221 protein-coding genes, 1 tRNA gene, 1 pseudogene and 1 riboswitch (2 of these 224 only partly in view) are annotated in these 230,686 nt (G+C 49.8%); of the genes and pseudogenes, 81 read left to right on the forward strand and 142 right to left on the reverse strand.

The features are described 5' to 3' along the window. Positions 1-362: the 3' portion of a ferredoxin domain-containing protein gene (locus ACS5WU_RS07830; protein WP_046443237.1), read on the forward strand. It extends 181 nt beyond the left edge of the window; only the last 362 of its 543 coding nucleotides appear in the window; its start codon lies off the left edge, out of view; the stop codon is at positions 360-362. 77 nt (positions 363-439) lie between these two features. Here ACS5WU_RS07830 and rsgA read toward each other — a convergent pair whose 3' ends face one another. The 9 genes from rsgA to ACS5WU_RS07875 all read right to left on the reverse strand — a co-directional run bounded on the left by rsgA (position 440) and on the right by ACS5WU_RS07875 (position 10,778). Further along, a complete protein-coding gene (gene rsgA / locus ACS5WU_RS07835) occupies positions 440-1,831 on the reverse strand; it encodes a ribosome small subunit-dependent GTPase A (protein ID WP_302761999.1) in 1,392 nt (463 codons plus the stop codon). A gap of 385 nt (positions 1,832-2,216) precedes the next feature. After that, positions 2,217-3,608 (reverse strand): MATE family efflux transporter, encoded by a 1,392-nt coding sequence (locus ACS5WU_RS07840; protein ID WP_302762001.1) that lies wholly within the window; start codon positions 3,606-3,608, stop codon positions 2,217-2,219. A gap of 292 nt (positions 3,609-3,900) precedes the next feature. Continuing rightward, positions 3,901-5,340: an MATE family efflux transporter gene (locus tag ACS5WU_RS07845; RefSeq protein WP_235811545.1), complete on the reverse strand. Its 1,440-nt coding sequence runs from the start codon at positions 5,338-5,340 to the stop codon at positions 3,901-3,903. Beyond that, on the reverse strand, positions 5,306-5,773 hold the full coding sequence (locus ACS5WU_RS07850) for a MarR family winged helix-turn-helix transcriptional regulator (RefSeq protein ID WP_307756882.1): 468 nt from the start codon (positions 5,771-5,773) through the stop codon (positions 5,306-5,308). The genes ACS5WU_RS07845 and ACS5WU_RS07850 overlap by 35 nt, the downstream gene beginning before the upstream one ends. A 256-nt stretch (positions 5,774-6,029) precedes the next feature. Beyond that, complete coding sequence (locus tag ACS5WU_RS07855) at positions 6,030-6,461, reverse strand: flavodoxin (protein WP_046443238.1); 432 nt, start codon at positions 6,459-6,461, stop codon at positions 6,030-6,032. Positions 6,462-6,488: 27 nt separating this feature from the next. Continuing rightward, the gene (locus ACS5WU_RS07860; RefSeq protein ID WP_052740428.1) at positions 6,489-7,046 is read right to left on the reverse strand and encodes a DUF3793 family protein; all 558 of its coding nucleotides are present in this window, start codon (positions 7,044-7,046) and stop codon (positions 6,489-6,491) included. Positions 7,047-7,257: 211 nt separating this feature from the next. Continuing rightward, positions 7,258-7,386 carry a hypothetical protein gene (locus tag ACS5WU_RS07865; protein WP_268872436.1) on the reverse strand — a complete coding sequence of 43 codons (129 nt, stop codon included), beginning with the start codon at positions 7,384-7,386 and terminating at the stop codon, positions 7,258-7,260. 70 nt (positions 7,387-7,456) lie between these two features. Beyond that, entirely contained in the window at positions 7,457-9,046 is a 1,590-nt protein-coding gene (locus ACS5WU_RS07870; protein WP_330697080.1) for a PatB family C-S lyase, read from the reverse strand. After that, positions 9,039-10,778, reverse strand: a complete 1,740-nt coding sequence (locus tag ACS5WU_RS07875; RefSeq protein ID WP_046443240.1) for an ABC transporter ATP-binding protein — start codon at positions 10,776-10,778, stop codon at positions 9,039-9,041. The genes ACS5WU_RS07870 and ACS5WU_RS07875 overlap by 8 nt, the downstream gene beginning before the upstream one ends. A gap of 297 nt (positions 10,779-11,075) precedes the next feature. Here ACS5WU_RS07875 and ACS5WU_RS07880 point away from each other — a divergent pair, with 297 nt between their 5' ends. After that, on the forward strand, positions 11,076-11,663 hold the full coding sequence (locus ACS5WU_RS07880; protein ID WP_465089079.1) for a hypothetical protein: 588 nt from the start codon (positions 11,076-11,078) through the stop codon (positions 11,661-11,663). Between the two features lie 183 nt (positions 11,664-11,846). On the opposite strand, the gene ACS5WU_RS07885 is transcribed toward ACS5WU_RS07880, so the two are convergent. The 3 genes from ACS5WU_RS07885 to ACS5WU_RS07895 form a co-directional block, all read right to left on the reverse strand. Beyond that, positions 11,847-13,499, reverse strand: a complete 1,653-nt coding sequence (locus tag ACS5WU_RS07885; RefSeq protein WP_302760540.1) for an AMP-binding protein — start codon at positions 13,497-13,499, stop codon at positions 11,847-11,849. A 15-nt stretch (positions 13,500-13,514) separates the two neighbouring features. Beyond that, positions 13,515-14,060 carry a helix-turn-helix domain-containing protein gene (locus ACS5WU_RS07890; RefSeq protein ID WP_046443243.1) on the reverse strand — a complete coding sequence of 182 codons (546 nt, stop codon included), beginning with the start codon at positions 14,058-14,060 and terminating at the stop codon, positions 13,515-13,517. A gap of 243 nt (positions 14,061-14,303) precedes the next feature. Continuing rightward, positions 14,304-16,721 carry a leucine-rich repeat domain-containing protein gene (locus ACS5WU_RS07895; RefSeq protein ID WP_302760541.1) on the reverse strand — a complete coding sequence of 806 codons (2,418 nt, stop codon included), beginning with the start codon at positions 16,719-16,721 and terminating at the stop codon, positions 14,304-14,306. Between the two features lie 364 nt (positions 16,722-17,085). Between ACS5WU_RS07895 and ACS5WU_RS07900 the strand changes: the two genes are divergently transcribed. From ACS5WU_RS07900 to ACS5WU_RS07915, 4 genes are all read left to right on the forward strand, one after another. Further along, positions 17,086-17,250 carry a hypothetical protein gene (locus tag ACS5WU_RS07900; RefSeq protein WP_160295605.1) on the forward strand — a complete coding sequence of 55 codons (165 nt, stop codon included), beginning with the start codon at positions 17,086-17,088 and terminating at the stop codon, positions 17,248-17,250. Positions 17,251-17,337: 87 nt separating this feature from the next. Then, on the forward strand, positions 17,338-17,547 hold the full coding sequence (locus ACS5WU_RS07905) for a hypothetical protein (protein ID WP_302760542.1): 210 nt from the start codon (positions 17,338-17,340) through the stop codon (positions 17,545-17,547). Between the two features lie 189 nt (positions 17,548-17,736). After that, positions 17,737-17,961, forward strand: coding sequence for a hypothetical protein (locus tag ACS5WU_RS07910; protein ID WP_046443245.1), 225 nt, complete (start codon positions 17,737-17,739; stop codon positions 17,959-17,961). 371 nt (positions 17,962-18,332) lie between these two features. After that, positions 18,333-18,842, forward strand: a complete 510-nt coding sequence (locus ACS5WU_RS07915) for a helix-turn-helix domain-containing protein (RefSeq protein ID WP_046443247.1) — start codon at positions 18,333-18,335, stop codon at positions 18,840-18,842. A 77-nt stretch (positions 18,843-18,919) separates the two neighbouring features. Here ACS5WU_RS07915 and ACS5WU_RS07920 read toward each other — a convergent pair whose 3' ends face one another. Beyond that, positions 18,920-19,549 carry a DedA family protein gene (locus ACS5WU_RS07920; protein WP_046443248.1) on the reverse strand — a complete coding sequence of 210 codons (630 nt, stop codon included), beginning with the start codon at positions 19,547-19,549 and terminating at the stop codon, positions 18,920-18,922. Positions 19,550-19,762: 213 nt separating this feature from the next. On the opposite strand from ACS5WU_RS07920, the gene ACS5WU_RS07925 reads away from it, so the two are divergent. Continuing rightward, positions 19,763-20,623, forward strand: coding sequence for a putative RNA methyltransferase (locus ACS5WU_RS07925; protein WP_302760543.1), 861 nt, complete (start codon positions 19,763-19,765; stop codon positions 20,621-20,623). 2 nt (positions 20,624-20,625) lie between these two features. Here ACS5WU_RS07925 and ACS5WU_RS07930 read toward each other — a convergent pair whose 3' ends face one another. Together ACS5WU_RS07930 and ACS5WU_RS07935 are read right to left on the reverse strand one after the other, a co-directional pair. Further along, positions 20,626-21,315 carry a response regulator transcription factor gene (locus tag ACS5WU_RS07930; RefSeq protein ID WP_046443250.1) on the reverse strand — a complete coding sequence of 230 codons (690 nt, stop codon included), beginning with the start codon at positions 21,313-21,315 and terminating at the stop codon, positions 20,626-20,628. Beyond that, positions 21,315-22,865: a sensor histidine kinase gene (locus ACS5WU_RS07935; protein ID WP_302760544.1), complete on the reverse strand. Its 1,551-nt coding sequence runs from the start codon at positions 22,863-22,865 to the stop codon at positions 21,315-21,317. Before ACS5WU_RS07935 ends, ACS5WU_RS07930 begins: the two co-directional genes overlap by 1 nt. Positions 22,866-23,135: 270 nt before the next feature. Between ACS5WU_RS07935 and ACS5WU_RS07940 the strand changes: the two genes are divergently transcribed. Next, positions 23,136-23,795, forward strand: a complete 660-nt coding sequence (locus tag ACS5WU_RS07940) for an SGNH/GDSL hydrolase family protein (RefSeq protein WP_046443252.1) — start codon at positions 23,136-23,138, stop codon at positions 23,793-23,795. A 131-nt stretch (positions 23,796-23,926) separates the two neighbouring features. Here the strand turns inward: ACS5WU_RS07940 and ACS5WU_RS07945 are convergent, their stop codons facing one another. Both ACS5WU_RS07945 and rho read right to left on the reverse strand, forming a co-directional pair. Beyond that, entirely contained in the window at positions 23,927-24,271 is a 345-nt protein-coding gene (locus ACS5WU_RS07945; protein WP_046443253.1) for a TIGR04076 family protein, read from the reverse strand. 224 nt (positions 24,272-24,495) lie between these two features. After that, positions 24,496-26,094, reverse strand: coding sequence for a transcription termination factor Rho (rho, locus tag ACS5WU_RS07950; protein WP_465089080.1), 1,599 nt, complete (start codon positions 26,092-26,094; stop codon positions 24,496-24,498). 408 nt (positions 26,095-26,502) lie between these two features. On the opposite strand from rho, the gene ACS5WU_RS07955 reads away from it, so the two are divergent. From ACS5WU_RS07955 to ACS5WU_RS07970, 4 genes are all read left to right on the forward strand, one after another. Beyond that, entirely contained in the window at positions 26,503-26,781 is a 279-nt protein-coding gene (locus ACS5WU_RS07955; protein WP_046443255.1) for a DUF4190 domain-containing protein, read from the forward strand. Between the two features lie 151 nt (positions 26,782-26,932). Further along, positions 26,933-27,715: a prolipoprotein diacylglyceryl transferase gene (locus tag ACS5WU_RS07960; RefSeq protein ID WP_302761449.1), complete on the forward strand. Its 783-nt coding sequence runs from the start codon at positions 26,933-26,935 to the stop codon at positions 27,713-27,715. 326 nt (positions 27,716-28,041) lie between these two features. Next, positions 28,042-28,686: a hypothetical protein gene (locus ACS5WU_RS07965; protein ID WP_465089081.1), complete on the forward strand. Its 645-nt coding sequence runs from the start codon at positions 28,042-28,044 to the stop codon at positions 28,684-28,686. Then, entirely contained in the window at positions 28,628-30,553 is a 1,926-nt protein-coding gene (locus tag ACS5WU_RS07970; protein ID WP_465089106.1) for an FILTED domain-containing surface protein, read from the forward strand. Before ACS5WU_RS07965 ends, ACS5WU_RS07970 begins: the two co-directional genes overlap by 59 nt. Before the next feature lie 56 nt (positions 30,554-30,609). Here ACS5WU_RS07970 and ACS5WU_RS07975 read toward each other — a convergent pair whose 3' ends face one another. From ACS5WU_RS07975 to ACS5WU_RS07985, 3 genes are all read right to left on the reverse strand, one after another. Further along, positions 30,610-32,094 (reverse strand): DUF1846 domain-containing protein, encoded by a 1,485-nt coding sequence (locus tag ACS5WU_RS07975; protein ID WP_059108787.1) that lies wholly within the window; start codon positions 32,092-32,094, stop codon positions 30,610-30,612. A 163-nt stretch (positions 32,095-32,257) separates the two neighbouring features. Next, on the reverse strand, positions 32,258-32,926 hold the full coding sequence (locus ACS5WU_RS07980; protein ID WP_052740431.1) for an MBL fold metallo-hydrolase: 669 nt from the start codon (positions 32,924-32,926) through the stop codon (positions 32,258-32,260). Between the two features lie 55 nt (positions 32,927-32,981). Continuing rightward, positions 32,982-33,416 carry a YwiB family protein gene (locus ACS5WU_RS07985; RefSeq protein ID WP_082103439.1) on the reverse strand — a complete coding sequence of 145 codons (435 nt, stop codon included), beginning with the start codon at positions 33,414-33,416 and terminating at the stop codon, positions 32,982-32,984. A 304-nt stretch (positions 33,417-33,720) separates the two neighbouring features. Here ACS5WU_RS07985 and ACS5WU_RS07990 point away from each other — a divergent pair, with 304 nt between their 5' ends. Then, positions 33,721-33,894 (forward strand): zinc-ribbon domain-containing protein, encoded by a 174-nt coding sequence (locus tag ACS5WU_RS07990; RefSeq protein WP_046443259.1) that lies wholly within the window; start codon positions 33,721-33,723, stop codon positions 33,892-33,894. Positions 33,895-33,949: 55 nt separating this feature from the next. On the opposite strand, the gene ACS5WU_RS07995 is transcribed toward ACS5WU_RS07990, so the two are convergent. The 3 genes from ACS5WU_RS07995 to ACS5WU_RS08005 all read right to left on the reverse strand — a co-directional run bounded on the left by ACS5WU_RS07995 (position 33,950) and on the right by ACS5WU_RS08005 (position 36,165). Next, the gene (locus ACS5WU_RS07995; protein ID WP_046443260.1) at positions 33,950-34,663 is read right to left on the reverse strand and encodes a class I SAM-dependent DNA methyltransferase; all 714 of its coding nucleotides are present in this window, start codon (positions 34,661-34,663) and stop codon (positions 33,950-33,952) included. Between the two features lie 166 nt (positions 34,664-34,829). Then, the gene (locus tag ACS5WU_RS08000) at positions 34,830-35,318 is read right to left on the reverse strand and encodes a GNAT family N-acetyltransferase (protein ID WP_465089082.1); all 489 of its coding nucleotides are present in this window, start codon (positions 35,316-35,318) and stop codon (positions 34,830-34,832) included. Next, entirely contained in the window at positions 35,311-36,165 is an 855-nt protein-coding gene (locus ACS5WU_RS08005; protein ID WP_465089083.1) for an aldo/keto reductase, read from the reverse strand. Before ACS5WU_RS08005 ends, ACS5WU_RS08000 begins: the two co-directional genes overlap by 8 nt. A 308-nt stretch (positions 36,166-36,473) precedes the next feature. On the opposite strand from ACS5WU_RS08005, the gene ACS5WU_RS08010 reads away from it, so the two are divergent. After that, entirely contained in the window at positions 36,474-37,106 is a 633-nt protein-coding gene (locus tag ACS5WU_RS08010; RefSeq protein ID WP_046443263.1) for an HdeD family acid-resistance protein, read from the forward strand. Positions 37,107-37,158: 52 nt separating this feature from the next. Here the strand turns inward: ACS5WU_RS08010 and ACS5WU_RS08015 are convergent, their stop codons facing one another. From ACS5WU_RS08015 to ACS5WU_RS08025, 3 genes are all read right to left on the reverse strand, one after another. Continuing rightward, complete coding sequence (locus tag ACS5WU_RS08015; RefSeq protein ID WP_302761208.1) at positions 37,159-38,325, reverse strand: amidohydrolase family protein; 1,167 nt, start codon at positions 38,323-38,325, stop codon at positions 37,159-37,161. A 121-nt stretch (positions 38,326-38,446) separates the two neighbouring features. After that, positions 38,447-39,169, reverse strand: coding sequence for a nitroreductase family protein (locus ACS5WU_RS08020; protein ID WP_302761206.1), 723 nt, complete (start codon positions 39,167-39,169; stop codon positions 38,447-38,449). A 13-nt stretch (positions 39,170-39,182) separates the two neighbouring features. Beyond that, positions 39,183-40,076 carry an amino acid kinase family protein gene (locus ACS5WU_RS08025; protein WP_235811557.1) on the reverse strand — a complete coding sequence of 298 codons (894 nt, stop codon included), beginning with the start codon at positions 40,074-40,076 and terminating at the stop codon, positions 39,183-39,185. 142 nt (positions 40,077-40,218) lie between these two features. Here ACS5WU_RS08025 and ACS5WU_RS08030 point away from each other — a divergent pair, with 142 nt between their 5' ends. Further along, complete coding sequence (locus ACS5WU_RS08030) at positions 40,219-41,088, forward strand: MBL fold metallo-hydrolase (protein WP_302761204.1); 870 nt, start codon at positions 40,219-40,221, stop codon at positions 41,086-41,088. Between the two features lie 305 nt (positions 41,089-41,393). Here the strand turns inward: ACS5WU_RS08030 and ACS5WU_RS08035 are convergent, their stop codons facing one another. The 3 genes from ACS5WU_RS08035 to tkt all read right to left on the reverse strand — a co-directional run bounded on the left by ACS5WU_RS08035 (position 41,394) and on the right by tkt (position 44,676). Next, positions 41,394-41,834 (reverse strand): OsmC family protein, encoded by a 441-nt coding sequence (locus ACS5WU_RS08035; protein WP_046443267.1) that lies wholly within the window; start codon positions 41,832-41,834, stop codon positions 41,394-41,396. Positions 41,835-41,968: 134 nt separating this feature from the next. Then, on the reverse strand, positions 41,969-42,460 hold the full coding sequence (locus ACS5WU_RS08040) for a hypothetical protein (RefSeq protein ID WP_302761202.1): 492 nt from the start codon (positions 42,458-42,460) through the stop codon (positions 41,969-41,971). Positions 42,461-42,693: 233 nt separating this feature from the next. Continuing rightward, on the reverse strand, positions 42,694-44,676 hold the full coding sequence (gene tkt, locus ACS5WU_RS08045; protein WP_302761200.1) for a transketolase: 1,983 nt from the start codon (positions 44,674-44,676) through the stop codon (positions 42,694-42,696). Positions 44,677-45,057: 381 nt separating this feature from the next. Between tkt and ACS5WU_RS08050 the strand changes: the two genes are divergently transcribed. Beyond that, a complete protein-coding gene (locus ACS5WU_RS08050) occupies positions 45,058-45,819 on the forward strand; it encodes an SDR family NAD(P)-dependent oxidoreductase (RefSeq protein ID WP_046443270.1) in 762 nt (253 codons plus the stop codon). A 55-nt stretch (positions 45,820-45,874) separates the two neighbouring features. Here ACS5WU_RS08050 and ACS5WU_RS08055 read toward each other — a convergent pair whose 3' ends face one another. The 7 genes from ACS5WU_RS08055 to ACS5WU_RS08085 form a co-directional block, all read right to left on the reverse strand. Continuing rightward, entirely contained in the window at positions 45,875-46,423 is a 549-nt protein-coding gene (locus ACS5WU_RS08055) for a hypothetical protein (RefSeq protein ID WP_302761198.1), read from the reverse strand. Beyond that, a complete protein-coding gene (locus ACS5WU_RS08060; protein ID WP_302761196.1) occupies positions 46,365-48,254 on the reverse strand; it encodes a DUF2207 domain-containing protein in 1,890 nt (629 codons plus the stop codon). The genes ACS5WU_RS08055 and ACS5WU_RS08060 overlap by 59 nt, the downstream gene beginning before the upstream one ends. A gap of 33 nt (positions 48,255-48,287) precedes the next feature. Further along, on the reverse strand, positions 48,288-48,695 hold the full coding sequence (locus tag ACS5WU_RS08065; RefSeq protein ID WP_302761194.1) for a hypothetical protein: 408 nt from the start codon (positions 48,693-48,695) through the stop codon (positions 48,288-48,290). A 38-nt stretch (positions 48,696-48,733) separates the two neighbouring features. Further along, the gene (locus tag ACS5WU_RS08070; protein WP_465089084.1) at positions 48,734-50,860 is read right to left on the reverse strand and encodes a M13 family metallopeptidase; all 2,127 of its coding nucleotides are present in this window, start codon (positions 50,858-50,860) and stop codon (positions 48,734-48,736) included. Positions 50,861-50,937: 77 nt separating this feature from the next. Then, positions 50,938-51,753: a LytTR family DNA-binding domain-containing protein gene (locus ACS5WU_RS08075; RefSeq protein WP_302760316.1), complete on the reverse strand. Its 816-nt coding sequence runs from the start codon at positions 51,751-51,753 to the stop codon at positions 50,938-50,940. 235 nt (positions 51,754-51,988) lie between these two features. Continuing rightward, positions 51,989-55,099 carry an isoleucine--tRNA ligase gene (ileS, locus tag ACS5WU_RS08080; RefSeq protein WP_302760317.1) on the reverse strand — a complete coding sequence of 1,037 codons (3,111 nt, stop codon included), beginning with the start codon at positions 55,097-55,099 and terminating at the stop codon, positions 51,989-51,991. A 380-nt stretch (positions 55,100-55,479) separates the two neighbouring features. After that, positions 55,480-56,280, reverse strand: a complete 801-nt coding sequence (locus ACS5WU_RS08085; RefSeq protein ID WP_082103441.1) for an IclR family transcriptional regulator — start codon at positions 56,278-56,280, stop codon at positions 55,480-55,482. 138 nt (positions 56,281-56,418) lie between these two features. Here ACS5WU_RS08085 and ACS5WU_RS08090 point away from each other — a divergent pair, with 138 nt between their 5' ends. Beyond that, positions 56,419-57,837 (forward strand): four-carbon acid sugar kinase family protein, encoded by a 1,419-nt coding sequence (locus ACS5WU_RS08090; RefSeq protein WP_302760318.1) that lies wholly within the window; start codon positions 56,419-56,421, stop codon positions 57,835-57,837. A gap of 18 nt (positions 57,838-57,855) precedes the next feature. Next, positions 57,856-58,515 (forward strand): aspartate/glutamate racemase family protein, encoded by a 660-nt coding sequence (locus ACS5WU_RS08095; RefSeq protein WP_302760319.1) that lies wholly within the window; start codon positions 57,856-57,858, stop codon positions 58,513-58,515. A 57-nt stretch (positions 58,516-58,572) separates the two neighbouring features. Here ACS5WU_RS08095 and ACS5WU_RS08100 read toward each other — a convergent pair whose 3' ends face one another. Together ACS5WU_RS08100 and ACS5WU_RS08105 are read right to left on the reverse strand one after the other, a co-directional pair. After that, complete coding sequence (locus tag ACS5WU_RS08100; RefSeq protein ID WP_302760320.1) at positions 58,573-59,139, reverse strand: DUF3795 domain-containing protein; 567 nt, start codon at positions 59,137-59,139, stop codon at positions 58,573-58,575. 57 nt (positions 59,140-59,196) lie between these two features. Beyond that, positions 59,197-60,513 (reverse strand): replication-associated recombination protein A, encoded by a 1,317-nt coding sequence (locus ACS5WU_RS08105; protein ID WP_046443280.1) that lies wholly within the window; start codon positions 60,511-60,513, stop codon positions 59,197-59,199. A 183-nt stretch (positions 60,514-60,696) separates the two neighbouring features. Here ACS5WU_RS08105 and serC point away from each other — a divergent pair, with 183 nt between their 5' ends. From serC to ACS5WU_RS08120, 3 genes are read left to right on the forward strand one after another with little or no spacing between them, the layout of a single operon-like run. After that, on the forward strand, positions 60,697-61,779 hold the full coding sequence (gene serC, locus ACS5WU_RS08110; RefSeq protein WP_046443281.1) for a 3-phosphoserine/phosphohydroxythreonine transaminase: 1,083 nt from the start codon (positions 60,697-60,699) through the stop codon (positions 61,777-61,779). Positions 61,780-61,789: 10 nt separating this feature from the next. Continuing rightward, the gene (locus ACS5WU_RS08115; RefSeq protein ID WP_046443282.1) at positions 61,790-62,959 is read left to right on the forward strand and encodes a phosphoglycerate dehydrogenase; all 1,170 of its coding nucleotides are present in this window, start codon (positions 61,790-61,792) and stop codon (positions 62,957-62,959) included. Between the two features lie 14 nt (positions 62,960-62,973). Next, positions 62,974-63,183 carry a hypothetical protein gene (locus ACS5WU_RS08120; protein ID WP_046443283.1) on the forward strand — a complete coding sequence of 70 codons (210 nt, stop codon included), beginning with the start codon at positions 62,974-62,976 and terminating at the stop codon, positions 63,181-63,183. A gap of 65 nt (positions 63,184-63,248) precedes the next feature. Here ACS5WU_RS08120 and ACS5WU_RS08125 read toward each other — a convergent pair whose 3' ends face one another. The 3 genes from ACS5WU_RS08125 to ACS5WU_RS08135 all read right to left on the reverse strand — a co-directional run bounded on the left by ACS5WU_RS08125 (position 63,249) and on the right by ACS5WU_RS08135 (position 66,360). Then, on the reverse strand, positions 63,249-63,935 hold the full coding sequence (locus ACS5WU_RS08125; protein WP_302760321.1) for a DUF308 domain-containing protein: 687 nt from the start codon (positions 63,933-63,935) through the stop codon (positions 63,249-63,251). After that, complete coding sequence (locus ACS5WU_RS08130; RefSeq protein ID WP_302760322.1) at positions 63,883-66,126, reverse strand: penicillin-binding transpeptidase domain-containing protein; 2,244 nt, start codon at positions 66,124-66,126, stop codon at positions 63,883-63,885. The genes ACS5WU_RS08125 and ACS5WU_RS08130 overlap by 53 nt, the downstream gene beginning before the upstream one ends. 111 nt (positions 66,127-66,237) lie before the next feature. Then, complete coding sequence (locus tag ACS5WU_RS08135; protein ID WP_465089085.1) at positions 66,238-66,360, reverse strand: hypothetical protein; 123 nt, start codon at positions 66,358-66,360, stop codon at positions 66,238-66,240. Positions 66,361-66,394: 34 nt separating this feature from the next. Between ACS5WU_RS08135 and ACS5WU_RS08140 the strand changes: the two genes are divergently transcribed. Continuing rightward, positions 66,395-67,819 carry a 3D domain-containing protein gene (locus tag ACS5WU_RS08140; RefSeq protein ID WP_302760323.1) on the forward strand — a complete coding sequence of 475 codons (1,425 nt, stop codon included), beginning with the start codon at positions 66,395-66,397 and terminating at the stop codon, positions 67,817-67,819. A gap of 126 nt (positions 67,820-67,945) precedes the next feature. After that, positions 67,946-68,788 (forward strand): 16S rRNA (adenine(1518)-N(6)/adenine(1519)-N(6))-dimethyltransferase RsmA, encoded by an 843-nt coding sequence (rsmA, locus tag ACS5WU_RS08145; protein ID WP_302760324.1) that lies wholly within the window; start codon positions 67,946-67,948, stop codon positions 68,786-68,788. 92 nt (positions 68,789-68,880) lie between these two features. Here rsmA and ACS5WU_RS08150 read toward each other — a convergent pair whose 3' ends face one another. The 3 genes from ACS5WU_RS08150 to spo0A form a co-directional block, all read right to left on the reverse strand. Further along, entirely contained in the window at positions 68,881-69,948 is a 1,068-nt protein-coding gene (locus ACS5WU_RS08150) for an HAAS signaling domain-containing protein (protein WP_302760325.1), read from the reverse strand. Then, the gene (locus ACS5WU_RS08155) at positions 69,941-70,291 is read right to left on the reverse strand and encodes a PadR family transcriptional regulator (protein WP_046443288.1); all 351 of its coding nucleotides are present in this window, start codon (positions 70,289-70,291) and stop codon (positions 69,941-69,943) included. Before ACS5WU_RS08155 ends, ACS5WU_RS08150 begins: the two co-directional genes overlap by 8 nt. Before the next feature lie 396 nt (positions 70,292-70,687). Then, positions 70,688-71,461 (reverse strand): sporulation transcription factor Spo0A, encoded by a 774-nt coding sequence (gene spo0A / locus ACS5WU_RS08160; RefSeq protein ID WP_046443289.1) that lies wholly within the window; start codon positions 71,459-71,461, stop codon positions 70,688-70,690. A gap of 200 nt (positions 71,462-71,661) precedes the next feature. On the opposite strand from spo0A, the gene ACS5WU_RS08165 reads away from it, so the two are divergent. From ACS5WU_RS08165 to ACS5WU_RS08175, 3 genes are all read left to right on the forward strand, one after another. Continuing rightward, positions 71,662-73,026, forward strand: coding sequence for a TrkH family potassium uptake protein (locus ACS5WU_RS08165; RefSeq protein ID WP_302760326.1), 1,365 nt, complete (start codon positions 71,662-71,664; stop codon positions 73,024-73,026). Positions 73,027-73,077: 51 nt separating this feature from the next. Continuing rightward, complete coding sequence (locus ACS5WU_RS08170) at positions 73,078-73,737, forward strand: potassium channel family protein (RefSeq protein ID WP_046443291.1); 660 nt, start codon at positions 73,078-73,080, stop codon at positions 73,735-73,737. Between the two features lie 90 nt (positions 73,738-73,827). Beyond that, positions 73,828-73,919, forward strand: a tRNA-Ser gene (locus tag ACS5WU_RS08175). 75 nt (positions 73,920-73,994) lie between these two features. Here ACS5WU_RS08175 and ACS5WU_RS08180 read toward each other — a convergent pair. Then, a complete protein-coding gene (locus ACS5WU_RS08180) occupies positions 73,995-74,213 on the reverse strand; it encodes a hypothetical protein (protein ID WP_046443292.1) in 219 nt (72 codons plus the stop codon). Between the two features lie 238 nt (positions 74,214-74,451). Then, positions 74,452-74,868: a sigma factor-like helix-turn-helix DNA-binding protein gene (locus tag ACS5WU_RS08185; RefSeq protein ID WP_046443293.1), complete on the reverse strand. Its 417-nt coding sequence runs from the start codon at positions 74,866-74,868 to the stop codon at positions 74,452-74,454. Positions 74,869-75,361: 493 nt separating this feature from the next. Between ACS5WU_RS08185 and ACS5WU_RS08190 the strand changes: the two genes are divergently transcribed. The 3 genes from ACS5WU_RS08190 (at position 75,362) to ACS5WU_RS08200 (ending at position 77,116) form a co-directional block, all read left to right on the forward strand. After that, the gene (locus ACS5WU_RS08190; protein WP_046443294.1) at positions 75,362-75,838 is read left to right on the forward strand and encodes a sigma-70 family RNA polymerase sigma factor; all 477 of its coding nucleotides are present in this window, start codon (positions 75,362-75,364) and stop codon (positions 75,836-75,838) included. A gap of 69 nt (positions 75,839-75,907) precedes the next feature. Continuing rightward, complete coding sequence (locus tag ACS5WU_RS08195; RefSeq protein ID WP_059109421.1) at positions 75,908-76,315, forward strand: hypothetical protein; 408 nt, start codon at positions 75,908-75,910, stop codon at positions 76,313-76,315. Between the two features lie 36 nt (positions 76,316-76,351). Next, complete coding sequence (locus ACS5WU_RS08200) at positions 76,352-77,116, forward strand: hypothetical protein (RefSeq protein ID WP_059109420.1); 765 nt, start codon at positions 76,352-76,354, stop codon at positions 77,114-77,116. Between the two features lie 76 nt (positions 77,117-77,192). On the opposite strand, the gene ACS5WU_RS08205 is transcribed toward ACS5WU_RS08200, so the two are convergent. The 3 genes from ACS5WU_RS08205 to ttdA all read right to left on the reverse strand — a co-directional run bounded on the left by ACS5WU_RS08205 (position 77,193) and on the right by ttdA (position 79,630). Continuing rightward, positions 77,193-77,891: a DUF1361 domain-containing protein gene (locus tag ACS5WU_RS08205; RefSeq protein WP_046443297.1), complete on the reverse strand. Its 699-nt coding sequence runs from the start codon at positions 77,889-77,891 to the stop codon at positions 77,193-77,195. Between the two features lie 225 nt (positions 77,892-78,116). Then, entirely contained in the window at positions 78,117-78,734 is a 618-nt protein-coding gene (ttdB, locus tag ACS5WU_RS08210; protein WP_059109415.1) for a L(+)-tartrate dehydratase subunit beta, read from the reverse strand. After that, the gene (gene ttdA / locus ACS5WU_RS08215) at positions 78,731-79,630 is read right to left on the reverse strand and encodes a L(+)-tartrate dehydratase subunit alpha (protein ID WP_320606943.1); all 900 of its coding nucleotides are present in this window, start codon (positions 79,628-79,630) and stop codon (positions 78,731-78,733) included. Before ttdA ends, ttdB begins: the two co-directional genes overlap by 4 nt. Positions 79,631-79,759: 129 nt before the next feature. Between ttdA and ACS5WU_RS08220 the strand changes: the two genes are divergently transcribed. From ACS5WU_RS08220 to nifU, 5 genes are all read left to right on the forward strand, one after another. Continuing rightward, positions 79,760-80,692, forward strand: a complete 933-nt coding sequence (locus ACS5WU_RS08220; protein WP_302761278.1) for a LysR family transcriptional regulator — start codon at positions 79,760-79,762, stop codon at positions 80,690-80,692. Positions 80,693-80,877: 185 nt separating this feature from the next. Then, a complete protein-coding gene (locus ACS5WU_RS08225; RefSeq protein WP_046443300.1) occupies positions 80,878-82,215 on the forward strand; it encodes an MATE family efflux transporter in 1,338 nt (445 codons plus the stop codon). Positions 82,216-82,533: 318 nt separating this feature from the next. Further along, a complete protein-coding gene (locus tag ACS5WU_RS08230; RefSeq protein ID WP_046443301.1) occupies positions 82,534-82,986 on the forward strand; it encodes an RrF2 family transcriptional regulator in 453 nt (150 codons plus the stop codon). Positions 82,987-83,011: 25 nt separating this feature from the next. Then, positions 83,012-84,190 carry a cysteine desulfurase NifS gene (gene nifS / locus ACS5WU_RS08235; protein ID WP_302761274.1) on the forward strand — a complete coding sequence of 393 codons (1,179 nt, stop codon included), beginning with the start codon at positions 83,012-83,014 and terminating at the stop codon, positions 84,188-84,190. Positions 84,191-84,208: 18 nt separating this feature from the next. Then, on the forward strand, positions 84,209-84,622 hold the full coding sequence (gene nifU, locus ACS5WU_RS08240; RefSeq protein WP_046443303.1) for a Fe-S cluster assembly scaffold protein NifU: 414 nt from the start codon (positions 84,209-84,211) through the stop codon (positions 84,620-84,622). 50 nt (positions 84,623-84,672) lie between these two features. Here nifU and ACS5WU_RS08245 read toward each other — a convergent pair whose 3' ends face one another. Then, positions 84,673-85,176 carry an acid shock protein gene (locus tag ACS5WU_RS08245; protein WP_302761272.1) on the reverse strand — a complete coding sequence of 168 codons (504 nt, stop codon included), beginning with the start codon at positions 85,174-85,176 and terminating at the stop codon, positions 84,673-84,675. 205 nt (positions 85,177-85,381) lie between these two features. Here ACS5WU_RS08245 and ACS5WU_RS08250 point away from each other — a divergent pair, with 205 nt between their 5' ends. Continuing rightward, on the forward strand, positions 85,382-87,004 hold the full coding sequence (locus ACS5WU_RS08250) for a putative polysaccharide biosynthesis protein (RefSeq protein WP_046443305.1): 1,623 nt from the start codon (positions 85,382-85,384) through the stop codon (positions 87,002-87,004). 81 nt (positions 87,005-87,085) lie between these two features. Here ACS5WU_RS08250 and ACS5WU_RS08255 read toward each other — a convergent pair whose 3' ends face one another. The 10 genes from ACS5WU_RS08255 to ACS5WU_RS08300 form a co-directional block, all read right to left on the reverse strand. Then, the gene (locus ACS5WU_RS08255) at positions 87,086-87,847 is read right to left on the reverse strand and encodes a DeoR/GlpR family DNA-binding transcription regulator (RefSeq protein WP_160295609.1); all 762 of its coding nucleotides are present in this window, start codon (positions 87,845-87,847) and stop codon (positions 87,086-87,088) included. A gap of 76 nt (positions 87,848-87,923) precedes the next feature. Further along, positions 87,924-88,598: a D-lyxose/D-mannose family sugar isomerase gene (locus ACS5WU_RS08260; protein WP_302761267.1), complete on the reverse strand. Its 675-nt coding sequence runs from the start codon at positions 88,596-88,598 to the stop codon at positions 87,924-87,926. Between the two features lie 20 nt (positions 88,599-88,618). After that, positions 88,619-89,263, reverse strand: coding sequence for a carbohydrate kinase family protein (locus ACS5WU_RS08265; protein WP_465089086.1), 645 nt, complete (start codon positions 89,261-89,263; stop codon positions 88,619-88,621). A gap of 24 nt (positions 89,264-89,287) precedes the next feature. Continuing rightward, positions 89,288-90,496 carry a dihydrolipoamide acetyltransferase family protein gene (locus tag ACS5WU_RS08270; protein WP_465089087.1) on the reverse strand — a complete coding sequence of 403 codons (1,209 nt, stop codon included), beginning with the start codon at positions 90,494-90,496 and terminating at the stop codon, positions 89,288-89,290. 15 nt (positions 90,497-90,511) lie between these two features. Then, positions 90,512-91,417, reverse strand: coding sequence for a class II fructose-bisphosphate aldolase (locus tag ACS5WU_RS08275; protein ID WP_046443311.1), 906 nt, complete (start codon positions 91,415-91,417; stop codon positions 90,512-90,514). 12 nt (positions 91,418-91,429) lie between these two features. Then, entirely contained in the window at positions 91,430-92,449 is a 1,020-nt protein-coding gene (locus tag ACS5WU_RS08280; RefSeq protein WP_046443312.1) for an alpha-ketoacid dehydrogenase subunit beta, read from the reverse strand. Then, positions 92,449-93,426, reverse strand: coding sequence for a thiamine pyrophosphate-dependent dehydrogenase E1 component subunit alpha (locus ACS5WU_RS08285; protein WP_465089088.1), 978 nt, complete (start codon positions 93,424-93,426; stop codon positions 92,449-92,451). Before ACS5WU_RS08285 ends, ACS5WU_RS08280 begins: the two co-directional genes overlap by 1 nt. 37 nt (positions 93,427-93,463) lie before the next feature. After that, entirely contained in the window at positions 93,464-94,612 is a 1,149-nt protein-coding gene (locus ACS5WU_RS08290; protein ID WP_465089089.1) for a sugar ABC transporter permease, read from the reverse strand. Then, the gene (locus ACS5WU_RS08295; RefSeq protein WP_059109259.1) at positions 94,609-96,126 is read right to left on the reverse strand and encodes a sugar ABC transporter ATP-binding protein; all 1,518 of its coding nucleotides are present in this window, start codon (positions 96,124-96,126) and stop codon (positions 94,609-94,611) included. Before ACS5WU_RS08295 ends, ACS5WU_RS08290 begins: the two co-directional genes overlap by 4 nt. A gap of 99 nt (positions 96,127-96,225) precedes the next feature. After that, entirely contained in the window at positions 96,226-97,362 is a 1,137-nt protein-coding gene (locus ACS5WU_RS08300) for a sugar ABC transporter substrate-binding protein (protein ID WP_302761393.1), read from the reverse strand. Positions 97,363-97,758: 396 nt separating this feature from the next. Here ACS5WU_RS08300 and ACS5WU_RS08305 point away from each other — a divergent pair, with 396 nt between their 5' ends. Next, on the forward strand, positions 97,759-98,922 hold the full coding sequence (locus ACS5WU_RS08305; protein ID WP_465089090.1) for a uroporphyrinogen decarboxylase family protein: 1,164 nt from the start codon (positions 97,759-97,761) through the stop codon (positions 98,920-98,922). A gap of 336 nt (positions 98,923-99,258) precedes the next feature. Beyond that, positions 99,259-100,029: a DeoR/GlpR family DNA-binding transcription regulator gene (locus ACS5WU_RS08310; protein ID WP_052740438.1), complete on the forward strand. Its 771-nt coding sequence runs from the start codon at positions 99,259-99,261 to the stop codon at positions 100,027-100,029. A gap of 91 nt (positions 100,030-100,120) precedes the next feature. Here ACS5WU_RS08310 and ACS5WU_RS08315 read toward each other — a convergent pair whose 3' ends face one another. From ACS5WU_RS08315 to ACS5WU_RS08325, 3 genes are all read right to left on the reverse strand, one after another. Beyond that, positions 100,121-100,276 carry a hypothetical protein gene (locus ACS5WU_RS08315; RefSeq protein ID WP_156415109.1) on the reverse strand — a complete coding sequence of 52 codons (156 nt, stop codon included), beginning with the start codon at positions 100,274-100,276 and terminating at the stop codon, positions 100,121-100,123. A gap of 49 nt (positions 100,277-100,325) precedes the next feature. Then, positions 100,326-100,943: a hypothetical protein gene (locus ACS5WU_RS08320; protein WP_302761398.1), complete on the reverse strand. Its 618-nt coding sequence runs from the start codon at positions 100,941-100,943 to the stop codon at positions 100,326-100,328. A gap of 104 nt (positions 100,944-101,047) precedes the next feature. Next, a complete protein-coding gene (locus ACS5WU_RS08325) occupies positions 101,048-101,314 on the reverse strand; it encodes a hypothetical protein (RefSeq protein ID WP_302761400.1) in 267 nt (88 codons plus the stop codon). A 364-nt stretch (positions 101,315-101,678) separates the two neighbouring features. Between ACS5WU_RS08325 and ACS5WU_RS08330 the strand changes: the two genes are divergently transcribed. From ACS5WU_RS08330 to ACS5WU_RS08345, 4 genes are all read left to right on the forward strand, one after another. Beyond that, entirely contained in the window at positions 101,679-102,227 is a 549-nt protein-coding gene (locus tag ACS5WU_RS08330) for a DUF308 domain-containing protein (RefSeq protein WP_046443319.1), read from the forward strand. 100 nt (positions 102,228-102,327) lie between these two features. Further along, complete coding sequence (locus ACS5WU_RS08335; RefSeq protein ID WP_302761404.1) at positions 102,328-102,951, forward strand: SOS response-associated peptidase family protein; 624 nt, start codon at positions 102,328-102,330, stop codon at positions 102,949-102,951. A 280-nt stretch (positions 102,952-103,231) separates the two neighbouring features. Then, positions 103,232-105,274 carry a hydantoinase/oxoprolinase family protein gene (locus tag ACS5WU_RS08340; protein ID WP_465089091.1) on the forward strand — a complete coding sequence of 681 codons (2,043 nt, stop codon included), beginning with the start codon at positions 103,232-103,234 and terminating at the stop codon, positions 105,272-105,274. 36 nt (positions 105,275-105,310) lie between these two features. Beyond that, positions 105,311-105,775 (forward strand): VOC family protein, encoded by a 465-nt coding sequence (locus tag ACS5WU_RS08345; RefSeq protein ID WP_046443321.1) that lies wholly within the window; start codon positions 105,311-105,313, stop codon positions 105,773-105,775. A 24-nt stretch (positions 105,776-105,799) separates the two neighbouring features. Here the strand turns inward: ACS5WU_RS08345 and ACS5WU_RS08350 are convergent, their stop codons facing one another. Further along, a complete protein-coding gene (locus ACS5WU_RS08350) occupies positions 105,800-106,090 on the reverse strand; it encodes a hypothetical protein (RefSeq protein ID WP_046443322.1) in 291 nt (96 codons plus the stop codon). Positions 106,091-106,214: 124 nt separating this feature from the next. Here ACS5WU_RS08350 and ACS5WU_RS08355 point away from each other — a divergent pair, with 124 nt between their 5' ends. Then, complete coding sequence (locus ACS5WU_RS08355; RefSeq protein ID WP_046443323.1) at positions 106,215-106,454, forward strand: helix-turn-helix domain-containing protein; 240 nt, start codon at positions 106,215-106,217, stop codon at positions 106,452-106,454. Positions 106,455-106,715: 261 nt separating this feature from the next. Here the strand turns inward: ACS5WU_RS08355 and ACS5WU_RS08360 are convergent, their stop codons facing one another. Continuing rightward, complete coding sequence (locus ACS5WU_RS08360; RefSeq protein WP_046443324.1) at positions 106,716-106,916, reverse strand: DUF3006 domain-containing protein; 201 nt, start codon at positions 106,914-106,916, stop codon at positions 106,716-106,718. Positions 106,917-106,966: 50 nt separating this feature from the next. Next, positions 106,967-108,016, reverse strand: a complete 1,050-nt coding sequence (locus tag ACS5WU_RS08365) for a DUF2776 family protein (protein WP_059109266.1) — start codon at positions 108,014-108,016, stop codon at positions 106,967-106,969. Between the two features lie 317 nt (positions 108,017-108,333). Here ACS5WU_RS08365 and ACS5WU_RS08370 point away from each other — a divergent pair, with 317 nt between their 5' ends. The 4 genes from ACS5WU_RS08370 to ACS5WU_RS08385 all read left to right on the forward strand — a co-directional run bounded on the left by ACS5WU_RS08370 (position 108,334) and on the right by ACS5WU_RS08385 (position 113,952). Then, on the forward strand, positions 108,334-109,044 hold the full coding sequence (locus ACS5WU_RS08370) for an ABC transporter ATP-binding protein (RefSeq protein ID WP_059109414.1): 711 nt from the start codon (positions 108,334-108,336) through the stop codon (positions 109,042-109,044). Next, on the forward strand, positions 109,037-110,632 hold the full coding sequence (locus ACS5WU_RS08375) for a putative ABC transporter permease subunit (RefSeq protein WP_059109407.1): 1,596 nt from the start codon (positions 109,037-109,039) through the stop codon (positions 110,630-110,632). The genes ACS5WU_RS08370 and ACS5WU_RS08375 overlap by 8 nt, the downstream gene beginning before the upstream one ends. A gap of 222 nt (positions 110,633-110,854) precedes the next feature. After that, entirely contained in the window at positions 110,855-112,339 is a 1,485-nt protein-coding gene (gene pap, locus ACS5WU_RS08380) for a polyphosphate:AMP phosphotransferase (protein ID WP_302761768.1), read from the forward strand. Positions 112,340-112,557: 218 nt separating this feature from the next. Beyond that, positions 112,558-113,952, forward strand: a complete 1,395-nt coding sequence (locus ACS5WU_RS08385; RefSeq protein WP_302761770.1) for an APC family permease — start codon at positions 112,558-112,560, stop codon at positions 113,950-113,952. A 31-nt stretch (positions 113,953-113,983) separates the two neighbouring features. Here ACS5WU_RS08385 and murJ read toward each other — a convergent pair whose 3' ends face one another. The 4 genes from murJ to ACS5WU_RS08405 form a co-directional block, all read right to left on the reverse strand. Then, positions 113,984-115,522: a murein biosynthesis integral membrane protein MurJ gene (gene murJ, locus ACS5WU_RS08390; RefSeq protein ID WP_302761772.1), complete on the reverse strand. Its 1,539-nt coding sequence runs from the start codon at positions 115,520-115,522 to the stop codon at positions 113,984-113,986. Between the two features lie 143 nt (positions 115,523-115,665). Then, positions 115,666-116,031: a VOC family protein gene (locus tag ACS5WU_RS08395; RefSeq protein WP_059109411.1), complete on the reverse strand. Its 366-nt coding sequence runs from the start codon at positions 116,029-116,031 to the stop codon at positions 115,666-115,668. After that, positions 116,028-116,549, reverse strand: a complete 522-nt coding sequence (mscL, locus tag ACS5WU_RS08400; RefSeq protein WP_046443332.1) for a large conductance mechanosensitive channel protein MscL — start codon at positions 116,547-116,549, stop codon at positions 116,028-116,030. Before mscL ends, ACS5WU_RS08395 begins: the two co-directional genes overlap by 4 nt. A 49-nt stretch (positions 116,550-116,598) precedes the next feature. After that, entirely contained in the window at positions 116,599-116,907 is a 309-nt protein-coding gene (locus ACS5WU_RS08405) for an MGMT family protein (RefSeq protein WP_046443333.1), read from the reverse strand. A gap of 112 nt (positions 116,908-117,019) precedes the next feature. Between ACS5WU_RS08405 and ACS5WU_RS08410 the strand changes: the two genes are divergently transcribed. Then, the gene (locus ACS5WU_RS08410) at positions 117,020-117,283 is read left to right on the forward strand and encodes a glutaredoxin family protein (RefSeq protein WP_046443334.1); all 264 of its coding nucleotides are present in this window, start codon (positions 117,020-117,022) and stop codon (positions 117,281-117,283) included. Positions 117,284-117,454: 171 nt separating this feature from the next. Then, the gene (locus ACS5WU_RS08415; protein WP_302762255.1) at positions 117,455-118,270 is read left to right on the forward strand and encodes a methyltransferase domain-containing protein; all 816 of its coding nucleotides are present in this window, start codon (positions 117,455-117,457) and stop codon (positions 118,268-118,270) included. Positions 118,271-118,282: 12 nt separating this feature from the next. Here the strand turns inward: ACS5WU_RS08415 and ACS5WU_RS08420 are convergent, their stop codons facing one another. The 14 genes from ACS5WU_RS08420 to ACS5WU_RS08485 all read right to left on the reverse strand — a co-directional run bounded on the left by ACS5WU_RS08420 (position 118,283) and on the right by ACS5WU_RS08485 (position 133,483). Continuing rightward, the gene (locus ACS5WU_RS08420) at positions 118,283-119,299 is read right to left on the reverse strand and encodes an LCP family protein (protein WP_465089092.1); all 1,017 of its coding nucleotides are present in this window, start codon (positions 119,297-119,299) and stop codon (positions 118,283-118,285) included. 70 nt (positions 119,300-119,369) lie between these two features. Continuing rightward, positions 119,370-119,981 carry a hypothetical protein gene (locus tag ACS5WU_RS08425; RefSeq protein ID WP_465089093.1) on the reverse strand — a complete coding sequence of 204 codons (612 nt, stop codon included), beginning with the start codon at positions 119,979-119,981 and terminating at the stop codon, positions 119,370-119,372. Between the two features lie 60 nt (positions 119,982-120,041). After that, positions 120,042-121,037, reverse strand: a complete 996-nt coding sequence (gene srtB / locus ACS5WU_RS08430; protein ID WP_465089094.1) for a class B sortase — start codon at positions 121,035-121,037, stop codon at positions 120,042-120,044. A gap of 336 nt (positions 121,038-121,373) precedes the next feature. Beyond that, a complete protein-coding gene (locus tag ACS5WU_RS08435; protein WP_302762017.1) occupies positions 121,374-125,084 on the reverse strand; it encodes a phosphoribosylformylglycinamidine synthase in 3,711 nt (1,236 codons plus the stop codon). 119 nt (positions 125,085-125,203) lie between these two features. Then, positions 125,204-126,160: an AEC family transporter gene (locus ACS5WU_RS08440; protein ID WP_302762019.1), complete on the reverse strand. Its 957-nt coding sequence runs from the start codon at positions 126,158-126,160 to the stop codon at positions 125,204-125,206. Between the two features lie 28 nt (positions 126,161-126,188). Further along, positions 126,189-127,505 (reverse strand): aspartate kinase, encoded by a 1,317-nt coding sequence (locus tag ACS5WU_RS08445; protein WP_465089095.1) that lies wholly within the window; start codon positions 127,503-127,505, stop codon positions 126,189-126,191. Positions 127,506-127,508: 3 nt separating this feature from the next. Beyond that, positions 127,509-128,837, reverse strand: a complete 1,329-nt coding sequence (locus ACS5WU_RS08450; protein WP_302761636.1) for a DUF1015 domain-containing protein — start codon at positions 128,835-128,837, stop codon at positions 127,509-127,511. A gap of 220 nt (positions 128,838-129,057) precedes the next feature. Then, a complete protein-coding gene (locus ACS5WU_RS08455; RefSeq protein ID WP_302761638.1) occupies positions 129,058-129,522 on the reverse strand; it encodes a TM2 domain-containing protein in 465 nt (154 codons plus the stop codon). A gap of 237 nt (positions 129,523-129,759) precedes the next feature. Beyond that, a complete protein-coding gene (locus ACS5WU_RS08460; RefSeq protein WP_302761640.1) occupies positions 129,760-131,019 on the reverse strand; it encodes a hypothetical protein in 1,260 nt (419 codons plus the stop codon). Between the two features lie 202 nt (positions 131,020-131,221). Then, positions 131,222-132,151: a hypothetical protein gene (locus tag ACS5WU_RS08465; RefSeq protein WP_302761642.1), complete on the reverse strand. Its 930-nt coding sequence runs from the start codon at positions 132,149-132,151 to the stop codon at positions 131,222-131,224. Between the two features lie 168 nt (positions 132,152-132,319). Beyond that, positions 132,320-132,562: a helix-turn-helix domain-containing protein gene (locus ACS5WU_RS08470; RefSeq protein WP_046443344.1), complete on the reverse strand. Its 243-nt coding sequence runs from the start codon at positions 132,560-132,562 to the stop codon at positions 132,320-132,322. 43 nt (positions 132,563-132,605) lie between these two features. Then, a complete protein-coding gene (locus ACS5WU_RS08475; protein WP_235843821.1) occupies positions 132,606-132,848 on the reverse strand; it encodes a helix-turn-helix domain-containing protein in 243 nt (80 codons plus the stop codon). A gap of 78 nt (positions 132,849-132,926) precedes the next feature. After that, positions 132,927-133,172, reverse strand: a complete 246-nt coding sequence (locus tag ACS5WU_RS08480) for a helix-turn-helix domain-containing protein (RefSeq protein ID WP_046443345.1) — start codon at positions 133,170-133,172, stop codon at positions 132,927-132,929. Positions 133,173-133,240: 68 nt separating this feature from the next. Beyond that, positions 133,241-133,483 (reverse strand): helix-turn-helix domain-containing protein, encoded by a 243-nt coding sequence (locus ACS5WU_RS08485; protein ID WP_059109370.1) that lies wholly within the window; start codon positions 133,481-133,483, stop codon positions 133,241-133,243. Positions 133,484-133,620: 137 nt separating this feature from the next. Between ACS5WU_RS08485 and ACS5WU_RS08490 the strand changes: the two genes are divergently transcribed. Both ACS5WU_RS08490 and leuS read left to right on the forward strand, forming a co-directional pair. Then, positions 133,621-134,154: an SLOG family protein gene (locus ACS5WU_RS08490; protein ID WP_302761647.1), complete on the forward strand. Its 534-nt coding sequence runs from the start codon at positions 133,621-133,623 to the stop codon at positions 134,152-134,154. A 183-nt stretch (positions 134,155-134,337) separates the two neighbouring features. Beyond that, positions 134,338-136,749 carry a leucine--tRNA ligase gene (gene leuS / locus ACS5WU_RS08495; RefSeq protein ID WP_465089096.1) on the forward strand — a complete coding sequence of 804 codons (2,412 nt, stop codon included), beginning with the start codon at positions 134,338-134,340 and terminating at the stop codon, positions 136,747-136,749. Positions 136,750-136,868: 119 nt separating this feature from the next. Here leuS and ACS5WU_RS08500 read toward each other — a convergent pair whose 3' ends face one another. After that, positions 136,869-137,879 (reverse strand): uroporphyrinogen decarboxylase family protein, encoded by a 1,011-nt coding sequence (locus tag ACS5WU_RS08500; RefSeq protein WP_059109368.1) that lies wholly within the window; start codon positions 137,877-137,879, stop codon positions 136,869-136,871. 206 nt (positions 137,880-138,085) lie between these two features. On the opposite strand from ACS5WU_RS08500, the gene ACS5WU_RS08505 reads away from it, so the two are divergent. Further along, positions 138,086-138,562 carry an SAM-dependent methyltransferase gene (locus tag ACS5WU_RS08505; protein WP_302761692.1) on the forward strand — a complete coding sequence of 159 codons (477 nt, stop codon included), beginning with the start codon at positions 138,086-138,088 and terminating at the stop codon, positions 138,560-138,562. Positions 138,563-138,665: 103 nt separating this feature from the next. Here ACS5WU_RS08505 and ACS5WU_RS08510 read toward each other — a convergent pair whose 3' ends face one another. Continuing rightward, positions 138,666-139,229, reverse strand: coding sequence for a TetR/AcrR family transcriptional regulator (locus ACS5WU_RS08510; RefSeq protein ID WP_046443470.1), 564 nt, complete (start codon positions 139,227-139,229; stop codon positions 138,666-138,668). Between the two features lie 180 nt (positions 139,230-139,409). Between ACS5WU_RS08510 and ACS5WU_RS08515 the strand changes: the two genes are divergently transcribed. Both ACS5WU_RS08515 and ACS5WU_RS08520 read left to right on the forward strand, forming a co-directional pair. Then, complete coding sequence (locus ACS5WU_RS08515; protein WP_046443351.1) at positions 139,410-140,111, forward strand: ABC transporter ATP-binding protein; 702 nt, start codon at positions 139,410-139,412, stop codon at positions 140,109-140,111. A gap of 5 nt (positions 140,112-140,116) precedes the next feature. Beyond that, positions 140,117-143,590 carry an FtsX-like permease family protein gene (locus ACS5WU_RS08520; RefSeq protein WP_465089097.1) on the forward strand — a complete coding sequence of 1,158 codons (3,474 nt, stop codon included), beginning with the start codon at positions 140,117-140,119 and terminating at the stop codon, positions 143,588-143,590. 369 nt (positions 143,591-143,959) lie between these two features. Here ACS5WU_RS08520 and serS read toward each other — a convergent pair whose 3' ends face one another. Both serS and argS read right to left on the reverse strand, forming a co-directional pair. Further along, positions 143,960-145,234 (reverse strand): serine--tRNA ligase, encoded by a 1,275-nt coding sequence (serS, locus tag ACS5WU_RS08525; RefSeq protein ID WP_046443353.1) that lies wholly within the window; start codon positions 145,232-145,234, stop codon positions 143,960-143,962. 48 nt (positions 145,235-145,282) lie between these two features. Beyond that, a complete protein-coding gene (gene argS, locus ACS5WU_RS08530) occupies positions 145,283-146,974 on the reverse strand; it encodes an arginine--tRNA ligase (protein ID WP_465089098.1) in 1,692 nt (563 codons plus the stop codon). A gap of 316 nt (positions 146,975-147,290) precedes the next feature. On the opposite strand from argS, the gene ACS5WU_RS08535 reads away from it, so the two are divergent. The 4 genes from ACS5WU_RS08535 (at position 147,291) to ACS5WU_RS08550 (ending at position 151,452) form a co-directional block, all read left to right on the forward strand. Beyond that, positions 147,291-148,208, forward strand: coding sequence for an FAD:protein FMN transferase (locus ACS5WU_RS08535; RefSeq protein ID WP_465089099.1), 918 nt, complete (start codon positions 147,291-147,293; stop codon positions 148,206-148,208). Beyond that, entirely contained in the window at positions 148,208-148,576 is a 369-nt protein-coding gene (locus tag ACS5WU_RS08540; RefSeq protein ID WP_052740441.1) for a NusG domain II-containing protein, read from the forward strand. The genes ACS5WU_RS08535 and ACS5WU_RS08540 overlap by 1 nt, the downstream gene beginning before the upstream one ends. After that, on the forward strand, positions 148,560-149,081 hold the full coding sequence (locus tag ACS5WU_RS08545; protein WP_046443356.1) for a Gx transporter family protein: 522 nt from the start codon (positions 148,560-148,562) through the stop codon (positions 149,079-149,081). The genes ACS5WU_RS08540 and ACS5WU_RS08545 overlap by 17 nt, the downstream gene beginning before the upstream one ends. Before the next feature lie 85 nt (positions 149,082-149,166). Continuing rightward, positions 149,167-151,452, forward strand: a complete 2,286-nt coding sequence (locus tag ACS5WU_RS08550; protein WP_046443357.1) for a trypsin-like peptidase domain-containing protein — start codon at positions 149,167-149,169, stop codon at positions 151,450-151,452. 46 nt (positions 151,453-151,498) lie between these two features. Here ACS5WU_RS08550 and ACS5WU_RS08555 read toward each other — a convergent pair whose 3' ends face one another. Next, positions 151,499-152,227 carry a tyrosine-protein phosphatase gene (locus ACS5WU_RS08555; protein ID WP_046443358.1) on the reverse strand — a complete coding sequence of 243 codons (729 nt, stop codon included), beginning with the start codon at positions 152,225-152,227 and terminating at the stop codon, positions 151,499-151,501. Between the two features lie 50 nt (positions 152,228-152,277). Between ACS5WU_RS08555 and ACS5WU_RS08560 the strand changes: the two genes are divergently transcribed. Further along, positions 152,278-152,550: a DUF1294 domain-containing protein gene (locus ACS5WU_RS08560; RefSeq protein ID WP_059109360.1), complete on the forward strand. Its 273-nt coding sequence runs from the start codon at positions 152,278-152,280 to the stop codon at positions 152,548-152,550. Between the two features lie 57 nt (positions 152,551-152,607). On the opposite strand, the gene ACS5WU_RS08565 is transcribed toward ACS5WU_RS08560, so the two are convergent. From ACS5WU_RS08565 to ACS5WU_RS08605, 9 genes are all read right to left on the reverse strand, one after another. Then, positions 152,608-153,627, reverse strand: coding sequence for a hypothetical protein (locus tag ACS5WU_RS08565; protein WP_059109359.1), 1,020 nt, complete (start codon positions 153,625-153,627; stop codon positions 152,608-152,610). A 161-nt stretch (positions 153,628-153,788) separates the two neighbouring features. Continuing rightward, entirely contained in the window at positions 153,789-154,478 is a 690-nt protein-coding gene (locus ACS5WU_RS08570) for a zinc metallopeptidase (RefSeq protein ID WP_046443360.1), read from the reverse strand. Between the two features lie 223 nt (positions 154,479-154,701). Then, positions 154,702-155,490: an ABC transporter ATP-binding protein gene (locus ACS5WU_RS08575; protein ID WP_046443361.1), complete on the reverse strand. Its 789-nt coding sequence runs from the start codon at positions 155,488-155,490 to the stop codon at positions 154,702-154,704. Further along, positions 155,487-156,506 (reverse strand): FecCD family ABC transporter permease, encoded by a 1,020-nt coding sequence (locus tag ACS5WU_RS08580; RefSeq protein ID WP_059109357.1) that lies wholly within the window; start codon positions 156,504-156,506, stop codon positions 155,487-155,489. The genes ACS5WU_RS08575 and ACS5WU_RS08580 overlap by 4 nt, the downstream gene beginning before the upstream one ends. A gap of 3 nt (positions 156,507-156,509) precedes the next feature. After that, a complete protein-coding gene (locus tag ACS5WU_RS08585; protein WP_046443363.1) occupies positions 156,510-157,700 on the reverse strand; it encodes an ABC transporter substrate-binding protein in 1,191 nt (396 codons plus the stop codon). A 55-nt stretch (positions 157,701-157,755) separates the two neighbouring features. Then, the gene (locus ACS5WU_RS08590) at positions 157,756-158,910 is read right to left on the reverse strand and encodes a nitrogenase component 1 (protein WP_302760114.1); all 1,155 of its coding nucleotides are present in this window, start codon (positions 158,908-158,910) and stop codon (positions 157,756-157,758) included. Positions 158,911-158,913: 3 nt separating this feature from the next. Further along, positions 158,914-160,170 carry a nitrogenase component 1 gene (locus ACS5WU_RS08595; RefSeq protein ID WP_302760115.1) on the reverse strand — a complete coding sequence of 419 codons (1,257 nt, stop codon included), beginning with the start codon at positions 160,168-160,170 and terminating at the stop codon, positions 158,914-158,916. Further along, complete coding sequence (locus tag ACS5WU_RS08600) at positions 160,163-160,936, reverse strand: nucleotide-binding protein (RefSeq protein WP_046443366.1); 774 nt, start codon at positions 160,934-160,936, stop codon at positions 160,163-160,165. The genes ACS5WU_RS08595 and ACS5WU_RS08600 overlap by 8 nt, the downstream gene beginning before the upstream one ends. A gap of 606 nt (positions 160,937-161,542) precedes the next feature. Continuing rightward, positions 161,543-162,382 (reverse strand): histidinol-phosphatase HisJ family protein, encoded by an 840-nt coding sequence (locus ACS5WU_RS08605; protein ID WP_465089100.1) that lies wholly within the window; start codon positions 162,380-162,382, stop codon positions 161,543-161,545. 182 nt (positions 162,383-162,564) lie between these two features. Here ACS5WU_RS08605 and ACS5WU_RS08610 point away from each other — a divergent pair, with 182 nt between their 5' ends. From ACS5WU_RS08610 to dut, 10 genes are all read left to right on the forward strand, one after another. Further along, entirely contained in the window at positions 162,565-163,053 is a 489-nt protein-coding gene (locus tag ACS5WU_RS08610) for a QueT transporter family protein (protein WP_046443368.1), read from the forward strand. Positions 163,054-163,076: 23 nt separating this feature from the next. Beyond that, the gene (locus ACS5WU_RS08615) at positions 163,077-163,664 is read left to right on the forward strand and encodes an LOG family protein (protein WP_052740442.1); all 588 of its coding nucleotides are present in this window, start codon (positions 163,077-163,079) and stop codon (positions 163,662-163,664) included. A gap of 65 nt (positions 163,665-163,729) precedes the next feature. Next, entirely contained in the window at positions 163,730-164,629 is a 900-nt protein-coding gene (locus ACS5WU_RS08620) for a DUF7847 domain-containing protein (protein ID WP_465089101.1), read from the forward strand. A 6-nt stretch (positions 164,630-164,635) separates the two neighbouring features. After that, positions 164,636-164,908, forward strand: a complete 273-nt coding sequence (locus tag ACS5WU_RS08625; RefSeq protein WP_046443371.1) for an ACT domain-containing protein — start codon at positions 164,636-164,638, stop codon at positions 164,906-164,908. Between the two features lie 27 nt (positions 164,909-164,935). After that, on the forward strand, positions 164,936-166,288 hold the full coding sequence (locus tag ACS5WU_RS08630; protein ID WP_046443372.1) for a PFL family protein: 1,353 nt from the start codon (positions 164,936-164,938) through the stop codon (positions 166,286-166,288). Between the two features lie 285 nt (positions 166,289-166,573). After that, a complete protein-coding gene (locus tag ACS5WU_RS08635; protein ID WP_302760117.1) occupies positions 166,574-167,152 on the forward strand; it encodes a TMEM175 family protein in 579 nt (192 codons plus the stop codon). Between the two features lie 226 nt (positions 167,153-167,378). Next, on the forward strand, positions 167,379-167,558 hold the full coding sequence (locus ACS5WU_RS08640) for a hypothetical protein (protein ID WP_046443374.1): 180 nt from the start codon (positions 167,379-167,381) through the stop codon (positions 167,556-167,558). Positions 167,559-167,862: 304 nt separating this feature from the next. Continuing rightward, complete coding sequence (gene nrdD / locus ACS5WU_RS08645; protein ID WP_046443375.1) at positions 167,863-169,989, forward strand: anaerobic ribonucleoside-triphosphate reductase; 2,127 nt, start codon at positions 167,863-167,865, stop codon at positions 169,987-169,989. A 3-nt stretch (positions 169,990-169,992) separates the two neighbouring features. Beyond that, positions 169,993-170,520, forward strand: a complete 528-nt coding sequence (nrdG, locus tag ACS5WU_RS08650) for an anaerobic ribonucleoside-triphosphate reductase activating protein (RefSeq protein WP_046443376.1) — start codon at positions 169,993-169,995, stop codon at positions 170,518-170,520. 18 nt (positions 170,521-170,538) lie between these two features. Next, positions 170,539-170,985, forward strand: coding sequence for a dUTP diphosphatase (gene dut, locus ACS5WU_RS08655; protein ID WP_046443377.1), 447 nt, complete (start codon positions 170,539-170,541; stop codon positions 170,983-170,985). A gap of 246 nt (positions 170,986-171,231) precedes the next feature. Here the strand turns inward: dut and ACS5WU_RS08660 are convergent, their stop codons facing one another. From ACS5WU_RS08660 to ACS5WU_RS08670, 3 genes are all read right to left on the reverse strand, one after another. Further along, positions 171,232-178,821 (reverse strand): MBG domain-containing protein, encoded by a 7,590-nt coding sequence (locus ACS5WU_RS08660; protein WP_465089102.1) that lies wholly within the window; start codon positions 178,819-178,821, stop codon positions 171,232-171,234. A gap of 497 nt (positions 178,822-179,318) precedes the next feature. Further along, complete coding sequence (locus tag ACS5WU_RS08665; protein ID WP_046443379.1) at positions 179,319-180,125, reverse strand: sugar phosphate isomerase/epimerase family protein; 807 nt, start codon at positions 180,123-180,125, stop codon at positions 179,319-179,321. 76 nt (positions 180,126-180,201) lie between these two features. Then, entirely contained in the window at positions 180,202-180,834 is a 633-nt protein-coding gene (locus tag ACS5WU_RS08670) for a GNAT family N-acetyltransferase (RefSeq protein ID WP_046443380.1), read from the reverse strand. Positions 180,835-180,949: 115 nt separating this feature from the next. Here ACS5WU_RS08670 and ACS5WU_RS08675 point away from each other — a divergent pair, with 115 nt between their 5' ends. Then, positions 180,950-182,125, forward strand: coding sequence for an iron-containing alcohol dehydrogenase (locus tag ACS5WU_RS08675; protein ID WP_302760458.1), 1,176 nt, complete (start codon positions 180,950-180,952; stop codon positions 182,123-182,125). A gap of 84 nt (positions 182,126-182,209) precedes the next feature. Here the strand turns inward: ACS5WU_RS08675 and ACS5WU_RS08680 are convergent, their stop codons facing one another. The 15 genes from ACS5WU_RS08680 to ACS5WU_RS08750 form a co-directional block, all read right to left on the reverse strand. Beyond that, a complete protein-coding gene (locus ACS5WU_RS08680; protein WP_059109352.1) occupies positions 182,210-183,487 on the reverse strand; it encodes a lipopolysaccharide biosynthesis protein in 1,278 nt (425 codons plus the stop codon). Then, entirely contained in the window at positions 183,480-184,328 is an 849-nt protein-coding gene (locus tag ACS5WU_RS08685) for a LicD family protein (protein WP_302760459.1), read from the reverse strand. Before ACS5WU_RS08685 ends, ACS5WU_RS08680 begins: the two co-directional genes overlap by 8 nt. 111 nt (positions 184,329-184,439) lie before the next feature. Further along, a complete protein-coding gene (gene pepF, locus ACS5WU_RS08690; protein WP_046443384.1) occupies positions 184,440-186,317 on the reverse strand; it encodes an oligoendopeptidase F in 1,878 nt (625 codons plus the stop codon). A gap of 356 nt (positions 186,318-186,673) precedes the next feature. Continuing rightward, a complete protein-coding gene (locus tag ACS5WU_RS08695) occupies positions 186,674-187,270 on the reverse strand; it encodes a thiamine phosphate synthase (protein ID WP_059109350.1) in 597 nt (198 codons plus the stop codon). Then, positions 187,263-188,414, reverse strand: a complete 1,152-nt coding sequence (gene thiH, locus ACS5WU_RS08700; protein ID WP_046443386.1) for a 2-iminoacetate synthase ThiH — start codon at positions 188,412-188,414, stop codon at positions 187,263-187,265. Before thiH ends, ACS5WU_RS08695 begins: the two co-directional genes overlap by 8 nt. 12 nt (positions 188,415-188,426) lie before the next feature. Then, the gene (locus ACS5WU_RS08705) at positions 188,427-189,197 is read right to left on the reverse strand and encodes a thiazole synthase (protein WP_059109349.1); all 771 of its coding nucleotides are present in this window, start codon (positions 189,195-189,197) and stop codon (positions 188,427-188,429) included. 16 nt (positions 189,198-189,213) lie between these two features. Further along, positions 189,214-190,023: a sulfur carrier protein ThiS adenylyltransferase ThiF gene (gene thiF, locus ACS5WU_RS08710; protein ID WP_302760460.1), complete on the reverse strand. Its 810-nt coding sequence runs from the start codon at positions 190,021-190,023 to the stop codon at positions 189,214-189,216. Position 190,024: 1 nt separating this feature from the next. Further along, positions 190,025-190,222 (reverse strand): sulfur carrier protein ThiS, encoded by a 198-nt coding sequence (thiS, locus tag ACS5WU_RS08715; RefSeq protein WP_046443389.1) that lies wholly within the window; start codon positions 190,220-190,222, stop codon positions 190,025-190,027. Positions 190,223-190,693: 471 nt separating this feature from the next. Next, positions 190,694-192,001, reverse strand: a complete 1,308-nt coding sequence (gene thiC / locus ACS5WU_RS08720) for a phosphomethylpyrimidine synthase ThiC (protein WP_046443390.1) — start codon at positions 191,999-192,001, stop codon at positions 190,694-190,696. Positions 192,002-192,171: 170 nt separating this feature from the next. After that, a complete protein-coding gene (thiD, locus tag ACS5WU_RS08725; RefSeq protein WP_302760462.1) occupies positions 192,172-192,975 on the reverse strand; it encodes a bifunctional hydroxymethylpyrimidine kinase/phosphomethylpyrimidine kinase in 804 nt (267 codons plus the stop codon). 1 nt (position 192,976) lies between these two features. Further along, positions 192,977-193,615, reverse strand: a complete 639-nt coding sequence (gene thiE / locus ACS5WU_RS08730; protein ID WP_302760463.1) for a thiamine phosphate synthase — start codon at positions 193,613-193,615, stop codon at positions 192,977-192,979. A 241-nt stretch (positions 193,616-193,856) separates the two neighbouring features. Continuing rightward, positions 193,857-193,966, reverse strand: a riboswitch (TPP riboswitch). An 89-nt stretch (positions 193,967-194,055) separates the two neighbouring features. Beyond that, positions 194,056-194,358, reverse strand: coding sequence for a DUF6506 family protein (locus tag ACS5WU_RS08735; RefSeq protein WP_046443393.1), 303 nt, complete (start codon positions 194,356-194,358; stop codon positions 194,056-194,058). A 58-nt stretch (positions 194,359-194,416) separates the two neighbouring features. Continuing rightward, positions 194,417-195,052, reverse strand: coding sequence for a GyrI-like domain-containing protein (locus ACS5WU_RS08740; RefSeq protein WP_302760465.1), 636 nt, complete (start codon positions 195,050-195,052; stop codon positions 194,417-194,419). Positions 195,053-195,092: 40 nt separating this feature from the next. Beyond that, complete coding sequence (locus ACS5WU_RS08745; protein ID WP_302760466.1) at positions 195,093-196,151, reverse strand: NAD(P)/FAD-dependent oxidoreductase; 1,059 nt, start codon at positions 196,149-196,151, stop codon at positions 195,093-195,095. Between the two features lie 62 nt (positions 196,152-196,213). After that, a complete protein-coding gene (locus ACS5WU_RS08750) occupies positions 196,214-197,008 on the reverse strand; it encodes an undecaprenyl-diphosphate phosphatase (RefSeq protein WP_302760467.1) in 795 nt (264 codons plus the stop codon). Positions 197,009-197,188: 180 nt separating this feature from the next. Here ACS5WU_RS08750 and ychF point away from each other — a divergent pair, with 180 nt between their 5' ends. The 3 genes from ychF (at position 197,189) to ACS5WU_RS08765 (ending at position 199,147) form a co-directional block, all read left to right on the forward strand. Next, positions 197,189-198,286 carry a redox-regulated ATPase YchF gene (gene ychF / locus ACS5WU_RS08755; RefSeq protein WP_046443397.1) on the forward strand — a complete coding sequence of 366 codons (1,098 nt, stop codon included), beginning with the start codon at positions 197,189-197,191 and terminating at the stop codon, positions 198,284-198,286. A 94-nt stretch (positions 198,287-198,380) separates the two neighbouring features. Next, positions 198,381-198,599, forward strand: a complete 219-nt coding sequence (locus ACS5WU_RS08760) for a putative signal transducing protein (RefSeq protein ID WP_046443398.1) — start codon at positions 198,381-198,383, stop codon at positions 198,597-198,599. Between the two features lie 53 nt (positions 198,600-198,652). Next, the gene (locus ACS5WU_RS08765; protein WP_059109342.1) at positions 198,653-199,147 is read left to right on the forward strand and encodes a putative signal transducing protein; all 495 of its coding nucleotides are present in this window, start codon (positions 198,653-198,655) and stop codon (positions 199,145-199,147) included. A gap of 154 nt (positions 199,148-199,301) precedes the next feature. Here ACS5WU_RS08765 and ACS5WU_RS08770 read toward each other — a convergent pair whose 3' ends face one another. Next, positions 199,302-200,126, reverse strand: a complete 825-nt coding sequence (locus ACS5WU_RS08770; protein ID WP_302760230.1) for a MerR family transcriptional regulator — start codon at positions 200,124-200,126, stop codon at positions 199,302-199,304. Positions 200,127-200,250: 124 nt separating this feature from the next. Beyond that, a complete protein-coding gene (locus ACS5WU_RS08775) occupies positions 200,251-200,640 on the reverse strand; it encodes a hypothetical protein (RefSeq protein ID WP_046443400.1) in 390 nt (129 codons plus the stop codon). A gap of 139 nt (positions 200,641-200,779) precedes the next feature. Between ACS5WU_RS08775 and ACS5WU_RS08780 the strand changes: the two genes are divergently transcribed. Next, positions 200,780-201,034 carry a TfoX/Sxy family protein gene (locus tag ACS5WU_RS08780; protein WP_302760232.1) on the forward strand — a complete coding sequence of 85 codons (255 nt, stop codon included), beginning with the start codon at positions 200,780-200,782 and terminating at the stop codon, positions 201,032-201,034. Between the two features lie 281 nt (positions 201,035-201,315). Here ACS5WU_RS08780 and ACS5WU_RS08785 read toward each other — a convergent pair whose 3' ends face one another. Then, positions 201,316-202,353 carry a YeiH family protein gene (locus ACS5WU_RS08785; protein WP_465089103.1) on the reverse strand — a complete coding sequence of 346 codons (1,038 nt, stop codon included), beginning with the start codon at positions 202,351-202,353 and terminating at the stop codon, positions 201,316-201,318. Positions 202,354-202,467: 114 nt separating this feature from the next. On the opposite strand from ACS5WU_RS08785, the gene ACS5WU_RS08790 reads away from it, so the two are divergent. Next, positions 202,468-203,355 (forward strand): LysR family transcriptional regulator, encoded by an 888-nt coding sequence (locus ACS5WU_RS08790; protein ID WP_302760234.1) that lies wholly within the window; start codon positions 202,468-202,470, stop codon positions 203,353-203,355. Between the two features lie 55 nt (positions 203,356-203,410). On the opposite strand, the gene ACS5WU_RS08795 is transcribed toward ACS5WU_RS08790, so the two are convergent. The 6 genes from ACS5WU_RS08795 to dapF all read right to left on the reverse strand — a co-directional run bounded on the left by ACS5WU_RS08795 (position 203,411) and on the right by dapF (position 209,717). Further along, the gene (locus ACS5WU_RS08795; protein WP_059109338.1) at positions 203,411-204,052 is read right to left on the reverse strand and encodes a CDGSH iron-sulfur domain-containing protein; all 642 of its coding nucleotides are present in this window, start codon (positions 204,050-204,052) and stop codon (positions 203,411-203,413) included. Positions 204,053-204,165: 113 nt separating this feature from the next. Beyond that, the gene (locus ACS5WU_RS08800) at positions 204,166-205,080 is read right to left on the reverse strand and encodes an ATP-binding protein (RefSeq protein ID WP_302760235.1); all 915 of its coding nucleotides are present in this window, start codon (positions 205,078-205,080) and stop codon (positions 204,166-204,168) included. Continuing rightward, positions 205,073-206,521, reverse strand: a complete 1,449-nt coding sequence (locus ACS5WU_RS08805) for a DnaD domain protein (RefSeq protein ID WP_059109336.1) — start codon at positions 206,519-206,521, stop codon at positions 205,073-205,075. The genes ACS5WU_RS08800 and ACS5WU_RS08805 overlap by 8 nt, the downstream gene beginning before the upstream one ends. Before the next feature lie 17 nt (positions 206,522-206,538). Next, a complete protein-coding gene (locus ACS5WU_RS08810; protein WP_046443407.1) occupies positions 206,539-207,453 on the reverse strand; it encodes an alpha/beta fold hydrolase in 915 nt (304 codons plus the stop codon). Between the two features lie 48 nt (positions 207,454-207,501). Beyond that, positions 207,502-208,908 carry a CCA tRNA nucleotidyltransferase gene (locus ACS5WU_RS08815; RefSeq protein WP_302760238.1) on the reverse strand — a complete coding sequence of 469 codons (1,407 nt, stop codon included), beginning with the start codon at positions 208,906-208,908 and terminating at the stop codon, positions 207,502-207,504. Further along, entirely contained in the window at positions 208,905-209,717 is an 813-nt protein-coding gene (dapF, locus tag ACS5WU_RS08820; protein WP_413815485.1) for a diaminopimelate epimerase, read from the reverse strand. The genes ACS5WU_RS08815 and dapF overlap by 4 nt, the downstream gene beginning before the upstream one ends. Positions 209,718-209,994: 277 nt before the next feature. Between dapF and ACS5WU_RS08825 the strand changes: the two genes are divergently transcribed. Together ACS5WU_RS08825 and ACS5WU_RS08830 are read left to right on the forward strand one after the other, a co-directional pair. Beyond that, the gene (locus ACS5WU_RS08825) at positions 209,995-211,107 is read left to right on the forward strand and encodes a hypothetical protein (protein ID WP_059109333.1); all 1,113 of its coding nucleotides are present in this window, start codon (positions 209,995-209,997) and stop codon (positions 211,105-211,107) included. An 18-nt stretch (positions 211,108-211,125) separates the two neighbouring features. After that, a complete protein-coding gene (locus ACS5WU_RS08830; protein WP_059109332.1) occupies positions 211,126-211,830 on the forward strand; it encodes a CvpA family protein in 705 nt (234 codons plus the stop codon). A gap of 84 nt (positions 211,831-211,914) precedes the next feature. On the opposite strand, the gene ACS5WU_RS08835 is transcribed toward ACS5WU_RS08830, so the two are convergent. The 17 genes and pseudogenes from ACS5WU_RS08835 to rpmH form a co-directional block, all read right to left on the reverse strand. Beyond that, positions 211,915-212,565, reverse strand: a complete 651-nt coding sequence (locus tag ACS5WU_RS08835; RefSeq protein WP_059109331.1) for an ABC-2 transporter permease — start codon at positions 212,563-212,565, stop codon at positions 211,915-211,917. Positions 212,566-212,960: 395 nt separating this feature from the next. Then, positions 212,961-213,419: pseudogene (locus tag ACS5WU_RS08840) on the reverse strand (ATP-binding cassette domain-containing protein); the annotation flags it as partial. A 4-nt stretch (positions 213,420-213,423) separates the two neighbouring features. Beyond that, positions 213,424-213,798, reverse strand: coding sequence for a GntR family transcriptional regulator (locus ACS5WU_RS08845; protein ID WP_046443413.1), 375 nt, complete (start codon positions 213,796-213,798; stop codon positions 213,424-213,426). Between the two features lie 301 nt (positions 213,799-214,099). Then, the gene (locus tag ACS5WU_RS08850) at positions 214,100-215,047 is read right to left on the reverse strand and encodes a DUF2971 domain-containing protein (RefSeq protein ID WP_046443416.1); all 948 of its coding nucleotides are present in this window, start codon (positions 215,045-215,047) and stop codon (positions 214,100-214,102) included. An 89-nt stretch (positions 215,048-215,136) separates the two neighbouring features. Next, the gene (locus ACS5WU_RS08855) at positions 215,137-215,997 is read right to left on the reverse strand and encodes a ParB/RepB/Spo0J family partition protein (protein ID WP_046443417.1); all 861 of its coding nucleotides are present in this window, start codon (positions 215,995-215,997) and stop codon (positions 215,137-215,139) included. 13 nt (positions 215,998-216,010) lie between these two features. After that, the gene (locus ACS5WU_RS08860; RefSeq protein WP_059109328.1) at positions 216,011-216,778 is read right to left on the reverse strand and encodes a ParA family protein; all 768 of its coding nucleotides are present in this window, start codon (positions 216,776-216,778) and stop codon (positions 216,011-216,013) included. Positions 216,779-216,961: 183 nt separating this feature from the next. Further along, entirely contained in the window at positions 216,962-217,354 is a 393-nt protein-coding gene (locus ACS5WU_RS08865) for a Zn-finger containing protein (protein ID WP_046443419.1), read from the reverse strand. A gap of 103 nt (positions 217,355-217,457) precedes the next feature. Continuing rightward, positions 217,458-218,168 carry a 16S rRNA (guanine(527)-N(7))-methyltransferase RsmG gene (gene rsmG / locus ACS5WU_RS08870; RefSeq protein WP_320606624.1) on the reverse strand — a complete coding sequence of 237 codons (711 nt, stop codon included), beginning with the start codon at positions 218,166-218,168 and terminating at the stop codon, positions 217,458-217,460. Between the two features lie 21 nt (positions 218,169-218,189). Beyond that, complete coding sequence (locus ACS5WU_RS08875; RefSeq protein ID WP_046443420.1) at positions 218,190-218,780, reverse strand: DUF1349 domain-containing protein; 591 nt, start codon at positions 218,778-218,780, stop codon at positions 218,190-218,192. A gap of 401 nt (positions 218,781-219,181) precedes the next feature. Beyond that, a complete protein-coding gene (locus ACS5WU_RS08880; RefSeq protein WP_302760241.1) occupies positions 219,182-219,373 on the reverse strand; it encodes a hypothetical protein in 192 nt (63 codons plus the stop codon). A 12-nt stretch (positions 219,374-219,385) separates the two neighbouring features. Further along, positions 219,386-221,257 (reverse strand): tRNA uridine-5-carboxymethylaminomethyl(34) synthesis enzyme MnmG, encoded by a 1,872-nt coding sequence (gene mnmG / locus ACS5WU_RS08885; RefSeq protein ID WP_302760242.1) that lies wholly within the window; start codon positions 221,255-221,257, stop codon positions 219,386-219,388. 10 nt (positions 221,258-221,267) lie between these two features. Next, the gene (gene mnmE, locus ACS5WU_RS08890) at positions 221,268-222,629 is read right to left on the reverse strand and encodes a tRNA uridine-5-carboxymethylaminomethyl(34) synthesis GTPase MnmE (protein ID WP_059109323.1); all 1,362 of its coding nucleotides are present in this window, start codon (positions 222,627-222,629) and stop codon (positions 221,268-221,270) included. A gap of 62 nt (positions 222,630-222,691) precedes the next feature. Next, on the reverse strand, positions 222,692-223,330 hold the full coding sequence (gene jag / locus ACS5WU_RS08895; protein WP_052740445.1) for an RNA-binding cell elongation regulator Jag/EloR: 639 nt from the start codon (positions 223,328-223,330) through the stop codon (positions 222,692-222,694). A 12-nt stretch (positions 223,331-223,342) separates the two neighbouring features. Next, positions 223,343-224,353: a YidC/Oxa1 family membrane protein insertase gene (locus tag ACS5WU_RS08900; RefSeq protein WP_052740446.1), complete on the reverse strand. Its 1,011-nt coding sequence runs from the start codon at positions 224,351-224,353 to the stop codon at positions 223,343-223,345. Positions 224,354-224,372: 19 nt separating this feature from the next. After that, on the reverse strand, positions 224,373-224,582 hold the full coding sequence (yidD, locus tag ACS5WU_RS08905) for a membrane protein insertion efficiency factor YidD (protein WP_046443425.1): 210 nt from the start codon (positions 224,580-224,582) through the stop codon (positions 224,373-224,375). Then, positions 224,579-224,932, reverse strand: coding sequence for a ribonuclease P protein component (rnpA, locus tag ACS5WU_RS08910; protein WP_046443426.1), 354 nt, complete (start codon positions 224,930-224,932; stop codon positions 224,579-224,581). The genes yidD and rnpA overlap by 4 nt, the downstream gene beginning before the upstream one ends. A gap of 21 nt (positions 224,933-224,953) precedes the next feature. Further along, positions 224,954-225,088 (reverse strand): 50S ribosomal protein L34, encoded by a 135-nt coding sequence (gene rpmH / locus ACS5WU_RS08915; protein ID WP_046443427.1) that lies wholly within the window; start codon positions 225,086-225,088, stop codon positions 224,954-224,956. 603 nt (positions 225,089-225,691) lie between these two features. Between rpmH and dnaA the strand changes: the two genes are divergently transcribed. From dnaA to gyrB, 5 genes are all read left to right on the forward strand, one after another. Next, the gene (gene dnaA, locus ACS5WU_RS08920) at positions 225,692-227,095 is read left to right on the forward strand and encodes a chromosomal replication initiator protein DnaA (protein ID WP_307756842.1); all 1,404 of its coding nucleotides are present in this window, start codon (positions 225,692-225,694) and stop codon (positions 227,093-227,095) included. 237 nt (positions 227,096-227,332) lie between these two features. Further along, positions 227,333-228,433, forward strand: a complete 1,101-nt coding sequence (gene dnaN / locus ACS5WU_RS08925) for a DNA polymerase III subunit beta (protein WP_046443429.1) — start codon at positions 227,333-227,335, stop codon at positions 228,431-228,433. 63 nt (positions 228,434-228,496) lie between these two features. Continuing rightward, on the forward strand, positions 228,497-229,576 hold the full coding sequence (gene recF, locus ACS5WU_RS08930) for a DNA replication/repair protein RecF (protein ID WP_320606626.1): 1,080 nt from the start codon (positions 228,497-228,499) through the stop codon (positions 229,574-229,576). Positions 229,577-229,774: 198 nt separating this feature from the next. Next, the gene (gene remB, locus ACS5WU_RS08935) at positions 229,775-230,059 is read left to right on the forward strand and encodes an extracellular matrix regulator RemB (protein WP_046443430.1); all 285 of its coding nucleotides are present in this window, start codon (positions 229,775-229,777) and stop codon (positions 230,057-230,059) included. Then, on the forward strand, positions 230,059-230,686 hold the 5' portion of the coding sequence (gene gyrB / locus ACS5WU_RS08940; RefSeq protein ID WP_046443431.1) for a DNA topoisomerase (ATP-hydrolyzing) subunit B. It continues 1,283 nt past the right edge of the window; the window shows 628 of its 1,911 coding nt (coding positions 1-628); its start codon is at positions 230,059-230,061; the stop codon falls past the right edge of the window. Before remB ends, gyrB begins: the two co-directional genes overlap by 1 nt.

Genomic DNA, 230,686 nt, shown 5'->3' on the forward strand with positions numbered 1-230,686 from the left:
ATTATCCGTTCCTGAAACGCGACGCGGGCAATGTCCGCGACAGCCACGCGATTGTGCTCATTGGTACAACCTACCAGCAGCGCGGGCTGAATGAAGGCTGCCAGTACTGTAACCACAAAAATTGTGCGGAATGCGCACAGCAAAACGGCGTATGCGCGTACGATAATATCGATCTTGGGATTGCTGCCGGTTCCGCCGCAGGCGTTGCCGCCGACGCGCGTATCGATAACCGTATTATTTTTTCAGCGGGAAGGGCCGCCCTTTCCCTGAAGCTTATGGGCGACAGAGTCAAAGTCATTTTGGGCATTCCGCTTTCCGCGACAGGAAAATCGCCTTATTTTGACCGTAAACCCCAAACATAAAAAATTCCCGGGTGAAATCAAAAAGCCAATGGAAATCTCCATTGGCTTTTTTGCCGGACGTCTGAGCTTTTAGCCGCCTAAGTGTGCTTTCCCATCCTGTCGAGGGGAAAGGGCGGCTGCGCCAGCGGTTTTACCGCGATTGACATCAGTAAGGTGGGATTATCGTCCGCAGCTATCCTGTTTGAGCTGAGTGCACCGCATGTCCTGCAGCGATGGATCAGCGCCCATTCGCCATTTTTACGTACCCAGACGCCGATTGCCTCCATCACCCCATGGCACAGCGAAGCCCTGTCTCCCGGTTCGTTATCCACATGGATACTGGACAAGCAGTTTGGGCAATGGTTGCGGTGTCCGCTGCCCGCGCCTTCAGCAGCGACATGCGTCCCGCACACCTTGCAGGTAAATGTTTCCATACAGGGCGTGTGGCGGTAATCCGTTTTTTGGGCCTGCCTTACAATTTGGGCGATTTCTTTATACCGCTGTTTTTTCTGCTTCAGATACGCTTCTTTATCATCGGAATACCTGGCCTCAGCTTTCAGCGCAACATAGCTCTCCCATCGTTTCAGGGACAGCTCTCCCTTTGCAATCGCCGCCTTGACCGCGCAGCCCGGCTCGCTCTGGTGGCCGCAATCGGCAAATTTGCAACTGCCGAGGTACTGCTCCACATCTGCAAACGCCTCGTCAAGCCCTGCCCTCACATCCCACATGCCAAGCTCGCGCATACCGGGCGTATCGATCACCATCACGCCGCTTTCCAGCATAAAAAGCTGACGGGCAGTGGTGGTGTGACGGCCCCTGCCGTCGCTCTTCCTGATATCATTTACCGCCATAACCTTTTTACCTGAAAGCCTGTTTAGCAGGCTTGACTTTCCCACCCCCGACGAGCCGAGAAGCACAATCGTTTTGCGCGGCTTCAGGTAGTCCGCCAACGCATCGAAGCCAAAGCCCGTTTTCGTACTGACTGCAAACGCATCCACCCCCGCGGCTACCCTCTGAACGGCGCGCAGGTAGCTGCTGTGGTCTTCCGCCAAATCTGCCTTGGTCAACAGGATGACAGGGATTGCGTTTGATTGCCGGGATAGCGTCAAATACCGCTCCAAACGTTTTGGATTAAAATCATGGTTTAGGGACTGCATGATAAAAACATAGTCAAAGTTAGCGGCGACCGCCTGTTCGCCACGCCCGGGCGTAGGATCCCTGCGGGAAAAATATGTCCTGCGGGGTAACGTGCCGATAATCCGGCTGTCTCCGTCCGGCACATAGTCGATCTGTACAAAATCCCCCACTGTGGGGAAGCTCTCCCTGCCTTTTCCATAATAAACGCTTGCTTTCAGCCTTCCATAGAGCTCTCCGTGCCCGCATATGAGGGCATACCGCTCCTTATAGACGGCAGTTACTCTTGCCGGAATCCCTTTGATCGGTTCCTGCAGCATATTTGGCGTCAGACCGTAGTCTGTTAAATTCATCATTTGGAATCTCCTTGTTGATTCAGTGAAAATTGAAAACGGGCATAAAAATACCGCAGGAAGCAGCCTTTTTTTGTGGCTCAAACTGCGGTTTTTCCATAAAAATAACACACCCCGCGGTGTGCTACAACAGACAGTTATAGTATTCACAAAAGGTTACCTTGTACGGCATGGCAAACCGGGGATAATTGCTCCCGCGCTTACGCAGCCCATATTCAATTTTAGAAAACAGCCTCCACATAGATGGCCGACATCAACATACAACTCCTTTTGTTCCGCATTCTGCGGAATAATTTTTTATATCATAACATATGAATTTATAAAAAGCAATTAAAAAATAAAGAGGCTGCCGCGAAACCATAAATTGCGGCAGCCCCTTTTTGCATCTTTACCCGTTATCCTGCGCTCTGTTCCCGCCTCCCTGTCCTGCATGGATCAGACTGCGCTTCTCCCACCTCCTGCTTTTAAAATAGAGGAAGCCTGCTATGGCGGGCAGCACCGGCGCCGCCATTTCCACAACGTAAATTCCAAGGAACCCGTAGCCAAAGGTCACTCCCACCAAATAACTCAGCACAATACGCGTCACAACGCAGTCGATCATTGAGTTCATGAGCGCGAAGCCGGCTGCGCTGATTCCTGTGGCAAAGGAATTACAGGTATACATCACCGCATATGCAGCGCAGTTGAGCGAGCAGCAAATCCTCAGGTACAGCACACCCTCCCGCACGACCTCTGCGTCTGTGTTAAACAGCATAATTACCTGCTGTGCAAACAGCTGGAATATGGCAATCATCACAAGCGAAACAAGTACGCTGATCAATAGTCCCGCACGCACGACCTTCTTCACGCGCGGAATATCTCCTGCGCCCATGTTCTGTCCCGCCATCGTAGTCACAGCCTGTCCAACCGCCCAGCAGGGCATTGCCGCAAAGGTGTTCACCTTAAGCCCAATGCCCGAGGCGGCGGCAACCGCAACGCCAAAGCCGTTCAGCATCCCCGTTACGATCAGGTACGACAGGTTCACAACCGCCATCTGCGCGGCGGACGGCAATCCAACACGCAGAATCAGCTTTGCCTTATTCCTCTTAATCACAAGGCTCTTCCACCTGAAATCGAAAACCGTGGTCTTTCTCCATAAGTAAAGGATCGCGATGACAAACGACACCGCCTGTGATATAACTGTGGCAACCGCCGCGCCCTTTGTACCCATGCCGTAACGTCCGATCAGCACAATATCCAGCACTACGTTGACGCATGTTGCAATCATCACAAAATAGAGCGGATTTTTGGAATCCCCAAGTCCGCGCAACACCGCGCACACAGCGTTATAGCCGAATACAAAAATGATGCCGCCGCAGATAATGTGCATATAGTCGCATGCGTATTGCATTGCTTCGCCCGGCACGCGCATCAGTTCAAAAACCGGCCTGTAGAGGAGGTATCCACATATTGTAAGCGCTATGGAACAAATCATCGTCAGCGAAAAAAGCGTTCCAACCGACTCTCTTAGCGCCGCCGCGTCCCCCGCGCCCTTGTACTGCGCGACAAGCACCGTTCCCCCCATCGCAACTCCCGTGCACAATGCCGTCAGGATAAAGCTGATCATGGAGGCGTTGCTGATTGCCGCAAGTCCGGCGCTCCCCACGAACTGCCCTACCGCAATCATATCCACAATGCCATAGAACTGTTGCAGCAGGTTCGCAAAAAATACCGGCATGCCAAATGCCACGAGGCCTTTTGTCACGTTCCCCGTCAATAAATTATAAGTTTGTGTTTTCATTGTTGTTTTCCTTTTTTTGTCCATCAAAAAACCGCGGACAAAACATTGTCCGCGGCCTGGTTTTTTGACGCACAACGGAAAACAGGAACAGGAAAACACGCGGGAACCCCGCCGGAATTCTATCCCATATTAACCGATGACTCAGGCAAAAAACGCCCTATTAGGCTCCGTACAATGTCTCATCCAATCCATTTGTGCGGAGCTTGTCCTGATGCAAAGCTTATCAAACATTTCTGCTGTCCCTCTCGTTTCTGTAAGTTCCATTATAAGAACCCAAAGCATAATTGTCAAATTAAGCCTGTGCCCGGGCGAGCGTCATTTTTCCTTCCTTTTCATCTTTTTTGATCCATCCGTTCAGCTTCTTCATTTCAAATACCACAAAGACCGCCACAATGAGCGCCGATCCGATATCTGCTATCGGCCCTGCATACAAAGCGCCGTCCAGTCCAAAAAACATTGGCAAAATCAGCATCATCGGTATCAACAGCAAAAGCTGGCGAAGCATGGAAAGCACCGTCGCCTTGAGCGGCTGGCCTGTCGCCTGGAAATAGCTCGTTGCCACAATCTGGAAACCCGCGCAAAAAATCCCCCCAAGGAATATCCGCAGGCACTTTACCGCAAACGCTGAGAAATTCGCGTCCGAATCGCCAAACAGGCTGATAATCTGCCCGGGGAATAGCTGGCACAGGAGCCACGCAACCGCCACCACCGCAGTCGATATCCACGCAGCCATCACAAAGGTTTTTTTGATGCGTTTGGGTTGCTTTGCCCCTTGGTTGAACCCAAGGATAGGCTGCGCGCCGATGCCGATACCAATACAGGCTGAAGCCAGTATCATCGCGATTTTAAGCACGATTCCCATCGCCGAAAGAGCCGTATCGCCTCCCACCGCCGTTTGGTTTCCATAGTAAACAAGAACGTTGTTCATAACGATTTGCATCACGCATCCAACCAGCTGCGTTACAAACGAAGAAATTCCAAGCAGGCACGTCATCTTGCACACGCGCCCGGATAGCCTCATGTACTTTTTGTGAAAGCCCATTGTCTTTCCGCCCCTTGCAAAATAGACGGACAGGATAATCGTCGATATCAGCTGCGATGTAACCGTCGCGATTGCAGCGCCTGTAACGCCCCAATGGAATACAAATATATAGATCGGATCCAGAATCGAATTCAAAACCGCGCCGATCAGGATACTGTACATCGAAAGATTTGGGCTGCCGTCCGTACGCGCCATATTGGAAAGCGCGATACTGATAATGCTAAACGGTGAACCGATCAGTATTACCGTGGCGTAATCCTTTGCGTAAGGCATCGTCGCATCGCTTGCGCCAAACATTGTAAGCAGCGGCGTTAAAAAGACAAGTCCCAGCGTTACCACAAGCGCACTCGCGATAAAACATAATATCAGGACATTATTGAGAGTCCTTTGCGCCTCCTCTTCCTTCTTTTCCCCAAGCTTGAGTGCCGCAAACGCGCTGCCGCCCGTACCAATCAGCGTAGCGACCGCCACCATGATGGTCATGATCGGAAAGGATATGGTAGTTGCCGCATTGCCAAGATATCCGACTCCCTGCCCGATAAAAATCTGGTCCACAATATTGTAGATCGAATTTACAAGACATGAAATGATTGCCGGAAGCGCAAAACTGCGCAACAGTTTCCCTATAGGCTTATATCCAAGCGGATTTTCCTTTTCAGGCGCCTGTGTTGTCATGGTTGCTTCTGTCATTGTTGTCCTCCTTTATAGAATTAGAAATATATTCATAAGCATTTTTTGCCATATGATCCATAATGTGTTCCGTCATTTGCGCTTGCTCGGCAGACATTCCGCTTTTCAGGATATGATTCCATTTTTCCACAGCGGCGTAAACCTTTTCCATTACATCCTCCGCTTTTTGCGTGGTGTAAAAACGGTTGACGCGGTGGTCAATGTCGTCCGTTTCCCGTGTAATATATCCCCGCTCTTCCAGCCTCTGCAGCGCGCGCGTTGCCGTCGCCTTGTCAAAATGCCCTTTTTTTGCAAGCTCCTGCGCGCTCACTCCCGGTTCCTCGTAAATACGGCCAAGAAAAAAGTATTGCCCCCCGCCAATCTGGAATGTACCCAGCTCCTGGTCATAAAACTGCAGGCTGAAACGGTTGATCATCGAAGCATATTTACTCAAAGAAAAGCGTTTTTCCAATGTGTCCCCCTTCGTCGTCCCGGAGCGATATTTTCCTGAATAGCTTTCCGGACGCAGACATAAAAAACAGTTGCGCACGCAACCTTTATAGTAATTATACTCATAATTGATTGCGCACGCAACTATTTTTTGCGAAAAACAACCCCCGGAGATATTCCTCCGGGGGTTGTTTCAGAAAAAATCGGTGTATTGATTTCCAGTTTTATCGTATATTGGGGAGATACTTTAATGAGCTACTTTAAAAGGAAACCATATCCCGTCCAAACTCTTTGCAGAGCTTTAATGCCTCTTCATCAGGCTCATTGTGTACAATCAGTCCTTCTGTCTGGAACAGCTTTGCTCCCGCCGCATTCACACGGCGTTCCCATTCGCGCATCCACTCTCCGTCGCCCCAGTCATAAGAGCCGAACAGTGCAATTTTTTTGCCGCCGAGCTTTGGTTCCATATCGGAAAAGAACGGTTCCATATCCCCTTCCTCCAGCACCTCGTCTCCCATCGCCGGGCATCCGAGCGCCACAACATCGTAGCCAAGCGCGTCGTCAACGCTGATCTCCGACACCGTAAACAGCTTGGCATCCGCTCCCGCTCCCTGTGCTCCCTCGAGTACAGCCTGCGCCATTGCTTCCGTATTGCCCGTTCCACTCCAATAGATAATTGCTGCTTTATTCATTTTCTATCCTCCCGTGTTTTTATATGGTCAGGCAGCGGCAAACAACTGTCCCAGCGTATATCCGCTCATCAGTCGCCTGCACACCGCATCCCTGCATTTTGTATAGCGCTCAAACAATGTCCGTGCGCGGTATTCGTCGGAATATACCTTCCAATATCCGTTCAGCTTGTAATTTCTCCCGCCGTACTCCATAAATCCTTCCACGTCCTCCGGCGGATAACCGAGGAAAAGGCCGATTTCGTGGGGAAATCCCTGCGCTTCACAGATTCTTTTTTTCAGATGCGCAATCCGCGCGTCAATTCCACCCTGCGGATAACCCGTCTCGTCCATCAGTCTGTTTACGTCATTTCTTTGCAGGTGTTCCTCCAGGCTCTTTTTCCTGTAGACAAGCAACAATATCCTGCAATCCCGCCCGGACAGTTTTTCAAAAAATATCCCTTTTTGATTCATCTGTGCGTTCCACTGCGAAATGCGCTTTTCGATATCCGGATGTTTTTTCCGGCAGCAGGAAACAAGCCCAGCCGCTTTAATTCCGGCCAACGCAGGCGCGCAATGCCGCGCAATCATTTGTTCCAATGTATCCACAATCGTCACCCTCCGATTAAATTAGCATACGCTAACTCGCTTGGTTTAAGAAAGGCGCCGCGCGCCTTAGTTAGTCATCGCTAACCATGAATAATATATCATATCCTTCTATGCTTGTCAAATCATTCATTTCGTTTTGACCGTTCTGCTTTATTACCAATTCAGGCCTTTGGATATAATAAAAAACTTCGCGTATTTATGCGCGAAGTTTTTATTTCTGATAACCGTATTTGTAAACTTTGTTATCCTTTACCATCACAGCCCGTTCGACGTTTTTGCTGCTTACCAGCTTGTTAAAATCTCTGTCTGTGATGTTTTTTGAAAGCTTTTTCTCTTTCATTTTCATCACTCTCCTTTTTCGTATGTATTAATATAAACCACATTTGGAGAGTTTAAACACCATGCCCCGTTTATTTGTTTTGCAGCGCGATTTCCAGCCTTTGCATAGCCTGTTCCAGCACTGCCTTAGGGCAGGCGATGTTAACGCGTTCAAAGCCCTTTCCATCCTCGCCAAAAATATAGCCTTCGTCAAAGAAAAGCTGCGCTTCCTGCGTCATAATCCGTTCCAGCTCGCGATGGTCAATTCCATATTCCCTCAGGTCGAGCCACATCAGATAGGTCCCCTCAAGCCGGCTTACCTTGATTTTTGGAAGGCGCTGCGCGATAAAGTCCTCAACAAAGCGCCTGTTTTCGTCGAGCACAGACAGCAATTCCTCAAGCCAGCCTTCGCAGCTTCGATATGCGATTTCGCACGCCTGATAACCAAGCGCGTTAAGCTCGATCATGCCGCACCCATACTTTGCGCGCGCAAATTTTCTGCGCAATTCCTTATTTTTAATTACAATGTTGGAAACCTGCATCCCCGCAAGGTTAAACGTTTTGCTGGGAGCCGTGCATATCACGGCGTTATCGGCAAAACCCTCCCTTACGTTTGGAAAAACGGTATGTGTAAAGCCCGGCATGATAAGGTCGTTATGTATTTCGTCCACAACTGCGAGCACACCGTTTTGTTCACAGATTTCGCCCACACGCAAAAGCTCTTCCTTTGTCCACACACGTCCAACAGGATTATGCGGGCTGCACAGAATCAGCATCTTTGTGTTTTCATCCCGCGCCTTTCGCTCAAGGTCGTCAAAATCAATCTCATAATATCCGTCATTATTGATGAGCGCATTTTTTTGCAGCTTGCGACCGCTTTGCTCCACCACCATATAAAATGGATAATATACCGGCGTCATAATGATTACTCCGTCGCCCGGCTGCGTAAACGTCTGCACGCTGAGGCCCAGCGCAAATACGATACCCGGCGTTGTCACAATCCATTCCTTTTCGATCTTCCAGCCGTGCCTGCGCGCCATCCACATGGAAACCGCTTCATAATAGGAATCCGTAGCCTGCGTATAGCCCACGTTCATACTGTCAAGGTACGCTTTTAATCCTTGCACGATTTCCGGCGCGGTTTTAAACTCCATATCCGCGACCGAGAGCGGCACGATACCCTTCCCTACGGCGGGGTTGGCTTTTTTCATCTCGTTCCACTTCACGCTTCCGCTTTCCAGCTTATCGATATGCGTTTCAAAATCATTTTTCATGGCCTGTTCTCCAAAATCCCCCTGCGCCAGCCCACGTACAAACGCTGTATCCGCAGGTAAAAAATCATATTCCGGCAACGAGCTTCCCGCCGCCCATTTTGCATCCGCATGGACGTTTAGCGTCATTGTCCCCCCGGTGATGCGCGCCCGGTAAAACGCAAGCTTCACCGAAAACGTATCATATTCATGCTCGACGCGCGCCAAAAGCATACTGGGTTCCACAGCAACGCCAAGCTCTTCCATAAGCTCCCGCGCCAGGCATTCGCGTTCTGTCTCGCCCTGCTCGAGCTTTCCGCCCGGAAATTCCCACCGGCCCGCGCTGCCGTCCCTGTTCTTTCTGCGGCAGATGAGTATTCTTCCCTGTTCTTCAATTACCGCGGCAACCACACGCAGGCTTTTTTTAATCATTGAGTCCCTCAAACTGCATATTGTAATATCTGGCATAGGTGCCGCCTTTCCTGATCAGCTCCTCATGCGTCCCGCGCTCCTGTATTCCATCCGTTCCCATTACAATAATCTCATCCGCATTGCGGATGGTTGAAAGCCTGTGCGCAATTACAATCGTCGTGCGGTCTTTGGACAGCTTCTCAAGGGATGCCTGGATATGCCGCTCGCTCTCGTTATCGAGCGCGCTCGTCGCCTCGTCGAGAATCAGTATCTTTGGGTTTTTGAGGAAAACACGCGCAATCGCAATGCGTTGTTTTTGCCCGCCGGACAGCCGCACGCCGCGTTCACCCACATTCGTTTCATAGCCTTCCTCAAGGCTCATAATAAACTCGTGGATGTTCGCACTCTTTGCCGCTTCCACAACCTGCGCGTCCGTCGCCTTGGGTTTGCCATACGCAATGTTGTCGCGTATCGTGCCGCCAAACATATATACATCCTGTTGCACAATACCAATCGTACTGCGCAGGGATTTCAGCGTTACGTCACGCACATCCTGCCCGTCGATCATAACCGAACCGTGCGTCACGTCGTAAAAACGGGGCAGCAGGGAACAAAACGTCGTTTTTCCGCCGCCGGACGGGCCCACAAGCGCCACTGTTTTCCCCGCCTCGATCGACACATTGATATCCTTGAAAACGTGCGTACTGTTGTCATACGAAAAGGACACGTCCCTGTACCTGATATTCCCCTTCACATTTTCAAGCGGCTTCGCATCCTTTTTGTCCTTGATTTCAGGATCTGTCCTGATGACCTCCATAAACCGTTTGAATCCGGCGTATCCTTTTTGGAACTGCTCTGTAAAATTGATCAGTACTTCAATCGGCGCGACAAAAATACCAATATACAGGGCGTAAATAGCAAGATCGGTCACCCGCAGCGTGCCGTTCGCAATGAAAAAACCGCCCGATACAAGCACCGCCGTATACAGCAGGCCGGTAAAAAAGTTGTTACCCGCCTGAAACGTCCCCATGATTTTATAGCTGCTTTTCTTGGAATCCAGAAATTCCAGATTGCTGCGTTCAAATTTCTTACGCTCAATGTCTTCATTGGCAAACGATTTTACGACGCGTATACCCGAAAGACTGTCCTGCACCTGCTTATTGACGTTTGAAATCTTTTTGCGGTTATCCATAAAGATCGCGCGCATCTTTTTATTTTTGCTCAGGCTGAACAGGATCATTACCACTGTCACCGCAAGCAAAATCAAGGTCATTGGCACGTTGATCATCATCAGCAGGACAAACGAACCGATAATTTTGAGCGCGGAGATAAACACGTTTTCCGGGCCGTGGTGCGCAAGCTCCGAGATATCGAACAAATCCGAAACGATACGCGACATCATATCGCCCGTATTGTTTTTATCATAATAGGAAAACGACAGCCTCTGCATCTGGTCAAACAGGTCCTGACGCATATCGCTCTCCATGCGCGCGCCCATCACATGGCCCCATGTCGTGATAAAATACTGGCAGCCATACCGGATCACATACATTGCAATCAGGGCCACCGCAACAATCCACAGGCTGCGGATGATCACGTCTGCATTTTGCGTATACAGGCCGTCCGTCAAAAAATTCAGGATTTGCGGAAACGCAAGGTCCACGACGGAAACCACGAGCGCGCAAAACATATCAAAATAAAAAAGACCGCGGTACGGTTTATAATAACCGACAAAACTTTTAAAAATAGACATTCTCTCTTCCCTCAGTCACTTATTATACTATCCAATTATTGATACCGCAAATAAAACGTATGGAAACCCTTTTGCGCGCATTCTAAATATGCAGGCCATGACACGCCGTAAAATCGGACAGTATGGCGCGCTTTCCTCTTCGTTTTTGTTTCCGTTATTTTTGAATATTCCGTTTAGGCCATTTTCTTTGCGTGTATATTATAGCGGAGCCAATAAAGAAGTACAGCAATTAATATAGTTAAAATTCTTTATTAGCGGAGCATACAGCCTGTATTATTATGTCGTTTTTTTCATGAAATGGCTGTAAAACCACAAAGCAGTGAAGCAAAAGGCGGTGTAAGAATGATTACGTGCACAACAATCAAGCGCGAGGAAATCGGAATGCTTTCAGAATGGCTGATGAGCAAGAATGCGCAGGAATTTTTGGCGTATGACGCGCAGATGTCTCTCGCGGGCCAGTTCAAGTGGTTTGAGCATATGAAAACTGAGGAATTTCCTACGCACTGGATCATTCGCAGGGACGACGTGCCGATTGGCCTTCTTGCTGTAATCGACATCAACCTCGAAAACAAGCGCTGCGCTTGGAGCTACTATATGCACGATCCCGCCGACGATACGGACGAAATGTCCTCGCTGCTCGAGCGCAGCATCTATCATCACGTGTTTTATGAGCTTGGCTTTAACAAGGTCACGTTCGCGGCGTTCACAGATAACAGCTGCGCCATCAACCGCCGTTCACGCAGCGGCTGCGCACAGGAAGGCGTGCTCATCGACCACGTGTTATGCGGGGGAAATTTTTATGACGTATCCCTGCAATGTATGACGGCTGCGATGTGGCGCAAAGCATGTCCGGATCAGCAATGTGAAATTATCAAACTCAGATAAATTCCTCTTTTCCCCTTTGCAGCGGTTTCACACAACGCAGGTTATGCCAAACGTTTGATAAACCGCTTGCATATGCAATTTATACCAAAAGCTTGTTACCAACCTTTTGACAAATTGCTGTAAAAAGGCGTTTCCCCCGCACAGGAAACGCCTTTTTTACGTTTGTCGTTTATGTATCCATTATTACTTCGCATCTTCCGTGCGAATCTGTATCCGCCGGATTTTACCGCTCACTGTTTTGGGCAGCTCTTCCACAAATTCCACCACGCGCGGATACTTATATGGCGCGGTTACGTTTTTCACATGCGTCTGAAGCTCCTTTTTGAGCTCATCACATGCCTCAAAACCACGCGCAAGCACAACCGTCGCCTTTACCACCTGTCCCCGCACAGGATCCGGAACGGCGGTCACCGCGCATTCCAGCACAGATGGATGTGTCAGCAGTGCGCTTTCCACCTCAAACGGCCCAATACGGTATCCCGAGCATTTAATGACGTCGTCATTTCTTCCCACAAACCAGAAATACCCTTCCGCATCGCGCCACGCCGTATCGCCGGTGTTGTAAACGCCGTCTTTCCAGCAGCGGTCTGTCGCTTCCTTGTCCTTATAATATTTTTTGAACAATCCTGTAGGATGCTTTTTGTCGGTGTTCTTTACTACGATAGAACCAACGATGCCGTCCTCGCAGGAGTTTCCATCCTCATCCACAATGTCCACGTCATAAAGAGGGGACGGTTTGCCGGTAGAACCCGGCTTGATTGGATCCCATCCAAAGTTTGCGATCAGCACGCTCGTCTCCGACTGTCCAAATCCCTCCGTAACAGATAAACCCGTCGCCTCCAAAAAGCGGTTATATACCTCAGGATTCAGCGGCTCACCCGCAATACCCGCATGCTTGATTGTAGAAAAATCGCATTTGCTCATGTCTTCCTTGATCAAAAACCGATAGATCGTGGGCGGCGCGCAAAAGGTTGTAAGCTTCAGCCTGTTGATTGTATCCAGCATTTTAGAAGGTGTAAATTTCTCAGTATCGTACGCCACGATGACCGCACCGCAAATCCATTGTCCATATATTTTGCCCCAGCCAAACTTTGCCCAGCCGGAATCCGATACCGTGAGGTGCAATCCACCGTCCTCCACCTTCTGCCAGTATTTCGCGGTGACAATGTGTCCCAGCGGATATGTAAAATCATGCAGGATCATCTTGGGCATTCCCGTCGTACCCGACGAAAAATAGATCAGCATGGGTTCTTCATTTTCATTGCGGTATTCGCGCGTCCACGTCTCGCCTGCCTGCTCCAGTTCTTTGCGCAGGTCAAAGGCCCACTCCGGGATTTTCTCTCCCACAACGCCCACGCTTTGAAGCGTTGGGCATTCGCCAAGGGACTCCCCAATATGCCTGAGCATTTCGTCGTCGTCCACCGCGCAGATCATTTTGACCTCCGCAGCGTTACAGCGGTAAATGATATCCTTGGGCGTAAGCTGGAACGTAGCCGGAATACAGATCGCACCAAGCTTGTGCAGCCCCACCATCATAAACCAGACCTCCGGGCGCTGCCTGAGCATCAGCATGACGGCATCGCCCTTCCTGATCCCCATATTTTTGAGCATATTCGCCGCTTTATCGCTCATGCGTTTGATGTCGCCGAACGTAAACCTCTTTTCATTTGCATCGTCGTCACACCAGACGAGCGCAGGCTTATTTTCGTCCTGCCGTGCCCACTCGTCCACAATATCGTATCCAAAATTAAAATGCTCCGGAATATTCAACTTATAGTTTTGTTTAAAATCCTCGTAGCTGTCGTATTCAATCCGATCCAAAAACCTGTTTAACATCAGTCTGCCCCGCCCTTATTCGTTGATTATGGTCAAAAACTTTGCCTGTCCTCCCACCGCGCGCTGCCCGTGTGGCAGAGCCGGATTGAAGTAAATGCTGTCGCCCTTGTTCAGGATAAACTCCCTGCCTTCGATGACGACTTTAATACTGCCTTCCAGAACGTAGTTAAACTCCTGTCCGCCATGCGTCACCAGCTCGGCCTCCTCGTTGGGCGAAAGCGTAACGATCATCGGCTCCATGTCGCGATGCTTGTAATTGAAGGCAAGCGATGTAAAGGCATACCCGGGATACCGTTCCACACTCACACCGTTTCCACCCCGCACGATGGTGTATTCATCCATTCTGGGCGCTTCTCCGGTCAGCAGCTCTGTCGGATCTACTCTGAGCTCCGCCGCTACGCCGTAAAGCACGCCAATCGGAATATCGTCCTGCGCCGATTCATAGCGTTTATACTCCTCTATATCCACGCCAATCTTCTGTGCAAGCGCCTCCTGCGGAACATCCAGTATTTCGCGCAGCTCACGTATCCGCGCAGCAATTTGTATCACCTGATTATTCATTGCTTCACCCCTCATTTTGTCGCGTTTTGACCGCGTCCCCTGTTTTGTTTTTCTATCGAAATTAATGCGGCGCCGTTACCCTCTTCAGATAACCGGCCCCGGCGCTATAAAATGCTCTTTCTATTGTATCGGTTCCTTCGTTTGCTGTCAAATAGACGGGCTCCCCACGCTTCGCCGCAGGACTGCAACGGAAAAGGGCCGTGCAGAATCTCTGCGCGGCCCTTCCTGTTCATGTGCGTTGCCTTACTTCGTTTCGCCTGCTTTGCGCTTTTTGACCAGCGCAGCGGCTAGCACGGCAGCAGAGCACATTGCCCCCAGTACCAGCAGCCCAATAGGCGTTTCATCTCCTGTTTTAGGAGATTTCTTTGTACTCACATCGTTATTTACATCGAAATCCACTTTTGCATAGCCATCTGTGAATCCTGCAACCAGCGTATGCGTTCCATTTTCAAGCCTGTCAAGCAGGGATTTGTGTAACTTAATGATCGTACTTCCCTCGCGCACCGTGTAGTCGATCCCGCGCGTCAGCAATTCATTGTCAAGCCATACGTTCTCAAATTGATCCAGCGGCGCGTCGAACCGGAATTCAAGAAATGCGGTTCCTTTATATGCGGTCTGCCCGTTTCCATCCAGAATGGGGTATTGCGTGCCGCTCATATTTGGCGCGGCCTGCCCTACCGTGACAGGAACCGTAATTTCTCCAGTAACGCCCGTTCCTTTTACCTCGCCCTTAATTTTCAGGTAGGCTCTCCCCGCTTCCATCCCTACTATCTTATTCGGCGCTACGATACGGGCTACATTTGTTCCTTGCGTTATATTGAAGCTATACTGCACCTCATAGCCGTCCATCACATCGCTTGTCGGGCTTACTGTATAAAATTCGCCTTCCTGCAAATTGATTTCCTGCGTACCGATATCCACGGATAATTTATCCCGCAGGGATATCACATAATTGATACTGAACTCTCCGCTTTTACTTTCCAGCTTTCCATTCTGCGGATTCGCAGAAAGCTGAAACGCGCCGCTTTTGTAAAAGCTGTTGCTTACCATTTCATTTCTTGCATAACCCCTGTCCCACAAAACAATGCTTCCTGTTGGCGGCGTATATGTAGCAGGCAATGTAATCGTCTTGCGGTACAAATTGATGGTTACGCTCTGGTTTCTCGCGTCAAAGTCGCTGACCTTGTCCGGCACCAGGGAAACATCCGTCAGATGGTTTCCCGACAGGTAAAGCTTATCAAGCTTTTGCATATCGGCGATTTCATCAGGCAGGACTGTCAGGTCGTTGTTCCTTGCCGACACCTCATAGCATTGCGGCAGCCGCCCGATGGAAGCAGGCAGGGCGCTAAGCCTGTTGCCGTCCGCCTGCAATACGCGAAGCTCGTCAAACGAACCGATCACATCCGGTAAACTCGTTAGTTTATTATCGTTTATATTGAGCGAAAACAGCTTTGTCAGTTTACCCAAACCCGCAGGGAGCGAGGTCAGATTATTTTTATCGGCATTAATCATCTCAAGCTGCGGACAGTCGCAAATTTCTTCCGGGAGCGACGTCAGGTTGTTGTCGTAAACCACAAGCTGGCTGAGTTCCTGTAAATTTCCAATTCCTGCGGGGAGCGCAGACAGTTTATTTCCATTCAGGGAAATGGAAGTTACCTTTTGCAGCCTCGTAATGGCGTCAGGAACAGATGTGAGCCGGTTATTTTCCAGATTGATGCTGGTCAGGCTATCCAAATCCCCATATTCCTCCGGCACGGATGTAATTTGGTTATTGCCAAGCATCAAAACCTGCAAATTTTTAAGCGTTCCAATTCCCGGCGAAACAGATGAAATCTGATTGTTATTCAACGCCAGAAATTCAAGGCCTGTCAAATTTCCAATTTCCACCGGCAGTTCTTGCAGGCGGTTATCGGAAAGAACCAGCCGCTTCAGGCCGGGCAGGCTGAATACTACGTCAGGGATGCTCCCAAAGTGGTTTCCCGACAGGTCCAGTTCCTGTAAAGCAGTAAGGCCGCCGATTTCCGGCGGCAGCGAAGAAAGCGCGTTGTTCTGCAAACGCAAATGTTCCAATTTTTTCAGGCTTCCGATTTCCGATGGAATCTCGATATCCGGATTTCCATATTCCTGGAGAAGCTCCAGGTTCGCGAGGTTCTTAATTCCCGTAAGGTTTGATACTTCACTGGATAAATAGAGCTCTGTGATCCCCAAAAGTTCGTCCTGTGTTACGGTAGCGTCTATACTCCCTTTGCTGAGTTTCACTTTGATTATATTTGCAAATTCCGCATCCGGAAAAAGCTCGCTGATTTTTTGCGGCGCGCTTGCAGTCAATTCATTGTTCATGCCCTCATTTAGTTGCATCGCTGAATTCTGTTCCGCCGGCGCAGGCGATAACTCCGCCTGTTCCGATGATGCAGCCGGCTCGGAGGCCTGTGGCTGCGCGTCCCGGCCCGGCTCTGTGGATTCTTCCGGTTGCTTATCCTGCTGCACGGCAGCCTGCGTTTCCTGCGGCTGCGGAGCCTGTGTGCCCTGCGCTTCCTGTAATGTATCGTCCGCCACTTCCTGTGCGTTTCCCGCCATGGAAATTGCCGGAACCAATACGAGGCATACCGCCAATAGCACCGTCAAAAGGCAAACGCCTTTTCTGATCTTGTTTTTCATCATAACCAATCCCCTTTTCCCACTCAAAATAAACCATTGTAATATTTCGAGACCTGTTCATTTGATTGTATCGTGAAAAACAATTTATTTCAATGTATATTAATTTTTTATCACGAAAATAAATATATTTTATACGAAAGGGATTTGAATCTCTGGAACGCTGAGTAATGTTTCGTTACCTTTTTATAAACACTTACCGATAACAAACTCTGCAATCATAAATAGATTATTAAGTATTAGTTATTTTTTTAAAAAAATTGCCCCCATTTATATGCTTTGCGAAGTTAAGTATATAGATACAACAATTTACTTTTTACTTTTACTGTTGCCTTATATTCCAATTCTATATCAGGAGGAGGGAAATAATATGAGAACGAAAATGCCGCTTTTATTGAGTATTCTTTCCATACCAGTATCGTTGGTTATAAAAGCGATTGCTTTTTATAATGGATTATTATTTGATGGAATGTTTTTAGCGGTGGTAATCACCTTAAACGCAATAGCCATTGTTTTATCCAATGGTTCAAAATAGCAATAAAGGGGGGAGGAATTTCTATGTTTATATAATATGTGGTTGATTGTGTTTTAGTACTCGCTACCAAAAGGGAGGAAATAAATCATGAAAAAATCATTGGTTGCTATCTTAGCTATTTGCATGATGGTCGTTGGTTTAAATGTCACTGGATTTGCAGAAGAATTTCCAGATGACGAAACCACTATGTATGTAAACGAAGAAGGAATTTTAATGATTGAACCTCAATCACAGGAAGAGTACGATACAATAGTCGCTCAAATCGAAAACAATAATAAAACTGTAGATGAATTATAGGAAGCTGCAGTAGCACAAGCTCATGCAGAAAACTCTCCAATTATAGTTGACGATGATACTCCCCAGATCACGCCGCGTGTTTATGCAAATGTAGGTATTGACAAATCATATATGACACCTTGCGGAGTTTTTGCACGTATAAGATTCGGCGCCACAATAAATCGCGAAAAAGCACCCGGGGGGTATCTCATGGCAAATAAGGTATATAGTATTAATGCCAGTGCACAAGATAGCGGTACAAGCGTTGCAACAAATCATAAAAAATATACTATTCTAGACTCAGGTAGAACCATTGCCTGTAATTTCAGTATGACGCTTGGTGTCAAGCAATTTGGCGGTGGTTTTGCATATTACGATAGAGCAGCGTATGTTGAAATTGGGGCTAGTGGAAAAGGCGGATATGTAAGAATGTAATTGTAATATCTTAACATAAACACATTGAGAATGCAGGATATACCAAGGCCATACCTTTACAGGTATGGCCTTGGTATATCCAGAAAATAACGTCTTTTCTGATCCTGTTTTTCATCATAACCAATCCCCTTTTCCCACTCAAAATAAACCATTGTAATATTTCGAGACCTGTTCATTTGATTATATCCCGAAAAACAATTTATTTTATCTGTTTTTATATTGATAAATGCTTCGAGTTTCAGCTCTTTTTTGCAAGGTACCAAACAGCATATCACGGCCATAAAGCTTGAATGTTAATATGCGTTGCTTGTGGCAACGGGCAGTTTCTCATACAATAGTGGTAGCGATTGAAAGAAAGGCGGTTATACCTGATGTTAAACGAAAACATGAAAGCAATCAGAAAATCAAAAGGACTTTCGCAGGAAGAGCTCGCTATTAAGCTGAATGTGGTGCGGCAAACAGTCTCTAAATGGGAGCAAGGATTGTCAGTACCTGATTCTGATATGCTGATTTCTATATCAGAAGCGCTTGAAACACCAGTAAGTACTTTGCTTGGAGAATCTGTTATTGAAACAAAGGTTAATGACTTAAAAGCTATTTCCGAAAAATTGGAGATTATAAACTTACAGCTTGCACAAAGAAAGATTACACGACGAAAAACGTTTCATTGGCTGCTTATCTCATTGTGTGTTGCCATAGTAATAATTTCTGCGGTCTTAATCGTATTAAATAGCCCTTACTTAGGTTGGGACTATAATGATCCTGAAACCGCCGTTGTCGGAGTCGCTTTTCACGCATTTGAATGGCTGTTTGTCAGATTGGTACCGATTATCCTTATAGGGGCAATCATCGGAATTATCCTGACACGGAAAAAAGTATAAAACCGCTCTATGTTGTGGGTAAAGTTCAGGCTTCAAAAAAGACCGTGCAAAGCCACGGTCTTTCCTTCGCCGTTTGTTTATTCCTTTTCAGCCTCAGCCTTTTTTGACAGCCTCTTTTTATAGAACAAAATCCCCGCAACCGCCACGACTGCAATGATAATTACCAGAACAATATGCGCATAGGTATCGACTGCCGCCGCAATCTTCTCCCACGAGGCCCCCGCCAGCACGCCCAGGTTTACGAGCACCAGGTTCCATAGGAATGTCCCCGCAGTGGTAAACGCTGCAAATTTGCCCGGATTCATCCCTGTCATTCCTGCCGGTATGGATATCAGGCTGCGTACGATTGGAATGAACCGGCAGAAAAACACGGCCTTTCCACCACGCTTTTCAAACCATCCCTGCGCCTTCTCCACGTCATCCGGCTTTAAGCGAAGGATACGTCCTGCCTTGCCGGAAAGCAGGCGTTCCAGGCGTTCCGCATTCAGGATACGTCCAATCAGATAAAGCACAACCGCACCGATGACAGATCCGATTGTCGCCGCGAGCACTACGCCCCATACGTTCATACTCGTATAGGTCGTCATAAACCCTCCAAACGTCAGAATAACTTCCGAGGGGATGGGCGGAAAGATATTTTCAACTGCGATCAGCAGCGCGATTCCAAAATATCCAAATTGGTCCATAAGCGTAATGATCCAATCCATATTCTTCACCTCCACCTCTATTACTACGCCATATTTCTAAATAATCTATAAACGCGTTCTAAAAAAACCAATAAATCCGAACGATCTTCTGCCGCTTTTGTTTTTGAAGGGCTGTTTTCATGGTATGATAAGAACAGAACGGCAAAAAGGGAGCTCTGCAACAGAGCTGTAAGGCTTCTGTGAATTTTGACGACAACGGGGGAAAGTCCTACGATGAAAATAAGTACGGTGGTCAAACAATTTGACGGGAGCGGGCATGTTTTGCGCTGCCCTTTGTGTAAGGGCAATCTTATGCCTGTAAGCACCGGCAGCTTTGTATGTTCAAACGGGCACTGCTTTGACCTTTCATCCAAAGGATACCTGAACCTGATCCCCCATCAAAACCAAAGTAAAATAAAATATGACGGGGCGCTTTTTGAAAGCAGGAGCCTCGTTTTCAATGACGGATTTTATGCGCCCGTTGTTTCGCAGCTGCTTGACGCCCTGCAAAAACACGGACAGGAAAAGTCCCTGCTTACCATGCTCGATGCGGGTAGCGGGGAGGGTTATTATTCGCTTGCGCTCAAAAAAGCCTTGCCGGACGTGGACGTATATGCGGTTGACAACAGCCGGGACGCGGCGCTTCTCGCGGCGCGCAGATCCAGAGAGGTCAAATGGATCGTTGCAGACCTTGCGGAGCTGCCCGTTAAAGACCATTGCGTCGATCTCCTGCTTAACATCCTCACACCCGCCAATTACAATGAATTCATGCGCGTGCTCGCCCCCGGCGGCATACTTTTAAAGATCGTGCCGGGAGACAGCTATCTACAGGAAATCCGCAACTGCATAAAATCTGGATTACACCGCAAAACATATTCCAATCAAAAAGTCCTGGACTATTTTTATGCGCATACGAAGCTTCTGGAACAAAAAAAAATCAGCTACCGGCTGCCTGTAGACAGAAGACAGCTGGAAGCCTTTTTTCGCATGACTCCAATGACGTTTGGCATAGATGCAGGCCCGCTGGATTGCGGGGGCGTCACGCACATCACAATCGACCTCATTCTTCTTGCAGGAACGCATCCCTCAGAATAACGCTATGCCCGGAACCGGTATCCCGATCCCCATACGGTTTCGATGTATTTTTCTTCCCCATTTTCAATTTTCTCACGTATCCGGTTAATGTGCACCGTTACAGTTGCCGTGTCCCCAAGGGACTCCATATCCCAAATCCGGTCAAACAGTTTTTCCTTACTGAATACGATATTCGGATTCTCCGCCAGAAAAATAAGCAGCTCGAATTCCTTATTTTTGAGCGTTACTTCCTCCCCCTGCACAAAAACCCTGCGCGCATCTGCGTCGATCCTGAGCCCTCCTACGGTAATAACCCGTCCGGCCTGCGGCTTTTCCTGCGTTTGCGTCAGCCGTTCAAAACGTGCGATGTGGGCCTTTACCCGCGCGACCAGCTCGGAAGGACTGAAAGGCTTCACCATGTAATCGTCAGCGCCCAGGCCCAATCCGCGAATCTTATCAACATCGTCCCGCCTTGCCGAAACCATGAGCACAGGCGTATCTTTTTCCGTCCGTAGCCGCCGGAGCACCTCAAACCCGTCCATGCCGGGCAGCATCACATCAAGCACAATAAGCGCGTACTCCTGCTTTTTTGCAAACCGCAGGCCTTCATCCCCGCAGGCGGCTGTCTCCACCGCAAATTCGTTCGCTTCGAGGTAATCCCGTTCCAGTTCCGCAATGCTTTTATCGTCCTCTATGATCAATATTTTTTTCATTACGACCTCCCTGTTTCCGGCAGCACGATCGTCACGATCAGCCCAAGCTGCGGGCTGCCCTTGGCAACTACGCGTCCGCCCACGCGTTCGACAATCTGCCTGACGATTGATAATCCAAGCCCGCTTCCCTTTTCCGTGTTGCTGCGCGCGGGATCGGTACGGTAAAAGCTATCGAATATTTTCTCTTCCTCCGTGCTTTCAATCCCAATTCCATTGTCCGCAAACCGAATCACAGCATACGCATCTTCGCTCGTCAGGCTGATTTTTATTTTCAGCTTCACGCCCTGCTTCCGGTATTTTACACTGTTATCCACAAGGTTTGACAGCACGCGGTCAAACTGCAGCCTGTCTATTCCTGCATAAACAGCCCTGTTGCATTCGTTCTCAAAGGACACCTCCGCGCCGTCCTTCTCAAGCTTGATCCGAAGGCCTGCACAATATTCCTTCAGATATGCGCCGAGCTCCACCGCTTCCATGTGAAACGGCTCTTTTTCCATATCGAGCTTGGAATACAAAAACAGGCTTTCCACCATTTGTTCCATGTCGGCCGCCCGGTCGTAAATCGTCTGTAAATAATGCCTCTTTTTTTCAGGCGTATCTGCGATCCCTTCCATCAGGCCGCTGGCATATCCCTTGATCGACGTGATCGGTGTGGAAAGGTCGTGCGAAATTCCCGCTACCATTTTTTTGCGTTGCTGCTCATATTTGCGCTGCATAACCATGGACTCCCGCAGACGCAGGCGCATTTCGTCAAATTCCTCGCAAACCTGTCCAAGCTCGTCGTTTGAAACGTATCCGACAGGACTGTCAAGGTTTCCATTACGCACCTGCACGGTTGCGACGGAAAGCCTGCCAAGCGGTATGAGGATGCTGCCGGAGAGCTTTTTTGACAGCCATATCCCCGTAATTACGATGATCACAATCGCCGCGCCAAACACAGCCACCAGTATCAATTTCAGGTAATCCTTCATTTCCTCATAGCTGTAATATTCGCCGTTTTCATACAAAAACCCCAGCGCGGACGCTTCGATCAGGTACTCGCTTCCATCAGGCGTGCGTAAAAGCTCACGGTACGCAAAACCGTCCTGTGTGCGGCTGAACAAATGCCCATCGCCGCCTGCTAAATTCCGAACCTCGCTTCGCACCTGCCCCGCTGTCTTTCCCGGCGATACATAAAGCGCGCGCCCGTCCGATTCGATTGCCACGCTGATCCCCATCTGTTCAAGTTCCCCGCAGATTTCAAGCAATGCGGAGCCTTCTTCAAATGCCCTGCTGTTTTCCACAATATCCTCGCTGACCGAATCCATCATAAGCTGCAGCTGGTAATTCGTGGTGGTTCCACTCAGCTTCTCCACAGCGGCAATCGTAAAGCTTGAACCCGCACCGGCGAGGATTCCGATCAAAATCCCCACCATAATCACGACCACAAGAGCCACCGGTATTATGATCATCATAAAATTGGTAAGCGTTATTTTTTTATGTAACGGCAAATCGCGCAGCTTCAAATTTTTATGTTCCTTCCCTGTTGTTTCCTTCTTACTGTATAGCATAAAAGCCGCCTGAATACAAGTATTACCACCTATATACGCGTCCTGAAAATATATCGCGCGGCATTGCCATCCCGTTGATTTTGATGTATCCTTATGATGTAGTAATTAAAAGAATGAGACAAAACATTTGTCGGAATTTTTTTGCTGGCGCAGCATACAGCCTGCATGATTGTCCTGATCATTATTCAAAAGGCTGAAAAAGGAATAAATGGCGCCTGTTGTAAGATACCGGCATTCATAATCCAATCATAATCACAGGAGATTTTGACGATGAAAACAATTCTTTGTTATGGAGATTCCAACACCTGGGGATTTGATCCTGACGGTCACAACGAGGAAGCGGGAACCGAAACCCGATTTCCTTACGACGTTCGCTGGACGGGCGTACTGCAAAAGAAACTTGGTGCGGATTACCTTGTATGCGAAGAGGGGATGAACGCGCGAACCACTGTGTTTGACGATCCCATCTGCCCCTACCGCAACGGGCTTGCCTATATCACGCCCTGCCTGCTTTCCAAAGCGCCGGTTGACCTTATTATGATCATGCTTGGAACCAACGACGTCAAAGTACATCTTCATCAAACGGCCTCCACTATTTCCAAGGGCCTCGAGCGCATTGTCACCACTGCGCAGGATCCGGTCTTTGGGGTAAATGGCAAGGCGCCGGAAATATTGATCGCAGGCCCGATCGATGTAGGCCGGAAGGTCGGCACGCGCTGGACCGGGGCTTATTACAATGAAGACGCGCATACGCTGATGAAGAAACTGCGTCCGCTCTACGAAAATATAGCGCGCATCCACGGATGCCACTACATCGACGCTTCCCTGTATGCACAGCCAAACGAAGCCGATTACCTGCACATGGACGCGCAGGGGCACGCAGCCTTTGCGCAGGCTGTAGCGGGCAAAGTAAAGGAAATCCTCGGCTGACCAAAGCAAACCGCGGGCATTTTGCCTGTTATTTTATGAAAAAGCTCCGGCTGCTGTTGCATTCGGAGCTTTTTAAATCCTTACAATATTATACAAACGCGCCGCAAAACCGGCAGCACAAAAAGCGCAGGCTATTCCACCGGATCGTAATCGATTTTTGACTCCTCGTCCGTTGCTTCTATTTTAAATATGACCGGACGCAGTCCGTCGTTACAACTGCAAATCGCCACGCCCGGTTTCCTGATCCAGTCCCCATAATAAAAGAGCCCGTCCTTTGCGCCGTGCGAAAGGGCAAACACATATTGGTAAATAGCTTTCCACGCTTCGTCGCACAACCCTTCCGGTTTTGCATAGTCCGCATAAAATACTTCCCCTGCCCTGTGCATTGGGCAGGCTGTCAGGCCTTCCACGCCATATTCCTTTGCCAGTTCCTCATCCAGCGTTTTTTTCAGAACGGTAATCTTACATTTTTTCATTTTTCCTGATCCTTTCCGCTGACTTCTATCCATAGCTCACCCTCGCCCGGCATATACGGCCACCGCCTTGTTATCTGCGCCATCCTTAGAAGCACGCCTTTCTCAAATGTAAAAATGGCAGAAGGTTTTCTTCCTCCTGCCATCCGTTTCCATAGAGAATACCTGCGTACCGATTACAAGCAGGAATACGGTTATTCGCCCTTTTGCTTCCCATCCAAGGCGGCTTAATACCTGCTGTTTCCCGAACGCGAGTTATAGCCTTCCTTTTCCCAGATACGGAACCACTCGTGCAGCCTCGCCAAAAACTCTTCGTTTGTCTGCGTACGCACGATCATACCGATCAGCTGCTCCGTAACCTCTGTCGTATTGCCGGAGGAAAGGGCCTTCCTGAGCGCCCACGTACCCTCGAGCTCCTTCTGGGACAACAGCAGGTCCTCACGCCGCGTACCGGATTTCGCAAGGTCCACCGCAGGAAAAATACGTTTTTCCGAAAGCTTGCGGTCAAGGTGGATTTCCATGTTGCCAGTCCCTTTAAATTCTTCATAAATGATCTCATCCATGCGCGAGCCCGTCTCTACAAGGGCCGTTGCAATGATGGTCAGCGATCCGCCGCCTTCAATATTCCTCGCCGCACCGAAAAACCGTTTGGGCTTATACAGCGAAGCGGGATCAAGACCGCCGGACAGCGTCCTGCCGGAAGGCGGGACAATCAGGTTGTATGCGCGTCCAAGGCGCGTAAGGCTGTCGAGCAGGATCACAACGTCGCGCCCATGCTCTACCAGCCGCTTTGCACGCTCGATCACCATATCCGAAACGCGCGCATGGTTTTCAGGCTTTTCATCAAATGTCGAGTAAACGACTTCCCCTGCAATCGACCTTTGCATATCCGTCACTTCCTCCGGACGCTCATCGATGAGCAGAACAAGAAGCTCCACCTCAGGGTAATTTGTTGTAATGCTGTTTGCGATCTTTTTCAGCAGGATCGTTTTACCTGCCTTTGGCGGTGCGACAATAAGCCCGCGCTGCCCTTTACCGATCGGCGATATCAGGTCTATCATCCTGATTGCAAGGTCGCGCGACGCACGCACGTTCTCGAGCGTAAACCGCTCCTCAGGATAGATTGGAGTCAATTCCTCAAACGGCCTGCGCGTCTGGCAGTTCTCTACCGGCTCGCCATTCACAGTTTCAATATACAGCAACGCGAGCAAACGCTCTCCGTCCTTGGACGGACGCGTCTTCCCATACACCTTATCGCCTGTTTTCAGGTTGAATTTCCTGATCTGGGCCTGGGAAACGTATACGTCCTTTGTGCCGGGCAGGTAATTTTCGCTGCGCAAAAAACCATACCCCTCCGAATGCACCTCCAGGATGCCGTTTGCTTCCTTGCATTCGCCGGTATTCAGGATTTCATTGACTGCATCGTTGTTCGGCACATATTCAATAATCCTGCGGCGGCGGGAATCATGATGCTGTTCTTCCTCATCCTGTCCGTCGTCGCTCAAATCCTGCATTTCAGGTTTTTCCGATGGTACCGGCTGCGTTTGCTCTTCCACCGGCGCTTCCACTTTGGGGGAACGCGCAGTACGCCTGCGCTTTTCCACAACCTTTTCAGGTTCCGCCGGAGCCTCAATGACCACTTCCGGCGCCACGGCCTGCATCAGTTCTTCTGCCTGCGGCGTTTCCTCCGGCTCATCCTGCTCCAGCTCAAGCAATTTCCCGAGCAAATCGGCTTTTTTGTACTTGGTTGGGGACTTCACGCCAGCTAATTTTGCAATCTCCCGCAGATCAGCTAAGCTTTTCGATTCTAGTAAACTGGTATCCACAAAAATACGCTCCTTAAATATGATAAAAATATGAAAAATTTTAACAAACTATTAATCAAATAATTGAAAAAAAGGAAGAAAGTGACAAAAATACATTCGCAAGAAAGACGGCCGGATCTCCGTCTGAATAAATTTCCACTATCTGTCTTCCTTTATTATGCTCAAAAACAGCAGTTTTGTCAATGAAAATCAACTTTTTTTATTCGAATATATACATAATATACTGCTTTGCCACAACTGAAACAAAAATTTCACTAAAAGTTCATATTTTACGTGTTTTTTCGATGAATCGATTTGACTTTTACAGGGTTTTACTTATATAATATACTTGGAAAGAAGAAGGAGTAATTTCCTGTTTTTTTCTGGAACTATATACCATAATAAAATATATATCACGGAGGTATCATTATGGAAAACAACAACAACACACTCGCAATCGTATCGCTTGTACTCGGTATCGTTTCGGTCATCTTCGCATTCGTATTCGTATGGGTTGGCCTTATCTGCGGTATCGTTGGTCTCATTCTTGCTTCCAAAGCAAAGAAGCAGAACCCCAACGGCATGGCGACGGCAGGCTTCGTTCTTTCTTTGATCGGCCTGATCCTTTCCGTCATCCTGGTCATCGTTGCACTTGCTTGCGCAGGCATGATCATTGGTGGTATGGCAGCAGCAGGAATGCTTTCCTAAGCGCATTCTGGAAATTAACAGGCAAGCCTTTCACGGTTTGTCTGTTTTTTTATCCTGACACTGCGCGCTCGCGCGCAAATAATATTTTCCCGGATACGGCCGCTCCTGCCGGATGCAGGGGCGGTAATGAGGTAATAATGATATGCACCCTATGATAGAACTTTTTGGCCAGCCCATTTCCACCTATGCCGTTATGATCATAATCGGCTTTGCCCTTGGCGTCGCCGTGGCGCTTTTCCGCCGAAAGATTAATGGCATGCGGGCTGACGATGTCATCGCCTGCCTTGTACTTACCGCCGCGGGCGCAATGCTTGGCGGAAAGTTTTTCTATATGGCGCAGGGATTTCCGCAATTTTTGGAGCTCGCACGGACTACGGGCTATACGTTCCTTCAATATTTCAGCGAAGCGGGGCTTGTGTATTACGGCGGTTTTATCGGCGGCATACTGTTTTTGCTGCTCGCCGCAAAAGTCGTCAGGGTTCCCGCATGGTCGATGCTCGATACGGTGCTTCCTTCCGTTCCCCTTGCCCACGCCCTCGGGCGGGTTGGCTGCCTGTTTGCAGGCTGCTGCTACGGCCTTCCAAATGATACGTTTGGTTTTTATTTCAACGCCTCTCCATTTGCGCCGCACGATGTACGCCTTCTTCCTGTGCAGTTGATCGAGGCCGTATGCGTATTCGGCCTGTTTCTCTTTATGGTCTGTTACGGCAGGAAAAAACGCGCGCCCGGAAGGATTCTTTCGATCTACCTGATCGGCTATGGAATCATCCGTTTTATTCTCGAATTTTTCCGCTACGACGCATACAGGGGCATCTATGGGGAATTCTCCATTTCCCAGTGGATCAGCCTTATCCTGATTGCGCTCGGGCTGTTTTTTGTATTCCTCTACCCGCGGCTTTCCAAAAAGGTCTTGCCGGATAAAGCAAAGTCCTGATAAGTCCTTTGCGCTTACCGGGACGCTTCGCTGCATTCCAGGCAGCAACAAACAAATACCCTGCATACAAAACCGCAAATGCGGTTTTTTTGTACCTTGATACAGATGGTATCACATTCGATTTTATCCTGAAAATATAATACACAAGCAAAAAAGATCTGCAAAACATGCTTTTTATTACCGGTTTTGTGACCGGTGCGGAATAGAATGGATATATAGAAAATTCAAATGAGGTGGAATAAATATTGAAACTCAGAAACCAAAAAAGAAATAGGAACGGGAAAAAATTACGTCTGAGAATTTTATCTCTCGGTATCATTGTTGTTATGGTATTCGGATTTAGCGGCGTTGCCTTCGCCGCCGACTGGTATCTCGACGACGGAGACATCAGCGTTGAAGCCGGTGAGGGCGGACATAACGTAACCCAGAATAATACGACACAGTGGGACGATACAGAGGTTGTGATCAAGCAGCATGACAACGAAGTCCCAACAGATCATACGCTTACCGTAAAGGGTGACGAAGACAACAAAGCGCAGGTAACGCTCGACGGCGTCAATGTAGAAGCAAAAGACGGACAGGCCGGTATCAAGGTGGAAGGCGACGCAGAACTGAACCTCGCGGAAGGCTCCGAAAACAAAGTGACCGGCGGAAAGAATGCCGCAGGCGTCGAAGTGGAGGATGGAGACAGCGTCACAATCAAAGGCGACGGCAGCCTGACGGCGAATGGCGGGCAGGATGCAGCCGGGATTGGCAGCGGCAACAGCCAAAACGCCGGCGACATCACGATTGAAGAAGGTACGGTTAACGCAACTGGCGGCGGATATGTGCAGGGCAACGGCGGCGGTAGGCGCGGGCATTGGCGGCGGCGCAAGCGGCCATGGCGGCACGGTTACCATCGACGGCGGAAATATCACCGCACAGGGCCAGGGCGGCAGCGCAGGCATCGGCGGCGGCTCCAACGGATATAACAGAGAAACAGGCAACGGCGGTACTGTCGTCATCAACAATGGAACGGTAAATGCAACCGGCGGCCTTCAGGGCGCGGGCATTGGCGGCGGTTTCCAGAGGACAGGGGATGTAACGGTCAACGGCGGCAAAGTCAACGCGCAGGGCGGTAATGGCAGCGCGGGTATTGGCGGCGGCCTCTACAACTGGGGCGATACCAATAAGGTAACGATCACTGGCGGCGATATCACCGCAAACGGAGGGAATTCAAACGGTGCAGGCGGTGGCGCAGGGATTGGCAGCGGCGCAAGAGGAAGCAGCGACGGTACCGGCGGTACCATCACCATCAAAGGTTCCGCAACCATACGCGCGACTGGCGGCGAGGGCGGCGCAGGCATCGGCGGCGGTGCAAAACAGGGCAGTGGAACGATCGCAATCTTAAACGGCGTTATCAGTGCAATCGGCGGCAATAACGCGGCAGGTATCGGCAGCGGTTCGGACGGCGTTGCGGGTATCATCACGATCAGCGGCGGCAAGGTCAATTCCACTGGCGGTTCAGGCGGCGCAGGCATTGGCAGCGGCGCAAGGGGAACATTCGGCACGATTGAAATTGGAATGGACGCATCCGTTACGGCAGTCGCGGGAGCGGGCGCCGCAGGCGTGGGCGGCGGCAGTTATTCAAAATCAGGCGGTACGGTTATTGTCAAGGAAGGCGCTAAGGTATATGCTTTTTCAGACGGAACCCAAAAATGGGCCATCGACGTTTCCGCAAGCGATCTGTCAGCCGTCGAAAATATGCTCAACGGCAGGTTTGACGGTATCAGCGCATCAGGAAAAGTCGATGATACAACGGCTCTTCCCCTCGGTACCGAGGTTTCGCTCGACATTGTAAATGAAAACGGCGAAATAATCGATACCATTACCTTGCCTGTATTTGTAGAGAACAGAATCGTTAAAGACGAAAACGGGAAAACAATATGGGAAAACGGCGAACCAAAAACAGAGCAGGTATTCCATACCTTCCATTCTTTTGCGCTTCAGCTTCCTGACGGCGCATACTATATCAAAAACAGCGACGGACAGTATGACGGAAAATTTACGGATTATCCGTTTGACCTTTCGGATTTAAGCAATAGAGGCATGTTGTTTGTTGTAGAAAACGGGCAAATGAAAAACTACGACGAGATACGGTTTACGGACGCGAATCCGCTCCCTACACCCACGCCGGAGCCTACGCCTACACCAGAGCCTACGCCCACACCGGAACCTACGCCTGCGCCGGAATTAATCCCCGGGACAACAGAGTCGCAGCCCCCGGTTGGCCCCGGCGCACCGGTTGTTCCTGCAGCGCCGGATGCGGCAGCGCCTGTAGCGGCAGCGGCAAATCCTGTTGCATCGGCAGAAGCGCAGCCTGAAAGCACAACCATCCCGGATAATCAAACGCCGCTTGCAGGCACAGGTACAAACGATACCAGCCAGCCAGCGGAAACCATCCCCGAAAACCAGACGCCGCTTGCAGGCGGGCTTAGCGGATCGTGGGCATTGCTGAATCTGATTCTTGCAATCGCGACGGCAGTCGTTATGCTCGTCCTCCTGATCGGCTACTTCTTTGGAAAGAAGAAAAAGAAGGAGGATGAAAATGACCAGCAGGATGAAAACGGGAAGCTGAAACGAAAGGGAATTTTCCGTGTTCTCAGCATTCTGCCCGGAATTGGCGGCATCATAGCGTTTATCCTGACGGAAAACATGAACAATCCGATGATTTTCGCAGACCAGTGGACGCTCCTGATGATAGTGATCGCATTCGTACAGGCTATTTTCACAATATTCAGCGTCAAAAAGCGCAAAGATAAAGATGACGAGACGCCGGAACCTCAGGTTCAGGCCTGACGGGAACCGACAAAAAAGCGACGGCAAAATTGCCGTCGCTTTTCATTTGCTTCTATTTATACGTAATATAAATCCTTGGACGGATAGGCCGGCTCGCACGTCAGGTTGATGTTGAGCTTTTTTAATATGGATTCGTCCACCTGCGTCAGCATGCACGTAGAGTGCACCTCGCAGCCTGCAAGCTCCTTCAGCTTCTCCATCCCCACCTCTGCCATGGGGTTCATCGCCGCACTGATGGAAAGCGCGATCAGCACATCTTCAATGTTCAGGATCGGATCAAGCTCCTGCAACGCAGAGCTCTTGAGTTTCAGGATCGGCTCCAGTACCATTGGAGCAATCAGGCGAATTTCATCCGCAATATTGCCAAGCTGCTTGACCGCATTGAGTACCATACTGGAAATGTTGTTCATCAGCTCCGTCGTTTTTCCGGTCACAATGGTGCCGTCCTGCATTTGGATTGCCGCGGCAGGCACGCCTTCTTTTTCCGATTTCCTGAGCGCCGGCCCAACCACCGCGCGGTGATCCGGCTCAAGCTCAAGCTGCTTCATCAGCATCAGGTTTTTTTGCAGCGCGTCCGGCGAAATCAGTCCCTTTTTAAAATCGCACTGCGCGTTGTAATAACGGCGGATCACTTCCTGACATGCGGCCTCACGGCACACTGCGTCGTCTGTGATTGCATAGCCCGCCATGTTCACGCCCATATCGGTTGGCGACTGGTAATAATCCTTATTGCCGGTTATTTTCGCGAGGATTGTTTTTACAATCGGAAACGCGTCAATATCGCGGTTATAGTTGACCGCCGTTTTGCCATAAGCTTCCAAATGGAACGGATCGATCATATTCACGTCGTTGAGGTCGGAGGTCGCCGCCTCATAGGCCATATTCACCGGATGCTTCAGCGGAAGGTTCCAGATTGGGAAGGTCTCAAACTTTGCATAGCCGGCTTTTGTGCCCTTTTTGTACTCATGATAAAGCTGTGAAAGGCAGGTTGCCAGTTTACCGCTGCCCGGTCCGGGCGCGGTCACCACAACAAGCGGGCGCGTCGTCTCGATATACGGATTCATGCCATACCCCTCGTCGCTCACAATCAGCTCGATTTCCGATGGATATCCCTTTGTGTGTTTATGGATATACGTTTTAACACCGCGCCGTTCCAGCTTTTGCCGGAACATATCCGCCGCCTGCTGCTCGGTATACTGCGTGATTACGACGCTGCCAATCAAAAGCCCCATGCCACGCAGGTTATCAATCAGCCTCAAAACGTCAAGGTCATAGGTAATCCCAAGGTCGGCACGGATTTTGTTTTTTTCAATATCCCCCGCATTGATGCAAAAAATGATCTCCGCCTGATCCTTAAGGCTTTGCAGCAGCTTTGCCTTTCCGTTTACGTCAAATCCGGGCAGCACGCGCGACGCATGGTAATCGTCAAACAGCTTGCCTCCAAACTCAAGGTACAGCTTGCCCTTGAAAAGCTCGATGCGCTCCAAAATCTTTTCTGTCTGCTTCTTGATGTATAGCTCGTTATCAAACCCGGTTTTCATTGTAAAGCCTCCTCATTGAACCTCTTCCTTCCCACGTGCTTACCCACATACTTAAACAAAACGATACGCACCTGCCAGCCCATGCCCGCAGATGCGCATCCTTAAAAAATCCTCTTGAACAGCATATTAACAAATCGCCGTGCCCGTTTGCCGCATAAAAATATTAGCAGCTTGTGCACTCCATCACAACAATCCTGTTGCGTTTTTTGAGGTTATCTGCCGTAATGTCAAATACCCCGCCCCCAAGGCGCGAAACGTCGTATTCCCTGCTTGACGCACGCGCCAGAAAATCATGCGCGCTCGCAAGTTCGGTCATATTGAGCGTACCGGTCAAATAGTGCATTGGGATGGTGATATTCGCATGAATAATATCCATAATGTTAAGCGCTCCCTTTGCATCCACAGTGTAAAAACCTCCCACCGGGATCATCAGGATATCGATCTTGCCAATTTTTTCAAAATATGCAGGCTCCGGCATTGCGCCAACATCGCCCATGTGAAGCAGCCTCATTCCGTCCGTTTCTATCACATAGGTGATCACGATACCGCGCTGCTTTCCCTGCTCTTCGTCGTGAAACACAGGAATCCCCGTAATTTTCACGCCATCCACCTCATAGCTTCCCTCTTTTTCAATCACCGTGCTTTCTTTGGGAAGCGCGTCAATATACTCCTGATTGCGGTGATCAAAATGATCGTGCGTAATCAGGACAATATCTGCGGGTTTTGTTGCGACTTTCAGTCCGATCGTATTGTCATACGGATCGATGATAATCGTTTTCCCATCCTTTGTTGTAAGATAAAAGCACGAATGTCCAATCCATTCCATCAACATTGTATCAATCCTCCTTGGCTACCTCAAACTCCTGAAAAATTTATCCGCGGCAACTTTATGCCTTCGGTATTTTTTTGTAATTGATATTCAGCTTGTTGACCGCCTGCTGGTCGCCGATACGGATCACATACTCAAGGTCAATCTTTCCGCTCTCTTCCGATACGTCGCTCAATATCTGCGTGGGCAGCACCGACATCTGCATCATGCCAAACGGCGTTTCATACGCTGTCTCAAAAACGCGGCTTTTCAAAAACACAAACTCCGTTTCTACGGGGCCGGTGCGCTTAAGCTGCACCCTCTCGCCTTCCACCGTAAGCAGTGTTTTGGTGTTTCCCATACCCGAAAGCTCGCTTTCGTCGTACTCTATGATATATTTTCCGTCCGAATGCGTCAGCATTCCTTCGGTATAAAGCTCCATCGTATTACTGTCCTGCTCGTCCGCTTGCGTGCCACGGATGTTGACCATAATATTCTGTCTCGTAACCGTCATAACCAATCTTTATCTTTCTGCTCCAAACCTGCATGGGTAAAGGCTTTTTCAGGCTTTGGAGGCTTCTTTGCTCTATAAAAAATAACATATACCCATGATATATTATTTTTATTATAACACAAATTTTTGACACAGAAAAATATTTTCACAGAAAAAACTGATTTTTATTGTCATTTCCGCATTTTCTGTGCTAAAATACAATCAGAAAAAGAACCAAATTTTAAAACTTGCCTTCGAAAGATTTTTGGGGGAAATTTTTAAGCCGGTCTCTTTTCCCAAAAATTTTTAGGAGGATGCTATTACCATGGCAGACAGAACGTTAACTTGTAAAGATTGCGGCAACGAATTTGTTTTCACAGAAGGCGAACAGGATTTCTACAAAGAAAAAGGATTCGAAAACGATCCGGTCAGGTGCCCGGCTTGCAGAAAAGCAAGAAAGCAGCAGAGAAATAACTTCAGAAGAGGTTATGACGACTAAACATAAGACGTCAAAAAAGCCATCCCAATGGGATGGCTTTTTTTGCCTATGCTTTTTACTTTGTGCACACAAACGCGCCCATGCGAAACTTCTCTTCCGCCAGGCGTTCACGGATTGTAAATCCGGCGTTTTTAATTGCCCGGATGTATTCCGTTTCCGCAAAAAGCGTAATATGCTGCGTATTGTGGAATTCCCTGATCTCCCCGTCCTTTGCGATCAGATGGTACATATCCACTAAAACGCTTCGTTTTGTTTCCCTTTTTACGCTTTCCATACGGCAAAACTTTATCGCGCCGCATTCGCCGCTCTGCGCTATGGTTCCCTCACGAAAGGTTTCCCCGGTTCCCCATGGCGTCAGCAGAAATACCCCGCCCGGTTTGAGGCAGCGATATACGCACCGGAGCCCGTCTTCCATTTGCCCCGCGCTGCTGGCAAAACCAATACTGCCATAGAGGTTTACCACGCATCCAAACGTTTGTCCAAACGAGAAATCAAACATATCCGCTTTTATAAATTCCGCTTTTGGAACCTTGCTGCGCGCTATACGCAGCATTTCTTCGGAAAGGTCAATTCCCGTTACATGAAAATCCCGTGCAAGATATTCGCTTTGTCCTCCCGTCCCGCAGGCAATATCGAGCAGCGCGTTGCTTCCGGATTTGTTATACCGCAGGGCTATCTCCAAAACCCGCTTTGCTTCTCTTTCATATTCTTCCTGTTGCACATACATCGCATCGTAATACCCTGCAACTTCGTCAAAATCAATAGACATCATATTCTCCTTTTTTTCCTGGATTGTGCCGGCAAATATAATCCTACCATATTGCAAACAAAATACTAGACTTATACTTTTGATCGTGATATAGTAATTAACTAGACGTACCTAAAAACGCCCTTCCATACGGAACGGCGTTTTTTTATCCCCGCAAGGTTTTTTTCTATTCCTTATTTTCAGACGTTTGTTTGTGCAGGCAGCACATTATAAGGCCGGGCGCAAATTCCTTTTTTGCAAATTCCACATATCCCGCCCGTTCATAAAACCCAATGTTTTTCCGGCTGTCCGCGCTCGTAAAAAGCTCATACCTGCACTGTGGATAAAGCTCCTCTATCCTTGCGAGCAGCTTTTTCCCAAGTCCTTTGTTCTGCCAGTCCGGATGTACCATCAGCTTTCCGATAAAAAGCGTTCCGTCCTGCGTGCGTCCCCGCACGGAACCAACGATTTTTTCTCCCGCCACTGCCTTTATAACCGCGCCATTTAAAAACTCGCCCCGCAGCTCGTCCATCGTCTGTGTGAGCGGCTGGATCGAGAAGTCACCCACAAGCTCCGCCTCGCTCCGGTACGCAAGGTACTGCAACGCCAAAATTTCTTCCAAATCCGTTTCTTCCGCTGTCATCAGTTTTACTTCCATAACCTTACCTTTACTCAACGTCAAGCGGAACCTTTTGCGTTGGAGCAGGGAACGCCCGCTCAATCCGTTCCAGTTCTTCCCCGCTGAGGCTGATCTGCGCGGCCTGCGCGTTTTCTCTGGTGTGGGCCGGGTTCGACGCTTTGGGGATTGCGATCACCTGCGGTTTTGACAATACAAACGCCAGCAAAAGCTGTATTACTGATATGCCATGCTTTTCCGCAATTTCGCGCAGTACAGCATCATTCAAAAGCTGCCTGCGCAGCTTGCCCGCCTGCGCAACCGGGCAATACGCCATCACCGGAATACCGTGCCCGCGCAGCCATGGCAAAAGGTCGTACTCGATCCCCCGCGAGCCAAGGTGGTACAATACCTGGTTTACCGCGCATTGGTCCCCGCCCGGCACCGACCACAGCTCCTCCATATCGTTCGTGTCAAAGTTGGATACGCCCCAGCGCCTGATCTTCCCCCGCGCCTCCAGTTCTTCCATGCACTCCACCGTTTCGCGAAGCGGGACGCTTCCGCGCCAGTGCAACAGGTAAAGGTCGAGATAACCGGTACCTATCCTTTTCAGGCTGTTATCACAGCTCGCAAAGATATCAGCCCGCCCGGCGTTCCATGGATAAACCTTTGACGTAATGAACAACTCATCCCTTTCGCACCCGGCAATCGCTTTGCCCACCAGCCGTTCCGCCGCGCCTTCCCCATACATCTCCGCCGTATCGACCAGCGTCATACCAAGCCCGACGCCTGTGCGAAGGCTCTCTATTTCGCCTGATTCCCGTGCTGCCGAATCGCCCATATGCCACGTGCCCTGCCCCAGTGCCGGAACCTTTGTCCCATCTGGTAAGGTTACTTCCTTTTTCATGTTGCTATCCTCCTTTGCCTGAGCTTTCAGTTTTATCCAGTATATCACAAAAATTTCCCTGTTTCCTGCCGTTTAGCTGTTCACGCAAACGGCATGCCGATTTGCAGCAATTTGTTTTATCATATCAAAACACGTTTAATATATAAACGTGTTATTGGCATGCGGTTCCCTTCCGTTTGACATTTCACGTCAAAATCAAGGGATTTAGCGGCGCCTTACATAGACATTTCATGTTGTATCGGCTATACTGGGTGTAGTATTCATATATTTTTGATTGCCTTATTAACGATTGATAGGAGGATTTATTCATGATTGAAGAAACAAACAACAACCCCGGCGGCCAGAACGAACCGCCAAAGTCCAGAATGGACCTGAACAACGTAGCAAAGAAAATTACGGGTGGGCATAAAACGTCCGGCATCATCATCTCGATCTGCATGGTCGTGCTTGGTGTGCTGCTGTTCATCAAGCCGGTGTATTCGGCAATCGGCCTCGCGTACATTGTAACAATCGGCTTTATCGTTTACGGTGTATATGAAATTATTGCGTATTTCAGGACGCCCGCGGACTACAGGAACGGCTGGACGATTGCCAACGGTATTATCTTCGCGTTGCTTGGCGTGCTGATCCTGATCGATTCCTTTGGAATTACCGGTAAGGTTGCAATGATCGAAACCTTTGCATTCATCATCGGTTTCTTTGCATTGTTTGGAGGTATCACGCAGATATCCTCCTACGGCGTATTCAAGAAATCCGGCGAACCGGGCTCCGGCTGGATTCTCGCAAGCGGCATCATCAACCTGATACTTGGTATTCTGATCATCATCGCGCCCTTTGCAGGCGTTCTCACGATCAATATCATCTTTGGTATTTACCTTGTGATCGGCGGTATCGCATTGTTCGCAGAAGCCTGTTCCGGCAAGCTTGCCCGCAAACAATAAATTTGAACAGAAAAAACTCCTGCGGTTGCAGGAGTTTTTTTATATCTTTTTCTTATAACGAAAACAATTCTATTCCGTTATCATGCCAAACCCTGTCTGCAATATAAAACGCATACTCCTTCGAAATCGCTTTTTCCTCCACCATATCTGCAAGCACGCCCGATATCATTTCGCGTCCCGCAAGGACAGCGCCGTAGCTTTCCTCGCAGGTCCATGTGTCGCAGCCCCATAGCACCCTGTGAGCGTCTCCCACCTCGAGCGCATCGCGTAAAAAACGCTTGGCTGAAGCCGTGGATATCAGCGGCATCCAACAGGTATCCGCCCATACGTTTTTGTAATTATGCACGAGCGCAAGCATATCGTCCATCCACGGGAATCCGCCATGGAACAGGTCAAACCTTACCTCCGGGCATTCGTCGATCAGCCTTTTCAGGTATATGGGGGACGATTTATTGAGGTTTGCGAGCCCCGTATGTATCTGCACGACTACGCCAAGCTCTCCCGCCATCCTGCAAATCCTGTAGATCATATAATCATAATAATTCTTCTTTTGCACAGCCGTCGCGTCTGTATTGTTAAAAGCCGTGAGCGCGCGCCGCTTATCAAAGCAAAGGATTTCATTATCCAAATCGTAGGCAAGCGCCAGCTTGATCGCCTTATGCTTTTTCATTCTCGCTTTGACCGCATCCATATACGCTTCAAAATCATCGAATTCTTCCCCAAGGAACTCAAACGGATTGTTTCCGTTGTGGTCGTATACGCCCTTTGCATTTCCAACCGCAAAGGTGTTGCAGCGCAGCACCGGCACAAAAAGGTCGCCGTGCCCGAGGTTGTCTCCCGGATGATCGTAGTAATCGAGCATAATTTTGTCGTACCCGCACCATTCCCTGAGCACCCGCAGGTGCCAGCCGCCATCTTTATGGGCTTCGCGTACCCGGCTTGCGATCCCATCGAAATTTTCCGCGGTAAAGGGCAGGCCGTACAACGCCTCGAGCGACGCAAACATCCATCTGAAATAGCTGTTGCACGCATTCTTACGGATATACACCTGCGCTTCTTTCGCGTCCTTTGGCGGCTCGTCCATCCAGCCGCAATAGCTTTTTTCAAGGATACGTCCAAGCGTCATTCCTTCATGCTGTGCGTCCGACAAATGATGGCTGTGCGTGCTGAACGCCTTCTTTGTTTTCAAATATTCTTTGATTTCTTCCTGTAGCAACATGGCCGCCTCCCTTGCGAGCGATAGAAAAAGGCGCTGCAACGATATCATTCCAGCGCCGGTATCTTTTGATCCGGGGCTTCTGTCCGTTGCCCCATGTTTCCGTGATATTTGTTATTTTGACTTAGACCACCTTTGCCCGCGCCATAAAGATATGCTTGTCCGGAACCGTCTGCGGCTCAAAGGAAAATTCAGCATTTTTGCCCTGATGCTTTACCGCAAGGAAAAAGCAGCAAAGCGCGATGCCGACATCCACTTGATTCAGGTTGCCCAGCAGCAGCGACTTTTTCCGGCTCACTACCACATCCTCCGCCGTCCCGCTGAAATACCATGGCTGTTTATTCATGGCGGAAGGGGCCAGTCTTACGGCTTCCAGCACATGGAACAGGTCCGTAATCGACGATATCTCATTGAGGCTCTTCCGGTTGAACTGCTCTGCGCCTTCCCGGTGCATCGGCTGCGCGGGCGTTCCAAAGCACAAAGAAATCACCCACTCCATTCCCGCGGGCGCGGCCACTTTGTTTTTATCCGGCTTGGTCGTTCCAAGCCAGCACGCTCCAATATTTTTGGAGGACAGGTACAGGTCGATCTGCTCCGCCAGAAATCCCGCATTCATGCGGTAGCCTTCTTTTTTCTCAGAATAGACGCAAATGCAGTGCGGCGCGTTCGTCCTGATGTCCCCCGGCCCAAGTATCCTGATATCAGTCTGTATTTCCGGCCGCAGCGGAATCAGCTTTTCAATGACCTCCGCAAGCTCCGCAATCGTTTCGTCCGGAAGCGGCGCACTGTCGTATTTCCGCACCGACCTTCTGTGAAAAATGGCTTCATATAACGCTTCATAATCCATCGTGTTCCCCACCTTACTGAATTTGTAATATTGTGCGTTTCACCTTTCCATCGATAATATCCGAAAGCTTATGCCGCGCATGCGCGATAATCACCGTCGTCCCGTTTTTTAGCGGCTCCTTTGCAAACTGCAGCTTTGCCCGCGCTCCATTTGCGCCCTGGCGCGAAGCTCCGTTGCAATTTTCCATCATTTTATCGATCTGCGCTTCCACTTCCTCATAGGTCGCGCCGGAAACCTTTTCGATCAGCGTGGATTTATCGCTTGCGTCCGAGTAAATTCCCTCTACGCTTGTAAGCAATACAAGCACCTTCGCATTCACCAGCTGCGCGATCACCGCAGCCGTTTCGTCGTTGTCTACGCATTCCACCACATTATCCGTTTTACGCTTCAGGTCAAGCAGCTCAAGGTGCATATTTTCCGTGTCGGATACCGCGTCGTTATAATTCACAATCGGCACTGCGTTTTGGTTCGCCGCCGAAAACAGCAGGTTGCGGATGTGGTTTACCTTGCGCTCGTCGTTAAAGTGGCTGTGCTCTACAAGCACCTGCCGTACCGAATACTTCGGCTTTATAAACTGGCGGTACATTTCCATCAGGATAGGCTGCCCCTGTGCGGCGTACGCCGTTTTGATTGCCGCAAGGTTTCCCTTCAGCTCGCGCCCGCCGTTACGCTTCATGTAGTCGATCCTGCCAATTTCCGTAGCTCCGGAGGACACGAGGATATACCCCGGCTTCAGTTCCGCCGCAAGCCGCGAAAAAATATTGTAATCGATATCGTTGTCTTCCTTGCGGATCAGCGCCATAGAGCCGATCTTTACGACAACGTCGAATGTTATAAGCTCTTCATCGTCCGGATTCACCGGAAAATTGGAAAAACTGCCGTGCAGCTTCTTTTTTTGTTCTGTCATACTAGCGTTCCTTCTTGTCTTTAGGTTTTAGCGAATCACACTAAATATACATCATTTTTGTAATTAGCACAATAGCCTGCTGACAGGATAGTAAAAATGTATTACAATAAAAAAAGCGATTTTTCTACAGAAAGAAGGCATCATGTATACAATTACACAGGTAGGCGGAGCCGCGGGCGGCGAGGCGTTCCTCCTCATGACAGAAACAAAGACAGCGCTCATCGATTCGGGCTTTTCATTCAGCGCGCCGGCAATGGTAAGCCGCATCAGGGCAGAGCTGAAAGGCCGGCCCCTCGATTACGCATTGCTCACGCACTCCCATTACGACCATGCTTCCGGCAGCGCATACCTGCAGGAAGAGTGGCCGGACGTTGTGATTGTCGGCAGTGCATATGCAAAGAAAATATTCGAAAAGCCCTCCGCACGCGCAGTCATCCGTGAAATGAACGACAATGCCGCAGAGCTTTACGGCGCACACGGATATGTGGATCAAACGGATAACCTGCACATCGATCTTACGGTGGGCGGGAACAGCATAATCGATCTTGGCTCTATGACGTTCCGCGTTATCGAAACGCCAGGCCACACCAAATGCTCCATCGCTTTTTACAGCGAGGAGGAAAACCTGCTTATTTCAAACGAGACGCTGGGCGTTCCTGTTGCGGGCCGTGTCATGCCCTGCTATCTCGTCGGCTATGAAATCACCATGGAGTCTATTCGAAAAGCAGCCCGCTGCTCTGCGCAGAACATACTCATTCCACATCTTGGAATAATCAAAGGCGGCGATTGCGCTCATTTTATGAAAAACAGCCTTTACTGGAATGAACAAATCATGCTCCAGGTAACGAAAGGCTATCGGGACGGAAAAACCATAGAAGAACTCTCCTTGGAGTTTAAAGAGCTCTTCTATAAGGACGATATCGTTCGCTTGCAGCCGGAAAAGGCATTTTTGCTGAATTTGAGCTATACGATCCCCATGCTTTTAAAGGAATGCCTCGGTGAAACAATATAGCAGCTTTTCCGATGCCGTTTCGTGGTCGATTCGAGGGGTTGTAGCTTCTTTCCACCATGCAGTTTTGAATCATAGACGCGTAAGCGCATATCATTCAAAAGGAATCAAACCCTGTATCGCCTGAAAGCATGATTTTGGAAGCCAAATGTTTGTACCTGATATTCCCAATGCCGACGCAGCAAAAAGACCAATGAAACAAATTTTGCTCATCGGTCTTTTTTCATTTATCCTGCCTGACAGCTATTCTTTTAGATTCCCTGTCCTATAATAGCCGTCTTCGGGCTGCCGCTTTTTTATATCTTCCCTTATTCCACCACTACGCCTGCACGCACGAGCTTAACGCCGTTTTCAAGGCAATCTCCCACCGGGCAATGGCTCTCGATATAATCGGCAAGCTTTTCAGCCGCTTCCTGTCCGGATTTCGTTTTAAAGTGCATGGTAAACCTGATCTCCTGAAACCCGTTACGTACATCGGCAAGGTCGAGAAATCCGTCAGGATCGAGGTCTCCCTCCACTTCCACATGGAAATCTTCCAGATCGACGCCGCATTTTTTTGCAAACGCCGCCGCGCAGATTGTCTGGCACGCGCCAAGCGCGCACAATACAGCCTCCACCGGATTCATCCCTTTGTCCGTTCCGCCCAAATCAGCCGGCTCGTCCAGTAAAATCTTGAATCCACGGGTATTTGCCTCCACCTGCAGTCCTCCCGGAAGCTTTTTTACATCAGCCTTAAATGTTGTTAACATAAATTCCTACCTTCTTTCCTTTTATTAATAGTCGTCAGGGGAATAAAATCATCCTTATGTTATATATAAGGCAAAAAAATGCTGCAAAACAAAAAACGCCTCCAAATTCATGGAGACGTTTCTTAATTTTTGATTTACTCCTGCTGATTGTTTACCGCTGCTTCCATCACTTCCACAAGCTGGCTCAGCGTTGCGCTGGGCATCATTTCAAAAAATTCGTCGATGCTCGTGATCAAGGCTTTTGCGCCTTCCTCGATTTCCGCTTTCGCGCTTTCATCCGATTGCGCAAGCTCCATCAGCTTTGTAAAGCCTTCGCCAACCAGCTTATCGCCCGCTTTTCCAAGCAATACCATAGCCGCTTCCAATTTTTCCTCATCTGTCGCGGCGCTCCAGTCTTCGCCGGTCCACGACATATAATCCGTTTCGCCCGCAGCCAAACTCTCCTGAGCAGACGGCTCTGCCGATACGCTCGGCGAGGGCGACGCGCTTGCGGATTCCGACGGGCTCGGGCTTGCGGAGGGCGTTTGCGTTTCTGCCGCCACCGGCACCGGAACGGGAACCGCGCAGCCTGCAAGCAGCACCGTGCACAGCACCACCGCAAGTACGATCATACCAAACTTTTTCATTTCATGTTCTCCTTCTTGTGTCAAAAATATTATATGAACCGCTGCGCCTTTTGTACAGCGTCCCATTCGCCATCATTATTATACCGGTACGCGGCCCTCCTTGCAAGGAAATCGTCACTCCGCGAGTAGCTTTGCAAACTTTTTCACATTCCGGATGTGCATATTTTTTGCATAATAAAACGTCCCGCAAACTTTATCTCAGTCTGCGGGACGTAATCCTTACAGCGTTCGGACTATTTTCCGAGTACTTCTTTTGCCTTATCCACAACAGCCTTCGTTGTGAAACCGAATTTCTCAAACAGCACGCCTGCCGGTGCAGATGCGCCAAAATGATCGATCGTCACATAACCGCCGTCGAGGCCAACGAATTTCGCCCAGCCAAAGGATGTAGCAGCTTCCACCGCAACCCTTGCGCGAATGCTCCTGGGGAGGACGCTTTCCCTGTATGCCGCATCCTGCTCTTCAAACAGCTCTACGCAGGGCATGGATACTACGCGCGCCGAGATGTTCTCTTTTCCAAGCTCTTCCGCAGCGTTCATAGCGAGTTCGACCTCGCTGCCCGTTGCAATCAGGATCACATCCGGGTTTGCCCCGCCGTCCTTCAAAATGTAGCCGCCTTTGAGCGCGCCTTTGCCTGTTTCCTTAAAGAGAGGCAGGTTCTGACGCGAAAGCGCGATTGCGCTCGGCGCATTGACGCTCATTGCGGACTGGTATGCAGCAGCCGTTTCATGACCGTCAGCCGGCCTCCACGTATATACGCCCGGCGTTGCGCGAAGCGCAGCCAGATGCTCGATTGGCTCGTGTGTTGCGCCGTCCTCGCCAACTCCGATGGAGTCGTGGGACAGGACATATGTAACGGGCAGCTTCATGAGCGCCGACATACGGATAGCGCCTTTCATGTAATCGCTGAATACAAGGAAGGTCGCGCAGTAAGGAACGATTCCTCCGTGCAGCGCCATACCGTTGCAAATTGCAGCCATGGCAAATTCCCTGATGCCAAAGTGAACGTTCGTCCCTTTGCGGTTTTCCGGCGAGAAGAACTCCCTGTCCTTCATCTGCGATTTATTCGCAGGGCCAAGGTCCGCGCTGCCGCCCATGAGGTTTGGCAGCTTGGCTGCAAGACGGTTGATGATCATGTTGGACGTATCCCTTGTTGCCATCGGTTTATCTTCAAACTGATAGAAATCATCGTCAAATACCGACGCCGGAACAGGCTCCATATATTCTTTATACTGCTTAGCAAGCTCCGGATATTCCTTGCTGTATTTGGAGAACAGCTCGTTCCACTGTGCTTCCTCAGCCGAATAAACCTCCTGCAGCTCTGCAATATGCTTTTTCACTTCCTCCGGAACAAAGAACGGCTCCGCGTGATCCCATCCCAGGCATTTCTTCATCGCATCGATGTTTTCCTGTCCCAGCGGGGAACCGTGGCTCGAAGCGCTACCCTGCTTTGCGGGGCAGCCGTAAGCGATCTGTGTTTTTACAATGATCAGGGAGGGCTTTTCTTTCTCTGCCTTTGCTTCCTCGATCGCCTGTTCAATCGACTTGATGTCTTCGTTTCCGTCCTCAACCTCAAGCACCTGCCAGCCATAAGCTTTGTAACGCTTTTTCACGTCCTCGTTAAACGCCGTATCGATGCTTCCTTCGATTGTAATGTCGTTCTTGTCATATAAAACGATCAGCTTGCCCAGCTTAAGCGTTCCCGCAAGCGAGCTTGCCTCTCCGGATACGCCTTCCTGCAGGCAACCATCGCCTGTGAGCGCGTATGTATAATGATCTACTACATTATAACCCGGCTTATTGAACTGCGCCGCAAGGTGCGCTTCCGCCATGGCAAAACCAACGGACATCGCAATACCCTGCCCAAGCGGGCCGGAGGTTGCTTCTACGCCTTCCGTGAGGCCGTGCTCCGGATGTCCGGGCGTAATGGAATCCCACTGCCTGAAGTTTTTGATATCCTCCATGCTTACCTTGTATCCAAACATATGCAGCAGTGAATACTCCAGCATGGACGCGTGCCCAGCGCTCAGGATAAAGCGGTCGCGGTTATCCCATTTCGGATTTTTGGGATTATGCTTTAAATACTTGGACCACAGCGTATACGCCATCGGCGCGCTGCCGATTGGCAGGCCCGGATGCCCGCTGTTTGCCTTCTGGATTGCCTCTGCGGATAAAACACGGATCGTGTTAATCGCAAGTTTATCGACTTTACTCATAGAAATAAAACCCTCCTGTGAATTTGATAAAAGTTTGGACGTTTGGGAAATCTCCCCCATCCTAAATTCAACAGATTTATTATAGCGGATTTAAACGGCTATTTCAACAAAAACACCTGTTAATCTTTCATGGAATTTGTTAATTATTAACATAAGTATTATATTTTTGTTCATTTCAGGCCTGTTGTTTCATTTTTGCGGGTTTCTGCTCCCCTGTTTTTGTATGAATTTCAAAATCCCCCCGCACAGCTCCTGTTCCCTGCAAGCCATCTGTGCCAAAAAGACGCTTGCACCCGTGCGGATTCGTTATTGACATCCGCTGCCGCAAAATTTATGATGAGTTTAGTTCTATTATTATTAGAAACACAGGAGGGGATTATCATGAGCAGAAATGTTGTTGTAACCGGCGGCAGCCAGGGGATTGGAAGAAAGATCGCTGAGGCGTTTTTGGCGGAGGGAGACAGGGTTGTTATTACTTCGCGCAGGGAGGAACCCGCGCAGAAATTCTTAAGTGAAGCCAGTACCGACCGTCTTTTTTACCTGAATTGCGACTGCGCCACAGAGGAAGGCGCAAAAGCGCTTTACGAATTTACCAAAAAAAGCGTGGGCGTATGCGATGTGCTTGTGAACAACGCCGCGATTTTTATCGGCGGGCCAATTCATAAAACGAGCGTTGCGGATTTTGATAAGCAAATGGGAATTGACGTACGCGGCGTATTCCTGATGTGCAAAGCGTTTTTGCCGGATATGCTTGAGAAAAAGAGCGGCAATATCATCAACATCGCTTCGCTCGCCGCCCTGAACGGCGCGTACAACATGGCGGTATACGCGATGGCAAAGGCGGCGATTGGCAGCATGACAAAAAGCATGGCAATCGATTACGGGCGCGACGGTATACGCGTGAACGGAATCTGCCCAAGCGCGACGCGTACGGAAATGTTCGTCAGCGGCAATACCCAGGAGGTTTTCGATCTGTTTGATGCGAACAACCCCATGGGCAGGATCGGCAAACCCGAAGAAATTGCGGACGCTGCGGTTTTCCTCGCTTCAGATAAGGCGTCCTACATTACCGGCCAGCTTCTGAGCGTGGACGGCGGCCTTTCCTCCTGGAACGGCGAGCCCAAGCAAAGCGACGGCAGGTAATTTTATCAAAGAAAAAAGGGAATTATATGGAAGGCCGGCCTTCCATATAATTCCCTTATTCGTTCTCTTTGCGGTGCTGCTCGTAAAATTCTTTATACACCGCATAATCCTTATATTTGATTCTTTCCCTTAGCTTGGTCGCGCCAAACAGGTACAGGTAAGCAGGAACCAGCGAAACATAAACGAACGCTTTCTCCACAAAATCCGTGAACAGGTTTGCCATAAAGGTCGAAAGGAGCACCATAACCATCGCCATAATGGACGCTCCCAAATGCTTCTGCGGATGCCGGATGAAATAAAAGGCAAATCCGCCCGCCACAAGCTCTACTACCGGCATGACGCCGTCGAGAAGCATAAGTTTCCAATCGGGTTGGTAAGAAAGTACCATATTCATTCCAAACAGGTAAAAGGAAAGCACGCCTACCGCGTCAAGCGCGCCAATGATAAAAAGCAGAACGCCCGCAACCTTAAGCAGTTTTTCTGCCTTGATCCCTTCCGCAAAGTCCACGATTTTCCGTATCAAATCAAACTCTCCCCGCTTTGTCTTACCATCTTCCGAAGCTGCTGCCTCCCGCGCCGCCGCCCGAGAAACCACCGCCGCCATATCCGCTGCCGCCACCCGAACTTTTCGTCGCCGTCATGCTCGCCAGCGCGGTCTGCATGCCCCGGTGGAGCGACCGCGTGAAATACAGCGCAGACCATGTGCCGCCGTAATAGCCGTAATACCAGTGCGGCGGCTCTAGCGCGATGCTCTCAAAGCGCTTCGCCCATGCGTCCGTCACACCCAGCACATACGCATAGGGCAGGATGTGATAAAAGCTGGCCGGATCGTCTTTTACCATCGTTTTGATTCTGTCTGCTTCCGCTGTTTCAATAAAGCGTTTCAGTCCAAGGATGCGCCCTGCCCACTGCGCGCCCTGCTCCGTCCGCCTGGGCATCAGGCCGGACAATAGGGACATGATGAGCGCCGCCGCTGCGGGCAGCACAACCCACCATCCCAGATAAGTGGAAAACAACAGGCAGGAAGCTGCCGTGAGTCCCGCGAGAATCAATATCCCACCGATCATTTTTCCAGCACGTGCAGACTTTTTATCCGACTTCCGCTTGCTGACCGAATCGCTGATCAGCAGCGCGCCCAGCCAGCCGATCAACCCCATAAACACGACTCCCATAATGATAGCGGCAAGCAGCTCCATGCTGTCAAGATAGACCGCAACTACCGCGACCGCCGCAACGGGAACTGCCGCAAGTAAAGTCGAAAGATATTGGAACACAACCGACTTTTTCGTGTAAACACGGTTTTGAGCGGTATTGTATTTTGCCCTGATCCTCTTTTTCGTACTGTTTACCGTATCGGCAAACTCATACCGCATATCTCTCACGTCAATGCTGTCCGAAAGCACGAACATTTTGCTGAACAAAATCTTTTCGTAATCGTTCGCGTCCTGTGGAAGGTCTTTCAGCTTTTTGAACGTCATGTTTTTTTCATCCGGCTGGTGTATCTCGATGAAGCCCTTGTCTGCCCAGAAAATAAGCAGGGAAACGACGTCCCGGTTATCCGTTTCGCCGTCGATGATATACCCGACGTCCGCGCTGTTCATGCCCTCCGGCGGGCCAAATTCCACCGTTTCTACCTCAGCCCGGCGTTTGCCCGAAGCCACGAGCAGGATGAGCACAAGCACAAAGGCCGTGCCTCCCGCGCAAAATGCGGGCATAAAGTAAGCGATCGTCGAACGCGCACCCACATAATATCCGTCAGGCAACTCCGCGCGTACATTCACGCCGTAGCCGCTTTCTACCGTTTTTGCCATCTCACCGCGAATGGTATTTCCCTCCACCATATAGGTAAGGGCGCTTTCGTCGTAGGTGCCGCTCTGCTCCGATCCGGTGGTGAAGCCGAGCTTTCCCGTGTCGAACGCCTTCGGCATCTCAATCGTAAAGGTAAGCCTTTCAATGGGGATCGTGTTTTCAGGGCTAACGAGGTTGTAATAAAATTCGTCCGCTCCGGAAAGCGTGTCCGGCCCCATATCGAAACGGTAGCTGTATTCATATTCCACCACGCCCGTCACCGTCTCATCCGTATCTCCGAGGCGAATCACCACGTCGCTTCCCTCCCGGGAGATCTCGCAGGGCACGTTGGCCTTAAGATCCGTCACAACGGCATGCGCGCCCGATTCCTCATACTGCCCGTCCGCCATACGCCGCATCCGCATATCCACGGGAACCGTTTCCGTAATGCCGTGCGTCTCGCCCACACTCTGCGAAAAATCCGCCGTTATCTTTTTGGAGATATCGTATGTGTTGTCCTCATTGACCTGAATCGTGATCTCTTCGCTTTTGATCACGTAATCCGGCGCCGCCTGTGCAAAGGCGGTAAGCGGCAGAAGCAAAACAAACGATACCGTGAAAAGCAGAACTCTGACCAATTTTTTCATATCCACATTCCTTTTCCAGTTTGTTCTGAGCGCTCAGCCCAATTTGGCGATTTCATTGGCCGTATTGGAATGAATGGCCGCCGGAACCAAAAGGATAAAAAATATCGCCCAGTCCACGATTTCGGCATCCAGCATAACAATACAAATACTGGTTAATATGACCCACGCAACCATTCCCACAATATAACAGTTCTTTCCCTTTCGGCTGTCTTTTACCGCTTGGAATCCGAACGCCGCCTGCACTGCCGTCAGCGCAGTATAAGCACCCATGCACGCGATCAGGATCCACGGCATGGGGACGATCCACGCTTCCAGCTTCATGCCAAACGGCAGTTCCCCCGCCGCCGCAAACCAGATCGTAAGCACCGCCGCAAAGGCAACCTCCGCAACCATAAGACTATTCCATATTTTTAACTGTTTTATTTTGCGCGCACGTTCCATTTTTGTAGTTATCCTTTTCGTTTTTTTCGCCGGCTTTCTTACCAAACGGAGAGCCTTTCCTCCGGCGCGAGGTACATCCCGTCGCCCTCCTCTACGCCGAACGCATCGTAAAACTCCTGAAACTGCTGCACGTTCACATTTGCGCGCAGATAGCCCGGCGCGTGCGTGTCAGTTTGCAGCATATATTCCGCAGTCTCCTCCGATTCCTGCAATTTCCACACCTTTGCCCAGCTTTCAAAAAATGTTTGGTAATCGAAGCCGTCCATGCCCTTTGCGAGCTCGAGCATGCAGGACATCCCGCCGAGGTCGGCCACCGTCTCGCCGATGGTATAGTCTCCGTCGATATATTTTCCGGGAAGCACCTCGATGCTCGCGTAATACGCGCCCACCTTGTCCGTGCGTTCCTTGAATGCCGCGCGGTCTTCATCCGTCCACCAGTTGGAGAGGTTTCCGTCCTTATCGTAAAGGCTTCCCATGTTGGAGTCGAACCCGTGCGTGATTTCGTGCCCGATGACGATACCGAGCGAGCCCATCTGCTGCTCGACCGTTCCGTCCGGATCATAAAAATCCCCGCCCAAAATGCCCGCCGGGATATTGATGGAATTATCCGTCGGCTGGTAAAAAGCGTTTACTTCCTGCGGAGAGGTCATCCACAGGTCCTTATCGATCTCCGCCTTTGCCTTGTCCACCTTCTCCGACATACTTTTTTCCCGCACCGCGAGCATGTCGTCTATGATCCCGCCATCCTCCGGCAGCGCATAATCCGAATAATCGTACAGCGACCAGTCGTCCGGATAAGCCACGCGCACCTTGAGCGTATCGAGCTTTTCGAGCGCCTTCGCTTTGGTTTCATCGCCCAGCCATTCGTTTTCTTCAAGCCTTTGCCGGAACACCGCCACGGCGTCGTTCACCAGCTCCGTCACGTCCTGCTTGGTCTCTTCCGTCACATAGTTCTCCGCGTACAGCTTGCCAATCGCCATATCGAACGTTGTGGAGCACGCCTGGTAGGCAAGCTGCTCCACCGGCAGCTCTATCTGCGTGCTCCCCATTCTCGCGCCGCTGTATTCCGTCATGATATCAAGGCATTCCTGATCGAGCATTCCCGCCACGCCTGTCAGCGTCTGATAAATCAGCCACGCCTTGAACGCCTCCAGATTCTCCTCCGTATACAACCCGTTCATCTTCGCGAGCCATTCAGGCTCGGTCAGGATGAAGCGGTCGATGCCGCCGTCCGTATAGGGCTTCAGAATTTCCATGAGCGGGAAATCGGGCGACATCTCCGCAAGCTCCGCCGCGCTCTTCGGGTTATAGGCCTTGTCGCGTATGTCAGCGGAAGCTCCCTCCGCGTTCCCGATCGACGCCTGCGCGATCTCCGTCTCAAGGGCAAAGAACGCTTCCCAAAGGCCTGCCGCTTCTTCTTCCGAATATCCTGCGCGGGCAAGCAGCTTTTTGAGCATCACTTCCTCCGCGTCTTTTGTCCGCTGCCCTACGTCCGTTATGCTTTTATATTCGTCCGCATCCGAGAGCGCGAAGCCTGACGGCCCGATGTAAACGGTATTCTTCGTGCTGTCCTTCCAATCCGCCGCGATATCCGCTTTCACCGGCGCGCCCGCGAGGTTCCCCCAGTCCGCAAGGTATGCTGTCAAATCGTCCAGCGTTTCAATCGCTTCGATTTCCCCGAGCAGCGGCAAAACCGGCTCCATGCCGAGGGCATTGCGGCTTTCCATATCCACATAGTCGTTATAAAATTCCCGCACGAGCTGCGCCTCATGGCTCGTCTGCGACTCGTCTGTGATGAGCGCCATGACCTGCGCCATCACTTCATTGCTGCGCTCGGTAAAGGTGCTTGCCTGCATCTGCGTGCCAAGCTCCGTCCCTGCCATCCATTCCTGATTGACCGCCGCATTGAAATCGTCTTTTGGATCTGTCTTGGTGTCCGCCGTCACATTCCCGGAAATATCCGAATTAGTCCACGCCGCGCCCGGCGCGTTTTCTTCCGCTCCGGCTTGCGCGCTCCCCTCTGCCGACGCGGACGGGGCCGCGCTATTCTCCGCCTGCGGCTGCACGCTGCACGCCGTCGCAAACAGCAGGGCAGCCGCAAGCAAAATTACTAAAATCCGTTTGGCTATTTTCAATGTTTTGTCCTCCTCGTTCTTCCCATCCAAATAAAAAGCCCTCCGATTCGTCCGCAGGAAACTGGCTGGCAGGCTCCATGCGCACAGTTAAGCTGCGGAATACATCCTCAGCCTTTCTTTTCCTTTTTCCCTATGATGTTCGTAATGTCGTCCCGTATTTGAGTGTAGCGCATTTTGGGCACCGGAAGCTCCTCCCCCGTTATCAGCGTCAGCTTATACCGCTCAATTTTCGCCACATAATCGCAGTTGATGAAGTAACTCCTGTGCAGCCGGTAAAAATGAGACGGCAACTCCGCTTCCAGCTCCTTGATGGAAGCCTGCACCTGCCTGTGCTCGTTTACCAAATACAGTATGCTTTCCCGTTCCAGCGCCTGAATATACTGAATCATTCCCGTATCTACAAAGCAGAGCGAACCGTTTGTCTTTACCGCAAGCCGCCGGTTATTGTTTTCCCCGCTCTCTTTCAGCAGACGCTGCACATACCGGTAAGTCTGTTTTGTAACCTGTACGGGAAAGACTTCCTCTCCCACCAGCTCGCTGTATTCATTGGAGACGTGCATGTGGTACAGGCGGTATCCGCCCGTTTCCTTCCGGTAGCAAAACGTCAGTCTTTGCTTCGCCGTACAGATCATATCCGCCTGCCCGGAAGCATAGAGCGTATATCCGCCAAGCACCATCAGCTGGTCTTCGCTTCCCGTTTCGATCTGCCGGAAACTCGATTCTTCCAGCTCAAAGGGCGGCATAATAAAGCCGTTTTGAAACTGCGCCTTGATCGCTTCCGCACCCGAAACGAGAAGATTGCCTATGCCCAGCCAAACGCAGTCGCTGGCCAGTACGTCAAACAGCGGCCCTGTATTCAGATGGTAATATTCCCTGATGATATACAGGGTATCTTCACATACGGTTTCTTTTTTGACTTCCATAAAAACGGTCCGAATACACTTTTTTTCTTTTATTATTATATTGATTTTGAAAATATTGTCCATTAAATTACATGAATCGGGTATATATCGTGTTGAATATGCAATTCTGTTTTTTTGTGCCTCTTAATAAGCTGCGCCGTTCCGCCGTAAATGCGTATTCCGGTATCTGAAAGCAAAAAAAAGGGCGTTATTCCTAACGCCCTTTTTTCTTACCGGATGCTTTTTCCATTATAACTCACGCTTTTTTCACGCCCAGCACGACTTTCTCGCCATTGATATTCCATTCCTTTTCATAGCCTTCCGCACTGCCATACTGCACGCCCAGCGCAAGCACCTCTTTTTCGATCTGGTCTTCGTTGTTCTGGACGATTACCGTAATCTTTTCATTGTCCTTCACATACAGTTCGATTTTATCTGTGACTTCGAATCCGGCTTCTTTACGCATTGTCTGTATCTTGCTGATCAGCTCGCGCACATTGCCCTCCTCGATAAGCTCCGGCGTTAACGCCGTATCGATAATCACCGCAAAATCCCCGCTTGTTTCCGCTACAAAGCCTTCGCGCTGCGCAGGCTCGATCAAAATATCCTCTTCCATAAGCGTAACGGGCATTTCGTCTACGCGGAATTCATAAGGCTTGCCGCCTCTCACCGTGCTCACTACAAGCATTCCGTCAGCCTGCGCCAGATGTTGGCGAATGCCGTTAAGCAGCTTACCGTATTTCGGCCCAAGCGTACGCATCTGCGGTTTTACATTGTAGGTAATGTATTCCGCCGCGGCCGCGCCCAATTCTACCTCTTTTGCATTCAACTCCCCGCGGATAACCTCCAGAAACGTTTCATCCAGATGGTCGATACCGCTCACATAAATTTTGCCGATCGGCTGCCGGTTTTTGATGTTCGCTGTATTGCGGCATGCGCGCCCCAGATTGACGACGTTCAGGACTGCGTCCATGTCGCGTTCAAGCTGCGCATCCATCAGAGCCGCATCCGCTTCCGGCCACCTCGTCAGGTGCACCGACTGCGGCGCGTTCCTGTCATTCGTGCGCACAAGGTTCTGGTAAATGCTTTCCGTCATAAACGGCGTAAACGGCGCAAGCAATCTTGCCATTGTTTCAAGCACAGTATACAGCGTCATAAACGCGTCTACTTTATCCTGCTCCATCCCGCTTCCCCAGAAACGGTCTCTGCAGCGGCGCACATACCAGTTGGAAAGCTCGTCCACAAACTTATTCAGCTCGCGCGACGGCTCCACGATACGGTAATTGTCAAGATCGTCCGTTACCGTTTTTACAAGCGAATTCAGGCGCGACAGCACCCATTTATCCATGATATTTTTGGGTTCTAACGTATATTTCGTCGGGTCAAAGCTGTCGATGTCCGCATACAGGATATAGAACGCATAGGTGTTCCATAGCGTACCCATAAACTTACGCTGCATCTCGCTCACCGCTTCGTCGTAAAAGCGCGAGGGCAGCCACGGCGCGCTCGCCGAATAGAAATACCACCGGACCGCGTCTGCGCCCTGCCTGTCCAGCACGCTCCACGGATCGACGACATTTCCTTTATGCTTGCTCATCTTCTGCCCGTCCTTGTCCTGCACGTGTCCAAGCACAATACAGTTTTCAAACGGAGCCTTGTCAAAAATCAGCGTTCCGATCGCAAGCAGCGTATAGAACCACCCGCGCGTCTGGTCGACCGCCTCGCTGATGAAATTTGCCGGGAAATGGCTTTCGAATTCCTCTTTGTTTTCAAAGGGATAGTGCCACTGTGCAAACGGCATGGAGCCGCTGTCGTACCAGCAGTCGATCACTTCTGGCACGCGGTGCATGCTGCCCCCGCACACCGGACATTTTAACGTAATCGGATCGAGGAACGGCTTGTGCAGCTCGATATCCTCAGATACTTCCTGTTCCGCCATGTCCCTAAGCTCCTGCCTCGAGCCGACCACATGGATTTCGCCACAGTCGCACACCCAGACAGGCAACGGCGTTCCCCAATAACGCTCGCGGGAAATTCCCCAGTCGATGACGTTTTCAAGGAAGTTGCCCATCCGTCCGTCCCGAATATTTTCAGGCAGCCAGTTGACGCTGGCATTGTTTTTCAGCAGGTTATCCCGCAGCTCGGTCATCTTGATAAACCATGTGCTGCGCGCGTAATAGATAAGGGGCGTATCGCAGCGCCAGCAGAACGGATAGCTATGCTCGTACGGCATCTCCGCAAACAGCAGCCCGCGCTCCTTCAAATCTTCAGTGATCAGCTTGTCCGCTTTTTTCACAAATACGCCCGGCCATTTGGTTTCCTCGCTCATCGTGCCGTCCGGCTTTACGAGCTGCACGAACGGAAGCCCGTATTTCCTGCCAACATTCGCATCGTCCTCACCGAACGCGGGCGCGATATGTACGATACCGCTGCCATCCGTCAGGGTAACATAAGTGTCGCACGTGATATACCATGCCTTTTCATCCGTACGCGCAAAATCGAAAAGCGGTTCATATTCCTTATATTCAAGCTCCTTGCCCGTAAACTTGCTGACGATATGTGCGTCCTCACCCAAAAGCTGCTCGCACAGCGCCTTTGCAAGGTAATACTGGTCGTTGTTCTTATCCTGCGCAAGCACGTATTCCTCGTTTGGGTTTACGCACAGCGCGACGTTGGACGGGAGCGTCCACGGGGTGGTCGTCCACGCTAGGAAATACGCATCTTCGTTTTTTACCTTGAAACGCACAAAGATAGAAGTTTCCTTCACGTCCTTATAACCCTGCGCCACCTCGTGCGAGGAAAGCGCCGTCCCGCAGCGCGGGCAGTACGGGACGATTTTATGTCCCTTATAAAGCAAATCCTTTTTGGCAATTTCCTTCAAAGACCACCATACGGATTCAATATAATCATTATCATAGGTAATGTATGGATCTTCCATATCCGCCCAGTAACCCACGCGGTCGGACATCTTTTCCCACTCGCCCTTGTATTTCCACACGGACTCCTTACATTTCTGGATAAACGGCTCCACGCCATATTCTTCGATCTGCTCTTTTCCGTCCAAGCCGAGCATTTTTTCCACCTCGAGCTCCACCGGCAGCCCATGCGTGTCCCATCCCGCCTTGCGCAGCACGTTATAGCCCTGCATGGTTTTATAGCGCGGAATCAGGTCCTTGATGCAGCGCGTGAGGATATGCCCTATATGCGGCTTTCCGTTTGCCGTTGGCGGCCCGTCGTAAAAGGTAAACTCAGGATTTCCCCTGTTCTCCTCCATGCTCTTTTCAAAGATCTTGTTCTCGTGCCAGAAATCAAGGATTTCCAGCTCGCGTTCGTTGAATTTTAAATCGGTGGGAACTTTCTTATACATCGTAAACTCCTTATTTTATAGCCGTTTTTCACGGTTTTGCTTTCAATTTGTCTTTTTCCGGCAGGCATGCGCCGCATCAAAAAAAGCCTTCCTCCTGCATCAGGACGAAAGCTCGCGGTACCACCTGAATTCTTTCCTGCTATTTACCACAGAAAAGCACTCCTCCCCGCTGTAACGCGCGGGACGCGCGGCGTTTAGCAAACACGTGATAATCCAAAATGGCGTTGCCGCGGGTCTTCCACCCTCTCCCGCTCGCTTCGTGGGCCACCATAAAGGACGTTTGTCGGTTCTGCGCCGATCTATTTCCAGTTTTTACCATTATATTGCATATAATCCGCTTTGTAAAGACTTTCAGGGCAGGTAAACAATTCCTTTTTCCCTCACCCGCGCTTCAGCGCCGCCGAAATCCGCTTTGCCGCCTGTGCGAGCACCGCCTTAAACTGCTCCTGCCTCTCGGGCGGGCAGGGGCGCAGCGTCGTGACGCTGATTCCCGCTTCTGCGATTCCCCCGGCGGAAAACACAGGGTATGCAATACAAAACATATCCTTATGATATTCCCCGTCGTCCACGGCATATCCCTGCTCCGCAACCGCGCCCAGCTCTTCCAAAAGCCCCTCCTGCGTGCAGATTGTGGTATCCGTATACTTCACATAATCCAGTCTGGGCACAATACCCTGCTGCTCGCGCAAAGGGCGAAACGCCAGAATTGCTTTGCCGATCGCGCTCGCATGAAGGGATTTGCTGCTGCCGATCGGCGACAGGCCCTGCAGCGCCTTTGCGTTTCCATCAAGCCGGTATACGTGCGTCATCTCCATGTGGTTGCTCGAAAGCATGCCAAGATTGATCGTTTCACACAGCTGTCCCGCGGCCCACTCCATATGTTCACGCGCTACGTTTACAAGGCTGTGATCTTTTGACATATGATAGGAAATCGAATAGAACTTCATGCCCAGGCGGTAAAGCCGCGTTTTGGGATCGTATTCAATATAATCCATATGCAGCATCGTATTCAAGAGCCGGTGCACACGCGCCGTATCGAGTCCCAGCGCCTGTGCAATATCCTTCACGCGCGACCAGTCCTTCCCCGTCAGATAATCAATGATTTCAAGCGCATGGTAAACCGACTGATTCAGCCCCGCTTTGTCCCTGCCTGTCATTTGTGTCGTCCCTCTCTTTGCCATGTGTGCATTCACAGCCTCTTTTTTTCTCTATCATATCTGAAAAAAAACAATTTGACAATCGCTTATTTAGGTTTTATCATTAGAATTAATAATCATATTTTAAAACAAATGTTCAAATATTGAAATTTAGAGGTCCTTATGAAACCAGATTTTTGCAGTATCCCCCCACGCAAACCGGGCAGTGCCGATCTGGCGCTCGAAATTGCCCTGAGCCGCCAAAACAATAAAATTATCGTTTTGGACGACGATCCAACCGGCACGCAGACTGTGCACGATATTCCTGTTTTTACGAGCTATGACGAGCAGAGTGTGAAGGCCGGCATGCAGGCTGAACAAAATCTGTTTTTCCTGCTCACCAATTCACGCAGCTTTTCCGCGGATAAAACTGCGCGTGAGCACCGTAAAATTGCACAGAACATCTGTAGCGCCGCGCGCGCGGCGCGCACCGGTTTTTTGATCATCAGCCGTGGGGATTCCACCCTGCGCGGGCACTGGCCCCTTGAGACCGCCACGCTCAAAGCAGAGCTTGCCAAAAGCGGATATGCCGTGGACGGCGAAATCATCTGTCCTTTTTTTCCTGAAGGCGGGCGTGTTACAGCGGGCGATATCCACTATGTAAAGCAAGGGGACGATTATATTCCCGCAGGTGAAACGGAGTTTGCAAAGGATGCGACGTTTGGCTACCGTTCCTCCAATCTCAAGGATTGGATAGAGGAAAAAACGCAGGGCAAGATCCGCGCTGCGGATGTTTCCAGCGTGTCGCTTGAAGAGCTGCGCGGCAATCTTGACGCGGTGCAAAATAAACTTTTGAATTTAAACGGCGGCGTCATGGTCGTCAATGCCGTGGAATATTCCGATCTTGAGGTTTTTGTGATCGCCCTGTGCGGAGCGCTCGGGCAGGGAAAACGCTTTTTGTTTCGAAGCGCCGCAGCGTTGCCACGCGTGCTGGGAGGCGTTAGCGCAAAGTCTTTTTTGCAGGGAGAAGAATTGCGCGGCGATTCCTCCCATGGCGGGCTTGTGATCGTCGGCTCCCATGTGGCGCGCTCGACACAGCAGCTAAACAACCTGCTTGAGCTCGACGGCCTGTGCCCGATCGAACTCGATACGGACCTCGCGCTCTCGCCCGGTCTTTTGGCTGCTGAAATCAGGCGGGCTTCCAGGGCAGCGGAAAAGGCAATCTTTTCCGGCGAGACCGTTGTGCTTTATACAAAGCGCAAACTGCTCGATCCAATCGGAATGTCTCCTGAAGAAAAACTCGCGCTTTCCGTTCGTATCGCAAACGCAGTAACAGAAACCGTACGGCGCATCTCCGTACGGCCTTCCTTTATTATCGCAAAGGGCGGCATCACAAGCAGCGAGATCGCCACAAACGCACTCGGCGCAAAGCGCGCATGGGTTTTGGGACAGGCCGCGGCAGGCATACCCGTATGGAAGCTCGGTCCGGAAAGCCGGTATTCAGGCCTGCCATATATCATCTTCCCCGGAAATGTAGGGGAACCGGATACGCTCAAAAACATCGTTTCCGGGATCATGGAAACTCAAACAATACAAAAATAGTAAACGGGAGACAAATCAATGGGTAAATCAATCGCAATCGTTCAAACGAGCGCCGTTTCTTCAACGGAGCTTTCCGCGCTGTGCAAGGAAATCATTCCAGACGTCAAGGTCTGGGAGATCATCGACAACAGCCTGATCGCCGAGGTCAACGCAAACGGAGGCGTTACAAAGGCAGTGCGGCGCAGGCTGCTTTCCTATTATGAAAACGCGCAGTCGCTTGGCGTGGACGCAATCTTAAACCAATGCTCGTCAGTAAGCGAGGTCGCAGAGGATTTCAAAAAGCTGATCGACATCCCTATTGTAAAAATCGACGAAGCAATGGCGCGCGAAGCGGTACGACTGGGTAAAAAAATCGGCGTAATCGCCACGGTGGAAACCACTCTGGGCCCCAGCTGCAGCCTCATCGAAAATGCGGCAAAGCAAGCCGGTAAGGAAATCGAGATCGTCCGTTACCTCGTGGAGGGCGCGATGATGATACTCATCGAGCAGGGCGATAAGGAGCGCCACAACGCAATGGTGCTCGGGGAAGTGGAACGCGCCGCACGCGAATGCGACGTCGTTGTTTTGGCGCAGGGCAGCATGACCGTCCTTTTGCCGCTTCTTACCCATATTAAAACGCCCGTACTTTCAAGCCCCCGTATGGGTATCGAATACCTTAAAGAAGTCCTTGGAGAATAACCGTTCTCCGGTTGCCGGACAAAAGAGCAAAAAAGCCGGACGTTTTGTCCGGCTTTTTCAATGCTTCTTTTTTCGCAGCTTCAGTTCCATATTCCGCTTTTTTGCCATGTCCTCAAACAGCCTGACTGCAACGGCCGCGTTCTCCTTTACGGTGTTGCCCGGCTTTTCTTCCTGTTTCAACTGCGCCATCAGTTCCCTGACGTCCTGCAATTCCAATAAATTGACCGCAAGGCAAAAGAAACTTTTTTTGCGTCCGTCGTTATACTGTTCCAGCAGTTCCTCCAGAATCGCGACTTTCTCATCGAGCTCCGCCTGATACGCACTGAGCCCGCTTTTCCTGATTCTCTCAAAATTTTCCCGCATATTCCGGTGCGTGATAAACGAGTCGCTATCCTGCGCGCCGTCAAATTTCCCACACGGGTATTCCCTGCAAAGGCAGCAATATTCGATTCCGCCGTTCCGCTTATTGCAGCTGAGCACCCCGCAGGAGGGACGCTTTGCAAAAAAATCTTCCCCGCCGCAGCCCGGGCAGCGCGACGCGCCGTCCGTATGAAAACGCGGGCAAAGGCCGCAATTCAGCCCACACGCCGATAATCGTGGATATGCTCTTTTACCGCCCTGCATACTTTCAGTTCCCTTCGCATTGTTTTTATTTGTACCAAATAAAATTTTGCTGTCGTTTTATTCCGGCTTTTTTTCCTTGCCTGTAAACCGCCGGTACTCATGTACCTTCTGTTCATAGCCCTGCATGGAGGGCTTGTAGAATACCGTTCCTTTGAGCTCGTCCGGCAGATATTGCTGCTGCACATAATGCCTTGGATAATCGTGGGCGTATTTATATTGTTTGCCCTTTTGCTCGTGCTTTGCCTTTTCAAAGTTTGTATCCTGCAAATGAGCGGGCACATTCTGCCGCTTTACCTCTCTGGCTGCACGCGCAGCGGAATCCACCGCGAGCAGCACGCTGTTGCTCTTTGGCGACTCGCACAGGTAGATGATCGCCTGGGCGATATTGAGCCGCGCTTCCGGCATTCCGTTGAAGTCAAGCGCCTGCATGGCAGCGACGCACTGGTTCAGGACGCTTGGGTTGGCAAGCCCCACATCTTCGGAGGCATGCGCGATCATACGGCGCACAGGCACACGCGGATCCACGCCCGCGTAAATCATGCGTGCAAACCAGAACAGCGCCGCGTCGCTGTCGCTGCCGCGCAGCGATTTACAAAATGCGGACAGCATATCGTAATATTCGTTGTCGTCCATACGCACCGCGCGCTGCTGGATCGACTGTTCTGCGATTTCAAGCGTGATATGCACCTTTCCCTTTTTATCCGGCTTTGTGGTCAGCACCGCAAGCTCGAGCGCGTTAAGCGCGCTCCTGATATCGCCGTTCGAAACCGAAGCCCAATGCTCTACCGCATCCTCGTCAAGCGTAAGGTCCATATTGCCAAAGCCATTTTCCTGATCCTCCGCCGCACGGTATACGGCTTTTTTTACATCCTCTTCCGTCAGCCCGTAAAACTCAAACAAGCGGCAGCGCGAGACGATAGCGCTTGTCATTGCAGCCATGGGGTTTTCGGTGGTGGAACCAATCAGCTTGATAACACCGCTTTCCATTGCAGGCAATACGCTGTCTGACTGCGATTTGGACCAGCGGTGGCACTCGTCGAGCAGCAAAAAGCTTTCCCTGCCATACATCTTGAGGTTGCTTTCCGCCTCGTCGATTACCTCGCGCACGTCCTTTACGCCGCTCGTTACAGCGTTCAGCTTATAAAAATCGCTGCCCGTGGTCTGCGCGATGATCGCGGCAAGCGTGCTTTTTCCGCAGCCCGGCGGGCCCCAGAAAATACACGAGCCAAGCTTATCCGCCTCGATCGCCCGGCGCAGCAGAGTGTTTTTCCCCACGATATGCTCCTGCCCCAAAAATTCATCCAGCGTCTTTGGACGCATCCTGTCTGCAAGGGGCGCATTTTTCTTTAAGTTTCCAGAAAACAAATCTTCCATGGATTTCCTCTTTTTCGATCATATAGTTTCTACTATATTATATACCATTCCCGTTACAAAAGCAGTCAATTCAGGCTTAATTTTAATCCGATCTTTCGATCCGGTGTGAATTTTATTGAAAACAAAGCCTTTCCGTATTATAATTGTATCTGTATTTACATACATTTTAGGAGGATTCGACCAATGGAAAGAGTGTATAATTTTTCGGCGGGCCCTGCGTGCCTGCCAATCGAGGTTTTAAAGCAAGCCCAGGACGATTTCATTTCGTATGGCAACAGCGGTATGAACGTCATGGAGATGAGCCACCGTTCCAAAGAGTATCAGGACATTATCGATACGGCGGAGGCTGATCTGCGTGATCTGATGAATATTCCGGACAATTACAGCGTGCTGTTTCTTCAGGGCGGCGCTTCTTTGCAGTTTGCAATGGTTCCTTTGAACCTGATGACAAAATATAAAAAAGCGCATTTTGTCAAAACAGGGCAGTGGGCAAAAAAGGCCATCGAACAAGCCAAAAAGTTTGGCGAGGCAAATGTCGTGGCGTCTTCTGAAGATAAAACGTTCTCGTACATTCCGCAGCTTAATGCCGATATGTTCACACCGGACGCAGACTATGTGCATATCACATCCAATAATACCATTTATGGAACCAGGTTCACAAAGCTTCCCCCTGTGGGAGACCTTCCGCTCGTTTCCGATATGTCCTCCTGTATTCTTTCCGAAGAAATCAACGTTGCGGATTATGCCCTGATTTATGCGGGCGCACAGAAAAACATCGGCCCTGCTGGCGTTACGATCGTCATCATCCGCAACGACCTCATTGGCCATGCGCCGGACAGCGTGCCTACAATGCTTAATTATAAGACCTATGCGGATAACGGCTCTATGTTCAACACGCCTCCGACCTATGCGATTTATATTGCAGGCCTTGTGTTCAAGCATTTAAAGAAGCTTGGCGGCGTGGGTGAAATGGAAAAAATCAACAAGGAAAAGGCTGCCATGCTTTATGAATTTATTGATAATTCGCCACTGTTCCAGGCAACGGTAGAACCAAAATACCGTTCGCTGATGAACGTACCGTTTATTACGGGCAGCGAGGAGCTCGACAAGGAGTTTGTGGCGGGCGCCAAAAAAGCGGGCCTTGTCAATCTTAAGGGCCACCGCAGCGTAGGCGGTATGCGCGCCAGCATCTACAACGCAATGCCTGAGAGCGGCGTGCGTGAGCTGATCGCCTATATGGCTAAATTCGAAGCGGAGCATAAATAAGGAGTTTATTATGGTTAATATTAAAAAGCTGAATAAAATATCGCCTGTGATCTATGACTTCCTCCCCAAGGAAAAATACAACGTATCTTCCCATTTGGAGGATAGTGAGAGCGACGCGTTCATTGTACGCAGCGCAGATTGCCACGGCATGGAATTTACGGAAGACGTCCTCGCGATTGCACGCGCGGGAGCAGGCACCAACAATATCCCGATCGATAAATGCACCGATCAGGGCATCGTTGTATTTAATACGCCGGGCGCAAACGCCAACGGGGTAAAGGAGCTTGTGCTTGGCTGCATGATCGCCGCGTCGCGCAACCTTCCTGAGGCATACGACTGGGTAAAAACGCTCAGCGGACAGGGAGACGAGGTTCCGAAGCTTGTGGAAAAGGGCAAAGGGCAGTTCGTCGGCGGCGAGCTCAAGGGCAAGACGCTTGGCGTCATCGGCCTTGGGGCCATCGGCATCATGGTTGCCAACGCCGCTTCTGCGATTGGCATGAATGTAATCGGCTACGATCCGTTCCTTTCCGTAGATAAAGCATGGACGATTTCCATGTATACGCATAAGGCTGAAAAGCTTGATGAGCTTTTGGAAAAATCCGATTTCATTACACTGCATATTCCGCAAAATGATAAGACCAAAGGATTTTTGAGCACGCCCGAGTTCTCTAAAATGAAGGACGGCGTGATCATCCTCAATTTTGCGCGCGGCGGGCTCGTCAAAACAACTTCCCTGTTTGACGCAATCGAAAGCGGAAAGGTTAAAAAATATGTGACCGATTTCCCGGATGCGGATACGCTTTGCCATCCGAACGTGCTGGCGATCCCGCACCTTGGAGCGTCTACACCCGAAAGTGAGGAAAACTGCGCGGTTATGGCTGCACAGCAACTGCGTGATTTTATCGAGACAGGATCGATTGTCAATTCCGTTAATATGCCGGAATGTATTATCCCGCCGTCCGATACGGTGCGCCTGACCATCCTGCATAAAAATTCGCCGAATATGGTAGGGCAGATTACCAATAAAATTGCAAGCTACGAGCTTAATATTGCGGACATGGCAAATAAATCACGCGGGGATATCGCTTACACTGTTATGAACCTTGACCATGAAATTTCCGCCGACGCGATCGCGGAGCTGTCTCAAATTGAAGGCGTGATCAAAGTTCGCGTGCTGTAGACCGGGTATCGCTTATGACAGATAAAAAATGGGGTATTATCCTCATCATCACCAGTATTGTCCTTGTCACCGCGATTTCGCTGTTGTTCTTCACAGTGAAGGCGCCGGATATGCCGGAAGGTACCAAGTGGGGCTTTCGTATCTTTGCAATCGCGGCATGTGCCGCACAATTTATTGTATTCATGATGTTTGCAAAGTCCTATAAAAAGAATAAAAAATGGTAATCAAAAACGCGGATGATGTCATCCGCGTTTTTTGTAATATAAAGGCAAAACCCTCTTCCCGCCGTTTATTCGCCGTCCTTTTTATCATCCTCGTGGAGTTTTTCCTCGAAACGGTAAAAATCCGCGTTTTCCTCCGCGGCAATCTCTTCATCGGTGAGGGGCCTCCTGTTTGCAACGAACATATCGCTTAAAATAACCAGCCCGTAAATGATGGAAAATACTGCGATCAGTATGCCGATCGTATTCATCGCGATAATCCACTGCAACACCACCAGAAGAACGCCGCCAATGATGGAAATTACGCCGATTCCAACGTTTCTTTTCCATCCCTGCTTTGCATTCTTTTTTGCGTCGGCGCCTTCCATAATGCGCATCACGCCCAAAAGCACCAGCCAGATTGCCACAAGTACCGGCAGGAAAAGCACAATCGCTTTATCAAATACCAAAATCAAAATTCCAAGCAGGATATTCACGATTGCAATCAGCGCGTCAATCGACAGAAAGGCCTTTCGCGAACTTCCCAAAAAGCGAAAGACAAGCTGCAATGCTCCAGCGGCCACCAGCGCTACCGCCGCTACCCTGACTGCCACAACCACCGTAATAACCGGTGCGGCGAGCATCAGGCACCCAACTGCCAGCAAAAGAATGCCCAGTATGATCTTCACGATCCGATCCAGCTTATTCGTCTTCATCATTTCCTCACTCGCCCTGCGTACCGGAATCTCCTGCATCTCCGCCGGTAGTATCATCATCCTGCGTGCCGGAGTCATCGCCGCTGCCGGAAGTCGGCCCCGGTGTTACCGTCTGCAGAGCGGCGTCATAGCTTTCTTCGTCCACCAGCCCGCGAAGGATTGCAAGCTTGGGCACATTCCCTTCGTTGACTGCGGTTTCCACAACTACAAGGTACAGCTTTCCATCGTCCTCGTTGAGCGCAATTACCCAGTTCACTTCACGCTTCAGGCTGTTTTCACCAACCTGCGCCGTTCCGGTTTTTCCATATATATTAAACTTGTTACCCAATAATGCGTTATAGCCTGTACCGTCGACCATAACGCGCCGAAGTGCGGGCTTTTCAATATCGATGACATTTTGGCTCATCGTGTTTTCCTTGTAATAACTGACCTGCTTCTCCTCCACTGTCGTCTCATTTTCATTTTCATCGATTGTAAAGGTTCGGCTTACAAGCGTCGGATTTACCATATTGCCGTTGTTTTCCAGTGCCGTATACATCGTTGCAAGCTGGAGCGGGCTGATTACAAGCTGCCCTGTTCCATAGCCTGTACGCGCGAGCCAGTCGAGCCAGTCTATGCTCTCCTCATCACCGCTGACCATGCTTGACGCTTTGACCGGAAGGTCAAACGCCGGCGGTTCTCCACCGATGCCAATGCTCTCAAGATAGGACTTAAACGGCTCAAGCGTTGTTTGCAGCGCATAATACGCAAAGTAAATGTTATCCGAAGACTTCATCGCCATTTCGTAAGTCCCCGGGGATTTTGCCACATCCTTTGAATAAATCGCTCCGGAATGCCAGCCTTCGATGTCCGGCGTCCAGCTATAGGAGCCGGTTTCATTCCCCTCGGAATGCGGCGGTGTTTTTTTGATCGGCGGCACGGAATCCGCGTTCAGTACCCCGGCATTGATCGCGGGCACAGAAGAAAACGGCTTGAAAGCCGAACCCGGCATAAATGTCGATTGTGTCGCGCGGTTTAAAAGCGGATTCCCGCTGTCTTCATTGCTGTAATAATCCCATACGGCAGGATCGAGGGGAAAGTTAAACAAATTATTGTCAAAGGACGGATACGACACCATGGATTCCACAGCGCCGGTCGCGTAATCCATGACAATGACCGCGCCGCCTTCGTCGTCCTTGAGATTTGCCGCCATCAGCGTATACGCCTTCTGCTGCGTTCTGGAATCGATGCTCAGCTGCACGTTCGTTCCGTCCGTCTTGCTGTCCTCGTACAATATTTCCTTTTGATTGCCCTTCTCGTCCTCGATATAAATGATACGCCCGTCTTTGCCGCGCAGGGTTTGCTCCAGCTGCTGCTCCAGACCGGCCTTTCCCACGCTGGAATTTTCTGTGATCGTATCGTCCTGTTCGAGCTGTTCCTCCGAGGGCGATCCCATATATCCAATGATATGCGCCGCGTCGTCCTTATAAGGATAATAGCGGATTGGCGAAAGCCTTTCCTCGTCAACCCCAAGTCCGTTAACCTCTGATATCGCCTGCTTCTGCTCGTCGGTCAATGTGTTTTTGGGATAGGTGAGCAACACTTCCAGTGGATAACCTTTTTCTACGGCATTATCGTATTTCTTCTGGATTTTTTCCGCATCCGCTGAAAAATTTGCGGTCAGGAAGCTTTTCACCTCTTCAATATCAGGATTTTTTTCCAGATCAAGGTAAACGCTCTGTGCATAATCGTTTTTTGCCAGCACCGCGCCGTCCGCGGAAAAGATCTCTCCGCGCGCCCCGGTCTGCGAAGCGGTACGAACCTTATCTCCCTCCTCGAGCGTGGGAAGGATCAGGCTCGGCGTATACAGGATCGAATATCCCTGCGGGCCGGATACGATATCCGCAGTATAGTCATAAGTGACGTCGCCCAAAAGATCGCTGGAAAACTGTAGCGTATAGGCGAGCGTGTAATCCGTTTCGGACTGTTTTTCCACCACCTGGCGGCCAATAAGCTTTACGTCTGTAAACTCAAGCGCTTCATAGATATTATTGAAGCGGGCCGTAAACTGGTCGCGCGTCTTAACGTCCGACGTCAATACATACACATAGTCAAACGCCCCGGAATAATCCTTTGCAACAAGCTTATTCACAAAGGAATTTGCAACGCTCTCCGCGCTTTCCGTGATGGACGAGCAGCCCGTCAGCAACGAAGCGCCCAAAGTCAGAATAAAAATTGCTACTATTATATAGGTAAGAACTCTTTTTTTCATAGATACCTTCAATTCAGATTTATTGTTGCCTGCATAACTATTTGAGCTGCTGCAATAATTATCATGATTATACTATTATTTCAAAAAAATTGCAAAACCGTCACAATTTATTTATAATTTTAAAACCCTCATTTTTTGCGGCTTTTCAGGCGTTTCATCCCCCATTTCCCGGTATAAAACAGGCTGGAAAATTGACTTTTCCTCCATTTTGGGATATAATACGTATACTTTCATGACAGGTCATGAAATTTTTGGAGGTTAGATACATATGCCAATCGGTAAAAAGAAAAAGGATGTAACGCTTCATCCGGATACGAAGTATCAGGACATTCTCTATACCGCAAAAAAATATTCCAGCACGGAAGACGAGCTTCCCGTGCCCACGCGGGCCGGAAGAAGGCGCCGCAGGAACAGGAGCAAGCTGGAGTCCCTGTTTTCCTCTATCAGCCTGTTTCATGTTGGGCGTCCAAAAAACAGCAGTGTAAAGTCGCGCCGGAAGGGCATTCCGGCGGAATCCCTTTCCTCTTCAAACGGAAGAACCGGCAAGGTGATCCTTCCGTCTGACGGCGGCAACCGTTCTTCCAGAAAAGGCGGCTTTTTTAAGGATAATTTTTTCCGCACAACCGCACTTGCGTGCATCGCGGTCGCTCTTGTTTCTGCGATTGCGATTCCAACCACATTTGCAAAACCAACGACACAAATTACCCTCAACGACAATGGGCGCATTTTATCGGCGTCCACTTCCGCGCGTACTGTGGGTGAGTTTTTAGAAGATAATAATGTTGAGCTTGGAGCAGACGACGTGCTCGAAGCCGAGCTTTCCGATCCGATTTCCGAAGACCAGGAGATCATTATCCGCCGTGCGATGCCCCTCACCGTGAGGAGCAACGGCCAGGAAATTGTGGTTAGCATGCTTGCAGGTACCGTGCAGGAGGCGCTTGATAAAGCCGGCGTTGTGCCCGGTCCGGACGACGAGGTTTATCCCTCTGCCGATTCCTTTATCTCGCCCGGTATGACGATCGACCACATCATTGTGACGACCGGTACGCGTACGGAGGAGCAGCCGATTGCGTTTGAAAACAAAACGCAGGAGGATTCAAAGCTTGCGAAAGGAAAAACGCAGATCGTGCAGGAAGGCCAGGAAGGCACCCTGCAAATTACCTATAAGCAGTTGTTTAAAAACGGCGTGCTGATTTCTGAGGACGACGTTTCAAGGGATGTAATCAAGGAACCTGTAGACCAGATCATGTCTGTAGGCACCTACGTAGAACCCGAACCGGAGCCGAAAAAGGAAACGACCAAAAAGAGCACCTCAAGCAGCTCGAGTTCAAGCAAAAAGAGCAGCTCTTCCAATAAGGGTTCGTCTTCCAGCGGCAGCTCCAGCTCAGGCAACAGCGATCCTGATCTTGGCGGAAAGACCGCAAGGAATATGCAGGTGACCGCTTATTGCTCGTACTGCAACAGCGGAAACCGTACTGCATCCGGGACGTATCCGCGCGCAGGCGTTACGATTGCGTGTAACTCGTTGCCAATGGGCACAAGAGTCTATATTCCGGGCTTTGGCACAGGCATCGTTGAGGATACGGGCGGTATGGGCGGAAACGTAATCGACGTTTACCTTGGAGACCAGCCCAACGACGACGCGTGCAACGCATGGGGCCGCAAGAACCTGACGGTTTACATCTTAGGTTAGAACGCACAAGGCTGCGCCCCGTCCGGTAAAAGTCGTGCAGGGACAGTCCTTTTGATACGACGCATGAGAGACGGCGGGATAATCCCGCCGTTTTTTGTACACACGACGCTATTTGGAGAAACGCCCATGAAGGTCACTTCCCCGCGTGAGATATCGCAGCTACTGAAAGAAAACAATTTATCCCCATTGAAAAAATTTGGGCAGAATTTTCTGTGTGATGAAAATATCGTTCAAAAAATTGCGGACAGCATCGGCCTTACGGATAAGGATTATGTCCTTGAAATCGGCACCGGGCTCGGCGCGCTTACGCAGGCGCTTGCCGCCCGCGCCAAAAAAGTCGTTTCCGTGGAGATCGATAAAGGCCTTCTCGCTTTACACGCGCAGACGCTTGCGGGTTTTGACAACGTCACCGTGCTGGAAGGCGATATCCTGAAATGCGACCTTTCCCAAATCTGCCGTGAGCAATTTGAGGGGAAGCCTTTTCACGTATGCGGGAATTTGCCTTACTATATCACCAGTAAAATATTGATGCAGGTCCTCGAGTCGGATGCGCCGGCGCTCAGTATTACAGCAATGGTGCAGAAGGAAGTCGCCGAGCGGCTCAGCGCACGTCCCGGCGATACGGATTACGGTGCGCTTACCGCTTCATGCAACTATTATACGCAGCCTGCGCTCCTGTTCACCGTCTCCCGTAACTGCTTTTATCCTGCGCCGGACGTGGATTCCGCCATTTTGCGGCTGGACCTTACCCACCCCTGCTTCGACCTTCCGCGCGAACAGTACGCAGCCGTGGTGCGTGCGGCGTTCGCCATGCGCCGGAAAACGATCTTCAACAACTTAAAGGAATTCTGCGGGAACCAAAAAGCGGTTTTAGCGCTCGATTCCTGTAAAATAGATCCTAAAACACGCGCGCAGGATCTTTCGCCGGAAGATTTTTGCTGCCTTGCAGCATCAATTTTTCAAGATTGACGCTTTCCATACAGAAAAATTGCGATGTCTGTTTTTTAAATCAGATTACAGCTACAAAAAAACGGCGCAGATTGCGCCGCTTTTTTTGATATTTACGATCTTCCGTACCGGATTCCTTTATAGAGCGACACCGCGCTGTCCAGAACAAACGCAAAGATCAGAATACAGCCAAAGTAGCTTGTAAAATAGCCCCAGAACACACCTATCTGAGCCGCCGGGAAGTCCGCAAACGCCCCGAAGGCCGCAACCTGCTGTATCAGGTTCTGATTCCAGACCGCCGGATTGAAAAAGACAATACACGACAAAACAAGCGCCGCCACATTCAGGATCGCAGTCGCAACCCCCAGCATAACGGTATGCCGCCCAACCATAACGCGCATCACCTCACGCACAATGCCCAGCAGGAAACAGACATTCAGCAGGGGCATCACTGTTTTGAGTATTTCGAGGTCAAACAGGGGAATCACGCGCAGCGTTCCGTTATCCGATAGAAAAATCCCCATCAGGAATGGTACAAAGTTAAACAGGATAATAACCGCCACCGTGAAAATGATTCCCGCGATGGATTCCCCTTTTTTGAGGACTGCTTTTTCAGTTGGTACAGGCATGTCTTTCAGATCCTGCGGTTTCCACGCGCTGTTCACCGCCCCCGTAATATCTACCTTGAGCGCGCAATGCTCGATAATCACAAAAATGAGCGTTACCCATGCAAATCCCTGAATCAATCCCATCATCACGCCTGCAACCGCATTTCCAATCCCCGACGCGATCATGCCGATCATCTGTGCCTGATCCTGCGCTGAAGGCGCTTCAACCGCCCATACCGCGCCCTGAACGATAGAGGCAATTACCATCCCAACTGTCACGGCAATCAGCACGATCTTCAAAACAAACCAGTACTGCTCATAATACGCAGGGCCTATCAGGTATTTCTTGGAATCGCGGTATTTTCCTGCGAGCGCAAACGGCGAGCCAAGCTCCTTTAAAACCTCCTCCGCATTTTCCTGCTCTGTTCTTCCGTTGTCCGCACGTTCTTCCATCATGTCGTCAATCAGGGTTCGCAGCTCCCTGCTGATGTCTTCGCGCTGCGACTGCGGCAACCTGCGTACCACGTCGTACACATACCGCTCTATCATCTCCCGCATGGTCATTTCACTCATTTTCCTGCCCTCCGTCCGTCATCCGTGCGATCGTCTGTGCCAATTCCTTCCATTGAAGGAGCAGCTTTTTATAAACCTCGCCGCCCATTTGCGTGATCACATAATATTTTCGCGGTTTTGCTCCGCCCGTCTCCCATTCGCTTTTCAAAAGCCCCTGCTTTTCGAGCCTTCTCAGCAATGGATATAAGGTGCCGGCTTCGGTCGGCATCCCCGCTTCATTGAGCCGCTGTACCAACGAATAGCCATATCGCGGTTCTTCCAGCTGGCTTAGTACGCCCATTACAATCGTTCCCCGCCGCAGCTCCTGTAGCAATCCGTTCAGGATTTCTTCTGCCGTATCCATTTGCCCGCCTCCATTTAACATACTGTGTGTCGTACACTATATTTGCATTATACTGTGCGCCGCACACTATTGTCAAGTGCACAGTATAAAAAATAGCTTGCCGCGCAGGTTTCTATCCTGACACAGCAAGCTAAAAAAAGAATATATATCCAATATTATTGTATTTTTATTACTTTTTATACATTTTTTTCTAAAAGAATAACTGCCCCTGAAACTCAATTATTCATTAAGAAATCCCCATTATTCATCCCTTTATCCACGTTTTCCACAAAGTCATGCACAAAAGGGCAATGCCGCCCTGTTTTGTAACCGGGTTTTCCACAATGTTATCCACGTTTTCCACATTTATACATTTTGTGAAACAATCCTGTGAAACAGAAATCATGAATATTTATTCTAAGCTTCATCATCGCTGATCAGCTTATCCGCGAGCAGGGCAATAAATTCTCCGTTTGTCGGCTTTTGCTTGCTTCCGCCCACCGGGAACCCAAGTACAGCGCTTACATTTTTCATTTTATCCCTGTCGTACATGACCTCAATGGTGTGCCGGATCGCCAGTTCCACCTTTGTCGCCGTTACATGGAAATGCTCTGCAATTTCAGGATACAGGCGTTTTGTAATACTGTATATAATCATCCTGTCTTCCACAGTCATCTTCACGGCTTCCTTCAAATACTGGTATCCTTTGAGATGCGGCGGTACGCCGATTTTTAAAAACAGGTCTGCAACGCGCTGTTCCAGGCTTACCTTCCCTTTGATCACAATTCCTGCTGTCTGGGTTGCGCCCCGCAGGCTCAGCACATCCCATATCCTGCGGTAAAGCACGTCGTTTTGATACGGCTTAACCATATAGTACTTTGCACCCATATCAAATGCTTTTTTGATAACGTCCTCGCTGCTGATTGCCGACACTACAATCGTATCAGGAATTTTTGGCATGTGCTCGTTGTGCAGTTTTTCCAAAAAACTAAAACCGTCATGCCCAGGCATCACAAGATCTACAATCGCCACATCATAGGGGTGGACGTTGCAATATTCCATCGCTTCCCTCACCGAACCGGCACAGTCTACGTGCTCAATATCCTCCCGTGTTGCCAGGTAGGATTCCAGAGAATGCGATATTGTTCCATCGTCATCGATTACCAGAACATCGATAGCATTTTTATCCATGGTTATTTCTCCTTTTCTATCATCTTTCGATATCTTATATATAAATATATTCATTAAAATTTTAAAATATTCCATTTTTCATTAATTTTTTTTAGAAAACTTTTATTTTTTAGGTCTGTACTTTTTGGGGAAAGGGAGTATAGTGTATAATGTATGTTAATTTGCAGAAATGTGAATGAAGGGACACAGGAAACTTGAGCGTGATCAGAAAAAGAAGGCGGCTTAATCCTGCTGAAATATTGGTATTTGGTTTTGGCGGAATGATTGTGATCGGCGGCATCCTTTTGTGTCTGCCGATTGCGTCGAGCACAGGGCAATCCATTGGAATCCTGCCTGCGTTTTTTTCTTCCACATCGGCAATTTGCGTGACGGGGCTTTCGGTTGTGGAAATCGGCACGGCCTACTCCCTGTTTGGGCAAATCGTGATGCTGATCCTGATCCAGCTTGGGGGCATCGGGTTCATGACCGCAACCTCCATGGTGTATATGCTGCTTGGGCGGCGCATTACGCTCAAAGACCGCATGGTGATCAAAGACTCCCTCAACGAAACAAACCTGCAGGGCGTCGTCCATATGACGCGCAACGTTTTGCTTGTAACCCTGCTCACCGAGGTCGCGGGTATCCTTCTGCTTTCCATCCGCTTTATTCCGGAGTATGGATTTGGGCAGGGCCTTTATTACAGTATTTTCCATTCAATTTCTTCCTTCTGTAACGCGGGCTTCGATGTATTTGGGCTGGGAAACAGCCTTGTGCCATACGCATACGATCCGCTTGTTACAATTACGGTTATGGCCCTCATTACAGTCGGCGGGCTCGGCTTCTTTGTCGTCGTAGAGCTTTACAGGAAGGCTCTTTTGGGCCGCAAATATCATCTGAAACTTCATACAAAAATTGTATTGATCGTCTCTGGAGTGCTCGTCCTCGCGGGCTTTTTGTTCTTCCTTGCTTTGGAGAGCAACAATCCGAAAACGCTTGGAGCGGAAGGCCTGAGCGCAGGCGATAAGGTGCTAGGCGCGATGTTCCAGTCCGTCACTCCGCGTACCGCGGGCTATGCAACGATCCCGCAGGCAGACCTTACCCCCGCTTCGAAAATCGCGACGACTGCGCTGATGTTTATTGGCGCTTCTCCGTCCGGTACGGGCGGCGGTATCAAAACCACAACTGCCGTTATGCTGCTTTTCCTTGTCGCAACGATTGTCACAGGCAAGCAGGACACTGTTGTCATGAAACGGCGCATCAACAAGGATGTTATGATGCGTGCGATTACCATCGCAACGCTTGCACTGGTATTTGTAGGTGTGATGGTCACGTTGATTTCTATCGTAGACCAGTCGCACGTCAGCGTTTCCGATATTTTATTCGAGACAGTATCCGCGTTTGGAACCGTCGGTCTTTCCACAGGCATTACGGCCTCGCTTTCGCCGTTCAGTCAGGTTCTTCTGATGATTACAATGTTTGGCGGCAGGGTTGGTGTGTTTACAATGTCTATGGCGGTGGCAAAGCGTATGTCCCATCAAGATCAATGCAGCATCCGTTACCCTGAAGACAGGGTAATGATTGGATAAGCGAATCATGGTACGCCGTATACCAAAAAGGCGGCAAATGGAGTTATCGTTATGAAAAAACAGTATGTAGTAATCGGTCTGGGCCGTTTTGGTACCAGCGTTGCCAAAACACTGGTAGATCAGGATGCGGAAGTCCTCGTGATCGATGCAAATGAAGAAAAGATCAATCAGGCGCTTTCCTACGCCACCCATGCCGTGCAGGCAGACGCAACAGACGAGCAGGCGTTAAAGTCGCTGGGCATCCGCAACTTCGACGTGGCCTGCGTATGCCTTGGGGAAATCCAGTCCAGCATTATGGCGGCGTTAATCTGTAAAGATCAGGGCATTGACCTTGTGCTGGTTAAGGCACAAAGCGAGGTTCACGCAAAGGTTCTGTATAAAATGGGCGTGGATAAGGTGGTGTTCCCCGAGCGGGACATGGGTATCCGCGTAGCCCACAACCTGCTTTCCTCCAACATACTTGATTTTATCGAGCTGTCTGAGGACTACGGCATTGCCGAGCTGGAAGTACATCCCGCATGGGCGGGGCAGACGCTGATCGACGTGGATTTCCGCAAAAAATACGGGATCAACATCATTGCGATCAAAAACGCGTCCGGTTCCGTCAATGTAAGCCCATTGCCCGGCGATATCATCATGTCAGACGACGTACTCGTGGTAATCGGATCGGAAGAACAGATTGGCAAGCTCGAGAGGTCAGGCGAGCGGTAAAGCTTTTTTAAAAAAGCAAAATAAAAAATTGGAAAAAAGCTTGTTACGGCGCCACACTTATGGTAAAATAATTAACGCTGTATAAAGCGTGGAGCAGTGGCTGAGCTGGCTTAAGGCGCACGATTGGAAATCGTGTGAACGTTAATAGCGTTCCGGAGGTTCAAATCCTCTCTGCTCCGCCAAATACCATTTTACGCACGATGTGCGTGGAATGGTATTTTTTTGTTGAGGCCATAACGCGCCGCAGCCCGTACCCTTCATTTCTTGCTCGGTTCCTTTGTATTTTTCTTTAGACTGAATGTGTAATTCATTGCCCTGAGGGCTTTTAAAAAATTGGTACATGGATAAAATTCCTGCCGGTATTCACTTTTACTTTCCGGAAAATCCTCCCTGCTGAAATCCTTGCGCGCAATGATCCGGGCCTCGTAAATCCCATCGCGATAATACCTTTTGACAACCATGTATTCCCAATCCATAAAATCCCCTCCTATTTGTTCTGTAATTCTTTTTCTGAATCAAAAGACAGCCGCATCCTTCTTGTGGACGCGGCTGCCCGAATAGCCGTCATTTGCATCGATCTGGCGCAAATTTTATCCGGTGGCGGCTATTCCCCTCTGATTTTTTCCAAGACGTCCTCCATTATACACCAGAACTACGCCCCGTTTTTTTACCCCCTTTCCAAATTTTTTTCATTAAAATCAGATTTTTTTACCGTCAGTCTTTCTTCAACAGCTTTTTCAGGTTCTTGCGTCCTTTTTTAATGGACTTTGAAATTGCCGGAATTACCACTCCTTCCTTTTTTGCCAGTTCTGTTTCCGCCATGCCTTCGATATAATACCGGAAAAGGCGCATCCTCTGTTTTTCAGGCAATTTATTGATTGCGTCAAACAGCTCTTTGACCGCCACCGCTTTCAGGTACAGTTCCTCGGCAGATTCCACAGGCTTGATTGCTTTCCCTTCAATTCCATCCCCAACATCGAGCGAATAATATGCGTTGTGATAGGATACGCGGGCGTCGTATGCTTTGTCGGCCTTCAGGCTTTTCTCCAGCAATTCGGCAACCTCGTCTTCCACCTCCACAAACAGGTCTGTATCCAGTTGATAGTATCTCCTCAGATTGATTATTTTCATCATTTAACCTCCATTTCATTTGCATAAAACAACTTCAAAATGGAGGCTGCCGGAGGACTGCGCGCCCGGCAAACAGTGATACAAAAAACATCCCTACCGGCTGATGCCATAAAGATGCTTTTACAGTATATTTTTTTTTAACAAACCAAGCTTATGCTTTGATTTTTCGCGTTTCAATATTTTATCATAGTGATGACTTTACTTTCCTGCCTTGTATCCTTGGCTGAATAAAAGCAAGTAGCGTAGCCAATATGGACGCTTCACAATTATTTCCCGGCCGGGCTGCCGTACTTTTTTCATAAAACAGTTCGCTTCATTGCAAAAATCCCCCCTCACAAAACAGCGTATATTTATCCTTTCACTTATATAACGAAACCGAATGTGGTAAAGGAGTAAAATTATAATATTTTTTTAATGAAAACTGTGATAGAATTGGAAATGAGTAATTTTGGTATTTTCATCAGGCTACGGTTTGTTTCTGATTGGGGCTACTATGAATCGTGCAGTTATTTTATTTCAGGTATTCTATAAGTATTACGGGTTCTATTTCCGTATCATTTTCAGGATCGTCGGAAACAAAGAAGATACCGAAGACATCCTGTACTTCAAGTTCTCAAAAGTGCTCTATGAGAAAAATTATCCTACCAATGAAGACGACCTGAAGCCATGGCTTGTCACCGTCTTTAAAAACGAGGCTGTTTCCTTTATCAAAAAACGTCAAAAGGATAAAGACCGGGAGGAAATGTATTACCTCGTCCATCCGCCCGAAAGAAATTTTGAAGACGATCTTTTCTTCAGGCTCACCGTTGAAGAGTTGATCAAAGAAATGCCCCTCGATTTGCGGAAATCCTTTCAGGAGCATTTTCTGGACGGCGTTCCAATCCGCGTCGTGTGCAGGAAAAATGGCGTAAGCAGGGACAGGATGAGGTATTGGATGAAAAAATTGCGGAAAATTATTAAAAATTTGTGATGGATTCCCCCTTTGACTGCTTTTGTTTCGTTATAACAGTACTACAATAAATAAGGAGGACTCTAAACAATGAAAAAACTAATCTCTCTCTTATGCGCTGCGGCGCTGTGCCTGTTGATGCCGGTGGCGGCCTTTGCCGCGGAAACGCCGGCACCCAATCCAGAAGCCGTGCAACAGGAAACCGCTGCTTCACCAAAGGCAAACAGCTTTTATTGTTATATTGGCATGGCCAGCAATTACTCCATCGCGATGTCAGCAACGGCCAGCTCAAACGACTCGTCATCCATTACGGTCACCTGTCAGCTCCAAAGGAAGGTGAACGGCGTATGGTATGATTATGGCTCTCCAGTATCAAAAAGCGGGAAGAAAAGTGTCATAGCAGCAACGACTGTAGCGGTCTCAAAGGGTTACACGTATCGCGTTAAAGCTTACAGTAGCCTTCATGGAACAATATTTAGTCGCGAATTGAGTATGTAAGAGAAGACCGAATTTGAACAAAGGGGGATAGAGGGCATGAAAAAACGCGATTTTTACAAAAAAATAAAGCAGTATCCCGAGCTGTTCGACCTTGAGCAAAACGAGCAGGAGGAAGATGCGGGCTTTCAGATCGACGAAAAGGACATCCCGCCTATCCCCCAGTGGTTCTACGATTACGAGGAACAGGAGCGGCGCAGGGCGAAACGGAAGCGTAAGGCAAGGACTCTGGTGGCGGTTCCTATCTGCGCCGCGCTCGTGTTTGTGTTTCTGATGACGCCGTTTGGAGGCGCGTTTGCCGACAATGTATACAAGTTTTTCGTGAGTATTAATCGGAATACCGGCGAGGTTTCGACCTATTACGGCCCGGATACCAGCCAACCCTTCACACAGGGAGAAACGGCAGAGGTACAGCACTTCCCGGACGCGGAGGCGGTCAGGAAGCAATATGGGATCGTTTTTGCTGAAAATACAGGCTACAAACCGGATAACATATCTGTCTCGGAAATTGAAAACTATGGCTATAACATCGAATTGGACTATACCATAGATTCAAACGAGGTAACGATCATAAACGTATATCATTTTACACTCATGCAGCAAAACGGAAGCATCACGGCGACCGGCGATGAGTTTGGGACGATCGACACCTGGTTAGACGACAACACCCATATTGTCGGTATCTACGACGACGCAGGCGCAATCGCCGTGGGGTACAACGATCAGTTGGAAATGACCTTCATTACAAACACCCTGCCCTACGATCAGCTGATCGATTTTATCCAAACGACGACGATCAGGTAGAAAACGAAAGCAGGCGGAAAAAGTGGGCAACAAAAAGCATACGGTGCAAAAATACCGTATGGCGTGATTCCCTTTCCTAAACTGCGGTAAGCACCGACCACACGACAATCCAGTACATGATAAGAAAAAAGGCCGCGTAGCAAATCATGAAAATAAACAGCTCCCTGACCTTGCCCGGCTGCGAGAAATGGTTTTTTAAAATTCCAAAAAACTTTTTCGGTTTCAGGATATCCCAGCTGTAAAAGCGCAGATATCGTCCAATATAAATACCAAAGCTAATCAACAGGAAAACAACGGTAATCACAATCCAAAAATTCCTGTTATTTGTAAAGCCCATATGGAATGCGTCGATCGGGTTGACCACAACCGCATACATCAGTTGGAGCAGCATCACATTGAGCAGGGTATTCATCACGCCGGACATCGACAAAGACAATACCGCAATGATATCGTACCATATTGGCACTTCTTTTTTATCCACCGTCCTGTGGTTCAGGTTCAGCTCCGTAACAAGGTAGCCTGCATTGGGCAAAAGCAGGAACCATATGATGATTCCAACGATACCAACAACCACCCCAACGACAAAATTGAAAAATATCATGATCGCGCCCATGAGTGCCACGGTAATAATCAATACCAAAAGCGGCAGCAAAGACAGTCCGATATTTTTCAGCATTGGTTTATACAGCTTTGTGTGGAACAGCTTTGGGCGCAATAAAATCAGCAATACTGCAAATAGATTAATAGCCGCTATCCCGTAGATTAATATACTCATATCTATCCTTTCCTGTTATTTTTAATGTAACCATTCTACCGCATGGGTAATCCTCCAATCCGTAACTGCCGTTTTTAAAATACGCGGTGTCTTTGCCCCTGCGTCCGCCTGAATCGCAGGCGTACTTCCGGCAGCGATGCAAATGCAGCGCCTGCCCGTCAACCAAAAGCCCGCGCCTTTAGTGGCGCGGGCTTTTGGTCGTAAAAGATGTGCGGTAAACAATCCTTATTCCAGATAATCGACGTGCTGATTGATCCCGGCGACTATCCTTTCCTTTTTTTCATTGAACAGCTTTTTGTTATTCTCAAACAGGTTATTCCCTTTTGTGTCAATCGAGATAATAAGCGGCCCAAACTCCCTGACGCGCATTACCCACATTGCCTCCGGCATTCCAAGGTCAAGCCACTTCACGCATTCCACCTCTTCCACCTGGCTTGCCGCCAAAACAGCACACCCTCCGGGGAACACTGCATGCACCGCTTTATAAAGCCCGCATCCTTCGGCGGTTTTGTCGCCCATGCCTCCCTTGCCTATAATCAGCTTAATGCCCGTTTCGGCTATAAATTCCTTCTCGTATTTTTCCATTCGCATACTGGTCGTTGGCCCAATGGAAATTACATCATATTTACCCGGCTCATCCTGCCGTTCCTTCATGATCGGCCCCGCGTGGAAGATCGCTTTTCCGGCAAGGTCTACAGGCAGCGGTTTATTTTGTTTGATCAGGCGCTGGTGTACGTCGTCCCTGCTTGTGATCAGATATCCGTTTAAATATACGATATCGCCGATTGTAAGCCCTTCAATGTCCCCGTTTTGAATGGGTGTCGTCAGTATTTTTTTATTCATAAAATCGCTCCTTTGTGTGACAGCATTTCATACCCCAGTTCCGCATCAATCCGGATCAGCGCGCGCCTGTGCGCCCAGCATCCCGTAGAAAGGCCGACGGCAATCGTGGAAGGATGCCTGCCCGCCTGCTCGATGTGCACGCCCATCACAGAATTTTTGCCCGTGATACCTCCGGGGCCAATCTCGATTTCATTTAATCCCTTTTCGATCATAAGCTCGAGCTCTGCGCCGCGCGGGTTGCTGTTGCGCGTTCCAATCGGGCGCAAGAGCGCCTTTTTGGATAGCTTTGCCGCAACCTCTGCAGAGCCCGCAATTCCAATGCCAATCAGCAGCGGCGGACATGCGTTGATTCCATACGAGGTGATCTGGTCAAACACAAATTGAACCACGCCTTCATAGCCTTCGAGCGGCGCAAGCACCTTTGCCATGCCCGGAAGGCTGCATCCGCCTCCCGCCATATACACATATATTTTTACCTCGTCGCTGCCCGGGACAAGCTCCCAATCTATCCACGGGATTCTTGTTCCTACGTTATTGCCCGTATTTTTTTCATCAAATATTTCCACGACATTGTGGCGCAGCGGAGCCTCTGCCGTCGCGCGTTTCACAGCCTCCCGCAGGCATCCTTCTATTTCATCGATCAGCGGGAATCGCGAACCAACCTGCACAAAGTACTGGATTACGCCCGTATCCTGGCAACAGGGCCGATCCATTTCATCCGCCATTTTAAGATCCTCAAACATAGCGTCATAAAAAATTTTTGCCATGGGCGTGTTCTCTTCCGTCCGCAGCTCCTTCAGCTTTTGCATCACATCGTCCGGAAGATGCTTGCCTGCATATCCCGTGAATTTTGCCATAATGTCGATCAGCCGCTCGCGCTTTATATCCTGCTCCATATAGTTTCTCCCCTTATTTTTTATTTGTAATCCCATGATCAAATTGTATGCTTTGCCAATATATAGGTCAAATACTTTAAATACTATTTATTCCATAGTATAATAGCTATATTAAATCAGGAGGAGCAAATGATGGAGGATCGCGCGTTTTATTATATTCAAAAAATTCTGGAGGAAGGCAGCATATCGCAGGCTGCAAAAAGGTTGTTTATCGCACAGCCGTCCCTGAGCCAGTATATCAAGCGCATCGAAAACGATTTGGGCGCAGAGCTTTTTGAAAAAAATGCAAAGCCCGCAAAATTAACGGGCGCAGGTCAAATCTATTTACAGACGGAACAAAAAATACACCAGCTGCGGCAGCAGCGTAAAAACCAGATCGACGATCTGTTTGATTTAAAGATCGGACATTTGACCATCGGCAGCTCCAATTACAGGAGTATGTATCTGCTGACAAGCGTGCTGCCCGTTTTTAAACAGCGTTACCCCGGCATCAGCATCAGCCTTGAAGAGGGGATTACAGAGGAGCTTGAGGAACGCGCCATGAGCGGCGTCACCGATTTTTCTATCGTGTTGTTACCCCTCAGCTATCCGGCGCTCGCTTACGAGGAGCTTTTTGACGAAGAAATCCTGCTGGCGCTTCCTGCAAACCATAAACTTTGCGATGCGATAAAGCCCGGCAAGCAAAACCGGCCGTATCCGCCTGTTGATTTCGCGCTTCTCAAAAACGAGTCCTTTATCGTCATGAAAAAAGGGCAAAAACTGAGGAACTCATTTTTTGATTTGTGCCACAACGCAGGTTTCCGTCCTGACGTTATCCTGCAGACAAACAGTATGGAGGCCGCGCAGGCGCTTGCAGCAGCCGGGCTTGGCGTCACAATCATTCCGGACGTTCTCGCACGCAGCAACAAATTTCCGGAAATGCCGCGGTATTTCTCGCTGAATCAACAGGTAAAAGTGCGCAAGGTGGTAGTCGCTTATTCAAAGCAAAGGCCGCTTACCGGCGCGGCAAAAGCGTTTATCCATGTCATGAAGGAGGTTATCGCCAGTTCAGGCCTTTCCTGATTTTCAAAATTTGTTCCATTTTGCACTTTTCCCGCAAAGAAACTTGACAAAATTTTATCTTTTTGTTATATTTTGTGTTGTTCACTCGGAGGGTGAGTCGTTCTGAAGAAATGACGAGCTGGATAAGGTGGCAGGCTGAGACGCCTGTACCTTGTCCGGCTCTTTTGTTTTTTAAGGAGGATGTTATGAATCTTTTACAGGGAAACGTAAAAAAGCTCTATTCCAAATACTTCGCGGCTGCTTTTGGCAGCGCGCTCATCAGCTCTGTCTATGGATTGGTGGATATGGCAATGGTCGGGCAATATGCAGGGCCGAGCGGTACGGCTGCGCTTGCCGTAGTCGCGCCGATCTGGAATATCATATATAGCCTCGGGCTGTTGACGGGAATCGGCGGTTCCGTTTTATTCAGCACCATGCGCGGGCAAAATGAAGACGGAAACGATTATTTCACCACGGCATTTATCGGCACGGTGTTTTTTGCATCAGTCAGTTGGATTGGAATCGCTTTTTTCGATAAAGAGCTGCTCATGCTTTTCGGCGCGTCGCAGGAAATTTTACCCATTGCGCAAAGCTATCTGCTGCCGATCAAATTTGCAGTCCCCCTGTTTGTATTTAACCAGATGCTTGCCGCATTCCTGCGAAACGACGGCAGCCCGGGGCTTGCTACCGCCGCAGTGCTTGCCGGGGGCGTTATCAACGTATTCGGGGATTTTTTCTTTGTATTTACCATGAACATGGGCGCAATGGGCGCGGGGCTTGCAACAGCATTATGCGCGTTGATCACCTTTATTATCATGCTGTCCCATTTCTTTTCGAAAAAAAATACGCTGAAGCTTGTAAAGCCGGTACGATTTTTCCTGCATCTGAAAAAAATTCTCGTTACAGGATTTTCGACCTTTTTTATCGACGTGGCGATGGGCATTCTTACCATGCTGTTCAACCGGCAGATCATGACCTATTTTGGCGCGGATGCGCTTGCGGTATATGGCGTCATCGTCAATGTCGGTACAATCGTCCAATGCTGCGCTTACAGCGTAGGTCAGGCCTCTCAGCCCATCATATCCATGAACTTTGGCGCGAAGCAGTGGGCAAGGATCAGGGAAACCCTGAAATATGCGCTGCGGACCGTTTGCTTTTTCAGTATCGTGTGGACAGCCGCAACCCTGCTGTTCCCTGACGGCTTCATTCGCATATTTATGTCTCCCACAAACGAGGTTCTTGCAATCGCGCCGGCTATTATGCGCAGCTATTGCATATCGTTTTTGCTGTTACCGTTTAATATTTTTTCCACTTATTATTTTCAGGCGCTGATGAAACCGGGGACGTCCCTGTTTGTTTCAGTTGCACGCGGCCTTGTAATCAGCGGACTGCTGATTTACCTGCTGCCCGTGCTTGCGGGCGCAGATTCGCTGTGGTTTGCGATGCCGATTACAGAGCTCGTGATTGCAATCGTTGTCGTGTGGCTTATGGTTAAATACACAAAGGAGCTGGAAAAAAATTCGCTTTACAGCAGTAAGGCCTGACACTCCTCCCGGGAAACGGGGCTCTGTTTTGTCCGGTATTTCTTTTGTAACGGTGGCATAACATAATAAAAGCAATGGTATAAAACCCGGACATTTTGAGCTTGGAAAGGATGTTCTGTGGAATCCGGAGTATAGTGCAGATATAGTGATGTACACTGCATAACGGTTTCCGGCAAAGGCTGCTTTCGCAACCATTTCATAAAAACAGTAATAATTTCCCAGTAAAATAGTAGAAATTATGTTTGACATTCCGTGAAAAGTGTATTATTATATCAGAGTAATTTAGTGGGAATTGATTGCAAAGAGGTGCAACAGAAAATGAAATTATCAACAAAAGGAAGATACGGGCTGCGCGCTATGATCGACCTTGCAAAAAACAGTGAAGCGGAGGCTGTTCCCATCAGCAGCATTGCTGCGCGGCAGGAAATTTCCGAAAGTTATCTGGAGCAGCTCATTGCAAAGCTGAAAAAAGCGGGGCTTGTGAGCAGCATACGCGGCGCGCAGGGCGGATATATGCTGACAAGGCAGACGGACGATATTTCTGTAGGCGACATCCTTCGGGCATTGGAAGGCGATCTTAGTCCAATCGATTGCCCGGCTTTGGGAGACGAGGACGGATGCTCAAAATCCGGTTCCTGCGCTTCAAAATATGTTTGGCAACGCCTGAATGACGGTATTAACGAAATTGTAGACGAGATTAAGCTGAGTACGCTGATCGAACAGGAAAACGGGGCCTGCGCCCCATGCAGCGGCGCTCACGCGACAAAATAAGATTTGACAGAGGAGTATGGCGGATATGGGAAAATTTATTTATCTTGACAACGCGGCAACAACGGCAACACGCCCGGAGGTGGTGGAAGCAATGCTTCCGTATTTTACGGAAAAATACGGAAACCCGTCCAGCATTTACGAGTTTGCAGCTGAAAACAAGGATGTAATCGATACGGCGCGTGCGACGATAGCCGATACGCTGGGCGCAAAACCAAATGAAATTTATTTTACGGCAGGCGGTACGGAGTCAGACAACTGGGCAATCAAGGAAACAGCGGAAGCGTACAAGAATAAGGGCAACCATATCATCACTTCCAAAATAGAGCACCATGCGGTTTTGCATACGTGCGAATACCTTGAAAAGCATGGATATGAGGTCACCTATCTCGATGTGGATGAGAATGGATTTATCAGTCTTGACGAGCTTGAGGCCGCCATCCGCCCTGAAACCATCCTTATTTCCATCATGTATGCGAATAATGAGATCGGAACCATAGAGCCGGTAAAGGAAATCGGCGAGCTCGCCAAAAAGCACGGCATATTGTTTCATACAGATGCGGTGCAGGCGTATTGCCAGGTGCCGATCAACGTGGACGAATGCCACATTGATATGCTCAGTGCAAGCGGGCATAAGCTGAACGGGCCAAAGGGCATTGGGTTCCTTTACATCAGGAACGGTGTGAAAATCAAATCGTTTATCCACGGCGGAGCACAGGAACGCGGCAAGCGCGCAGGTACGGAAAACGTACCGGGTATCGTGGGCTTTGCAAAGGCGGTCGAGATTGAAGCCGCTACCATGAAGGAGCGGACTGAAAAGGAGATCGCGCTGCGCGACCACCTCATAGACCGCGTGCTGAATGAAATCGAATACGTACGGCTCAACGGAGACAGGCAAAAGCGCCTGCCCAACAACGCCAATTTCTGTTTCCGGTTTATCGAAGGCGAATCGTTGCTTTTGATGCTTGATATGAACGGCATCTGCGGTTCGAGCGGATCGGCGTGTACGTCAGGATCGCTTGATCCGTCCCATGTGCTTCTCTCGATCGGCCTGCCGCACGAAATCGCACACGGATCGTTGCGGCTGACGCTGGGTGAAAATAACACAATGGAAGAAATGGATTATGTTGTGGACACACTGAAAACTGTGGTACAGCAAATCAGGAATATGTCGCCGCTTTACGACGACTTTATGAAGTCAAACTAACGAAAGGATGAATCGATTATGTATAGTGAAAAAGTTTTAGATCATTTCCAGCATCCGAGAAATATGGGAGAGCTTGAACACGCGAGCGGCGTCGGAACAGTCGGCAACGCAAAATGCGGGGATATTATGAGGATTTTCCTGGACGTTGACGACGACGGAATTATCCGCGACGTTAAGTTCAAGACCTTTGGCTGCGGCGCTGCGGTGGCTACCAGCAGTATGGCGACCGAAATGATCAAAGGAAAAACCGTACAGGAAGCCCTGCAGGTTACCAATAAAGCTGTAATGGAGGCGCTCGACGGCCTGCCGGCAGTCAAGGTGCATTGCTCCGTACTTGCAGAGGAGGCAATTCAGGCTGCATTATGGGATTATGCTGAAAAGCACAATATCAAAATCGAAGGCCTGAAAAAGCCCGAAAATACCGAGGAATAAAAATAGAAATAGCGTTTCCGGTTTTGGAAACGCTATTTTTTTGTTTTCCTTCAGTCGTCCTCACGTTCCATGATAAACACATCCCTGTACGCCTCGCATTTGAGCATGCCGTTGGGCTGTAGCGTCAGCACAGAGAAATAATCCTCGGGGATATTCCCGCTCGTGGAAACCTCGCCCACCATCATATGCGCCGTGCCGTCTTCCTGTAACTGCACAGGGTAGACCGCTTCCGGTTCATTGTTCTCAAAGCTTGCCTCATTGGGATAGCTGTACGCCTTGTCCCCGTCTACCACAAGGTACCATTCCTCGGAATCACTGAGCTCGCGTTCCTCCGTGCGGTCGGCTTTCCATATCCCATCCATTTTGGACGCGCTGGACGCCTCTTGTGAGGTTGCCGGTTGCTGTGACGTCTCCGTCTGCTGTGAGGGCTGAGCCGTACTCGCCGTTTCCGCGGGAGAGGGCTGCACGCTTGCCGTTTCCGGCGCCGCCATGCACGACATCAGAAGCAACGCCGCCATCCCTATGGCCAAAACCATAATGACAATCTTTTTCATAATTATTTCGCGGCAATTTTCCTTTTATGCCGCTCCAACCACCTTTCCTCTTATTTATCTCATTATATTAAAATAATAAAGGCCCTGCAAGAACCGCAAACATATTTTGCTTTTTCTGTGCGCCATGGCCTTAAAATTTACCGAACTTTCAATTTTTATAATATGTGGTATAATAAATAGGCATCAAAAAAGATTGGGGTATCTTATGTCCAATACTACGAAAAGTTTGATCAAAAGCACAATGATCCTCGGCGTTGCCGGCGTCATTGTCAAAATAATCGGAGCGTTTTTCAGGATCGCCCTTACAAACCTCATCCACTTCGAGGGAATGAGCTACTACCAGCAGGCATTTCCTGTTTATTCCGCGCTCCTGATCATCTCCACGGTCGGCCTGCCGATTGCAATCTCAAAGCTTGTTTCCGAACGGGTGACCGTTAACGACTACCGGGGCGCTTACGCCGTATTCCGTACGGCGCGTACCTTCCTGTTCTTTGTCGGCCTTGCGACGTCCATCCTCATGTTCTGTTTTGCGGGGCAGATCGCTGCGCTGCAAAAGCTGCCTGACGCAAGCTATTCGCTCATGGCAATCGCGCCGTCGCTTTTCTTCGTTTCGGTCATGTCGGCATACCGCGGGTATTTCCAGGGCTTGCAAAACATGAAGCCCACCGCCTTCTCACAGATTATCGAGCAGCTTGTAAAGGTCGCTATGGGCCTTGCGCTTGCTTACTTCTTCCTGAAATGGACAGGCAGGCTGGAATTCGGCGCAATGGGTGCGCTGATCGGCATCACAATTTCTGAGGTAAGCGCTCTTTTGTATGTCATGGGAGCCTTTGGAAAACAAAAACGCCGGATGACGCTTGAAATAGCTTCCGCTTATAAATCAAAGCTCATGTGGTCGGAGGTTAAACCCCTCCTTGGAAAAATACTCGTAATTGCGCTACCCGTTACGGTTGCGGGCCTTGTCATGCCCATCATTACCTTTGTGGACTCGGTTATCATCCCGCGCAGCCTGTTTGCGCTCGGCTATGATACGCAGACTGTCCGCAGTATGTACGGCGCGCTCACCGGCGGCGTGCTTACCCTGATCAACCTGGCGGCCATCGTATCGCAGGCCCTGCAAATGAGCGTCGTTCCGGCAATCTCAGAGGCCCTTAAATTAGGCGACAACGCGCGCGTCAGGGGCAACGTGCTGCATGGAATTAAATTTGCATTCCTCGAAGGGATTCCCGTTATGGTTGCCTTCTTTGTGTTTGCGTCGCCTTTGCTGCGCTTTTTGTATCCCAGCGCCAGTGCGGATGAGCTCGCCCTTTCAACAGGCCTGTTGATGACAATGTGCTCTGTTACCGTGTTCCTGCCCTTTATGCAGACCATGACAGGCATTTTGCAGGGCATCGGAAAGCAAAACCTGCCGCCGATCTCCCTTGCGGTAGGCGCAGGCGTCAAGGTTGCGCTCAGCCTGTTTTTAATGAGTATTCCGCAGATCAATATTTATGGTGCGGTTATCGGTACCGTGGTGTGCTACATTATCGCTGCCTGCATGAACTATTATTTTGTACGCAAATATACCGGGGTACGTATGAACTTCCCGGAGCATATTTTAAAACCGGTCGCTGCGACCGCCGTCATGGCAGCGATCGCTTATCTGGTCTATACGCTCATCGCTCCCTTCTCCAATGCGGTCGCGGTGATTGCCTGCGCGGTGGTTGGGCTGATCATTTACGTATTTATGCTGATTCTTGTCAAGGCCGTTACCGAGCGTGAGCTATTGCAGATTCGCGGCGGGAAAAAACTTGTGCAGTTGCTCAAAAAAGTCCATGTATGGAAATAACAGGCAGATTCAAAACCGCCCAAAAGGCGGTTTTTTTATTGCAACAAAAAACGGGGCAAACGCCCCGCTGTATCACTTTTCCTATACGACCTTTACCTCTACGCCAAGTTCCCGCAATTTTTTTACCTTGTCTTCCGGCGTGCCGGTGTCTGTAATAACCACATCAATATCTTCAAACCCAACTGCAAGGCACATCGCGCTTTCATTGAATTTACTGTGATCGGCAAGCAGTACCACTTTTTTTGTGTTCCTGACCATCGCGTTTTTGATTTCAATAAGCGGCAGGCTGGTCTCGTAGATCCCTCCGGGGAGCGAAATCGATTTGGTAGAAATGATCGCAAGATCCGTATGGAATTTGGAGGCCGATTCGATTGCAAGGTTATTGACCGCCGAGTAGGAGGAATGATGGATTTCTCCCGCCAGTATAATGACCGTAATATTGGGCTTGCCCGCAAGCTCAACCGCCGTTTGCAGGCTGTTTGTGATAGCCGTAAACGCAAGGTTTGCCGGAATGATTTTTGTCAGGTAGAGCGGCGTTGTTCCCGCGTCAAAAAACACGCTGCTGCCCGGCTCGATCATTTTCAGCGCTTCTGCGGCAATCCTGCGCTTTTCCTCGGTATTTTGTACCACGCGCCGGTTGAAGCTGGGCTGCAGGTCGTCGTTACGCTGTAACACCACGCCGCCATGGACTTTTCTCACCAGAGACTGCTGCTCCAGTTCTTCGATATCCCTGTGCACCGTCATCATGGAACACTGCAGCAATTCTGCCAGAGCTGAAATCTGCATGGCGTCCTGCTGCTCCAGGAGCTTCAATATTTCGTTATGCCTCTGTACCTTAATCATGTGATTACCCGTTCTTTTCTGTGTTATATTGTTATTATAGGAAAAAGCAGTCCCAATATCAATACTTTGCATCACATTATTTCGCATCCGGATATTCGCTGAACAAAAGATGCAGGGGCATTTCATCTTCCTCGATCTTAGGGAAACGGGCGGGCGCGTTCAAAAAATGATTGTCCGTATTATCGTCGTTCACTCTTGAAACCTCCATAATAAGCGCAGTTCCCCCTTCCGCCCAAAACGTATGGTATTGATACGGCGGAAGTGTGATTCCTTCGCCCGGTTTCAGGCGCAGCACAGTACCTGCCGGCACCTGGAACCGTTTGCCGTCCACATATGCCGTGACGGGCGTATCCGCAAGTTTTCTTTCAGGCGTTGCGTGATACAGTTTGATCATGAGGTCTGCGCCGCCGCGGTTGATGATATCCTCCATCTTGAAAAAGTGGAAGTGCATGGGCGTAACCTGCCCATCCTGCACGATCAGGCATTTTTCCGCATATGTTTTAAAATAATCCGGATTTCCATCGATTCCGTTGCGCAGCGTAATCACAAGAAGGCCCGTTTTATCAAAATCACCCGTGCCAAAATCCGTGATATCCCAGCCAAGCATACAATCGCGTATCTCGTCGTATTCGTGCCCCTTTTCCTTCCATTCGTCCGGGGACCACAACACAAAAGGCGGCACAACAAAATTCATCCGCTCCAAAAACGCTTTACCCTGCCTGATTTTCCGGTTGATTTCCGAACGCTTCATTGTTTTTCCTCCGTAAATCCTCACCCGTTCTGCCGGGCGTATTCCTGTGTTTCCGCAAAGCTGCGTATACCTGTTGTGGTTCCGACCTGTGTGACGCACATCGCTCCCGCCGCATTGCCGACGACTGCCGCCGCATCTACGGAAAGGCCGTTTACAAGCCCCGCCAAAAATCCCGCGCACCATGCGTCTCCCGCGCCTGCCGTATCTACGGCCTTTGCCGGGAAAATACCAAAGTAACGTCCCTCTTCTCCCTGCGGCTGCACATAGCAACCCCTGCTGCCAAGCTTTATCACTACGTTTTTCACACCGAGCGCGCGGAACGCTTCGGCAAGCCTCCCCGGCTCGCGCGTGCCAATCATCTGTTCCGCCTCTTCCACACTGGGCATAAACCAGTCAAGGTGCGCGAGCATTGGACGAATCAGCGAAAGCCACCGTCCCCGTGCGTCCCATGCGGTGTCCATTGCCGTTACGACTCCGCTTTCCTGCGCGACATAGCTTTTTGTAGGAATGCAGCCTGCGTTGAGGCATACTCCGCCAAGGTTTTCCCTCTCGAACAGAACGACCTTCGCCCCCATGCGTGCGCCTTTCAAGGCGGCGCTGTAGCCCGCAGGGCCGCCGCCGATTACCGCAATATCATATTCCATTGTCTTTCTCCTGATTTTCATCGTACCAAAAGGCGCGCAAACGCCTTACAATAAAACGCTTACCGGATGCTCGACCAGCCTTTTCAGCTCCGCCATAAACAGCGCGCCCACTCCGCCGTCGATCATCCTATGGTCAAAAGAAGCTGTGATATTCATCAATGGGCGCAGCTTTACAGAACCATTCCTGCCGACAGGCGTATCGATGATTCCGCCCACTGCGAGGATCGCGCTCTCCGGCCGGTTCACAAGCGCGGTAAAATTGTCGATGCCATACATCCCAAGGTTTGAGATTGTAATTGTCCCGCCCTGCATATCCGCCGCCTGTAACCTTCCATTCTTTGCTTCGCCCACCAGCTTCGCGCTTTGCCGCGCAAGTCCGGCAAGGGTGAGGGTATCCGCATTTTTCACAACAGGCACCACCAGTCCGTCCGGCAGCGCCGCAGCAATCCCAATATTCACATGGCGGTAAAGCCTGATCTCTTCATCGCTGACGTATTGCGCGTTGATATACGGTACTTTTTTTACCGCCATACATACGCATTTTGCAAGCAGGTCGTTGAAGGACACCCTGCTGTCCTCCGCCAAAACGTCGTTAAGCTGTGCCCGCAACGCGATCATCTCCGTCATGTCCGGATTGATCGAAACCGTGAACTGCGGCGCCTGCGTTGTGCTTTCGAGCATCCTGCGCGCAATCACCTTACGCATAGCGGACGGAGCCTCGACGTCGTAACCGGCGTCCTGCTGTGTCTCGTTTTGCACATCGGCAGCTTTCACCGGCCTTCCCAGCCTTTTATAAAGCGCCGCAATGTCGCGGTTTGTTTCCTTTGCAAGCTTGCGTGCCGCGGGAGAAGCCTGCACAACGTCGTTGCCGGCCTCCTGTTTCCCGGGCTGTTCCGCTTGTTTTTCCCGGATCGGTTTTGCAGGCTGTTCCTTTTTCATGATCGGCTGGTATTCGTCCTCTTCGCATCCCGTCCGGGCCTCTCCATGTTCCGGCTGTACGCCGCCGACCTTTTCACCCGGCTTTCCGATGTAGGCCACCACTTTACCGGCCTCCACCTTCTCGCCCGCAGCAGATACGATCTTCAGCAGCGTACCCTGTGCAAAGCTCTCGACCTTCATTGTCGCTTTGTCCGTTTCGATCTCAAAAAGCACGTCTCCACGTTTGATTTCATCACCTTCCACCACGTTCCACCGTACAATCAGCGATTCCGCAGCGGTCTGCCCGCTGGCGGGCATAGTAATTTCATGCGCCATAATTTACTCCTTTTGTCAGAATATGCCGGCCTTCCCCGCGCTGCCAAACATATCGATAAATTCCACTGCCTTTTGGGTAACCGCGTCCCTGCCCACGCTCAGCATATCGTCTTGCCCGCCCCATCCCATCGTAATGTGCGGATCTATCTTTTCAAGCTCGCGCGAAGCGATAAAGCCGCTTACTGCATCAATATACGCACGCTTTAAAACAGTGCCTACATTCACTTTGGAAATACCCATATGAATCGCCTTCTTCATATCTTCCGCAGAAACCCCCGTGCCGCCGTGCAGCACAAGCGGAACCGGAATTTCCTTTCTCAGCGTTTCGAGCAGCCCGTAATTCAGCTGCGCCTTCGCATCCTCAAGCAGGTGTATATTGCCGATCGCCACGGCAAGCGCGTCGATTCCCGTTTCCTCCACAAAATATTTGGCCTGCTCCACATCCGTATCGTGGCCCGGCGACTGCGTTCCGGTTGAGATATCCGCGCAGGAAAGCTCCCCAACTTCGCTTTCCACATCAATCCCCATGAAATGGGCGGCACGGCAGATTTCTTTTGTGATACGCACCGTATCTTCGAAGGCTTCGCCTTCCTTTTGGTACATCACCGTATTAAAGCCCGCGTTCATACCCTGATAGATCATTTCTTCCTCATTGGCCTCGTTTAAAATCACTGCCACAGGAACTTTGGAACGCTTTGCGGCCTCCTTCGCAAGCTTGCCGTAAAGATAGATATCTTCTTTATAATTGCGTTTGGGACTTCCGATAAACTGGCCGCCAAAGCCGATGATCACAGGCGAGTCCGTTTTTTCCGCCGCATTGAGCACCGCTTCCATACAGTCCATGTTAAACGCCTCGAAATATCCAACCGCGAAACGGTTCTTTTGCGCATGCAGCAGCAGCTTTTTCATTGAAATTAACATAGCGAGCCTCCTCTATTCAGTCATCAGCTGTTTGATTTCCGTTATGATGCGTTCTACGGACGGCACGACAAAATTTTCCATTACCGGCGCGAACGGAATCGGTACGTTATAGGTGCATATCCGCTTGATTGGCGCATCCAGATAATAGAGCGCCTCGCTTGCCACCTTAGCGGCGACTTCGGCTCCCCAGCCGTTGCGCTGCACATCCTCATGGACAATCGCGAGCCGCCCCGTCTTCCGGATGGAAGCGTACAGCGTATCGTAATCAAACGGCACAAGCGTACGTGGATCGATCACCTCGCAGCTGATCCCTTCTTCCTCAAGCTGCGCCGCTGCCTGCATTGCGTTGTACATCATCAGCAGGTTTGCAACAATCGTCACATCCGTTCCTTCCCTGCGTACCTCTGCCTTTCCAAAGGGTATTGTGTAATATTCGTCCGGTACTTCGCCAATCGGCGAGAGCGCGCCTTTTTCTGCACGGTTTCCTTTGGAGCCGTACAGCTTTTTGTGTTCGAACATAACGACTGGATCGTCGTCATGGACAGCCGTACGCAGCAAACCCACCGCGTCGTATGCCGTCGCCGGGCAAATCACCTTAAGCCCCGGCACGTGCGTAAAAAAGCCTTCCAGACTTTGCGCGTGCTGCGCACCGCGCGTTGTCGCGCCGACCGGAGCCCGCATCACCATGGGAACCGTAATCTTCCCGCCGGACATATACCGCATTTTTGCAGTCTCGTCTACAAGTTGGTCCATCATGCAAAACAGGAAATCCCCATATTGTACGTCCGCGATGGGCCGCATTCCCGTCATGGCGGCGCCCGTCGCCGCGCCTGCGATCAGTATTTCCGATATGGGCGTATCTATGATTCTGTCGTGCCCAAACTCCTTTTCAAGCCCCAGCGTTACGGTGAACGCCCCGCCAAAGCCGCCGTCCACGCCAATGTCTTCCCCAATACAGAAAACCCGTTCGTCCCGGCGCATCTCTTCAGCGATCGCTTCACGTAACGCCTCTGCGATTGTTTTTTGTGCCATTATAGTAAGCCCTCCTCTGTATAAGCGTATTTCAAAGCATCTTCAGGCAGCGGCGAGGGCTGCGCCTGCGCGTAATCCACTGCTTCCTCGATTTCGCCGTCCACTTTCTGTTCCAGCGCCAAAAGCTCCTCTTCCGTACACGTTTTCTCTGCGACCAGGCGTTTGCGCAAGGTCTGGATCGCATCGCGTTTCGCCCACTGCGCTTCCTCTTCACGTGTGCGGTATCCGCACGCGTCGTTCCTGGAATGCCCGCCGATACGGTAGGTTTTGAGTTCAAGTATCGTCGGCCCGCCGCCCACGCGCGCCCGTTTAATTGCCCTTGCTGCCGCTTCGTTTACAGCGACCACATCCATCCCATCCACGATTTCCGCAGGAATCCCATAAGAAGCCCCGCGCTCCGCAAGGTCTTTGATGTTTGTTGTCGTACTGATTGGCGTAGAAGCGCCGTACAGGTTGTTTTCAATCGCAAAGATTACAGGCAGCTTCCAGATTGCCGCGCCGTTCATCGCTTCGTGGACTGCGCCTTCATTTGTGGCGCCGTCGCCCATAAAGGCAACGCATACATTGTCCGTCCTGCGCATTTTACAGGAAAGCCCGATGCCCGCCGCAAGCGGCACGCCGCCTCCCACGATCGCAATCGCCGGAACCATGCCACGCGACATATCTCCCGTGTGCATCGCGCCGCCATAGCCGCGGCAGCAGCCTGTCTTTTTCGCAAACATTTCCGCCATCATATCCTTTAGCGGCACGCCCTTTGCAAGGCTGTGCCCCGCCGGCCTGTGCGTCGATGTGCAATAGTCCTTCTCGCTGAGATCATAGAGCATACCCACCGCGCACGCTTCCTGCCCGTGGCTCTGGTGGATTGTGCCGGGCATCACGCCCTCCAGAAACAGATAATAAATCCGTTCCTCGTATTTCCTGATCAGGTACATACGTTCGTACATACCCTTTAGCTTTGTTTTGCTGAATCCTTTCATTCCGTCACCGCCTTCTTTGTTTCATATAGGATAAATTTTATTTCTTCTGCTGGTTTGCAACATCGAACCATACCGCCAGGATAAGCACCAGGCCCTTTACAATGCTCTGGTAGTTGTAGGACAGGTTCATCAGGCTCATACCGTTGTCAAGGCATGCAATGATCAGCGCGCCGATCACCGCCCCCATAATGGTTCCCTTGCCTCCCGCAAGACTCGTGCCGCCCAGTACGCACGCAGAGATCGCATCCATTTCAAAGGAATTTCCGGCAGAAGCCGTCGCTCCGTCCATACGCGCCGTGAGCAGGATACCCGAGAGCGCAGACAAAAGTCCCGTGATAATATACAGTCCCAAAACGTTGCGCTTTACGTTGATGCCCGAAAGCCGCGCCGCTTCTACATTACCGCCTATCGCGTAAACATTTCTGCCAAACCGTGTTTTTGCCGCGATAAATGCAAACAGTATGATCACGCCCACCAGGATAAGCACCGGCACCGGAATACCGTTGTAGTCGTTCATGATCAACACGAAAATACCGATCAGCGCTGAGAAAATCACGATTTTAACGGCCGTCTGCCACATCGGCCCCATATCGAGCGCATACCGCTTGCGGGAATTGCGTTGTTTGAGCATAAGCACAACCACTGCAAGGATTGCAACGCAACCAATGATAAGCCCCGCCTCCTTCGGCAGGAACCCCTGCCCGATAAACGTGAAATCCGGATTCATGGGCGTAATCGTGATGCCGTTGGTGATAACAAGGTACAACCCGCGGAACATCAGCATACCGCCCAGCGTTACGATGAACGACGGAACATTACGATACGCCACCCAAAAGCCCTGCCATACGCCGATTGCAATGCCTACCGCGAGCGCCGCCAGTATGACCATGGGGGTGCTCCAGCCAAACGTCACCTGCATAATTGCAGCGATGCCGCCTGACAGCCCTACGATTGAACCTACCGCGAGGTCGAAATTTCCGGAAACGATCAGCAGCACAACGCCCATAGCGATTACGCCCGTAATAGACATGGTTCTGATCAGGTTCGAAAGGTTACGTGATTTGAAAAAAATACCATCCGTGATGATCTGGAAAAAAATAGCGATCAGGATCAGCGCAAATATCATCGTGTAAGTACGCCAGTTTACCTTCTGCAGCCATTTTTTGTTTGTCAGTTCCTTGTTCATGCTTTCTTCCCCCCCGTTGCTCGTTCCATTACCATTTCTTCGGTAACTTCCCTGTTATCAAATTCACCTGTGATCTCTCCTTCCCTGAGAACCACAATCCGGTCGCTCATGCCGAGAATCTCCGGCAGCTCGGAGGACACCATAATGATCGCCATTCCCTGCCGTTTGAGCTCGTTCATCAACACATAGATTTCATATTTTGCGCCCACATCGATGCCCCTTGTCGGTTCGTCGATAATCAGCACCTTTGGGCTGAGCATCAGCCACTTTGCCAAAACCACCTTTTGCTGATTGCCTCCCGACAGGTTCATTGCCAGCATTTCAAGCGAGCTCGCTTTGATGCGGATACGCTGCGATATCTCGCCGCATTCCCGGGCCACACTGTTTTCATCGATCACTCCGTGCCTGCTGAATTTACCAAGGCTTGCCATCGTGATGTTATCCGCAATCGGAGCGATAAGGTTCAGTCCGTTAAACTTCCTGTCCTCCGTTACCAAACCAAGGCCCTTGTTGATTGCGTCGAGCGGCGTTTTGATTTCCACCTTTTCGCCATCTATTAAAATCTCGCCGGACAACCTCCCTTTGAAATCGCCAAACAGGCTGTTTACAAGCTCTGTCCGTCCCGCGCCCATAAGGCCGGCGATTCCGAGTATTTCTCCCTTTTTCACCTGAAAACTGATGTCCCTGAGTATACTTCTGCCTGTATTCCCGAATTCTTCCAGATTGATGTGCCTGACTTCGAACACCGTCTCTCCAGCCGCACAGTTTTCCCTTGGCGGGAAGCGGTCCGAGAAATCTCTGCCGACCATCTTTGATATCATCTTCTGTTCGTCCAGCTCCGCAATATCGTCCGTGCTGATCGTTACGCCGTCCCGCAGCACCGTCACACGGTCGCACAGTGCCATAACCTCTTCAAGCTTGTGTGAAATATAAATACAGGTCACTCCCTGCTCCCTGATTTCGTTCAGCTTCCTCAAAAGATGCGCGACCTCTTTTTCCGTCAGCGCCGCTGTCGGCTCGTCAAGGATCAACAGCTTTGTATTGAGCGAAAGCGCCTTGGCGATCTCTACAAGCTGTTGCTTTCCTACGCCGATCTCCTTTACAAGCGTTGTGGGCAGCGCGTCGAGGCCCACCTGATCCATCCATTTCTGCGCTTCGCTGTTCATTTTGTCCCAGCTGACAATATTATCGCATCTTCCAAGAAATATATTTTCCGCAATCGAAAGCTCTGGGATCATCATCAGTTCCTGATAAATGATCCCGATGCCGGCGCTTTCCGAATCCCTGATCGTTTTGAATTCCGCCGTCCGGCCTTCTATCTTGATTTCACCGCCGTATTCCCCCTTTGGATATACGCCGCTCAGTATCTTCATTAAAGTGGATTTTCCCGCGCCATTCTCGCCTACAAGGCCGTGGATATGTCCCTTTTCGATCTGCATCGTTACGCCGTCAAGCGCCTTTACTCCCGGGAATTCCTTTGTAATGTTGTTGATTTCCAAAATAAACTCTGACATACCGCACCCCATTCCAGGGGAACTTACGTTCCCGCCGATCTTTTAAGGAAGTCCCGGAGGTTTTTACCCTCCGGGCTTCCTTACAGAGCCCTTAGCCCTTTATTCAGCCGTTTTCGAATAAACGTCTTCCTTTGGATAGTAGCCTGCCGCAATAATCGTGCTGTCCATATTGTCCTTACCGACCGGTACCGGATCAACCAAAACCGCTGGAACGTCCTTCACGCCGTTGTTAATCGAACCATTGATGTCGGGTTCCTGTCCGTTTACGATTTTCAGGCACGCGTCGATCACCAGCCTTGAAAGCTCGTTATCCGGCTTCCATACGGTCATCGTCTGGTCTCCCGCCACGATTCTCTGGCAAGCCGCAAGCTCGCCGTCCTGCCCCGTAACAAGCACCTTTCCATTGAGGTTCCTTCCCTTGAGTGCCTGTACCACGCCGCCTGCCGTGCCATCGTTCATCGCGAGGATTACATCCACCTCGTCGTTATTCACTGTCAGGAAATTTTCAACGTTTTCATAGGCAATATTCGGATCCCAGTTTTCACTTGCCGCGTCGCCTACAATTTTGATATCGCCCTTATCGACTGCGTCGCCGATCACACGCATCCAGCCGTCTTTATATACCTGGCAGTTAGGATCCGTAGGCGCGCCGGAGATCAATACGTAATTTCCCTTGGGACACAGGTCGTACACATATTGCGCCATCATATCGCCGATCGCATCATTATCCATGCCGATATAGTAATCGATATCCGCATCCGGGATCATCCTGTCGATCGCGATGAATGGAATGTCCGCTTCCTTCGCCTGGTCTACCATAGGCTTTGCGGCTTCTGCATTCTGTGCAAGTACCACGAGCGCATCCACTTCCTTTGTGATCAGGTTTTCCGCCTGCTGCATCTGAACCTTTTCGTCTCCGTTCGCATCAAGGAATATCAATTCCAAACCGGCTTCCTTTGCATACTGCTCCAGATAGTTCTTTGCAAGCACACGGCGTTCTACCTGAAGGAAGTCGAACAAAACGCCTATCGTCTTACCCTCCCCGGAAAGCTTGCCCTCCGCCGCAGGGGCAGCGCCAGCGCTGTCCTTCGCAGCCGAATCGCCTGCGGCAGGCTCCCCGGCATCGGACGCAGGGGCTCCGTTTCCTTCCGCCGGTTGCTGCGCGCATCCCGCAAACGCGCCTGCAAACATGAGTACCGCAACCAGCAGACAGATCAGTTTCATTGATTTTTTCATCTTTTTCCTCTCCTTTTACTATTTAATATAAATGTCTTTATCTTCTTCCCTTTGCGAAAAATATCGCAAAAAACTATTACGTCATTCATTATTATTTTGGAAATTCGCTGACAGAGCAAGTTAGATTTGTTATTTTGTGTTTGTAATTGTTATATTATGTTATACATTGAATTTTGTCAATACCGTTTTTTGATGAATTTTTATAATTTGATTTGATCTATACTTTTTTAAATTTATTTCATGTCATGCAATTTGTTTTAATAACGATGTTTATTGCCTATTTATGCCATTGACTTTTTTCTGCTCTCCATTTATACTCAGATACAAATAGCAACATTTTATAACACATTATGTAACATTTATTCCATTATCCAAACAAAAAGGAGTGTTTGACCTATGACTATGAGCGCAAAGCAAAGATTTTTAACTGCCCTGGAACGTAAAAAACCGGACAGACTGCCTGTCGCCAACCACTTTGTCATGCCGTCCTTCCTGAAAAACCATATGGATGGCATAAGCGTAAACGAATTTTTTGACGTAACGGGAGTAGATCCTATCCTATGGACCATCTCGCATAAGGGAGACGGCACAAAAGGAGAATATTTCGATCCATTGCAAAAGGAGGTCGGTTTTCTGGAATCGCGCAGGATTTCCTCAGATAACTGGCGTATTATCCCGGAAGAAATCCCCGGGCAAAACTACCCCACCACAAAATACAACTTTGTCACACCGGAAAAAACACTCACTATGATACTGCAAAGCAACGAACACACAAGCTGGGTGGTGGAACATCTCGTTAAGGAAAAAAGCGATATCGATATCATCGCGAAGTATGCGACAAAGCCGGTGTGCGATGTGCAGGATATCAACGCGCAGGCCGCGGAGTTCGCAGAGCGCGGACTTGTGCGCGGCTGGATTTGCTGTTTTGATATCTTTGGCCAACCGGGTACATGGCAGGATGCGTGTTGCCTGCACGGTGTGGAAAACATGATTATGGCAGCTTATGATGATCCTGAATGGATACACGCCTTCCTTCAAATCCTCTTTGAACGCAAGGCCCATTACATTCGTTCACTCGAAGGCGCAAACTACGACATCCACGAGCTTGGCGGCGGGGACGCCTCGAGCACAGTCATCAATCCAATGATATTCGATAACTTTGTTGCCCCCTACGACAGCAGGTTGATCTCGTTGCTGCATGAGATGGGGCAGCGCGTCTCTTACCACACCTGTGGCGGCATGATGCCGTTTTTGGAACGAATTGCAGATATGGGCCCGGATGCTATGGAAACCTTTACGCCGCCGGCTATAGGCGGGGATGCGGATCTTGCCGAGGCCAAACGCCGCATCGGCGACAGGGTTTGCATGATCGGCGGCTTCGACCAGTTCCATTATCTCACCGGGTGCACGTCTCAGGAAACGCGCGAAGCGGTACGCGAATGCTTTCGTGCGGCTGGGGAAGGCGGAGGGTATATTCTGTGCACCTCAGACAACTATTTTGACGCCGATCCGCAATTAATTACAGCTTTTGCTGATGAAGCCAAAAAATGTGTCTATTGAAAGAAAGCAAAAGCCGCATTGAAAAAGATTTTCACGATCCGTTTGATTCTGCCTGCGGTTCCTGTTTCAGGCGGTCAGGTAAATTGAACTATTTTTGATCTGCCAATCATTGATCATTTCGTTTCGTTTTTGATGCCAGAATGCTGTATTGGGAAAAGCATACATCTTGTGTTCATATCTGTTTTCCTTTAAACAGAGAAATATTTTTATATTACATCCATTTTTAAACCGAAAATATTCGAACATATTTTTTCCTTTTCGCACACCTGTACTATTGCTTTTTTAAGCCTGATTTGATACGATAATAAAAATACAAAAGAAACGAAGGTCCTTTCCATGCTGGCTGCAGAACGAAAGCTTCTTATTTTGGAGCTTGTCAACAGGCGTAAATTTGTAAAGGTTGTAGATTTGAGCCGGGAGCTCAAAATCACAGAGGTTACGGTTCGCCGCGATCTTGAAGAACTTGACGAACAAAAAAAGGTGCGGCGCGTACACGGTGGCGCGATTGCCATATCTCCCGTCTCCAAGGTGGACGACCGCACAGAGCTTCTGGTGCGTAATATGGATGAGAAAAGGAAAATCGCACAAAAGGCGTACGAATTTATCGACGATAACGACGCGTTGCTGATGGATTGTTCCACTACGGTTTTAGAGCTTGCGAAGCTGATGGCGCAGGGTGATTTGAAACACGTGTCCGTCATCACAAATTCCTTTGATATCGTTTCCATTCTGGGCGTTAACCCGAAGATTGACGTTTTCCATACGGGCGGCCTTTTGGTTCCGGCTTCTAATTCTTCAGTGGGTACAATCACCGCCGATACGCTCAGCCGGCTGCGTGCGGATAAATGCTTTTTGGGCGCAAACGGTATCAGTTCGCAGTACGGCTACTCCTGCCCCTCTTTTGACGAAGCGGCGGTTAAGGTTGCCATGCTGCATTCCGCAAAGCTGCGGTTCATCCTTGCCGACCGTACCAAATTCGGCGAGACCTATTTGGGAAAATTTGCAGATTTTACGGACTATATCGATTTTTTGATCACAGACGAGGTCCCAGAGGAGCTTGACGGCGAACCATTTCCGGAAGGCGTGAACGTAGTTTGCGCCACATAATTCGATTTTGACAATATCGCAATAAAAAAATCACAAACTCCCTTCGGGGATTGTTTGTGATTTTTTACTCTGTCCGCTGGCTTTTGCACGCCTACTTATTCTTTACCTTGTGTTCTACCTTGGTTGTGCCGGTCGGGCTTTTCTTTGCCGTTGTTTTTTCAACGTGCTTGCTGCCGTCTGCGTATTTTTTGACCTCTTTGTCTACCGTTTTATGCGGCGTTGATTTTGTTGTTTTCTTTGTTTCCATTTTTGTTTCCTCCAGATTTTTTCAATATCCTATGTTTGTTCTTTGCCTGTCAGGATTTTTTACTGACTGTTTTCTTTGTCTCCTTATGGCTGTTTGAACCGGAGCCGCTTTTGGTCGTTTCCTTTTTCACTGTCTTTTGATTTCCGGATGCAGAGCTTTTTGTGGTTTTCTGGCTGCTCTGGCTTTTCGCAGTGCTGCCGGACGAACCTGCGCTCTTAGAGCTGCCTGCAGAGCTACTTTTGCTCTTCGAACCGCTGCTCGCGGAGCTGCTTGAGGACGAACCGGTTTTGCCGGACGAATTACTGCTTTCAGATTTCTGGTCTTTATTGTCGCTGTCCGAGCTTCCTGTGCCGTTCATTTCATTGAGCTGCGCTTCAACTTCCTCGAGACGCTTCTCGTTTTCGGCAATTTTATTTGCGATACTGTCCATTTCGTCTGTGTATTCCCTTTTTTCACGGACAAGCTGTCCGAGCTTCTGGTAATACATATCGTTTTCGCCTTTGATTTGCGCCTTTTGCGTATTGAGCCTTGTGTTATCCATCACTTCCTTTGATTTGCTTGCGATGGTTTCCCCAAAGGACATAATGCCTTCCTTTGCCTGGTTCAAAACGTCGCCGAGCACCTCGCCCACGCCTTTTCCCGTTGATTTTTGTTGTGTTTGTGCCATTTTTAACATCTCCATTTCTGTTTGGTAGCGCCTGTAATACCCGCCTATCAGCGTTTCTTACAAAATGCAATCCGCATCCGTGCGCAACCGTTTTTATTTTTCAGTTACCTGATATTTTGCCGGATATCTTTAGCGGTATCCTTTTCCTGTGCTTTTTGCTCGATGCGCGTGTCGTTTTGGATTTTTGCGCTTTCAAGCTGGGTTTTTTTCATTTCAACGTCTCTTTGATTTTCAAGCTTTGTCAGCTTTTTCTCTGTTTTGAGCTCTTCCACCTTTAATTTTGCGTTGATTTTTTCCAGCTTTTCATCCGCTCTTTTCTTTTCTTCCGTAAGGTCTTCCTGCAATTTTGCGATTTTCTCTTCTCTGGACATTTTATTACACTTCCTTTCATTTTTCGCACCGTCATGCGGTGCAATGTTATCGTGACAATAATTTAACCCCCCGCATTTTGGATAAACAGATTTGAGAAACATTTTTACATTAAAATCTTTTCGGATCATTTTGTTTTCTGATTTTGGCACTCCCTTGGATCAGACTTTCTACAAATTATATAAAGGCCTTACTATAAGGCCGGTATTTCCCTACAAAAAGCATATTTGCGGTGAACATTAAAATTTTGACAGTCTCGCATTATTTTGTTTAAGTGATTTTTGCGCGTGTATTTATGTTACACAAATTCACAAACAAAGTGTGTGGAGAAAGATTATTGATTTCATTGAAAAGGAGTGTTTTAAAATGACTGGAATGACACAAAAAAGTGAAGGGTCAAAATCGAATAACTTATTTAATTTGATTTTGTTTATCATACTCTTCGTAATCGGCATTGCGCTGCTTGCAAACCCCGTAGGTGGAATGCAGGCAATCGTAATTATTTTGGGCATCGCCCTTATCGCCTATGGCGCTATCAACATTATCATGGACTATTCGCGCCACATCAAAACGGGCAGCGCATATGTATTGCCTGTAGTCCTGCTGATCCTCGGAATCCTGCTGATATTGTTCAACGGGCCGACGGCGGGTGTAATTCTTCCCCTGATCGTAGGTATCTGGGCCATCATCCAAGGTGCAATCAGCCTTTCAAATGCGTTTAAGGCAAAGAATTCCGGCAATGGCTGGCTTGCCAAAATGATTCTCGCGGCGATTATTCTCGCACTTGGTATTATTATCATTGTCAGTATGATCGCAGGCGGAAACGCGATTGGCGCGATCTTCGGAATCCTTTTGATTATCTTCTCGATCGTAGGGCTTGTGCAGTGGATCGCAGAACGTTTTTCATCAAATTGATACTTCCAAGGCACAAATGTGTAACAGTTAACCGAGAGGGCTGTGATAACCAATTCACAGCCTTTTCAATTCACTCGGTTTTGAAAGGAGGGCAGGCTTTATGTGTGAACAATTCAGCCAAAACGGCGCAACACCTGAAATTCGTTCGATCCTGAGCGAAGCCAACAGTAAATACAACGGTTTTCAAATGGATGCGGGCGATAAAAACCCCAACGATATCTCGCCGGTCTTAACGATTAGCAGCAACAATAATATAGAAGCAAAGCCAATGGCCTGGGGTATCCCTGAGATTGAAAACAGAAAATATATATATCAGGTGGAGAGCGATATGGCTCTTCATGAACGCTCCCTCAGGAGATGCCTGCTGCGCTACCCGGTTGCGGTTCCTGTTACCGGATTTTACGAATGGAAAAAGGAGCCCCTGCGGAAAAAGTGGCATAAAACCTATTTCCACGATTCTGCCGACGCTATTTTTTACCTTGCCGGATTTTGCAGGCATTCTGAGGAAAACGGCGAGCCGGTTGACCGTTATACACTGTTGCGCTCAAGACCAAACAAATATCTGATGCTGTACCACATCCGTATGCCCCTTCTCCTCAAAAAGGAAGAGGTAAGGGACTGGCTGAATGGAACTAATATTTCCTATTATTTGAATCGGCAGCCCTTCCGGCTAAAGGCCGAGCCAGTCGGTACTTCAAGGCGGATCCGCATACCAAAAACGTAAAAATGTTTTTGGCATGGCTTATATAATATGAAAACGGCACAGGAAAATCCTACGCCGTTTTTTTCGTTATTGTTTATCGCAATTTGAAGGATTGGTTTTTGGACAGCGCAGCGGGTTATTGCGCGGGCCGGCTTCCTTTTTTATCCGCAGCTGCAAAATTCGACAGGGGTATCCAATCCGCCTTTGGCAAACCCGTTTGGGAAACCCTCCATAATTTTACAAGACAAAATCGGTTTTTGAATTTATACTATATTATATATCCTTATCCCCGGAGGGAAACATGAAACTCGGCATCGGCATCGATACGGGCGGTACCTACACGGACGCTGTCATTTATAATTTTGCAAGCCAGGAAATACTGGCCTGCGCGAAAGCGCTTACCACCAGGGAAGACTTATCTGTTGGTATTGGCGGCGCTCTTGACGGGCTTCCCAAAGAATACCTGCAAAAAGCGGAGCTTGTCTCCCTTTCCACAACGCTTGCCACAAACGCCTGTGTGGAAAATAAGGGAGGCCGTGCCAGATTGCTGCTTATGGGAATCGAAAAAAAAGTCATTGACTGGGTAGGCGCAGATTACGGCCTTTCAGACAATGGAGAGCTTTTCTTTTACGATATCAAAAAGGATGGGAGCGGCAACGTAATCGAGCCTGATTTTGACGCGCTCCTGAATGATACGGCAAAGTGGCTGCAAGACGCGGACAGCCTTGGCATTGTCGAGCTATACGCCATGAAAAACGGCGCAGTTTACGAAAAGAACGCAAAGCAGGCGTTTTCCCGGCGTTACGATTTTCCACTCATATGCGGCCACGAGCTTTTTTCAGAGCTTAATTCCGTACAGCGCGGAGCAAGTACGCTTCTTAACGCAAAATTGCTTCCCGTTATCCGCGAATTTCTTGCCGCCGTCAAGGCCTCCCTCAAGGAGCGCGGCGTAGACGCGCCCCTTGTGATCGTCAGAAGCGACAGCAGCCTGATGTCTGAGGAATTTTCTATGCTCCGGCCCGTTGAGACCATTTTATGCGGCCCTGCCGCAAGCGTGCTCGGCGGTCTTAAGCTGACTGGCGAAAAGGACAGCGTCATAATCGATATGGGCGGTACCACAACGGATATTTCCCTTGTAAAAAACGGCGAACCCGTCAAAGTGAAGGATGGCGTCAGCATTGGCAAATGGAAAACTTTTGTCAAAGGGATATTTATCGATACCTTCGGCCTCGGGGGAGACAGCGCGATTCGCCTTGTGGACGGGCGGCTGGCCCTCGATACGCGAAGGGTAACGCCCATATGCGTCGCCGCGCAGGCCTGGCCTTCCATAACGCAGGAGCTTAGGTGCCTGATCGCATCCGGCAACAGGCACCTTTCCTTTCCGTTGCATGAATTTTTTTACCTGATAAAAGCCATGCCCGACCGCGGCAATTATTCCGAACGGGAAATTGTACTTTGCGATGTTTTAAAGGACGGCCCCCTTCCGATTGACAAAGCCGCCGAAGCAATCGGCCTCGACCTGTATACGCTCGACACGCAGCGGCTGGAAAAGGAAGGCGTCCTGATGCGGTGCGGCCTGACGCCCACGGATATCATGCACATCAAGGGCGATTTTAACCGCTATGATACGGCAGCCCCGGCGCTTGCCGCAACATTCCTGATGCGTTCGCTCGGCCTGACGGACGATCAGGAAAGCGATACGAAGGACGCGCTTATGGATTTTTGCGAATCTGTATACGACATGGTCAAAAAGAAAATGTATTGCAATATCGTGCGTATTTTGCTGCAGGATGAGTACGAATCCCTGCGCGCGGACGGAATCGGCCCCCAGCTTGAAGACCTGATTTCCCAAAGCTGGGAAGCCTCCAAATCACCGCGTGGTTTTACAAGCGCCGACTTTTCTACCAAAGCCGTTTTGGTTGGCATTGGCGCGCCCACGCATATCTTCCTGCCGGACGTAGCAAAGGCGCTCCACACCGTTTGCCGGATTCCGGAATATGCGGGAGTGGCAAACGCAGTCGGCGCGATTGTAGGCAATGTGAACGCAACCGCGGTCATCGAGATCGCCCCCTCCTACGGGCCGGGCGGGATTACCGGCTATACGGTTTTTGGCAGGGATAAAAGCATTGCCGTAAAAGAGCTTGACGAAGCGGTCTGCATTGCACGGGCCGAAGCGCAAAGCGCGGCTGCCAGTGAAGCCCGCAGGCGCGGCGTGCAGGGTAATATTGACGTCAAAACAGAAGTTTTCAGTAATGTTGGCGTAATAAAAGGAAACGTGGAGATCGACCTTGGCACCAAAGTAATCGCTACCGCTGCCGGCGATATCGCCGCGCAGCAGGAGTAAATATCTATTATCAATCAAAAAAGAGAGGTACTTGGAATGAAATATGTTGCCCCGTTGCTCGTCATTGACGACATGGAACGCTCCAAACAATTTTACAGCGAGGTGCTCGGCCTGTGCGTCATCTGTGATTTTGGCGCGAACGTCACCCTAACAGGCGGAATGTCTTTGCAGACAAGGGAATCGTGGAAAGATTTTATCCACAAACCGGACGGGCAGATCGTATATCATGGAAACGATGCTGAGTTGTATTTTGAGGAAGCAGATTTTGACGGTTTCGTGGAAAAGCTGCATTCCCTTCCCATCGAATATGTGCACGATGTCCAAGAGCACCCGTGGGGACAGCGCGGCGTGCGTTTTTACGATCCCGACTACCACATCATTGAAGTAGGCGAACCAATGGAAAATGTTTGCGCACGCTTTCAAAACCAGGGGCTTTCCCCGGAAGAAATCGCCGTGCGGATGGATATCCCCCTCGAAATGGTCAAAGAATTGCTGGCATAAAAAAAGAAGCGGAATATGCGGCGCCTACATAAGATAATATGAGTATTTGAAACGGTATAGCGGTTTTCCGCTATGCCGTTTCTTCGTTTTTGGCGAGTGTGGTCGATGGCAATATCCCGTATATGTCCCCTCACTACTAACACAATCCGAAGCATCCAAAAAGGAACCTTTTCCAGAAATTTTATAGCGATCTATTTCAATATCTATCATCAACTCATCAGCCGTCAATTCTTCGTTGTATTGTATGAAATATACCAGCTGCTCCACGCCCTCTATATTTTGCTCTAAACTTTCCAATACTTTTTTATTTGACATTAGTATGTATCTCCTCGTAACTAATTTATAATTGCAATGTATTAATTGCAATTATAAATCTTTTTTCTGATATTGTAAAGAAAAGAATGCAATGTATTTATAGCAACAATCGGGAGGTATAATCATGTCACAAAAACTTAGACAAGATATTTCAATAGGTTCAACAATCCAAAGACTTCGTAACGCATCAGGACTTACACAAGAGCAGGTCGTCGCTCAACTGGAAATTATGGGTTGTAGTATGTCAAGAAGCGCTTATTCACAAATTGAATTAGGTACATACAACATACGCATTAGCGAGTTGATAGCGTTACATCAAATTTTTGGTGTTGATTATGCTGATTTCTTTTCTGATTTGCCTTAAAAATAAGTATCAGTCGAATAATCTTTAAGGTGTTTTAAATCATGATAATGTTGAATCCTGTACAAGAAATTGCATATGAAATGATCCAAAGCGTACTTTTTAAGAGGTAAGGTGTTTGTACCTGAATCCCCAAAATGGGGGTTAAAATGTCGATGCAAAAAGGCCAATGGGCAAATTTTGCCCATTGGCCTTTTTGCGTTAATCCTGTTTGGCAGCTATTATTTACTATCTTTTTGGGGAGTTGCCATATCCGCTTCTTTTTTATTTATGAAACAGTTTCTTTACGCGCTTCTGGATTCGCTCTCCCCGCGCGCGCGTCTCTTCCTGATCGATCGTCACCTTGATGACGTCGCCTTCCTGCACACAGTCGGGCAGCGCTTCGCATGGAACAGACACCATTTTTTTATTTTCCAGCTCCACAACGGCATATGCCCCCTCAAACCTGTCGATAATATAGTTCATGAACGCGCCTCCGTTCCCTTTTTTTCTTTATTGTACCACAAGCGGCAAGGTCATGTCTCCAGCTTTGCGGTTCCGCTCTCCAAAATGGACACGATTGCAAACAGGGTAAAGCAAACCGCCCCAAGGCCCACCATGATATGCGCCGGTACAAAAAAATTCGGATTTGCATAGGATGCTTCAAACAAAAACGCTGCAATAAAAAGGCAGCAAAGCGCTGTCATGACAGGAATGAGCGGAATCCGTTTGCCCAGTGGCGCCTTTCTCCTCCATACCGAGGCAAGCAGCAAAACCTTACTCGATACGCTGTAGCATATGAGTCCCAGGCCTACCAGTACAAACCCTGGCGCGACTGCCGCAGCCGAATATGGATTCATCAACAATATGCCCCAGACAAGGCACACCGTTCCCATGCACGCCACAAAAACAGACCATTTCCAGCGTTCTTTCCCTGTGAACAGGTTCTGTATCTGCCGCAACACCGTGCCCACAAGCGCAATCAGGCTCGCGCAGATCAGCCCCAGGCCAATCATAACGTGCCCCGCTACAAAGCCCGGCGTAGTTCCCAGCGACAGCAGGTAAACGCCGCGTATGAGTGCAATCGCCGTGCAGATCACGGGAATGCTGAAATAAACGTAATAAGTCGTTTTGGAATAACCGTCCCTCGCCACCTCACCATCCTTCAGGTTTGCCGAGTTAAGCGGTATTCTGGAAAATTTTCCAGACGATATGGCCACAGTAGCCACGCAGCACGCGATCAGCCCAACGCCAAACACAACGTTGCCTGAAACCACGTCCGCAGATACCGATTCATGGGAAAACAACATAATACCACATACTACAGCCGCAATTCCCGCGGCATAGCCAAGTATGGGCAGTAAAATCCTGTCCGCTTTCGTGTAATGGCTGATAATCTGGCGGATGATGGTCGCTGCCGTTGCGTAAAGCGCGATACATATGGCTGTCAATGAAATGAGTACATTTCCCGCAATGATAAAGCCATCCCCAATCGCCATCTGCCGGACATAAATCCCAAAGGCGAGGCAAATTGCGCCCATCATAAGTGGAATCGCCCTGAAAAACACACTTATCTTTAAATTCATAGTTTTTCTGATCTCCTTCCTTTTTGTACAGCGTATTAACTTATGGCGTCGCATGGCTGCGCCGCCGTATGTTCGCTGCATAGCAGTTTCTAACAAATGCTTGCTGCACGACTATTTGGCAAACTGCAATAATCATAAACACACCTCTTTCCTGTAACATTAAAATGGATTAAAAAGCAATTCTTAATATTTTATAAAAATCATATGAAAATCATTGACAGTCATATGACCACGTATTATAATGAAGATGTTTTCAGGGGGAAGCTTCCTTAAAAAACGGCAATTATGAGTTCTGTTCTGGTTGAAAGGAGCAAAAAGTGTTAACGATTAAGAATTTTACCAAAACCTACAAAGGCGGAAAAAAAGCGGTGGACAACCTTTCGCTTAGCGTTGAAGACGGCGACATCTACGGATTCATCGGTCACAACGGCGCAGGAAAGACAACCACCATCAAAGCTGTAGTCGGCATCATGGATTTTGATGAAGGACAAATCGAAATCGACGGGATGTCCATTCGCGAGCGTCCTGTGGATTGCAAACGAATCACCGCCTATATTCCGGATAACCCGGACCTTTATGAGAACCTGACAGGAATCCAGTATCTTAATTTTATCGGCGACGTCTTTGCGATTCCAAAGGGCGAACGCGAGGAGCTGATTTCACACTACGCCGACCTGTTTGAAATTACACAGAACCTTGGAGACCTGATTTCATCCTATTCGCATGGTATGAAGCAGAAGCTTGCCATCATAGGCGCGCTCATCCACAAACCAAAGCTTATGGTGCTCGACGAACCGTTTGTCGGCCTCGATCCCAAGGCGGCGCATACGGTAAAGCAGCTGATGCACGAGCTGTGCGATAACGGCGGGGCGATCTTTTTCTCCACTCACGTACTGGAGGTTGCCGAGAAGCTTTGCAACAAAATCGCCATCATCAAAAACGGCAAGCTGATGCGCGCGGGAGAAATCGAGGACGTCAAGGGCGACGAAAGTCTGGAAGACGTATTTATGGAGTTAATCGATGAATAATCTTGGTACATTAATCAAAATACATATCAAAACCTCGTTTGGTTTTAACAAAGCAAAATTTTCCACCGACAAAAAGGCTGCGGGCAGGTCAACAGGCATGAGCGTGCTTCTTATCATCTGCTATATACTGATTTTGTTTGCAGTATTTGCAATGGCGCTTGGAATGACCTATAGCCTGCAGGCAATCGGCGCGGAATATATTATGCTTAACATTATGATGATGGCGGCGTCGCTTGTGACGTTGTTCACATCAATCTATAAGGTGAACGGTACGCTGTTTGGTTTTAAGGACTATGATATGCTGATGTCTCTGCCCATTAAAACCAGTACGATCATCAGCAGCCGCATTTTGATCCTTTATGGCATGAACATCCTGTTCGTGCTGATGCTGATGGTACCGGCGGCAATCGCCTATGCAATCGTGGTTTCCCCACCCGCAATTTTTTATCTGCTTTATGTTGTCACGCTGATTGCAATTCCCATGCTGCCGATTATCCTGGCTACAATCATCGGCTCGCTGATTGCAATGGCCGCCTCCCGTTTCAAGCGTAAAAACGGCTTTAACGTCATATTTACGATCATTTTCTTTATGGCGTTTATGGTCGTATGGCTTGGATTCTGGACCAATTCAGACAGTATCCTGATCAATTTCGCAAACCTTGGCGGGACGATTAACGATGTGCTTGTGAAGGTGTATCCTATGACGGCGCTGTATTCGCAGGCTCTGAGTGGTAACGGCCTTTCCCTGCTGCTGTTCCTGCTGATTTCCCTGGGTGCATTCGCCGCCTTTGTTGCGGTGATCGCCAAATCCTTTGGGAAAATCAATACCGCACTCACAACCAACCGCGCTGCGGGTGGTTACAAAATGACAGAGCTGAAGCAGACTACGCCCAAGCGCGCGCTGTACAAGCGGGAAATGAAGCGTTACCTTTCTTCGTCGCAATATGTGCTGAATACGGCGGTAGGGTTACTCCTGCTTACAGTGGTATCTGTAGTGCTCGTGGTTGCGGGTGTGGACGGGCTTGGCGTATACGCGGATATTCCGGGTTTTGCCAGACTGCTTTCCACAGCCGGGCCAATCGCGCTTTCATTCTTTATTGTCATCTCCTGTACCACTTCCTCCTCCGTTTCGCTGGAGGGAAAGACGCTGTGGCTCGTGCGCTCGCTGCCGGTGGACACACGCGACGTGCTCAAGGCAAAGATTAATGTTGCGCTCACGCTGTATTATCCGGCAGTTATTATCAATGCGACACTGTTTAGTATCGCCTTGAAGCCCGATATTACCGGGGTAATCCTGATGTACCTGCTGCCGCTTGCATACGGGTATTTTATCGCGCTGTTCGGCTTATATTGTAACCTGCACAACGTGAACCTTGACTGGACCAACGAGGTATCCGTCATCAAAAACAGCAAAGCCACGCTGGTTGTGATGCTGGTAGGTTTCCTGATCACGATTTTACCCGCAATACTCGCAGTCCTTTTTGGCGGGCTTGTCCTGTTCATCATGCTTGCGCTCATGGTCATCCTGAGCATCCTTATTTACAGGTCCCTGATGACAAAGGGAGTAAAGCTGTTCGAAAGCTATTAATCAAACCTCTACAGCAATAACGGAACACGGCGGAATTACGACTTTCCACGCCGTGTTCTTTGTTTTATTTGATATTTCTGCAAAACCGGATTATGATAGAACTGCCTGAAAGTATTTCAACTTTTGCATTCCCAATGATTCCGCTATAGGCAGTTATCTGCATACGCGCGCAGATCGTTTGGGCAAGCCCTGTCTTAATAAAGAAAGAAACGAGGCCTTATCATGTTAAAGGAACTTGATTTAACCCGGAAGCTGTCAAAGGAAGAATACGCCCCCATTGCAGAAGCATTGGGGCCGCGGCTTACGATGCTGCAACAAAGGATTATACAGGCAAAAATCCCTGTAATCATCCTTTTTGAAGGCCCTTCCGCCGCCGGAAAAGGCGCAACGGTAAATTCCCTGATCCTGCATTTTGACGCGCGTGGCTTTACGGTGTTCAATACGCAGGATCCTGAACCAGGCGACCTGCGCGTGCCGTGGCTTGCACGCTTTGCAAAACAAATGCCCGCCTATGGCCGCATGGCGATTTATGACCGCAGCTGGTATGGCGGATGGTTCCGCCGTTTCGGCAGGAAAACCGGCAAGGAAAAATATACCCGCTATTTTGAGGAAATCAATACGTTTGAGCGCCAGCTCACGGACGACGGTTACCTGATTTTGAAATATTTCCTGTATATCGACAAAAAAGAACAGAAAAAACGCTTTGAAAAATTAAAACGTGTCAAAAGCACATCGTGGCGCGTAAACAAAGCAGATTTTAAAAACCTGAAATTTCATAAGGAGCTCACGGAAATTTCTGACCAAATGCTCGAGGCGACAAATACTTCCTACGCTCCCTGGCGGCCTGTTGCCGCGACGGACAAACGGTATGTTCGTGCCACTGTTTTTTCTTCGATTGCGGACGAGCTGGAATCCGCCTTAAAAATCAGGGAGGAAAAACCGGCACAGGAAACGGACTTTGCTCCGCAGGTCAAACCATGCTTTCATCTTCTGCCACACAAAACCATCGAAGAGCTTGACCTGCCCAAAGCCATTGCGGAAGAAGAATACAAGGAACGGCTCAAAAGTCTGCAGAAAAAACTCTTCAAGCTGCAAAACAAGCTATATCTTGCAAAAATACCCGTTATCATAGCTTACGAGGGAAATGACGCCGCCGGTAAGGGCGGTAACATCAGGCGGGTAGCTTCCGCGCTTGACGCACGCGGTTATTCGGTTACTCCCATTGCCGCTCCCACGCCGGACGAGCTTTCCCATCAGTATTTGTGGCGGTTCTGGAAGGCGTTGCCGCGCACAGGCCATTTTGGTATTTTTGACCGCACATGGTATGGGAGGGTGCTTGTGGAACGCGTAGAGGGTTTCACGCCTGTTTCACGTATCAACCAGGCTTATAATGAAATCAACGAATTTGAATATATGCTGCACCGCTGGGGTGCTGTCATCTTCAAATTCTGGCTGGCAATCGACCAGGACGAACAGCTCCGGCGTTTTGAAGAGCGTGAAAATACCCCTGAAAAGCAGTGGAAGATTACGCAGGAGGACTGGCGCAACCGCGACAAGTGGAATCTTTATACCGCAGCGGTAAACGATATGTTCCGCTATACCAATACGGATTTTGCACCATGGACTGCAATCGAATCCAATGATAAGCACTATGCGCGTATCAAAACGCTTGAAACAATGATTACGGCAATCGAGAAACGGTTATAAATGAAAGCATAAAAGGTGAAACCGGCGGGTTCTGCGGGATTAATCCTTGCAGTACCCGCTTTTTTCCTTTTGATATGGAATATTTTTACGCTGTATGTAACAATCATTCACATTGCGGAAACAGCTTCCCATTCCTCTCTGGCGCATTATCATTTTACAGGGAACGTGTTACCATAAGGTATATTTCATATCCGATTTCATTTGTAAAGGATAACGCTATGGCAAAGAAAAAACTTCGACTGTTTGATGCCATTTTAGCTGCCGTGTGCGTCGTGCTGACGATAGACGCGGTCGCGCCCGCCGCGGCGATTGGAAATTCGCAGTATTTCTGGTGGATTTTGCTGTTGCTCGGTTTTTTTATTCCTTACGGCCTTGTCAACGCGGAGCTTGGAACAGCCTATGAGGACGAGGGCGGACTATGTGACTGGGTAAAACGCGCGTTTGGTATACGCACCGGTTCACGCGCGGCGTTTTATTACTGGATCAATTTTCCAATCTGGATCACATCCACGCTCGTAATGTTTACGCAGGTTTTTACCGCGACGACGGGAATACCAATTCCACCCCTTACCGCGCTTTTTGTGCAGCTTGGCATTGTGTGGCTGGTGGTGCTGCTTTCCAACTTCCACATCAGCGAAAGCAAGTGGCTCGTAAACATCGGCGCGCTTTTGAAGGCTGGCCTTATCCTTGTGCTGGGCGGTCTGGGCGTTTACGCCGCCCTGACACGCGGAGTCGCCAACCCCGCTACCTCGTTTACGGATTTTCTCCCAAACGCAGCGGGCCTTTCCTTTATTTCAATCATTATTTTTAACTTTATTGGCTTTGAGGTGGTTACCACCTATGCGGGCGATATGCAGAACCCCAAAAAGGAGCTGCCCCGCGCCATCATCGGCGGCGGTATCCTCATCACAGCGTTTTACCTCTTTGCATCCTTTGGCATCGGCGTAGCGATCCCAACGGCTGAGCTTTCCAAAGCGAGCGGTTTTATCGACAGCCTGCGCATCCTTGCCGGTTCCCAGGGAGGGCTTCTCGTACTGATCTGTGGGTTGTTGTTCCTGTTTACGCTCGTAACAAATATGCTGACGTGGTCGCTGGGAGTCAACTATGTGACGCAGCACGCCGCACAGTATGGCACGCTGCCCAAATTCCTTGCCTCCAAAAGCAAGAAGGAAGGTATGCCCTTGGGCGCCAACCTGACAAACGGCGTCGTGATCTCCATACTCCTTACGGTAGCCGCCGTTATGGAGCTTTCAGGCAGCGGAACGGATGTGTTCTGGATGTTCTTCGCGCTCAACGTAGATTTGCTGTTGGCGTGTTATCTGTTTTTATTTCCCTCATTCTGGCGTCTGCGAAAAATCGATCCGGACAGGGAACGGCCTTATCGCGTCAAAGGCGGTAAGGTGCGGATTTTCCTTGTTGCAGCCATCCCGTTTTTCCTGCTTTGCATGACGCTATTCTTTACCTTCATAAACGAAACGCCGGAAGGCGGCCAAACGCTCAACGTTCCGCTGGTTGTGGGCGTGGCAAGCGCTGTTGCGGTCGGCGAGATCGTCGCATGGCACAGCGTACAGAAGAAGAGGAAGGCTGAGGCGCTTGCGGCCGAAAAAGGATAACAAAAAAGCAAGAGATGTTCCTGCTTTTTTTTTATGTTTTTTTCCGTCTCAGCCTGTTTTTCGCCCCGCGCATCAGCTTTCCCGCCATTTCAATTTTCAAAAGGTACGCAACGATGGCAAACACTGCGATCCCTGAAAGTCCGCTCGACAGCAGCCGCGCGGCATTATGTCCAAAATCCGTTCCTTCGATCGGCAAAAACTGGTGTAGCAGGATCGTCACTACAGCGCAGGCACCTGCCGCGATCAATATTTTGATAAACTGTACGCTGCTTCGTTTGAGGTGCATATTGCCGATCCGCTTACGCAATACAATGATCATGATGATCGCGCCGGCAAAGCTCGCTATCGAGGTTGCAAGCGTAAGGCCCTTCGCCCCCAAAACATCCTTAAGCAGCATATCCAGCACAATATTGAGCGTCACGGAAAAAATGCCGATAAACATCGGGATTTTGTTGAGCTGCAGCGCATAAAATACGCGCGTAAGGAAATTGCGCATTCCAAAGGCAAAAATTCCCAAAATGTAAAACGCAAAAATCGGCGCGGTAAACAGTGTGTTTTCCAAGGTGAATTTGCCCCGCTGGTAAAACATGCCGATGATGTCCTGGCTGTTTACAAACGCCACCACAATAATAGGCAGCGTAATCAGCGCGACAATTTCCAGAGACTGCCGCACCGTGCTTTTCAGCTTATCGTGCTGCTTTAACGCCGCATATTGGGAAAGCTGTGAAAACATGATGGTCGTAATCGGCACGACAAGGATGCCAAGCACCGATTGCACAAGCGTATAGCTGTTGCCAAGCGCCGTAACAACGCTCGTTCCCATTGCCGTGCCGAAAAACTTATCCGCCATATTATTGATCTCGTCAAACGCCATGCTGATTACCGCCGGGACAGCCAGCAAAAAGGTACGCTTGATCTCCGGGTTCCGCACGTCCATAACGCGCTCATAGCGGTAATTTTTTCGGAGATACGGGATCAGGATCAAAATTTGCAGTGCGGCGGAAATCGCCGTTGCCACCGCCACCGCTTCAATCGAGCCAAACGCCATGCACGCAAAGATCATGCAAAAGCTCAGAGAAAAATTGGTAAGCTGCTCGGGGATGAATATTTTACGCGCGTTGAGCACGTTGGTCAGCACGCCGGAAACCGCCCAAAACACAAGCGCGGGAAACATCATCTGCGTCAGCTTTATGGTGAGGTCGAGGCCCTCTGGGTTTTGCCAGATCAGGCCGCATATGGCAGGCGTAACAAAAAAGCCGATCACGCTTACCACGATTGCGCAAATAATGTACAGGTTCAATATGCTGCTTGCGTAGCGGTTCGCGCTTTGCTCACCTGCGTTTAACCGGTTTTTGGTGTAAATTGGAATAAATGTGGAGCCGATGCCTGTTGAAAACAGGATCATCAGTATGGTAATCAAAGAATATGCAAAGGAATAGGCGTCGTTTTGGATGGTTTGCCCAAAGGTCGCACTGCGTACGATCTCGCGGGCAAACCCAGCGGTTTTGCTCAATATGATAATGAGCGTAAGCATCATTGTTGTTTTAAGCGTTTTGCTCTCTCTTGCCATTGCGCGTCCGCCTGTCGTTCATCATTCGTGTTCAGTTTGCATAGAGTTTATTATAACGCTTTTTTTGCTGAATGCAATTTAATTTTTTGTGAACAAAAACAACGGAAGCATAACGTCATGCTTCCGTTGCCGTATTTTCCCGCTTATTCAGGCAATATTTCCAGCCAGTAGCCATCCGGATCTTCGATAAAATAAATTCCCATCTCTTCATTTACAAAGCAAACGCAGCCCATTTCCTGGTGCTTTTTGAAAGCGCCTTCATAGTCGTCCGTCGTAAACGCAAGATGAAACTCGTTATCTCCAAGGTTGTACGGCCCGTCCCAGTCCCGCAGCCATGTAAGCTCGAGCTGGTGCTCCGCGTTTTCGTTCGCCAGGTACACAATATTGTATTCGTTATGATCGCCTGTCTTACGGCGTACCTCGTATAAATCCAAGGCCTTTGCGTAAAAATCAAGCGATTTTTCAAGATCTCGAACATTAAAATTATTGTGAACCATTTTGAACTTCATTCTGTGCTGCCCTCCGTAAGCTTACGACCAAAGGATTTCTTTTTCTGGACGGTTTCCTCCATCTCTTCCACGCACGGATCCTCCGGCAAAACCGAGGTGCAATGCGGGCAGCGCGTGGCGTCGTCCGCTATCTCCGTCCTGCAGTACGGGCACAGGCGCGCGGGCTTTGCTTCTTCCACCGGTTCCGGTTTTTTCAGATGAATGCTGTTGATGCCCTTGATCACAAGGAAAATCACAAGCGCGATCAACAGGAAGTTGATCACTGCATTGATAAAGGAGCCAATCATGATTGTGGCCCCGCCAGCCCCTGCCGATGTGAGAGGAATCTTCCATTCTGAAAAATCGATGCCTCCTGTTAAAAGCCCGATCACAGGGTTCACGATATCGTTCACCAATGAATTTACGATCGATGTGAACGCCGCGCCGATAATTACACCAACCGCGAGGTCGATCACGCTTCCGCGGGATATGAACTCTTTAAACTCCTGAAAAAAACCTTTTTTCTTTTTTTCCGCCATTCTTTTTCACCCTTTCCAAATCATTTCGTGACAAAATCTATTATACCTGTCATTTGCCGTTCCAGCAATATTTTTTGATATCCACATATCCCTCTTCATCGACCTTCACGCCTTCGGCTTCCAGCAGCTTTCGCTGCGCGTCCGTTCCGCCGAACGCAAATGCCGGCGCAAGCCGTCCTTCCCTGTTCACGATCCGGTGGCAGGGTATTACTCCCGGCATAGGATTTACATGCAGCGCATAGCCAACTGCGCGCGACGCGCGCGGACTGCCCGCCATACGGGCGATCTGCCCATAAGACGCAACGCGCCCCTCCGGTACGCGCCTTACAATTTCATAAACTTTTTGATAGAAGCTCAATCACAATCACTCCAGTTTTTTTCATTATACAATAAATCTTATTGTTTCGCAAAGAAGATTACAGGTTATAATACATACAAGACAAACAGCTACATTGAAAGGATTTGACAAAATGGCAAAACAAGTAAAAATGATGATGCTGGACACCTGCCCGCATTGTAAAAGGGCGCTTGAACTCATAGACGAACTGGAACAGGAGCATCCGGAATATAAGCAGGTTCAAATCGAAAAAATAGAAGAGAACCGCGAAGCCGACAAAACAAAAGGTTACGATTACTGGTATGTTCCCACTTTTTTCGTGGATGGCGTCAAAGTCCACGAGGGCGTGCCTACCAAGGAAAAAATCAACGAAGTATTTGTCCATGCCCTGAAATAGCTTTTTCTCCCCCCATATAAATGGTTTACATAAAGGAACCCGGAGTGCTTGCAGCTCCGGGTTCTTTTATGTGCCTTTTCAACCGGCTGTGGAATCTGCCCGGTATTTCCTCCCTCCGGTTATTGCCGCGCCCATAAAATCATGGTATAACAAAACAAAAGGAGTTTTGATATGAATGATTTCGCTCACAATGTTGCTCGGCTCAGGAAAAAACTTGGCCTCACGCAGGAGGCGCTTGCCGGTAAACTGCATCTATCCTTTCAGGCAGTTTCCAAATGGGAAAACGCGCAGTCAAGCCCTGACATCAGTCTGCTGCCGGATCTTGCCTGCGCCCTTGAAACGGATATCGATTCATTGCTTGGCTACCTGCCCAAAAAGAAACAGATCACCGCATACGAGCAGCGCTACCGCACAAAGGAATATTACTGGGGCGTCGAACCTCAGGCCATGTGCTATGACATACTCAGATTGCGTCCGCCCACAAAACCGCTGCACCTGCTTGACGTAGGCTGCGGCGAGGGAAAGGACGCCGTCTTTTTTGCCAAAAACGGTTATATTGTTTCCGCGTTTGATGCTTCTTCCCACGGCATCGAAAAGGCAAACCTGCTCGCGCAGAAGCACAATGTTGACGTTAATTTTTTTACTGCCGACCTGCGCGAATTCCGGCTTGACCACACCTTCGATATTATTTATTCCAGCGGCGTATTGCACTATCTCCCGCCAGACATTCGCAACGACGTTTTACGCGATTACCAAACGCACACCCCCAAAAACGGCATCCACGCCCTCAATGTTTTTGTGGATAAGCCGTTTATCCCCCTGCCGCCGGATGAAGAGCTTTCCGAGCTCACATGGAAATCCGGCGAATTATTTACCTGTTATGCAAATTGGTGCTTTCACACATGCGATGAGCGTATATTTGACTGTAAAAGCAACGGGACGCCCCACAGGCACTGTATGGATGTGCTGATTGCGGAAAAACCATGACAGGCGCCCGGTCTAGCCCGCAGGAACAAAATAGATTTCTTTGACCAGCTGCCCGAGGCTTTCCTGATCCACCACATATCCTTCCTTTGTCTGCTGTCCGTCCAGATTGATGATTTTCATCTGGTCCTGTCCCGCACTAAGAATAGAAGATGCGGTGAACATCAGCTCCTTTGCCGACATATCGGTTCCCATGTATTGCTTCATTTCACTTAAAAAGGTAAACAGGAAAAACGGATTGCTTTTTGCCTTATCCTTTGCAATCCGGATAAACGCATCCACAAACTGCATCTGGCGGGGTACGCGGTTGATATTTTCCCCGCTCATTCCCGGCAGCTGCCTTGAACGCACATACCATTCGGCGGTGTTTTCATCGAGCGTAAAAAGCTCGCCTTTTTTCATATCCGGATCCACCATAGTAAAATCATCCAGCATCTCTACCTGTACGCCTCCCATAAGCCCGGCCGCAGCATTGATGCCGTCAATATCCATGGAAATATACCTGCTGACAGGAACCCCGCCAAGCAGATTGCTGACGGACGCTTCCATCAGCTGCCCGCTCTTAATGCCGCCATCGCCATAGGAATGTGCGACGCATAACGGTTTTTCAAGCATTGTGGCATAACGCCCGTTCCGGTCAAAACACATCACGTCCGTTAGCGTATCGCGCGGAATACTGATCAGGGTAATCTCCGAGGTTTTTGTATTAATCGCCGCGGCGAAAACAGTGTCGGCCTGATAGCCGTTATCTGTTATATTATTGATCCCCCGTTGGTTTGTTTTATCAATTCCAAGCAGCAGAACCGTAACAATATCGCTGTTATACGTATACTTCTGTTCATCAATCGAAAGATTTCCGTTCGTTCCAGCTTCTTCGATACGGTATGGATTCTGGTCCAGAAACATATCTTTGGGGTTGTAATTTGTATACCTGTACAGGGTGATAGCGCCGGCAAGGAGCACAAGCGCCAGCACGATACCGATTACCGCCAGCACAAACCATATTTTTTTGGATCCTGATAATTGCTTCATCATTATAAATTACCACATTTTATGAAAAAAGGACAGGCTGAACGCCCATCCTTTTTCATAAATAAAATCATTACTTACCGGCTTTTACAGCTTTTCTTCCTGCAATACAGGTTACTGCTGCACAAGCAAGCGCTACCACGATCCATGCCATCGTGCTGTTGTCATTGCCCGTCTTCGGCGATGTTGTCGTCGTTGACGTTGTTGTCGTGTCCGGCTCTGTCGTCGCTGCCGCATTCGCACCGCCTGCATTAATCATGTATGCAAATGGCGATGTTGAACTCGTTGTGAATTCAAAATAGCCGTCATACGCAGTAGCAGGAATCTGCTCAACCGGGCCGCCGACAAGGTGAAGAACCATAACCTTATCCGCAGCCGTCACATCCGCATCATAGATACGGAAGGAAGCGCTGCCGGTATAGGCCGATCCATCCCCATTGGTCAGCATGATGTCGCCGATTTCATAGACCATACCGCCCCAGACGTCGGCATCAAAATTATCCGCCGCATACGAGAGGAACGAATCCCACTGCGCATCTGTCAGGTCGTTTACGTTGCCGCTTACGTCCTCCGGAACGCCGCTCATCTCAATCCAGCTTGCAACCGGACTTTCTTCAGCGAAAGCAACGCTTCCCAATGAAATGCAGAGCACCACTGCAAGTACGATACATAGTACTTTTTTCATTTTTCTTTTTCTCCTTTCCCGCATATTTATATATTGCCCGTTTAATGGAAATATATACGTCTATCCAAGCTTCAAAACAGCTTCTACAATCAGCCGCTTTTCAGGCTCATTCTGAATGCAGGTCGAGAGAGTGATTATTTTGCTGTCCGTATTCGGCGTTTCGCCGTCAACAACAATCGCGTCTTCTTCGTCCGCGCTTAAAATGCCATCCAGATACTCCTGGAATACTTCTTTTTTTGTGAAATCATTTTCATATAAAATATTTCCGTCGCCAACTGTCCTTACCGCAAATATATCATACAGGTACATCCCGTCCGGAACATATATTTTGACAACGCCATTCTCTTTGAGGAATGCCTCGTCTTCATACTGGTGAAGGCCTGCAAACATCGTTCCGCTTTTCATGTTATGCCCATAAATCACGGTGTTTGGATCGGAAAAATCGGTGTTGTTACCCATATCGGTAAAGATCGCGCCTTCCTTGCTTTCCTTTTTGAAGGCATCGTGGTCGAGGTAGTACTCGTTGTCGTCCGTCTTCACGATTGGATAATCGATTTGCGTACCGGGGATGGAAATCCACGCAATAATATCTTCGTTTGTCGCCTGCAAATCCGCAAAATCAATATCCCTGTCGCTTGGGCGTTTTCCGTCCTTGTCTACCGTCTCGCTGTCCGCCGTTTCCACAGCCCTTACCTTCGTTTTTGAGGTATCAGTCGATACGATATGCTGATAGGCGTCAATGCTTTCCTGCTGCGCGAGCTGAGCGCTCACAACCTGCACGATCGCAATCACTGCAATAACAGCGGCAGCAATGGCAATCAGTATCCACGCCAGCTTCTTTTTGTCCGGCTTTTTATCGTCTGGTGTTCCCTTTGCATCGTCCGGAAGCCGGGGCTCTTCTTCCCCGGCCGGCGCTTCGCCTGTTTCCTGCACTGCGCCGCTTGTGTCCTGCCCGTCTTCTTCTGAGCCGTTCACGGCGTTGCTTTGTTCCGGCATACTTTGCGCTGCGCCGTCCTGTGTTTCTTCACGGATCTCTTTTTCTTTCTCTTCCGCCATACCCAATGGAGCTCCTGTCTGCATATAATTGTTCTGAAACCGCCTGAGGTGCCCTCGCCTGAGATGTCTTATTTCAATTTTGGAGAGTCCGGCTACGCTGCAAAAAACAACTGGTTGCGTTGCCCGCCAAACCGATAATGTAAACCTTTTCGTTCGCATAAAAAAGTATAAAAATCAAGCCTGCTCCCTACGGCTATCCCTTGGGAAACAGGCGAACGAAATTCTTTACTTCATCTTTCTCCATAGTATTACATTTTATCTCTATTTGCAAGTATTTCGTGTTTAAAAAAGCGCCGGCTATTTTTCCATTGCCGGCGCTCTTGTCTGGTCCTTCTGTTACCTGAAATATTTGACTCCGCTTTCAAAAATCCGTTGGTCGTATTCGCCCGGGACATTTTTGGCATTGTACTTGCCCGCCCGCTCGGTATGCCCCATTTTTCCAAGCACACGTCCATCCGGGCTCATGATGCCTTCCACCGCATACATCGAACCGTTGGGATTATATTCGACGTCCATCGTCGGTTCCCCGTCAAGGTCTACATACTGCGTCGCCACCTGCCCGTTTTTAAAGAGCTGCCTGATTTCCTTTTCAGTCGCTACAAAGCGCCCTTCCCCATGCGATACCGCCACCGTATGGATGTCGCCCGGCTCCGCGAGCGCAAGCCAGGGCGAATTTGCACTTGTGATACGCGTACGAACCATACACGATACGTGCCTTCCGATATTATTATAGGTAAGTGTGGGCGAATCATCCTTCATATCCACGATCTCCCCATAAGGCACAAGGCCAAGCTTAATGAGCGCCTGAAACCCGTTACAGATGCCCAGCATCAAACCGTCCCGGTTTTTAAGGAGCTCCATCGTCGCATTTTTGATACGCGGATTGCGGAAGGTCGTCGCAATAAATTTTCCGCTGCCGTCCGGTTCGTCGCCGCCGGAAAATCCGCCGGGCAGCATGATCATCTGCGCGTTTGCAATTTCGCTTGCAAGCTGGCTGAGGCTTTCCTCAATATCCTGCGGGGAAAGGTTGCGCATGATGACAACGCTTGGGACGGCTCCTGCCTTTTCAAAGGCCGCCGCCGTGTCGTATTCGCAGTTGGTGCCCGGGAATACCGGTATCACCACGCGCGGGATTGCCGTCTTATAGCGGCTCACCACAATATTCTTCTTTTTATAGACCGGCGTATCCACCCTGCCGCTGTCCGCCGTCTTTGTGGGGAAAACCTTTTCAAGCGGCTGCGTATATGCCTGTTGCGCGTCCGTAAGAGGAATGCTTTCACCACACACTTCAATAAACGGCTCCTCGCGAATCTCACCGATCAACGTGAAGTCAGCGTCTGTGATATCTGCCGCCTCCACCATAACAGCGCCATAGTCCTTTCTGGCAAGCGCTGCGAGGTCCTCTGAGAAAAGTTTTACGCCAAGATTATTGCCAAAGGCGCATTTTGCCGCGCCTGCAAGCAGGCCGCCGCGCGTCAATGCGTAAGCCGAAACAATCGCCTTATCGTGGATCAGCTTGTGCAGCTTTTCATATTTCCGTTTTACATCCTCAAAATCCGGTATCCCATCCTGATCGCGCGTAATCTGCATCAGGTAAAGCTTGTTGCCTACGCATTTGAATTCAGGCGTGATTACGTCCGCAGCCGGTACCGGCGCCACGCAAAACGAGCACAGCGTAGGAGGCACGTCGATATCCTTAAAGCTTCCGCTCATGGAATCCTTGCCGCCGATTGCGGCAATACCAAGCTCCTTTTGGGCATAGTATGCTCCCAGCAAAGCCGCAAGAGGCTTGCCCCAACGCTCCGGAACATCGCCCAGCCGCTCGAAATATTCCTGCAACGTAAGCCATGCGTCCTTTAAGTCTCCTCCCGCGGAAACGAGCTTTGCCGCGGAAAGCAGGATTGCGTAAATCGAACCCAAAAACGGGCTTTTGCTCATAAGGTATGGATCCATGCCATAGCTCATCAGCGTCGCAGTTTTACTGTCAGCCTTTTCGGTCGGCACTTTCGCACACATTGCCTGGACAGGGGAAAGCTGTCGCTTCCCGCCAAGCGGCATCGTGACGCTTCCCGCGCCGATCGTTCCGTCAAACATTTCCACAAGGCCCTTCTGCGAACAAATATTCAGGTCGGAAAGCAACGCAAGTAGCGTTTCCTTTGCCGTCTTTGCCGTCTTTTCTTCAAGCATACCGTCCGTATCGAATTGTTTTACCTTTGCCTTTGCATGCTGCGTCGCACCATTGGAATCAAGGAATTCGCGTGTAATATCCACAATAAATTCTCCGTTCCAGGAAAGACGCATACGCCCCGTGTCCGTCACGCGCGCGACAAGCGTCGCCTCAAGGTTTTCATCCGCCGCATATTTGAGCACCTTATCCAAATCGGAAGGTTTCACAACGATTGCCATACGCTCCTGCGATTCTGAAATCGCAAGCTCTGTGCCGTCCAGTCCCTCGTATTTTTTGGGAACCGCATCAAGGTTTATATCCAGCCCTTCCGCAAGCTCTCCAATGGCAACGCATACGCCGCCTGCGCCAAAATCGTTGCAGCGTTTTACAAGCTTTGAAAAATCGCTGTTGCGGAATAACCGCTGCAGCTTACGCTCTGTAAGCGGATTTCCCTTTTGTACCTCCGCGCCGCATTTTTCAATCGACTTTTCATCGTGCGCCTTGGACGATCCTGTCGCCCCGCCGCAGCCGTCCCGCCCCGTACGGCCTCCAATCAGGACGATAAGGTCTCCGTCCACCGGACATTCACGAACCACTTGCTCTGCCGGAGCCGCCGCGATCACAGCGCCGATTTCCAGGCGTTTTGCCTTATATCCTTCGTGGTAAACCTCTTCCACAAGGCCTGTCGCAAGGCCGATCTGGTTGCCGTAGGAGGAATACCCATGCGCCGCCTCTTTTGTAATCTTTCGCTGCGGCAGCTTAAACTCCATGGTATCGGCCAGACTCTCCCTCGGATCCGCACTTCCCGTGACACGCATCGCCTGGTATACGTACGAGCGCCCGGAAAGCGGATCGCGGATCGCACCGCCAAGGCAGGTTGCCGCGCCACCAAACGGCTCGATTTCCGTTGGATGGTTGTGCGTCTCATTTTTAAACATGATGAGGTAATCTTTTTCGCCGTCCGGCGTGTTTACCCTGTGCCGGATGGAGCAGGCGTTGATTTCCTCGGATTCATCGATATTTTTCAGCAGTCCCGCAGCCTTTGCTTCCTTTACATAGATCGTCGCGAGATCCATCAGGCACACGTCCTTTTTGCGGCACAGCTTTTTACGCGTATCAAGATAATCGTCATACACCCGCTGCGCTGCGTTCGAAAGCGGATCGTTGTCGAATGTAACCTCGTCAAGCTTTGTTAAAAATGTTGTGTGGCGGCAATGATCCGACCAGTAGGTGTCGAGCACCTTGAGTTCTGTGATCGTCGGATCACGTTTTTCGCTTTTAAAATAGCTTTGCGCGCACAGCATATCTTCAGCGGTCATCGCGTATCCGTTTTCCTTCGTAAAATCCGCGATTTGCTTGTCCGTCATTTTGATGAAACCCTTCACCGTATCTACGCTGGTCGGGATGTCGAGCTGCATTTTAAGCGTATCGTATGGCTTTAAAGAAGCCTCGCACGAATCCACCGGATTGATCACGTAGCGCTTGATTGTCTCTATCTGCTCTTTGTTTGCACCCTTGATGAGATACACCTTCCCACTCCTGACCTCAGGGCGTTCCCCCCTTGTCAAAAGCTGAACGCACTGCGCCGCGCTGTCGGCGCGCTGATCGTACTGGCCGGGCAGGTATTCCACCGCGAATACAGAATAGCCCTTTGTATCCGGCATTTCGTCAAGCGTAACCGTATCTACGGCAGGCTCTGAAAACACGTTTACAACAGCGGACTCGAAATCCTCTTCATCCATGCCCTCCACGTCGTAACGATTCAAAATACGCACCTCTTTTACAGGCACACCCAAATTTTCTTTGAAATCCGCAAGCTTTGCCTGCGCCTCCACGTCAAAGCCCTTCTTTTTTTCCACGAACAGTCTTTTTACACTCATTCTGATTCTCCCAATTATCTTATCGCAGGCGCGCCGTTCCAATCCGTCACAGACAGCACGCCGTTTTTACCAGATTCATTATATCATACCACGCCCTTGCCGGGCAATGATATCCACAGTCATACTCCTGTCATCAGCAGCACATACAGCGGTACCGTAACAAACGAAAACAACGTCGTTACCACCACACCCTTTGCCGCAAAGGAGGTATCCGCGCCCAATACCTCGGCAAAAATCGCCGTACCCACCATTGCAGGCAGGCCGGTCTGGATTACCAGCACCTGCGTCGGAAGGTCCGCAAGACCAAAGCAAAACGCCATAAGCAGCATTGCCAGCGGCGATATCACAAAACGCCCGACAAGCGCGAGCGACATCTTTTTATCCATCTGTTTCAGGCAGGAAAGCCCGGTGCGCTGCAGGATCATTCCCACAAAAATCAGCGCGAGCGGGGATGTGATGTTTCCGGTGTACGAAAGTGCGGAATGTAGAAAATCCGGCAGCTTTATATTGCACATCACAAGCACAAACCCAAGGACAACCGCAATCATTGGAGGCTGCAGTATTTTTTTGACCACATCTTTGGGGCCGAAACAGTTTTTGCTCAGGCAGGCGCGCTCCATGCCGTCGCGGGCAATGCCCACATAGCCGATGCTGTTGGCAAATGTGGTGTTTGCCACATAGTAAAACAATGCAAATACAATCGCCGGCTCGCCGAAAATCGCAGTCGCAATCGGCAACCCCACATAAACGGAGTTGGAGAAAGCAAACAGCGCAGTGAATACCCCGCGCTGTGTCTTGTCTATTTTTCCAATTTTGATAAAAAGCTTGCTGATCACAAAAGCGATTGCGATTGCCGCAAAGGATGCAAGAATATACGTCCATGCGTCGGAAATCGTCTCCGCCGTAAAATTATTTACAAACGCTGTAATTGCCGTACATGGAAGCGTGATGTTGACGATCAGTTTACTGATAAACGAGGTTACACTTTCCCCGCCCCAACCCTTATGGGCAACAAAATAACCGATGGCAATGATGATGATTACCATCAATATTGCCTGAATCGCGTCATAGATCATCGCTTATCAATCCGTTTCCGCAGCCTGTTCATACGAGCGCCGTATAGATCGCGTTGACAGCACGCTCAAAATCGTCGTTCTCCACACCCACAATGATGTTGATTTCGCTCGATCCCTGGTCGATCATACGCACGTTGATCTGGTTTTCCGCAAGCGCGGTAAAGAGCTTCGCAGAAATACCGACCTGGCGGATCATGCCCCTGCCCACTGTGGCAATAATTGCCATATTGGAGGAAACCTCCACGCTGTCAGGCTGGCATACCGCGTGTATTTCGTCAATAAGCTCTTCAATACATCCGCGGATGCGTATATCCGCCACCACAATCGAAATCGTATCGATTGACGAAGGCATATGCTCGTAAGAAAGACCGTATTTTTCAAGGCAGCCAAGAAGCTTGCGTCCAAAGCCGATCTCCGCGTTCATGCCGTCTTTTTCAATGGAAATAACCGTAAAATTCTTTTTTCCCGCGATCCCGGTGATGCCGTCTTTTGCACAGTCACGCCCTTCGATTGCAGGAATGATCATTGTTCCCTCGTTTTCAGGCTCGTTCGTATTTTTTACGTTGATTGGAATCGCCGCCTCGAGCACAGGGAAAATACTGTCCTCGTGCAGCACCGTCGCACCCATATAGGCAAGCTCGCGCAGCTCGCGGTAGGTGATCACATCGATTTTTTTCGGCCCTTCCACCACGCGCGGATCCGCCATCATAAACCCGGAGACATCCGTCCAGTTTTCATAGAGGTCTGCGCCCGCCGCACGGGCGACAATGGAGCCTGTGATATCGCTGCCGCCACGCGAAAATGTCTTGATCTTTCCGTTTGGCATAGAACCGTAAAAGCCCGGAATCACGGCGCGCTCGTGGAGCTTTAAAGCCCCCGGCAGGATGCTGAGCGTCTTTTTTGCGTCATAGCCGCCGCTTTCGTCAAAAAAGATCACGTCCGCAGCGTCGATAAAGTCGTATCCAAGGAAGTCTGCAATTAAAAGCCCGTTCAAAAACTCCCCGCGCGACGCGGCATAATCCTCGTTCGCGCCTGTCCTGACGTCTTTATAAATCTTTTCAAGATAATCTTCAATTTTAATGGAGAGTCCCAGCTCGTCACGAATAGCGGTATAGCGTTTCACGATTGCCGCATAGATTTTTTCGGTCTCCTCCATGTGCAGCGCGGCGTCATAAAGCGCATACAGCATATCCGTCACTTTCGTATCTTCCTTAAAACGCTTTCCCGGCGCAGACGGTACGACAAACTTCCTTGCCTCGTCCGCATCGATAATCTGTTTCATTTTCCGGATTTGCTCTGCTGATGCCAGTGAACTTCCGCCAAACTTCGTAACTTTGATCGCCATTTCTTACTCTCCCGCCAAATCTTCTTCTATCTCTTCGCGCGTTTCATAAGGCGCAAGCATACGCCCCTCCAGGTAGTATCTCTTTTCTTCCGCCTCGCCCAGAGAAAACGTCTTCTTGGGCAGCACGCCGCATTTTACGATCATATCGAAAAATTCTGATTTTTCCATTGGCTCAAAATAGAAGCCAAGGTTATCGTATTGCTTTGCAAGCTCCATAAACGCGTCGTCCCCGTGGATATAATCGATACCGCTGCCGTTTTCCTCGAGGTACTCCTCAAAGATATCCTGCACCTCACCAATCGCGAGCGGATGCTCCGGCTCCTCGATTACGATCCTTCCCGCGCCGTCGTGATACAGGAACGGGATTTGGAAGGTGCCGTCAGACTCGATTTCCTTGCGCCACCTGCCAAAGATAAGCTTTGCCTTCCTGCCCTTCTCACGCAGCCGCTCCACCACAAACTGTACGCATGCAGTCGCGTTTACGCCAAACATAATCCGATGGATGGGCATAAATTCCACCGCTTTGTCGCGCAGGTTGATAATTTCGCAAAGCGCAAAGCGCAGCGGATGATCCTCCCGTTCCTGCGGCGTGAGCCCTTCCTTTGCCTCATCCCAAATGGCCTTTGCCGTTGCGAGCGAATGGTTTCCATCCCCCACGCAGAACAGCATATTATCATGCCGGGGAAGCTTTTCAAACGCTTCGTTCATCTCGTCAATGGGTTTCTGCTTATCCACAAGCCACCCTTCGATCCTGCCGCCGTCCATCATCAGGTCAAAATCATACAGCTTGGGAAAGGTGTTGCGCTGCATATGCAAAGGCCCGATGACGCTGTCTTTTTCATCGTCAATCATCAGCATAATATGGGGCAGCTCCACCACCGCTCCGCGGCGTATTTCCGCACGTGGTGGAATCCGCGATAAAACCGTCTGCTCGGTTGCCCGCAGCAGCGGCCTGTTTTCTATCTGGTAGTCATATTGCTCAAGGTCCATCGCAAGGAGGATTCCTTTACGCAGTTTTCCCTTCAAATGGCGTTCTGTCAAAACAACGCCCTGCGGAAGCTGCTGCAAGATGCCGCCGTCGATATAGTCGTGCATTGTTTCTTTCATATCCTGGATACGCGCGTGCACATCCTGATCTTCGAGATATACCTCCGGCAATGTAATATGCAGCGTACTTGGCGCAGTGCCTACAAACTTTTCCACAGCCTTCCAGTAATCCGGCTGGGAAGTATACTGATCGCATGCTACGCAAGCCCACTTCGCAAGATTCACGTTTTCCGCGGGCAGAAGCACTTGCGGAATGCGAAAACCCATTTTCTGTTTTTCTTTCATGCTATCCTCCATATTGTTGACAGACTGCGGCAAACCATGTGACGCAGCAGTTTTTCACCCCGCCCAGAGATATTCACACAATATTCTATCATATTACCAATAAATATGCGTTTTTTCAAGTAGAACCAGCAAACTTACCGCTTAGGCGCTGTGTTTTTAAGCTCTAATGGAAAAACGCCCGGACCGTATAGCCCGGGCGCATTCCTGATATGGTGTGCCGTTAATTGATCAATGGATTTCCATCCGCATCGTTTGGGATACTTCCCACGAGGATCATGATGCCTTCCACAAGCCCCCAGATCCCTGCAATCCATGTGGTGATTCCGAACGTAAGGAAACCAAGCAGCCCGAGCACCAGCTGGCAGACCGCCTTGCTCGTGAATCCAAGGTAAAAATTGTGGATTCCAAGCCACCCAAGGAAGATACCGAGGATACCCGCCGCAATCTTGGATTTCGGCTGGGCGCCTGCGGGATATGCCTGCCCCTGCGGCTGCCGCGCATTTCCACTTTTGGGCACAAGCCCCGCGCCGCATGTAACGCACACAACTGCCTCCGGATCTGTTTTTCCGCCGCAGTTCCAGCAATAATCGTGCCCTTTTCCAACCGGAACGCCGCAGCCCATGCAAACGGTCTCCCCGGGATTTAACTGTTTTCCGCAATTCCTGCAGTATTTGAATTCCGCCATTTAAAATAACCTCCCAAAACGCGGCTTTCCCGCCGTCGTTTTTTCTTTCCTGATTTCAGTATACGAGGTCAAAATCCCTGCGTCAACCGCATTGCGGCGGTTTAAGCGATTCTTCATAAAGTCTTAATAGGTTCTACTTCTTTTGTTTAGAAATAGCGGAGCTTCTGCCTTGAAATCATGCTTTCAGGCGGCCTGCCTCATCCTGTGTCAATAATCCTTTGATAAAGCTACTCTGCCTTATTTGCAGCTTTCCAATATCTGCAGCCTTTTTTCTAATGTCTCAACTTGATTACGTAATATTTCATTTTTATTCTCTAAATCTTTCGTTTTTTGAACCGCATATTCCGCCCGGATGTGCGCCGCCGTAGTCCATGCCATTTGATTGAGGCTGTATACAGGTTCTCCTTTTTCATTCTTTTGAACACGCCCGATCAACCCAAACAAAGGATGATCTTTGATGTCGTCGATAAATACGCCGAGCTCCAATTCATCTGACAGCACACGCTTGCCGTCTTCCATTTGATACCGCCTGTATACCCGGAGCGGGAGCTGAGACAACAGCTCTATTATTTCCTGTATCTGTTTCTCTTTCACCTCATATTCCTGCTTTTTATCAACACTTCCGCACATATTCTGGAAATTGTACGACGAAACGTTTTTCCAAGGATAATTTGAGTTTCCACAATCAAACATATTTCCAACCAGTGGATAGGTGTTGTGCACAATATGGTTGGTTGCGTTTACAATTTGGTTTGCCTGATTGCTGTTGTCCAAAATAAAACCGTTCCATTCTCCAAGAAGGCCGAACCTTATGACAAAGCGCGAGGGGGTTTGTAACATCGTAAAAGGGGCAGGGACTGTAATTCCGCCTGTAAACTCCCCTCCAGCTTTTGGCATCTTTGAGTCTGCTTCTGTTTTTGTCGCATAATATGAAGCATCATGATTAGCAAATTTCTCTGCATTCCCCACACTCAGCTCTGTCTCCGTTTTTCCGTTTAGCTTCAAAGCATTATCCGCAAGCGCTGCACTTTCGGCCCGAATCGCTTCATCCGCGCGCTCCACCACGCCGTCGCCATCGCTGTCGTAATCGGCCTTCTTCATGCAAAAATTCAGCTGCTCTGTCGTCGCCTTCTGGCTCATTACCTTTGTTGTAAACTCTCCTGTCACTTCTGTGATGTCGCTCTTTGGGATGCAAGCATTCGCCGTGGCCTGCGCGTTGTCGGCTGTGCTCTTTGCCGCTGCTGCATCCAATTTTGCTTCACTTGCCAATGTTTGTGCCGCTGTCGCTGTTGACTGTGCACCATTCGCTGTTTTCAGCACTTCATTCATCGTTGCTGCCGACGCATAATACGTCGATTCGTTTCCGCCAAGCTTGATCGCATTGTCCGCAAACTGGCTCCCCGTCGCACTGTCTGCGTGCTCCGCGTTTTTCACCACTCCCGGGTGTTCGCTCGCATATTCTGCCTTTGTCATATAATCTAATATTTTCTCGTCCATCTCTGTTCCTTCTTTCCTTTTTTTGAGAACATTCCCGCGCGCCGGTCTGTCTTCTATTGTTAATGATAACAGTACCTGTGCGACATTACCCGTCAAGGACGCGACATCTGCCGCCAAAACAAGCGAATCAAAAAAGCAGCGGATACCGCTGCTTTTTTATTTCTGTCCTACAAAATTATCCTCTGCTTTTCGTGCTGCGGTCTTAGATGTTTAGCGCGGGTAAGGTTACGTCAAACGCCACTTCCGACATATTTGCTCCTGAATTATTTGATGCCCGTATTTGTCCCGTTTCATTCACACTGAATATACATTGTTCCATCTCTCCAGTGCTTTTGATCCTGCATGTTCCTACAAAATGGGTGTCATTCACAAGTCCGGCATTACCTACAATCTGCATAAGAACACTGTTATGCGCCACATCCAGCTTGGTTACCATAACAGCAAGCCGCGTCCATCCATTTCTACGCTGCCACTTTCTTATGGATGCTGCTCCTACGCCAATCGATATAGTACCACTTGTTGTTTCAGACATTTTTTCTGCTGGTGCATAGTATGACGGAACCTTTCCGCCTAATTTCTCTGCATTCCCCACGCTCAGCTCTGCCTCCGATTTTTCGTTTAGCTTCAGGGCATTATCTGCAAGGGTTGCGCTTGCCGCATGGCTTGCTTTATCCGCACTCAGTGCATGATCCGCACGCTCTACTACCCCGTCCCCGTCACTGTCGTAATCGGCTTTCTTCATGCAAAGGTTCAGCTGCCCCGTTACCGCCTTCTGGCTCATTACCTTTGTTGTAAAATCCCCCGTCACTTCTGTGATATCACTCTTTGGGATGCAGGCATTCGCCGTTGCCTGTGCATTGTCCGCAGTGCTTTTTGCCGCTTCCGCTGCCGTTTGTGCTGCCACCGCCTTTGCATCTGCTGTAGCCGCGTTGGTTTTTGCTTCGCTTGCCGTGGCCTGTGCGTTGTTTGCTGTATCCAGTACCCCATTCATCGTTGCTGCCGACGCATAATACGTCGATTCGTTCCCACCCAGCTTGATCGCATTGTCCGCGTACTCCGCGTTTTTCACTACTCCCGGGTATTCGCTCGCATACTCTGTCTTTGTCATATAATCCAAAAATTTTTCGTCCATCTCTGTTCCTTCTTTCCGTTATTTGAGAACATTCCCGCGCGCCGGTCTGTCTTCTATTGTTAATGATAACAGGACCTGTGCGACATTACCCGCCGGGGACGCGACACATTAAAACACAACAAAAAAACAGCGGATACCGCTGCTTTAAAAACTGATTCCCTTTACATATTATTTGATTTCCTGTTCCAGATTGTTAAATTCCTTTGCGTTGAAAAACTCACCAAGTGTGATATCGAATCCGTCACATAATTTCTTAATCGTGACAATTCCCGGATTTTGGCTTTCTCCATTCAAAATACTTTTTATCGTTGCTTGTGGAACCGCAGAATGGTTTGCAATCCCATTTGGAGTGAAACCCTTTTCTTTACAAAGTTGTCTAATCCTGAATGCTACCGCCTGATGTGTATTCATGCCAGCCTCCACCAGAAATTACTGCTTCATTGGTTTTTCGAGACTATTTCACAAACTCTAAAATATCTTTAACCTCACATTTCAGGACAAAACAAACTCGCGCCAGTATGTCTAAATCGATCCGCTCCAAATTGCCCCTGTATAAACGGTCAATTACTTCGAATCTCACATCTGTCAAACTTGCGAGTTTATTCCTTGTAATGTTTTGGTCGTCCATAATCTTATCTAGTTTAATGACAATTTTGCCATAATCTTTCATAGCCAGAACAGAATCATATTCTTTCATCAGTAAATTACCTCTATTGTCAGTCTATTCTGATTCAAAAATTACTTTCATTGAGCAAAATATTCGTACACAAAATCCCTACTCAATCAATTCTTCGAGAGAGATTCCCAGAGTTTGCGAGAGCATTTTTATTTCAATATCCGTAACGAAACGCTCACCTGTTTCCACACGCCTGATAAAATGATTATCTACGTCATATCCATCCAACTGAAGCTTTTTGGCCAACGCCCGTTGGGAAAGGGGTGGATTGTGATTTTCACGCAACCGTTTTAAGTTTCTACCACATAAATTGTTTGTTCCATCTGGAGCTTTAATTTTAAACATGAAGCTCTTGCCCCTTAATCGGTGTTTGCTAAACATTATTTAATGATCACATTTTTATCCTATACATATTATTTGAGTTCCTGTTCCAGATTGTTAAATTCCTTTGTGCTGAAAAACTCCCCAAGTGTGATACCCAACCCATCACACAATTTTTTGATTGTGACAATCCCCGGATTTTGGCTTTTACTATTCAGCATGCTATAAAATGTTGTGGGCGATACTCCTGCCTGATTTGCTAATGAATTTATCGAAATATTCTTATCCCTGCATAATTCAATAATTCTATTCGCTACCGCTTCTTTTGTATTCATAGTTTAGCCCCATAATCGTATTTTATAAGCAAAGCGTATAATTTTTTGGGATATATCGTGTTGGATATATCCCATTTTTTTGTTTTTTATGGTACAATATGGGATATATCCAACAATCCAAACCCTGAGGTGACCAAATGAGCAAAGAAACTACCTGCTGCTTCACCGGCCCACGCCCGCACAAGCTCTCTTTCCTGCAAAACGAGGAATTTCCGCAGTGCGTCATGCTCAAAAAGCAGCTGACCGAAGAAATCCTTTCCAAGGCCGTCCAGTTCGGCTGTGATACCTTCCTGAGCGGGATGGCGCGCGGCGTGGACATGATCTGCGCGCAGCTTGTGATCGACCTCCGCAGTATCCTGCATATGCCAATGCGCCTTGTGTGCGTTGTTCCCTACGCCGCGCAGGCAAAAAACTGGCCAGCGGCGGAACAGGAGCGTTACAGGGAAATTCTTTCGCAGGCCGAACGCAAAATACTGGTCAGCCGCGAATACACCCGCTCGTGCATCATGGAGCGCAACCGCTATATGGTAGACCACTCCGCCCATATGGTCGCCGTCTATGGCGGTGGGGGCGGAGGTACCAAATATACGCTCGATTACGCCCGGCGGGAAAACCTTTGCATTTCCATTACCGATCCGTATGCGCTGGACGCATACACCCGTTTGAAATAATATCAGGTTTGATACCCCATTATTATAATGAGGATTTAAAGGCAAACTGTTTTCACGGCGCGGCCCTTTCATCCCGTGTGGAAAGGCCTGCAAAAGCGTCCGCATGGTAATTGACTTTATACTGAAAATAACCGATAATAATAAAGTATGACGATTCAATTACTATCGCTGGAGGCGTGAAAAGTGGACTACACACAAAACGAAAAAAAATGGCAGAAAAAGTGGGCTGAGACAGGCCTGTATAAGTTCGATCCAAACAGCAGCAAGCCCAAGGATTACATACTGGAAATGTTTTCCTATCCGTCAGGTGCAAAGCTGCATATTGGCCATTGGTATAACTACAGCCTTTCCGACACCTATGCGCGTTTCAGGCGCATGACCGGGCACAATGTGTTCCACCCCATGGGGTTTGACGCATTTGGCCTTCCCGCAGAAAACTATGCGATCAAAACGGGTATCCACCCGCAGGATTCTACCATAAAAAACATCAAAACCATGGAAGAGCAGCTGCGTGCAATCGGCGCTTCCTTCGACTGGGATTACGAGGTCGTAACCTGCATGCCGGAGTATTACAAATGGACGCAGTGGTGCTTTTTGCAGCTATATAAGCATGGCCTCGCGTACCGCAAGGCGGCTCCTGTCAACTGGTGCCCGTCCTGCAATACCGTGCTCGCCAACGAGCAGGTGGAGGGCGGCGAATGCGAGCGCTGCGGAACGGCTGTTACAAGAAAGCACCTGACGCAGTGGTTCTTCAAAATTACGGATTATGCGGAAAAGCTTTTGGACGGGCTTGAGCACATCGACTGGCCGGAAAAGACCAAGCTGATGCAGAAAAACTGGATCGGCAAATCGATCGGCGGCGAAGTGAAATTCGACATTGTGGGCGGCGGGGATTTCACCGTGTTCACAACGCGCGCAGATACGCTTTATGGCTGCACCTATGTGGTGATTTCGCCCGAGCATCCGCTTGTCGATAAAATCACGACCTCCGTACAGCTTCCGGCGGTTAAGGAATATCAGGAATATGCGGCGCGCGCAAGCGAGATAGACCGCCTTTCCACCACGCGCGAAAAAACAGGCGTATTTACAGGCGCGTATGCAGTGAACCCCATCAACGGGCGCAAGGTGCCGATCTGGACGGCGGATTACGTGCTCGCAAGCTACGGCACAGGCTGCGTTATGGCGGTTCCTGCGCACGACGAGCGCGACTTTGCGTTTGCGGAAAAATACAACCTGCCGGTCGAGCGGGTAATCAAGTCCAAAGACGGCTCGGACGACGCGCTCCCCTATACGGAATACGGCGTACTGGTAAACAGCGGAAAATATGACGGCCTCACGACCGAAGAAGGCAAAAAAGCGATCCTCGAGGATCTGGGCAGGGAAAACCGCGGCGGTGCAAAGATAAATTATCGTCTGCGCGACTGGCTTGTTTCCCGCCAGCGTTACTGGGGCGCGCCCATCCCAATGGTGTACTGCGATAAATGCGGCGAGGTTCCCGTGCCTGAGTCCGATTTGCCGGTAGAGCTTCCCTACGACGTGGATTTCACGCCGGACGGCACTTCCCCGCTTGCGCGCAACGAGAGCTTTGTGAACACCACCTGCCCTGTTTGCGGCGGGCCTGCAAAGCGCGATGTAGACACAATGGATACGTTCGTTTGCTCGTCGTGGTACTATTTGCGTTATCCTGACAACAAAAACGGCAAAGAGGCGTGGAACAAGGAAATCATTGACCGGATGCTTCCGGTGGATAAATATATCGGCGGAGCCGAGCATGCGGTCATGCACCTGCTCTATGCCCGTTTCTTCACCAAGGCGTTCCATGACATGGGTTACGTGGGCTTTGACGAACCGTTCACCTCCCTCGTGCATCAGGGGCTTATTCTTGGGCCGGACGGCGAGAAGATGAGCAAAAGCCGCGGCAATGTGGTCTCCCCGGACGAGCTGATCAAAAAATACGGCTCGGATACACTGCGGATGTATCTTGCGTTCGGCTTCAACTATGTGGAGGGCGGCCCGTGGAACGATGACGGGATCAAGTCTGTCCACCGCTTTTTAGAACGTGTCGAAAGGCTTGTGGACGCGGTTTGCGGACTTTCCGGCGGCAGCGGCAAGGTTGATTTTGACGTGAATTACCAGCTTAATTATGCAATCCAGAATGTAACGCGCGATATCCCGCAATTTTCGTTCAATACATCGGTTGCCCGCATCATGGAGCTTGTAAACGCGATGTATAAATACATCGACGGGCAGCCGGACGGCGTATTCCTGAAGGACGTCGCGAAAAAGCTGTGCCTGATCCTCGCGCCGTTTGCGCCGCACTTTACAGAGGAAATGTGGTCGCGTCTTGGCGGCGCATATTCCATCTTCAATCAGGATTTCCCTGTATGCGACGAAAACGCCCTTAAACGCGCTACGGTCAATATGGCGGTGCAGGTGAATGGCAAGGTTCGGACAAAATTCGATATATCGGCGGACGCTTCAAAAGAAGAAATCGAGCAATATGTACGCGGCGAATTTGCCAGCCTGTGGGAAGGCAAAGAGATCGTAAAATTCATCGTTGTGCCCGGGCGCATCGTGAATATTGTGGTGAAATAGCCGAATATGATTCAATCAAAGCGCCAGACGATTTTGACTACATATAAAAATATAACAAAAAACCGGCAACGCGCCGGTTTTTTTATTGCTGAATGTGCTGCTTCTGCTTATCCGTCAATTCAGTTGTTTTCGTAATATTCCTTTACCGCCGCAAAGAATGCGTCGATATTTTCCCACTTTGCCAGCGGCGGGATATCGCAGCCCGACGAAATCACAAAATTGGGATACTTTTTGCAGCAGCGGTTCATCAGGTCAAGCGTCGCCTCGCGGATCGATTCCGGCGTACCGTCCTTGAACTGGCTGGAAGGATCGATATTCCCCATTGCCACCGTGTCCGCAGGGATGTGCTGCATCATTTCCTCCATATCGATCGCATTGCCGAAATGGTAAGCCGCGGCGCCGCTCTCCAGAATCGAGTCGATCAGCTGGATTGTGCTGTTCCCGCAGTTATGGTAAATCACGATAAAGTCGTCCGTCTGTGTTGCCTCCACGATCTGCTTAACATACGGCGTAGAAAATTCTGCGATGAGCGGCGGCGACAGGATGCCTGCAAGGGGCTCTGCCATTACAACGCCGTTCGCGCCGATTTTTTTATAGCTGTTGATATAATCGATCAGGAATTCCGTCACCTTTTCGAGCGTCGCCTTCACCATTTCAGGCTCGGTATAGCAATAAATCATCGCCTCGCTCACATCGAGCAACCTTCCCGCCAACGAGAACGGCCCAATCACGCCGGCAAACACCGGGCGGTCCGTAATCAATTTACAGGCCTTTTCAATCGCGTCGATATAAATTTGCGGCCTGCCGCTTCCCACCTTTGGAACCTTCAACGCCTGCGCGTCCTCCGGCGATTTGATGATACATCCAATTACAGTCGGCACCTCGTCGTCCGCTACCCTGATCTGCGAACCGAACGCCTCAGCCTCCAGCGAAAGATCCATCATGCTAACCGACGCGGCGGAATCCACCCTGTCGGCGATCATCTTCATGCCCTTTGCCTGAGTTTCGCTGTCCGCAATCAATTCCTTTACGCCGATTCCCATCAGCTGTATCGACGGGAAGGACAACACCGGCATTGCCTTTTTGACCTTTGCGTCCCTCATGTCTTCAATCCATTTTTTCATATCCATAGGTTCACATCCCCTTTATCTTTCTCTATGGCCTTATCTTAACACAGGAAATGATCTGCGATATTGTAAAATAAAATACTTTTTTGCAGTTATTACGCATGAAGCGGGCAGCCTCTTTTTTTGAAAAAAAGGGGGGTGTAGTGTAGAAAACACCTGCTATACTGGGAAATAACGGCGCCGTAATTTATTTTTGAAAGGAATACCTGATGAAACAATTTACGGTAAAACAAATTGGAACGATACGTTCCGCAGGAGAAAAGCAACAAATCATTCTGAATCCCCGCTATGTTCCCGCCCTCAGTGGACTTGACGGGTTTACGCACCTGCAGGTGCTTTGGTGGTTCAGTGGCAGCGACAACCGAAAAAGCCGTGGTAGCCTTACAGAAGCAAGCCCTTACCGGCATTCGCCCGCCATGCTGGGAACGTTCGCCACACGTTCGCCCCTGCGCGCGAATCCCATTGCGCTGTCCGCAGCGCAGGTGATTCACATCGACTATGAAAACGTTTTGATCGATATTGCTTATATCGACGCATACGACGGTTCGCCTGTGCTCGACCTGAAACCCTATACGCCCAGCCTCGACCGCGTGGAAACAGCGCGCGTGCCCGGATGGTGCGCCCACTGGCCCCAAAGCTATGAGCAATCAGGAGATTTTGACTGGGAAAGCGAATTCAGGTTTTAACGAACGATTCCAGCTATGAAAAAAAGGCGGCAAGACCTGCCGCCCGGATCAAAGAAAAAAGGATTTCAATGCCGGGCATTGAAATCCTTTTTTTGAATTCTTCTCATTTCTGTATTGGATTTACCGGCATGGACAGCGCCATATGGTATATGATCTCCGCGATCTCTTTTGCAGGCACCCGCAGGCCGTTTTTGAGCCAATTCTGTATCAGCCCGACGCTCCCGTTGACAATAAACACAAAATACAGCTCCTGTGCATCCGTATTTTCAGAAGCAAACGGGATGATACCGCAGTAATCATAGATCAGGGTAATCAACTGTTTCTGGAAATCAATATCGCCCTGCTCGCTCATCAATACCTGTATATGCTTATGGTCGTCCGCAAAATACTCTAAAATCTTTTCAATGATATTTTTTATTTCCTGCATACTTTTGATATCCTGTACACCTGAAATCGCTTCCTTCGCCCATGAAAGCGCGTCGTCTTCGATCTGGCGAAGCAGGTCGTATTGGTCGGAATAATGCGAATAAAAGGTGGTACGGTTGATGTCCGCATTTTCGCAAAGCTCTTTGATTGTTATTTTGGAAATCGGTTTTTTGGTCATCAACTCTATCAGGCTGTCTTCCAGCGCCATCCTGGTATACCGTGTTTTCCTGCTTTCTTTCATAAAACATACACCTGCCTGCAAAATAATCTTTTTTTGTCCTGAAACCAACATTTTCATAACAAAGTGTTGTTTACAGCGCGGTTTGAAAACATCTGTCGGTTGTGAAAACAACACAGTGATATTATAATTCTTTTATGGACAAAAATCAACGAATTACTTCATGGAGGATCACGACAATACATGGCATATATCGAATTCAATAACGTTGTAAAAGAGTATGGTTCCGGCGAAACGGTTATCCGGGCGCTGGATCAGGCAAATTTTTCAGTAGATAAAGGTGAATTAGCGGTCATATTGGGGGCGTCGGGCGCCGGCAAGACCACAGCATTGAATATTTTAGGGGGAATGGACACCGCAACGTCGGGCGAAATTTTGGTCGACGAAAAAAACATTGCGAAGTATCCGCACAAAAAGCTGGTAGAATACAGGCGGTCGGATATTGGATTTGTCTTCCAATTTTATAATCTGGTGCCAAATCTGACGGCGCTGGAAAATGTCGAGCTGGCGGCGCAAATCTGCGACGATTGCCTCGATGCGTCAGAGATACTGGATAAAGTAGGCCTTGGCGAACGCAAAAATAATTTCCCTTCACAGCTGTCCGGCGGCGAACAGCAGCGTGTTTCCATTGCGCGCGCGATCGCCAAAAATCCCAAGCTGCTGCTGTGCGACGAGCCGACGGGCGCCCTTGATTACAATACCGGCAAACAGATTCTTCAATTATTACAGGATACCTGCCGGAAAGAAAAAATTACGGTGCTGGTTATCACGCATAATTTGGCAATCGCGCCCATGGCCGATAAGGTGATTCACTTCAAGAACGGCACGGTCACAGACATCACGCGCAATCCCCAGCCCATGCCCATTTCACAGATCGAGTGGTGAGCGGAATGAAGAAGGCTTCCCTGAAAGACATTTGGCGTTCTGTGCGCAACGGAAAAAAACGTTTTTTTGCTATCCTGATCATTACGGCCCTTGGAATGGCCATGCTCACCGGCCTGTATGCCGCCTGTCAGGATATGTACTATTCGGCCGACCGGTTTTTTGAAGAACAAAATTTGTTCGATGTGCAGATTTTATCCACATTGGGCCTCACAGGGGATGATCTGGATGTTTTATCCCAGGTGGAAGGCGTGGAAAATGCGGACGGCGTTTACAGCGAAGAAGTGTTTACGGAAATAAACGGGACGCGTTATACGGCCGATATGACGACGCTAAGCTCCAAGGGGCTGAACCGGCCTTACATATTATCCGGCGCCTTGCCGCAAAATCCTGACGAGATCGCTGTTCCGCAAAGTTATTTGGACGAGAGCGGCAAATCGGTCGGAGATACGCTCAGCATACAGGAAGAAGAGGATGGCGAAGAGACGGATGAAGAGGATACTTCCGATTCCGATTTGGATATAGACGTCGAGCTGGAAGAAGAAACCGCCACCTTTCCTGTTACGACCTATACGATCACCGGCGTTGTTATCGACGCAACAAATATTACAAACGAAGAAAACGAAGGGTTCCGCACATCCTCGGGAAGTGATTTTACCTTCTTTGTCGCTGCTGAAGCGGTAAACAGCGATGTATACACCGCTGTTTATGTGTCCCTTACGGATACCGGGGATATCAATAGCTTTTCAGACGAATACGAGAGCACTGTGGATGCTTTTGTCGGCAATATTGAAGCAAACATCAAGCAGCAAAGGGAACAGGCGAGATACGACGCCGTCGTTGGAGAAGCTACGGAAAAGCTGGAAGACGCGCGGCAAACCATGGACGAAAAATTTGCCGACGCCGACAGGCAGCTTGCCGAAGGCGAACAGGAGCTTTCGGACGGCAGGACAGAGCTTTCAGACGGTGAAAAAGAGCTGGCTGAACAGGAAAAAAACGCCAAAGAACAGTTCGAGAAAGCACGCAATGAAATACAGGACGGAAAAAATGAACTGGCTGAAAAACGGCAGCAGGCTGAAAGTGAATTTGCCGGCGCGCAGCAGCAGATAGATTCGGCCCAAACCCAGCTCGATGAAAGCCGCGTTCAGATAGAAGCAGGGCTTGCCCAGGTCAAAGGTACCCTCGCAGGCGCATGGCCGGAAACGGAATGGAACGCATTGGTCGACGCCGCGGGAGCACTGGCTGCGGCTGGAAGCGGCGATGAGGATATCGTACGGGGAACGGCAACCCAAAGTAACGCCCTCTACAGCGCTCTTGCGGCGGTTACGGGCAGCCTGTCGGCGGGCCTGCAGCAGCAGTTGGGCCAGCTCCAGGCTTATCTGGACGCCCTGAATCAGAACCCTTCCGCCTCCGCTGAAGAAAAAGAAACGGTTGCCGCATCTATCAAACAGCTTGAAGAAAAAAAGCAACAGCTGGACGCCCTTCCGTCCTCCTGCGTACAGCTCGCGCTCGGCATGGGAAAGATCAATGGCGGACAGGCGGCGCTCGATACGGAAAAGGCTGTATTTGAGCAAAAGAAAGCCGAAGCAATCCAGCAAATGGACGACGCAGCCGCCCAGCTTACGGACGGTGAGGAAAAGCTGAACGCGGAGGAAGAAAAGGCCTGGGCGCAGATCGCACAGGCCCGGCAGGATATTGCCGACGGAAAAAATGAACTTACGGAAGGCGAGGAAGAGTTAAACAAAAATAAAGATGAATATCTTGAAAAAAAGGCTGAGGCTGAGCAAAAGCTGGCGAACGGATACGACGAGCTGAGCGATATCGACATGACAAAATGGTATGTCCAGGACCGGACGTCCCTGGAGAGCTATTCCAGCCTGAAAAGCGATATGTCTTCTATTGAAGCGGTAGGCACGGCTTTTCCCATTGTATTTTTACTGGTCGCCATTCTGATCAGCCTTACCACCATGACGCGTATGGTGGAGGAAGAACGCGGTTTGATCGGAACCTACAAGGCATTGGGATTCCGCAACGCGGACATCAGTAAGAAATATCTGGTTTTCGCGTTCGCCGCATGCCTGCTTGGAGGACTTCTGGGGGATATCCTGGGATTTATCTTCATGCCAAAATTGATTTCTTATATATTCGATTCCCTTTATATACTTCCTGAATTCTATTTACAGTTCGACCTCCTTTACGGAATAGGCGGGATCGCTTTGTTCATGGCCGGAATTGTGGGAGCGACTGCAATCGCCTGCCGCAGCGAGCTCCAGCATATGCCGGCGGCATTAATGCGGCCAAAGGCTCCGCGCGCGGGTGCGCGTGTCTTCCTGGAACGCATTCCCATTATCTGGAACAGGATGAAATTTTTAAGCAAGGTTACGGTCAGGAACCTCTTCCGCTATAAGAAACGTTTCTTTATGACGATAATTGGGATCGCAGGCTGCACGGCCCTTGTGTTGTGTGGGTTTGCCATTCGTGACTCGGTCAATTCACTCACGCCCAAGCAATATGACAATATTTACCAATACGACCTCATGGTGGTTGCCGACGATAAAGATTATGGGGAACTGTCGCAGGAGCTATCCGGGCAGGGCGCTCTTGCAAACCATATGGATGTCCGGCTGACGACTGTGGGGCTGATCAATTCCTCGGAGAATTCTGAAAACGTGCAGCTTATGGTGGTGCCCGATGATGCAAGCCTCGATGGATATATCAATATCCTGGATCTCTCCGGCAATAAAATCAGCCTTGGAGAAAAAGATGTTCTCGTAACGCGCAGCGCGGCGAATACTCTGGGGCTCAAAGAGGGCGACACGATTGAACTGGAGGACTCGGATCTTGAGCGCAGGGAGACGGTCCTTACCGGAGTCGTCCAGAATTATCTTGGAAACACCGTCTATATGAAACAGGCGTTGTATGACGAACTATTTGGAGATTATGCACCAAATGCAATGCTTGCGGATTTGAACGATACGGTCACAGACCAGCCGGCTTACGCTGAGTCGCTCCTTCAAAATGGCAAGGTGCTTTCTTCGCTCAGCACAACCGCACAAATCGAAGAATTCAGCTTCGATCTTATCAATGCGGTAGTCCTTTTGCTGATCGTTATGGCCGGAGGACTGGCTTTTGTCGTACTGTTCACTTTGTCAAACACCAATATTTCCGAACGGATCAGGGAGCTTGCGACAATCAAGGTTCTGGGATTTTACGACCGGGAGGTACACCAGTATGTCAATAAAGAGACGCTCATCCTGACCTTGATCGGGATTGTGGTCGGCCTGCCGGTTGGAAGGGTGCTCAGCGGATTTTTAACGTCGGCGCTTAATATGCCCTCCCTTTATTTTGAAGTGAACGTCGAACCGTTCAGCTATATCATTTCAGCGGTCATATCCTTCTGTTTTGCGCTGATTGTCAACCTGATGACAAACCGTACGCTGAATCGCATCGATATGGTCGAAGCGCTCAAAAGCATCGAATAAAAAGCAGTGCGCACTGCATTTCCTTACCTGCTTTTTACGCGTCTTTTACCGTTTTTTGATAGAAGGCCCATGCCCGGGCGTGGTATTCTGGTACCAGAAAGAAAGCCGCGGATCTTTTACAAATGAATACTGTTTCTGATCAGGAAAACAGGCAGGACAGCCTTTATGGGCTTTGCATACAAATAAGCAGGCCGGACCAAAACGCCGGTACTGTTTCATACTCATCTTTGTATCATTCAAAAACCAAAACGGATAAGGGCGCATGAAGCGCCCTTATCCGTTTTTACCTTTACCCGCAGTCATACTGATTAATACAAAAAGCCCACACAGAATAAAATCCGCATGGGCTTTCAAATAATACAATACTTTTTATTGGATCCCGCGTATGGACTCCCTGCCGATATACGGGCGCAGGATTTCCGGCACCTTGATGCTGCCGTCCGCCTGCTGGTAATTCTCCATGATCGCGGCGACCGTACGCCCCACCGCAAGCCCACTGCCGTTTAAGGTATGCACATATTTCAGCGAGCCGTCCTTATCGCGGAACCGGATACCCGCGCGGCGTGCCTGGAAATCCTCAAAATTTGAGCACGAGGAGATTTCCACATACCTTCCGTAGCTTGGCATCCAAACCTCGATGTCGTATGTTTTCGCAGACGAAAAGCCAAGGTCTCCCCCGCACAAAAGCACCACGCGGTATGGAATCTGTAAAAGCTGCAAAATGCTCTCCGCATTTTCCACAAGCTTTTCCAGCTCGTCGTACGAATCCTCCGGGCGTGTGAATTTCACAAGCTCTACTTTATTAAACTGGTGCAAACGAATAAGCCCCTTGGTGTCCCTGCCCGCGCTGCCGGCTTCTGCGCGGAAGCACGGCGTATACGCACAACGGTAGAGCGGAAGGTCTTCCCCGTTCAGAATCTGCTCGCGGTACATATTGGTCACCGGCACCTCTGCAGTCGGAATCAGGTAAAGGTCCGTATCCTCGATATGGTACATATCCTCCGCAAATTTTGGCAGCTGGCCCGTACCCTCCATGGACTTCTGGTTTGCCACAAACGGCGGGATAACCTCCGTATACCCGTTCTGCTCGGTATGCGTGTTGAGCATAAAGTTCATCACCGAACGCTCCAGCCTCGCGCCCAGCCCTTTATAGAACACAAACCGGCTGCCCGCCACCTTTGCGCCCAGCTCCGGATCAATAATATCAAGGTCATTCCCCAGATCCCAGTGCGCTTTCGGCTCAAAATCAAACTTTGTCGGCTCCCTGAATTTGCGTATCTCTACATTGTCGCAGTCGTCGTTGCCCGCCGGGACGCTCGCATCCGGCCTGTTCGGGATGCCCATCATGGATTTTTCGAGCCGCGCGGTCATAATCTGGAGCTCCGCGTCATAATCCTTGATCTGCGAGGCAAGCTCCTTCATTTCCATCATGATAGAGGATACGTCCTCCCCTTTTTTCTTCATGGAGGGTATCTCTTTGGATATCTTGTTTCGCTTTGCCTTTAATTCCTCCACCTTTGTCATCATGGCGCGGCGTTCCTCGTCGAGCTTCATAACCGCTTCCAGAGGAATTTCCTTTCCCCGCTTTTTGAGCGCGTCCGCGATCGTTTTGAAATTGTCGCGCAATACTCTTAAATCCAGCATTCTATCTACTCCCTTTGGCAATAATATACATCTTGTCGGTTCTCTTTTTTACATCTTGTCCGGCGCTTTGATACCAAGCAGCGTAAGCCCTGTTTTGAGCGTATCCTTCACAGCCTGTGCAAGCGCGATGCGCGCGTTGGTCTGCGGGATATTTTCATCAATGATCCTGTATTCATAATAATACTTGTTAAACGCCTGTGCAAGCTCCACCAGGTGGCGCGTCACATAAAACGGCTCACACTTCTCACTCGCCAAAACCACAGTCTGCGGGAAAGACGCAAGCAATTTTTCCACTGCCATTGCCTCGTCGTTCGCAAGCACCGAAACGTCCATTCCCTCGCCGTTCTTCTTATGCCGCGCGATGACGCTCGAGCAGCGCGTGTGTGTATACTGCACATACGGCCCTGTTTCCCCGTCAAAATTCAGAACGCGGTCAAAGGAAAACGTAATGTCTTTGATGCGGCTTTGGGACAGCGTAGAGAAAATGACCGCTCCAATACCGATATCGCTTGCGATTTGCTCTTTGTTTTCCAGTCCCGGATTCTTTTCCTCTATCACCGATAATGTTTTTTCCACTGACTTTTTGAGGACATCCTCCAAAAGGACGATCTTCCCCTGCCGCGTAGACATCGTCCCGTCCTCGAGCGACACCATGCCAAACGCCACGTGTTCGCAATCGTCCGCCCACTCGTGGCCCATCTTTTTGAGCACCGCAAACAGCTGCTTGAAGTGCAGGTTCTGCTGATACGCAACCACATACAGGGATTTTGAAAAATCATAGGTCTTCTTGCGGTATTCCGCCGCCGCAAGGTCACGCGTCGCGTACAGCGTTGTCCCGTCCGATTTTAATATAATCGCCGGCGGCAGCTCCTCTTCATCGAGGCGCACTACAAAGGCCCCTTCGCTTTCCACCAGCAGGTTTTTCTCCCGCAGCTCGCTGAGCACCGCCGGAATTTTATCGTTGTAGAAGCTCTCGCCCGCAAAGCTGTCAAACTGCACGTCCAAAAGCGAATACACACGTTTTGCCTCCCGGAGCGTAAGCTCTTTGAACCAGCCGAAGATACGCATTGCCTCTTCGTCCCCGTCCTCGATCTTCTTAAACCACGCGCGCCCTTCGTCGTTGAGGCTGTCGTCCTTCTCCGCCTCCTCATGGAAGCGCACATATAATTTGAGCATCGCGGTCACGGAATCGCGGTTGATTTCATCGTCGTCGCCCCATTTTTTATAGGCTGCAATCAGCTTTCCAAACTGTGTTCCCCAGTCTCCAAGGTGGTTTACGCCCACAACGTTGTAGCCCAGGAATTTGTGGATTTTATAAAGGGCGCTGCCGATTGCCGTACTGGAAAGATGTCCGATATGGAACGGCTTTGCAATATTTACGGAAGAATAATCGATCACGACGGTCTTGCCGTCGCCGATCTGCGAGCTGCCCCAGCGCTCGCCTGCTTCCGCAAGCTCTGCGAGCACAGACCGCGCGTATAACTCCTTGTCGTAGAAAAAGTTAAGGTACCCGCCCGTTACCTCGACGCTTGCAACAAAATCGGGCTTTTCAATTTTTTCAGATAATTCCTGCGCGATTGCCGGAGGCGCTTTCCTCAGAACCTTTGCAAGCTGAAAGCATGGCAATGCGGCATCGCCCAGTTTGGGATCGGGCGGCGTTTCCAGCATTTGCGATATTTCACCGGACGTAAGCCCCGCGTGTTTTGCGATTTCCTCCGCCAGTGCGGTTTTCAGATCCATTCTTTTTCCTCCGTGCCGCGTGTTTTTTCTGGTTTACAGTAACACTTAATATACCACAAATCTCCGGTTTTATCAACGCATTTTGTGTGGTATAATCTACTTTAAGCGCAGAAAGCGGAAATGAAATCTTGTGGAGGAACAAAATGAAATTAGGATTCAAGCGGCTGTTATTCCTGGTGCCTTTCATCGTATTTGCAGTTGTGCTTCTGGTGCTCAGTAACAGATGAAACGCTTTATCCCCGTGTTGCTTGTCATTTTATCATCCATCCTCCTGTTTTCATGCGCGGCACAGCTTCAAACAAACGAATCCTTCGCAATGGATACTGTAATCCGGCAAACGGTTTACGCTTCCGACGCTGATGTTATCATCCAAAATAACGACATACTACGTGAGATTGAAAACGAGATGTCCAAAACCATCAATACGAGCGACGTCGGAAAACTCAACGCCTCTCAGGGACAGACCGTCCAGATTTCATCCGATACAGTACAGGTCCTCATGGCGTCCCTTGCAGAGGCGGAAAAGACGGACGGCGCGTTCAATCCCGCACTCGGCGACGTCATAACCGCATGGGGGTTTGGAACGGACAGTGTCCGTGTCCCGGATGACCAGGAACTTACCGCGCTTCTTGCGGCTACGGATTACCGGAAGGTCACTGTCGAACCGGCGGACAATACCGCAAACACCGGCGGCATGCAGATCGACCTTGGCGGCGCAGTAAAGGGCTATGCGCTTGACCGTATTGCCGAAAACCTGCAACAGAACAACATTGAATCTGCCGTTATTTCGCTTGGCGGGAGCATTTATGCGAAAGGAACAAAGCCGGACGGCAGCAGCTACAAGATTGGCATACGCGATCCTTATAGCGGCAAAAACGACTATATGGGCACCATCCTTCTTGAGGGCAAATTTGTATCAACCTCAGGTATTTACGAACGTGGATTTGAAAAAGACGGAGTTTGGTATCACCATATCATCGATCCAAAAACCGGATATCCGGCGGATAATGGAATTGAATCCGTCACTGTGGTTGCAGACAGCGGCATCCTCTCGGATATTTATTCCACTGCCCTTTTTGTTATGGGTGTGGAAACAGGGATTGAATTTGCGCAGCAAAACGGCCTTGACGTACTGTACCTGACCAAAAACAAAGAGATTGTCACAACGGACGGCTTCCGGGAAAAATACGATTTTAAAGTAAAAAACACCAACTACAGGGAACAGGCGGCCTGATGCAAAAAAAACTGATCCAAAAAAGCGATATTATCTTTACCGTCGTTATTGTGGCGGCGGTTCTTTTGATATGGTTTTTTATGCTTCCCACCGGGAAAGGCCATGATGTGGAAATTCGGCGGAACGGCGAGTTGATCGCCACCCTTCCGCTCACAGAAGATACTACATATGAAGTCAGTGGAGAATATAAAAACGTCTTTGAAATCAAAAACGGCGAGGTGCGTATCATTGAAACGGATTGCCCCAACCACCAGTGCGAAAAGGCCGGCAGCATCTCGCATACGGGACAAAGCATCGTGTGCGCGCCAAACGGCGTGAGCGCAACGATCACCGGAGGGGAGGCGGATATCGATGCAGTTACAGGATAACCGGTCCGCTACCTCAAAATTTGTGCTTTCCGCTGTATTGTGCGGAATCGCCCTTGCGTTGTCTTTGATTGACGCTGCGGTTTCTTCACTGCTTCCGCTGCCCGGCTTTAAGCTTGGGCTGGCAAACGTGGTATCCCTGTTTGCCCTCATCTACCTTGGCGGGGGGTATGCGACGCTGATCTGTGTGGTGCGCTGCCTGCTTACCGCGCTCCTTTCCGGCAATATTACAATGCTGTTTTTTTCGCTCGGGGGAGGCCTTGTATCGCTGCTTGTGATGTTCCTGTTTTTAAAACGTTTATCCCTGATTAAGGTAAGCGTACTGGGCGGCATCACGCACAACCTGATGCAGCTCCTTGCCGCGGCGCTTTTGACAGCGACGCCGCAGGTATCCTATTACCTGCCTTTCCTGTTGCTCACCGGCGCTGTATGCGGATTTTTTATTGGCATCCTCACAAGCCTTGTCCTGAATAGAGTCAAATCCCCTTACGGATCAGGCACGAAATAATTTTTATTAATTCTACGAAATTTACCCCGTTTTGCCACCCGGTATCGTATAATAAAGGTAATAAATATTTAGGGTGGGCTTTCGTATGAAAAAAATAATATGTGTGCTTCTCATCGCCGTCGTCCTGCTGACAGGCAGTGCTGCATTGGCGGCAAACGTTCCAAAGCCCGTGCTTGACGCACGGGAGTCTACAGTTTACATCGAGGTGGAAAACGACGAGGGAGTATTCAGCGGCTCCGGCTTTGCGATCGGTACTGCGGACACCATAGAATATGTTGTAACCAATCATCATGTCATTGAAGGAGACAACGGAACATTTACCGTATATTTCGGTGAATATGATTCTGTAAATGCCGCCGTAGAGATCGATCTTCCCGACATAGATGCCTGTGTCTTAAAGCTTGATACGCCCATTTCGGGTATGAGGCCATTGGTATTGTACGCCGGGGAACCGGACAAATTAACCGGGGAGCGCGTTTACGCACTTGGCTTCCCGGGCTCTGCGGACAGCATATTTGACCGTACCGGCAATGTCGGCCAGGATGTAACAATCACCGACGGTATTATCAGCGCGGTAAAAGAATCTTTTGCTTTCGGAACCGGCGAACGTTCTGCAACCGGCCTGCAAATGAACGCGTCCATTTTTGGCGGGAACTCCGGCGGCCCCCTTATCAATGAGAATGGAGTCGTGGCAGGGATCAACACCTTTTCGTCAACGCAGGATTCAAATCTGTACGGTTCCCTTTGTATTTCCGAGCTCCTGCCTTCCCTTGACAAGAAAGGAATCCCTTACAAGGCAAGCTCAAATCCCCTGTATTCCGGAATGCTGTGGATTTATATCATCATTGCAGCTGCGGCGGTTTTGTTCCTGTTATGGTTCTTCAAGCTCCGCAAAATGAGGCATACGAAAAAGCAAAAAACCATTTCCTTCAACGAATACCTTGAAAAAGCCGGCGGTATTTTAGATCATGATTTCGCATCCCGCCTTCTTACGCCCGTTGCCCGGCAAGTGGCAGAGCTGCAAAGGAACGGCAAATGCAGCTTATCCATTTATCCGCAAAATATCAGGGTACGGCCAGAGACCGGTGAAGCTTCTCTGCTTCCCGCGAAAAAACAGACGCTCGCGAACGGCTATTCCGCGCCGGAGCAGTATAAAGAATTTTCACAGCTTGGAACATGGACGGATGTTTACCAACTGGGCGCTTTATTTTATCGTGTGCTCACGGGTGAACGGTTGCCGGAGGTTATGGCGCGTTTGGAGGACGATTCCCACACACAGCAAAAAATTGAAAGCCTTACGCTTTCAGATCCTGAAAAAAAAGCTTTAAAGGACGCCCTTTCCCTCAAGATAGAATCCCGCTTGAAAGATGCGGCTTCTTTCCTCCCGGCATTACGGATCGCGACGGCGACAGAGCCTGCAACATGGACTGCTTCCGGACCTGCGGCGTTCCAGCCCCAGGTTGCGCCGGTTAAAAAAGAACGCAAAAAAATGAGCACAAAAAAACGGAATAAAATTGTCGCCTTCAGCATAATCGGCGGACTTATTGCGGTTGTGGGCGTTGGGGCCTATATCCTTGTGCAAACTTATAATACTGCATACGCTTACGCTGAAAATTTTGAATTTGATCAGGCTAAAAAGGAAATTGAAAAGCTTCCGCCAATCACTGACGACATCCGTAATCTTAGTAGCTATACAGACGCGGCACTGCTTCTGCAAAAAAATCAATTCGACGAGGCTCGCGCTTTGCTACAGAACCTACAGATGTACGGCCCCGCAAATACGCTATTGTCAGAAGTCGATTTGCAGCAAGGGCTTTTTATAATCGCAGGCGGCGATTCTGAAGGCGGCGAAGCTATGATCAAAACCTACACTGACAAAAAAGGCAACTCGGCCGACTTGGACTCAATTAATTACGGGCGGGGATACGCTTATTCCGAGGCCGGGAAGTATTATCAAGCGGAAAGTATTTTTTTCCAGCTTGGAGATTATTCCGACGCACGCACAAAAGCGATGGAAAATTCTCTTTTGATTGCCAAAGGTTACATTGACAAGGACGAGCCCCTGAACGCTTATTACACAGTAAAAAAATATGAAGACTACCCGGATATGCAGGAATCCATACAGGCCATAGAGGAGCTTGTATACCAGTATGGCTGTAAAATGATGCGAAAGAACGAATATAATATGGCAAAATCGTGCTTTTCCGCAATCGAAAGCTACAAAAATTCTGCCGATTATCTTACGCTGCTACCTGCAGTGGAAAGTAATTACATCTTTTCGGATATGACCTATTATGAATCCCTGGCAGATTTGGAAGAAGGGGGATATCTGCTTCGAATGGGATTTTTGGATGTTTCCCCATTCCTGTAAGCAACCAAATATAGCCAACCGTTTTGCAAAACGGTTGGCTTCTTTTTTATACCAGTTTATCCCGCAGGGCCGTCAGTTCCTCTTCCTTAAGCCCGATCTCCCTCAGGTAACCATGCACCGAGCCGTAGGTTTTCGTAAGGTGGTCCATCAGGTCTTTTATGTACTCCGGCCTCGATTCAAAAATATAATCGGGAATCGTGATGCCTGCGAATTTTGCCCACCACCGCTGCCGGTCAAAGACCTTTTTCATATGCTCGCCGCTCACGCTGTAATCCGCGATAATCACCTCGTCCGGAACCTTCACCTCTTTTAATATCATCATCGCAAGGATTCCTGTGCGGTCTTTGCCCGCTGTGCAGTGAAAAAGCGCGCAGCCCTCGCACTCTATCAGCCTGCGAAAAATAGCCGCCAACGTATCCTTGCTGTTCTCGACAAGCTCCGTATACATATCGCTCATGTTTTTGGGCAAATTCCCTTTGAGCAGCGTGGACTGTACCTTATCAAACAGGGGATAATTTACGTATTCCATTTGCTTCGTATCTATTTTGTCCGCTCCGCGCTTAATTTCCGCTTCACTTCGCAGGTCGATCACCAGCCGTACTCCGTAATCGTAAAGGTAATTGCGTCCTTTTTTCGTGAGCTTTTTCAAATTATCCGCCCGTAAAAAAACCTTATCCTTTGTTGTCTTTCCATCTTCAGTCGGGTACCCGCCCAGCTCGCGCACATTGCGTGTGCCCTTGAGGGGAAGCGGTTCGTTTACCTTGTAGTCGTCCATAGAAAACTCCTTTTCAGCTTGCACAGAAGCGTGTTATAATAACATCCATTATGAGCTATCTGATTCTTTATTTGATCCTGATTAATATCATTGCCTTTACCGTATGTTATCACGATAAGCGTGCCGCAATCAAGCATAAACGCCGCACGCCTGAAAAAACGTTGTTTTTCCTGTCGGCGATCGGAGGCGCTTTTGGCTTTCTGGCTGGTATGCTGCGCTTTCGCCATAAAACAAAGCATACTGCCTTTCGGATCCTGATTCCTGTCTTTTGCGCCATATGGGCCGCCTGTCTTATATTGATGGTTAAGGCCTTATACTTCTAAACAAAAAAACAGCCGCCAAAGCGACTGTTTTTGATTCGGTCCTGTTTTTCGTATCATTTATGCGACAGCTTCTGCGACGGGTTCTTCCGGTTCTTCTTCCAGATCGTCCAGCTTCTGAACCTGCCCTGCTTCCGGCTCGTCCTCCTTGAAGGAGCCTCCCCAGATCGTATTGATCGTCTCTTTGCTTCCATCGCCCATGGTGACCTGGGACGTTGTCACCTCTGCCGTACCGTGAACCATTTCTGCGTCCTGCGTATCATTTTTGTCCACAGTGCATTTCGTTATATCCCCAATTACGTCGCCCTTGTCCATTTTCGAGATGTCCTCATTTGTCCAGAAAATATTAAATTGATCGTTCGTTTCTTTCCAGATTCTCCAACTGAATTCCGAATCCCCGTCGATGCCTTCCACATCCTGCCTCAACTGGTCGTTTACCGTTGGGGCAAAGTTCGGGCCCGTGGAATCAAGTGTCGTTTTGGCGCCCCGCGTATCGAAATATTGATATACATCAGACTGTGGATCTCTTAACTGGGCCGTCAGCCATTCGATTGCGTTCACGGTAACATTAATCGGATTGGGTTCCACCGGATCAGGTTCCACCGGATCAGGCTCCACCGGATCAGGCTCCACCGGATTGGGTTCCACCGGATCAGGTTCTACCTGATTGGGTTCTACGAAATCGGGGTTCCCCTGGTAATTGTCCACCGGAGTTGCACCCACAAAGGTTTCTCCCACAAAAGTTGCTCCCTGCAGGCCCTGCGCTTCTGCTGACGGCGATATCCGTTGTACCGTCTCTGCTACAACAGCTTCCCTGTCATCCGCACCGGAAACATCCGCGTCTCCTGACGGGAGGTTCTCCGCTTCTTCCGGTTCCCCCGCCGTATCGTTCTGCCCCAACGCGTCGGCGCCGGCAAGCGGAACCTCCGGTTCTGTGATTTGTGTTGTTTCCGGCGTATTGTCAGGCGTACCGGTGGCGGCGAGAACCGACAGCGTAATTATGAATGCACAAATCAAAAGCAGGGACACGACCAGCAACCATTTCTTTTTATTTTCTTTTTTCTGATTAGTGTGTTCCATTTTTTTGATCTCCTGTTTTCTTTTTCTGATTTTATATTATACCTGTCCGGTCTCAATTATGGTCACACTTTTACTATTTTCCATTCTTTTTTTGAAAAAGTGAGATTGAAACAAAAAAAAGGCGGCCTCTATCCGGAAGCCGCCTTCGTAATCCAGTATCTTTAGTTCCTGCGGGAAAGAAGGAATAAACGCAGAAAGGAAAGGAACGACGCAAGCATTGCCGCCACATACGTCATTGCCGCCGCATTGAGCATTTTCCTTGCTTCCTTCTGCTCCTGCACGGTCAGAACTCCTGACGCCGTAATATTTGCCATTGCCCTGTTGGAGGCGTTAAACTCTACCGGCAGCGTCACAAGCTGAAAAATCACAACCGCAAAATACACCCACGCGCCAATCTCGATCAGGGGCCTTAAAGTCGAAAACAATATGCCGATCAAAATCAGGGGGAACGCAAGGTTGCTTGCGATATTTACGATTGGAACAATCGCGTTTCTGACGCGCATCGGCCCATACTTTTTATAGCGCTGCAGCACGTGCCCGCATTCGTGTGCGGCGATCGAAACGGCGGCTACGCTATGCTTTGCATATACGCCCTCAGAAAGGCTTACCGTGTTGGTACGCGGATCAAAGTGATCGGTCATATCTCCCGCAATCGACTGGATTTTCACCCCGTCTATGCCATTCTGGCGCAGCATGGACTGTGCAAACTCCCTGCCCGTCACACCGCTCTGCGCAGGTATTTGCGAATACTTTTTATAGGTGGAGCTGACCTTCGCCTGCGCCCAGATCGTCACAATAAACGCCGGTATCAGCAGCAGCCAGGTCCAGTCAAACCAAAATGGAAAAAACATTGTCTGTACTCCTTTTTACTTGTGCTTCCTTTATATCATTTCTTTATGAACTATATATAAACGTAAATACGCCCGGTCAAAACGTTTCTGTCCCTGACTTGAACGAATCAAGAAGCAACGTTAAGCTTCCCAAACCGGGCCTGCCACGGGAAAATCAACTTTTCCTGAGACAACAACGGCCCGCACCAGATGTGCGGGCCGTTTCATTCCGGATTGGTTTACGTTACAGCAGGGCAAGCGGTACCACAGAGGCAATGCTTGTGCCCTTCACCTTCAAATGGTCGATATAAACCTCGACCTCAAAAGATCGCTGCATATTTTCGCAGTTGATTACATCGCTGCTGCTTCCGAACGTACAACGGCCCGATTTATCGAGCAGCAGGGCTTCGTCGGAAATTTTAAGCGCGTGATCCGGATAGTGCGTGTTAAAAACGCAGGAAATCCCCTTTTCCTGGGAAAGCTTTTTTATGGTATCCAGTATGATCAACTGGTTTTTAAAATCCAGGTTTGATTCCGGCTCGTCAAGAACCAGCATGGATGGCTTCGTGGTAAGAGCGCGGGCAATCAATATCATCTGCAGCTCTCCGCCGCTCATCTGCGAGCAAAGCTTTTCCTTAAGGTGCGTAACGCCTACGAGCGCCATGGCCTCGCGCGCCGTCTCAATGTCTTCGCGTCCGGGCTGCTGCATCATTCCAAGATGCGCGCAGCGCCCAAGGAGCACCATTTCCTCCGCCGTATACATCAGCGCGTTTCCCTTTGCCTGCGGTACATACGCAATTTTTTTCCATATCCTGCGTACGGGCATTTTGCGGATGTTCTCGCCGTCGATTCTGCTTTCTCCTTTTTTCCAGTGCAGAAGTCCCATCATACAGCGCAGGAGCGTTGTTTTCCCCACACCGTTCGGTCCCAGTATGGAAAGTATTTTTCCGTCCGGCACCTGGAAATTCAGGTTGTGCAGGATCTCATGTCCCGGCTGATATCCAAACGAACCGTTTACCACTTCAAAAATCACAGGTTTGCACCTCCCGTTTTTTTGAGCAAAATGATGAAGAATGGCGCGCCGATCACCGCGGTCAGAATGGAGATCGGTATTTCCGCAGCCGTTGCGCTGCGCGCCACCGTATCCATTATCAGCAGGAACACCGCGCCAAGGCTGATACTGGCGGGTATGATGTTCTGGTTGTTGCTGCCAAACAGCATCCGGCAGATATGAGGGATCAATAGCCCTACCCAGCCTACCTGCCCGCACATGGAAACGCAGGACGCTGTAATCATCGTCGCCGCAAGAGCGATTACCACGCGCATGACCTTGATGTTCACACCCATGGTCTTTGCTTCGTCCTCGCTGAGCATCAGTACGTTCAGCTTCCAGCGCAGCGCGAAGATAATCCCAATGCCCACAACAATAAAGGGCGCTCCCAGCATAAGGCTTTTGTAGCTCGTGTTGGCAAGGCTTCCCATCAGCCAGTAGGTAATTGCGGGAAGCTGCGATTCACTGTCCGCCACAAATTTGATAATCGAGATACCCGCTTCGAAGAGCGAAGCGATCACCATGCCTGAAAGGATGACCATGATGGTGCTTGCGCCTTTTTTCTGGCGGCTGATCATGTAGGTCATCAAAACGGCAATGAAGCCGATCCCCAGCGCAGTGAGCTGCACGGAGATAAGCCCCATTCCCAAAAGCAGCGCCAGCGCCGCTCCAAAGCTGGAGCCCGCCGCCACGCCAAGCGTATCCGGCGTGGCCAGAGCATTGGAAAAAATGCTCTGGAATGCCGCGCCCGACACCGCCAGTCCTGCCCCGCACAGCACCGCGAGAATAATTCGCGGAAGCCGCACGTTGATCAGCACACTGTATATCTGCGGATCAACGCTATCGGCGCCTTCGGTGATGATTCGAAACAGGTTCGATACAATCTCATCCGGCCCCAGAAGCAGACGTCCGATCCCCATACAGATGATAGCCGTAACAATGGGCAGAACCAGCAATATAATATTTCTCAGTACATGATTTTTCCTTAAGGTCAACATCGATTAAAATGCCGCTGCTGACTCCGGCGTCGGATTAAGGATCAGGTCAAGCTGCTCGTCCGTAAGCTCAAGTCCGTAATATTCTTTGTAATAATCCTTGATCTCCTGTTCAATGTCAAGGTCTGCAAACAGCTCTGGATACATCTGCTTCGCCATCCACTGCAGCATCAGCGGGGAATCGGAGGACGGCGGGAACCAGTAATACATTCCCAGCGGTATTTTGTAGACGCGCTTATCCTGCACGGCCTTCACACCGCTCCAGTCATGGCCATCCGCCGCTGTGTTGTTGTAAAGGTCCTCAGGCGTATAGGCAGAGAAGCTGTTGAGGAAGATCACTTCCGGATTCCATTCATAAATCTGTTCCATATTTACTTCGCCCACAAAGGCGCCGACGTCATATCCCAGGTTCACGCCGCCGGTGGAGGTGATCCAGTAATTCGCAAAGCTTGTGCCTCCCGCGGTGATTGCAGATTCGTTATAATTTGAAAGAATCAGCGTATTTGGTTTTTCATCGTCCGAAACGCCCGCAAGGGTATCTGCAACCTGCTTTTGGACATCCTCACCATATTGGATGATGCCATCCGCCCTGTCGGATTCGCCCATCACCTGTTTTAAAAGGTCAATCCAGGCGTTAAAAGTCTCGATGGTATTGTAGTCGTCATAGAGCGTGGTGGAAAACCCAACCGCAGGAATTCCAGCCGCTTTGAGCGCCTCATAATTTTCCGTTACGTCCGCGTTGTAAAATACAACGTCCGGCTCTAATTTCAGCAGTTCTTCCATATTGATGTCGTCGCCGCTCGCCCAACCGTCCGGCAGCTCTTTGAGTCCGGGATACGCTTCCCCCAGAATGGAATTAACCGCAGCGTTTTTGGAATCCGGGTGAATGCCAACGAGACCGTCAGACGAACCCATAAACATGCAGTAAACTGATGTTAACGGCGTAAGACCGCCGATCGCCACGCGTTCTACCTTTTCCGGGAGAACCACTTCATTTCCGGCGTGATCCGTGATTGTGCGTGTTTGCGCCGCTTCCGACGCTTCGGCAGAAGCGCTTGCTTCTGCGCTTTGTGTTGCCTCTTCGCTTTGCGTCGCTTCCGCAGAAGGCTCCTGCGTTTCGGCAGCCGGTGCACAAGCAGTCATGAGTAGCGCCATGCACAGCACGGCAGACAATAAAATAGCAATACCTTTTTTCATCTTTACCTCTTTTCCTTTCAGACTTGTTATATTTTGAAGGAGATTTTTTCTCCTTTCACACCATAGAAGCCAGCCTCTCTATTTTGTTTCCAATAAATGGAACGCACTCTTCCCAATGAAGCTTACTGGAAACCGCAGGAATGGGAAAATCCACAAAATGAACGTGCTTTGAAGGCTTTAGCAGCATTTTGAACATCGGATCGGCGATAATCGTGTCGTATCCGCCGTTCAGAATTCCGCTGATTTCCTCTTCGCCTACGGCCTGGAGATCGCCTTCGGCCATCAGCTCCCCACACGGAGAAAAAATTCCCGCCACGGCAATGCCGTCCATGCCATAGTCCTGCTCCAGGCACAGGCGCATCGCATTGGATGTGATTCGCTCGCCCATAATCAGCACACGTTTTTTTCCCTGCTCCCGTTTGCCGGTAAGCACCCTGTTTAAGCCGTCGTCCATACTTTGCTGCACAGCACTAAAGAAGGTTTCCGACGCTTTTTCGCCCACCGGCAGCCCTGCCACATAAGGGATGCGGTATGTATCATAAAAATACTTTGCCACCGCAAGGCCGCTTTGAGAGACCACGATATTCACCTGCGCCTCCGCACTTTTTTCAATATCCTCAAGAGAGGTTCCCATTGCGTAGGACGAAAGTACCTCGTAGCCCCTTTTTTTGAACGCGGCTTTGATGTCTTCCGCGTTATCGCTTACATAAAAGTCGAGCGGGGTAAGGCCCAGCAGGTTTACCGCACCCTTTTGTGTTTGCGCTTTCCGTGCAAATTTCTTTGCAAGAGCGCAAAACGCGTTTCCTGCGCCTTCGTCGTAAAGCTTCAGTCCCGTTGTTGGAAATCCAAACGCGGGCGCGCCGTAGCGTTGCTCCACCTCGCCTGCAATCCCTTCAAAGTCGGTACCGATGATCATCGGCACCGGGCTTCCCGTAATGCAGATAAACTTTGGGTGCATTTCCCGCGCAGCCTGCATAATCCTTCCAATCAGCTTTTCATCATCGCCCAGTATCGCGTCGATCTGGCGCAGTCCCGAGCAGTACACCTCGCTTTTCGAGCCGTACCAGCGCGGTTCGTCAAAGCCTGTATAATTACCGGTGCAACCGCATGCGTCATGGATTATTATCATGCCGCCAAGCTCGAAGAGCGCAGAGCATACGCCTGAGTAATCCGGCGCAAACGGGGGCAGCCGTAATGATAACTGTTTCATAATTCACACCACCAATCCGCTGTCTTTGACCAGCTTTTCAAGGTCATAGCTGTGGTCGCATTCCCGCTGCATCCTTTCAGCAAGCAGCCTGACGCCCGCAAAGCCGTACTGTTCTCCATCTGCGGCAAGCGGTACCACATGCGGCGAGCCTGTAAAATACGCCGCTTCAAATCCAATGCACAGGTAATCCTCGTTTTTCTGTACGTGGCCGGGCATGGTATAATGCTCAGGCTGCGTAATCCTGACCTCTTTTTTGTATTTCATAAGCCACCTCAGGTCTTCGCGTTCTGCCGGAAGACATTCGGACGCATAAATCGTATCCACGCAAATTCCATGCTCCAAAAGCAGCCGCGCCATTCCAAAGGGACGGTAGGTCGCCGCATAATCGATGCAAACAGGTCTTCCGTCAAGCTTTACAGCCGCTTTCAAAAGCGCTTCCTGCGCCTTCTGACGTTCCGTTTCAAGCTGTGGCGGCTCGATTTCAAATTTTCCGCATACTTCGCGGATTCCATTTTCGATCTCGTCAAACGTATAGCTTACGGGAAGGTAGAGGTAATCAATTCCCTTTTTGAGCTTCATCTGCTTTGCCGCGTAGAGTGCAAGCGGCGTAACCACAATGTTGAGCATACTTTTTCCCATTTGCATAAAATCGTCAAAGGTTTCGTAATTACTGATGTGGTTTGAGCGGATCCCGTGCTCTTTGAGCCATAATACCAGCTCGTTATTTTCTTCTACTGCAAGGTTGTTGCCGATAAAGTTGACCGCACGCTCCTTTTGGCCGGACTTTTCGAGCAGCGAATACATGGTGTCCTGAATCGTGACAGCGGGCGGCGCAGGGCCGTCCCCCGTAATTGGATTCATAAAGCACACCATTGATTGGGTTTCCGGATATTTTTCATTCAGCGGCTTCAGGAACACATCGTGGTCCGTCCCAAGAAGATTGTCGATACAGGTTACAAAAATCATAAACACGCGCGGACGCGGATTCATCTGTCCCAGCATCTCGTCTACGTTGCGCAGTATCAGCTGCTCATAGCTTCCGGAAACGATGTCCGATTCCTTGATAAACAACCACGAAATGCGGTCGTCTATTTTAAGCTCCATGGACGAAAGCATGATGTGGCGCATACAAGCGGATGGCCCCACAAAAAGCTGGTAGCTCTGCGGCACCTGCATTGCCATGCGCACAATGCTCCAGCCGCCCCTTGCAGGGGAGGAATACTGGAGTGTCGTTTCAAAATCAAAGGTCTGTTCAGGCATTTTTTCTGACCTCCGTATTACACACCGCAAGGACGCAGTCCGCAAGCTCCATATATTCACGCGCCATATCGCTTTCGGGATACGCTTCCACAACGGTTTTGTGCTGCTGCTCCGCACGCTGAACAAAGCTGCTGCGTGGGATTGTTTTTACAATCCCGCTGTGCGCCTCGCGTGCGAATTCCTCAACAAGCTCTGTCTCGCGTTCCACATTGCGCGCATTCAGGATCACGCCCCCAAAGGCGGCGTAGCCCCTGTTTTTGAAGTTTTCGATTGCGAGAGCGATGTTTGCCGCTGCGTATAAAGCCATTTTTTCCCCTGAGGTAACGACGAACACCTGATCCGCATAACCACCACGGATGGGCATCGCAAAGCCGCCGCACACCACATCCCCGAGTACGTCATACAGTACGATATCCGGCTTATAAATTTCATAGGCATGAAGCTCCTCCAGTTTTTCAAACGCCGTTATAATACCGCGCCCCGCGCAGCCAATCCCCGGCGTGGGGCCGCCTGCTTCCACGCACAGTATGCCATGATAGCCTTCTGTTACGATGTCTTCCAATGCTGCGCCGTCTCCCTTTTCCCGCAGCACGTCAAGCACCGTGGCGATTGGCTTGCCGCCGCTGACATTCTGCGTCGAATCCGCCTTTGGATCGCAGCCAATCTGCATCACGCGAAACCCCTTCCGCGCAAGCGCGGCGGAAAGATTGGATGCGGTTGTCGATTTGCCTATCCCACCCTTCCCATATAAGGCAATTTTGATCATTTTACATTGATTCCTTTCCCATTCCGTCTGTTCCCATTTCGGTTAGTATAGGCTAACTTACGTTGCTGTTTTGCTTTCGGTTTTGCAGGATCAAAGCCCTGCGGTTGTTGTTAACATGGTTTTTGTGCAGCGATCAGTTAGCCTTAACTAACCATTTGAAAAAGAATAAGAGGCCCAAAAGCCCCTTTGCTTTTAGTTAGCTTTCGCTAACCGATATTAACTTTATCATGCTTTTTAGGGTGTGTCAATATGTCCGCAAAAAATTTCATGAAAAAAACATACGTTATTGCATTATTTCACGTCAGGCACAGGACAGATTGCAGCGAAGGGCATCAGGAGCCGTTGCGTTTTGGCTGGATTTTGTTTCATGCACGGACAGGCGGATGCAGAGCGCGTCCTTGTTTTCCCGTTACAATGTCCGCGCGTCCCTGAGTCGCAAATTGTCCTGCGGCCGACCAGTGAAGGCAATGAACTGTACTCACACTACAGTATAAGTACGCCGCGAACGATATCATCATACCTTTTTATCGGCGTTGCAATACGCCGTAACACTCCCGTCGGATAAACCCGTTTTGGGAAATAACAGCCGAAGCGCAGGCGTTTCCTCTATAATTCTTCCAGCGGAATAAAGGAGGGCTTTCTCTGCTCAAAGGTACAAACATATTTCACCCCGCACTGCTTCATCAGCTGCACCGCGTCACGAAAACGGTGCCCGATCGCATCTGAAAAATGTGCGTCGCTGCCCATCGTCATAACCTCGCCGCCAAGCTCTGCAAAACGTTTTATGATGCTTGGATGGGGCGTGGGATAGTCGTAAACAAAGTAATTACTGGTATTGACCTCGATTCCCTTTCCCTTTGAGATTGCGGTGCGCAGGATTTCATCCAGAAGCTCGTGAAAATCCGCGTATGTAAACGGCCCGCCGCCGCCCGTAAGGCCCGCCGCCTTCTCAAGGTATTTATCGATATAGCCAATATGCCCTATTACATCGTAATCATCAAAGTTTTGCAGGTCGTAAAGCATCTCCTCCAGATACTCGCACTGCGCTTCCCGCAGCGTTTTCCCCTCAAAGCCGTCGCCAAAATACGGATCCTTTTCCTTTATGGTATGCTGGGACGCGATGATAAAATCAAATCCCCGCCCCTTAATGCTCTCCTGCGTGCGCTTGAGTACGGCGGGCCGCAGGGAAACCTCAACGCCCTTACGGACTATGATTTCCGGGACGACCTCCCGCGCTTTTATGATTTCCATGTCATAAAACGAAAAATCCAACTCGCAGTTTGTCTCGTTGTACGGGTAATCCAGCTCATGGTGCTCGGTCATACAGATTTCCGTAAGCCCCTTGTCCCGCGCCGCCATTGCACAGCGCACCGGGCTGTCGTAAGCGTCAAAAGATAAATTGGAATGGATATGGTAATCAAACATTGCTTTCTCCTTATTTTGCATACGGTTGTAACGCTCTCAGTTCCATTATAATCTACCCGCGCCGCTTGTCAAACGCAATGCGGGAATGGCTTTTGCTTGCGGTAACCTTATTTTGCGCGGTTCCTTTCAGAAAAAAAATATGATATACTAAAGTGTATTTAATGATAAAATTAATTTTTTGATATAAAGAGGAATAAAGTTTTATGGAAAAAGCGTCAAAAACCCGTTTTTTGTGCGAGACGGGGCTGATCGCGGCGATCTATGCTGCGCTCACATTGCTTCTCGCGCCCTTAAGCTACGGGCCGGTTCAGGTGCGTATTTCGGAAGCGCTTTGCGTACTTCCGTTTTTTACGCCGGCGGCAGTCCCCGGGCTTTTCATCGGCTGCCTGCTCGCAAACCTTTATACAGCGGGCCTTGGCCTGATGGATATCATTGTGGGAAGTCTTGCCACGCTGCTTGCGGCATTCATCACGTGGAAAATCAGGAACAAAAACAAATGGCTGCTGCCTCTTCCAAGCGTTATCGTAAACGCTTTCCTGGTAGCCTGGGTTTTGCTGGTGCAGTACGGCACGCCGTACTGGCTGAATGTTTTTACCGTGGGCGCCGGGCAGGCTGTTGCCTGTTATGTGGTAGGCATGCCGCTCTGGTTCCTTTTGAACCGTTATAAAAAAACAATTTTCCGTATTGTTTGACACACAGGATAGGAGTTTAGATTATGAAAAAAATATGCGTGTTCGGTTCTTCATCGTCCGCCATAGACCAAAGTTATTTTGACGCGGCGGCGGAGCTTGGCAGGCTGATTGCCGAAAACGGCTGGGAGCTTGTGTTTGGCGCAGGCGATATGGGCGTTATGGGGCACACCGCGCGGGGTGTACAGGCCGCAGGCGGAAAGATGACGGGCGTAATCCCGGAATTTATGAATATCCCCGGTATTCCCTTTGAAGCGTGCGACGAGATGATCATCAAAGAGACAATGCGCGAGCGCAAGCAGGTGATGGAGGATCTTTCGGACGCCTTTATCGTAGCGGCGGGCGGTTTTGGCACTTTTGAGGAGCTTTGCGAGGTCGTGACGCTCAAACAGCTTTTGCGTCATAACAAGCCAATCATTATTTTGAACACCAACCGGTTTTTTGACGAACTGATCGCAATGTTTGAAAAAGCCGTGGAGCAGCGTTTCGCCAAGAAGGAGAGCCTTACGGTTTATACGGTTGTAGATACGCCGCAGCAGGCCATAGACGCGATCAAAAATTACCGCTATCAGGAAACCGGGAGCAAATGGTTTACGCCTGACAGCCCGAATTGAAACGGCACACAGGATAATTGGGGGGTCCTTTGCCGGCAGAGGAAATTAAAATGTGCAAACTTCCAATGAGCTTCAAAACCATGTTCCGGGAATCCGGCCTGGTTTACAGGAAAAATTTCAGCAGGCTTTTCATACCCCTCCTGGCCTTCCAGCTGGTGCTTTTGGTGCCACTGATGTTTTTCACCATGCCGGGGACTGTCTCCGTGGCGCGCAGCCTTTTGTTGACGCTTTCCCAAACCGGCGGGAGCAGCCTTGCAAGCGTGCTGACTGTGCTTGGAATCGTGCTGTGCGTGGCGCTGTTCGTTTCGCCGCTTATGGTTTCAAACGTGGTATATGTGATTGACAGCGATTACCACGGCAGGGATATCACTTTCCGCAATGCGGGAGCCCATGCCAGAAAACGCTACGGCAGTATGCTGCGGTCCTATTTTGCAATTATCGTGCTTCTGATTCCGCTCATTGTGGCGGCGGTAATCGTAATCGGCAATGTGGCGTTTGCGGACGGTATACTGGTAGAAACGCTTTCCGGCGGGGAGATCGCCCTTCTGGTTGGATTTGCGCTGGTGGTACTGTTTGTGGTATTTGGTATTGTATTTGTGCCTTATACGGTTGCGGTGCAGGGGCAAAAGGGCTTTAAAGCTGTTTTTTCTTCCTACCGCTATGCTTTTTTGGGGAATTTCTGGAGCAACTTTACCCGCGTGCTCACAGCGGCGCTCATCGTAGTGCTTGGCGGCGTATTGATCAACTGGCTTTCGCAGCTTCCGTTCCTCGAATTATATGAGCTGTACCTTACGGATCCTATGCTGGCCCTGCAAAACCCGCTGATGATTTTTGTAGTGCTGCTCGCGCTGGCGGCCATCATCGTTATTACACTGATTTTTCCGTTCTGGTATGCGTTTACCTATCATACCTACCAGAATGCAAAATATGAATATGAAAAGAAATATCCGCAGAATAAGGAGTAAATTTTTATGAGAGCAATCGTAAGCGTTCTCGGGCACGACCGCCCGGGCATCATCGCCAAAATTTCACACGAGCTGTTTGACGCGAACGCAAACATCCTCGATATCACGCAAACCGTACTACGGGACGAGGTGTTTGCCATGACCATGCTTGTAGACCTTTCCGCAATGAACGCATCCTTTGAGCAGCTCAAAGAGCAGCTTGACGCGGTGGGCGCGGAGATCGGCGTAGAGGTGCGCCTGATGCGCGAGGAGATTTTCCAGAGTATGCACAGGGTATAACGCCCTGCGAAAAGGAGTATATTTTTTATGTTAGACCAACAGGATATTCTACAGACAATCGATATGATCGCGCGGCAGAACCTTGACATCCGCACCATCACAATGGGGATTTCCCTTCTTGACTGTGTGAGCGACGATGCAAAAACCTGCTCGGAGCGCGTATACCATAAAATCGTAACCAGGGCAAAGGATCTTGTCAAAACCGGCGAGGCCATTGAGAACGAGTTTGGCATTCCGATCGTCAACAAACGCATTTCCGTCACGCCGATTTCCCTCATCTCGCAGGGCTGCGGGGATTACCTGCTGTTTGCAAAAGCGATGGACAGGGCCGCGCAGGAAATGGGCGTAGACTTTATCGGCGGGTATTCCGCATTTGTGCAGAAGGCCGCGACAGAGCAGGAGATGAAATTTATCGACACCATTCCGCAGGCGCTTTCTGAAACGGGCCTCGTTTGCTCTTCCGTCAACGTTGCGACAACGCGCGCAGGCATCAATATGGACGCTGTGGCCCGCATGGGCAGGGCCATCAAGCAGGCGGCGGAGCTTACTGCAGACAAGGACGGCCTTGGCGCGGCAAAGCTGGTTGTATTTGCAAACGCAGTTGAGGATAACCCATTCATGGCGGGCGCGTTCCACGGCACGGGCGAAGGCGACGCGGTGATCAACGTAGGCGTCTCAGGCCCGGGCGTTGTGAAGGTCGCGCTGGAGGATAAAAAAGGGCAGCCCTTTGACGAGGTGGCAGAGACCATCAAACACACGGCGTTCCACATCACACGCATGGGGCAGCTTGTGGCGCGCGAGGCAAGCAGGCGGCTGGGCGTACCGTTTGGCATTGTGGACCTTTCGCTTGCACCCACTCCTGCAATCGGCGACAGCGTGGCTTATATCCTTGAAGAAATGGGCCTTGAAACCTGCGGCGCGCACGGCACGACAGCCGCTCTCGCGCTGCTCAACGACGCGGTCAAAAAGGGCGGTATTATGGCTACCTCCCACGTAGGCGGGCTTTCCGGCGCATTTATTCCTGTCAGCGAGGACGCAGGTATGATCCACGCGGCGCAGACAGGCGCGCTCACATTGGAGAAGCTCGAAGCAATGACATGCGTTTGCTCTGTCGGCCTTGATATGATTGCCCTCCCGGGCGATACGCCGGATTATGTAATATCGGCAATCATCGCGGACGAAGCCGCAATCGGTATGGTCAATACCAAAACAACCGCTGTGCGCCTCATCCCTGTTCCCGGTAAAAAGGTTGGGGATATGGTGAGCTTTGGCGGGCTTTTGGGCAGTGCGCCGATTATGCCTTATAACCGGAATTCTCCCAAAGAATTCATTGCGCGGGGCGGACGGATTCCCGCTCCCCTGCATGCGCAGCGCAATTAACCGGCCCAACATGATACAGGCAGTAAGAAAACCGCAGGCGGCATTTGCCGCCTGTTTTTGTTTCCGTAATAAAATTTTTGTGTAACAATAGCTATGTGATATCATTCGTGGTTAACTCATGTGTTTGTGCCTCGTTTCACGCCACATCAGACCATTGCATTCAAAACCTGCTTTCGAGTTAAGCGGGGCCCTCTCCTGCAAAGGCGTTTTCATGCAGCGGGCTGACCTGGCGCTGGCGTTAGAGCACTCCTTATTACACAGTTTTAGAAAAGGGAGGAAAGTTATATGCCCAAAACAAGGCTGGAGGCGTTTACAGATGCGGTAATCGCAATTATTATGACCATATTGGTGCTGGATCTTGCAGTACCGGCTCAGCCGACCTTTGCCGCCTTATGGGATCTTCGTTTCAAGTTCCTGATTTATATCCTGAGCTTTGTTTCCCTCGCAATCTACTGGAACAACCATCATCACCTGTTCCAGATTTCAAAAATCATCAACGGTAAAATTTTATGGTACAACATGGCCTTTATCCTTTTCCTGTCGCTGTTTCCATTTGTAACGGCATGGGTAGACGAGCACATTCTGGAACGCGCGCCGGAAATCACCTACGGTATCGTCATCCTGCTCGCGGACATTGCATACGCACTGCTTGCCCGTGCGCTTGTGAAAGCAAACGGGCCTGATTCGGAAATTGCCAAGGCCCTGCGCGGTTACCAAAAATCAAAGCTTACGTTGTGCATTATCTGCGCGGGACTTATTATCGGTATTTTTGTTCCGGTTGCAGTCATCATTTCCGTTGCCGCGTCGCTTGTTTTATGGATCATTCCGGAAAAGCGGATTGAAAGCAGGTTGATCCACGGCTAAAGCCATTCCCTTTACAGTCCTCCCAATAAAAACAATCTGAATATATGAAACCGTCCCTATGGGCCGGCCATATTAGTCCCTGCCTCAACCGCTGTGCAAAGGGCTTTTTGTTATATAATCACTTTTTCACCACAGTTGTGACCGGTTTTGTGACCGCGGCATTATATAATAAGAACGGGCAAAAACAGATCGCGGACGAAGAACCGACAGCGAGGAAACAGAAGCAATGGAAACAGAAAAAGATACGAAAAAAAAGGCAACCTTTGTCATTCAGGTACAGTATAGGCAAAACGCCACCTGGCAGGGCCAGGTTGTATGGTCGGAAAAAAACGAGCGAAAACCATTCCGGAGCGAGCTTGAGCTGATTAAGCTGATTGACAGCGCTACAGAGCAGAGCGGGATTTAACCGGCGCGGCAACGTCCGGGTATCAAACAGCTGATTGGGGATACCTATATAGATCGGGAATATGGCAGGCAAACCGTACGTAAAAACGTGCGGTTTTGTTTTTGCAGCCGTAAAAAAGCCGTTTCAGGCATCCCTAAATATGGTATAAATAATTCGAATTTATCCCCAATTAAATACTATATCTGGTGGACTACAGGGTATATTTATGTTATAATAGCAATCGTGTTCATCTGTATTAAGCGCCCATGGCACAGGCATTAATAGGGGAAATACCGAAAGTGACGACAAGAAAGGGACTGATACCATGCAAGTGATCAAAAGAGACGGTAGCTCGGTTGATTATGACAGAAGTAAAATCATCATAGCAATTCAAAAAGCAAATGCCGAAGTGGAAGACAGTGAGAAAATATCACAGGAAAAAATAGAAGCGATTGTTGACGGTATTGAAAGCAAGCACCGTATGCGTATGCTTGTGGAGGATATCCAGGATATCATCGAGCAACGGCTGATGGACGAAAAAAAGTTTGCTCTGGCAAAAACCTACATCATCTACCGTTATTCGCGTGCGCTCGTGCGTAAGGCAAATACCACGGACGATTCCATTTTAAGCCTGATCAAAAACAGCAACAAGGACGTTATGGAGGAAAACTCCAACAAAAATGCGGTAGTCGCTGCTACGCAGCGCGACCTGATCGCAGGAGAGGTGTCAAAAGACCTTACACGCCGCGTGCTGCTTCCGGAAAAAATTTCCAAGGCACATGAGCAGGGCGTGCTTCATTTCCACGATGCGGATTATTTTTTACAGCCGATTTTTAACTGTTGCCTGATCAATATCGGCGATATGCTCGATAACGGCACCGTGATGAACGGCAAGCTGATAGAGAGTCCCAAAAGCTTCCAGGTGGCGTGCACGGTTATGACGCAAATCATTGCTTCAGTTGCCAGCAGCCAGTATGGCGGGCAGTCTGTGGATGTACGGCACCTTGGAAAATACCTGCGCCGCAGCCGGGAAAAATTCAGCAAACGGTTTCGCGAGATCCTTGGCGAAAGCGCCTCTTCGGAGACGATTGAAAAACTGACGGACGAACGCCTGCGCGCAGAGCTTCGCGGCGGCGTACAGACCATCCAGTACCAGATCAATACGCTGATGACGACAAACGGGCAGTCGCCGTTTGTGACGCTGTTTTTAAATCTTGATAAGGACGACGAATACCTTGAGGAAAACGCGATGATTGTGGAGGAAATCCTCCGCCAGCGCCTTGAGGGCATCAAAAATGAAAAGGGCGTATATGTAACGCCCGCCTTCCCAAAGCTGATTTATGTGCTCGACGAGCACAACTGCATGAAGGGTGGAAAATACGATTATGTTACAAAGCTTGCCGCCAAATGCTCGGCAAAGCGGCTGTATCCGGACTATATCTCTGCGAAAAAAATGCGCGAGAACTACGAAAACAACGTGTTCAGCTGCATGGGCTGCCGCAGCTTCCTCACGCCGTGGAAGGACGCGGACGGCAACTATAAATTTGAAGGGCGTTTCAACCAGGGCGTCGTAAGCCTGAACCTCCCGCAGATCGGCATTCTCGCAAAAGGCGACGAAAAGAAGTTCTGGGAGCTGATGGACGAACGGCTGGCGCTTTGCTATGAAGCCCTCATGTGCCGCCACCGCGCGCTCAAGGGCACAACCTCGGACGTAAGCCCTGTGCACTGGCAATACGGCGCGATTGCGCGCCTTGCGCCGGGAGAAAAAATCGACCAATTCCTTACCGGCGGATATTCCACGATATCGCTTGGCTATATCGGCCTTTACGAGGTAACCAAGCTCATGAAGGGCGAAAGCCATACCACGCCGCGTGGACAGGAATTCGCCATGCAGGTCATGAACTATATGCGCGCCGCCGCAGACCGCTGGAAGGCGGAAACGGGCATTGCGTTCGGCCTTTACGGAAGTCCTGCGGAATCGTTGTGCTACCGCTTTGCGCGAATCGACAAGGAGCGCTTTGGAACCATTGAGGACGTGACGGATAAAGGGTATTATACCAACTCCTACCATGTGGACGTACGCGAAAAAATCGATGCGTTCAGCAAGTTTGATTTTGAGAGCAGGTTCCAGAAAATCTCCTCCGGCGGGGCGATTTCTTATGTGGAGATTCCCAATATGCGCAATAACATCGAGGCGCTCGAGGAAGTCATAAAGTATATTTACGACCATATCCAGTATGCGGAATTTAATACGAAGTCCGATTACTGCCACGAGTGCGGCTTTGACGGCGAGATCATCATCAACGATGACAATGAATGGGAATGCCCAAACTGTGGAAATAAAGACCACGCAAAGATGAATGTCACAAGGCGGACGTGCGGATATCTTGGCGAAAATTTCTGGAACGTAGGCAAAACCAAGGAAATCAAAGCCCGCGTGCTTCACCTGTAAGCCATGAATTATGCAGACATCAAGCAATACGACGTTGCAAACGGCCCCGGCGTACGCGTCTCCCTGTTTGTAAGCGGCTGCTCGCACAGATGCGAGGGCTGCTTTAACCCGGAAACATGGGATTTCGAATACGGCGAGGCCTTCACACAGCAAACGATCCAGACCATTTTAGATTACCTACAGCCTTCCTATGTAAAAGGACTGACGCTGCTGGGCGGCGATCCGATGGAGCCTTCCAACCAGAAGGCCCTGTTGCCGCTTCTGCGCAAGGTAAAGGAGCTGTATCCGCAAAAAGACGTCTGGTGTTTTACAGGCTATGATTTTGAACGGGATATCATTCAAAAATGGCTTGGACGTCCTGAAACAAAAGAATTTCTTGCGTATATCGACGTGTTGGTGGACGGCGAATTTATACTGGAACAAAAAAACGTGAACCTGCGCTTCAAGGGCTCGGAAAACCAGAGAACCATACTGGTGGGCGAATCCCTGGCGCAGGGAAAAACCATATTATGGGATGATAAGACAGATTGAAAGATAAGGGGTATTCAAATGGAAAAGAAAACGGTAAACATCAAAAAACTTGACGCAAAGGCTGTCCTGCCAACTTATGGATCGGAGTATTCCGCAGGCGCGGACTTATACGCCTGCCTTGATGAAGAACTTGTTTTGCAGCCGGGCGAAACTAAAATGATCCACACAGGAATCGCAATGGAGGTGCCTGTCGGCTATGCGGGCCTTATTTATGCGCGCAGCGGCCTCGCCTCCAAGCGGGGGCTTGCGCCTGCCAACAAGGTTGGCGTGGTGGACAGCGATTACCGTGGGGAATTTATGGTCGCACTGCATAACCATTCCTCTCAGCCGCAGGCTGTCGCTCCGGGCGAGCGTATCGCACAGATGGTGATCACACCGGTGCTTGCGGTAAGCTTTAACGAGGTAGACGAGCTGGAGGAAACCGGCCGCGGCGCAGGCGGCTTTGGTTCCACGGGAACAAAATAACAGGCTGGCGCCAAAGACTGTCCCGGGCCGGGGCAGTCTTTTTTGTATCTTCAATCAGGCCTGTTGCTTGAATCCAGCGATTGCAAAGCAATCCTGTGATACGCTTTTTGGTTCCTGTCCGTTTATCGCCCTTATGCGGGTATCAGTTCCCGCTATTTTACTCACAATAAAACCGGGTTTCCATGCTTTATGGAAACCCGGTTTTCACGAAGCCGTGCGGCTCCTGCGTTTGATCAATCATTTTCTTCAGATGTTCTGCACCTGGGGATTGGGTTCTTCCTTATCCTCATCGTCATTCTCTTTATGGCCTTTTCCGGCAAATACTGCCAGCACCACCTGAACCACTGAGATTGCCGCCATCACCCATGTCCACTGGTCTGTAATTACCATGGGCAGCGTAATATCCTCTGTAAAGATGAATACAAGGACTGCCGCCAGCGTTACAACAATACTCAGTATCCTGACAAGGCCCCTTCGCTTGATCCTGCGGTCAGAGCTCTCGTCCTCCGTACGCTGCAAACGTGTCGCTTTCTGCTCGTCGTCATCTTCCTTCTCCTTGTCCTTACCAAAGAAGTAAGTAAAGAGCAATATGAACATAATGATTCCCGTCAGGAATGCCAGTATCAGGTTCAGCAAAGCCCATGACGGCGTCGTTCCATTTGACATCAACGGCACTTTGTTATCACCGATATTAACGGTGGGCGAGCTTGCATTTCCTCCATCTGACAACGGCGTATCATTTTCGGTGATCGTCGTAGTCTGCGTGTTGTCCTGTACGCCCGGATCATTTGCGTTCTCCGTCTGTGCTGCTGGAGTCGTAGCGGTGGTTCCGCCTCCTGCGTTACCAGGATCTGCGGGCGGCGTAGTGTTTCCGTCTTCCGGCGTGTCCGTTGTCCCGCCTCCGGTCGTTCCGCCGGCTGTGATCGTTAATACGCCGGGCGTTGCGGCGACTGCATAATTCGGGTTATCGCCAAGCGTTACATTGATTGCATACGTTCCCGGCTCCTCTCCTGCATCGCGTGCCAGCGAAAAGTTCAGGGCGTCTGTACCAACGAGGCCCGTCACATTGGCTGTCAGCACAGGATCCTGCGTGCCCTGGGCCTTTGCTGTATCAATCGCGGCTACCGTTGCCGGTCTTGGGGAAATCGTAAACGTTCCCTTTGCCAGCTGAATCGCCTGCACATTGTAGTTCGGGTTATTGTCGCCAAGCGTTACGTTAATTTCGTAACCGCCTGCGTTTTCCCCTGCCGTGCGGCTCAGTGTGTAATCGACCGCTTCACCGCCTGGGCTGATTACCTTTGCGCTAAGCTCCGGATCCGCATTGCCATAAACCTTGCCTGTATTGTCCGGAATAATGATTGCCTCTATCGTCTTCTGCGAGATGGTAAAGGTTCCGTCCGCAACAGTAATTGTATAGTTCTTGTTCTCCTCCGCCTTCGCAGTCACGTGAATCGGGTATGTGTCCGCATCGTCTCCTGCCTTACGCGCAACCGTATAGTTGAGCGTATCACCCGCAATAACGGTTCCATTTGTAACCGTTGCGGTCAATTCCGGATCGTCGGTTCCATAAATCTTGCCGTTATTGTCAGCGCTCAGCGTTACCGGACGCGGGGAAATCACTAAGGTTCCGCCCGTCCCCGGAACGATGTCATAATTCGGGTTCTCGCCCGGTACCAGCGTCAGGTCATAGCTGCCTGCGTCGTTACCCGGGACACGCTCTACGCTGTAGTCCAGAGTATCGCCTGTAACAAGGTCTGGAGCATTCACACCATAAGAATCCGGATCAGCGTCGCCGTATACCTTTCCTGCCGTATTCGGCGTTACGGTAATCTGCTTCTTATCGATCGTCAGCTTTCCATCCGCCGGGGTTATGCTGTAATTCTTAGAAACCTCATCCGCCTTGACCGTCGGATGGATCGCGTAATCCTTGCCTGCGTCCTGTCCTGGCTCGCGTTGCAGCAAACAGGTCAGCACGTCGCCCTGCACAAGCTCTGACACCGTCGCTTTAAACTCCGGATCAGCGTCGCCATACGTTTTGGTATAAGTTCCCGCAGCCACCGTAATCGGTTTGCGCGTAATCTCAAAGTTGCCTTCCTTTGTCGTTATGGCATAATTCTTGTTTTCCCTTGCCGATATGTGGATCGTGTAGCTTCCTGCATTCTTTCCAGCCTCACGGTCGAGGTCGCATATCAGTTTATCATTTCCTACAAGCCCCATACTGTTCGCATCCTGATCATTCGCGAGCGCTGTCGCACTCAGCTCAGGTATGGCCGTGGATCCATATTCCATGGTCTTGTCGTCAGCCTTTACCGTAACGGGGCGCGGCTTGATTACAAAACTGCCTTCCGTCGTCGAAATCCTGCTCACGTCATAATTCGGATTGTCGCCCAGCTCTACGGTAATCCTGTAAGTCCCGGCGTCTGTTCCGGCTTCCCGCTTCATCGTATAGTTAAGCGTTTCGCCCTCCGGGATTCCCGTTACCTTCGCATCCAGCTCAGGCTCATCCCCGCCATAAAAAATTGACGTGTTATTGGGACTGATCGTTATCTCTGTCGAGAGCGGCGTGACCGTAAATTTCCCTGTCCCAAGCGTAATATTATAGTTCGGATACGCCGCTTTATTCACATTTACACTGATAGTATACGGTATGTTCGCCATTTCGCCTGCTACGCGGCTCAGTGTATAGTCAATCTTATCCCCATTTACAATGTTATCCATCTGAACTGTCGTCAGCGGAACAGGATCAGGATCGCCGTATGCCTTTGTATTGTTGTCAGGCGTGATTGTTAAAGGCCTCTGCGTAATCTCGAGCTTGCCTTTTCCTGTTTCAATGATATAATTCTTATTTCCTCCATCATTGACTGTGAGCTCATATTCTCCCACGTTCCTGTTATCCGGATCTGTCCGAACAACGTCATAATTGAGCGCATCGCCCGCAAGCAGTCCGTCCGCATCGATCCGGACGTCCCGTTTCAGGTCAAAATCATCGCCATACACAGTTTGCGTATCCTTAGGCGTCACTGTAATTGTCTTTTTGCCAATCGTGAGCGTGCCCGGCGCAGGCGTAACCGTATAGTTCGGATTGCTGCCCGCAAGCACCCTGATTTCATAACCGCCTGCGTCTGTACCCTGCTCGCGTTCAAACGTATACAGGAGCTTATCGGTGCCCACAAGCGTCCCGGAAGTCACCTTCGCCGTATAGGACGGATCAGAGTCCCCATACGTGATGGACTGGTCGTCCGCAGTAAGGGTAACGGGGCGCGGATCGATTTTGAAATCATTTTTCGTCACTTCAATGTTATAGTTCCGGTTGACAGCAGACGTTTCATCCAGTACGGCGCTTATCATGTATCTGCCCACATCCTTGACGTCCGCTTTTTCACGCTGGAGCGTATAGCTGAGTACGTCGCCGTTGATCGTTCCGGATACCGTTGCGTGGAATACTTCTTCCGTCTGGTCGCCATATTCGCGCATGGCATGCGCGATTTCGATGCTCGCCTGCTTTTTGGTGATCGTAAAATCAGCTGTTGCGGATGTGTCGATGTTTCCGTAATTTTCATTTCCATCAAGCAGCTCAACGCTGATTTTATACGTACCTACCGTCCCGCCCGGCACTCGAACCAAACGGTAATTCGGCATTGGGCTGCCTTCCGGCACTCCAGTTACGATGGCCGTAAGCTCAGGCTCATCGTCCCCGTAAATCTTGGTATTTCCCTGTGGGATGATCGCTACCTGCGTCGTAAGCGGGCTGATCCTGAAGGTTCCGGGCTCCGTAGAAATATTGTAATTCGGGTTGTCCGCCGGATTTGCCGTCACTGTAATCGGATAGGTACCTACGGTTTCGCCTGCTACGCGGCTCAGCGAATAAACCGGAACCGTTCCTGTTCCAGGATCGGTATATACTGCCGTCAGCGCCGGATCTTCCACCGTGCCGAACATTTTGCCCTTGTTGTCCGCAGTGATTTTTACGTCGCGCTTTGTGATTGTAAACACGCCGGCACTCGGAACGATTTCATAATTGGCGTTATCCCCCGGCGTAATTGTGATCTGGTAACCGCCGTCTTTCACGTCTTCGCCAGCTTCACGCGTAACCGTATAGTGAAGCATGTCGCCGTTGATGGTCGCCCCTGTCGTCGCTGTAAGGCTTTGCTGATCAGGATCGCCGTATGTTTTACCCGTATTGTTGGGCGTTACCTTCACCTTCATTTTATCAACGGTCAGCGTCCCCGGCATAGCATTCACATTGTATTCTTTTGTTACGTCTGTTTTGACGCCATTGATTACGCGGTAAATAGATGCCTGCGCGATCTCGTTTGCATGTGAGCCAGCATTTGTCTGCGTGCTGTCCGGCTTCATTGAAACTTCAACCGTATCCCCGGATTTCAGCGCCGCAAGGCTTTGTTCCGTCACGCCGTTTGCAGTCAGCGGCTGCCCGTCATAAGGTTTGCCGGCCGATAACGCCGTAATCGTTACCGTTGTTTTTTGTTCAAATTTTGCCGTATAGGTTGCGTTTGCCGTAACCTTGCTGTCCTGTCCCGGAATTTCCTTATCCCATCCCTCAAAATAATATCCATCCTGCGCGACCGGCGTTGGCACAACTATGCCCGCTGCCTGCCATGTTGTTCCCTCCAGTATATTCGCATAGCTGGCCCGGCCCGTGAGGGATCCGCCGCCCGCTGCCTGGAAGCTGACTGTAAACAGCTCCGTCCATTTTGCCGTCATCGTCTCGTCGCCTGACGGCGTATAGGCCGTTCCCGCTTCATAAAGCCCGCCCTGAGAGGATTCCCATCCTGCAAATACAAATCCGGGGCGCGTAAAGGTGTTTTCATTCGGCAACTGGGTAGAGGTGCCTTTTTTGACATAGCTCGTTACGTTCTGTTGGCTGCTGCCTGTGTAGCCGGGCTTGTACGTCATCAGGTACGAGCTGTTTTTCTCAGCAAACTGCGCCGTAAGGATTGTATTGCCCTGAACCTCCATAACGGTTCCCGCATAGTAAACCTTACCGTCCACGCTGCTCTTCCAGCCAATGAACGTCTTGCCGTCCACGCTCAGAGCTCCGGTATTCCCTGCAACCTTATATTGCGTTCCGAGCGCATACTCCCCGCTCGCAACCGGTACCATTCCCGTTGCCGCTTCTCCCTTGTCGTAGGTAATTGTAAAGTTTCCAACCTTCCACAGTGCAAAGAGGTCATAGCTTTTGTTAATCGGCATATCCGCCGAGAATGGCATGCGTTCCGTTCCCTGCAACCAATACCAGCCAATAAATTCGCCATATCCGGGTACGCTTGTATTGGCGGTCAGCGAATATTGCATACCGTCCACCGTCATCGTAACCGGTGTGGAAAGATTAACATAATTGCCTGTCGCCACTCCCTGCGTATCGAGCGGCGATCCTCCTGCAATGCTGCCCTGCCGGTCGTAGAACGAGACAGTATTCGCACTTGATTCCCACTTTGCAAAAAGCGTCATTTCTGAAATCCTGGAAACCGTCGCATTATTGCCGTAAATATATGTGGAAACCGTATCGTTTTCCCAGTCAACCGGGTTTTTATAGTTGGAATCATAATACCATCCGGCAAAGGTGTATCCATCTTTTTGCGGATCTGCCGGCAGGTATCTCTTGATATCCTGTCCATGCTTCACATTATTGACAGACGATATGGCGCTGCCGCCCTGCGAGTTATATTTTAGCGTCAGTGAACTTCTATTGTAGTAGAAATCGTAGCGGACGCTGCCATCAGGCTGTGCAACCGCATCCGTATACCCGCCCCTGATCATTCCGTTGATGTCCTTGGCTGTAAGGGTATCGTCTTTCCTGAGTTTAAGCGTCTGAGACAGGCTTTCATCCCGTACATATTTCCTGCCGTAAATACCGCTATTAAGGCCGCCATTATATGCCTTGGCTTCCTCTACCGCGCTTTCGCCCTCCTGACCGTCAAGTGCCTCAAACCAGTAATTCACATGCACAGTCATAGGCGTCGAATCATATTGGATATACCATAAGGCACTGCGCTGTCCGGGTTTATAAGCTTCGTTCGGGATCAAATCAGGTGAAAGCGTCAACCGTTTGGTTACCATTGAATCGCCTACACCGGCCCCGCCCACACGCACCGTATACGACATCCATGAGGTCGGCTGCATTTCCATAACGCCGCCGTCCTTATAATTGGTCAATTTCGTATTCACGTTAAAAGACGGCCACAGGCTGCTGATGTCCTGCTCATACTTCGCATCAAACTCGTACACTACCGTTTTGTTATCCGGATTGTCGAATGTTTTTGTACCGGACCATCCTTGCGGCGAAGCGCTCAGCCATTCCCAGGTAAGCGAATCCCCCACTCCGTAATTGGCTCCCGAATCATATGGGCTATACAGTATAAACTGCATCGTATATACAATGCGGTCGTAACACACGTTTACCACGCTCAATCCATTTCCCTGGATTGTCGTTGGAATCGTTTTTCCATATTCAAAGAACTGTACCCCAGGCATATTTCCCACTGCTTCTGTTTGCGTGATATCCGTTATTTCCGTACCGGCAAGCGTTTTCCCGCTTCCTGTTGCATAGGAAACATAATCCTGCGGCCAGCTCGGCGTACCGGAAATGTTGGGCTTTTCCGTCCAGTAAATTATGCTGTAAGAAACCTCCGAAGCCTTCCACACCGCATGCAGGCGGAGTGTGTCGGTAACCGGCGTTGTGAAATCATATTCCGGGCCGCTGATCACTGTAGACCAATGTTGAAACGTATAGCCCTCGCGCGTCGGGTTTGTTTCCGGCTTCGCTACCGCCTCGCCATCCTTTACAAGCACCGGTTCTATCTGCGTGCCTTCCGAATAAAAATATGCGTACCACGAACTGCTGAATACAGGAATCAGCGTAACATCCTTTGTAAGCGGCGCAGTAAAGTCAAACCTGTCGCCCGTCTCGCTGTCCGCCCAATACATAAACTGCCTGGAATCCGGCGCAATAATAAAGTCGTCAGCGTTCGGTTCCTCCACGGTGTCTCCCGGCGCCGCGCTCAACGTTTTTACAACTGCGTTGTCAGCGTCGAGGAAATAGACAAAAACCGCCTGCTGCTCAAATTTCGCATAAAGGTTGATATGCTCTGTAATAACATCCTCCGTATCAAACGCCGTCTCAAGCTCCGGATCCATAAACCAGCCCAGGAAAGCGGATGCGCCCTGCGGCCACATGCTGCTGTCCGGTGCGTCAGGCATATTGATCTTTCCGTCAAATACAGGAATCCTGTCGCCATACGCCGCACCGCCAACGTAAAGCGTTACAAACAACTGTCCCTCAGGATCTGCCATCGCAGCAGCTTCATCCTCCTGATCCTGCACCTGCTCAAACTGCGCGTAAAGCTTCAGGTCTTCTGTAATTGCCCGGCCTGCGTCAAACTTCTCGCCGTCTTCCTTCTGCGTATACCATCCTTTGAAGGCCATGCCTTCCGGAACCTTGTCGGCAGCCAGTGCATCCGGCTGCGCGATCTTACCGTCCTGCACCGCAATCGGCTCCAGATACTGGTCGTCTCCAACAAAGAGCGTTACCGTATATTCCTGTGCCACAGAAGAAGTGTCCAGGATTTCATCCTGTTGTACTTCGCCCTGTTGTACATCCTGCGCGCCAGAGGCATCCCCTTCGCTCTGCGCGGCAACTTCCACAGTACTTGCAGAAGTGTCGCCGGTCGCAGCCAAAACGCCCGTCTGGAACGCAGCCAAAAGCGTCACCAAAACGAGGACGAATCCCACAAGCCTGCGAAGCGTCTTTTTATTGACTACAGCCGCTTTCTTCTTTCCTCTTCTGGAGCGCTCTCCATGTTCGAATGAATATTTCATACCATTTCCTACTTTCCTTATCGCTCATGCACAGTTATGTTGCAGCATATTAACAAATAGTAGCTCACTCTGTGTACATGAAAATGTTTGCTGCCAGCGTTTCCTGCAATGTTACCTGCGTAACCATTTGAGAAGCCGCTATCAATGTATACCTGATAACCAATGTATGTTTTAAAGCCATTATATCTTCGCTCAGTCTCAAAAGCAGTCGCATTTTGCTTTATTTATTTACTTTTTCAAAACGTTTTTTATCCATAATCCGAGTCCACACAATGTTATTATCGAAACCTTTTTCAAAATATTTAGCGATAAATTAAAAAATTTTGCGGGCAAAAATAAAATGCCTGAAAAGCAGCGGTTTTCAGGCGTTTTTTGATACATTTTTATTTGGAGATATATTCTATAACGGGCTTTAATTCAGGGGAGCGTCCATAGATTCCTGCAATAAAAGGACAAAAAAACACCTGCCAAAGGCAGGTGTTTTGAATCTGCTCTACTTATTTCATCAGCGATTTCATGTAATCCGCGTAGCCCGCGAAAGCAATCCCCGGCTCTTCCAGGGAAAGGTCCCAGCGTTTCAGCCACTCCAGAGAATAAAAACCGTCAAAGCCTGTCGCGTTCAGCTGCTCAATGCACTCGCGCACCGGAAGGTCTCCATAACCAACCATCGTATACCTGAGCTTGCCGTTTTCGATCACAGAATCCTTTATATGCACGTGGCGAATCAGGTCTCCAAGCATACCGACCGTCTGCTCCGGACTTTCTCCAAAATAACGGTACGGATGGTGGATATCCCACAGCACGCCAATATTTTCTTCGTCAGCCGCGTTTAAAAGCTCTGTCATGCGCTTTGAATCGGCAAAGAAACCGTTCGTCTCCACAAGGACGTTCACATCCTTAGCTTTGGCATACTGTGCAACGTCTTTCACGCGCTTTGCGATTTCCACCGTATTGAGCTCGCCGCTCTGCTCCGGGCCGAAATCCCCCAGCACGCGGATATTTTTAATATCCATGTCATGCGCCGTATCCACATAGGCCTTGGCCAGGTAGAGCACGTCGTCGATATGGTTCTGGTCGTTCATATAACATGCGGATGTAAGGCAAGCGACCGTAAGCCCCTTCTTTGCGAGCAGCGCCTTCGTTTTCTGCGCGTTCGCAGGTGAAAATTCCGGAATACGCGTTCCATCGATTACATTTCCCACACCGCGAATTTCAATGCCGTCGTAGCCCATATCGCACGCTGTGGAAATAATATCGGAAAAGCTCCATTCAGGGCAACCCAATGTGGAAAAACATAGTTTCATATTCAATCCTCCAATGCTTCGCATTCCTTTTTCTTATTTTATCATAATGCTATTTTGTTTGCAATTATATCATCATTTATACCTCATATGTATAAAGGTAAAACTCAGAGGGCCGCCCGTCCTGCTCCGCGCCGGTAATTCCCTTTTGCGTTGCAATGCGGCGGTAGCCCAAATGGTCGTAAAACCCATAGTTGCAGAAACTGTCGGACATGAGGTAAATAAACTTTGCGCCGCTTTCCCGCAAAAAATTATTGAACTCAAACAGGAGCTTTTTGCCGATTCCCTTTCCGCGCACCTGGCGGGCCGTGGCAAACAGCACAAGCTCGCCGTCAAACTGGCCCTCGCGGTGAGCCATCAGCTTTTCGCCCAATCCGGAAATCCGTTTCTGTATTTCGAGGCCCTCACGCGCATCTTCCATAAATTGCAGCCGCAGCCGGTTCCAGAAAACTCCCAGGGAGTGGTACAGCTCCCCGCGTCCGGCAGGCCGTTTATCAGACCTCCCAAACAAAAAGCCGACGATTTTTCCGTCCCGCAAAGCAATCCGCGTATAGTTTTGGGCGCACAGGTACGAGTGCATCAGCATCTGGAGCAAAACCTCCAGCGCACGCTCAGATTTCACATACCGGTCAAAATGCCAGATATCGCACAGAATCCGCTTGATCTGCGGATAGTCCTCCTTTGTGATTGGGCGGTAAATTACGTCGTCCATTGCGTTTCCTTTGATCCTTTGTCGTTCTCTTCATCTTAACGCGGGGCTTGCATGAAAGCAAGAAAAAATTTATACTGTTTCGTATACCAACCAATCAATGAAAGGCGGTAATTTTATGCGGAAAAGTTTTAAATATTATATGCCGACGCGCATCCTGTTTGGGCCGGGATCGCTTGGTAAACTCTCGCGGCAAAAGCTTCCGGGGAAACGGGCGCTGATCGTCACAACCAATGGCACGTCAGTCGTAAAATACGGTTATCTGGATACGCTCACAGGGCAGCTTCAGGAAGCGGGCGTGGAATTTGTGCTGTTTAACAAAATCCTTCCAAACCCCATCAAAGACCACGTGATGGAGGGCGCGCAGCTGTGCAAAGAGTACAGGCTCGATTTTGTCGTGGGCCTTGGCGGTGGCAGCGCGATCGATGCGGCAAAAGCCATTGCCGTTATGGCTGCAAATCCGGGCGACTACTGGGATTATGTTTCTGGCGGCTCCGGAAAAGGCCAGCCTGTTCCAAACGCCCCGCTGCCCGTGGTGGCAATTACGACCACAGCGGGAACGGGCACCGAGGCCGATCCGTGGACGGTTACCACAAAAACGGAAACCAACGAGAAAATCGGCTTTGGCTATGACGGGACATTCCCCGTCCTTGCGGTGGTTGATCCGGAGCTTATGGTATCCGTACCAAAATATTTAACGGCCTGCCAGGGCTTCGACGCCCTGTTCCACAGCACGGAAGGCTACCTTTCCACCGCGGCGGACGCACTGGGGGATCTTTATTCCTACCGGGCGATTGAGCTTGTAGGGAAAAGCCTTGCGAAAGCAGTGCAGGACGGCGCCGACATCGACGCAAGAAGCGATATCGCCCTTGCAAATACGCTTGCGGGCATGTCCGAATCGACTTCGGGTTGTATTTCGGAGCACAGCCTTGCCCACGCGCTTGGCGCGTACCACCAGAACCTTGAGCACGGGGCTGCGCTCATTGCAATCAGCGCGCAGTATTATACCTTCATGGCAAAAAGCGGGGCATGTGACGAGCGCATGGTCAAAATGGCCCGGGCTCTTGGCAAAGAGGATGCAAGGAATCCAATGGATTTTGTGGACGCCCTTGTGCAGCTGCAAAAGGACTGCGGCGTTGCGGATATAAAGCTCAGTGAATACGGCGTGAATTATGACGAGCTTCCAAAATACGTTGCAAATGCGCGCGAAACCATGGGCGGCTTATTTGAAGCCGATCCCGCCGAGCTAAGCGATGCGGCTGCTCTTGAAATCCTGCAAAAATCCTACCGTTAAACCTGGATTCTGCGCTTCCCCGTCAATAGCGGATTATGAAAAAGCACCATGCGATTGCACGGTGCTTTTTTAGTACATCGTTATTCACCCCGCGTTTTCTGCGGCTTCGGCTTCCCGTTTTCCCTTCCTGTAGCATACCGCAAAGGTAATTGTAAAAACCGCCGCAAGTATGACCATAGAAAGCAAATATGCGATCGAAGCGCCCATCAGCCCTCCCACCGGTACCAGCACCGCCGAAATGACAAGCGCAAGTGCAAGCGTAACGGAATATCCTATCAACACAAATTTTTGCTTACGCAGCACGGTAATACCATAAAACATCAGCGTCACGACGGCGTTGAAGCCTCCGCCCAGTATCAGTATCAACAGCTCCGTTCGGTATTGCGCCAAATCCGCAGCATAGAACCAAGACAGCACGGGTATCCCCAGGAAATAGCCGGCAGCCTCCACGGCAATCGTCAATAACGCCACAGCCAGCAGCAGTTTTCCGATAATTTTTAAGAGCAGCTTTTTCTGGTTACTTCCCCACACTTCCGCCATCGTTGTGACCATGGGCTTAAAAATAAACGTACTGAACAGGTTGATCACAAACGCGGGCATAAACAGATAATTAAAATACGCCTGGAAATATTCCGCGGGCATATAGGTGTCGATGGCATACTTTGGCGCGTTGTTGATATAAAGCAGCATGAACGAACCCAAAAACAACGGGAAACATACCCACAGCAATTTTTTGATTGCGGAACCGTTCCATGAAAATTTCCCGATAAAAAAATTGCGGAATACGGTTAGGTTAAAGCAGGCAAACCCCACTGCAGCCGCAATAATCGCAACGGCGCAGGCAGTTACAAGGTTCCTCGTAAATAATAATGTGAGGATAAAGGCAACCATGGAAGTGGCTACCCGCAAAGCAAGCGACTTTCCTGCAACGTCCAACCGTCCGTTTTGCTGATATAATCCGTGAAAAACATCTTCGAGTGCGTCGAACATTTTAAAAACACACACAAGCACTACGATCAGGGCTTTTTCCGGTGTATAACCGCTGAGCCAGACAAAAAACACGCTTGCAACAATCATCAGGATGCAGGTAAGTATCCGCGACATCAGGTAATCGCTGAATGAATAAACCTTTGTAATATCGGTTGCCTGGAATGCGCGCATCTCGTAGTATCCAATGGTAAGCATCATTTGCGCGGTGCTGAAAGCGAGCGAAAAAATACCGGCGTCGGTCTGCCCGCTGATCCTTGTTACAGCAAACAACAAAAAGACAGACGCAAGGGCGTTCATCACGCTTCCGATGATATTCCAAAGATAAATCTTCCGTTGCAGGTGATCTGTATTGCCTAATAAAAGTCTATTCATCCCCAAAATCCAGTACCGCCGGAAAATGATTTTTTCGTTGCCCTTCCGGCGGCAAGACCATATAATCTCCATATTGGCGCCGCAAAAGCTTGTCTACCTCACCAGGCAAATATAGCTTAACGTCCTCAAAATCATATTCTTTCAGCGGAAAAACATCGTCTTTCCTGTAAACTGCAATCAGGGGATCAGTGTCTCCCATGTATGCAATCGATTCTGTTTCCTTATCCTTATAGCGCTGTACAGCCGCGCAGTATTTACGGTACAACGAACTGTTTTTCACACGAAAAAGCACAAGAAAACCATGTACTACCGCGCATGCGGCATGAACCAGCTTTCCTTTGATTCCGCCAAAGGGAAGATAGGGATAAGGAATGAGCCTTAATATCATCAGCTTATTATACAAAAAAGCCTTACGTGCCTGCTTCTTCAGCTCTGCCTCATCGTCCGGCGCGTTGTCAAACGCGTAAACATCCAGAAAAATCCCCAGCTTGCATTTCAGGCCTTTCAGCGAATAATCCTGAAATCTTGTGCCGTTGAGCATAATCCGCGACGTCATCAACGGATAATTTTCATCCTTTGAGGCATTGATCACGGTATATTTATCCTGCCATTCCGTATCGATAATGTGCAGCAGTTTATCATAATCCGCACGCGGAAGGCATACGTCGATGTCATCATCCCATGGGATGAATCCCTTATGGCGAATTGCGCCAATCGCCGTCCCCCACATCGCAAAATAGGTCAGGTCGTGCTTTTTGCAGATATCCTGAAAATCCTTTAAAATCCCCAGCTCCTTTTGCTGCACCTTTTTTAGCGTTGCCTTATCGTATTCGCGTTCCATAGCATATCCAATCTTTTCACATATGATTTTAATATTATATCATCTTTGCATAACGGAAACAATGCGCATCAAAAAACCGGCAGCCGATGACTGCCGGTTTTTTTGTCCTTTTTACAGCGTCTGCTCAAATTCGTCAAGCGCCTTGCCAAATTCCTGCATGCAAACGTCCACAGGCTCGCCGCTCGCAAGATCCACATGTGCGATCTTCAAAAGCTCGAGCGGATAATCGCTTCCACCGGAGGAAAGGAACCTGATGTAATCCCTTACCGCGTTCTTTTTGCCGGACAGGATATCGGATGCGATCTTTACCGCGCACGAGAAGCCCGTGGCATATTTATAGACGTAAAACGCATTATAGAAATGCGGGATACGCGCCCACTCGAAAGAGATCGTATCGTCGCGTACAACCTGCGGGCCGTAATAAAGCGCATTCAGGTCTCCATACATCGTACACATACTTTCGTGCGTAAGCGCTTCGCCCTCCTCCACCGCCGCATGTGTCATTTTTTCAAATTCCGCGAACATCGTCTGCCTCACTACCGTGGTGCGGAACTGGTCGAGGTAATGGTTAAGCACATACCTGCGCGCGCCGGGTTCCTTGACCGTACCCAGCAGGTGATGCGTAAGCAGAATCTCGTTGACCGTACTCGCCACCTCCGCTACAAATATCTCGTAACCGGCCTTTGCTTCGGGCTGGTGCTTGTTGGAATGGTAGGTGTGCATCGCATGCCCAAGCTCGTGCGCGATTGTGAACACGCTGTCAAGGTCGCCGCGGTGGTTGAGCAGCACATACGGATGCACGCCGTATACGCCCCACGAATAAGCGCCGCTTGTTTTACCGGGCGTTTCGTATACGTCGATCCAGCCGGTGTCCTGCGCCTGCTGCAGCAGGTTTCCATATTCCTCGCCCAAAACGGCAAGCCCCTCTTTTACAATATCCATCGACTGTTCATAAGAATATTCGCCGTGGTCTTCCTTCACAAGAGGCGTATAAATATCATACATCGCAAGGTCGTCGATTCCCAGCGCCCTTTTGCGCACATCCACATAGCGGTACATCGTAGGAAGGTTTTTGTGGATGGTCTCGATCAGGTTATCGTAAAGCGAAACGGGCACGTTATCGGAAAACAGCGATTTTTCGATTGCGCTTCCATAATTTCTCGCCCGTGCGTAAAACACATCCTTTTTTACGCTGGAGGAATACGTCGCCGCGATTGTGTTGATCATATCTTTATAAGACTGGTAATAAGTTTCATAGGTATTTTTACGCACCTCGCGGTCCGGGCTTTGCATCATGACGATATATTTGCCATGGGAAAGCTCCACTTCCTTTCCATCCGCGTCTTTTACGGTGCCATACTTCATGTCCGCATTGTCGAGCATGGAAAAAATATCCTTAGGCGCGCCCGCCATTTCCGCAGTCATAGAAAGCAGCTTCTCCTCTTTTGGGGAAAGCACGTGCTTTTTCCCGCGGATCAGCTCCCGCAGCATAAAATCATATGGCGCAAGCTTTTTATTTCCCTTTACGTTATTATCACATTTATTGCATTTGCCGCCTTTTTTGCAGGTCTTCGGATCCCTGTCCTTTTTGCAGTGCTGCCCGGCGTCCCTGATATAGCCCTCCAGCACGCCGTCCTTTAAGGCCAGCAGCGCAGGGCTCACAAACGAAAGCGCGCTTCCAAGACGCACATTGAGGTCCATTGCCCGCGCGGTCATTGCCTGATAGGTCGTATTCGCGTTGTTCTCGTCGCGGCGCATCCGGGCGTATACAAAAAGGTTCCCCGCAATATGCTCCATTGCCTCTATGGATTCGAGCGCTGCGGCAAGGCTTTTTTCATCCTTTGTCAGCGTTTTCCTGATATGGGGTATTTCGGAAAACAGCCCTTCCAGCTTTTTGTAGTCCGCCTCCCATGCTTCATCCGAAGGATAAATGTCCTCAAGCACCCATTTATAACGGCTGTCTATCTGATCCCTTGTTTTTTCTTCCATTGCGATCGAATCTCCTTTTATGAACAGAATAAAATAAAAAACGTCGTTTTTATTTGATGATGCCACGCATTGCGGGGCTTATGTCCTTGTGCAAAAACGGAACATAACACAGCTCATGCCATTCCAAACGCGTTTCGCGCTGCAAAAACCATCGAATGCTTTTTTATGGAATTGGTATAAACTTCTTACAGCGATTTCACTGAACAGGTTATACAAAACTCACCATAAATCACTTGCATATGCAATTTATACCAAAAGCCTGTAACTGGCCTTTTGATAAATTGCTGTAATCTTATTATAACGCAGATTAAAATCATTGTAACACTGAAAATGAAAAAGATTGCGAAATCCAATGGTTACCGCAATCCTTTTTTGATGTTTTCCAGATATTGTACAGCGTCGCCCTTCATAAAAGCAGACATCAGGCATGCGCCCCGCGCGCCCGCATCCCGCACCATCCGTATCTGGCCGGCGCCTATCCCGCCGATTGCATAGACAGGAATAGAAAGCGCCCTGCAAACATTCCTGAGAAACGGTATGCCGCGCGGCGCAAGCCCTTTTTTGCAGTCCGTCTCAAAGATATGCCCCGCGCTCACATAATCCGCGCCAAGCTCCTGCGCGCGTTTCGCCTGCTCAACCGAGTGCACGGAAACCCCAACGACCGGAAACTTCGTAGCAGCCTTGGGGTTCGCCTCCAGGTCCGGCAGGGAAAGGTGCAGACGTTTTACGCCAAGGTTTTGCGCCACGTCTGTAAAATGATGCAGTGCGCAGGGCACGGAATATTGCCCGCAAATCCGCAGTACCTCTTTTGCAAGCGCTTCGTAGGCTTCCGGCGCAAGATCCTTTTCCCGCAGGATCACAGAGGAAACGCCCGCAGCGGCAATTTCTTCAATCTGCTTCAAAAAATCCGTTTCGCACAGGCGGCGGTTTGTAACAGCAATCACATCAAACATAAATATAGTCGCTCATCACAGGCTGAAGGCCCTGGGACAGGATCATATCATAAATTTCGTCCACGCTGCGCCCGTCGTCGATCTCAAACTGCTCGTCGCCCTTGGCCTCGCCTGTATGCCCGCCGATTCCCACGTCCACTCCCGCGGAAATCTTGGTTGCCGCGATTTTGACAATGTTGTCACGGAAGCGCGCGCACTCGCGGCTTGAAATCGTGATGCTCGCAAAAGGCATAAACAGCCGGTATGCCGCAATGGCCTGCAAAAGCTGCGGCTCATGCACGTCGCGCGGGTTGATTTTGTCGTTATTAATAATTGGCCGGAGCCGCGGACAGGAAAACGCGATCTCCGCGTGGGGATATTTACGCTGCAAAAGCCAGGCGTGCATACCAGTGGCATATGCGTCCTTGCGAAAATCATTCAGTCCCAGCAGCGCCGCAAAGCCCACACCGCGAATGCCGCCCATAAGGGCCCTCTCCTGTGCGTTGAACCGGTACGGGTAAATACGCTTATGCCCGCCAAGATGCAGCGTTTCATACTTATCCGCATCGTAGGTCTCCTGGAACACCGTCACAAAATCCGCGCCGCATTCGTGCAGGTAGGCGTAATCCTGCGAGTTCATGGGGTATACTTCCAGGCCCACCACCTTAAAATACTTCCGCGCGATCCTGCACGATTCGCCAATATAATGTACGTCCGACATTTTTGGGCTTTCCCCGGTCAACAGAAGGATTTCTTCAAGACCGGTATCTGCGATCGTCTTCATCTCGCGTTCCATTTCCTGCGCCGTCAGGCGCGCGCGGTGTATTTTGTTGTGTGAATTAAAGCCGCAGTAAATGCAGTAATTCTCGCAATAGTTTGCAAGGTAAAGCGGCGTGAAGAGAAAGATCGAATTTCCAAAATGCTTTCTCGTCTCCTGCTGTGCCCTTTGCGCCATTTCCTCCAGAAACGGGAAAGCGGCCGGGGAAAGCAGCGCCGCAAAGTCCTCCGGCGTAAGCACTTCCCTTGAGAGAGCCCGGCGCACATCCTGTGCCGTATAGCGGTCATAGTCGTAAGCCTCCATGGCCGCTGTCACCTTGTCCATCACGTCCGATTTTATCTTCTCCATGCCGGGGAGGTATGTCATGTGGTCGATTCTTTCACTCATTGTGCTTCCTCCTCAGTCCTGCAAAAATCCGGTCAGTGGTGAAGATGCGCTCGCACCGCCTGCGAGCACCCGTCCAAGCCCCGCGAGATACGCCCTGCGCCCCGCTTCAATCGCTTTTTTAAACGCCTCAGCCATCATGGGGATATCGCCAGCTGTGGCGATTGCCGTGTTGCACATCACAGCCGCAGCGCCCATTTCCATTGCCTCGCACGCCTGTGACGGCTTTCCAATCCCCGCGTCTACAATCACCGGCAGGTCCGCCTCGTCAATCAGTATCTGTATGAACTCTTTGGTTGCAAGTCCTTTGTTCGTACCGATTGGCGCGCCGAGCGGCATCACACACGCTGCGCCCGCCTCTTTCAAATCCCTTGCAGTATTGAGGTCCGGGTACATATATGGCATAACCACAAAGCCCTCTTTTGCCAGGATTTCCGTCGCTTTGACCGTTTCCGCGTTGTCCGGGAGCAGGTATTTGGAATCGCGTATCACTTCGATTTTCACAAAATCACCGCACCCTACCTCCCGCGCAAGCCTCGCGATGCGTACCGCCTCATCCGCATTGCGCGCGCCTGAGGTGTTGGGCAGAAGCGTTACGCCCTTTGGGATATAGTCGAGGATATTTTCCACCTCTCCTGTCGCGGCCCGCCGCAGCGCCAGCGTTATGATCTGCGCGCCGGCGTTTTCCACCGCGGCCTCAATCAGCCGCAGAGAATACTTGCCCGATCCTAAAATAAAGCGCGAGGTAAACGTGTGCCCTCCGATTATGAGTACGTCTTTTTCCATTCCTGTCTCTCCTTTTTTATGCTTCAAGCTCGTTTAAAATAATACGCAGCACCATATTTGCCTGATGCCCCGCACATATACCGACACGCGGCGCCATAAGGCCGCATCCGGGTTTTGCCCCTGTTTCCCCGTCGCCGCATACATACAGGTTTTTCATTACCCTGCGCGTACGGATTTCATTTCCGCTTCCGTAGCCTGCCATGCCCGAAGCCGACACCACGTATTTTTCCGGACATTCCGCAAGAACCGTATTTACCAGCATTGCCTTTGCCTCCGGCACGTCGAACGCCTCGCATATAATGTCGTCACCACGCAGTGTGTCCATGCAGTTTTGCTCCGTAAGGCGCAGCCTTTCCGCCGTCACACAGACATAGGGGTTGATTTCCCCGATCTCCTGCCCGAGCGCCTGCGCCTTGGGCATGCCTAAGTGACAGATGCGGTATTGCTGCCGGTTCAGGTTGCTTGGCTCCACCACGTCAAAATCAATCAGATGCAGGTTTCCCACGCCGGTGCGTGCGAGCGCGAGCGCAATTTGCGATCCAAGCCCTCCAAGGCCCGCGACCGCCACATGCGCCGCCTTCACCTTTTCATATACGCCGGGCGTATGACGTGCGCAGAGCATTGCCTCCATAGCCTCCTGCGGCGGCAGCTCGCCCTTTTGGATAAGCACAATCTCGTCGCCGCCATGGATGGCAATATCCTCCTGCGTCTGGTATCCGTTCAGGATCACAACAAGGTTTTCCCCGCCTGCCCCCAGTTCCTTTCGCAGGTCGTAAAGCCCTGTGCTCTCCGTTTCACAGGGGTTCCCGTTTACTCTGATTTTCATTTCAGCCCCCGCCCACAAAGCCGACGACCTCGAGCTTATCGCCTTCTTCAATCTCTGTTTCTGTAAACGCCGCTTTGGGAACGATCTGCCCGTTGCGTTCCACTGCCACACGCTCGCGCCCGAAGCCACGCAATTCCAGAAAATCCGCGAGCATCATTCCCTGCGCCGCTTCATCCGGCTTTCCATTCACTGTTACCATGCTTTGCTCCTTCCAATATAATCAGACGTACGCTACTGACCGACGTTTAAATTATACTCTTTTGTTCCGATTCCTTTCGCGCGGGTACATTCCATTGCCTTCAAAGCCTGCTTACTGCGTGCGCAAAGGCGTTTTCAGGCAACAGACTATATCCGCGCTGGCGTAGTGCACCCCGTTACCGCTAAGCAATTCCTTTTGCCGCCGCGGTGTGCCTGCCGACATAACTCTTTGCTGCTGGCAGGCGCAGGACAGATTGCAGCGAAGGGCTTCAGGAGCCGTTATGCTTTGCCTGAAATTTGTTTTATGCCTGGATAGGCGGATGCAGAGCGCGTCTGTGCTTTTTTTATTCTTTGCACGCGCGTCCCTGAGTCGCAATCTGCCCTGCGCCTGCCTTCGGATACTGCAATGAGCTGAGGCAACGCGCGAGGAACCGGAACAACAGTACACCCCGCCCGATATCCCATACAATCCTCAATCCATAATATCCACGTCTTCGCCGCGCAGTATTTTATTGATGTTACGCACTGCGCACATCTTCCCGCACATCGTACACGTATCCTCATGCTCCGGCGTAGATTCGCCACGGTACTTACGCGCCTTTACCCCGCCGTCAATCGCAAGCTCAAACTGCTTTTCCCAGTCGAGGTTGCGGCGTGCTTCGCTCATCCTGTAATCCCAGTCCCAGGCATCCGCATTGCCTTTTGCAAGGTCTGCGGCGTGCGCCGCAATCTTGGAAGCGATAATACCCTCGCGCACATCGTCCACAGTCGGCAGGCGCAGGTGCTCGGCGGGCGTAACGTAGCACAGGAAGCTCGCCCCGTACGTCGCGGCGATTGCGCCGCCGATTGCCGCCGTTATATGGTCGTAGCCCGGCGCAACATCCGTTACCAGCGGCCCCAGAACATAAAACGGAGCGCCCTTGCAGATCGTTTTTTCGATTTCCATATTGGCCTTTACCTGGTTGAGCGGCATATGCCCGGGCCCCTCGATCATCACCTGCACATCCTTTTCCCAGGCGCGCATGGTAAGCTCGCCGAGCGTCACCAGCTCTTCGATCTGCGAAATATCTCCCGCATCCTCGATCGAACCCGGACGGCACGCGTCGCCAAGGCTCAGCGTCACGTCGTACTCCCTGCAAATATCCAGTATTTCATCGTAATATTCAAAAAACGGGTTTTCGTTTCCGGTGAGCATCATCCATGCAAAAATAATGCTGCCCCCGCGCGATACAATGTTTGTATGGCGTTTGCACGCACGAAACCGGTCCGCTGTATTGCGGTTGATGCCGCAGTGGATGGTCATAAAGTCCACGCCGTCCTCTGCGTGCATTTTAAACACATCCAGCCACTCGCGCGAGGTGATCGCCTTGAGCGGTTTATTGTAATACACGACCGCGTCATAAATCGGCACGGTGCCGATAACCGCCGGGCATTCTGCCGTCAGCCTGCGCCGAAAGGCCTGCGTATCGCCAAACGACGAAAGGTCCATGATTGCTTCCGCTCCCATTTCCACTGCGCTCATCACCTTTTCCATCTCAACATCCAGGTCAAGGCAGTCGCGCGATGTTCCCAGATTTACATTGATTTTTGTTTTGAGCGCGCTCCCAATGCCGCAGGGCTTTACGCAGCTGTGGTTTTTATTCACCGGTATGACTGCCTGTCCCTTTGCCACAAGGCCTGCCAGCCTTTCGACGTCGATTTTTTCTTCAGCCGCTACGGCTTTTAGTTCCTCTGTGACGATGCCCTTACGCGCCGCGTCCATTTGTGTCGTGTACCCCATTTTTTGTTTCCTCCTTATAAATTGACCGTGTCCTTCTTGGCAGGGAAGGCGGTGCACTCAATCCCCGCAGGATCGTCGGTTTATAGCACTTTGTCAAAAGATTGGTTACAGGCTTTTGGTATCAACTGCATATGCAGGCAGTTGATCAAACCGCAGTACCTGCGTTATGTTCAATCGCTGTAAAACTCTGTTTGGCTGTTTGCAAAGCCGTGGTCAAGCGGCCCGCTGCCCTGCCCAAGGTCAAGCCCGGACGCCAGCGCTCCGGCAAGGTAACGCTTGGCCATTTCAATACTGTCGGCAAGTCCCCTGCCCTTTGCAAGATTACAGGCAATGGCGCTTGAAAGCGTACAGCCCGTTCCATGGGTGTTTTTGCTGTCGATCCGTTTGCCGTAAAACCACCTGCCGGTTTTATCTTTAAATAAAAAATCGTTTGCTTCCTCTTTTTGATGTCCGCCCTTTACAAGGACGGCGCAGCCGTATCGCTTAGCGAGCAGGCGGCCCGCGCGCTCCATATCCTCCCTGGTGTTAACGGTAATCCCCGAAAGCGCCTGTGCCTCCGGTATATTTGGCGTGATCAGGTCAGCGAGCGGGAGCAGCCTTTTTGCCATCGCATCCTGCGCATCCTCTTTTAGAAGCCTGCTGCCGCTGGTGGAAACCATCACAGGATCGAGCACCACGTTTGGCGCATCGTATTCGCGGAGCGCGTCCGCAATGACGCAGATCAAATTTGCGTCCGACACCATGCCAATCTTAACCGCATCCGGCCTGATATCCGTAAAGATGCAGTCCAGCTGCTGCCTTAAAAATTCAGGCGTTACATCCATTACAGCGCGCACGCCCGTTGTGTTTTGCGCTGTAAGCGCTGTAATTGCGCTCGTCGCATATACGCCGTGCGCCGCAATCGTCTTGATATCGGCCTGTATACCCGCCCCGCCGCTGCAATCGCTTCCGGCAACCGTTAATACTGTTTTCAACTCATTGCTCTCCTATCGTCTCTTTTGCCAGTGTTGCAAGCCGCTCTGCTGCGCGGCGCGTATCCTGCGCGCCAAAAACCGACGAAACCACCGCAAAGCCCGCAACGCCCGTGCCCGCAAGCGCTTTGATATTTTTCTCGCCGATGCCGCCGATTGCCACAACGGGAATGCCGACGGATGCGCATATGTCCCTGAGCACAGCATGGTCAAGCGGCACCGCATCCTTTTTGGTCGAGGTGCCGAATACCGCACCCGATCCGATGTAGTCCGCCCCGTCCTGTTCGGCTTTTTTCGCAAGCTCCACAGTGCGCGCAGTTACGCCGACGATCCGTTCATTGCCCAGCAGCTCCCGCGCCTTTTTCGCAGGCATATCCGATTGTCCCAGATGCACGCCCGCAGCGCCGCACGCAAGCGCAAGCTCCACGTTATCGTTTATGATGAGCGGCACGCGGAATTCGTCGCACCGCCTTCTGATTTCAATCGCCTCGCGAAGCAATGCGTCGCCTGTCAGCTTTTTCTCACGGTACTGCAAAAGCGTCACGCCGCCGCGCAGCGCTTCTTCGACTTTATCTGCGAGCGCCGCGCAGCCGCAATCCGCCGTCACAGCATAAAGCAGCATAGTCTTCCTGTCTATCTTCACGTTTTTCTCCTTTTACATCTTTTTTTGCGTCTATTTTAAAATAAACAGACCGCTTTTATGACTGTTTTTGGATTGTTCCAAATACTGCCTTCCCCGGACGCGGCGTACAAAGAGCAAAAGTGACATTGTACGCCGCGGCCCTGAGTCTCAAGCTTCCCTGCGCCTGGCTCGTTATAGCACATCGCACGCACCATTTTTCGCGCACAAAAAAAGGGAATACCTGAAAGAGTATTCCCTAAAAATCCGTTTTGCTTGAATTCCTACGTTGGCATTACCCAAATCAGGTTCTAAGGGTCGAAACTGCTACCGTTTCCTCTCAGCTCACTCTATGAACTCCCCTGTTTCAAATCTTCAATTTTTTTCAGTATAGCACTGTACCAAAACAAATGCAACCCACGATTTTGTGTTCTTTCCCACAAAGCAGGTTTTACTCCCGCGCCTTAATCCTTCTTGAAAAACGCTTCAAAAAGCGCGTCCTGTTCAGGAAAATGCGTTACATAGCCTACGGCTGCCTTGCCGCCTGTCGCCTCGATTATTTTGCGTGCGCCGGCTTCGCCAAACGCGCCGCAAAGCTCGATCGCACCCACGCCGTCCTCCGTGATGGCCGCAGCCTTTTCAAGCGCCTCATCCATTGTGTTGACCGTATAAATATATGTGACCTGCTTTGGCGTTTCAAAGCTGGCCCTGTCTGTTTGAGGATCGTAATGCGTCCCCATCAGTAAAAATGCAAATTTCTTTTTCATCGTATCCCGTTTGCTTCCTTTCGCAATTATTTATTTGACTCTATGTAACACAATCACATCAAATCCGCTCTACAGGCAGGCGCAGCACTGTCTTCAGCTTTTCCGGAGCCGTGCGCCGCGGATCCCCAAGATAGATTTCATGGTGCTTGCGAACGTTTCCTGTCATGTCCCGCAGCCCATTTTCCTCGATATATTGGTGCATCTGCGCAATGGTTTCAGGCTCCGTGGAGTAAGGCCCGATGTGCATCATCTGCACGCATAAGCCTTCCTCAAACACCTCGAAGCGCGCTTTTGTAACGTCTACCTCAGGCTTCTTCTCCCTGGACTGGCGCTGTGCCCACGCGAAAACCTCTTCCGTCACAAACTCCGGCTGGCGGATCATGGAAGTCCACAGCCATTCGTCCCGCTTATTCTGTTCAAACGCCCTTTTGGTTCCATACCAAAGCCCTTCGAGCGGCGGCACGACGTATTCAAAATACCCCTCCGGCTGCGTTCCGCTCATTTTGCTCATTTTGATCGTAAAGCTGAGCGAATAAAGCGCCTGCATCGCACTTTTATATTCGTCGCCTTCCGGCGCGCCCTTTCCATCCACCATAATAAAACCGATTGCCGGAACGTCGATCACCGACGGCTTGCGTTTTGGCAAATACAGGTCTTTGTATTCCTTTTTATAATCCATCTTTGCGGTTGCCATCAAAAGCTCCTCTCCCTGCGCTACAGCGGCGTCTCCCCCGCTAAGCGTGTTTTCTCATATGCGCGAAGGAGGGCGATATCCTCGCCACAAAATCCCATTGCCCGAGCATATAGCCGCTGATCTGCTGCGAATTCTTCCTGTACTCGTCAACAAGGGCGTCCTTCTCATCTTCCTTCCCGGCGGAAAACACATCGCAAATGGCATTTGCAGCCGCATAGCCGCTTTCCAGCGCACAGGATATCCCCTCGCCCATCGGATTCAAAAAGCCCGCCGTTTCTCCTGCGAACAATATTTTTCCCTCGCCGTAATCCAGCGGACATCCGGGCGTTATCCTCGGCATCACCCAGCGCTCCTCTTTGATCTTCCCTCCAAGCTCCAGTCCGTGCTCTTTTTCCATGTGGGAAAGGAACGCCCGTTCATAGCCGGCATACGCGTCCATTTCGTCCACGGCAACTCCAAAAACAAGCTTATTGTCCTTTACATTAAACCATGCGTCGTAGTCCGAAAACCCCGGCTGCAGGTACGCGTAAAAATAATGCGCGTCAAGGTCGATTTTTCCCTCGTAAACAGACTGGCAGGTAATGACGTTGCCGCCGGAAATCCCACGCATTTTGCGCCTTATGCTGCCTGCCGCGCCCTCGCATACGATCACCGCCTTCGCAGTTTCCTCGCAGGTGGTGCCGCCGTCCTTAAACTCTACGCATACATATCCGTCCTGCTCCGTGCACGAAACTGCGGCCGTGCCGTCGCGCAGCTCCGCCCCGGCGTCCTGCGCCTGCTGTGCGAGCCACTCGTCAAACAGGTCGCGCCGCACGCTCAGGCCCGCCTGCTCGAACTTGTATTCCCAGCCTGCATCGTTGACAAACACCATACCCCGGTTATCCGCCGGGCTGCAGTGCGTATATTCAGGTATCAGGCCGCCGAAGTATTCTTCGATCAGCTTCAGGGACTTCTGGATCAGGATACCGCTACAGGATTTTGTGCGCGGCATATCCATTTTTTCAGCCAGCAAAACATAGCAGCCCTTTTGCGCCAGACGCGCCGCTGCGCTGCAGCCCGCCGGCCCTGCGCCAATCACGATCACATCATAATCAAACATACCCTCACCCTTTCGTATATCTGTTTTCCCATATGATCTTTTTTACGCTATTGAATTGATTTCTAAAACATAGTTGGATTTACGCTTGTCAGTATCATCACGATAACGCCCATCACAGCCGTGTAAGCCGCAAAACCGTACAGCTTGTGCCTGCTGATCAGCTTCAGCATAAATTTGATGGCCACAAAGCCGCTCACCGCCGCAACCGCAAAACCGATGATCACCGCAGGAATCGAAACATCGCCCATTCCGTTATCCATCACGTCCTTCGCGCCAAATACAACGCTCCCAAGAATCGCCGGTATGGACATCAGGAACGCAAACTTCGCCGCTTTCTCGCGTCCGACGCCTGTAAAGAGCCCGCCCGCGATCGTAGAGCCTGAGCGCGAAAGCCCCGGCAGGATCGCAGCCGCCTGCATCACGCCCATTGCCATGGCCTGCGGCAGCTCCACATTGCGTTTGCGTTCATACCGCCGCGCAAGGAATTCGCTGACCACCAAAACGACTGTCGTGGCAAAAAAGCCGATCGCAAGGTATTTACCGTCCAGCACATCCTTGAAGGCCTCGGGCGCAAATTTTTCCGCGATCAGCGTAACGACAACCGCCGGTATGGTCGCAAGAATCAGCATTCCCAGTTTATTTTTGATCGGATGCGTAATGATCGCTACAATCTCGGGCCACAGCACGATAAACACCGCGACAAGCGTTCCCACATGCAGCATTACGTCATAAAGAAGGGGCACCTCGCCCACGCCCAGAAGGGCTTGCAAAAGGTTCAGGTGCCCGGAGCTCGAAACGGGCAGGAATTCAGTAAATCCCTGCACAACGCCTAAAATAATCGAATCCAAAAAACTCATACGCTTACTCCTTAAAAATGAGTTCCACCAGTTTCTTCATTATATCAGGAAAACATTGCTTTCACAACCGCAATGCTTGCGGAAAAAGCGGTTTGCTATTATAATAATATGGTTGCAGGCAAATAAAACCGCGCACGCCGTAAAATTTTTTGCGGACGCGCTCATATAAGGAGTTTTGGTATGAAATTAGGGGTAGTAGGCTTGCCCAATGTTGGTAAAAGCACACTGTTTAACGCACTGACACAGGCGGGGGCGCAAAGCGCGAACTATCCGTTCTGTACGATAGAACCGAATTACGGCATTGTTTCTGTGCCGGACGCGCGCATGGATTACCTCGCGCAGATTTACCATCCGCAAAAATTCACACCCGCGCAGATTGAGTTTGTGGATATCGCGGGCCTCGTGAAGGGCGCGAGCAAGGGTGAAGGCCTTGGAAATAAATTCCTGTCCCACATCCGCGAGGTAGACGCGATCATCGAGGTGGTACGCTGCTTTGAGGACGATAATATCACGCACGTGGACGGCAGCATCGATCCGCTGCGCGATGTGACGACGATCAATTACGAGTTGATTTTTGCGGATATGGAAACCGTGCAAAAACGGCTTGATAAAGCGCTCAAATTCCAAAAAACCGGGGATAAAAAGTTTAAGGTGGAAGCAGAGGCCTGCCAGCTGATTCTGGACGAGCTGGAAAAGGGGAATTTTGCCCGCAACATCGAGCTTTCGGAGGAGCAGGAGGAAATCATGCACTCCATGTTTTTGCTGACGGACAAACCGATCATTTATGTTGGAAACATCGCTGAAGACCAGGTCGGCAAAAACGACCTTCCTGTGCTGCAGCCCCTTCTTACATACGCCGCAGAGCACGGCAGCGAGGTTGTTACGATCTCTGCAAAAATCGAAGAAGACCTTGCCGGTATGGACGAGGAGGAAAAACAACTGTTTATCGAAGAGCTGGGCATTGGCGAATCAGGCCTTTCCAAGCTGATCAAAAAATCCTATTCGCTTCTGGGACTGATCAGCTACCTCACCGCAGGCGAAAAGGAAGTGCGCGCATGGACGATCACAAAAGGAACCAAAGCGCCGCAGGCGGCTGGGAAAATTCACAGCGACTTCGAACGCGGCTTCATCAAGGCTGAGATCGTTGCCTTTGATACGCTCAAAAACGATTGTAACGGCGATATGCAGCTTGCCAAAGAAAAAGGACTTGTGCGCCAGGAGGGCAAGGAATATGTGATCGCGGACGGAGACGTGGTGTTGTTCCGTTTCAATGTCTGATCACCCGCCGTTTTCCCATCTTTTTTGTTCTGTTTTGTTTACTTTTCACACCTTGCCGTGTTATATTTAAGAAAAGGCAAAGGGGATCACAGTTATGGAAACAAAACGCATGTTACTGGTATCTACCGAAAGCGGTACGGAAACCGCAATGCTCATGGATATCCTCCGGCAAAACGGCATTCCTGCATTGGCGCAGGGAAAACAGGCCGGCGAAGCATTGGAGGCGTATATGGGTACTTCCCCTTACGGCGACAATATTTTTGTGGATGAGGCCGACATCGAAAAGGCCACAGAGATCATCCACAGCCTTTAACGCAACGTTCAAACCGAATCATTTCAAATCCTGCTTTGAAAGGGTGTGTTGTTATGCCGTTTTGTCCTGAATGCGGGGATGAGTACGACGAAGGCTTCAAGGTCTGCGCGGACTGCGGATGCGCGCTTGTGGACGAACCGCCGGAACGCGATCCCGCGGAAGATTTTTCCTATTGCGACGTAATGAGGCGGGTTTACCTCACCTCCACCGCGAATAAACTCGAAAGCGAATTGATCATCGACCTTTTGAATGCAGAAGGCATACCCGCCTTTGCGCGGGAAAAAGAGCTGGGCAATTACCTGAACATTTACATGGGTTATTCTGTCTATGGGGAGGATATCTATGTGGACCGGGATGATAGCAAAGCTGCCCGCGCTTTGCTATCCGACGCGTTTCCCGACGGCGTCGCCAAGGCCACGGATTCGCCTGACGCTTTTCTGCAGGAGCAGGTCAAAAGCCCTGCCCGCGTGCGTGTGTGGATATTGATCCTGCTTGTAACAGGCGTTCCCGCCGCCATTATGGGTATCGTCTCTCTTCTCTTTTCCTGACGCCGGTAAATTCATTTGGAATCAAAAAACGGTATGGCGGTTTTGTGCCATACCGTTTTTACAGCGTATTAACTTATGGCGCCGCATGGCTGCGTAACCATTTGGCAGGCTGCAATCAACTGCGTTGCTTTATACCGCTGCTTTGAAAGCGTTTTTATTCCGCTTTGACGACTGGAAATTGTATTTCCGTCAGCCATTCGTCCTCGGTGTCTTTGTTCCATATCCCGTCTATATAGCTTTCGCGCGGGGAGTCGCACATCACATATCCGTTCTTTTCAATCCACTCCGCCCCAAACGCATAACCTTCCCTGAGCGTATCATAGCCGCCCCTGTGCATCACGCAGACCGCCATCGGCACCTCCGGAATCTTTTTAAACGTAACGATATCCGTATTTTCCTTTGCCTCCACAACGGCCTCGCACATTTCCGCGTCAATATCCGTTTCGCGGTATTCCCCGTCGTGGTAAATATTGAAGCAATATTCCGGCATGGCGCATTCGCAGCCAAGCCGCTGCATTTCCGCGCCAAGGACGTTGGGCATCAGTTCAAACAGCGCGTCGTAGTTTGGGATTACCCTGCGCAGGGAAGCAACGACGACTCCGGGCAGGGACTTGACTATTACCTGATCATTTTCCATAGATTCACCTTTTCCGCACCGCAGGAAGCTTTCAATCCGCTCCAGCTTTTGTTTCTCTTCGCCGATGCGCCCTTCAATCTCCCGCTGCTTTGAAGCCAGCAGCTCACGCTGCGCCCCGCCGCCCGGCTTCTGGTCTATTATCTCCAGAATTTCGGACAGGGAAAACCCCATCTGCTTGAAATTCAGTATCTGCCGCATCCGCACGATCTGCGTCGCGTCGTAATAACGGTAGCCTGTTTCCGTATCCACATAGGCCGGCTTAAGAAGGCCCATCCTGGCATAATGCCGAAGCGTTTTGGGCGTAACCTGATTGATTCTTGAAAACATTCCGATGCTATACATTTTTGATTTCCTTTCCTCGTCCGCGCGCGTTTTGGACCGGTAAACAGAGTATAAACCCTTCCGCAGGGGCAGAGTCAAGCATTAAAAAAACCGTTTTTTGTAAAAACGGTTTTCAGCGTATCTCCTATGCCTCTTTTGGAGGAAGCTCTCCCTTTTTCCGGTAAGCCTTCCAATATTTCTGGAATTCAAAGGTCCCCAGCATTCCGCACACATAGCACGCGCTGAACACAATCAGCATCACCCATTGCAATATCCCAAAGCCGATCAGGTAGGCGTATGCAAATTCGCTCGTTACATAAAGCAGGAGCAGGATCACCGCGCACGCACGGCTGCGCCCGAAAAGAACGCCCAGCGTCAGGCCAAGCACCACTACAAGGTCTATGATCGCAGCCGGGTTCTGGAACGCCGACATCAAGGCCACCACAGCGTAAACAAACCCTGCCATAATTCCCCAGGATACGTATGTTTTTGTCTTTTGAGGAACATGCGTTTCCCAAAATGTTTTTTTATTCATCGGTCTCCCCTGCCGTTTTTTTCTATTTTATCATATCCGCTGCAAAGTTGCTATCCCGCGCGTCCAAAACAGTTTGTTCCGGCACGATTGCAATCCCCGTCCAAACATGGTAGCCTGAACTTAAAAACGGAGGTTTCTTATGGGAGAGCTATCCAAATTACCAAATATCGGCCCTGTGGTTGAGGAACAGCTTCATCAGGCCGGCATCAAAACAGCAGAAGAATTAAGGAAAACCGGCAGCAGGGACGCCTGGCTTAAAATCAAGGCGATCGATCCATCCGCTTGCTATAACATGCTGTGCGGCCTGGAAGGCGCTTTGCGCGGAATCCGCTGGCATAACCTGCCGGATGAAACAAAAAAAGAACTCAAGGATTTTTACAATTCATTCAAATAGGCAGGCTTCCCTTTTATTTAGGAGGATTCTCTGAAAGGTCTGATATTACAAAATGCCAGTTTACAAACAAACTTGAGAAGATTGCGGGCTGCTGCCGGATTATCTCAAAGGGAGTTGACATCAAAAATGAATTTACTTGGAAGTACGATTGATCGGAACACTTACTGGCGGCTATTTCTTTCGATTTCCCGACTTGCGGAGCCGCTTTCCGGCGGGGCCTTATTTACCTGCATTCCTGCCTCTCCCCTTCCATCAGGGAGAGGCTTTTTTACAATTACCGTTTAAACCTGTCCCATCATAACCTGTACCGCATACGATACCAGCACGATGATCACAGAGAGGATACTGCCGTGGATCAGGGGCTTCACTCCCGATTTTGCCACATTCTTGAAGCTTGTGGAAAGGCCGATTGCCCCCAGCGCCATTACCATCATAAATTTACTGACCTCCGCAACGCCGGTGCTCACATGGTCAGGAATGAGTCCCGCGCTTTTAATGCCCACCATTACAAGGAACCCAATGATAAACCACGGGATGATACCCGCAATATTGAGCTTTTTGCCCTGTTCCTCTGCTTGTTCCACTCCCTGCTCCAGCGTTTCCCTGCGTTTGATGCGCAGGTTGATCACTGAAAAAATCAGGACTACCGGAATGATTGCGAGCGTACGCGTCAGCTTTACGATCATCGCGTAGCCGCCCGCCGCGTCGGAAAATGCGTAGCCCGCCGCCACAACAGCCGAGGTGTCGTTTACTGCGGTACCCGTCCACAGGCCGTAGCCCATATCCGTCAGCCCGAGCGCCCGTCCCATCAGCGGAAAAATAACAACCATAATGATATCGAATAAAAAGATTGCCGAAATGGAATAGGCGATGTAATCATCCTCCGCGTCGATCGCCGGCGCGACAGCTGCAATGGCGCTTCCTCCGCAAATACCCGTGCCTACGGAAATAAGGCTGGACATCTTCCAGTTGACCTTGAAAAGCTTTCCAAGGAAATATCCGCCCGCAAACGCAGCAGCCAGTGTGAAGCACATCACCACCAATGAATATTTTCCAACCTCCATCACCTGTGCAAAACTGAGCGTTACGCCCATCAGGATAATCGAAAGCTTCAATATCTGCTTTGACGTAAAATTGACTCCCTTGCCAAATATGCCGGATTTCATCAGCAGCGGGTTGAGCGCCATGCCGATGAGCAGGGCAAATACGCTTGAGCTGATGATGTTGTTGGGGATGCCTTCGCCGATCGCCATTGCAATGACCGCGATGGCCACCGACAACAGCACCCCCGGAGCATGATTTTTGAGTACCTTTGCCATTTGAAAACTTCCTTTCATAAATATTGATTACAATGTTGATTATAAACGCATATTATTATAAAATAAAATTATATAATTTTATAATATAATAAATATAATTTATAGGAGTTTAAAATGCTCGATTACCGGACGGAAACCTTTCTGACCTTGTGTGAAACACGCAGCTATACAAAAGCGGCAGAGCTTTTATGCGTCACGCAGCCTGCGGTATCGCAGCAGATCAAATTTCTGGAGCAGGCGCTTGGCGTCAAATTATTTATTTATGAAAACAAGGAGCTGCGGCTCACCGCGCAGGGCGCGCTTTATGAAAAAGCGCTGCGCACGATGCGTTCGGATACGGGCAAGCTTTTAGAGCTCATGCAGCATCAAAACGAGCCGCAGCACATCTGCTTCGGCGCGACGCTGACCATCAGCGGCTATGTGATGCCGCCCATCATCCGGCGCTTTTTGAGCGATTTTCCACATACGCGCCTCACCATACGCGAGGATAACACACAGCGGCTGATAGAATCCCTCAGGGAGGGTGTCATCGATTTTGCCTTTGTGGAAGGGCATTTCGAAAAATCAGGGTTTGAATACCGGCTGTTTTCCAAAGAACGTTTTATTGCAGTGTGCGCGCCGGATCATCCGCTGCATAAGAAAAAACCTTTTTTGGCGGAGCTTTTGGACGAGCATCTCATCCTGCGCGAGCCCGGCTCCGGGACGCGCAATGTATTGGAATCCATTCTGTACGAGCATAACCTGAGCACGGAAAGCTTCGCGCGCGTAACCGAAATCGGAAATATGGAGGTGCTGAAAGGTCTCGTCGCAAAAGGGCTTGGCGTTACCATGCTCTACGAAGCCGCCGTACAAAAGGAGCTGCGCAAACGCAGGCTCGTGCGGCTTGCGCTCAGGGATTTTGACGTGGAACGCGAATTCAATTTTATCTGTCTGAAAAACAGCATCATGCTGGACGCTTACCTGCAATTTTTCGATTATTGTAAAAAGTACAGGCGATTTTGAAGCACATAAAAACGCCGCGGGGAATTTCCGCGGCGTTTACGCTCTCTATTGTTTTTTATTCCTCTTCCATATGCGATGCGTCGCAAAACGGTTTGTTTAAGGATTTCCCGCAGCGGCAAAGCGTAACGCGGTTGCGCTTTTCGTATACGCTTCCGTCCTCGCATTCAATCTCGATTCCGCCGCGCACCCACAGCGGGCCCATTTTTCCTGCCGGTTCGTCTTCGATCACTGCGATCTCTGCCGGAAAATCCGGCTCAATGCTTTTCCCTTCCTTGACAACCGTAAGCCTTCCGGACGGGCAATCACAGGCTTCCCTTACAGCGAGCTCCTCATTATCCGCGTCCTGTATCAAATCCCAGATGCCCCCCGCAACATCGCAAAAACGCGCTACCGCGCACAGGTCTTCTTCGTCCAAAAGATCCATGCCATCGCCTTTATAGCATTTCACCGACTCTTTATAGCTCCGGTGGTCCGCAGTCTCCGTGCCATCAAAGCCACAGGAATGGCTTCCGTCGCAAAATGGTTTGTTTGAAGATTTCCCGCACCTGCACAAATGATAGGTTTCCTTTGTTTCAATGGTTTTTCCTTCGATCCAGTGCGTGGAATCCCCCGCCCTGTTCGAGCCGATCTTCATTTCCTTGAGCGGCACGCCGCCGCTGACCTGATAAGGCCCGTTTTTGATGATCTTGATCCGCATTTCCCCATCTCCTTTGCGTTACAAAAAACAAACGCCCTGCGCATGGCAAAGCTGTTTGCATACATTCCCGATCCTGTTTTTATAATACCCATCCATCCGCCGGCAAAACAGGCCTATTTCGTCATCCGGATATCATCGCCGTCCATCAGGAGTACTGCGCAGCATTTTCCGCCTTCCATGCGCGAGGAAATACGCTCTCCATAACGCGCCTGCAAATCGTCCACGTTGGTAGCGATCACAGTATGCCTGCCCGCCTCTATCCTGCGGTTTAAAAGGTCGAACAAATATTCAACCGTCACATTTTGCGTCACCGGCTCGGTGCCAAGATCGTCAATCATCAAAAGCCCGGCCTCCTGCAGGAAATGAAGCGGCATTTCCTCTCCCATGCGGTGCCTGAAGAATGCGTCGAACAGGGCTGACGCACGAATCAGGCACACGTCAATCTCCTGTCTTTTCGCGGCAACCGCCATGCAGTTCAGAAGATAGGTTTTTCCAAGTCCCGCCTTGCCCCGCAGCAAAAGATTCTGCCGCGGCGTCTTTGGAAAGCCTGCTACATACTTTTGGCAGATACCGTACACAAGCTCTGCGATCTGCCGTTGTGTTTTACCCATTGGAAGCCGCTTTTCCCCATCAAATACGGAAAGATCCGCATGCTCAAAATCCATATCGAGCGCGGCAATATCCGTCGCCCCAAAAATTTTAATGTAAACTTCATTCAAAAAACACCGGCAATACCGCTTTCCGATGATGCCGGTATCCTTGCACGCCTGGCAATCATACGGAACCAGAAGCCCCTTTTTTTCGGCAAGGCCCCGCTCCTGCTCCTCGAGTGTGCGTATCTGCGCGTCCAAATCTCCTTCGTCCGCAGCCAAAAAAGCGCACTCCAGCTTTTGCATCAGCAGCGCGCGCTTTTGTTCTTCCAGTTTTTGTATCTGCCCGTCGCCGCGCAGGCGTTTTTCATTCTCGTGTACCACGCGCGCGTGCCTCAGGCCAAAATCCTCCAGCAAATCCGCAACGGTTTTATTCATCGTACAGACGCTCCATTTCCTGATATGCGTTTTCCTTGCGTTGTTGCTTTTCTTCCTCTGTATATTCACGCTGGCTCACGCCTTGGTCGCGCTTCGCGTCAGCAAACGCACGCGACAGGTTTTGCTTCTTTGCCTTGTCAAGCGTATCTACGCCCGCGTCGGCCCAGTTGTTTAAAACCTTCATCATATACGAAAGCGGATTCTGGAACAGTGAGCTCATTTCCGCCGCATACATCAGCACCTCGTGGGAAAGCCCTTTTTCCTGCGTCAGGCGGATATAATTTTTGCGGTCCATCTCGCCGACCGCCTTCTCGATTCCCGCACAGTCGTATACCTGCTCGATCTTGCTGTCGAGCGTATTTTGCTTTTTCAGGTGCGCCCTGATCTCCTCTTCCGATTCCAGGTTCAGGCTGCGCCATTCCTTCAAAATGCTGTCCACCGCCTCCAGCCTGCGGCTTCCCAGCTTCACCGTCTGCTCGCACGCCATAAGGATCATCTGCTGGGAAAAACCGGCTTCCTCCCACTCCCTATAAAAGGTCTCATGCTTGGGCGCAATATTGATCCGCGAATATTTGAGCGCGGTGAGCACTTCCTTGATGTTGCTCCTGCGCTTTGTTTGCGCGTTATAAAATTCGCTGATCTTTCTGGAGGACGTAATGCCCCTGTCGTAAAGCGAACGCAGGATCGCATCCAGATATTTGAACGGCTGCTCCTTGGAAAATTCCTTATCCTTCATCACATATTCGATTGCCTCGTGCGTGAAGCCCCATTTTTCCGTCCATTTATTGTAAAGATCCATCTCCGTCCTGCCCGGATATTTTCCGTGCAGGCCCATCAGGCGCATGATTTTGTTCGCGCCGCCCGAAACAGCCTTATATTCTTCAATTTTTTGCTGCGCGAGCTCAAGCGTCGTTACGCCTTCCTCGCTCCATGCCTCCGCTACCTTGTCAATGTAAGCCACGCTGATCCGGTTGCCGCGCTCCGCCACGCAGTATTCCACCAGCGCAAGCACCACATCCTGCGAAAGTCCGAACACATCCGTATAATCGTAGATTTTATTAAGCTCCGTTCCGGAAAGATCCCTCTTCAAAACCGTACGCAGCATCTCGTTAAAATTCTGCATTTCATAGAGGGGTGCGCGCCGCTTTTTGGGCGCTTCCTCTTCCGGCGCAGCCTTGATCGGCACAAACGAATACTTGCCGCCGCTTTTTAACAGTAAATTTTTCAGGCACCAGTAATTAAGCGCGGATTCAATTTGCGCGGAAGAAAGGTGCAGCTCGTCCTCAAGCTCCACCTCCGAAAGCTGGCTGCCGCTGTTTGCCAGACATAGGCCGTACAGGTAAACCTTCACATAATCAGCGGGAGCGTCGCACATATACTTTTTTAAAAATATGGTTGGCACAGGCGTAAACGCCTGCTCATCCAAAACAAATTTTACCATTTTGCCGCCTCTTTACCTTAAGCCTCTTCCGGCTTTTTACGCGGTCTGCAAAATTGTTCAATGGCTTCGTTTACCTTTTCCGGCTTTTCCTCATGCACGATAAAACCACAGTTGCGCACGGTGAGGCTGCTTGCGTCCGCAAGCGGAAGCTGCAGGAATTCATTTTCTCTGCCGCCTGTTATTTTATCCTCCGAACCCAGGATAATCAGCATTGGCTGACGGACAGAATGGATGTTCTGTATAATATCCTCGTCGATAAAGTTACCGATGCACATCCTCGAAATCACCTTAAAATCCCTGTCCATCAATACGGCGCTGTATTCCGCCGCCACCTCGTCCGTCACCAGCGTACGGTCAAAATAGCAGTCCTCCAGCATTTCCTTTACCGCCCCTTCTGTAAGGCGCATCTTCGCCGCCGTCATTCCCAGAACGGATGGAAGCCCTTTGCCCTTGATGCCACCGCCCGCGCTCATCGTAAGCATCGGCGAGATAAACACAAGCGTCCTTGCGCGCTTCATATTGTGCATTACAAAATCAAGCACATACGCCGTCGCTTCGCCAAACGCGCAAAAATGTGCGGACGCAAGCTCACGAACATTCATAAAGGATTCCAGGGAAAGCGCGAATTCCTCGATGCTGTAGCTCATTTGCGGCTTGCCGGAAAACCCGTGCCCGGGCAGGTCGATTGCAAATACGTGGAAATGCTTCGCCAGCTCCTCGAAATTCTTGCGCCATGTGTAAATGGACTGGCCTATTCCATGCACCAGAATCAGCGGCTCGCCTTCGCCCGCTTCGTAATAGTGCATGGGCATTTTGATGTCCTCGACCTCTTCCTTGCCATGGCTGCTCACGTACGTATCGAATTCTATCTCAGCATAATCGCCGATATGTTCCCTGTTCAAAAACTTATTAATATTGATTGGTTCAAACACGCTTGATTCCTCCCAAATGTCTGCAACAATTCATTTATTCTCATCCGGTCAGTTCTTTTCCGGTTTGTATTCACACGTATTTATTATTTTAGCATATTTAATCAGACTTTTGTAGTTATTTTGTGACGGTTTTTTCAAAGCGTATGCGTGAAGGGCCTGTAAGAGCTCCCCAATGCGTTTACCTGCTGGCAAATCCAGCTCCCGCATGAGGTCGTCGCCATTTACCGCAAGCTGCCTTAAATTGAGCGGCGCATCCCTGCTGACCAGCTCTTCCAGTATGCCGCGCCACTTTTCCGCGCTGAGCGGTGGATTTCCCATGCCCGAGCCGCAAAAGTCCGCTTCGCGCACGGCGCACAATTTTAAAAACTGCTCCTGTCCAAGCTTTGCGATCATCCTGATCACCGCGCGTTTGCCCGCATCGTTGTTCAGGTCAAACATATGCGCGCGTACCAGGGCGCATACGTGCCTTGTCGTCTCCTTATCCACGCGCAGCGCGCTAAGCGCCTGCTCTGCAAGAACCGCGCCCAGCTTGTCGTGCCCGTACATTTTTCCGGTCTCGTGCCATGCCTCGGGTTTTGCGATATCGTGCAGAAGGGCCGCCAGCCTCACCTCGAGGTCCGGCGGCGCGCACGCACACGCACGCAGCGAATGCTCCAGTACGTCGTGAGCGTGGTAATTTGGATTTTGCGCCAGCCCGTCTCCGTCCTCGAGCCGCGGGACAATAAACCGGAGCGCCCCCAAATCCTTCAGAAGGTGCAGCCCGCAGAGCACTCCATCCGTGTTGCCGTATTTTTGATCGGCAAGCAGTATCTTAAAAAATTCATCGCGGATTCGCTCCGCGGAAATATCCTGAAGCTGCGGCGCATAACGTTTTGCACAGGCATATGTCTGCCCGTCGATCTCAAAACCAAGCTCCGCTGCAAAGCGCACCATACGCAGGATACGCAGCGCGTCCTGCGCCAGCGTTTCCTCCGTCACCTGTTCGACCAGCCGGTTGCCGATCGCCGCAAGGCCCCGGCCCGTGGGATCGGCCACCCGTCCATCCGCGCCCATATACAGCGCGTTGATCGTAAAATCCCTGCGCTGCGCGTCCAAATCCATGTCCTGCGTGAAGGCCACGCTTACAGGCGTATGCGCGCCGCCCCGCCCGTAGTTATCGCAACGGAACGCCGTATATTCATACACATAAAGCCGTTCGCCAAAACGCTGTTTTATCACAACCGTGCCAAGGCCGTACGCACGTTCTTCCACACAAACCTCTTCGCACTGCAACTTTCGCGCAACCTTCTGCGGCAGCTCCGGCGACGCGATATCAAGGTCGCCCTCCGCGAGGCCAAGCAGCAGGTTCCTGACGTAGCCGCCCACTAAATACGCGTCCGCAAGTCCCGCGCCTTTCCATAGCTCAAAAAAACGTTTCAGGAAGCCGGGCAGCGGGAGCGGTTCCCCTTCTCTCATCCTGCCTCCCCGGTAAACACATATTCCGCCGCGCCCGTCATAAAGGCGCGTCCATCCTGCGCATTTTCGATGTGCAGCACGCCCGCAGGTACAAAAAGATCGATTTTCGCGTCCGCGAGCCCTTTCCTGTGCATAATCACGCCGGAAGCCGTCGCGCCCGTTCCGCACGCAAGCGTCCTTCCCGCTCCACGTTCCCATGTAACCATGCGCGCAGAATTGCGGCCTGTTACCTGCACAAAATTCACGTTTGTCCCACGGGGGAAGAGCCGGTTTTTTTCGATCTGCGGGCCCCATTGCTCCACGGGAACGCTGTCAATATCCTCAACAAAAATAACCGTATGCGGCACGCCCATCAGCACGCACGCAGCCAACAGCCGGTTTCCATTTACCTCCACTGTAAAATCCATCGGATCCTGCATCAGCGCGGGTATCTGCTCCGGCTCAAAGGAAGGCCTCCCCATATCCACGCGCACCGCCACGACCTGCGCGCCCTGCATGACAAGCTCCGGGCTTACGACGCCCGCAAGCGTTTCAATCTGCATTTTTGTTTTCCGCACGATGCCTTTGTCGTAAACATAGCGCGCAAAGCAGCGTATCCCGTTCCCGCACATCTCCGCTTCCGAACCGTCCGCGTTGATGATTCGCATCCGCACGTCCGCCGTTTTGGATGCTTCCACAAGCAAAAGCCCGTCCGCGCCTACGTCAAGCCTTCGCCTGCACAGCTTTTTTGCAAGCTCTGCCACATCGCCTGTTTTCTCTTCTATCACAATAAAATCATTTCCCAGTCCGTGCATTTTTGTAATGCGCATGGTATCACCTTCTTTTGCCATCCGGTTTTCAATTCTTAAATTTCTGTTAAAACCGTGTTATTTTGAAACATTATCTTATATTATATCACATTCAAAGGGTATTTTATGGTACAATAGATTAAAAATAATCCGGAAATTCCCTCTGCTGTGGGGGATACCGGTGTTTTACCGTTGCGCTCTTCGTTTGAAGCCGCCGCGGGAAAAATTTTGCCTTCCCGGCAATAATCGAATATAATAGAATGGTATTATGATATTGTAGGAAATTCGAGGTACTTTTATGTATTTAAGACCTTCCCGCCGGAAAAAGCGGCGGAAGCTGACAAATATGATCATCCTCATTGCCGTCATAGCGGCGGCGGCTGTCGGCGTATTTTTTCTGATCAATAATTTTACGGACATCGGCTTCTGGAAGCCGGCCCTTACAGAAACCGAGTCCATCCTGCCGGAAACTGTGCAGGGGAACGAAAACGGCCTTGTTTACCTTACGGAGGACAAGCTGACGCTTGCCGATCTCAAGGGCAAAACCGTGTGGGATACAAAGCTCGATTCTGCGGATGCAAAGCTTTCCATTTCCCCCACAATGATCTGCACCTATCTTGGGAAAAACCTGCAGGCTGTTTCCTATACGCAGCAGCAGCTTTTCAGCTCCGCAGTCGCGTCCGACATCCTTGACGTACGGTGCGGTAAAAATAACATCGCGGTCTCCGGAAGCGCGGCGGACGAGACGGGACAGATCATGTATTACATTTATATTTTAAACAGCAAGGGCGAGCAGACCGGACAGGTGGATTATAAAACGCGTCCTGTGATCGATTTTGGTTTTTACGGGGATAATGATACGTTGTGGGTGCTTTCGCTCGATACGTCAAACGTTGTGCCGGTATCCAATATTTCCACTTATACCACAACAGGCAAGGCGACCAGCACCATACAGGACAACACGCAGATCATCGAGCAGGTGTATGTGGCGGACGGCGGCATGACCTATGCCTCTGGCACCAACACGCTCGTTTCCTACGATATTTCTTCCAAAAAGCAGAAGGAAGCGCTTATCTACGGCTGGAAGCCGATTGCCGTGAGCAACGGGAAGACTTTTGAGCTTGCCTACATCCCGCGCTCTACAGCCACATATTTTGAGTCCGTAAAGCTTTTTAACAACGAGCTCAGCGAAACGGTGCTGCATATGCCGCAAAATGTTTTTTCGATTGCGTTATCACAGCAGAAGCTTTACGCTTTCTCCCCGGATTCGGTTTCTACCTATTCCCTTACGGGAGAGCTCGAAAAAACGGCAAAAATCAACAATACTCTAGTCAGCGCAAAGCAGGTTATGGATACGCTTGCCATCGCCTGGGACCAGGAAGGCAAAAGCTACCTGATGCCGCTGAGCTGACCAGACCACGGAGGATACATGGATTTTATCAACTTGACGTGGATCGTCGTGTTTTTAATCGCAATTTACGTATTACAGGGTTTTTACAGGGGTTTTCTGGTGTCCGCCACCAATACGGTGGGCATGGCAATCTCATGGTGCGTCGGGTTTCTTTTTTCGCCGCTCATGTCCCAGGCCATCGCCAAGGGTACTTTTTACCGGTTCATTTTAAATTTCACCAACGGCGTAGACCAGTTGCAGGCGTCCGGCAACCTTGCCGTCGCCACGCTTTCCACAGAGCAGATTAAGCAGATCGTTTCGTCCGCAAACCTTCCCATGCCCTTTGACCACCTTGTAACGGAAAATATGACGAACGGCGTATTTGAGGCGCAGGGTTTTCATAAGGTATCCGAATATTTTGGCTTTACCATGACCAATGTGGTTGTAAACATTTTTTCATTTTTGGTCATCTACCTCATTGCGCGTATCGTGATTGCGCTGCTCGTCAACGCGTTCAATTATGCGACGCCGCTTCCTGTGCTGCGCCGGTTTGACAGCCTTGCAGGCGGCGCGGTAGGCCTGCTGCGCGGATTCCTTGGGATGTTCGCGCTGTTTATGATCGTGCCGGTTCTGATGATTTCCCTGCCGGCCGATTTTATATCGCCAATCATCGATAAATCCCCAATCGCAGCGTTTTTCTACCAGTCCAACTTCCTGCTGAACGGTATATCCGGCGTAATATAGGAGGAGTCTGCCTTTTTTTGAAACGTAAAACGCTTCCGGCAACCATTACCGGAAGCGTTTTTTTGTTTCAGCCTTCTATGTCGTTTATATCTCCTGGTTGCGGTAAATGCGTACCGACGCCAGGTAGGAAACCACAATCGCCGCCGCGCCGACAATCGGCAAAAGCCATGTCAGCACAGGCATGATCCCGGGAAGGATATCCTGCATCCCTCCCCCGTCTTCCGCAACGTTTGAAAACGCGATAAAAATCATAAACGGCACGAGAAAAATTACAATGACTGCAATCCTGCTCTTTTCCACGCCAAATTTATAAATCAGCGGAATCACGATGCTGATAAACAGCAGCGCCACGCATACCAGCATGAGGATAACCATTCCCGTCTCCGCGTCGAGCACCGCGCGTCCCGCAGCCGCGAGAATCAGGTTTACTGCAAGGCCGATGCCCATACCGACACCCACCATCAGGAGAGAAAATACATATTTTGACGTCACAATCTGCTTCCTTGTGTAGGGCAGTGTCAGTACATATTTATCCCAGCGGTTAGAGGAATCGTACGCAAAGGACGTAAAGCACATCATGCCGCCGATAAACGTGCAGATTCCCGTTGCAAACCCTGCCGAAAAGTCGCCGTTATCCGATACGAGAACCGGGACAATACAGATTGCAATAATAAAGATATAAACCTTGAAAAAACTTTTGGTTCCCAGGAATTCCTTTGTCAGCAGTCCCTTCATTTCCGCTCCCCCTTTACAATAAACAGCATCACATCGTCAAGCGTTGCGTTATCCACCACGATGTTCTCATACTTCCGCCTCACAGCTTCCTTATCTGTGGTGAGCGCCTCGTAACCAAAGCCGGATTTTCGGTAACCGACGATATCCGCTCCGTCGATCTTTGCAAAATCCTCCGCCCCGCATTTCAAAACGCCATAGTCGTACAGCATGCTGTCCTTGCTCTCAGACAGCGCCACCTTTCCATCATGGATAAACGTTATGTAATCCGCCACCTTCTCCAGATCGCTCGTGATGTGTGAAGAGATCAGGATCGAGTGCGATTCATCCTGTATAAAATCAAGGAACACATCCAGTATTTCGCTGCGTACAATGGGATCCAGCCCGCTTGTCGCCTCGTCGAGGATCAGCAGCTTTGGATGATGCGAGAGAGCGACCGCAATCGAAAGCTTCATCTTCATGCCGCGGGAAAACTCTTTGATCTTTTTGCGTTCCGGCAGGTCAAAGGTCTTGGCGTATTCCAGAAACAGCGCGTCGTCCCACGTCCGGAACGTATTGCGCATAATGGCCGCGATATCCTTTCGCTTCAATGTTTCGTAAAAACCGATATCCTCCATCACAACGCCTATCTGTTCCTTGATTTCCCGCTCGTCTTTTTGATGGTCAAGGCCAAACACGCTGATGCTTCCCGCATCCGCACGGATCATATTCAAAATCAGCTTGATCGTGGTTGTCTTACCCGCCCCGTTCTCGCCGATCAGCCCCATAATACTGCCGCAGGGCAGCCGGAAGCTAACATCCTCCAGCCGGAATCCCTTATATTGCTTTGTTACGTTATTCAGAGCCAAGCTGTCCATTTTACTACTCCTCCTCGTACAGCACACGCAGTATCTCCACAAGCTCCTCCTGCGTAATGCCGCTGCTCTTTGCGGTATACACCGCCTGCTTCAAAAAATCCTCCGCGACCTTCAGCTGTTCCTCCCGCATAAACTCCAAATTTTTACGGGCGACAAAGCTTCCCCGTCCTGTGAAGCTTTCAATAAACCCGTCACGCTCCAAATCGTCGTACGCGCGTTTGGTGGTGATCACGCTGATTCGCAGTTCTTTTGCCAGCAGCCGCATGGATGGAAGGGCGTCCCCCTCCTTCAGCATCCCCGTCAGGATCATATTTTTGATCTGCGAGGTGATCTGTTCATAGATCGGCTTTCCGCTGGAATTGCTGATGATGATATCCACTCATCAACCCTCCATTTCAAAATATTGTATATATACGATATGTACAATATAACACCTGCTCCGTATGCTGTCAACCAGATTTTGTTTTTTTGCGCACGAAAAGGGGAAGCGTCTCCGCTTCCCCTTTCCGGTTATATGTATTGATAGTGAGTTGTTATTTATAATATACCCCCCATTCAGGGACATTAACACAATTTTTAATCAGGATTCCTGCTGCGCAACCACTGCCAGTATGCGGCAATCGTTATTACAGCGCAAAAAAACATCGCTTGCTCCGATGTTTTCTGATATCTGTTTTCTTTTAGCGGTAGGTTGCAAGGGATGCGGTAATATTTTCCGCAGGAACGGAAATCTGTTCGCTGAACAAAAACAGCATGACATCGTTTTTCGTCAGCGCGCATTTTGGCCCGAGGCAAACGCTTGTGATTGCGTCCATGCCGATCGTTTGCAAATTCAGCTCCACATAGGATTTGATGGATTTCTTCACCACAGCCGTTTTGATGCGGCTGAAAAGATCGTTTTGCGCCACGTGCTCAGACTGGCGCGCAAATTTGACGTAAGAGTTTTCCGTAGGCAATGGAAAATTTACGGCGAGCCGCCATTCGTGCTCTTCACTGAACGCCGGATTCTTGCAAAACGCGCTTTCCCCATTGATTGCCAAAAACAACTTGATAATCTCTCCCGTTGGCTTTGCTTTCTGCTTAAGCAATATGGAGAGCTCCTTGAATATGTTTTTGATGTAAGGCCTGATGAGGTCCTTTTGCTCGTTTTCCAGATAGCGGATGGGCTTAAACTGGAAGGTATGCCCGGGATCGTCCGATTCGCGGTTTTGGATCAGCTTTTCCCTGATCCGGTCTGCGCGGAATCCAATACACACGCCCCGGCCGTCATCCGCATATCCGCGCCACTGGCTCAGGCTGTCCTGTTTTTCCGAGAAGCAAATAGCGTAGGTGATAAGCTCCTCATACCAACGCTTTCCAGTGGTCATCAGTTCAAAATTGATGAGCGCCTCCACAGCCTCGTGCCCTTCGAGCATTTTTTCTTCATACAAAAAATTGAGCTCAAACGGCTTTTTGTCGTATTCCTCCAGCGCGGTTTCCAAAATAAACCGCTGCAGCCATTTGCGCTCCATATAGTCGTTGCTTTTATCGATATCGGAAAGGCGCAGCATTTTTCCGGAGATAATTTCGTAAAAGGTCTCCACGCTGCAATAATGGTACACCGTGGTGATTTCGCCTGTCTGCTTCATATCCGCTTCGCCCCGCTTACTTTGATAACGTTTTTTTCGTCGTCAGGCTCGCCGCACAGTATAAGGAGCCTTTTGTCCCTGCAGGCTTTTCATTCCGCCTGCCTGAGTATTTCGTAAATTTCTTCCAGCTGCTCCGCAGTATAATAATCAATCGATATTTTTCCTTTGGCAAGCGTCCCTTTAATCTGCACCTTGGTGGACAGCGCCTTGGAAAGCGTGTCCTGCGCCTCCCTGATCTCAACTGGCACCTTTTTCGCCTTTGCGGGCTTTTTCTCCTTTGCCGCAGGCGTTAAGAGCCAATCCTTCACGAGCGCCTCCGCCTCGCGTACGGAAAGGTCTTTTTCCAGAATCGTTTTTGCGCCCGCATCGATCTTCTTCGCATCCTCGAGCGGAAGCAGGCAACGCGCGTGCCCCGCCGAAAGCTTTCCTCCCACCACAAGCTTCTTGACTCCTTCCGGCAAAGAAAGCAGCCTGAGAAGGTTTGCAATCGCGCTGCGGCTTTTGCCCACGCGTTTTGCCACTTCGTCCTGCGTGAGGCTGTAATCCGTCATCAGCTGCTGCAATGCTGCGGCCTGCTCGATCGGGTTGAGATCCTCCCTTTGGATATTTTCTATGAGCGACAGCTCCAAAATTTCTTTTTTATCCAGCTGGCGAACGATGACCGGCACCTTGCTAAGGCCCGCCAGTTTGGCGGCGCGGAACCGGCGCTCTCCCGCAATGATCGTATATCTTCCTTCGTTTTTATAAACAATAATCGGCTGCATGATGCCATGCACCTTGATCGACTGCGCGAGCTCCTTCAGCTTTGCCTCGTCAAATTTTTTCCTGGGCTGGTTTGTATCATTGTCCAGTAAAAAAATATCGATTTCATTTACGCCTTCCTTCTCCACCGTTTCTGTCGCGGCGTCTGCCATGAGGGCGCTAAGGCCTTTTCCGAGTCCTCTTTTCATTGTCTCTCCCACTCTATCTCATATCGTTTGTCAGAAATTCCATCGCAAGCTCGTTATACGCCTCCGTACCCAGGCACCTTGCGTCGTACAAGAGAACCGGGAGCCCATAGCTTGGGGCTTCCCCGAGACGAACATTGCGGGGAATCACCGTCTGGTAAACCTTGTTTTTAAAGAATTTACGCACTTCCTCCACCACCTGCAGGGAAAGGTTTGTACGTCCGTCAAACATTGTCAGGACGACGCCTTCCACCTCCAGCTCCGGATTCAGGCTCTGGCGCACCAGCTTTACCGTGCTCATCAGTTGCGTGAGCCCTTCCAGCGCATAATATTCGCATTGTATTGGCACCAGAATTTTATCGGCTGCGGTAAGCGCGTTGAGCGTGATCAGCCCAAGCGACGGCGGGCAATCCATAAAAATGTAATCGTAGAGCCCCTTCACTTCCTCGAGCGCCCGTTTCAAAATCGTCTCGCGCGCCATCATGGAAACAAGCTCCACCTCCGCGCCTACAAGATCGATGTTCGCAGGCATCAGGTCAAGGTTTTTCATCATGGTAGGCCTGATTGCCTCGAGTGCCGAATGGCGGGAGACAAGCACGTCGTAAGAGGACTTTTTAAGTCCTACGCGCTCTACTCCAAGCCCGCTGGTGCTGTTGCCCTGCGGATCGATATCAATCAGAAGCACCCGTTTTCCCTTATCCGCGATACACGCGCTCAGGTTGATTGCAGTGGTTGTTTTTCCAACCCCGCCTTTTTGATTTGCTATTGCAATAATTTTCCCCAAATTTTCTCACGCTCCTAAACCAGTATCTCCTATTATAACGGAAAACGCACGAATTGAAAAGTTCTATTCACATAAAACAGCCCCTTTGCAAAGCATTCTTTGAAAAGGGGTGCTTCCGCCGCATGGCATATGGTTAAACACAGCGCGCATTATGCGCGAAAATTGTTTACCGCTTGCAGCTTTTTATGTTTTTTTCACAAATTTTGTCCCACACTTTGAGCAGGTAATATTGATCTTTCCCTTCCCTTTTGGAACGCGCAGTGTCTGAGCGCATTTCGGACATTTATAGTAGCGGTGTGTTTTCCCGTCTTTCAAACGGTTTTTGATATTCCAGAACCACGTGCGCACCGCGCCCCATTTTCGCAGGAAAGCATAGTTTTCCTGCTGCCTTTTTTCAACCTGCCTGGAAAACATCCTGTAAATCGCAAACACAAGCGGAATCCAGCTGAGCCAGCTGATAAAGGGGATTGGCACAAACATCAGAACAATCGTAAGCACGATTGAAAATACGATCAAAAACATTCCAAACTGATCGCCGCCATACCGCCCCATCATAAACTTTCGAAAGCCATTCATTGTTTTCGTGACACTTCTCTTTCTGTTTTTTATCTCTGCAGTATTATCATACAGCTCTTTTAAGAATTCAATATGAACAAAACGCCTGCCCGTTTACGAGCCCCTACAGCGGGGACTTTACGATCTGCGCGTATCTCCTTGGATATTTTTGCGCTATCATGCCCGTCTTATGAAACACCAAAACATGGTGGGCAAGCTCTCCGCCCGGCATATCGATTACCTTGTCAAGCTTCAGGTTCAGCGCTTTCATCGCCCCTGCCGCTTCATTAAGCTCTTTTTCGTAATCTCCCTTATATGCAAGGAAACGCCCGCCGTCTTTTAAAAGCGGCGCGCACAGCTCCATCAGCACGCGCAGCTGCGCCACAGCGCGCGATACGCAAACGTCGTAGCTTTCCCGCGGTTTGCCCGTGGCAAGCTCCTCTGCGCGTACATTCATCACGGTGACGTCAATCCCCGCAGCCTGCGCTCCCTGTACGATAAAATCGCACTTCTTCTTTGAGGATTCCACCGCAAACGCGCTGATATCCCCGCGCAGGATTTTCAGCGGCACAACCGGAAAGCCCGCGCCGCTCCCAACATCCACCACGCGGCTTTTCCCCGGGATCTCCCCCTCTGGGACAATGCTGTCAAAAAAATGCTTGAGCGCCGCTTCTTTGGGCTCTGTAATGGCCGTCAGGTTATACAGCCGGTTCGTCTCCTTCATGCACTCATAATATTCTTCCATGCGCTCGAGGACGTCCTGCCCCGCTTCTATTCCACCCTGCCTGCACAATGTTTTCAGCTCGTCTATAAACTCCGACATCATTTCTCCCATCTGTTTGTTTCACGTGAAACATTATTGCTGCGTATACCGCTCCCATTGAACATCCGTAAACTTTGCTTCCTCAAACACAGCTTTATAACCTTCCCCCTGCGGGCAGCACGCAAAAATGCCAACCTGCGGGGTTTTACACTTTGATTTCATGTGGAAGATACGCAGCATATGATAGGTTTTTCCATCCATTGAGTATTCAAATTTAAAATCTCCATCCCTGCGCGACACCTTGAAATACATTGTTTCCACATCCGCCGGGAAATCCTGGACAGCCCAATCGGAATATCCGCCCACCGTAACTACGCTGCCAAGCTTTTGTTCGTTTTCGCTTTCATATTCAAGGCACAGCTTTGCCCAGTTTTTTTCATCAAGATAGACCAATATTCCGCAATGGTCATATGGATCGCTGCCTTTACGCGTTGCTTTAACGGAAAAGGTGGTTTTTTCGTCAGAATCCACCAAGAGTGCATGACCGCTGTTTCTCTGGAAACCATAATAAGTGTCCTGCCAGAAATCCGTTTCCGGTTCCGTATAGATCACAATTTTGCGGTCTGTTACTGTTGCCTGCCGCGGCATATTGAGCCATTTTGCCGTTCTTTCTGCTAATTCCATTCTGTAACCCCTCCTGTTTCTTGAGCTTTGCACATCATTCCTGTTTACGCACTATTTTACCATATTCTACTTCACCTTTTCCATTAAATCTATATTGTGGGACGGTCTCCCTTTTTCTTTTTCATCGACCGCAAATTGTTTCACGTGAAACAATCGCACCCGTTCTTTCCTTTGTACTTGTCTAGAACCGGTTGTCTGTGCAGGAAAATGTCCGGCAACGCTCCAGACATTTGCAGCATCGGCCCGCATTGCGGGCGCCTGCCTCGTCCGGCTTTGCATTTGTTCAAACCCCAGGCCGCTATGCTGCGTTTCTTTGCGCGAAACAGCCGCGCGCTTCCCGCTTTTCTTTTTTAATCAAAAAAGCTTTGGATAGCAATTTAATCGCATAATGCGGGGCTGCTTTATTTCCCCCGTGCTGCCAGATATACCAGCAGCACTGAAATATCCGCAGGCGATACACCCGATATTCGCGACGCTTGCCCCGCGTCAAAGTACAGTTCGACTTGCTCCGTTTCGCTTTGCGAAACGCTCGCCCGCTGCCTGCCTTTTCCTTTTCCCCACAAAGCAGGCTTTGCGGGGCCCCGACTTATCAATGTGGGGCCGCTTTATTTCCCCTGTGCTGCCAGATATACCAGCAGCACTGAAATATCCGCAGGCGATACACCCGATATTCGCGACGCTTGCCCCACATTGAGGGGCCTCACTTCGCCCAGCTTTGCCCTTGCCTCAAGCCTCAGGCCGCTTATTTTCCCGTAATCGATGTCGCCGGGTATCTGCTTTTTCTCAAGCGTACGCGCAGCGCGCACCTGCTTTAGCTGCTTTTCAATATACCCCGCATACTTGATATTTGTTTCAATCTGCTGCGCAACATCATCCCCGCAGTCAGGAATGTTTTCATCAACCTCCCGCAGGTCTGCATAAAGAACACCCGGCCTGGCCAGCAATGCGCCAAGTTTCATCCCCCGGCCTGCCGGCTCCATTTCCCGTTCCTGTAAAAACGCATCCGCCTTTACTTTTGGAACGCTTGTCTGCTCCAGGCGTTTTGTTTCACGTGAAACAAATTCCTTTTTATACATAAACGCATCATAGCGTTTATCATCCACAAGCCCAACGTCCCTGCCGATCTGAGTCAGGCGGGTATCCGCATTGTCCTGCCGTAAAAGCAAACGGTATTCGGCACGCGACGTCATCATACGGTAAGGCTCGCTCGTTCCCTTTGTTACAAGGTCGTCGATCAGCACCCCCGCATACGCCTGGTCGCGTCCTAAAATCACCGGTTCTTCCCCATCAAGGAACCGGCAGGCATTAATCCCCGCAACCAGGCCCTGCACGCCCGCTTCTTCATAGCCGGACGTTCCATTGATCTGCCCTGCCGTAAAGAGTCCCGGTACGGTCTTTGTCTGCAAGCTGGGCATAAGGCGCGTCGGATCGATACAATCATATTCAATGGCATAAGCGGGGCGTACAAAATGCACATGCTCCATGCCGGCAACCGTCCGGTATAACGCTACCTGCACCTCTACCGGAAGGCTGGAGGACATTCCCTGCACATATATCTCGTTCGTATGCAGTCCCTCCGGCTCCAAAAACATCTGATGCCTGTCCTTATCCGGAAACTTAACAACCTTATCTTCGATTGACGGGCAATAGCGCGGCCCGATTCCCTTGATCATTCCACTGTAAAGCGGGCTCCTGTGGATATTCTCACGAATGATCTCATGGGTTTTTTCGTTGGTATAGGTCAGGAAGCAGGGCACCTGCTCGCGCTCTATCCTTCCGCTCATAAAGGAAAAGGGGACGATCTTTTCGTCGCCATACTGCGGCGTTGTCTTTGAAAAATCAATGCTGCGCGCATCCACACGCGCAGGGGTGCCCGTTTTGAAGCGTTGCAGCTCAAAGCCCAGCAAGCGCAGGCTTGCGCTCAAATACTCCGCGGGAAAAAGGCCGCTTGGCCCTGCGCTTTTTTCATACTCCCCGACAATTACCTTGCCTTTTAAATAAACGCCCGTACACAAAATCACTGCGCGCGCCCCATACCGTGCGCCCATCGCGCCGCGCACGCCGATCACTTTTTCATCGTCTGTTAAAATCTCTGTGATCTCATCCTGCACAAGCTGCAGGTTGTCCGTATTTTCCAGAACTTCCTTCATATAGCGCTGATATTGCTTTTTATCCTGCTGCGCGCGCAGCGAATGCACGGCAGGCCCCTTTTTGGTATTGAGCATCTTGATCTGAATAAAGGTTGCGTCCGCCGCCAGGCCCATCTGTCCCCCAAGCGCATCGATCTCGCGCACCAAATGGCCTTTTGCCGTGCCTCCAATCGCCGGGTTACACGCCATCAGCGCAATTCCGTCCATATTGATTGTTGTAAGCAATGTCTTTTTTCCAAGGCGCGCGCTTGCAAGCGCAGCTTCCACGCCCGCATGGCCCGCTCCCACGACGACCACGTCATAGGCTCCGCCAAAATAATCCGTCATTCTTTCTCCCTTATTTTCCAAGACAAAACTTCGTAAATATCCTGTCGATAATTTCTTCGCTCACTGTCTTCCCGGTTATTTCTCCAAGGCTTGTCCATGCGCCATTGAGGTCAATGGTCACACAGTCCATATCCATACCTGCATCAAGCGCATCAAGCGCATCGCCCATCTGCTCCGCCGCCCGGTCAAGCGCATGCCTGTGCCTCTCGTTTGTAATTAAGATTCCCTCCTGCGCCGTTTGATCCATATGCGCATAATCAACGATGCGTTTTTTTAGTTCATCGATTCCCAATCCTGTCTTTGCAGAAATTCGAACTGGATGAACGTCTCCAAATTCCATTTTTACAGCTTCTTCTGAGAGCCGCTCAGAGGCATCTAATTTGTTTAAAACGACTATAACATCAACCTGAGAATTTTTAAGCGTTTTAAAAACAAATCGGTCTTCTTCCGTAATTTCCAGGCCTGCATCCAACATGAAAATCACGAGTTTACTTTCGTTTATTGCCTTTTCTGATCGTTCTACGCCTTGCTTTTCAATAAAATCGTTCGTTCTCCTGATTCCCGCAGTATCCGTTAAATTAATACGTATTCCTTCAACCGTAAAACTCTGCTCTATGGTGTCCCGTGTCGTGCCCGGAATATCCGCTACAATCGCCCGGTCCATATTCGTCAGCGCATTCAAAAGAGATGATTTTCCAACATTTGGTTTTCCGGCGATTGCGACATAGAGTCCTTCTTTTGCAATCTGTCCTGAGGCAAACGTATCCGCTAAATGTGCTATGTCCTTTTTCAGGCGTACGAGAACCGGCCTGATATCCTGCGTGATCTCTGTTTCCAGATCTTCCTCCGGATACTCGACTGCGGCTTCCACCTGGGCAAGTGCATCTGTCAGAACATCCTGAAATTCGACCACCCGCTCCCGCAGTCTTCCCGTAAGCTGCCCAAGCGACGCTTTCGCTCCTGCCTGCGACGAAGCTGAAATAAAATCGCAGACAGCCTCCGCCTGGGAAAGATCCATCTTTCCATTCAAAAATGCACGGCGTGTAAATTCGCCCGGCTGCGCGGGACGCGCCCCGCACTCCATGACATAGCGAAGGATGTTTTCCACGCCAACCGCGCTCCCGTGGCAATGCAGCTCAGCCGTATCCTCGCCTGTATACGACCTTGGCGCGCGAAAAAAGACCGCCAGCACCATATCCAGCAACTGCCCGTCTTTTTTGATACTTCCATAATACATTTGCCCCGGCACATAATCATCACGCGGAAAAACCCTTTGCAGTACGTCCTTTGCGTTTGCTCCGCTGATTCTGATTACCGCAACTCCGCCTGTTCCCGCGGGCGTTGCAACTGCCGCTATCGTATCGCTCACCATGCTTTTCACCGTTCAAAAAAACCCGACGAATAGGTGCCGCCGGGTATTTTTACCAGATTAGATCAATTCTCATACCGCTTTCTTTTGATAACAACACGGCGGTACGGTTCTTCCCCCTCAGACATCGTCTCCACGCGCGGATTATTCTGCAAGGTCGCGTGCAAAATTCTGCGCTCATAGGGATTCATCGGCTCAAGCGTGATCGGCTTTCCAGTCTTTGCCACTGTATTCGCAAGCCTTTTTGCCAGCTTTTCAAGCGTATGCTCACGTTTTTCGCGATAGTTTTCCGCGTCCAGCATGATCTTTTTATAATCTTCTTTTCCCTTATTCACGGCAAGGCCGGTAAGATACTGGAGCGCATCGAGCGTATCGCCGCGCCGTCCGATCAATACTGCTGTGTCCTTACCTGTAATTTCAATCTTTACCGTTTTATCGCTGTCTTCCTTTACTTCACATGCGGCGTCAAGCTTCATCAGTCCAAAAAGCCCTGTTAAAAATTCCTCAGGAGAACCCTCCTGCGCTTTTGCCGCTTCTTTTTTTGTCAGATGCACAACCGCGCTTTTGCCAATGCCAAAAAGGCCTTTGCCCCCTTCGTGTACAATGTCAATATCTACTTCATCGAGGGAAAGTCCCATTTCTTCGAGTCCCTTGAAAATGGCCTCGTCAACTGTTTTTCCCTTTGCCTCTACAAATGCCACGATAAATCCCCCTTACTACGAGATAATTACTTCCTGCTTCTTTGCTTTCCTCTTTTTGATCAGGTCAACGACGCGCATCTGCCCGAACGCATACAAACTGGACACAAACCAGTAAAGCGCAAACGCCGTATTACCTGTGGCGCAGATGTAGACCGAGAAAATCGGCATGAGCCACATCATCATCTTATTCGTACAGCCCTGCGCCTGGGCTTGCTCTTCACTGTTTCCGGCTGCCGCCATATTCATTCCCATACCGCCGTTTGCCATTGCGGGGTTGAATTTCTGTTGCAGGAACAGCGCCACGCCCGAAAGCACCGGGAGAATCAGGTAACCGTTCATGTTGGTTACCGTATTGGTAGAATAGTTCCAGTATCCGTTTGCTTCAAGGATGCCTTTTTTAAGCGCATCATACGCCTCCTGCGGCACCTGCATGACTCCCGTTGAGAAATCAAGCAATCCCTGGGAACGCAAAAGCTCGAGTGTCTGTGGTTGGATATAAACCTGATTCATCTGCACAAAGGATAAAAATGACTGGCTGCTCGGAAGGATATCCGCATTCGCTCCAAGGAACGAATCTGCCTGCCAGAAGTTGTGCACCCAGAAAAACGGCGTCAGTTGAACCGTCTCCGGACCATATTGTGCGGCATTAAGCATAAGTGAAATTGTCTGCTCGCTTTGCAGCACGCGCATCGCGCCGAAAAATGCAAACAGGATCGGCAGCTGTATGAGCGCCGGAAGGCATCCAAGCATCGGCTTTACGTTCATCTTCCGATACAGCTCCTGCTGCTTTTTTTGCAGCTGCTGCGGATTATTCGCATAGCGTTTCTGCAGCGACTGTATCTCCGGCCCCAGAGCCGACATTTTCGACTGGTTGTTGCGCTGCTTCAAATCAAGCGGCAGCAGGCACAGGCGAATCAATATGGTAAATACAACAATACCAAGCGCATAGTCCAGTGTGATACTATGCAGGCCCTTCATACAAAGGACGAAAAAGTCTGATAAAAAGTTGTTATATAGAAAATCCAAAACCCAATATCCTCCCTAATCACGGTACAGGATCATAACCGCCAGGAAACAGCGGATTACATCTCAAAATTCGTTTTATTGCCAAAAAGGAGCCCTTCAGCGCTCCATATTTGGTGACAGCTTCTATTGCATATTGCGAACAGGTTGGCGTATATCTGCAACTCGCGCGCAAATATGGCGAAATGGCTCTCTGGTAAAACCTGATCATTGCAAGAATTACTTTTTTCATGCCTGTTTCCTCCCCGCAGAGGGAAGCACTCCCATCTTTTCCAGCAAACGCCTCATCTGATGGCAAATACTCTGAAAATCGGCAGCCGTAATGCTGCTTCTTGCTACAAAAACAAAACTGTGATGTCCGCTAATTTCAGGCATAATCATGCGGTACGCCTCTTTCAGACGCCTTCGCGCACGGTTCCTCGTCACGCTGTTCCCGACCTTCTTACTGACCGAAAAACCGACTCTTGCGCCTCCGTACCTGCTTTTTGCATATACGAGCGTCATATCACGGGAACCCGCAGATTTTCCCCGCCTGTAAACAAAGTTAAATTCTTTGTTCTTTTTTAACGTACAAACTTCCAAGCCTGTAATATTAAGCCGCCATTAAGCAGACAGTACTTTTCTGCCCTTCGCGCGTCTTCTTTTGAGCACATTCCGGCCGGCTTTCGTTTTCATTCTCTTCATAAAGCCGTGTACGCGGCTGCGTTTTTGTTTTTTTGGTTGATACGTCATTTTCATAGTCTTAATCTCTCCACTTTCTATGTAATATATTATAGTAGCATTTCAAAATAATCTTCTTTGTGCCACCATGCTTTTTTCGATAAAAAGACGATTATTATTATATATTTATTACAGTCAAGTGTCAAGGTAAAAACTGTTTCGGAGCCTTCTTTCCAACACATTTTCCTCCTTTCTATCATACATGATCTTGCGATTATTTTTTAAAATTTTGTTCTTTATATTGTTTTCACTACAAGATATAGTTTTTTTATAATGTTTTCTTCTTTTTTATTGATTGTTCCAATAAACGCGCAGATCTATTTTTTCCCGTTTGATCCTTCTTTCTTTTTTTCTCTTTTTTGCTTTTTGGATTTAATGCGCTCTTTGCTTTTCTAATTTTATGGGTACCATTTTTTCGGGCGCTGTGATATAATAAACCATGCGCAAAGCCTTAGTTTATGCACATTTTCTTAATTTTTGTGGATAACTTTGTGGATAACTTTTCTCCTGTTTTTTATGACTCTTTGCAACAACGCGCAAATTCATAAAAACAGTCTGTGCAAAACTTATCCACAACCTGTGAATAAACCGCGCGCAATAAATCAGAGGAAAGAGACTTAGATGAGCGTTTTCAATGTTTTGTGGGAAAAAACTTTAAATTATCTGGAAGAAGACCTTCCAATGTTCCAGTTTAATGTCTGGATCAAAGAATTAAAACCGATCCATGAGGAAGGAAATACTTATTATTTTGAAGTTTCAAGTCCAATGCACAAAAATTTGATGACGGAGAAATATTCTGAAAAAATACAGCAGACCATGCAGACGGCATATGAGGAGCTGTATGGCGTTGCAGGTGCGGACATCACTCCTGAATTTATTACGCCGCAGGAATCTGCAAATATCAAAATCAAGGAAATAAAACCGGAAAAGGAAGATAAAAAGCCTTCCGCCTGTACAAATCTTAATCCAAGCTATACCTTTGACACCTTTGTGGTGGGCGAAGCAAATAAATTTGCGAATGCCGCTGCGCTTGCCGTAGCGCAATCCCCCGGCCGCGCATACAATCCCCTCTTTTTATATGGAGGCGTGGGCCTTGGAAAGACGCATCTGATGCACGCTGTTGGTAACCACATCTTAAAGGAAAACCCGCAGGCGCAAATTGTATATGTTACAAGCGAAAGCTTTATGAACGAGCTCATTCGCATGATCCAGCTGACCAATAATAAGGCAAACGTAGACCTGCGCGAGCAGTTTCGCAGAAAATACAGGGATGTTGACGTCCTGCTGATAGACGATATTCAGTTTATTGCGGGCAAAGACGTTGCACAGGATGAATTTTTCCACACTTTCAACGCTTTGCATGAAATGAATAAGCAGATTATTATTTCATCCGACCGTCCCCCAAAAGAGATGGAAAAACTGGAGGAGAGAATGCGCTCCCGCTTTGAATGGGGCCTCATTGCAGATATCAAGATGCCGGATTACGAAACGCGTGTCGCCATCCTTTTGCAAAAGGTGCAGGCTCTCAAAGTTCAGAATCCGGGTATTCTTCCCATTAAGGACGATGTTTTACATTATATAGCACAGCAGAAAAATTCCAACATCAGGACGCTTGAAGGGGCTCTTCAAAAGGTTATCATGTATGCTGAGCTTCATAAAGATAAGCTAATGCTGCGTGAGATTGATTCAAGCATCGCACAGCGGGCGCTGGAGGATTATTTTGAAACGCCCTCTGTACGGGCCATTACTCCCAAAACAGTCATTGACGTTGTGTGCGAATATTTTGGCGTAAAGGAAGAATATATACGCGGTCAGAAGAGAAACAGGGAATATGTTTTCCCGCGGCAGATATCCATGTACATCCTGCGCGATATGACGGACAATTCCTATTCCAAAATTGCAGATTTCTTTGGCAGGGATCATTCCACAATCATGCACGCGGAAGAAAAAATCAAAAAACAAATGAAAGACGACGCCGACCTGAAACGCGTCATTGAGGATATCGAGGCAAAAATCAAAGGATAAGTTGTGGATAACGGGTGGACTCCAAAAAATGTGTCCAAAACCCTTTTTGAGGTATTCCACAAAATAGAAACATCCTGTGAACAGATAAAGAGGGTTTACTCAGGTTTTATACCCAGTGCACATTGCTGGAAAAACGCTCGGCAGTCGCTGAAAAATGTGTTTTCCACAATATGCACACCCCCTAATACAACCAATAATACCTATATTAAGATATAAAAATAACGGAGGATTACCAAAATGCAATTTACGTGTGCAAAGGCTGATCTGCTCTCAGCGATCGGTACCGTCAACAGGGCGGCTTCAAAAATGCAAAAGACCATTCTGGAATGTATTCTTTTCTCCTGCGGGGAAAATACGATCACTTTAAAGGCAACTGATATTGCGCTTTCCATCAAAACAGAAATGAACGCGCAAATTGAAAAACAGGGAGATGCGGCAATTCCTGCCCGGCTTTTATATGAAATCATCAATCGTTTTCCGGAAAGCGACGTTACCTTCAGCAGTGTTGGAGAAAATTCAGTAGAGATCAGCTGCCTGAATTCAAAGGTCGTTCTCCAGCAAATGGATGCGGCGGAATTTCCTGTATTTCCGGAGTTGCAGGATGAGGAGCAGATTAAAATACAGCAAAATGTCCTTCGTGCAATGATCAACCAGACGCTGTTTGCCGCTGCGGTCAATGAGGATAAGCCAATATTGACAGGCTTGTTATTTGATATCAAAAAGGACAGCCTTACTGTTGTTGCGCTGGATGGATACCGTATGGCGGTACGTAAGCAGCCTGCGATTTCAGATATCGATAAGGAATGTGTAATACCCGCGCGCACCTTGCGTGAGGTTTCCAGGATTATCGACGATACGGATGAAAATATTAAAGTATCGATCAGCGGGAATATGGCGCTGTTTGAAGTAAATCATACGCAGATATTTACGCGTCTTCTGGAAGGCGAATATATTAAATACAGGAATCTGCTGCCCGCGGATTGCGCGACCAGCGTAAAGGTGGAAACGGGGATGCTTAAAGACAGTCTGGAACGTGCGTCGATCCTTGCGCGGGAAGGAAATAATAATGTCGTGAAATTTGAAATTAAGGAAAAAAACCTTGAAATCACCTCAAATTCGGAGATCGGTAATATTGACGAGCAGATACCCGTCCTGACGGAGGGGAAGGATCTCAAAATAGCGTTTAATGCAAAATATGTGCTCGACGTATTGAAAAATGTGGAGGAATCAGAGGTTCTGATGCAATTTAATACGGGAGTAAGCCCATGCGTGGTAAAGCAGGAAAATTCGGATGCGTACGATTACCTGATTTTGCCGGTACAGCTCAGGGAAGAATAGAAGACAGGATTTGAATAAATGGACCGGGGGCGCTGTTGGCGCCCTCTTTTTGAAAGGATTTTGATGTATCTTTCCCGGTTAAAACTGATTCATTTCAGGAATTATGAACAACTGAATGTAAAATTTTTTCCAGGGATTAATCTTCTGTATGGAAGCAATGCACAGGGAAAGACAAATGTGCTCGAGGCGATCCATATCTGTGGCAATGGAAAATCTTTTCGTGTGAATGCGGACAGCAAAACGATTATGGCGGGAACTACAGGCGCGTATCTTTATGCGGAGTATGTAACAGGCAGCGGAACGGGAAATATTGAGGTTTTACTGGAAAAAGACAGGAAAAAGAGTATCAAAATAGATGGAATCCCTGTCAGGAACGTAAAAGAACTGTTGGGAAATTTATATGTTGTGGTGTTTTCTCCTGAGGATATCAAAACGGCAAAGGAGGCTCCCTCCCTTCGCCGCGGTTTTCTTGATGGGGAAATCTCAAAAATCAGGCCTTCTTATGTGGATGCACTCAAAAATTATACAAAGATCATCGCTGAGAAAAACGCTGTGCTGCGCAGGAAAGAAGAAAAAAATAAAAAAACGTTACTGGAAGCCTATAACGAGCAGCTTTCCGGTTATATCAGAATCATACTGAAAAACAGGAAGGCATATGTAAAAAAACTCAACGAATATGTGGAAAAAACACATAGCGAGATATCCGGGGGCAGGGAACAGATCAAAATCACCTATAAGGAAACCATTCCGGAGGAAGAAATCAAAGAAACGCTTACAAGGCTGATACCAAAGGAAATAGCGGAGTTTGGCTGCGCCGCCGGGCCGCACAGGGACGATCTTGATATTACAATCAACGGAAAAGACGTCCGGATATTTGCTTCGCAGGGGCAGCTGAGGACGCTGATGCTCGCAATCAAGACGGCGTGCCTGCGGATTTTGGAGGAAAGCACGGGGGAAATGCCGGTGCTGCTTTTGGACGACGTGTTTTCCGAACTCGACGCAGCGCGTAAAAGAAATCTGCTCAATACGCTGCGTGGAATACAGGTTTTTATTACGACCGCAGATCCGGAGGAAACTCCTCCTGCAAAGGGAATCCACAGGTTTTTTGTGGAAAATGGAACCATAGAAGAACAAAAGGGATAATAATTTTCAAAAATAATGAGTTGAAAACTCACAATTCAATTTTAGGGGCCTAAGAAGCCCTCAGACGCATTTTCAGGTATTGTAAATACCCCTCTACAAAGAATGTGGAAAACCCGATAAAATCGAAAAAAGGCTTTCAAAAAGCATATTAATGTGGTATAATAGACTTAGTATTCGTAAGATAGGCAGAGGTGTTTTATGATCTTGCATCTGGGTAACGATTATTTCGTGAAAACGAAAGATATCATTATGATTTTGGAGTATAAAGAGGCTGTGGCGAATGAAGAAACAAGCCTTTTTTTAAAGAGCGTTTTTCATAAGGATCTTTCTGACGGAGCGCCAAAATCAATCATAATCACACAAGAGGATGAGACTCAAAAGGCGTATTATTCTCCAATCTCTACGCGTACGCTCCAGAGAAGGGGCAATACGCAGGAATTTTTGGACGACGCCTTTTTATTGAAGGAAAAAAGAGGGATTTAATGAGTAATTTAGAGGAGCATTACGACGAAAGTCAAATACAGATTTTAGAAGGACTGGAACCGGTCAGGAAAAGGCCGGGTATGTATATCGGTTCAACAGACCTGCGGGGCCTGCATCATCTGGTGTATGAGATCGTAGATAATTCGATCGACGAGGCCATGGCAGGTTTTTGTTCGGATATCCTTGTTGTGATCGAAAAGGACGGCAGCGTGTATGTCAGGGATAACGGACGCGGTATTCCGACAGGAATCCACCCGCAGGCGGGCGTTTCTACGCTTGAGGTTGCGCTTACCATGCTGCACGCAGGCGGAAAGTTCGGCGGGGATGGATACAAGGTTTCCGGCGGGCTGCACGGCGTGGGCGTTTCGGTTGTGAACGCGCTTTCGGAAAAGCTTGTGGCAACGGTACGCAGGGAAGGAAAAGTGCACCGTCAGGAATTTTCACGCGGGGTTGCAATAACAAAGCTCGACGTGACCGGGGACTGTGAGGAAACGGGAACGGAAATCCGTTTCTGGCCGGACGCGGATATTTTTGAGGACGTTCATTTTGATTATGATACGTTGCGCCGCAGGCTGCGGGAGATGGCGTTCCTGAACAGGGGAATCAGCATTACGCTCGAGGATTTGC

This window comes from Christensenella sp. KGMB01412 (assembly GCF_055522415.1).

Excerpts from the sequence above, each read along its gene's own strand:
- rsgA (WP_302761999.1), bottom strand. The coding sequence starts at position 1,831 with ATGATGAATTTAACAGACTACGGTCTGACGCCAAATATGCTGCAGGAA.
- ACS5WU_RS07840 (WP_302762001.1), bottom strand. The coding sequence starts at position 3,608 with ATGAAAACACAAACTTATAATTTATTGACGGGGAACGTGACAAAAGGC.
- ACS5WU_RS07845 (WP_235811545.1), bottom strand. The coding sequence starts at position 5,340 with ATGACAGAAGCAACCATGACAACACAGGCGCCTGAAAAGGAAAATCCG.
- ACS5WU_RS07855 (WP_046443238.1), bottom strand. The coding sequence starts at position 6,461 with ATGAATAAAGCAGCAATTATCTATTGGAGTGGAACGGGCAATACGGAA.
- ACS5WU_RS07865 (WP_268872436.1), bottom strand. The coding sequence starts at position 7,386 with ATGAAAGAGAAAAAGCTTTCAAAAAACATCACAGACAGAGATTTTAAC.
- ACS5WU_RS07870 (WP_330697080.1), bottom strand. The coding sequence starts at position 9,046 with ATGATTAAAAAAAGCCTGCGTGTGGTTGCCGCGGTAATTGAAGAACAG.
- ACS5WU_RS07875 (WP_046443240.1), bottom strand. The coding sequence starts at position 10,778 with ATGTCTATTTTTAAAAGTTTTGTCGGTTATTATAAACCGTACCGCGGT.
- ACS5WU_RS07880 (WP_465089079.1), top strand. The coding sequence starts at position 11,076 with ATGGCTGTAAAACCACAAAGCAGTGAAGCAAAAGGCGGTGTAAGAATG.
- ACS5WU_RS07885 (WP_302760540.1), bottom strand. The coding sequence starts at position 13,499 with ATGTTAAACAGGTTTTTGGATCGGATTGAATACGACAGCTACGAGGAT.
- ACS5WU_RS07890 (WP_046443243.1), bottom strand. The coding sequence starts at position 14,060 with ATGAATAATCAGGTGATACAAATTGCTGCGCGGATACGTGAGCTGCGC.
- ACS5WU_RS07895 (WP_302760541.1), bottom strand. The coding sequence starts at position 16,721 with ATGATGAAAAACAAGATCAGAAAAGGCGTTTGCCTTTTGACGGTGCTA.
- ACS5WU_RS07900 (WP_160295605.1), top strand. The coding sequence starts at position 17,086 with ATGAGAACGAAAATGCCGCTTTTATTGAGTATTCTTTCCATACCAGTA.
- ACS5WU_RS07905 (WP_302760542.1), top strand. The coding sequence starts at position 17,338 with ATGAAAAAATCATTGGTTGCTATCTTAGCTATTTGCATGATGGTCGTT.
- ACS5WU_RS07910 (WP_046443245.1), top strand. The coding sequence starts at position 17,737 with ATGGCAAATAAGGTATATAGTATTAATGCCAGTGCACAAGATAGCGGT.
- ACS5WU_RS07915 (WP_046443247.1), top strand. The coding sequence starts at position 18,333 with ATGTTAAACGAAAACATGAAAGCAATCAGAAAATCAAAAGGACTTTCG.
- ACS5WU_RS07920 (WP_046443248.1), bottom strand. The coding sequence starts at position 19,549 with ATGGATTGGATCATTACGCTTATGGACCAATTTGGATATTTTGGAATC.
- ACS5WU_RS07925 (WP_302760543.1), top strand. The coding sequence starts at position 19,763 with ATGAAAATAAGTACGGTGGTCAAACAATTTGACGGGAGCGGGCATGTT.
- ACS5WU_RS07930 (WP_046443250.1), bottom strand. The coding sequence starts at position 21,315 with ATGAAAAAAATATTGATCATAGAGGACGATAAAAGCATTGCGGAACTG.
- ACS5WU_RS07935 (WP_302760544.1), bottom strand. The coding sequence starts at position 22,865 with ATGCTATACAGTAAGAAGGAAACAACAGGGAAGGAACATAAAAATTTG.
- ACS5WU_RS07940 (WP_046443252.1), top strand. The coding sequence starts at position 23,136 with ATGAAAACAATTCTTTGTTATGGAGATTCCAACACCTGGGGATTTGAT.
- ACS5WU_RS07945 (WP_046443253.1), bottom strand. The coding sequence starts at position 24,271 with ATGAAAAAATGTAAGATTACCGTTCTGAAAAAAACGCTGGATGAGGAA.
- ACS5WU_RS07955 (WP_046443255.1), top strand. The coding sequence starts at position 26,503 with ATGGAAAACAACAACAACACACTCGCAATCGTATCGCTTGTACTCGGT.
- ACS5WU_RS07960 (WP_302761449.1), top strand. The coding sequence starts at position 26,933 with ATGATAGAACTTTTTGGCCAGCCCATTTCCACCTATGCCGTTATGATC.
- ACS5WU_RS07965 (WP_465089081.1), top strand. The coding sequence starts at position 28,042 with ATGGTATTCGGATTTAGCGGCGTTGCCTTCGCCGCCGACTGGTATCTC.
- ACS5WU_RS07975 (WP_059108787.1), bottom strand. The coding sequence starts at position 32,094 with ATGAAAACCGGGTTTGATAACGAGCTATACATCAAGAAGCAGACAGAA.
- ACS5WU_RS07980 (WP_052740431.1), bottom strand. The coding sequence starts at position 32,926 with ATGTTGATGGAATGGATTGGACATTCGTGCTTTTATCTTACAACAAAG.
- ACS5WU_RS07985 (WP_082103439.1), bottom strand. The coding sequence starts at position 33,416 with ATGACGGTTACGAGACAGAATATTATGGTCAACATCCGTGGCACGCAA.
- ACS5WU_RS07990 (WP_046443259.1), top strand. The coding sequence starts at position 33,721 with ATGGCAGACAGAACGTTAACTTGTAAAGATTGCGGCAACGAATTTGTT.
- ACS5WU_RS07995 (WP_046443260.1), bottom strand. The coding sequence starts at position 34,663 with ATGTCTATTGATTTTGACGAAGTTGCAGGGTATTACGATGCGATGTAT.
- ACS5WU_RS08005 (WP_465089083.1), bottom strand. The coding sequence starts at position 36,165 with ATGAAAAAGGAAGTAACCTTACCAGATGGGACAAAGGTTCCGGCACTG.
- ACS5WU_RS08010 (WP_046443263.1), top strand. The coding sequence starts at position 36,474 with ATGATTGAAGAAACAAACAACAACCCCGGCGGCCAGAACGAACCGCCA.
- ACS5WU_RS08015 (WP_302761208.1), bottom strand. The coding sequence starts at position 38,325 with ATGTTGCTACAGGAAGAAATCAAAGAATATTTGAAAACAAAGAAGGCG.
- ACS5WU_RS08020 (WP_302761206.1), bottom strand. The coding sequence starts at position 39,169 with ATGGATTATGAAGCGTTATATGAAGCCATTTTTCACAGAAGGTCGGTG.
- ACS5WU_RS08025 (WP_235811557.1), bottom strand. The coding sequence starts at position 40,076 with ATGACAGAACAAAAAAAGAAGCTGCACGGCAGTTTTTCCAATTTTCCG.
- ACS5WU_RS08030 (WP_302761204.1), top strand. The coding sequence starts at position 40,219 with ATGTATACAATTACACAGGTAGGCGGAGCCGCGGGCGGCGAGGCGTTC.
- ACS5WU_RS08035 (WP_046443267.1), bottom strand. The coding sequence starts at position 41,834 with ATGTTAACAACATTTAAGGCTGATGTAAAAAAGCTTCCGGGAGGACTG.
- ACS5WU_RS08040 (WP_302761202.1), bottom strand. The coding sequence starts at position 42,460 with ATGAAAAAGTTTGGTATGATCGTACTTGCGGTGGTGCTGTGCACGGTG.
- tkt (WP_302761200.1), bottom strand. The coding sequence starts at position 44,676 with ATGAGTAAAGTCGATAAACTTGCGATTAACACGATCCGTGTTTTATCC.
- ACS5WU_RS08050 (WP_046443270.1), top strand. The coding sequence starts at position 45,058 with ATGAGCAGAAATGTTGTTGTAACCGGCGGCAGCCAGGGGATTGGAAGA.
- ACS5WU_RS08055 (WP_302761198.1), bottom strand. The coding sequence starts at position 46,423 with ATGGCGGCGGTGGTTTCTCGGGCGGCGGCGCGGGAGGCAGCAGCTTCG.
- ACS5WU_RS08060 (WP_302761196.1), bottom strand. The coding sequence starts at position 48,254 with ATGAAAAAATTGGTCAGAGTTCTGCTTTTCACGGTATCGTTTGTTTTG.
- ACS5WU_RS08065 (WP_302761194.1), bottom strand. The coding sequence starts at position 48,695 with ATGGAACGTGCGCGCAAAATAAAACAGTTAAAAATATGGAATAGTCTT.
- ACS5WU_RS08075 (WP_302760316.1), bottom strand. The coding sequence starts at position 51,753 with ATGGAAGTCAAAAAAGAAACCGTATGTGAAGATACCCTGTATATCATC.
- ileS (WP_302760317.1), bottom strand. The coding sequence starts at position 55,099 with ATGTATAAGAAAGTTCCCACCGATTTAAAATTCAACGAACGCGAGCTG.
- ACS5WU_RS08085 (WP_082103441.1), bottom strand. The coding sequence starts at position 56,280 with ATGGCAAAGAGAGGGACGACACAAATGACAGGCAGGGACAAAGCGGGG.
- ACS5WU_RS08090 (WP_302760318.1), top strand. The coding sequence starts at position 56,419 with ATGAAACCAGATTTTTGCAGTATCCCCCCACGCAAACCGGGCAGTGCC.
- ACS5WU_RS08095 (WP_302760319.1), top strand. The coding sequence starts at position 57,856 with ATGGGTAAATCAATCGCAATCGTTCAAACGAGCGCCGTTTCTTCAACG.
- ACS5WU_RS08100 (WP_302760320.1), bottom strand. The coding sequence starts at position 59,139 with ATGCAGGGCGGTAAAAGAGCATATCCACGATTATCGGCGTGTGGGCTG.
- ACS5WU_RS08105 (WP_046443280.1), bottom strand. The coding sequence starts at position 60,513 with ATGGAAGATTTGTTTTCTGGAAACTTAAAGAAAAATGCGCCCCTTGCA.
- serC (WP_046443281.1), top strand. The coding sequence starts at position 60,697 with ATGGAAAGAGTGTATAATTTTTCGGCGGGCCCTGCGTGCCTGCCAATC.
- ACS5WU_RS08115 (WP_046443282.1), top strand. The coding sequence starts at position 61,790 with ATGGTTAATATTAAAAAGCTGAATAAAATATCGCCTGTGATCTATGAC.
- ACS5WU_RS08120 (WP_046443283.1), top strand. The coding sequence starts at position 62,974 with ATGACAGATAAAAAATGGGGTATTATCCTCATCATCACCAGTATTGTC.
- ACS5WU_RS08125 (WP_302760321.1), bottom strand. The coding sequence starts at position 63,935 with ATGATGATACTACCGGCGGAGATGCAGGAGATTCCGGTACGCAGGGCG.
- ACS5WU_RS08130 (WP_302760322.1), bottom strand. The coding sequence starts at position 66,126 with ATGAAAAAAAGAGTTCTTACCTATATAATAGTAGCAATTTTTATTCTG.
- ACS5WU_RS08135 (WP_465089085.1), bottom strand. The coding sequence starts at position 66,360 with ATGAAAGTATACGTATTATATCCCAAAATGGAGGAAAAGTCAATTTTC.
- ACS5WU_RS08140 (WP_302760323.1), top strand. The coding sequence starts at position 66,395 with ATGCCAATCGGTAAAAAGAAAAAGGATGTAACGCTTCATCCGGATACG.
- rsmA (WP_302760324.1), top strand. The coding sequence starts at position 67,946 with ATGAAGGTCACTTCCCCGCGTGAGATATCGCAGCTACTGAAAGAAAAC.
- ACS5WU_RS08150 (WP_302760325.1), bottom strand. The coding sequence starts at position 69,948 with ATGAGTGAAATGACCATGCGGGAGATGATAGAGCGGTATGTGTACGAC.
- ACS5WU_RS08155 (WP_046443288.1), bottom strand. The coding sequence starts at position 70,291 with ATGGATACGGCAGAAGAAATCCTGAACGGATTGCTACAGGAGCTGCGG.
- spo0A (WP_046443289.1), bottom strand. The coding sequence starts at position 71,461 with ATGGATAAAAATGCTATCGATGTTCTGGTAATCGATGACGATGGAACA.
- ACS5WU_RS08170 (WP_046443291.1), top strand. The coding sequence starts at position 73,078 with ATGAAAAAACAGTATGTAGTAATCGGTCTGGGCCGTTTTGGTACCAGC.
- ACS5WU_RS08180 (WP_046443292.1), bottom strand. The coding sequence starts at position 74,213 with ATGGATTGGGAATACATGGTTGTCAAAAGGTATTATCGCGATGGGATT.
- ACS5WU_RS08185 (WP_046443293.1), bottom strand. The coding sequence starts at position 74,868 with ATGAAAATAATCAATCTGAGGAGATACTATCAACTGGATACAGACCTG.
- ACS5WU_RS08190 (WP_046443294.1), top strand. The coding sequence starts at position 75,362 with ATGAATCGTGCAGTTATTTTATTTCAGGTATTCTATAAGTATTACGGG.
- ACS5WU_RS08195 (WP_059109421.1), top strand. The coding sequence starts at position 75,908 with ATGAAAAAACTAATCTCTCTCTTATGCGCTGCGGCGCTGTGCCTGTTG.
- ACS5WU_RS08200 (WP_059109420.1), top strand. The coding sequence starts at position 76,352 with ATGAAAAAACGCGATTTTTACAAAAAAATAAAGCAGTATCCCGAGCTG.
- ACS5WU_RS08205 (WP_046443297.1), bottom strand. The coding sequence starts at position 77,891 with ATGAGTATATTAATCTACGGGATAGCGGCTATTAATCTATTTGCAGTA.
- ttdB (WP_059109415.1), bottom strand. The coding sequence starts at position 78,734 with ATGAATAAAAAAATACTGACGACACCCATTCAAAACGGGGACATTGAA.
- ttdA (WP_320606943.1), bottom strand. The coding sequence starts at position 79,630 with ATGGAGCAGGATATAAAGCGCGAGCGGCTGATCGACATTATGGCAAAA.
- ACS5WU_RS08220 (WP_302761278.1), top strand. The coding sequence starts at position 79,760 with ATGATGGAGGATCGCGCGTTTTATTATATTCAAAAAATTCTGGAGGAA.
- ACS5WU_RS08225 (WP_046443300.1), top strand. The coding sequence starts at position 80,878 with ATGAATCTTTTACAGGGAAACGTAAAAAAGCTCTATTCCAAATACTTC.
- ACS5WU_RS08230 (WP_046443301.1), top strand. The coding sequence starts at position 82,534 with ATGAAATTATCAACAAAAGGAAGATACGGGCTGCGCGCTATGATCGAC.
- nifS (WP_302761274.1), top strand. The coding sequence starts at position 83,012 with ATGGGAAAATTTATTTATCTTGACAACGCGGCAACAACGGCAACACGC.
- nifU (WP_046443303.1), top strand. The coding sequence starts at position 84,209 with ATGTATAGTGAAAAAGTTTTAGATCATTTCCAGCATCCGAGAAATATG.
- ACS5WU_RS08245 (WP_302761272.1), bottom strand. The coding sequence starts at position 85,176 with ATGAAAAAGATTGTCATTATGGTTTTGGCCATAGGGATGGCGGCGTTG.
- ACS5WU_RS08250 (WP_046443305.1), top strand. The coding sequence starts at position 85,382 with ATGTCCAATACTACGAAAAGTTTGATCAAAAGCACAATGATCCTCGGC.
- ACS5WU_RS08255 (WP_160295609.1), bottom strand. The coding sequence starts at position 87,847 with ATGATTAAGGTACAGAGGCATAACGAAATATTGAAGCTCCTGGAGCAG.
- ACS5WU_RS08260 (WP_302761267.1), bottom strand. The coding sequence starts at position 88,598 with ATGAAGCGTTCGGAAATCAACCGGAAAATCAGGCAGGGTAAAGCGTTT.
- ACS5WU_RS08265 (WP_465089086.1), bottom strand. The coding sequence starts at position 89,263 with ATGAAAATCAGGAGAAAGACAATGGAATATGATATTGCGGTAATCGGC.
- ACS5WU_RS08270 (WP_465089087.1), bottom strand. The coding sequence starts at position 90,496 with ATGGCGCATGAAATTACTATGCCCGCCAGCGGGCAGACCGCTGCGGAA.
- ACS5WU_RS08275 (WP_046443311.1), bottom strand. The coding sequence starts at position 91,417 with ATGTTAATTTCAATGAAAAAGCTGCTGCTGCATGCGCAAAAGAACCGT.
- ACS5WU_RS08280 (WP_046443312.1), bottom strand. The coding sequence starts at position 92,449 with ATGGCACAAAAAACAATCGCAGAGGCGTTACGTGAAGCGATCGCTGAA.
- ACS5WU_RS08285 (WP_465089088.1), bottom strand. The coding sequence starts at position 93,426 with ATGAAAGGATTCAGCAAAACAAAGCTAAAGGGTATGTACGAACGTATG.
- ACS5WU_RS08290 (WP_465089089.1), bottom strand. The coding sequence starts at position 94,612 with ATGAACAAGGAACTGACAAACAAAAAATGGCTGCAGAAGGTAAACTGG.
- ACS5WU_RS08295 (WP_059109259.1), bottom strand. The coding sequence starts at position 96,126 with ATGTCAGAGTTTATTTTGGAAATCAACAACATTACAAAGGAATTCCCG.
- ACS5WU_RS08300 (WP_302761393.1), bottom strand. The coding sequence starts at position 97,362 with ATGAAAAAATCAATGAAACTGATCTGTCTGCTGGTTGCGGTACTCATG.
- ACS5WU_RS08305 (WP_465089090.1), top strand. The coding sequence starts at position 97,759 with ATGACTATGAGCGCAAAGCAAAGATTTTTAACTGCCCTGGAACGTAAA.
- ACS5WU_RS08310 (WP_052740438.1), top strand. The coding sequence starts at position 99,259 with ATGCTGGCTGCAGAACGAAAGCTTCTTATTTTGGAGCTTGTCAACAGG.
- ACS5WU_RS08315 (WP_156415109.1), bottom strand. The coding sequence starts at position 100,276 with ATGGAAACAAAGAAAACAACAAAATCAACGCCGCATAAAACGGTAGAC.
- ACS5WU_RS08320 (WP_302761398.1), bottom strand. The coding sequence starts at position 100,943 with ATGGCACAAACACAACAAAAATCAACGGGAAAAGGCGTGGGCGAGGTG.
- ACS5WU_RS08325 (WP_302761400.1), bottom strand. The coding sequence starts at position 101,314 with ATGTCCAGAGAAGAGAAAATCGCAAAATTGCAGGAAGACCTTACGGAA.
- ACS5WU_RS08330 (WP_046443319.1), top strand. The coding sequence starts at position 101,679 with ATGACTGGAATGACACAAAAAAGTGAAGGGTCAAAATCGAATAACTTA.
- ACS5WU_RS08335 (WP_302761404.1), top strand. The coding sequence starts at position 102,328 with ATGTGTGAACAATTCAGCCAAAACGGCGCAACACCTGAAATTCGTTCG.
- ACS5WU_RS08340 (WP_465089091.1), top strand. The coding sequence starts at position 103,232 with ATGAAACTCGGCATCGGCATCGATACGGGCGGTACCTACACGGACGCT.
- ACS5WU_RS08345 (WP_046443321.1), top strand. The coding sequence starts at position 105,311 with ATGAAATATGTTGCCCCGTTGCTCGTCATTGACGACATGGAACGCTCC.
- ACS5WU_RS08350 (WP_046443322.1), bottom strand. The coding sequence starts at position 106,090 with ATGTCAAATAAAAAAGTATTGGAAAGTTTAGAGCAAAATATAGAGGGC.
- ACS5WU_RS08355 (WP_046443323.1), top strand. The coding sequence starts at position 106,215 with ATGTCACAAAAACTTAGACAAGATATTTCAATAGGTTCAACAATCCAA.
- ACS5WU_RS08360 (WP_046443324.1), bottom strand. The coding sequence starts at position 106,916 with ATGAACTATATTATCGACAGGTTTGAGGGGGCATATGCCGTTGTGGAG.
- ACS5WU_RS08365 (WP_059109266.1), bottom strand. The coding sequence starts at position 108,016 with ATGAATTTAAAGATAAGTGTGTTTTTCAGGGCGATTCCACTTATGATG.
- ACS5WU_RS08375 (WP_059109407.1), top strand. The coding sequence starts at position 109,037 with ATGAATAATCTTGGTACATTAATCAAAATACATATCAAAACCTCGTTT.
- pap (WP_302761768.1), top strand. The coding sequence starts at position 110,855 with ATGTTAAAGGAACTTGATTTAACCCGGAAGCTGTCAAAGGAAGAATAC.
- ACS5WU_RS08385 (WP_302761770.1), top strand. The coding sequence starts at position 112,558 with ATGGCAAAGAAAAAACTTCGACTGTTTGATGCCATTTTAGCTGCCGTG.
- murJ (WP_302761772.1), bottom strand. The coding sequence starts at position 115,522 with ATGGCAAGAGAGAGCAAAACGCTTAAAACAACAATGATGCTTACGCTC.
- ACS5WU_RS08395 (WP_059109411.1), bottom strand. The coding sequence starts at position 116,031 with ATGAAGTTCAAAATGGTTCACAATAATTTTAATGTTCGAGATCTTGAA.
- mscL (WP_046443332.1), bottom strand. The coding sequence starts at position 116,549 with ATGGCGGAAAAAAAGAAAAAAGGTTTTTTTCAGGAGTTTAAAGAGTTC.
- ACS5WU_RS08410 (WP_046443334.1), top strand. The coding sequence starts at position 117,020 with ATGGCAAAACAAGTAAAAATGATGATGCTGGACACCTGCCCGCATTGT.
- ACS5WU_RS08415 (WP_302762255.1), top strand. The coding sequence starts at position 117,455 with ATGAATGATTTCGCTCACAATGTTGCTCGGCTCAGGAAAAAACTTGGC.
- ACS5WU_RS08420 (WP_465089092.1), bottom strand. The coding sequence starts at position 119,299 with ATGAAGCAATTATCAGGATCCAAAAAAATATGGTTTGTGCTGGCGGTA.
- ACS5WU_RS08425 (WP_465089093.1), bottom strand. The coding sequence starts at position 119,981 with ATGAAAAAAGTACTATGTATCGTACTTGCAGTGGTGCTCTGCATTTCA.
- srtB (WP_465089094.1), bottom strand. The coding sequence starts at position 121,037 with ATGGCGGAAGAGAAAGAAAAAGAGATCCGTGAAGAAACACAGGACGGC.
- ACS5WU_RS08435 (WP_302762017.1), bottom strand. The coding sequence starts at position 125,084 with ATGAGTGTAAAAAGACTGTTCGTGGAAAAAAAGAAGGGCTTTGACGTG.
- ACS5WU_RS08440 (WP_302762019.1), bottom strand. The coding sequence starts at position 126,160 with ATGATCTATGACGCGATTCAGGCAATATTGATGGTAATCATCATCATT.
- ACS5WU_RS08445 (WP_465089095.1), bottom strand. The coding sequence starts at position 127,505 with ATGGCGATCAAAGTTACGAAGTTTGGCGGAAGTTCACTGGCATCAGCA.
- ACS5WU_RS08450 (WP_302761636.1), bottom strand. The coding sequence starts at position 128,837 with ATGAAAGAAAAACAGAAAATGGGTTTTCGCATTCCGCAAGTGCTTCTG.
- ACS5WU_RS08455 (WP_302761638.1), bottom strand. The coding sequence starts at position 129,522 with ATGGCGGAATTCAAATACTGCAGGAATTGCGGAAAACAGTTAAATCCC.
- ACS5WU_RS08460 (WP_302761640.1), bottom strand. The coding sequence starts at position 131,019 with ATGGACGAGAAAATATTAGATTATATGACAAAGGCAGAATATGCGAGC.
- ACS5WU_RS08465 (WP_302761642.1), bottom strand. The coding sequence starts at position 132,151 with ATGGACGAAAAATTTTTGGATTATATGACAAAGACAGAGTATGCGAGC.
- ACS5WU_RS08470 (WP_046443344.1), bottom strand. The coding sequence starts at position 132,562 with ATGAATACACATCAGGCGGTAGCATTCAGGATTAGACAACTTTGTAAA.
- ACS5WU_RS08475 (WP_235843821.1), bottom strand. The coding sequence starts at position 132,848 with ATGAAAGAATATGATTCTGTTCTGGCTATGAAAGATTATGGCAAAATT.
- ACS5WU_RS08480 (WP_046443345.1), bottom strand. The coding sequence starts at position 133,172 with ATGTTTAAAATTAAAGCTCCAGATGGAACAAACAATTTATGTGGTAGA.
- ACS5WU_RS08485 (WP_059109370.1), bottom strand. The coding sequence starts at position 133,483 with ATGAATACAAAAGAAGCGGTAGCGAATAGAATTATTGAATTATGCAGG.
- ACS5WU_RS08490 (WP_302761647.1), top strand. The coding sequence starts at position 133,621 with ATGAGCAAAGAAACTACCTGCTGCTTCACCGGCCCACGCCCGCACAAG.
- ACS5WU_RS08500 (WP_059109368.1), bottom strand. The coding sequence starts at position 137,879 with ATGGATATGAAAAAATGGATTGAAGACATGAGGGACGCAAAGGTCAAA.
- ACS5WU_RS08505 (WP_302761692.1), top strand. The coding sequence starts at position 138,086 with ATGAAACAATTTACGGTAAAACAAATTGGAACGATACGTTCCGCAGGA.
- ACS5WU_RS08510 (WP_046443470.1), bottom strand. The coding sequence starts at position 139,229 with ATGAAAGAAAGCAGGAAAACACGGTATACCAGGATGGCGCTGGAAGAC.
- ACS5WU_RS08515 (WP_046443351.1), top strand. The coding sequence starts at position 139,410 with ATGGCATATATCGAATTCAATAACGTTGTAAAAGAGTATGGTTCCGGC.
- ACS5WU_RS08520 (WP_465089097.1), top strand. The coding sequence starts at position 140,117 with ATGAAGAAGGCTTCCCTGAAAGACATTTGGCGTTCTGTGCGCAACGGA.
- serS (WP_046443353.1), bottom strand. The coding sequence starts at position 145,234 with ATGCTGGATTTAAGAGTATTGCGCGACAATTTCAAAACGATCGCGGAC.
- argS (WP_465089098.1), bottom strand. The coding sequence starts at position 146,974 with ATGGATCTGAAAACCGCACTGGCGGAGGAAATCGCAAAACACGCGGGG.
- ACS5WU_RS08535 (WP_465089099.1), top strand. The coding sequence starts at position 147,291 with ATGGATACTGTAATCCGGCAAACGGTTTACGCTTCCGACGCTGATGTT.
- ACS5WU_RS08540 (WP_052740441.1), top strand. The coding sequence starts at position 148,208 with ATGCAAAAAAAACTGATCCAAAAAAGCGATATTATCTTTACCGTCGTT.
- ACS5WU_RS08545 (WP_046443356.1), top strand. The coding sequence starts at position 148,560 with ATGCAGTTACAGGATAACCGGTCCGCTACCTCAAAATTTGTGCTTTCC.
- ACS5WU_RS08550 (WP_046443357.1), top strand. The coding sequence starts at position 149,167 with ATGAAAAAAATAATATGTGTGCTTCTCATCGCCGTCGTCCTGCTGACA.
- ACS5WU_RS08555 (WP_046443358.1), bottom strand. The coding sequence starts at position 152,227 with ATGGACGACTACAAGGTAAACGAACCGCTTCCCCTCAAGGGCACACGC.
- ACS5WU_RS08560 (WP_059109360.1), top strand. The coding sequence starts at position 152,278 with ATGAGCTATCTGATTCTTTATTTGATCCTGATTAATATCATTGCCTTT.
- ACS5WU_RS08565 (WP_059109359.1), bottom strand. The coding sequence starts at position 153,627 with ATGGAACACACTAATCAGAAAAAAGAAAATAAAAAGAAATGGTTGCTG.
- ACS5WU_RS08570 (WP_046443360.1), bottom strand. The coding sequence starts at position 154,478 with ATGTTTTTTCCATTTTGGTTTGACTGGACCTGGCTGCTGCTGATACCG.
- ACS5WU_RS08580 (WP_059109357.1), bottom strand. The coding sequence starts at position 156,506 with ATGTTGACCTTAAGGAAAAATCATGTACTGAGAAATATTATATTGCTG.
- ACS5WU_RS08585 (WP_046443363.1), bottom strand. The coding sequence starts at position 157,700 with ATGAAAAAAGGTATTGCTATTTTATTGTCTGCCGTGCTGTGCATGGCG.
- ACS5WU_RS08590 (WP_302760114.1), bottom strand. The coding sequence starts at position 158,910 with ATGAAACAGTTATCATTACGGCTGCCCCCGTTTGCGCCGGATTACTCA.
- ACS5WU_RS08595 (WP_302760115.1), bottom strand. The coding sequence starts at position 160,170 with ATGCCTGAACAGACCTTTGATTTTGAAACGACACTCCAGTATTCCTCC.
- ACS5WU_RS08600 (WP_046443366.1), bottom strand. The coding sequence starts at position 160,936 with ATGATCAAAATTGCCTTATATGGGAAGGGTGGGATAGGCAAATCGACA.
- ACS5WU_RS08605 (WP_465089100.1), bottom strand. The coding sequence starts at position 162,382 with ATGCAAAATAAGGAGAAAGCAATGTTTGATTACCATATCCATTCCAAT.
- ACS5WU_RS08610 (WP_046443368.1), top strand. The coding sequence starts at position 162,565 with ATGGAAAAAGCGTCAAAAACCCGTTTTTTGTGCGAGACGGGGCTGATC.
- ACS5WU_RS08615 (WP_052740442.1), top strand. The coding sequence starts at position 163,077 with ATGAAAAAAATATGCGTGTTCGGTTCTTCATCGTCCGCCATAGACCAA.
- ACS5WU_RS08620 (WP_465089101.1), top strand. The coding sequence starts at position 163,730 with ATGAGCTTCAAAACCATGTTCCGGGAATCCGGCCTGGTTTACAGGAAA.
- ACS5WU_RS08625 (WP_046443371.1), top strand. The coding sequence starts at position 164,636 with ATGAGAGCAATCGTAAGCGTTCTCGGGCACGACCGCCCGGGCATCATC.
- ACS5WU_RS08630 (WP_046443372.1), top strand. The coding sequence starts at position 164,936 with ATGTTAGACCAACAGGATATTCTACAGACAATCGATATGATCGCGCGG.
- ACS5WU_RS08635 (WP_302760117.1), top strand. The coding sequence starts at position 166,574 with ATGCCCAAAACAAGGCTGGAGGCGTTTACAGATGCGGTAATCGCAATT.
- ACS5WU_RS08640 (WP_046443374.1), top strand. The coding sequence starts at position 167,379 with ATGGAAACAGAAAAAGATACGAAAAAAAAGGCAACCTTTGTCATTCAG.
- nrdD (WP_046443375.1), top strand. The coding sequence starts at position 167,863 with ATGCAAGTGATCAAAAGAGACGGTAGCTCGGTTGATTATGACAGAAGT.
- nrdG (WP_046443376.1), top strand. The coding sequence starts at position 169,993 with ATGAATTATGCAGACATCAAGCAATACGACGTTGCAAACGGCCCCGGC.
- dut (WP_046443377.1), top strand. The coding sequence starts at position 170,539 with ATGGAAAAGAAAACGGTAAACATCAAAAAACTTGACGCAAAGGCTGTC.
- ACS5WU_RS08660 (WP_465089102.1), bottom strand. The coding sequence starts at position 178,821 with ATGAAATATTCATTCGAACATGGAGAGCGCTCCAGAAGAGGAAAGAAG.
- ACS5WU_RS08665 (WP_046443379.1), bottom strand. The coding sequence starts at position 180,125 with ATGAAACTATGTTTTTCCACATTGGGTTGCCCTGAATGGAGCTTTTCC.
- ACS5WU_RS08670 (WP_046443380.1), bottom strand. The coding sequence starts at position 180,834 with ATGGACGACGTAATTTACCGCCCAATCACAAAGGAGGACTATCCGCAG.
- ACS5WU_RS08675 (WP_302760458.1), top strand. The coding sequence starts at position 180,950 with ATGCGGAAAAGTTTTAAATATTATATGCCGACGCGCATCCTGTTTGGG.
- ACS5WU_RS08680 (WP_059109352.1), bottom strand. The coding sequence starts at position 183,487 with ATGAATAGACTTTTATTAGGCAATACAGATCACCTGCAACGGAAGATT.
- ACS5WU_RS08685 (WP_302760459.1), bottom strand. The coding sequence starts at position 184,328 with ATGGAACGCGAATACGATAAGGCAACGCTAAAAAAGGTGCAGCAAAAG.
- pepF (WP_046443384.1), bottom strand. The coding sequence starts at position 186,317 with ATGGAAGAAAAAACAAGGGATCAGATAGACAGCCGTTATAAATGGGTG.
- ACS5WU_RS08695 (WP_059109350.1), bottom strand. The coding sequence starts at position 187,270 with ATGTTTGATGTGATTGCTGTTACAAACCGCCGCCTGTGCGAAACGGAT.
- thiH (WP_046443386.1), bottom strand. The coding sequence starts at position 188,414 with ATGAGTGAAAGAATCGACCACATGACATACCTCCCCGGCATGGAGAAG.
- ACS5WU_RS08705 (WP_059109349.1), bottom strand. The coding sequence starts at position 189,197 with ATGGAAAAAGACGTACTCATAATCGGAGGGCACACGTTTACCTCGCGC.
- thiF (WP_302760460.1), bottom strand. The coding sequence starts at position 190,023 with ATGAAAATCAGAGTAAACGGGAACCCCTGTGAAACGGAGAGCACAGGG.
- thiS (WP_046443389.1), bottom strand. The coding sequence starts at position 190,222 with ATGGTAACAGTGAATGGAAAGCCGGATGAAGCGGCGCAGGGAATGATG.
- thiC (WP_046443390.1), bottom strand. The coding sequence starts at position 192,001 with ATGGGGTACACGACACAAATGGACGCGGCGCGTAAGGGCATCGTCACA.
- ACS5WU_RS08735 (WP_046443393.1), bottom strand. The coding sequence starts at position 194,358 with ATGAAAAAGAAATTTGCATTTTTACTGATGGGGACGCATTACGATCCT.
- ACS5WU_RS08740 (WP_302760465.1), bottom strand. The coding sequence starts at position 195,052 with ATGGCAACCGCAAAGATGGATTATAAAAAGGAATACAAAGACCTGTAT.
- ACS5WU_RS08745 (WP_302760466.1), bottom strand. The coding sequence starts at position 196,151 with ATGTTTGATTATGATGTGATCGTGATTGGCGCAGGGCCGGCGGGCTGC.
- ACS5WU_RS08750 (WP_302760467.1), bottom strand. The coding sequence starts at position 197,008 with ATGAGTTTTTTGGATTCGATTATTTTAGGCGTTGTGCAGGGATTTACT.
- ychF (WP_046443397.1), top strand. The coding sequence starts at position 197,189 with ATGAAATTAGGGGTAGTAGGCTTGCCCAATGTTGGTAAAAGCACACTG.
- ACS5WU_RS08760 (WP_046443398.1), top strand. The coding sequence starts at position 198,381 with ATGGAAACAAAACGCATGTTACTGGTATCTACCGAAAGCGGTACGGAA.
- ACS5WU_RS08765 (WP_059109342.1), top strand. The coding sequence starts at position 198,653 with ATGCCGTTTTGTCCTGAATGCGGGGATGAGTACGACGAAGGCTTCAAG.
- ACS5WU_RS08770 (WP_302760230.1), bottom strand. The coding sequence starts at position 200,126 with ATGTATAGCATCGGAATGTTTTCAAGAATCAATCAGGTTACGCCCAAA.
- ACS5WU_RS08775 (WP_046443400.1), bottom strand. The coding sequence starts at position 200,640 with ATGAATAAAAAAACATTTTGGGAAACGCATGTTCCTCAAAAGACAAAA.
- ACS5WU_RS08780 (WP_302760232.1), top strand. The coding sequence starts at position 200,780 with ATGGGAGAGCTATCCAAATTACCAAATATCGGCCCTGTGGTTGAGGAA.
- ACS5WU_RS08785 (WP_465089103.1), bottom strand. The coding sequence starts at position 202,353 with ATGGCAAAGGTACTCAAAAATCATGCTCCGGGGGTGCTGTTGTCGGTG.
- ACS5WU_RS08790 (WP_302760234.1), top strand. The coding sequence starts at position 202,468 with ATGCTCGATTACCGGACGGAAACCTTTCTGACCTTGTGTGAAACACGC.
- ACS5WU_RS08795 (WP_059109338.1), bottom strand. The coding sequence starts at position 204,052 with ATGCGGATCAAGATCATCAAAAACGGGCCTTATCAGGTCAGCGGCGGC.
- ACS5WU_RS08800 (WP_302760235.1), bottom strand. The coding sequence starts at position 205,080 with ATGAATAAAACCGTTGCGGATTTGCTGGAGGATTTTGGCCTGAGGCAC.
- ACS5WU_RS08805 (WP_059109336.1), bottom strand. The coding sequence starts at position 206,521 with ATGGTAAAATTTGTTTTGGATGAGCAGGCGTTTACGCCTGTGCCAACC.
- ACS5WU_RS08815 (WP_302760238.1), bottom strand. The coding sequence starts at position 208,908 with ATGAGAGAAGGGGAACCGCTCCCGCTGCCCGGCTTCCTGAAACGTTTT.
- dapF (WP_413815485.1), bottom strand. The coding sequence starts at position 209,717 with ATGCGCATTACAAAAATGCACGGACTGGGAAATGATTTTATTGTGATA.
- ACS5WU_RS08825 (WP_059109333.1), top strand. The coding sequence starts at position 209,995 with ATGTATTTAAGACCTTCCCGCCGGAAAAAGCGGCGGAAGCTGACAAAT.
- ACS5WU_RS08830 (WP_059109332.1), top strand. The coding sequence starts at position 211,126 with ATGGATTTTATCAACTTGACGTGGATCGTCGTGTTTTTAATCGCAATT.
- ACS5WU_RS08835 (WP_059109331.1), bottom strand. The coding sequence starts at position 212,565 with ATGAAGGGACTGCTGACAAAGGAATTCCTGGGAACCAAAAGTTTTTTC.
- ACS5WU_RS08850 (WP_046443416.1), bottom strand. The coding sequence starts at position 215,047 with ATGAAGCAGACAGGCGAAATCACCACGGTGTACCATTATTGCAGCGTG.
- ACS5WU_RS08855 (WP_046443417.1), bottom strand. The coding sequence starts at position 215,997 with ATGAAAAGAGGACTCGGAAAAGGCCTTAGCGCCCTCATGGCAGACGCC.
- ACS5WU_RS08865 (WP_046443419.1), bottom strand. The coding sequence starts at position 217,354 with ATGAATGGCTTTCGAAAGTTTATGATGGGGCGGTATGGCGGCGATCAG.
- rsmG (WP_320606624.1), bottom strand. The coding sequence starts at position 218,168 with ATGGGAGAAATGATGTCGGAGTTTATAGACGAGCTGAAAACATTGTGC.
- ACS5WU_RS08875 (WP_046443420.1), bottom strand. The coding sequence starts at position 218,780 with ATGGAATTAGCAGAAAGAACGGCAAAATGGCTCAATATGCCGCGGCAG.
- mnmG (WP_302760242.1), bottom strand. The coding sequence starts at position 221,257 with ATGACGGATTATTTTGGCGGAGCCTATGACGTGGTCGTCGTGGGAGCG.
- mnmE (WP_059109323.1), bottom strand. The coding sequence starts at position 222,629 with ATGGTGAGCGATACGATAGCGGCAGTTGCAACGCCCGCGGGAACAGGC.
- yidD (WP_046443425.1), bottom strand. The coding sequence starts at position 224,582 with ATGAAAAAAGTAATTCTTGCAATGATCAGGTTTTACCAGAGAGCCATT.
- rpmH (WP_046443427.1), bottom strand. The coding sequence starts at position 225,088 with ATGAAAATGACGTATCAACCAAAAAAACAAAAACGCAGCCGCGTACAC.
- dnaA (WP_307756842.1), top strand. The coding sequence starts at position 225,692 with ATGAGCGTTTTCAATGTTTTGTGGGAAAAAACTTTAAATTATCTGGAA.
- dnaN (WP_046443429.1), top strand. The coding sequence starts at position 227,333 with ATGCAATTTACGTGTGCAAAGGCTGATCTGCTCTCAGCGATCGGTACC.
- recF (WP_320606626.1), top strand. The coding sequence starts at position 228,497 with ATGTATCTTTCCCGGTTAAAACTGATTCATTTCAGGAATTATGAACAA.
- remB (WP_046443430.1), top strand. The coding sequence starts at position 229,775 with ATGATCTTGCATCTGGGTAACGATTATTTCGTGAAAACGAAAGATATC.